The sequence below is a fragment of the Subdoligranulum variabile genome (assembly GCF_025152575.1).
GTDB classification, from domain to species: Bacteria; Bacillota; Clostridia; order Oscillospirales; family Ruminococcaceae; genus Gemmiger; species Gemmiger variabilis.
In genome coordinates this window covers 901757-1132442 of the sequence record NZ_CP102293.1, presented here as the reverse complement: position 1 = coordinate 1132442, position 230686 = coordinate 901757, and the positions used below count along the sequence as shown (strand labels likewise).

Genomic DNA, 230686 nt, shown 5'->3' with positions numbered 1-230686 from the left:
TTATCTGAAGCAATTCTCGATTGCACTCGTATGTCACGAGAAAATATACGATCTTGTCTTGGACGGTATCATCTACAATGTCTACCCAATTCAAATCCAGGGGAAAAATCTATGCGGGGGAACACTTTCATGGGTGTTCCCCCGCCTCCATTCGAACCTTAGATTATTCCAGAGGAATGTCTAGCACCATCGTTGCGGAAACGATGCAACGGCGCATTGATATCTACTTTCTCAGATCAAGGCATATTTCTCGTTGATTGTATGTAGCCAGGAAATTTTGAAGCGGCTGTTAGTATTGTGCCAAATGAGAAAATTATTACTTGTATTAATCTTTTTCAATAGCTTTCCAGAAAAATCCGCCAGCAGTTTCTTGACGACCACAAATAACATCTCTAATACCTTTTCGATTCATACAGACAACACGTGCGGCTTCCGCAATTGTTTCAAACTCAGCCGGAAAACGCAAAAGTCGAAGCAAACCCAACACATTAGCCGCACCGGAAGATCCCATCCCGGCTACCCTGCCGCAGGGAATCTTAACGACGGCGCCGGAGCCGCCCGCAGCGGATTTTTCCGGCATCGGGAGGAACCGGTCTTACCGCCTGGTTTGCCGGATCACGGTAAAAATAAAGTGCCTGCTGCCTGTCATGTGCAGGCAGCAAGCACCTTTCGTTGCTTGAATCGCTTTTGGAAATTCAGGGATTCATTCGTCCGTAAAGTTCCATCTGGTGGCGGACTTTGGCGGCCAGAGCGTCGTCAAAGACGCCGGGCAGCGCCCGCCAGCACCAGTTGCCGCCCAAAGTGGAGGGCGTGTTCATCCGGGCTTCGTGCCCCAGCCCCAGCAGGTCCTGAGCCTGTACAATAGCCAGATCGGCCACGCTGGCCCAGGCCGCACGCATCATGCCCCAGTGGTAACCTTCTTCCCGGGTCAGTTGCAGATAGTCCAGGGCATGGGCAATGTCCGCCGCAGGGGCGGTCTCAAACCAGCCGTTCACCGGCTCGTTGTCGTGGGTGCCGGTGTAGACCACACAGTGCCGGGGATAAGTGTGGGGCAGGTAATCCCCGCCGTCCCGGCTGTCAAAAGCAAATTCCAGCACCTTCATGCCGGGATAGCCGCTTTCCCGCAGAAGCTGACGCACATCGTCGGTGAGAAAGCCCAGGTCCTCAGCCAGGATGTCCCGCTTGCCCAGGGCCTTTTCCACAGCCTTGAACAGTTCGATGCCCGGTCCCGGACGCCAGTGTCCGCCGCAGGCGTCGGTCTGTCCGTAGGGGATGGCATAGTACCCCGCAAAGCCCCGGAAATGGTCGATACGCAGCACATCGTAGGTGCTGCACAGCACCCGGAACCGCCGCACCCACCAGGCATAGCCGTCGCGGGCCATTGCGTCCCAGTCGTACAGCGGGTTGCCCCACAGCTGCCCCGTGGCGGAAAATCCGTCCGGCGGGCAGCCAGCCACCTCGGTGGGCAGCAGGTTCTCGTCCAGCTGGAAGGCTTCCGGGGTGCTCCACACATCCACGCTGTCGGCGGACACATAGATGGGCAGGTCCCCGATGATGCGGATGCCCCGGTCGTTGGCGTAGCGCTTCAGCGCCCGCCACTGGGCAAAGAACAGGTACTGCACCGCCTGCCAGAAGCGGATGGCTCCGGCACAGCGGATGCGGGCGGCGGCCAGGGCGGCAGGCTCCCGGTGGCGCAGCGCCGGTTCCCATTCGCTCCAGGCACGGCCGCCGTGTTCGTCCTTCAGCGCCATGAACAGCGCGTAGTCCGGCAGCCAGAAAGCATTGTCCCGGCAAAAATCGGTGTAGGCTGCGGGCGAGTCTTGCAGCAGCCGGTCACAGGCCTTGCGCAGCACCGCCCACCGCTTTTGGTAGAGCGCACCGTAATTCACACGGTCGGGGGTGCTCTCCCAGTCGATAGACCGGTATTCCTCGGACCGCAGCAGGCCGTCGGCGGCCAGTGCGTCCAGATCGATGAGATAGGGATTGCCCGCAAAAGTCGAAAAGGACTGATAGGGGCTGTCCCCGTAGCTGGTGGGGCAGATGGGCAGCAGCTGCCAGTAGCGCTGCCCCGCTGCCGCCAGAAAATCCACAAATGCCCTTGCCGCCGCGCCCATCGTGCCGATGCCATAGGGCGATGGCAGACTGGACAGATGCATCAATACACCGCTTGCGCGCATGGGCAAACCTCCTTTCGGTCAATGGATTTTGTTGGGATCGGGCAGACGCTGTATGCTCTCGCCCTCGAGCAGTTCGTAGGGCACCAGTTCGTGCACGGCGTCGCAGCCCTCCTCGATGCAGCGGATCAGGATGGACACGCCGCACCCGGCCATCCGTTCGGCGGGCTGGCGGATCGTCGTGAGCCGCGGGGAAAGATAATCCGCCAGCTCGATGCCGTCGAAGCCGCACACCGACACATCCTCGGGGACCCGCAGTCCGCGGTCCCGCAGCGCGCGGATGGCGCCGATGGCCATGATGTCACTGAAGGCAAACACGGCGGTCAGCCCCGGCAGATTGTCCAGCAATTGTTCCATGGCGTGGTAGCCGCCGACCAGCGTGTAGCGGGCCTCGATATACTGCCCGGCGGGGTCAAAGGAAAGTCCCCGGCGGGAAAACTCGCTCAGACAGCCGCTCAGGCGGGCGGAACTGGGCTGGGAGGAAGTCAGGTCGCCGCCGATAAAGGCGATGCGCCGATGGCCGTTGTCCAGCAGATGCCCCACCATCCGAACCGCAGCCGCCACGTCGTCCACGCTGACGCTGGACAGGTTGGGGATGGCCGCGGTGGCGGCAGTGTTGGTCATCAGCAGGCAGGGCACGCCTAGGTCGGCCAGATCGGGGCCGAAATGGTTGCGGTCAGAACCCAGGAAAATCACACCGTAGGGCTTGCGCTCCCGGCAGACGCAACGCGCCTGTTCCACTTCGTTGTCATTTTCGTCGATATAGAAGACCATGCTGCTGTATCCAGCGGCACTGCATTCAGCCTGCATTTTTTCCAGCACCGAGGCAAACAGCATGTTGTGCGTGCCTTTTACGATCATGGCAATGCCCTGATTCGCCTGCTGCTTGAGATGTTTGGCGTTGGCGTTGGGCTGGAAGTGGTATTTCTCGATCACTTCCAGAATGCGCGCTCTCGCAGCGTCGCTGACGTTCGGGTTGTGGTTGATGACGCGGGAGACAGTTCCCACCGCATACCCGGACTCACGGGCAATGTCTTTGATCGTCATAGTATGCCTCTTTTTCTGATGCGGAATCTAGTCTTTGCTCAGCCCTTGACGGCGCCGGCTACGACGCCTTCGATGATATACTTCTGGCAGATCAGGTAGAGGATGACAACCGGCAAGACGGTCAGCATAATGCAGGCCATCATGGGGCCCATCTCTACTTTGCCGTAGCTGCCGCGGAAATACTGGATCGCCATGGGGATGGTCCGGTAACTCTTGATGTCCAGCACCAGCGTGGGCAGCAGATAGTCGTTCCATACCCACATGGTTTCCAGAATGGCGGTGGAGATCATGGTGGGCTTCAGGATGGGGCAGACCACCCGGAAGAAGATCTGCAGCGGGTTGCAGCCGTCGATCATGGCGGCCTCCTCGATCTCAACGGGCATCGACTTCATGAAGCCGGTGAACATGAACACCGCCAGCCCGGCGCCGAAGCCCAGATAGATGATGCAGATGTTGTAGGGGTTGTTGAGCTTGAGGGTATCGGCGGTCTTGGCCAGGGTGAACATGACCATCTGGAAGGGCACCACCATGCTGAAGACGCACAGGTAGTACATGCCGGTGGACAGTTTGCCGTGCACCCGGGTGATATACCACGCGCACATGGAGCAGCATAGCAGGATCAGCACGACCGAGGACACCGAAATAAATAAACTATACCAGAAAGACTTGAGAAAGTCCATTGAGGTAATGCCGTAAATGTAGTTGTGCAGCCCCACAAAGCTCTCGGCGGTGGGCAGTTCAAAGACGCGGGTGGTGGTGATGGCCCGTTCCTGTTTGAGGGAGTTGAGCAGGATCAGCACGATGGGGTAGATGTAGGCCAGGCAGAGCAGCGCCAGCACCACCGAGATGACATTGTTGACCCGGCGGGTGTTCTTGGAATTCTGCATTACTGCTGCACCTCCTTGGAGCGTGTCAGCCGCAGCTGGATTAGGGCGATGACCACCACCGCCAGGAAGAAGACCACGGCCTTGGCCTGGCCGATGCCCTTCCACTGGGGTCCGCTGCGGGCGTAGAAGGTATCATAGATGTTGTAGGCCAGCATCTGGGTGGCCTTGGCGGGTTCGCCGCCGGTCAGCGAGAGGTTCTGGTCGAAGAGTTTGAAGGAGTTGGTCAGCGTCAGGAAGGTGCAGATGGTGATGCTGGGCATGACCATGGGGATCTTGACGCGGGTGAGCACCTGGCGGCTGTTGGCGCCGTCGATGCGGGCGGCCTCGATGAGGTCGGGCGGCACGTTCTGGAGTCCTGCGATGTAGATGATCATCATGTAGCCGATCTGCTGCCAGCACATCAGGATGATCAGGCCCCAGAAGCCGTAGGTGGCGTTCAGCGAGAGCAGGGGCTTTTCCAGCAGGGTGAGCACGCCGTTGAGGAGCACCTGCCAGATGTAGCCCAGCACCACGCCGCCGATCAGGTTGGGCATGAAGTAGACGGTGCGGAAGAGGTTGGTGCCCCGCACATGGCGGGTCAGCAGCAGTGCCAGCAGGAAGGCGAAGACGTTGATCAGCGTGGTGGACACGACGGTGAAGGCCGCCGTGAACCAGAACGCATGGGTGAAGGTGTTGTCGATCCAGATCTTGAAGTAGTTGTCCAGCCCCACGAACTGCACATTATTGACGGTGGTGAACTTGCAGAAGGACAACCCGATGCCCCAGATAAAGGGCCAGATAAAGCCGATGATAAAGGCCGCCAGGGTGGGCAGCACAAAGACCGGCCAGAATTTTTTGATGGCTTTTTCCATAATGATGTCCCCAATATTCCCCAAAGAAAAGGGGAGAGGCGGGCGAATCAAGCGCCCGCCCCTCCCTACGGTTTACCAGTCAGCGATCAGGTCGGCAGACCATTCAGGCCGTGGCATTCAGTGCAGCTTCGGTTGCCCAGCCGTCCACGAAGGCGGACACAACGCCGTCCCAGTCGCCGGTACCGGCAGCGTAGGCGGTCAGCGCGGAACCAACGCCGTTCTTCCAGTTTTCAGAAGGCATGGTGGTGAAGCACCATGCAACCGGAGTTTTGCCGGCCTCGGTCATTTCACGGTCTTCCTTGACGAAGAGGTTGGTGGATTCCTGAGCGCCCTTGAAGGGAATGACAAAGCCCATATCGTCGGCCATGGCCTTGGTGCCTTCCTCGGAGGTCACGCACCAGTTCATGAAGTCTAGCGTGGCCTGGATGTCTTCCTCAGGGGCTTCCTTGTTGACGCACCAGTAGTTCTCGGTGCCGGTGCACAGACCCTGATTGGCCTCGTCGCCCACGCCGAAGTAAATGGGGATCATAGCCAGATCGTCATCGGTGAAGGTGCCGTCCTTGGTCAGGTTGACGTACTCCCAGGAACCGTTCTGGTAGAAGACCGCTTCGCCGGCCAGGAACTCGTTGCGGCTGTCATCGGCGGTCTTGCCGGCCAGCTCGGTGGGGTCGCAGGTGGAGTTGTTGATGTACAGGTCAAAGATGTTCTTGTAGTTGTCCAGATAGGTGCCCTTGATGGCATCGGTGGAGGTGATGCCGTCCTCCTGGTACTCAAAGTAGATGGGCAGGTTGGCCAGATGGGTCTTGTAGCGCCAGTCGGAGGAAGAATCCATGCCGGCGGAGCTGAAGGCCGCAAAGCCCAGCTCGTCCTTGCGGGCGGTGATGTCCTCGGCCACCTTCTTCAGGTCGGCAAAGCTCTGGATGTCGTCGATGGTGTAACCGGCCTTCTCCAGCAGGGTCTTGTTGGTGATGATGCCGTAGGACTCGATGACGTAGCCGACGCCCAGCGTGGCGTCGCCGTCTTTCAGGGCGTAGGTGTCGCTGGTCAGCTGGCTCAGGATATCGCTGCCGGTCAGGTCATAGCAGTAATCTTTCCAGTTGGCCAGACCCACGGGGCCGTTGACCTGGAACAGGGTGGGCGCGTCGCTCTTGGCCATCTCACTCATCAGGGTGGTCTCGTACTCGCCGGAAGCGGCGGTGACGACTTCCACCGGCACGCCGGTCTGCTCGGTGTAGACCTTGGCCAGATCCTTCCACTGCTGATCCTGCTCAGGCTTGAAGTTCAGGTAGTAAACCTTGCCCGCGGCGGTGGGAGCGGCTTCGCTGGTGGCGGCGGAATCCCCGGCGGCGTCAGTGGATGCGGCAGTGCTGTTGCCCGAAGAGCTGCAGCCGGCCAGCAGGGCAGCCGTCATCGTACCGGCGAGACCCAGCGCGAGCATTTTTTTGAATTTCATGGTATTTTCCTCCTTGAATAAAATAAAAATGTGTCATGGTTCGGAAAAACGGATGAGCGGTTCTGGATTGGTAACGTTTCCAACCCTTCGATGCTTTTATAATACACCGGTTGTGCTAAAAATTCAATACTTTTTCGTTTTTTTTTCAATATTTGTTCATAATAGACAAAAAAAGCGCCGTCCGATTTGTGCAGGAGTTTTTTTGAGAGGATCGCCTTTTCCTTGCTTTTCTTACCCCATTACGCTTTTGCAAGGTGCCAGATATCACGATTGTATTCGGCGATGGTGCGGTCGCTGGAGAACAGGCCCGCCTTTGCAATATTGACCACACATTTTTTGGCCCAAGCTTCGGGATTGCACCCATAGTCCGCCAGTGCCTGCCCTTTTCGTACCACGTAGCTGTTAAAGTCCGGCAATGTCTGGAACCAATCCTTCTGGATCAGTTCGTCACGCAAACGGGTCAGGTTTTCCTCCCGGCCGGCTTTCAGCATAAGCGGATCGGTCAGGAAGTCGATAGCTCGCTTGATGTTGGCATCCGCATGATACCACTCGGCGGCACAATAATCCTGCTGCGCATAGTGGCGGATGACCTGCTCCGCCGTCTGGCCGAAGACATAGATGTTCTCCGATCCGACCTGGCGGAAAATCTCCACATTGGCGCCATCCATCGTGCCCAGCGTCACGGCGCCATTGAGCATGAACTTCATGTTCCCCGTTCCGGACGCTTCCTTGGACGCCAGGCTGATCTGTTCAGAAAGATCGCAGGCAGGGATGAGTTTTTCGGCCGCTGTCACATTGTAGTTTTCAATAAACACGACCTGAAGCCAGCGGGAGACTTCCGGGTCCGCCGCAATGACCTTGGAAAGGGTCAGCAGCGCATGGATGATATCCTTGGCGATGATATAGGCCGGCGCGGCTTTCGCCCCGAAGATGCTCACCAGCGGCACCGGAGGCAGATGGCCGGCCTTGATCTCGTGGTACTGGTGAATCAGATACAGCAGATTCAGCTGCTGGCGCTTGTATTCATGGAGCCGCTTGGATTGAATATCGAACATCGCGGCAGGGTTCACTTCCACCCCCTGCACACGCTTCAGCCATTCGGCAAGAGTCACCTTGTTCTGTGCTTTAACATCGGCAAATTCTTTCCGTGCCGCCGGGTCATCGGCAAGGGGCAGCAAGGCTTCCAGCTCATCGGCATTTTTATAAAATCCCGTACCGATGTGGCTTTTGATTCTCTCCGTCAGGGCCGGATTGCATTCCAGCAGCCAGCGGCGGAACGTGATGCCGTTGGTCTTGTTATTGAATTTTTCGGGATAGAGGGTATAAAAACCGTGCAGTTCTGTCGTTTTCAGAATCTCGGTGTGCAGCTCCGCCACGCCGTTGGTGGAATGGGTAAAGTGAATATCCATATGCGCCATATGGACACGATCTTCGGCATCAATGATAGCAAGGCTCTCGTCCTGGGTGCGGGTACGGGCCAGGGCATCCAGCTTTTCAATGATGGGCATGATCTGCGGCACGACCGCCTCCAGATAACTGCGCGGCCACTTTTCCAGCGCTTCCGCCAGAATGGTGTGGTTGGTATAGGCGCAGGTTTTGGTCACGATCTCCACGGCCTCGTCAAATGCTACACCCTTTTCGCCCAGCAGACGGATCAGTTCCGGGATCACCATGCTGGGGTGGGTATCGTTGATCTGGATGGCCGCATAGTCCGCCAGGTCATGATAGTTGCATCCGCGAGCCGCGCATTCCTGCAGAATCAACTGTGCTCCGGCAGAAACCATCAGATACTGCTGATAGACCCGCAGGCGGCGGCCCGCCTCGTCGGAATCGTCCGGATATAGGAACAGCGTCAGGTTTTTGTCGATATCCGTTTTGTCAAAGGCGATCCCGTCGTGGACAATCCCCTCCTCCACCGTATCCAGGTCGAAGAGATTGAGCGTATTGGTGCGGCCCTCAAAACCGGTTACAGCCAGCCGGTACAGACGCGCCTGAAAGGTTTTGCCCGCCAGCATGACCGGATACGTGGTTTCGGTGCGCTGCGCCCAGCTTTGCTCCGTCAGCCAGGGGTCCGGCATCTCCGTCTGCACGCCCTCTTTCAGCGACTGGCGGAACAGACCAAAATGATACCGCAGGCCGATGCCATCCCCCGGAAGGCGCAGCGTTGCCAGCGAATCCAGGAAACAGGCCGCCAGACGTCCCAGGCCGCCGTTGCCAAGGGAAGGCTCCGGTTCGACCTCCTCGATTTCGCTCAGGCTTTTGCCCGCAGCCGCCAGCGTGTCCCGTACGGCATCATACAGCCCCAGGTTGATCAGATTGTTCGACAGCAATTTGCCGATCAAAAATTCAGCGCTGATGTAATACAGCTTCCGGCCCGTCACAGGCGTAACGCGCTGGGCACTTTCGCGCTGTACCAGCGTCATCAGCGCCAGATACACCTCCTGATTGGAACAGGCACTCAGCTCTTTGCCTGTCAGTTCGGCCAGCGTTTGCTTCATATCCATTCTGTTTTCCTCCGTTCACAATTTTTATAACGTGCAGGAGCGCCGCTCCCTTTCCTTAAGCCAACTATATCACACAAAACTAGCAAAATCTTGTGCGAAGCAAGCATATTATGGTACAATACTATCAAACGAAGGGGATGTGCTTGCATGGTCACGGATATTGCATTAAAAGAAACAAAAAAGCACGGGGCGTTACGTTTTCCGTTCAACATTTACCCGTGCACGATTCCGAAGGATTTTCCCGAAGTGGCGCTGCACTGGCAAAGCAGTATGGAACTGGTGTTCATCAAAAAAGGCAGCGGCATTGTGCAGGTCGGGGGGCGTGCCTTGCCTGCACAGGCGGGAGAAGTCTTTGTTTTTACGCCGGGGACCCTTCATGCCTTGTTCCAGTCCCCCGGCATTGTGATGGAATACGAAAATATTATTTTTGATCTTGCGCTGTTGGGCGGGGCGGACGACCTGTGCGACGAGCGCTACCTTTTGCCATTGCAAAGCGGACGCCTGGCCCTGCCGGTTCATCTGACCCCGGAACTTTCCTATTACACCGAGGCGCTGGTGTGCCTGCACGATGCAGAGGAAGCCAACCGCACACGACTGTTCGGCTACGAGTTGGTGATCAAGGGTGCTTTGCTGCGTTTGCTGGGCCTGCTGACGCAAAAAGACGGGAAGCTGTTGTCGTCCGAGAACGCCGACACCCAGCGAATGAAGACGGTACTGCAGCTGATTGCCGATCATTATACGGAAGAGTTGTCCGTAAGTTCCGCGGCCGAAGTCTGCGGGTACAGCACCAGCCACTTCATGCGCTGGTTCAAGCGGATGACCGGGCAGCATTTTACCGCGTTTTTGAACTGTTACCGGCTGAATATTGCCTGCATCGCCTTGCGTTCCGGCAACGACACCATCCTGGCGGTGGCGGAACAGGCAGGCTTCAGAAACCTGTCCTATTTCAACCGCCTCTTCAAAAGCCATTACGGCATTACCCCACAGATGTATCGCAAAAGGGAATAAAGTCCCCTTGCACGGTCACGCCGATGCATAGGCGGCTTGTGCCGCTCCGTAAGAGTTTGTAAAATCCATTGCAGCTAAGCGGCCTGGCCGTTGGAAAGAGACATATTGACATCTCCACGTCGTGTGGCCTAAACTATCTACGTCTTTGTTATTCCTCATTTCAAAGACAACCTCCCTGTTTTTTGAATGTGGTTGGCAAACCCACATCCTATTCTACAGGGAGGTTCTCTTTTGTCTATGGCTAAAGCCGTTTTATTCCACCAGCGGAGCTGGTGGCTTTTTGCGCTTAAGCACTCAAAAAAGGGCGAGCCTATCGAATAGATAGTCTCGCCTTCTTTAGTACAAACATCGGAATCACTGTTCACGTTTGTGGTGCGCAAAAAATAAACCTCCCGGGAGAGTCCCCGGGGAATGCGGAAGTGAGCAGAATATGGCGGGGGTTGGGCGTGGAGGAAAGAGCGGCGGGGTCAAGACCCCGCCCTACGGGCTGCGGAAATCCGGGATGCAGCGGCAGTGTGTGCACCATCGGGGACGAAAACCGCTGCGGAGGCGACTGCCGGCGTAACAGCGCCATGCCTCCACAGACTGGCAGAACCCACAAGGATTGTTACAACTGGCTGTGTATTCTGCCCATTGTGACCTGCCCCGGAAGACGCTACACTGGAAGTATCCTGCAGGGGAAAATCCCCTGGCGGGACGACCCGGAAGGAGGCGTCTATGAAAGGCAAAGTCGGGTGGATCATGGCAGCCGTTCTGCTGGCGGCATGCTGCGGAATCTTTGTGCTGTGCAGCCGGCCGGTGGAATCCGGCCTGGGGCGGGATCGGGACAAAGCGTTCCTGAATGGTTCCGGGATCACCCTGGAAGAGCTGGACCCGGCCGAGGAGGAAAACCTCTATAAACTGGCGAAAGTCTGGGGCTTTGTGAAATATTACCATCCGGACATCATCGCGGGGGAGATCAACTGGGATGCGGAACTGTTCCGGGTGATGCCCCGGGTGGTGGCGGCTGAAAATTCCCAGGCTGCCAACCAGGTGCTGTATGACTGGCTGAGCGCTTTCCCCTACGAGGAGTCGTCCGCCGCGGCCACCGGGGAAACCGCCGCTTTCTGGCGGGAGATGGAACGGCAATACAGTTCTGTTGCGGCGGACCTTTCCTGGATCTCTGACCGGGCGGTCTGGGGAAGGGACCTCTGTGCCTATCTGGAAGGGCTTTCCCGGCTGGAGGTCACCGACCGGCGCAACGGCTACGCGGCCTTTGCGGGGGAATCACCTTTGGAAAGGGTCAGCCTTGCCGCCGAGAAAGGCATGTCCTTCAAGATCGACGACGACGGCGTCAAGCTGCTGGCGGTGTTCCGGCTGTGGAATGCCTTCACCTATTATTCGCCCTACCTCTCTCTGGTGGAGGGGGACTGGGACGATGCCCTGCGGCAGGGCATCCACACCATGTTGGGGGCGGAGGACCAGCGTGCCTATGAGCTGGCCCTGGGCGAGATGATGGCCGGAACCGGCGATGTGCATGTCTTATTCACCGGCAGAAATGTGGCGATGAACTACTATTTCGGGGAATACTATCTGCCCTGCCACTGCATGGTTCTGGACGGCCGTCCGGTGGTGGACGCGGTGCCCCCGGAGGAGGAAATCCTGCAGCCCGGGGATGTGATCACCGCCGTGGACGGGGTGACGATGACCGACCGCATTGCGGCCCTGGAAAAGGTCCAGCCGGTGCCCACGCCGGGCAAATACGGGTTGTGGTTCTGCTACTCTCTGGTCAGTGCGGCGGGGCCCACCGCCCAGGTGACGGTGGAACGGGACGGCGTCCCCCTGACGCTGACGGTGCCCACCCGGGAGGAACGGTATGGACCGGAAAATCCCTGGGAAAGCGGGCTGCTGGAGGATGGACGAATCGGGTACATCGACCCCGGCACGCTGCAGGAGGGGGATGTGGAGCGGCTCATGGAGGAGTTTGCGGACACGGAAGGCATCATCGTGGATTTGCGGCAGTATCCTTCCGTAGATGCGCTCTATCTTCTGGGAGAGTATTGTATCCCGGAACCCCGGCCCCTTGCGGCCTTTGATTATCCCGACCCTTTGCGGCCCGGCAGCTTCTGCCGTCCGCCGATTTACAAAACTGCCGGCGCCGGCATCAGCAAGATGGCGGGGCTCTCTGACCGGGAGGACTACCCTCTCTACGAGGGAAAGGTCGTGCTGCTGATCAACGAATTCACCCAGAGCAGGGGCGAAACCACCGCCATGGGTCTGCGCCAGGCGCCCCGGGCGGTGGTGGTGGGCAGCCCCTCCATCGGGGCGGACGGCGACGTCGTGGAAATGAACCTGCCCGGCAGGCTCCTGGTCTATTTCTCCGGCCTGGGGGTATATACGCCGGAGGGGGAGACCATCCAGCGGGTGGGGGTACAGCCGGACATCTTCTGCCGCCCCACGGCGGAAGCCCTGCGGCAGGGACGGGACGTGCTTCTGGAAGAGGCCGTCCGGCAGATCCTTGACCCGCAGCCCTGACAAACCAAAACAGCCTTGCACCAAACGGTGCAAGGCTGTTTTTTTATGGCTGGGCCCAGTGTTCCAGCAGGGCGCGGCTCTCGTCGGGGGAGAGAAACTCCTGGGTGGTGAGCACCGACCGCTGCCGGCGGGCGCCCGCCTCCTGCTTGAATTCCCGGCGGTACGCCCGGGGGGAACAGCCGAACTGCTCGGCAAAGCCGCGGTTCAGATATTTGACGTCGGAAAAGCCGCAGGCGATGCTGATGTTCAGCAGCGACAGGTCGGTGAGCAGCAACAGCTGTCGGGCCTTTTCGCAGCGCATCTTCATCAGGTAGGACTGGAAGGACATGCCGAACGCCTCCTTGAAGAAGGCGGACAGATAGCTCATGGAGAGATCCAGCTCCCGGGCCAGATCGGTGAGGAGCAGCTTTTCGGTGTAGTGCTCCTCGATGTAGCGGGTGATGCGGCGCACCCGGCGGGCCCGGCGGGCGGAACTCTGGCGTTCCTGTTCGGGGACCCGGCGGCAGGGCAGATGGCGGAGCAGCTGCTCCACAAAGAGGTGGATGAGCCCGGCACAGTGGAGCGCCGCCAGGGGCTCCCGGGAGAAATAGCTGCGGGCGATCTCCAGGAAAGCAGCCGCCAGATCCCCGGCGGCGGGATCCTCGGGCGGAGGCAACAGAAATTCCATGCTTTCCAGAGGCGGGTAGGAGGCCGCAAAGAAGGAGAGAGGGATCTGCATGGACAAAATCAGCACCGGCCGTTCGGCGATGAGCTCGTGGCTTTCAAAGGGGTTGATGACCCAGAGATCCCCGGCGCCGTAGGTGGTGGCCCGGCCCCGGTTCAGCAGCTGCACCTGGCCGTCCAGCAGCAGGCAGACCTCCAGTTCCTTGTGCACGTGGGGCGTGCGGTACTGCAGACGGATGAGAAACAGTTTGTATGCCGCGGTCCCGTGGGAGACCACTTCATACTCCTCCTTCATGCCCGTTCACCTCCCGAACTATAAAAAGTATACAAAAATCCGGCGGGAAATGCAAATGAAAAAAGTGAATTTGTCCTGTTTTCACCATGAACTTATCCGGGAATCCCCGGCGGGCATCCCCTATAATAGAAGCAAGAAAAGCCCCCGCGGGGGCGCGACACGGAAATGATACAACACAAAAGGAGGGTATTCCATGAGTAAAAAACTGACCTACGGCATGGTGGGCGGCGGCCCGGGCGCTTTCATCGGTGATGCCCACCGCAAGGCCATCGCGGTGGACGGTTCGGCCCGGCTGGTGGCCGGCTGTTTCTCCCGCACGCCGGAAAAGAGCAAAGCCCAGGGCGAGGCGCTGGGCCTGGACCCCGACCGGTGCTACACCAACTACCGGGAGATGGCGGAAGCCGAGAGCAAGCGGCCGGACGGCATCGACTTTGTGGTGGTGGTCACCCCCAACGTGACCCACTACGAGATCTGCAGGGCCTTTCTGGAAGCAGGCATCCATGTCTCCTGCGACAAGCCCCTGGCCACCGACAGTGCCCGGTGCGCCGAACTGAAACAGCTGGCCGAGGAAAAGGGCCTGCTCTTCATGGTGACCTACACCTACACCGGCCACGTGACGGCCAAGTACATCCGGGACCTGGTCCGGAGCGGCGAGATCGGCACGGTGCGCACGGTGATGGCGGAGTATCCCCAGGGCTGGCTCTACAACGAGAAGGACTGCGGCGGCAAGCAGGGGGCCTGGCGGTGCGATCCGGCCCAGTCGGGGCGGGTGAACTGCCTGGGAGATATCGGCAGCCATGTGGAGAACGCCGTGGCCACCCTCACCGGGCTGAAGATCAAGCGGCTGCTGGCCAAGATGGACGTGGTGGTGCCCGGCCGGAAGCTGGACGACAACGACCAGATCCTGGTGGAGTACGAGGGCGGAGCCACCGGCATCTACTGGTCCTGCCAGTTTGCCATCGGCTGCGACAACAGCCTGCGGGTGCGCATCTACGGTTCCAAGGGGACCATCCTCTGGGATCAGGAGCACTGCGAGGAGGTCACCCTCATCGGGGAGGACGGCGTGCCGCGGATCATCCGCCGGGGCTACGGCGCCGTGACGCCCGCCGCCGCCCGGTACGGCCGCCTGCCCGCGGGCCATACCGAGGGCTGGATCGAGGCCATGGGCAACCTCTACGACAGCTTTACCGACTGTGTGGCCGCCAAGAAGGACGGCACCTTCACCGAGAGTATGATTGACTATCCCACCGCCGACGCCGGTCTGGAAGGGCTCCGCTTTGTGGAAGCCTGCCTGGAAAGCAACGACAAGGGCAACGTGTGGGTGAACCTGTGAGAAAGGAGTAAGGACGTATGGCAAGACCCGTTACGATTTTTACCGGCCAGTGGGCGGACCTGCCCCTGGAGGAAATGTGCAAGACCGCAAAACAGATGGGCTATGAGGGCCTGGAGATCGCCTCCTGGGGGCAGATCGACGTGGAGCGCGCCGCCGAGGACGCCGCCTACGTGCAGGAACTGAAGGACACCCTGGCCCGCTACGACCTGGGCTGCTGGGCCATCGGCATGCACCTGCCCGGGCAGTGCGTGGGAGACGCCGACCCCGACGCCTACGACAGCCGTCTGGACAACTTCGCGCCCTCCTCCCTGGCGGGCAAGCCGGAGGAGATCCGCGCCTGGGGCATTCATCAGATGGAATGCGCGGCCAAGGCGGCCCACAACCTGGGGGTGAAGGTGGTGACCTTCTTCATGGGTTCGCCCATCTGGAAGATGTGGTATTCCTTCCCCCAGACCTCCCAGGAGCAGATCGATGCGGGCTATGCCCGGATCAAGGAACTGTGGTCCCCCATCATGGATGTCTACGACCAGTACGGCGTCCGGCTGGCGCTGGAAGTCCACCCCACCGAGATCGCCTACGACTACTGGAGCACCAAAAAGCTGCTGGAGGTCTTTGACTACCGTCCCACCCTGGGCATCAACTTTGACCCCAGCCACCTGATCTGGCAGGGGCTGGATCCGGCCATGTTCCTCTATGACTTCGCCGATCGCATCTACCACGTCCACATCAAGGACACCAAGCTGAACCTCAACGGCCGCAACGGCATCCTGGGTTCCCACATCACCTTCGGCGACCAGCGCCGGGGCTGGAACTTCGTCTCCCCGGGCCACGGCGACGTGGACTTCGACAACATCATCCGGGTGCTCAATCAGATCGGCTACAACGGCCCCCTCTCCATCGAGTGGGAGGACAGCGGCATGGAGCGCATCTTCGGCGGCACCGAGGCCTGCGCCTTCACCAAGAAGATCAACTTCATGCCCTCCGACGTGGCCTTTGACGACGCCCTCAAGACCGATTGACCTGCTATACAGAAAAGGAGTTTCATCATGACCAAATTCAAGTTTTCCGTCGGCCCCTGGAATGTCCACGAGGGCGCCGATTCCTACGGCCCCGCCACCCGCAAGACCATCCCCATCGAGGAAAAATTCAAGAAGTTTGCTGAGCTGGGCTTCTCCGCCGTGCAGTTCCATGACGACGACGCCGTGCCCAACATCAACGACTACACCGAGGAAGAGATCAAGGAAAAAGCCCGGGAGATGAAGCAGAAGCTGGACAAATACGGCCTCAAGGCGGAGTTCGTGGCGCCCCGCCTCTGGATGGACCCCCATACCCAGGACGGCGGCTTCATGAGCATCTCCCAGGAGGACCGGGACTACGCCATGTGGCGGGCCTACCGCTCCATCGACATCGCCCACGAGCTGGGCACTGACCTGATCGTGCTGTGGCTGGCCCGGGAAGGCACCCTCTGTGCCGAGAGCAAATCTCCCGTCTGGGCCACCAAGATGCTCATCGAGGCCATCAACAAGATGCTGGAATACGACCCCAAGATCCGCGTCTGCATCGAGCCCAAGCCCAATGAGCCCATCGACCGCAGCATCTGCGGCACCATCGGCCATGTGATGGCCATCTCGGCGGCCACCATCGACCCATCCCGGGTAGGCGGCAACCTGGAGAGCGCCCATGCCATCCTGGCGGGGCTGGACCCCGCCCACGAGATCGGCTTTGCCCTGGCCATGGGCAAGCTGATGACGGTGCACCTCAACGACCAGAACGGCATCCGCTACGACCAGGACAAGAGCTTCGGCGTGGAGAATCTGCGGGCGGCATTCAACCAGGTGAAGGTGCTGAAGGAGAACAACTACGGCAGCCACGGAGAGTACGTGGGCCTGGACGTGAAGGCCATGCGCACCACCCGGGACGAGGACAGCTACAAGCACCTGGAGAACAGCCTGAACATCTTCAAGGCGCTGGAGGAGAAGGTGGAGCGGTTCGACTATGACTTCCAGAAGAAGTGCGTGGAGAACCGGGACTTTGAATCGCTGGAAATGTATGTGATGAATCTGCTCATGGGTTTGGCGTGAGCGGATCGGAGGGATACCAATGCTTGTTACCCTGCGGGAAGTGCTGAAAGACGCCCAGAAAAACCATTACGGTGTGGGGCTGTTCAACACGGTGAATCTGGAGATGGCCAAGGGCGTGCTGGCGGCCGCCGAGGCGCTGAGAAGCCCGGTGATCATCGGCACGGCGGAGGTGCTTCTGCCCTACGCCAGCCTGGAGGAACTGGCCTATTTCCTGCTGCCCATGGCCAAAAAGGCCACGGTGCCGGTGGTGCTGCACTTTGACCACGGCCTCACCGAGCCGAAGATCCTGGAAGCCCTGCGGCTGGGCTTTTCCTCCATCATGTACGACTGCTCCACCGATTCCTACGAGCACAACATCGGCCGGGTGGCCCAGATGGTGCGCATTGCCCGGTTGTTCGGCGCCTCGGTGGAGGGGGAACTGGGCCATGTGGGGGACAATGTGGCCGACGATGACGGCAGCATCTACACCCAGCCCGCCCAGGCCCTGGACTTTGTGAACCGCACCGAGGTGGACGCCCTGGCGGTGGCCATCGGCACAGCTCACGGCGCCTACAAATCCAAACCCAGGCTGGATATCGGCCGCCTGGCCGAGATCGCCCATACCGTGTCCACCCCGCTGGTGCTCCACGGCGGCAGCGGCCTGTCCGACGAGAATTTCCGGAACTGTGTGGCCAACGGCATCGCCAAGATCAACATTTTTACCGACATCAACTGTGCGGCGGCCCGGGCCGCCCACGACCTCTACCGGGAGGGCTGCGGCCTCACCGACCTGCAGAACGGCATCGCCGACGCGGTGCAGCAGGAGACCATGAAGAAGATGCGCATCTTCGGCAGCGCGGGCAGGGGGTGAGCGCGCCGTGGCAGGCAAAAAGATCATCGTGGCGGGGCATATCTGCCTGGACATCACGCCGGTCTTTCCCGCGGGCAGTCCCCAGCCGCTGAACCGGCTGCTGGCCCCCGGCAAGCTGGTGCAGATGGCGGGGGTGGACCTGCACACCGGCGGCGCCGTGGCCAACACCGGTCTGGCGCTGAAGATCCTCGGCGCCGAGGTGGAACTGATGGGCAAGGTGGGGGATGACGACTTCGGCCGGCTCATCCTGGAACGGCTGCGGCAGTATGACGCGGCGGAAGGGATGATCGTCTCGCCGGACAGCAGCACCTCCTACTCCATCGTCATCGCGCCGCCGGGCACCGACCGCATCTTCCTGCACAATCCCGGCGCCAACGATACCTTCCGGGCTGACGACATTGACTCCGACAAACTGACCGGAGCGGCCTGGTTCCACTTCGGGTATCCGCCCCTCATGCGCCATATGTACGCCGAGGACGGCGCCGAACTGGCCGAGATCTTCCGCCGTGCCAAGGCGGCGGGGCTGCACACCTCGCTGGATATGGCGGCGGTGGACCCCGGCACCGACGCCGGCCGGGCGGACTGGACGCTGATTTTGCGGCGGGTGCTGCGCTATGTGGACTGCTTTGTGCCCAGTGTGGAGGAACTCTGCTTCATGGCGGACCGGCCGCGGTATGAGCGCTGGCTGCGCCGGGCGGAGGGCGGCGACGTCACCGCCGTGCTGGATCTGGACACCGACATCCGCCCCCTGGCCCGGCAGGTGCTGGCGCTGGGGGCCCACGAGCTGCTCATCAAGTGCGGCACGCCGGGGCTCTACTACACCGACGGCACCACCGAGCGGTTCGAGCGCAGCTACAAACCGGCGCGGGTGCTGTCCGGCACCGGGGCGGGGGACACCAGCATTGCGGCCTTCCTCAAGGCCCGGCTGGACGGCTGTCCCCTGGAGACCTGCCTGCACTATGCGGCGGGCACCGGTGCCAGCTGCGTGGAAGCCTACGATGCCCTCAGCGGGCTGCGCACCTTCGCCGAGCTGGACGAAAAAATCGCCTCCGGCTGGGAAAAACTGTAACGGGTTGGCAAGTACACCCGGAGCCACCGGCATGAGCCGGTGGCTTTTTTGTTCCACTCCACCGGAAAATACAAAAATATTGCACAATTTCAACCGTTTTTTTGGCTGCAGCGTTTGCATTCTGCACAGTTCCATGGTATAATGAAACCAGTTTTACAAAAGTTGGTGCAAGGGGGCTGTTATGAGTGCTCACAGACCGTTATCCACAGTAGAGCTGCGTAAACAGAACCGCAACCGGGTCTACCGCTATCTCATTGCGCGGTGGGAGCCCGTTACCAAACAGGAGCTGGCTTTCCAGCTGTCCATGAGTCTGCCCACGCTGACCCAGAACCTGAACGAACTCACCGAGATGGGCCTCATCGACCGCTCGGTCACCACCGATTCCACCGGCGGCCGGCGTCCGCAGCTCATCGTGCCGCTGCCCGACGCCCGCTTCGCCCTGGGCATCGAGCTGACCAGCCGGGATCTGCGCATCGTGGCCATCAATCTGCGCAAGGAGACGCTGGCCAGCCAGCGGGCCGCGCTGCCCTTTGCCAACACCGAGACCTACGGCGGGGAACTGGCCGGCCTCATCGAACATTTCCTGGACAGCAACCATCTGGACCGGAACCGGCTGCTGGGGGTGGCGCTGACGCTGCCCGGCATCATCGGCCCCGAGATGACCATCGAATATGCCCCCACCATCGGGGTGCACACCTCCACGCCCGCCCGCTTCCTGAGCCGGATCCCCTACAAGGTCCTGCTGGACAACGACGCCACCTGCGGCGGTTTCGGCGAGTGGTGGAAACGCACCGACCAGCCCAGCATGGCCTATCTGTCCCTGAACCGCGGCGTGGGCGGCGCCATCCTCATCGACGGCAAGCTCTACGATGGCGTGGAACACCGGGCCGCCGAGTTCGGCCATATCTGCCTGCATCCCGGCGGACGGCCCTGCAAATGCGGCCGGCGGGGCTGCCTGGAAGCCTACTGCTCCACGGCCCTGCTCTCGGACGATCTGGACATCAGTCTGGATGTCTTCTTCCAGCGGGTGGAGGAGGGGGATGCCGCCTGCCGGGCACTGTGGGATACCTATCTGGAGGATCTGGCCCATGCGGTCACCATCATCCATACCATCCTGGACTGCCCGCTGATGATCGGCGGCCAGCTCTCCCAGTATCTGCCGCCCTACCAGCACCGTCTCCAGTCGCTGATCCGGGCGCTGAGCTCCCCGGGCGACCGGGTGGATTTCCTGACCTTCTGCCCCAGTTCGGGCCATTCGGTCTGTATCGGCGCCGCCACCCGGCTGCTCTATGAGTTCGTCAAACAGCTTTGAACATATCCAGTCGCTGCCTCCAAGGCGGCGACTTTTTTTATTGTCCAAATTGCATAAAATCAAAATCGGCTTTTGTACAAGCCGCCAAATGTATGACAGAGTTATGAAAATGCACAAAATTGTATTGACATCTTGAATGGTTTTGGTGTATTCTATGAATGCAAACAGAAAGGATATTTACAAAAGTTCTTTCTCAAACTGCGGAGGTAGTCGAACACATTCGACACAATTATATTAAAAAAGGGAGCGATTCACAATGAAAAAGCGTATTTTGGCTGCTGCACTGTCTGCAACGATGATCGTTTCGCTGGCTGGCTGCTCCAGCGGTGGCACCAGTTCCACCGCCGAGTCCAGCTCGGAGGCGGCCACCACCGAGTCCACCGCGGAAACCGGTTCTGAGGGCGGTTCCACCGGCGGCCAGAAGGTCGGCCTGTCCATGCCCACCCAGTCTCTGGAACGCTGGAACCGCGACGGTTCCTACCTGGACCAGCAGTTCAAGGACGCCGGTTATGAGACCGTTATCACCTATTCCGATAACGATACCAACCGCCAGGTCAGCGACATCCAGAACATGATCGCCGACGGCGTCGACCTGCTGGTCGTGGCCGCCATCGACGGTGAAGCGCTGAACACCGTTATGAACGAAGCCGGTGAGGCCGGCATCCCCGTTATCGCTTATGACCGTCTGATCATGAACGACAACGCCTCCTACTACGTATCCTTCGATAACTACACCGTCGGTACGCTGCAGGGCCAGTACATCGTGGACACCCTGGATCTGGACAACGCGGCCGGTCCCTTCAACATGGAGATCACCGCCGGTGACCCCGCCGACAACAACGCTACTTACTTCTATCAGGGCGCCATGGACGTCCTGCAGCCCTACATCGACTCCGGCAAGCTGGTCGTCGTCTCCGGTCAGACCGACTTCGACACCGTAGCCACCGCCCAGTGGGATTCCCAGACCGCTATGGAGCGTGCCCAGAACGTGCTGGCTTCCTACTACGCCGACGGCACCCAGGTTGATGTCTGGCTGTGCTCCAACGACTCCACCGCGCTGGGCGTTTCCCAGGCCATCCAGTCTGACTACGCCGGCTCCAACCAGCCCATCATCACCGGTCAGGACGGCGACGAAGCCAACCTGAAGAACATCGTCGACGGTCTGCAGTCCATGACCGTGTACAAGGCCGTTTCCAACGAAGCCGTTGTCACCCTGGACCTGGGCAAGGCCATCCTGAACGGCGACACCATCGATGAGAGCCTGATCACCAACTCCGGCTGGGACTTCGACTGCAGCTACGACACCGAGTCCTACTTCACCTCTGACGGCAACAACTGCCCGTCCTTCCTGCTGGTTCCCGACGTTGTCACCAAGGACAACATGACCGAGAAGCTGGTCGACACCGGTTACTACACCCAGGACGCTGACGGCTACCTGCATCCGGCCGCCTGATCCGCAGTACGTAACAATCTGAATCAATTGCCGAACCGTTAATGCAATGGGCGGGGCCAGCTGCCCTGCCCATTGTGTTTTGGCAGGCAAGACGAAAAGGAGGCAATCCCCTTTGTCGAAGTATATTTTGGAGATGAAAAACATCACCAAGGAGTTTCCCGGCGTCAAGGCACTGGACAACGTGAATCTGCAGGTGGAACCCGGCGAGATCCACGCCCTGATCGGTGAGAACGGCGCGGGCAAATCCACGCTGATGAATGTGCTTTCCGGCACCTATCCCGCGGGCAGCTACACCGGCGAGATCTACTACGACGGAAAGCTCTGCCAGTTCAAGTCCCAGAAGGACAGCGAAGCGGTGGGTATCGTCATCATCCACCAGGAACTGGCGCTGATCCCGCTGCTCTCCATCGGCGAGAACATGTTCCTGGGCAACGAGATCCGCAACAAGATGGGCACCATCGACTGGAACAAGACCTACTATGAAGCCGAGCGCCACATGAAGCAGGTGGGCCTGCACGAATCGGCCCAGACCCTGGTCAAGGACATCGGCACCGGCAAACAGCAGCTGGTGGAAATCGCCAAGGCCTTCTCCAAGAAGGTCAAGCTGCTGATCCTGGATGAGCCCACCTCCTCCCTGAACGACGAGGACGCCAAGATGCTGCTGGACCTCTTGATCGACTTCAAGAAGAAGGGCCTGACGTCCATCATCATCACCCACAAGCTCAACGAGATCATCTACTGCGCCGACAAGGCCACCATCATCCGCGACGGTTCCACCATCGAGACGCTGGTCAAGGGCGTGGACGAATTCAGCGAGGACCGCATCATCAAGGGCATGGTCGGCCGTCCCATGGAGGACCGCTATCCCAAGCGGGAGAGCCACATCCAGCCCGAGATCAGCCTGGAGGTCAAGAACTGGACCGTCCATCATCCGCTGTATCCCGAGCGCATTGTGGACGACAACATCTCCTTCAAGGTCCACAAGGGCGAAGTGGTAGGCTTCTCCGGCCTGCAGGGCGCCGGCCGTACCGAGCTGGCCATGTCCATCTTCGGCCACAGCTACGGCAGCAAGATCACCGGCGAGCTCTATCTCAACGGCAAGAAGGTCCACCTCAAGAACACCGAGGAGGCCATCCACCACGGCCTGGCCTACGTCACCGAGGACCGCAAGACCAACGGCCTGATCCTGGGCGAGACCATCCGCTTCAACACCACCCTGGCCCGTCTGGACAAGGTCTGCCACAGCGGCATCATCGACCGGGACAAGGAAGTCAAGGAAGCCGACGACATGAAGACCGAGATGGGTACCAAGACGCCCACCATCGAACAGCACATCGGTAACCTGTCGGGCGGCAACCAGCAGAAAGCCCTGCTGGGCAAATGGATGTTCACCGAGCCGGATGTGCTGATCCTGGACGAGCCCACCCGCGGCATCGACGTCAGTGCCAAGTACGATATCTACTGCCTGATCAATGACATGGTCAGCCGCGGCAAGTCGGTGGTCATGATCTCGTCGGAGCTGCCCGAACTGCTGGGCATGTGTGACCGCATCTACGTCATGAATGAAGGCCGCCTGCTGGCGGAGGTCAATGCCGCCGACGCCACCCAGGAGAGCATCATGGGCTACATCATCCGCGACACCGTACGCGACACGGCCAAAGCTTAATCACGTTGAATAGGGAGTGTGACACTCATGAATGGAACCAAAATGAAAGTTTCCAGTTTCCTGACCAAGTACGCCATGGTCATCGCACTGGTAGTCGTCTTTATCCTGTTCGCCTACCTCACCGGCGGACGCCTGCTCTACGCACAGAACATGTCCAACCTGCTGCTCCAGAACGGCTACGTCCTGGTCATGGCCTGCGGCATGCTGCTCTGCATCCTCACCGGCGGTAACATCGACCTGGCCGTCGGTTCGGTGATCTGCCTGGTCGGCGGTCTGGCTGCCGTCATGATCACCAACATGTCCATCAACCCCGTCCTGACCATCCTGGTCTGCCTGGCGGCCGGCCTGCTGGTGGGTATCTGGCAGGGTTACTGGATCGGTTATGTCCGCATCCCGCCCTTCATCACCACCCTGGGCGGCATGTTCGTCTTCCGCGGCATCGGCCGCCTGATCCTCGACAACAAGACCGTGGCGATCCAGGATTCCACCTTCCTGAACATCTTCACCATGTACATCAAGATTCCCGGTCTGGACGACGGTGACACCGTCTACTCCGCCCTTATCGTCGGTGTGGTGGCCGCCGTGCTGGTCATCCTCAACACCGTGCGCAGCCGCCGCGACCGCGCCAAGAACGGCTACCGCCAGAACAGCGCTGCCAGCGACTATGTCAAGACCGGCCTCATCGCCGCGCTCATCCTCTACTACTGCTACCTGCTCAGCCAGTACAACGGCATCTCGGTCATGCTGATCTGGGTGCTGGCCGTCTGCCTGATCTACAACTTCATCACTGCCGAGACCGCGTTCGGCCGTTACTTCTATGCCGTGGGCGGCAACGAAAAAGCCACCAAGCTCTCCGGCATCAACACTGATAAGATCTACTTCATCGCCTACGCCAACATGGGCCTGCTGGCCGGTCTGTGCGGCCTGCTCAACGCGGCCCGCGTCGGTTCCGTCAACGGTTCCACCGGTACCTCCTTCGAGATGGACGCCATCGGTGCCTGCTTCATCGGCGGTGCCTCCGCTTACGGCGGCAGCGGCACGGTGGGCGGCGTCGTCATCGGCGCTCTGCTGCTGGGTGTCATCAACATGGGCATGTCCATCATGGGCATCGGCGACTCCTGGCAGTACGTGGTCAAGGGCGGCGTGCTCCTGGTCGCGGTCATCTTCGACGTGGTCACCAGCCGCAAGTCCGGCAAGTAATGTTCACCCGGCGGTGACTTTTGGGAGGAAACTATGCTGTACATAGGAATTGACCTGGGCACCTCGGCCGTCAAGCTGCTGCTCATGGACGAGGAAGGCCACATCAAAAATACCATTTCCAAAGAGTATCCTCTGGAATTCCCCCAGCCCGGCTGGAGTCAGCAGAACCCCGAGGACTGGAAAAAGGCCGTGCTGGGCGGCATTCCCGAACTGCTGGCCTCCTTCGACAAATCCCAGGTGGCCGGCATCGGCGCCGGCGGCCAGATGCATGGTCTGGTGGTGCTGGACGAAAACGATCAGGTGATCCGTCCGGCCATCCTGTGGAACGACGGCCGCACGGCCAAAGAGGTGGAGTACCTCAATGAGGAGATCGGCCGGGAGAAGCTCTCTGCCCTCACCGCCAACATCGCCTTTGCGGGCTTCACCGCCCCCAAGATCCTGTGGATGAAGAAGAACGAGCCGGAGAATTTCGCCCGGATCCGCAAGATCATGCTTCCCAAGGATTACATCAACTACATCCTCACGGGGGTGCACTGCACCGACTACTCCGACGCCAGCGGCATGCTGTTGCTGGACGTGGAGCACAAGTGCTGGAGCAAGGAGATGCTGGATCTCTGCGGCATCACCGAGGCCCAGATGCCCAAGCTGTTTGAAAGCTACGAGGCTGTGGGCACCCTGCGTCCCGACATCGCGGCCCAGCTGGGCCTGCCCGAAACCGTCACGGTCTGCGCCGGCGCGGGGGATAACGCCGCGGCCGCCGTGGGCACCGGCACGGTGGGGGAGGGCGCCTGCAACATCAGCCTGGGCACCTCGGGTACGCTGTTCATCTCCAGCGACCACTTCGGTGTGGATCCCCACAACGCCCTGCATGCCTTCGCCCATGCCGACGGGCACTACCACCTGATGGGCTGCATGCTCTCCGCCGCCTCCTGCAACAAGTGGTGGATGGATGACATCCTGGGCACCCAGGACTACAGCGGCGCCCAGGCGGCCATCACCGACGATATGCTGGGCCGCAACCATGTGTATTTCCTGCCCTACCTGATGGGCGAGCGTTCTCCCATCAACGATACCAACGCCCGCAGCGTCTTCCTGGGCATGACGATGGACACCACCCGCACCGACCTGACCCAGGCCGTGCTGGAAGGCGTGGCCTTCGCCATCCGGGACAGCTTTGAGGTGGCCCGTTCCCTGGGACTAGACATCCGCCACAGCATGATCTGCGGCGGCGGCGCCAAGAGCCCGCTGTGGAAGAAGATCATCGCCAACGTACTCAACGTGGAGCTGGACACCCCCGCTTCGGAGCAGGGGCCCGGTATGGGCGGCGCCATGCTGGCCATGGTGGCCTGCGGTGCCTATCCCAGCGTCCAGGCGGTGTGTGACAAGCTGGTCCGGGTGGCGGACACCGTCCATCCCGATCCGGCCATCGCCGCCCGCTACGAGGAACGCTACCGGCAGTTCTCTCAGATCTATCCCGCGCTCAAAGCGCTCTATCCCAAGATGCTGTAACCGGAAGGAGCGGCCTGTATGAAGGAACAAACCCAAATGATCCTGCGCCTGGCAGTGGGCGCCTACCTGGTGTATCTGGCCTACCAGATCATCAGCGGGCAGCTGTCCGGCGGCACCGGCATGAATGATCTGCTGGCCTACGGCGCCGGCGGCGTGCTGGGGCTGTGCGGCCTGGCCTTCTGCGGCTACGCCCTGTGGCGCTACCGCAAGGAGCGCGCCGCCCGGTCGGAGGCACTGACCAAGGAGGAACCGTGAAAGGCAAGACCATACGGGAACTCGTCGTGCGGGTGGTGCTGCTGCTCCTGGGGCTGTGGATCGCCCATCTGGGTGTGGCGCTGTTCCTTCAGACCAATCTGGGTTCGGACCCCTTCAACGTCTTTGTGCAGGGTCTGTTCCGCTCCTTCCCGCAGATTGCGGGATTTCCCATGACCCACGGTCGGGTCCATCTGCTGGTGTCCCTGCTCATCATGCTGGTCCTCCTGGTGGTGGACCGCAGCTATGTGGGCATCGGCACGGTGCTCTGCATGGCACTGGGCGGCCCGATCATCGATGTCTACACGGCGTGGCTGTCGCCCTTCCTCAATGAAGGGCTGCCGCTGGCGGTCCGGCTGGGCCTGCTGGCGGTAGGCTGCGTCATCCTGGCCTTCGGGATGACCATCGTCATCCGCTCCCAGGCGGGCACCGGCCCCAACGACCTGGTGGCCGTGGTCCTCAGCGACAAGAGCGGCAAACCCTTCGGCCCCGTGCGCATCGGGGTGGACCTGGCCTTCGTGCTCATCGGCTTTCTGCTGGGGGGCGTGGTAGGCGTGGGGACCATCATCTGTGCCTTTCTGGTGGGACCGGCCGCGCAGCTGTTCTTTCCCCTCAGCCAGAAGATCTGTACCTTTGCATTGGAACGATTTGCGGGAATGCCTTCCCGCTCTTGAGGTGATATGTTATGAAAATTCAATCGGTATTCGACGCCGCCTTTGCCCCCTACGGCAAGGTCCTGGCGGGATATGATACAGCCGCCCTGGTGCAGACCCTGCAGTCTGTGACCCCGGTCCCGGCGGGGGTGGAGTACGTGCCTTCCCAGCCGGAGCTGGAGCAGCTGCCCATCGCGGCGCAGTTCTCCGCCAACGGCTACGGCGGCATGCCCGTTCAGCTGGGCTGGTGCAACGGACACAACACCAAGCTCAACTGCCTGGAATACCACCGGGACAGCGAGCTGAACATCGGCGCCCAGGATTTCATCCTGCTGCTGGCCAAGGAGGACGACGTGGTGGACGGCAAGCTGGACACCGCCAAAGTCCAGGCTTTCCGGGTACCCGCCGGTGTGGTGGTGGAAGTCTACGCCACCACGCTGCACTACGCCCCCTGCTCCGCCTCCACCGGCGCCGGATTCCAGGTGGTGGTCGTATTGCCCCGGGGCACCAACGGTCCCAAGCCCGACATTACCCCGCTGAACGACGAGGACAAGACCCTGTGGGCCTGCAACAAATGGCTGCTGGCCCATCCCGAGTCCGACGAAGCCGGTCAGGGCGCCGTACAGGCCCTCACCGGGGAAAACATTGATATTGCATCCCTGCTGTAAAAATAAAGGAGGTACTTCCCCATGAAATCCACGAATATTCCTGACGTGCATCTCGGCATCATCGCCGTCAGCCGTGACTGTTTCCCCATTGCCCTGTCCACCCAGCGCCGTGAGAACATCACCGCCGCCTGCAAGGAAAAGGGCGTAGATCTCTACCAGTGCCCCGTGACTGTGGAAAACGAGGCCGACATGCTCAAGGCGGTGGCCGATGTGCAGGCTGCGGGCTGCAACGCCCTCACGGTTTTCCTGGGCAACTTCGGCCCCGAGACCCCCGAGACCCTCATCGCCAAATACTTCGACGGCCCCGTCATGTACGTGGCGGCTGCCGAGGGTGACGGCGATATGATCAACGGCCGCGGCGACGCCTACTGCGGCATGCTGAACTGCTCCTACAACCTGGGCATGCGCCACCTGGGCGCCTACATCCCCGAGTACCCCGTGGGCACTGCCGAGGAACTGGCGGACAAGATCGCCGAGTTCGTGCCCATCGCCCGGACCATCCTGGGCGTGAAGGACCTGAAGATCATCTCCTTCGGCCCGCGTCCCCAGGACTTCTTCGCCTGCAACGCCCCCATCAAGGGTCTGTATGAGCTGGGCGTGGAGATCGAGGAGAACTCCGAGCTGGACCTGCTGGTCTCCTACAAGGCCCATGCCAACGATCCCCGCATCGCCGACGTCTGTGCCGACATGGCCGCCGAGATGGGCGAGGGCAAGTATTACCCCGACCTGCTGGCCCGCATGGCGCAGTTCGAGCTGACCCTGCTGGACTGGGCCGACGCGCACAAGGGCAGCAAGAAGTATGTGGCCTTCGCCGACAAGTGCTGGCCGGCCTTCCCGTCCCAGTTCGGCTTTGAGCCCTGCTATGTGAACAGCCGCCTGGTCAGCCGCGGCATCCCCGTCTCCTGCGAGGTGGACATCTACGGCGCCCTGAGCGAATATATCGGTATGTGCGTTTCCGGTGACACCGTCACCCTGCTGGACATCAACAACAGCGTACCCAAGTACATCTACGACGAGGAGATCGCCGGCAAGTTCGATTACAAGCTGACCGATACCTTCATGGGCTTCCACTGCGGCAACACGCCGTCCTGCAAGATGTGCGCCGACCGTGCCGTGAAGTACCAGCTGATCCAGCACCGTCTGCTGGAGCCGGCGGGCAGCGATCCCGACTTCACCCGCGGCACCCTGGAGGGCGACATCGCGGCGTCGGACATCACCTTCTACCGTCTGCAGTGTGACAGCGAGGGCAACCTCCGCGCCTACATTGCCCAGGGCGAGGTGCTGCCGGTGGCCACCCGTTCCTTCGGCGGCATCGGCATCTTCGCCATCCCCGAGATGGGCCGCTTCTACCGCCATGTGCTGATCCAGAAGCGCTACCCGCACCATGGCGCCGTGGCCTTCAGCCACTGCGGCAAGGCGCTGTTCGAGGTCTTCAAGTATCTGGGCATCGGCGACATCGCCTACAACCAGCCCAAGACCCTGCCCTATCCCACCGAAAATCCCTGGGCGTAATCGTCAGAAAGGAAGTTTTCTGCTGTGAAATTCTTCATTGATACGGCCAATGTGGAGGAGATCCGCAAGGCCAACGACATGGGCGTCATTGCAGGCGTCACCACCAATCCCAGCCTCATCGCCAAAGAAGGCCGCGACTACGCCGAGACCCTGGCGGAGATCGCCACCATCGTGGACGGCCCCATCAGCGGTGAGGTGAAAGCCACCACCACCGATGCCGAGACGATGGTCAAGGAGGGCGAGGCCATCTACGCCCTGGACCCCAAGCACATGGTCGTAAAAATCCCCATGACCGCCGAGGGCCTCAAGGCCATCAAAGCCTTGTCCGCCAAGGGCATCCCCACCAACTGCACCCTGATCTTCAGCGCCAACCAGGCGCTGCTGGCCGCCCGCGCCGGTGCCACCTACGTCAGCCCCTTCCTGGGGCGCCTGGACGATATCTCCCAGCGGGGCATCGAGCTCATCGAGACCATCCACGACATGTTCCTCAACTACCCCGACATCGAGACCCAGATCATCGCCGCCAGCGTGCGCAACCCCATCCATGTGACGGACTGCGCCCTGGCCGGGGCGGACATCGCCACGGTGCCCTACAAGGTCATCGAGCAGATGCTCCATCACCCCCTGACCGATTCCGGCATCGAGAAGTTCAAGGCCGACTACTGCAAGGTCTTTGGTGAATGATATGACGAACGAAGAACGTCTGGCGCTGCAGATCGCAGCCTGCAAGGTGCGGATGGGCATCATCGAATCCACCCACGGCGCCAAGGCCGGGCATCCCGGCGGCAGCCTGTCGGCGGCGGAACTGTTTGCCTACCTGTACAACAAAGAGATGCGCATCGACCCCGCCAACCCCAAATGGGAGGACCGGGACCAGTTCGTCCTCTCCAAGGGGCACACCGCGCCGGGGCTGTACAGCGCGCTGGCCTACCGGGGATTCTTCCCGGTGGAGGACCTGCCCACCCTGCGCCACATCGACAGCTACCTCCAGGGCCACCCCAACATGAACACGGTGCCCGGCGTGGATATGTCCACCGGCAGCCTGGGCCAGGGTGTTTCCTGCGCCGCAGGCATGGCCAAGGCCGCCAAGTACCTGCACAAGGATGACGTGCGGGTCTACGCCCTGCTGGGAGACGGCGAGATCGAGGAGGGTGAAGTATGGGAGGCCTTCCTCTTTGCCGCCAAGTACAAGCTGGACAACCTCTGTGTCATCATCGACCTGAACGGGCTGCAGATCGACGGCCCCACCAGCGAGGTCATGCCCACCGATCCGGTGGATGCCAAGATGCGGGACTTCGGGTTCCGCACGGTGTCCATCGACGGCCACGACTTCGTCCAGATGGAGGACGCCTTCCAGTATTTCCACCGGCAGACCGGGGCGCCCACGGCCATCCTGATGCACACCACCAAGGGCAAGGGCGTCAGCTACATGGAGAACCAGGTGGGCTGGCATGGCAAGGCTCCCAACGACGAGGAATACAAGATCGCCATGGACGAACTGAACGCCCAGCTGGCGGGACTGGAGGCGCAGGCATGAGTGAGGTCAAGAAAATCGCCACCCGCGACAGCTACGGCGCCGCGCTGGTGGAACTGGCACAGGACCATCCCGACGTGGTGGTGCTGGATGCCGACCTGGCCGCCGCCACCAAGACCGGCGTCTTCAAAAAAGCCTACCCCGACCGTCATTTTGACTGCGGCATCGCCGAGAGCAACATGATGGCCACCGCCGCCGGCATGGCGGCCATGGGGCTGGTGCCCTTTGCCTCCAGCTTTGCCATGTTTGCCGCGGGCCGCGCCTTCGAGCAGGTGCGCAACTCCATCGGCTACCCCCACCTGAACGTGAAGATCGGTGCCACCCACGGCGGCATCTCGGTGGGCGAGGACGGTGCCTCCCACCAGTGCTGCGAGGATTTCGCGCTCATGCGCTCCATCCCCGGCATGACGGTGCTCTGCCCCTCCGACGACGTGGAAGCCCGGGCCGCCGTGAAGGCAGCCTACGAGCACCAGGGCCCTGTCTACCTGCGGTTCGGCCGTCTGGCTGTGCCGGTCTTCCATGACGAAGCCAACTTCAAATTTGAGATCGGCAAGGGCGAGCAGCTCACCGAGGGCAACGACGTGGCGATTATTGCCACCGGCCTGGAGGTGGGCGAGGCTCTCACCGCTGCCGAACAGCTGAAAAACGAGGGCATCCACGCCCGGGTCATCAACCTCTGCACCATCAAGCCGCTGGACGAGGAGATCGTCGTCAAGGCGGCCAAGGAATGCGGTGCCGTCGTCACCTGCGAGGAGCACAGCATCCTGGGTGGTCTGGGCGAAGCCGTGGCCGCCGTGCTGGGCGAGCAGTGCCCCACGAAGATGCGCCGGGTGGGCGTGAAGGACGTCTTCGGTCACTCCGGCCCCGCCTGGGACCTGCTGGAACAGTTCGGCCTGCGCAGCGATGCCATCGTGGCTGCCGTGAAGGAGCTGGTCTGAGCACCCGGTGCCCGCAATCCTATGACCCTGCGCTGCGCAATCCCATGGTTGCGTGTCGCTCCCTATTCAAAAACGTGTCGGTCCTTCGGGGCCGGCACGCTTTTTTTTGTGCGCAAACTGCCTGCCTTGACTTTGGTCCGAAATCGTACTATACTCATGGTACGAAATCGTACCCAAGGAGGCATTCTGTATGCAAGGCAAGACCCGGGCGTCGCTGAACCGGTTCAACTATCTGCTGGGGGAGACCGAGGCCCTCTACCATGAGATGGCCCACGCCCTCGGCGTTTCGGACAGCGCCATGAAGATCCTGTATGCCGTCTGTGACGCGGGGGAACCCTGCCCGCTGCAGGAGGTCCGGCGGCGCAGCGGCCTGACCAAGCAGACGGTGAATTCGGCGCTGCGTAAACTGGAAGGGGAGGGCGTCCTCTTTCTGGAAACCTCGGGCAGCCGGGGCAAGCAGGTACGCCTGACCGAGGCCGGGCGGGCGCTGGCGGAGCGCACGGCGCTGCCGGTCATCGCCATGGAAAACGACGTCTTCGGGGCCTGGTCGGCGGAGGATGTGCAGCGCTACCTGGCCCTGACCGAGCGGTTTCTCAACGATATGCGGCAGCGCGCCGCCGCACCGGGAGGGCCGCTGGCATGAAGATCCGTCTCTCAGAACATTTCGGCTACGCCCGGCTGCTGCGTTTTACGCTGCCCTCCATCGTGATGCTGGTGTTTTCCTCCATCTACGGTGTGGTGGACGGGTTCTTTGTCTCCAACTTCGTGGGCAAGACGGCCTTCACGGCGGTGAACTTCATCCTGCCCTTTCTCATGATCCTGGGGTCGGTGGGCTTCATGTTCGGCACCGGCGGCGGGGCCCTCATCGCCAAGACTATGGGCGAGGGGGACGACCGCCGCGCCAACGAGCTGTTCTCCCTCATCGTCTACAGCTCGGTGGTCTGCGGCGTGATCCTGGCGGGGCTGGGCTTTCTGCTGCTGCGTCCTCTGGCGGCGGCTCTGGGGGCGGAAGGCGCCATGCTGCAGGACTGCATCACCTACGGCACCGTGCTGCTGCCGGCCATTCCCGCCTATGTGCTGCAGTATGAATTCCAGTGTCTTTGCGTCACGGCGGAAAAACCCAACCTGGGGTTGGGCGTCACGGTGGCGTCGGGGCTGACCAACATGGTGCTGGACGCGCTGTTCGTGGCGGTGCTGGGCTTCGGCCTGCCGGGAGCTGCGGCGGCCACTGCCCTGAGCCAGTGTGTGGGTGGTCTGCTGCCGCTTGCCTATTTTGCCCGCGGCCGGGGCGGACGCCTCCGCCTGGGCGCCACCCGGTGGGACGGCCGGGCACTGGGAAAGACCTGCACCAACGGTTCCTCGGAACTGATGAGCAACATCTCCATGTCGCTGGTGAGCATGCTCTACAACGCCCAGCTGCTGCGCTACGCCGGGGAGGACGGCATCGCCGCCTATGGGGTGCTCATGTACGTCAGCATGATCTTCCAGGCTATGTTTATCGGTTACTCGGTGGGCACAGCGCCGGTGGTCAGCTACCATTTCGGCGCCGGCAACCGCACCGAACTTCACAGCTTGCTGCGCAAAAGCGGCACCATCCTGGCGGCCTTTGCGGTGGCGATGTTCGCCGCCGCCCGACTGCTGGCTGCGCCGCTGTCCCACCTTTTTGTGGGCTACGACGCCGCCCTGCTGGCCCTGACCCAACATGCCTTTGCCATTTTCTCCTTCGGGTTCCTCTTCTCGGGATTCGCCATCTTCGGCTCCTCTTTCTTTACCGCCCTCAACGATGGTCTGGTCTCGGCGGCGATCTCCTTCCTGCGTACCCTGGTGTTTCAGGTGCTCTGCGTCCTGGTGTTCCCTCTGGTATGGCAGGTGGACGGGATCTGGGCATCCCTGGTGGCGGCGGAGGCCATGGCGGTCTGCGTCACGCTGGGCTTTCTGCGGGTCAAACAATCCACCTACCACTACTGACACACCGATCCCCCGGCGGTAAAGCTACGGCCGGGGGATCGATGCCCGGGCGGTGCCGCGCAGGGGGACCGTCCGGATCTATAAAATGGCACAAAGCCTTGTGGGTTGTCTGGCCTTGACCGGGCGGTTGCCCTCGCATGGTCCAAGGCACAGTGGAAAATGGTGCGGGCGCTGCCCGCGTTGGTTCTGTTGACGTTATACAGTATACCGGATGATTGTGTGCAACCCATCAAAGGTCTTTGAACAAACCCCGAACATCTTTTGAAAAAAGTATGACGCCCCGTACCGGTAAGGTACGGGGCGTCGTGCAGTTTTTACAGCGGGCCGGGGCGGGGACCGCGGCCCAGTGCCTTGTACAAAAGGTTCACCAGTTGGGTGCGCTCGTCGGGGGTCAGGTTGGCCAGTGCCTGCTCATCCCAGTCAAAAAAGACCTGATGGCTGGCGGCAAAGGCCTGCTGCCCTTTCTCGCTCAGGGTCAGCCGATAGGCCCGGCCGTCCTTCTCGCGGTGCAGAAACCCGCTCTCCACCAGCTTGAGCACCGTGCGCTGGCTGTGCCCCCAGTCCAGATGCAAAGCGGCGGTGAGCTCGCTCTGGGTGCAGCCGGGATGCTTACCCACATAGATCACGAAAAACAGCGTGCCGAAGCTCAGGCCCCACTGGTTCAGCCGCCCGGAGGTATAATGGCTGAACCGCCGGTAGAGCACCGTACAGGCATAGGAAAAGGTGCGGAACATAGACGGGACTCCTTTCTTGCTGAACCCCAGTATAGCATCTTGAACTTGTCTTGGTCAAGTAAAAAACTGCGGCAAAATCCGGCAGTTCTCATTTTGCTTTCATCTTTTTATGGTATCATAGTAAAAAAGACGAAAGGGGACAGGAGCCATGCGGATCCTTGTGGTGGAAGACCAGCCCGAGATGAACGCCCTGCTGGTCAAACAGCTGAAGGCGGCCCAGTACAGTGTGGACAGCTGCCTGACGGGCACCGACGCGCTGGATTATCTGGCGGGAGGCGAGTACGACGCGGTGATACTGGACATCATGCTGCCGGGGGTGGATGGACTGGAGGTGCTGCGCCGCCGCCGGGCAGCCGGGGACAAGACGCCGGTGCTGCTGCTCACGGCCCGGGACGGCATCGACGACCGGGTGCGGGGCCTGGACAGCGGCGCCGACGATTACCTGGTCAAACCCTTTGCCCTGCAGGAGCTGCTGGCGCGGCTGCGGGTGCTCATCCGCCGCCGGGCGGACCAGGTCAGCGACGTCATCACGGTGGCGGACCTGCAGGTGGACTGCATCGCCCGCACGGCCTCCCGGGGCGGGCAGGGGATCGCCCTGTCGGCCAAGGAGTTCGCCGTGCTGGAATATCTGGCCCGCAACGCGGGGGTGGTGCTCTCCCGGGAGCGGATCAGCCAGGGCGTCTGGAACTATGACTACGAGGGCGGTTCCAACGTGGTGGATGTCTACATCCGGTATCTGCGCAAAAAGATCGACGAGGGACGCCAGCCCAAACTCATCCACACGGTGCGGAGCGTGGGTTACGTCCTGCGGGAGGAAGTATGAAGCGTTTATCCATTACCCTGCGGGTCACGCTGCTCTATGCGGTGTTCATGGTGCTGCTGGCGGGGCTTTCCCTGGGGTTTCTGTTTCACGCGGGAGCGCAGTCGGCCCGGCAGGCCACATTGGACCGGATGCAGACCATGGCCGAGGACAGCCGCAAGGAACTGGAGGCCAAGGACGGGGAACTGGAGATCGACCGGGACCTGGAAGCCTTCGATGACGGGGTCTATCTCTCGCTGTACGACACGGCGGGGGTGCCCCTCTACGGCTTTGTGCCCCGGGCGTTCGACAACTCGGTGATTTTCGACGACGCCTCCCTGCGCACGGTGGAAAGCGGCGGCCGCACCTGGTATCTCTACGACGAGCAGATCACGGTGGAGGACTACGGCCCGGTGTGGGTGCGCAGCATCGCAGCGGCCGATGCGGTGGATTCCACCCTGGGTACCCTGTGGCGGGCGGCACTTCTGGTGCTGCCGGTGTTTGTGGTGCTGGCGGCGGTGTGCGGGTATCTGCTCACCCGGCGGGCCTTTGCGCCGGTGCGGCAGATCACCCAGACTGCCCGGGAGATCGGGGCGGGGAATGATCTGTCCCGCCGCATCGGTCTGACCGGCCGCAGGGATGAGATCTACACCCTGGCCGCCGAGTTTGACGCCATGTTTGCCCGGCTGGAGGAGGCCTTCGACCGGGAGAAGCAGTTCACCGACGATGCCTCCCATGAGCTGCGCACCCCCACGGCGGTGATTCTGTCCCAGAGTGAGTACGCCCTGGAGAACACCGACCCCCGGGGCGAGACCCGCGCGGCGCTGGAGAGCATCCACGCCCAGGCGGCGCGGATGGCGTCCCTGCTGTCCCAGCTGCTGATGCTGGCCCGGGCGGACAAGGGCCGCCAGGTGGTGCAGCAGGAAAACGTGGACCTGAGTGAGCTGGCCGGGATAGTGGCCGAGACCGAGGCGGAACAGGCGGCGGCCCGGAACATCACGGTGGAAACCGACCTGGAACCAGGTGTGACGGTGCAGGGGGATGAGACGCTGCTCATGCGGCTGCTCATCAACCTGACCGAGAACGCCATCCACTATGGCCGCCCCGGCGGCCACGTGAGGCTGACGCTCCGCCGGCAGGACGGCGAAGCGGTGGGCACGGTGGAGGATGACGGCATCGGCATTGCGGCAGAGGACCAGGACAAGATCTGGCAGCGGTTCTGGCAGGCGGACCCCGCCCGCAGCGGCGGCGGGGCCGGGCTGGGGCTGTCCATGGTGCGGTGGATCGCCGAAGCCCACGGCGGCCGGGTGACGGTACAGAGCCGGCCGGGCAAGGGCAGTGTTTTCACCTTTTGCATTCCCTGCGAAAAAAGTGAGAAAGTTTAATGTGGCTTTAATCTTTCCCGGGTATACTGAAAGCACAACAAAACAAACCACACCTGATGCAAAGGAGGAAATACAGATGAAAAAATCTACCCTGATCTTCGTGGCGACCGCCGCTCTCTCCGCTCTGCTGCTCACCGGCTGTGCCGAAGCCGCCGGTTTCAACGGTCTGCGCCAGCAGGCCACCCCCGCCGCCACCGACACCCCCCAGGACGCCGTGGATGTGGCGCCCCAGGCTACGGCCCAGGCGCCGGTGGCTGCCCCGGCCAGTGAGCCCACGGCGGGCATCGCGGGCAGCGCCGATCCCAACAGCGGCTACATCTCGGAGGACGCCGCCAAGGCCACGGCGCTGGAGCACGCGGGGCTGGCCGAAGCTGATCTGCAGGCCGTGCGTATCAAGCTGGACTACGACGACGGCCGGGCGGTCTACGATGTGGAGTTCCTGAAGGACACCGCCGAGTATGACTACGAGCTCGACGCCACCACCGGGGAGATCCTCTCCTACGACTACGACGCCGAGAACCTGACCGCCCAGACGACCACCGGCAGCCCGGTGACGGCGGACCAGGCCAAGCAGATCGCTCTGAACCACGCCGGTGTGGCGGAAAGCGACACCCGGGCCATGGAGCTGGAGACCGACCGGGATGACGGCCGCACGGTGTACGAATTCTCCTGGAAGGTGGGCTTCACCGAGTACGACTACGAGATCGACGCCGACACCGGCGCCATCCTCAGCTACTCCCAGGAACAGGACTGAACCACAGCCAAAAGGCGCCCTGCGGGGCGCCTTTTTGGATTGACAGGGCATTTCCGGGCGGGTAAGATAAAATCAGAAAAAAATTCGGGCGGCGATGAATGGATCGGCCCCGCCGGTTCGTATTCCAGGTGAAAGGCAAATTGACCCTGACTTCACAAGGAGGAACCGACTATGAAACGAACTGCCATCATGATTGCCGCCACAGCCCTTGCCTGCACGGTGGGCGCCACCGGGGTGTGGGCCGCCGGACCGGGCCGCAGCGCCATGCAGCGCGCCTGCACCACAGCCCAGTGCCTCTTTACCGATGAAAACGGCGATGGCGTTTGCGATTATCGCGCCGACGGTACCTGCCGCTATGACGCCGATGGCGACGGGGTCTGTGACCATGCCGGACAGGGCCGGTATTTTGTGGATGAGGACGGCGACGGCGTCTGCGACAACCGGGGCACCGGCTGCCACGGCAACGGCTGGGGCTGCCGGGCGTAAGGACGACAATGGGGGAGTACGATGCGCAGCGAACAAGAGGTCAACCGGGCGGTGGAGCGGTATGCCGACACCGTGCGGCGCATCTGCCTGGTGCACCTGAAAAACTACGCGGACACCGAGGACATCTTCCAGACGGTGTTCGTGAAATACCTGCTGCACACGGCGCCCTTTGCCTCCCCCGAACATGAGAAGGCCTGGATCATCCGGGTGACCATCAACGCGTGCAAGGACCTTTTGCGCAGCGTGTTCCGGCGGCGTACCGTGCCGCTGGACGAAGCCGCGGAACTGTCCGCCCCGCCGGAGGAACACCGGGCGGTGCTGCAGGCGGTGCAGGGGCTGCCCGCGGCCTACCGGGACGTGGTGTATCTGCACTACTACGAAGGCTACACCGCCCCCGAGATCGCACAGATCCTGGGCAAGAACGTGAATACCGTCTACACACGGCTGACCCGCGCCCGCGGGCTGCTGCGTCAGGCGCTGGGAGGTGACGACGATGCATGAGGAACTGCGCGCTGCATTTGACAGCGTCCACGCCGAACCGGAACTGAAGGCGGCGGCCCGTGCCGCGGTGGCCCGGCGGGTACGGCAGCGTCACAGCCCGGCCCGGCCGGTGGGTCTGGCCCTGGCCACGGCAGCCTGTGCGGCGGTGGTGGTGCTGGGCGGCCGGTGGCTCTACTTCACCCCCACGGCCCACATCAGCATCGACATCAATCCCTCCCTGGAGCTGGGGGTCAACCGGTTCGACCGGGTGATCTCGGTGCAGGGCTGGAACGACGACGGCACCGCCCTGGCCGAAACGGTGGAGGTGACCAACCTCTCCTACACCGACGCGGTGGAGACCATCCTCGCCACCGACACCATCGAAACACTGCTGGGGCAGGACGCCGTGGTGGAGATCGGGGTCATCGGGGACGACGACACCCACTGTGAACGGCTGCTGGCGGGGGTGCAGGCCTGCACCGACGGGCAGCAGAACGCCCACTGCTACCGGGCCGGTACTGAGGAGGTGGAACAGGCCCACGACTGCGGGCTTTCCTACGGCAAATACCGGGCCTATCAGGAGCTGGCGGCGCTGGACCCCTCCGTCACGCCGGAAGCGGTGCAGGGCATGACCATGCGGGAGATCCGCGACCGCATCGCAGCGCTTTCGGGCGATGGGACCACCCAGAGCACGGCCGAAACCCCGGCAAGCTGCGAAAATCCTGCCCCCCAACAGGGGAACGGCCACCACGGGGGCAGCCATCACGAGGAATAAATCAAAAAGCGCACACGGTGAAAACCATGTGCGCTTTTGCCGTTCAGTTGTCCCACACAAATTGAGGCTTGTCCGCCAGGGGGAACACCCGCAGACCGTCGCCGGTCAGGGCGTCCTCGGTCATCCGCACGGCGTGGAGGCAGCCGCTGTCGTAGGTGTGGTAGTAGTAGACGCCCTCCTGCCCGTCACAGCAGCAGGCGTAGGTGGTCTCATCACAGCGGCCCTCGGGGGTCACCACGCTGCCCCGCACCATGGAAACGGCATCCAGAATGTGGAAAAACTGGCTCACCTGCCCGGCCCGGTCCTCGGGGAACGCTGCATGGTGGCGCAGGAACGCCGCCTTCACAAACCGGGACATGGGGGAGGCGTCCCCCGGCAGTCCCAGGGCGCCCAGCCCCTGGCCGTAGACCGCCAGATCCAGGGCGGGGGCAAAGGTGTTCTCCGGCGTGCGGGGGGAAAGATGCCGGTAGTTGTTCAGATTCATGACCTGGTGGGGGTAAGGCGGATTGTTGGTCAGCACGCCCGCGGCGTCGTCGTAAAAGTGCAGCCCGTCCGCCAGGGGTTCCATCACAAAACCGCCGTCGGGGCCCGCCACCTGCCAGTGCAGCGCCGCCAGGGGGAACCCCGGCGCAAAGGGAATGGCTGCCAGCCGCACGGTGGCCAGCAGCGTTCGGGCCTCGGCCGCTGTGGCACAGCTGCCCAGCACCAGGGGGATCAGCTCGTAGGGCGCCAGGTTCAGCAGGGCAGGGTCGGGCTCCTCAAAATAGACGGCGTTGCCGGGAAAATACAGCCCCGCCATATACAGTCCCTTCTCATTCACCGCCTCGGCGTAGAGCGGGGTGTCCCGGGCTACGCTGGCCATGCCGATCATCCCGTAATGATGGGACAGCGGCTCCCGGTGATGAAAGGTGAATTCGTGGTCCCGGGGCGTGATGACCACCTGCTCCCCGAAATGGTACTCCAGATCCAGATTGCGGCCGTACAGCCCGCGATCCCAAAACGCAACGCTGGTACACATGATGATAGCCTCCTTGTTGGCTTTTCTTACAGTATACCCGCGCCGGGTCCGCCCCACAATCCCCCCACAAAAAAGTTACACTTTCCCCTTGACAAGGCGGACAGAGCGGCCTATACTATACATCAAGAAATTTTGATGTGAGGTGCAACCCATGGATTCCTACGAGCAGGACGCCAAAATCTTCAAGGCGCTGTGCGACCCCAGGCGGCTGGCCATCCTGGAGCAGCTGCGCAGCGGCGAGAAGTGCGCCTGCAAATTGCAGGAACCCCTGGCGCTGACCCAGTCGGGGCTTTCCTACCACATGAAGATCCTCTGCGAATCGGGGCTGGTGCTGGCCCGGCAGGAGGGCAAATGGACCCACTACCGCCTGAGCGCCGACGGCCAGGCCCGCGCCGTACAGCGTCTGCTGGCCCTGACCACCCCCAACGCCGAGGCGCCCGCCTGCGGCTGCTGCGGGCAGTGACCTTTTTGCCGCGCTGCGGCATTTTTTTGCGGCCGAAACATCAAAAAATCTTGATATGATAAAAGGGGGACTTCCCAATGAATCTCTGGCTGTTTTTCCAAAATCAGGTGCTGGGCATGCAGTGGCTCAACGCCCTGGTGGGCAAACTGCTCACCGCTGTGGGACTGGACACCGCCTCCCGGCTGGGCGGCAGCGTGCAGTTCTTTCTCTATGACACCATCAAGATCACCGTCCTGCTGCTGGTGCTGATCTTCGCCATCTCCTGGGTGCAGAGCTACTTCCCGCCGGAGCGCAGCCGCCGCATCATGGGGCGGTTCCACGGGATGGGGGCCAACACGGTGGCGGCCCTCCTGGGCACCGTCACGCCCTTCTGCTCCTGCTCCTCCATCCCCATCTTCATCGGCTTCACCGGGGCGGGGCTGCCCCTGGGCGTCACCTTCTCCTTCCTGATCTCCTCCCCCATGGTGGATCTGGGCAGCCTGGTGCTGCTCACCGGTGTTTTCGGCATCAAAGTGGCCGCCGCCTATGTGGTGCTGGGTCTGGTGGTAGCGGTGGCCGGCGGCACCCTCATCGAATCCCTGCATATGGAAAAATACCTGGAACCCCTGGCCCATGCGGGCGGCGGTGTGGACCTGGATGCCCCCACTCTGACCACGGCGGACCGGCTGCAGTATGCCAAGGGCCAGGCGCTGTCCACCTACCGCAAGGTGCTGCCCTATCTGCTGGTGGGCGTGGGTGTGGGAGCCGTCATCCACAACTGGATCCCCCAGGCCTGGGTGGAAACGGTGCTGGGCTCCGGCAATCCCTTCGGCGTGCTGGCGGCGGTCATCGTGGGCGTGCCCATGTACGCCGACATCTTCGGCACCATCCCGGTGGCCGAGGCGCTGTTGGCCAAGGGCGCCCAGCTGGGCACCGTCCTCTCCTTCATGATGGCGGTCACCACCCTGTCGCTGCCGTCGCTGATTCTGCTGCGTAAAGTTGTCAAACCCAAGCTGCTGGCGCTGTTTATCGCCATCTGCGTGGTGGGTATAGTCATCGTGGGGTATCTTTTCAACGCCCTGCAATTTGTTCTGATCTGATTTCAGGAGGTATACATCATGAAACTGTTTGGCAAAAAAGAATCCGTACAAACCGAAACCGGCAACGAGGACGTCAAGGTCCTGGGAGGCGGCTGCGCCAACTGCCGCGCGCTGGAAGCCTCGGCCAAGGCGGCGCTGGCAGAACTGGGCCTGCCCCAGGAAGTGGGTCATATCACCGATTTCAGCCAGATCGCGGCCTGCGGCGTGCTGCACACCCCGGCCCTGATGGTGGACGGCAAGGTGGTGGCCAGCGGCCGGGTGCTGTCCAAGGAGGAAGCCAAGGCCCTGATCGAGAAAGCGCGGAACCAGGCATGAGCGGCAAACCGAAAGTGGCCTTTGTCTGCGTGCACAATTCCTGCCGCAGCCAGATCGCCGAAGCCCTGGGCCGCCTGCTGGCATCCGACACCTTTGAGAGCTACTCTGCCGGCACCGAGACCAAGCCCGCCATCAACCCTGACGCCGTGCGGCTGGTGAAGGCCCGGTACGGCGTGGATATGGCGGCCACCCAGCGCAGCAAGCTGCTGGAGGAATTGCCGCCGGTGGACATTGTCATCACCATGGGCTGCAACGTGCAGTGTCCCGTGCTGTCCTGCACCCGGCGGGAGGATTGGGGCCTGCCCGATCCCACCGGCCAGGACGACGGGGCGTTTACCGCCGTCATCGACGAGATCGAACGCCGGGTACTCCGGCTGCGGGCGGAACTGCGCGCCGCCGATTGACGCCAACCTCGGGGCGTGTTATACTGGATTCATTCCAGAATAACACAAGGCAGGCAACTGCAATGCATCGTCCTATCTAAAAGATTTCCATACCGCACCCAAGGCGCCGGAGCCCGGCGCCTGTTTGCCGTGCGGAAAAGGAATCTTTGGGAAAGGACGATTTTTTCGTGAAACGCAATATCTATCTGCTCTATGCCATGACCTTTCTGCAGGGCATGGTGTTTTACGGCGCCATCTCCACCCTGTACCGGCAGGCCCAGGGAGTGTCTATTTTTGAAATCACCCTCATCGAGAGTATCTCCTTTGCGCTGAGCATCGCCCTGGAGGTGCCCTGGGGCGTGGTGGCGGACCGCATCGGCTACAAACGCACGATGATTTTCTGCTGCTGGGTGTATTTTCTGTCCAAGATCATCTTCTGGCAGGCGTCGGATTTCGGCGGTTTCCTGGCCGAGCGGGTGCTGCTCAGCGTGGTCATCGCCGGGTTCTCCGGGGTGGATACCAGCATCCTCTATCTCTGCGCCGGGCAGGAGCGCAGCCAGCATGTCTTCGGCGTTTACAACAGTCTGGGCATGGCGGGGCTGCTCACCGCCTCGGCGGTTTACACCCTCTTCATCGGGGAAAATTACCGCCTGTCCGCCCTGCTCACGGTGTTCAGCTACGGGACGGCGGCGCTGCTCTCCCTGGGCCTTGTGGAGGTCCACCCCGCCCCCGAAAAGAAGGAGGCCCGGGAACCCTTTGCCGCCACCCTGCGGGCGACCCTGACCACCCCGGGACTGCTGGCTTTCCTGCTGGCGGTGGGGCTGCTCACCGAAGTCCACCAGACCGTCACGGTCTTTCTCAACCAGCTGCAGTACGAGCGCTGCGGCATGGGCAGCACCGCCATCGGCGGGGTCTACATCGCCGCCACCCTGCTGGGGCTCTGCGGCACCTGGTCCTCCGCTGTGACCCGCCGTACCGGGGGCCGCCGGGCGGCGGTGCTCTTCACCCTGGCCCCGGCGCTGGCCTGCATCGTGCTGGCTCTTACCGACCGGGCGGTGCTCTCGGTGGGGAGCATCTGGCTGCTGCGGGTGTCTGACAGTCTGTTCCAGCCCTTCCAGGCCCAGCTGCAGAACCGCCAGGTGCACACCGCCAACCGTGCCACCGCGCTGAGCATCCATGCCATGATTCTGGATACGGTGGCCATCGGCAGCAACCTGACCTTCGGTGCGCTGGCCCAGTGGGACCTGCGGCTGGCCTTCGGCTACGGGACCGCGGCGGGGCTGGGCGCCCTGGGACTGTTTGCCTACTGGCGGCGGAAAACCAACCTGGTATAATCGATGCAACAGGGACAAGAACTTGCCCCTGTTTTTTTGTTGACAGAGTCGGTCTATTGTGATAGACTAAAAATGAAAAAAGACCATCCATCGAAAGGAGGAAGTACCATGTCTGTACAGGAACCGCTGCGTCTGGCGGAAGGGGAATACCGTTTTGCCTGCCTGGTGTGGGACCACGAGCCGCTGCCCAGCGGAGAACTGGTGAAGCTGGCGGCCGAGGCGCTGGGCTGGAAGAAGAGCACCACCTACACGGTGCTGAAAAAACTTTGCGAGCGGGGCGTGCTGCAGAATGCAGGGGGCACGGTGACCAGCCGGGTGGCCAAGCAGGCCGTCCAGTGTGCCGAGAGTGCCGCCGTGGTGGACAAGACCTTCGGGGGGAGTCTGCCGCGGTTTGTGGCGGCGTTTTTGAGCGCCAAGCCCATCAGCGATGCCGAAGCGGCCGAGATCCGTGCCCTGCTGGATGCCGCCCACGACAAGGAGGGGTGACCCATGGATGAACTGGTACTCCGCTTTTTGCTGCTCAGCCTGTGGGGCGGGGCGGCCACGCTGGGAGCACTGGCGGTCAGCACGGTGCTGCGCCGTCTGCACACCCCCAGCCGGCTGCTCTGCTGGCTGTGGCTGGCGGTGGGGCTGCGGTTTGCCCTGCCCTGGGGCATCCCGCTGACGCTGCCCCGGCCCCGGAACGAAAATCTGGCCCAGGCCGCCGACACGGTCCAGGCCCTGACCGAAGGCCCCGCCCCGGTGGTGCTGCCCGCGGTGCAGGCCCCGGCGGTGACGGCAGCGGCCGTGGCGCCCTGGTATACCCGGCTGACGGTCTGGCATCTGCTGGCCGCCGTCTGGGCGGTGGGGGTGCTGGTGCTGGCGGTGCGGGCGGTAGCCGGGTATGTCCGGCTGCGCCGCACGGTGGCCCTGGCTTGCAAAACGGAAGACGGCTGTTACAGCGGCAGCTGCGTGCCCGCGCCCTTTACGCTGGGCATCTTCCGGCCGCGCATCTACCTGCCCGCGGCCCTCACGGGGGCGGCCCGGCAGGCGGTGGTGCTCCACGAGCGCACCCATCTGCGCCGCCACGATCCCCAGACCAAGCCGCTCTACTATGCGGTGGTCTGTCTGCACTGGTTCAACCCCCTGGCCTGGCTGGCCTTCCGCCAGTTGGAGCGGGAGATGGAATCCGCCTGTGACGAGGCGGCCGTCCGCGGCTGCGATGCCGCCGCCCGCAACGCCTACTGCGAGAGCATCCTGCAGTACGCCCTGCAGGGCCGGATGGCGCCGGGATCCCTGGCCTTCGGGCAGGGCAGCGTCAAAAAACGTATCGTGCATCTTCTGCACTATCGCCGGATCGGTGCGGGAGCGCTGCTGGTCTGTGCGGCGGCGGTGGGGCTCAGCGTCACCGCCTGCATGATGCAGCCCCAGGTGGAGGAAGCCACCCCCGAGACGGCCGAACCGGTCCCGGTGGAAGCCACCGCCGAGACCCCGGACACCCCCGAAACGGCGGTGACCTTCACGGCCAACACGGCGGGGCTGCCCAACCTGAACGACCCCGAAAACAGCCCGCGGTTCCTCTGCCCGGTGGAGTATACGTATATCAGCCGGTTCATGGACAACATTCACCGGGGGGATGATCTGATCGCCGACAAGGGTACCCCGGTCTATGCGGCCCAGGACGGTGTGGTGACCTACGCCGATTACCAGTACAGTTATGGCAACTGCGTGGTCCTGGACCACGGCACCGGGCTGGACGGCAACCGCTGGACCACTTTGTACGGCCATATGGACGACTACACGGTGGAAGAGGGCCAGACGGTCAAAGCGGGGGAGCTCATCGGCCATGTGGGCAACACCGGCAACTCCACCGGCCCGCACCTGCATTTCGAACTGCTGTGCAACGGTATCCCGGCCCAGCCCCGGTATTTCACAGCCTACCAGGAGGTGGATACCCGGACACTTACGGCCAAAGTGGTACAGGAGCAGGAAGACCGGGAAAGCCAGGCATGGATTGAAATGCTACCGTCCATGCAGGAAGAGTTGCAGAAGAAACAGGACGAGCTACAGGCTTTGGTGGACGACCTGGCGGCCGGAACCACCGACCAGGAGCAGGACCTGGCGCAACAATACCGGGATCAGATCAGTGTGCTGGAACAACAGATTCAGTCCGTCGAGGCCGAAATTCAGTGGCGGCAGGAAAGAATCGAAATGTTGCAGCCCCAGCAGGAACAAGCCAAGGAGTCTGCCCAGTCCGCCCAGTCCCAGCTTCAGCAGCAGATCGAAGCCGCCCAGTCCGCCGGCAACACCACCGACCCGGCGCTGCAAGCCGGAGAGGAGGCTGCCCGCCGGAACCTGGAGCAGGCCCAGAGCCAGCTGGACAGCTATCTCGGCACGGGCTCCGCCCAAAACGGATGAGACGGTAGCAAGTTGCCCGAAACCTCAAAAAGTTGACATTTTTGCCGCCCGGGTATATCCTTGTATAGGATAGGAGTGGCAAACAATGCAACAGACAAAACAACATACAGTCGCCCGTTGGGGGTTCTATCTGCTGGGCATGGTGCTGCTGGCGCTGGGCCTGACGCTGAACACCAAGACGGGTCTTGGGGCATCGGCCATTGTGTCGGTGCCCTTTACGGTGAGCCAGGCGACGGGCTGGAACTTCGGCGACCTGACGCTGGTAGTCTACTGCCTTTTTGTGGTGGCGGAGTTTATCCTCAAAGGGAAAAATCGCCAGTGGATCGACGTGCTGCAGATTCCGCTGAGCATCGTCTTCACCCGGTTCATGAACCTCTTCGCGGGGGCGATTCCCTACAAGAACGGCAACCTGCCCGCCGACATCGCCCTGCTCATCGTGGCCATCCTCTTCACCGGGGTGGGCGCCGCCATGACGGTGGCCATGCAGCTCATCCCCAACCCCGGCGACGGCATCGTGGGCACCATCGCCCAGCTGACCGGCAAGGAACTGGGCTTCTGCAAGAACTGCTTCGACGTCGGCTGCGTGACCATCTCGCTGATCATCGGCCTCTGCTTCGGCAATCTGCTGCTGGGCGTGGGTCTGGGCACCCTCATCTCCATGGTGGGGGTGGGCCGCGCTATTGCCGGGTTCAACTACCTGTGCAAGCGCCCGTTGCTGCGCGTCACCGGCATGGACCGGCAGTGATCCCACACAAAACAAACCGGGAGACAACCCACAAAGGGGTTGTCTCCCGGTTTTTCTTATACGCCCCGGCGCCGCCAGATGCATTCCACCGCATAGCGCACGGCGTCGATGTGGTGGTTGTTCACGTCGGGATAGCCGGGCAGCACCTCGCCGGTGCGGTCGTCCCGCTCGTACTCGTACTCGCTGAACTCCGCCGCCGTGGCGGGGCACCGGGCCGGGTCAATGACGATGGACGCCAGCCCCTGCAGCCACTTCATGCTCTCCCGCACACTGCCGGGCCCTTTCACGGCGGCGCGGCAGGGCAGGCCCGCCGCCCGGTAATCGGCGCAGGATTTGGGCTCGGCGGCATCGGCGGTGAGCAGGCCGCCGTCGTCGCCGCCCACCCCCCGCTCCACCAGCAGCCGGGCGGTGTCCCGGTTGGGGGTGCGGGTGCGGGTCAGCTCGTCAAAGATCACCAGGGTGCGCCGCGCCGCATCGTAGGAGACCGCGTTGTACGCCCAGGGGTCGGGGTACCAGCCCCAGTCCACCCCGTGGTACAGCCGGTCAAAGGAGGCAATCTCCTCGTCGGGGACCTCCCGCAGCGTCAGGTTATCAAACACCGCTGCGCCGCTGCCCACCACCTCGCCGCCGTACTCGTGGCGGTAGGCGTCGGGGTTGGTCTTGCGCAGATGCTCTGCATCCGCCCAGAACCGCTCCCCCAGAAACTGCCGGGGCAGATCCCGGTAGGTGGAATGGTGCACCAGCTTGCCCGGCCGGGGTTCCAGCACATAGCGGTTGACCCAGCTGCGGGCCATGGCCGGCGGGTTGAAACTTTTCAGCGTCAGCGTCCAGTCGCCGCCCCGCAGGATGCTCTGCTCCACGCTGCGCACCTCCTCCGGCCCGTCGAACTGGTCAAGCTCCTCAAACCAACAAAGTCCTACCGCACCAAAGGGTACTTTCAAACTCTTGAGCTTGCCCGCGTCGTCCAGGCCGAAGAAGAGGATCTTCTGGCCGGTGGGCAGATAGGTGCACTCCATGGGGCTGACGGTACAGCGGAAATACCCCGAACAGCCCAGCGCGCCGATGGCCCAGACGATCTGGCTGTAAACGCTGTTGCGTAAGGTGCCTGCCACCTTGCGCAGCACCACGGCGTGACAGTTCGGGTGACGCAGCAGCTGGTAGACAAGCTCCAGGGAAAGATAGCTGGACTTGCCGGAACCCCGTCCGCCCTTGGCCACCACCTCCTGGACGGTGCCGCTGCGGATGGCCGTATGCACCGGCCAGAACACCGCCGGAATGATCTTTTTCAACTGTACGCGCACAGTGCGCCTCCTTTACGATTCGTCTACGATGACCACCCCCTCTGTGGTCTGGCCGTCGCCCAGGCCCAGATGCTTGTACAAAAGCTCCAGCGCCCGCAGCTTGTCGGCTACCTTGATGGCCTGCCCGCCGCGCTCGGCACCGGGTTCGGCAAAGGCGATGTCCGCCAGTTCCCCCAGCACATGCTCCGGCGTTACCTCATGCACGCATGGCATCCCTCCTTCCGGACAAAACAGGGGCCGCGGACGGGGTACCGGCCGTTCCCGCATGCCCTGTTTAATCTTTATTTTACTACCTAAGGTTGTGAAATACAATGAAGTTTTGGGAAAACCTGCCGCCGCAAAAATATTTTCGGCGGGGTGTTGCGCCGGGGCACGGCAGGCGGTACACTAAATATAAAAGGGTGCGTTCCGCAACGGCCCGGACCCCAAAACCGAAAGGAGTTTTCCCATGAAGACGACCAAACCGGAACTCAGCTGGCTGACCGACCCGCAGGTCTTTGCGGTCAACCGGCTGGCAGCTCATTCCGATCATATCTGCTACCGCACGGCGGCGGAAGCTGCCGCCCGCCGCACCAGCCTGCGCCAGAGCCTGGACGGCGAATGGCGGTTCTGCTGGAGCCCCAACCCTGCTGCCCGTCCGGCGGATTTCTGGCGCCCGGACGCCGATCTTTCGGCCTTTGGTACCATCCAGGTGCCGGGGCACATCGAACTGCAGGGCTACGGCGAACTGCAGTACACCAACACGCTGTATCCCTGGGATGGCCGGGCCGCTCTGCGCCCGCCCCAGATCGACTGGGACAACGCCCCGGTGGGCAGCTATGTGACGGAGTTCACTGTGGACGAGGGACTGCGGGGCCAGCGGGTCTGCGTGAGTTTCCAGGGCGTGGAGCAGGCGATGTATCTGTGGTGCAACGGCGTCTTTGTGGGCTATGCCGAGGACAGCTTCACCCCGTCGGAATTTGACCTCACCGACTGCCTGCAGGAGGGGACCAACCGCCTCTGCGTGGAGGTACACAAACGGTGCAGTGCCTCCTGGATCGAGGACCAGGACTTTTTCCGGTTCTCGGGCATCTTCCGGCCGGTCTACCTCTACGCCAAGCCCAAGGTGCACCTGGCAGACCTCTGGCTGCAGGCAGGGCTGGAGCAGGACAACCTCACCGGCACCCTGACCCCCCGGGTACAACTGGAGGGGGAGACCGAGGGCGCCCGGGTCACGCTGCGGCTCACCGACAGCGAGGGCTATGCCCTCTACGAAGGCCCGGTCACGGGGGACACCCTGGAACTTCAGGGCGTACAGCCCTGGAGCCACGCCACCCCCACCCTCTACCACGCCGAGCTCACGGTCACCGACCGGGAGGGCACCGTGCAGGAGGTGGTCCCCTACGACATCGGCTTCCGCCGGTTCGAGATGGTGGACGGCGTCATGTGCCTGAACGGGGAGCGGGTGGTCTTCAACGGAGTGAACCGCCACGAGTGGAACGCTGAGCGGGGCCGCGCCATCGGGCCGGAGGATATGGACGCGGCCATGGAAGTTTTCCGCCGCAACAACATCAACGCGGTGCGCACCTGCCACTATCCCAACCAGAGCCGGTGGTACGATCTGTGCGACCGCAACGGCATCTATATGATCGACGAGACCAACCTGGAAAGCCACGGCAGCTGGCAGAAGCTGGGGGCTGTGGAACCCAGCTGGAACGTGCCGGGCAGTTTGCCGGAGTGGAAAGACTGCGTGGTGGACCGGGCCCGCAGCATGTTTGAGCGGGACAAGAACCACACGGCGGTTCTGATCTGGTCCTGCGGCAACGAGAGCTATGCCGGGGAGGACATCCTGGCCATGACGGAATTCTTCCACCAGCAGGACCCCGGCCGGCTGGTGCACTACGAGGGCGTCTTCCACAACCGGGATTTCGACGCCATCAGCGACATGGAGAGCCGGATGTACGAAAAGCCCTGGAACATCCGGGACTATCTGGAATCCAAGCCTGCCAAGCCGTTCATCCTGTGCGAGTACATGCACGATATGGGCAACAGCCTGGGCGGCATGGAGAGCTACATCCGCCTGGCGGAGAAATATCCCCAGTACCAGGGCGGGTTCATCTGGGATTACATGGACCAGGCGCTGTGGCACACCGATGCCCTGGGCCGCCGGGTGCTGGGCTACGGCGGCGACTTCGGCGAGCGCACCACCGACTACAACTTCAGCGGCAACGGCATCGTCTACGCCGACGGCGCCGAAAAGCCCGCCATGCAGGAGGTCCGCTACTGGTACGCCGACGCGGCGGACCGTGCAGCCCAGGATGCCCGCAACGATGCGGCGGCCAAAGCGGCAGACACGGCGCTGGCTGCGTCCTGGGAGGCCCGTGCCCGGCAGCCCCTGACCGTCACCGAGGGGGACGGCAACCTGGGCGTCAAAGGTGATGGGTTTGAGATCCTCTTCTCCTACACGGAAGGCGGTCCCTCCTCCCTGCGGATCGGCGGCACCGAATGGCTGTGGCGGGCCCCCCGCCCGGCGGTCTGGCGGGCTGCCACCGACAATGACCGGGGCTGCGGCTTTGCCCAGCGCAGCGGCGCCTGGCTGGCGGCGGACGCTCTCTCCAAGGCCGGTCAACCGGAAGTGGTGGTGGAAGCGCCCGACCGGGTGACGGTGGAATACCGGTTCCCGCTGGTGAGCGTGCCGGGGGCCGAGGCCGTGCTCCGCTACACAGTGCTGGACCAGGGGGCGCTGGAAGTGGAGGCGGTCTACCACGGCGTGGAGGGCGCTCCGGAGCTGCCCTGCTTCGGCGTGCGCTTCCAGACGGCGGCGCCGGTGGCGGCCACCCGCTGGACCGGTCTTTCGGGGGAGACCTACCCCGACCGGTACAAGGGCGCCGACTTCGGCTGCTTCGAGGAAGTGCCCCACATCGAACCCCACCTGGTTCCTCAGGAATGCGGGCTGCACTGGCAGACCCGGCAGGCGGTACTGCAGCAGCGGGATGCCCGCGGCCGCACTACGGCTTCGCTGACGCTGCAAAGCTGCGGAGAACCCTTTGCCTTCAGCGCCCTGCCCAACACGGCGGAAGAACTGGAGGCGGCCCAGCATCCCTGCGAGCTGCCGGTCACCGGCCGCACCGCCGTGACGGTGCTGGGAGCCAGCCGGGGCGTGGGCGGCATCGACAGCTGGGGCACCGACGTGGAGGAAGCCTACCGGCTGGACGGCAGCCGGGAATACACCGTTCAGTTCCGTATTCTGCTGCGGTAAAAATGAATACAAAAGAAGAAGGAGCGCACCCTTGCGGGTGCGCTCCTTCTGTATGGGGGAAAAAACGGGAGTGTCAATCTTCGGTGTGCAGGAACCAGGCGAAGCCGTAGGGATACAGCTCCACATCGTTCAGGTCGTCCCGGTGGCCGCCGTACATCAGTTCGTCGTAGGGGCCCTTCTCCCAGGAGGACACATGCACAAATTCCGGGCTGAAGTTGAAGAAAGCGATGAGCTTGTGGCCCTGATACCACCGGCCCACGCCCAGCACATGGCTACTGCCGGTGTCGAAAGTCCAGACGTCCGCCTGGGCGTCAAAGGCTTTCTCTTCGGCGCGGATGGTCTCCAGCCGGCGCAGACCCTCGAACTGTTTGCCCTGGCGGGTGGTGGTGTCGTGGCGCAGTTCGGCCAGATCCCACTGGAAGTTGCCCCGGTGGATGTACCGGCTGTCGTCCCACTTTTCGGGATCGTCGTGGTAGGTGTAGTCGTTGAGCTGGCCGATCTCGTCGCCGCTGTAGAGCACCGGGATACCGCTCTGGACCAGCATCCAGGCGTGGAGCATCAGGTCACAGGAGATGGCCCGCTCCATCTTGAAGGGGTCTTTCTCGAAGTCGGCGGCCTCCACACCGCACAGCGAGGCGGTGGTGCCGCACAGCCGGGCGTCGCCCAGGGTGGGGTCATCATTGTAGAGCTCGCCGCGGCTGTCACTGCCGGGCCATTTGCCGGTGAACCAGTCGTTAAGGTACTTCTTGTGGGCTACCTCGTTGGTGCCGAACCGGGCGCCCAGCCAGGGGTAATCCAGGCCCCAGCCGATGTCGTCGTGGCAGCGCAGGTAGTTCAGGAACAGGAAGTCCCGGGGCAGGGCGCAGACGGTGTCCATCTGGTGGCGCAGCAGAGAAACGTCCGCCGTGGCCAGGGAGTTCCAGGTGGTGGCCATGGTGGTGACGTTGTAGAGCATGTGGCATTCCGGCTTTTCCGGCGTGCCGAAGTAGGGCACCACCTTGGCGGGTTCCATGACCACCTCGCCCAGCAGCAGGACGCTGGGGCAGACGATCTCGCAGACCATCCGCATCATCCGCACCAGGGTATGGACCTGGGGCAGGTTGCGGCAGGAAGTGCCCAGCTCTTTCCAAATGTAGGGCACGGCATCCAGACGGATGACGTCGATGCCGCGGTTGGTCAGGTAGAGCAGGTTCTCCGTCATGTCGTTGAAGACCACGGGGTTGGCGTAGTTCAGATCCCACTGGTAGGGGTAGAAGTTGGTCATGACCACCTGCTGGCAGTCGTCCAGCCAGGTGAAGCTGCCCGGTGCCGTGGTGGGAAAGACCTGGGGCACCGTCTTCTCAAACTCGTTGGGGATGTCCCAGTTGTCGTAGAAGAAGTAGCGGTCCCGGTAGCCCGGCTCATTGGCCCGGGCCTTGCGGGCCCATTCGTGGTCCTCGCTGGTGTGGTTCATGACGAAGTCCAGGCAGAGGCTCATTCCCTTTTCCCGGCAGGCATCGGCCAGGTGTTCCAGGTCGTCCATGGTGCCCAGTTCCGGCTGCACGGTGCGGAAATCCGCCACTGCGTAGCCGCCGTCGCTGCGGCCCTTGGGGCTCTGCAGCAGCGGCATCAGGTGCAGGTAGTTCACCCCGCATTCCTGGATGTAAGGCAGCTTCTCCTCCACCCCTTTCAGGGTGCCGGCGAAAGCATTGGTATACATCATCATGCCCAGCAGATCCCGGCGGCGGTACCAGTCGGGGTTTGCCTCCCGGGCGGCATCCTGGGCGCGCAGGGCGGGCTTGCGGTCTGCCCAGGCCCGGCGCAGCATATCCACACAGTAGTCAAAGGCCTGCATGTCGCCGTGGTACAGCTCGCAGTACAGCCATTTCAGTTCATCGTAATGGCGGGCCAGCCGGCGCTCAAAGGCGGCGTCATCCTCGGCGCTGCTCGTGGCCGGAGCGGCTTTCAGCGCCTCCTTCTTGGGGGCGGCTTTGAGTTTCTCCTGCTTCGGGGCCGCCTTGAGCTTCTCCTGCTTCGGGGCCGCCTTGAGCTTCTCCTGGGCGGGGGCTGCGTGGAGCTGCTCCTGTTTCGGAGCAGCTTTCAGCTTTTCCTGCGCCGGAGCGGCCTTCAGGGCAGGCTGGGCTTCCGCCTTGGGCGCTTCCGCGGCGGCCGGGGTGGCCTTGGGGGCTTCGGTCTTTTCCGGTTCGGCTTTCGGGGCCTCCGCTTTGGGGGTGGTTTCCTTTACGGGTTCCGCCGGTGCCGGGGCGGCCGGTTTCGCGGGGGCCTTGGCACGGGCGGCGGCCGCCTTCGCCGCAGCCGCTTTTCTCTTCTTTGCGGATTTCATACAGGATTCCTCCTTATCGTATCACACACGCACCAGATGCAGCTGCACGCTGGGGAAGTCGCCCACCAGCTGGGTCAGGGTGCATCCGGCGTACATCAGGGTGCTGCCGCTGTAGACGGCACCTACATAGCGGTCGGTGGCGGCGGCGCCGCTCTCCGGGGTGGAGGTGGTGCCGTACAGATGCAGGCTCTCCACCCGGTACAGGGCGTCCTCCTCCAGGCCCCGCAGGCAGATGTGCAGCGGGCGGGAGTTGGCCTCCGGATGGGTCAGCACCAGACTGACCAGAGATTCCTTGTCGGTGACAGTCTGCCAGGCGGTGTACCGGTGTTCCTCGATGGGGTTGCTCAGGCGGTAGTACCGGCCGTTCTGCAGCACATCGTACAGCTTCTTGAAGGTCTCGATCTGTTCCTTGACCTGTTCGCATTCCTCGTCGCTGAGTTTGCCCAGGTCCAGTTCGTAGCCGAAGGTGCCGCTCATGGCCACCACGGCGCGGGTCCACAGCGGGGTGGAACGGCCGGTCTGGTGGTTGGGGCAGGCCGAAACATGGGCGCCCATGGCCGACACCGGATACCCGAAGGAGGTGCCGTGCTGGATGGTCAGCCGCTCGATGGCGTCGGTGTCGTCGCTGCACCAGATCTGGGGGAAGTAGGCCAGCATGCCCGCGTCAAAGCGTCCGCCGCCGCCGGCACAGCCTTCAAACAGCACGTCGGGGAAGGCGGTGGTCAGCCGGTCCAGCAGCCGGTAGACGCCCAGCATGTAGCGGTGGGCCACTTCGCCCTGGCGTTCGGGGGGCAGGGCGCGGCTGTAGACGTCCGACATGTTGCGGTTCATGTCCCATTTGACGTATTCGATGTGATGGTTGCGCAGCAGATCGCTGAGCACCTCGGTGATGTAATCCACCACCTCGTCCCGGCCGAAGTCCAGCACCAGCTGGTCGCGGCCCATGGCGGGGTCCCGGCCGGGCAGCGTCAGTGCCCAGTCGTGGTGGGCACGGTAGAGGTCGGAATCCTCGCTGATCATCTCAGGCTCGATCCAGATGCCGAACTTCATGCCCAGGGCGTTGATCCGCTGGATCAGCGGATCCAGGCCGCCGGGCAGTTTTTTCTCGTTGACGAACCAGTCGCCCAGGCCGCTGTTGTCGTCATCCCGCTTGCCGAACCAGCCGTCGTCCAGCACCAGCATCTCCACGCCCAGGCTGGCGGCCTTCTCGGCGATCTTGCAGATGGTGTCGGTGGTGAACTGGAAGTAGGTGGCCTCCCAGTTGTTGATGAGCACCGGGCGGCGGGTATAGCGGAAGGGGCTGCGGCAGATGTTGCGCCGGATGAAGTGCTGGTAATGCTGGGACAGGGTGGTCAGACCGTCCGAAGCGCAGCCCAGCAGCACCTCGGGGGTGGTGAAGGCCTCGCCGGGTTCCAGCTTCCAGCTGAACCGCTCGTCATGGATGCCGGTGACCACACGGGTGGAACCGTTCTGGTCCACCTCGATGTCGGTGCGGTGGCTGCCGGAATAGACCAGCATGACGCCGTAGCACAGCCCGGCGGATTCGGTGGTGTCGCGGTCACAGAGGATCACGAAGGGATTGTGATGATGGCTGGAGGCACCGCGGGTGGAGGAGACCGTCTGAATGGCGTTGGCCAGCGGGGTGCGCTGCATCTGCCGTTCCATGGCGTGGCGGCCGTGGAAGTGGATCATATCCCACCGGCCGAAGGGCAGGTCCAGGCACATCGAAGCAGCCTTTTCCAGGCGCAGGGTGTGGGTACCGTTGTTGCGCATTTTGGCGGCGCGGGTGATGATGTCCTGATCGGCGAAGACGCCGTAGTACAGGTCCAGCTCCAGCCCGGTGACCAGGTCGCGCAGGGTGACGACCAGGGTCTCGGCGTCGCCGTCCTCCGCGTGGGCACAGGGCAGGCCCTCCAGGGCATATTTGCCGCTCTCGATGCGGTGCGAGACATAGACAAAGTCCGCACCGGCCGCACCGGTCTCATCCCGGACCACCACACAGGATAACCGGAAATCGCCCACATTGCAGCCGGTGTACTCCTGGGGGAGCACATCGGGGGAAACGCCGCGCTCGCGGCGGCAGGCATAGTAGTCCGGGGAGAAGCCGTGGTCGGCGGGGGGATACAGTGCGCTCAGGCTGCCCTGGCCGATGCTGCGCCCGTAGTACAGGTGCAGCAGATGGCCGCGCTCATCCACCTGCATGTGGTAGCTGGTGTGTGCGGTCTCCAGCGCGAAAACGCCCGTGGCGGTGTCGAATTGAATACCCATAAAAGGACCTCCTGAAAAAAGTATATATAGACAGTGCCGGCAGGCCCCAAACGCGGAGCGCCGGACACACTGTTTTCCAAAGAAACAGCAGCAGGCGGGCGGACCGGGAACTGCCGGTCGTCCGCCTGCCGCTGGTGTGCCTGACTTCAGGCTATTTCAGGCGATGGAGCGGATTATTTGCCGCCGGTCATCGCAATGCCCTGGATGAACTGTTTCTGGAACAGCAGATACAGGATGACCATGGGGATCATGGCCAGGAAGCTGCCGGCCATCAGGACCGGGAAGTTGGTGGTGTACTGGCCGTTCAGGGTGGAAAGGCCGGCGGAAAGGGTCATCATGTTCAGGTCGGTGTTGCAGATCAGGGGCCACATCAGGTCGGAGTAGGCGAACACGGCGGTGAAGATAGCCAGGGCCGCGCAGCTGGAACCGGTGAGGGGGAACATGACTTTGGTGAAGGTCTGCCACTTGTTGCAGCCGTCCAGATAGGCGGCCTCGGCGATCTCATTGGGGATGCCCAGGTAGGTCTGCCGCAGGAAGAAGGTGCCGAAGGCGGAGACCAGGCCGGGGAAGACCAGCGCGAAGATGGTGTTGGTCAGGCCCAGACGTGCCAGCATCAGGTACTGCGGGGTGATGAAGATCTGGCTGGGCAGCATCATCTGGACCAGCACGATGCCGAACAGCAGGTTCTTGCAGGGGAACTGCAGTTTGGCGAAGGCGTAGCCGGCCATCGAGCTGAACAGGACGGCGCAGACCACGCGGAACACGATCAGAAGACCGGTGTTGACATAGAGATTGAAGAAGGGAAGGCTCGCCAGCGCGGTGGTGAAGTTGTCCAGCGCCCAGTGGGAAGGAAGAATCTGCGGCGGAATGGCCATGGATTCAGCCTGGGTCTTGAAGCTGGTCAGGAGCATCCACACAAAGGGGAAGATCATCAGGATGCTGCCCAGGACCAGGACAACATAGGTCAGCGTGGTGGTAAGCCGCTTGCTGCTTTTCATACTGGTATTCATACTTTACACCTCGTAATTGACCCACTTTTTCTGGCCCCAGAACTGGAAGATGGTGACCACACCGATCAGCAGCACGGTCCAGACAACGATGGCGGACGCATAGCCCTTGTCGCCGGCGATGAAGCTCTGACGATAGAACAGGGACATCAGGCTCTGGGCGTCGTTCAGGGCGGGGTTGGCGTCATCCACCATCATGTAGATCAGGTCGAAGACCTTCAAGGAGGACATCAGACGCATGATCATGACCACGAAGAGGGTGGGCGAAACCATCGGCAGGGTGATGGAGAAGAACTGCTTGACCTTGGACGCACCGTCCAGGTCGGCAGCCTCATACAGGGTGGCCGAAACATTCTGCAGGCCGGCCAGCAGCAGCACGGCGTCGTAGCCGATGTTGGACCAGATCTGCACCACGGCGCAGGTGAAGAGTACGAAGCGGGAATCGGTGAGCCAACCGACGTTGACGCCGAATACCGAGTTAATAATACCATATTGGGTGTTAAAAATCCACTTCCAGACCATAGCCACGGCGGCGGGGGCCACGACCATGGGCAGGAAGAAGATGGCACGGAAGGTGGTGCGGCCGCGGATCTTGCTGTTCAGCAGCACAGCCACCAGCAGCGCCAGGAAGATGCCCACCGGCACCGTCAGGATGCAGAACAGGATGGTGTTCCAGGTGGCTTTCCAGAATTCGGCATTCTGGAACATTTCCACGTAGTTGTCGATGCCCTCGAACTCGAACATGCCGAAGGGCAGCGACTTGGAAAAGCTCATCCGGATGGCGTCAATGAAAGGATAGATGTTCAGTACCAGCAGACCGATGATGGTGGGCGCCACCATGAGCAGGCCCCACTTGGCACCATCGCGGGCAAGTTTCGATGTATTTTGCATTACGCATCCTCCTCCGGGTAATATTCGGCACTGGCCTCATCGACGATCTCCTGCATGGTCTGCAGGCCGGTGTCGATGTCCAGCTCGCCGGTGTAGATCTTCAGCAGCGTGTCGCTGACCGGAGTCTTCCACTCGGGACGGGCGGCGTTGTTGACGCTCTGGACGCAGTAGTCGAACATGTCAATGAAGGGCTGCACATTGATGGGATACTCATCAAAGACGCCCACCCAGGTTTCTTCCAGACCTTCGTAGGCGGGAATGGCGGCGCCGCTCTCACCCTGGATACGCTGGCCTTCTTCGCTGCCGAAGAACTTCAGCACGTCCTTGACGATGTCCAGATGCTTGTTGGTGGCGCTGGTGGCGTAGCTCAGACCGTTGGAGATGGAAGCACGGCCGTCACCGTTCATGGGGTTGGGGCACTTGGGCAGCACGGCCACGTCCCACTTGCCCACCATCTCGGGGTAGTTCTGCAGCTCACTCAGGATGTTCCAGTCGCCCTCAAAGAACATGGCGCCCTTCTCGGAGAAGAAAGCCGTGCCGGGAGCGGTCTCTGCAAAGTAGTTCTGGTCGGGGCACCAGTCGTTCTTCTGCAGGTTGATGTAGAATTCCATGCCCATCTTGGTGGCAGGATCGGTGAAGTTGGCGCGGGTCTTGTCCTCGGTCAGGATGCTGCCGCCCGCCTGGTACACGAAGTTCCAGTAACCCAGCTGGTCGTCGCCGTAGGCCATGTAGCCGTACTTGCCGGTGGCGTCGTAGATCTTCTGCGAGGCTTCGCACAGATCGTCCCAGGTCCAGGTCTCGTCGGGGTAGGCAACACCCGCGGCGTCAAACATTTCCTTGTTGTACACAAGGCCCACGGTGTCCTTGTCCTTCGGCACGGCGTAGAGGTTGCCGTCCGAACCGCTGGCGTTGGCCAGCGAAATGTCCGAGAAATGCTCGGTCTCCACAATGTCGGAGCAGTCGGCCAGTTTGCCGTAGTCGGCATACTTCAGGATCTCGTTGGTGTGCATCCAGAAGATGTCGGGCATCTGGTTGGAGATGGCCGCCGCTTCCAGCTTGGTCCAGTACTCGTCCCAGCTGGTGACCTGCACCTCGATGTGGACGTTGGGATGCTGCTCGGTGTAGGCGTCACACATCGCCTGCATGCCGTCGCGCTGCGCCACGTCCCAGATCTGGAACGTCAGGTTCACGGTGCCATCGGCGCTGTCCGATCCGCATGCGGTCAGGCCCGTGGCTAAACCAGCCGTCAGGCACGTCGCCATCAACCCGGCAACCAACTTCCGTTTGATGTTCATAAGATGTCTTCCTCCTGTTGATCTTTTGCAGTGGTTCTGCAGTGGTTCGCTGCCCGCCCGGCCGGTGCGGCAGTGGGAGAATGGGGTTTCGCCAATTTGATGAAATTTCGTGGGAAAATTTGTGCAATGTGCACTATGCACAAAATCTTTCCTGAATCAGCAGCTTTATTATACAATTTGTGCATGCCATCGTGAATATCTTGATTCTGCTTTTTATATCTCAATTTGTAGGATTTCTATCATTTTTATTGAAGTACAGACGCATTATGGTATATAATAGAAAAAACATGGCGGGGAGGTTTTGGCCATGCCTCATCAGAATGACATACATACCGAAAACAAGCTCAAATTCCACGTATTTCAGGACGAACGGTTCGTGGATCTGACCCTCTATCAGTACGGCTGGGAGCGCACCGAGCCGCTCCATTCCTACGGCCCCCACAAGCGGGACCATTACCTGTTCCATTTTGTGATCTCGGGGCGGGGCGCGCTGTACACCAACGACCAGGTCTACCATATCGGGGCGGGCCACGGCTTTCTGATCCTGCCGGACCAGACCACCACCTATGTGGCGGACGCCAAGGACCCCTGGGAATATACCTGGATCGAGTTTGACGGCCTGCGGGTGAGCGAGAGCATCAGCCTGGCGGGGCTGAGCCAGAGCCAGCCGGTCTACACCCCCCAGAACCGGGAGGCAGGCCGGGCGCTGAAAGACCAGATGCTCTACATCGTCAACCATCCCGACGACAGTCCGGTGCGCCAGATCGGGGAGGGCTTTCTCTTCCTGGACCAGCTGGTGCAGTCCTCGGCGGCGCGGCGGCTGCCCAGCCAGCGGCGGCTGCGGGATTTCTATATGAAGGAAGCCCTCTCCTTCATCGAGCAGAACTACCAGCGGGACATCTCCATCGAGGAGATCGCGGCCTTCTGCGGGCTGAACCGCAGCTACTTCGGCAAGGTGTTCCGGGACTCCATGGGGGAGAGCCCCCAGGCGTTTCTGCTGCACTACCGAATGGCCCGGGCGGCCCAGATGCTCAAGGAGACGGCCCTGCCCATCGGCACCATCAGCGCCATGGTCAGTTACGCCAACCAGCTGCATTTTTCCCGGGCGTTCAAGTCGGTGTACGGCATGGCGCCCCGCACCTACCGGCAGAACCACTTCATCCGCAAGGAGGACGCCCCCGCCGGGGTTTGACACCGGGGGCAATTTCGTTTATGCTGTTGGCAGGAGGAAACGCCGATGGAATTTTCTGAATATTTCCCCGTATGGGACAAACTCACCCCGGTCCAGCAGCAGATGCTGGCCGACAACGCCACCCTGCGCGCCGTGCCCAAAGGGACGGTGGTGCACAACGGTTCGGCGGACTGCATCGGTTTTCTGCTGGTGCGCACCGGCCAGCTGCGGGTCTACATTCTCTCGGACGAAGGGCGGGAGGTCACCCTCTACCGCCTGTTCCCCCGGGATCTCTGTGTGATGTCGGCCTCCTGCATCCTGCGGGGGCTGCAGTATGATGTGACCATCGAGGCGGAGAAGGACACCGAGTTCTGGCAGATCCCGGCCCAGCGCTACAAGGCGCTGATGGAGGAATCGGCGCCGGTGGCCAACTACACCAACGAGGTGATGACCACCCATTTTTCCGATGTGATGTGGCTTATCGAGCAGATCCTGTGGAAAAGTTTCGACAAGCGGCTGGCGGCCTTCCTGCTGGAGGAGAGCGCCCTGGAGGGCAGCCCCACGCTGAAGACCACCCACGAGACCATCGGCCACCACCTGGGCTCCCCCCGGGAGGTGGTGACCCGGATGCTGCGGTATTTCCAGGATGAAGGCCTGGTGAAACTGTCCCGGGGCAGCGTGACGCTGCTGGACCCCGACCGTCTGCAGGCCCTGGCCGAGGACTGACAAAGGCAAAAAGACCGCCGACGGAATCTTTCCGTCGGCGGTCTTTCTATAATAAAGGTTATCGTTCCACTGGGCCGTGGTAGCTTATGATGCCGCCGATGTTGGTCACCCGGGTGTAGCCGCTGCCCTGCAGCAGGCGGGCGGCCTGCCCCGACCGGGCGCCGCTGCGGCAGTAGAGGAAGAGCGGCGTGTCCTTGGCGGGAGCCACCGCGTCAATGCCCTCCAGCGACTGCAGCGGCAGGTTCCGGGCGCCGGGAATGTGGCCTTCGGCGTACTCGGCGGGGGTACGCACATCCAGCAGCAGGGCACCGGGGGTCTGGCGGCACTGCTCCACGCCGCCATTTATATCCGGCCCGTGCAGGAAATCGAAGAAGCCCATGGCTCAGCCCTCCTGGACCAGCGCCAGGATCTGGTTCTTGGGCCGCGCGCCCACGGTGCGCTGGGTGACCTGGCCGTTCTTCACCACCATCAGGGTGGGGATGCTCATGACCTGGAACTGACCGGCCAGCTCGGGCTGTTCATCCACATTGACCTTGCAGACCTTGATCTCGGGATGCTCGGCGGCGATCTCATCCACCAGCGGGCTCACCATACGGCAGGGACCGCACCAGCTGGCCCAGAAATCCACCAGCACCGGACGATCGGAATTGACCACTTCATTGACGAAATTTTCTTTGGTGATATGCAGCACAGACATTGTTTTGTCCTCCTTGTTGTTTCGTTGTGCCTATAGTATACCCCGATGGACGCTTCTTTTCTGTGATGAGGTCACCAAAGGTCTTTCCCCTTGACGCCGTCCGGTCCGGTGTACTATAATAAGGCAGTCAAGACCGCCCGGGTGTGGCGAAGCTTGGTATCGCGCCTGGTTTGGGACCAGGAGATTTCGCAGGTTCGAATCCTGTCACCCGGACTTGTACAAGCCGCATGGCCGCCTTTGTGCTGCTGTGCGGCTTTTCTTTTTTGGAAAAAGGCGAATTTTGGTACAACTCCGATACAAAGGGGTGTCATACTGGGAGCATGGAACCATTGGAAAAGGAGGAACTGTCCCATGAAACGAACCCTGTTTGCCCTGCTGGCCCTGGCGGTCAGCCTGACCGCCTGCACCCCGGCGGCCTCTGTCCCGGAGGGGGAGGTGCCCACAGCCGCCACCGCCGAGGCGGCCCCGGCGGCGGAGTCCGAAAAAGCTGAAACACCCGCGGCAGCGGGCGGCATCCGGGGGGACGGCGACCTGCAGCAGGACGGTGCGCTGCGCTACAGTATCGGCTACACCGACCCTTCGGAGGGGGAACAGAAGTTCCGGGTGCTGGTGCTGGACTGTGCCACCGGCAAGCAGACCAGTCTGTACACGCTGGAGGAACCGGCCCAGACGGTGAGCAACCCCTTTGTGGTGAACGGTACGGTCTACGTCTTTGCCGACCAGACGATGTATCAGATACCCACAGCGGGCGGCGAAGCCCGGAAGGTGGCCCTTTCGGCGCCGTTCTATCCCACCAGCATGGACGATACCGCCGGGTACAGCTTTTCCTATGACGATTCGGTGAAAAACTTTCTCTGCACCCGGCTGGACCTGCAGACGGGAGAATGCAGCCGGGTAAATCTGCCGGCCCAGACTCAGGAGATCCGGGCGGTGAACGAACCCCGGGTCTTTCTCTGCCACCTGGTCACCGAAGCCCCGCTGCCCGGCGTGGAGGAGGGAGAGATCTATGCCGCCGCCATACAGAACGCCGTCTGTGAATACGGCTGGTATGACCTGGCGACCGGGGACTTCCAGAAGGTGGCGGAAGAACCCTACTACGGTGTCGTGCAGTCCGACGGCACCAAACGCCGGCGGGAGTTCCAGGGCCTGGCCGACGGGCGGCTCTATTTTGTCTGGCGGATCGTGGACGGGGAAAGCGTGACCCGGAGCGCGGGCATTGAATCCTGTGCCCTTGACGGCACGGACTGGCAGGCCGCGACCGATCTGCCCGCGGGCAGCGATGCGGTGTGGACGCTGGAACAGAACGACGCCCTGCGTTGGATCATGAGCGAAAACGACGGACTCTGGGTGTATGATGTGGCGGACGGGCAGACCTATACCGACGGTGCGGTCAGCCTGCCGGACGGCTGGGCCTACGCGCTGACCGGCAACGACCGGGTGATGCTCAGCCTGGACCCCAATCTGTACGGCGATCAATGCCCCGGCGGCTATGCCATGGAGGAGATGGCGGATTTCCTGGCCGGCAGCACCGACTGGATCCCGCTGGAACTCTGCGGGGAACAGATCGGGATGGGGACAATCTGAGAAAGGAACGGAGTATGAAAAAGAAAATCGGATTTTTTGCCCTGCTGGCCCTGGCGGTCAGCCTGACCGCCTGCACCCCGGCGGCCTCCGCCCCGGAAAGCGAAGCCGCTGTCACGACTACCGCGGAAGCCGCCCCGGCGGCGGAGCCCGCAGAAAATGCGGTTGCTGGCACGCTGCGCAATCTCGGCGCCAAGGACCCGGCGGATGGCTATTATCAGCTGGACACGATCCAACAGCCGGACAAAACTTATCACGGTATCCTGCGCAAGGTGGATTTTGCCACGGCCCGGATGACGCAGCTCTGCGATGTGGGCAACATCGAACAGCTGGGAACCTACTTCGCCTGGGGCGAAAATCTCTGCTATGAGACCTGGCCTTCCCCGTCGGAGGCTGAGTTCCATATCTATACGCCGGCGGACGGCTCGGAGCGGATCATCTCGCTGGAAAGCGACCTTTCTCCCAGTTTTGCGGACGATCAGTATGTCTATCTCAACCGGTATGCCGATCCCTTTTTGAGCCTGGAACGGATGGACCTGAATACCGGTGACATCCAGCCCATCAAGACGCCGGACCTGATCAGTACGATCTATGACACCGACGGCCAACGGCTGCTCGTCGCCCGGCTGATCAGCGAAATACCGCTGGAGTCCCTGTGGGATGAGGAAGAACAGTATGAAGCGGCGATGCAGAACGCAACGGTCCAGTATGCCTGGTGGGACCTGGCCACCGGCGCACTGGAAACGGTTCTGGAAGAACCCTTCCATGGCGAAAAGGACGAAAACGGCAATGAAATCACCCGCATTTACCTGGGGCACAACGGGGATTCCCTCTTTTTCTACCGCGGTGTCATCACCGGGCAGAGCAGCACGCAGAACCGTGTGGAGCGGTGCGCCCTGGACGGCAGCGGCAATGAGGAGGTACCGTTTGACCTGCCGGCCGATTTCGGCGTTCCCGGCACGGTAAATTGCGGCGGCGAAATTCGTTGGCTTGTCATTACCGGGGAGGAGGGGATCCTCGTCTACGATGCGGCAACGGGTCAGTCGCAGGAAGTGTCCGGCGGCGCAGAGGCCCCCTGGCCCCTCTTGCTCACGGAGGACGGGCAGGTACTGGTCAGTCTGATGGAAAAGGAAGAAAAATCCGACGTGTGTTATCGCCTGATTCCCGAAGGGGACTACCTGGCGGGCAATTTCACCGGCACTGACGTGGTCCCGGCGGAGGAATGAGCGGGAAAGGAGTCATACGATGAAAAACGCCCTGTTTGCACTGCTGGCGCTGGCGTTCGGCCTGACTGCCTGCGCCCCGGCGGCTATCGCTCCGCAGAGTGAGGCACCTGTCGTGGCCACGGCGGAAGCGGCGGCCACGGAAGAGTCTGCCGACTCCCCCATGGTGCAGGGAACTTTGTGCAACATCGAGGACTGCGAAAACACCGGCAACGCCTTCTATCAGTGGCAGGCAAAAGCCCAGCCGGACGGTGCTCCGACGCTGGGAAATCTGGTGGAAGTGGACTACACCACCGCCCGGCAGTGTCAGGTGCTGGATACCGGGATTCCCTCCTACCGGCTGGGCAACTGCTTTGCCCGGGGAGACAGGATCTATTACACGACGTTTGAGGAAGACGGCCGCACCCTGCACATCATCGACCGGACGGACGGCACCGAAAAAACCATGCCGGTGGTGGACGGCTACGGCGTGGGATTCCTGGATGACCGGGCCCTCTATCTGTTTGTGCAGACGTCGGTGGGCTATACCGCCATGCAGCGGGTGGATCTGGAAACCTGCACGGCGGAAACCGTCCAACTTCCGGCCCAGACCATCCGGGTCTGCGACGGTGCGGACGGCCGGTTCCTCATCACCCGGCTGATCGGCGCGGTGTCGCTGTCCTCCCTGCAGGACGAGGAACAGCGGGCCGCGGCGCTGCAGACCGCCACCGAGGAATACGCCTGGTGGGATCCCGACGACGGCTCGGTGGAGCCGCTTTTCCAGGAACCCTACACCGGAGAACTGGCGGAGAGCGGCTGGCCCCAGGAGCGGGCCTACCTGGGCAAGGCGGACGGAAAGTTCTATTTTTATCGGGCGGAGTGGACCGAAACCTCCCAGGAGAACTGCCGGGTGGAGCGCTGTGCCCCGGACGGCAGCGGCGTCGAGACGGTGCTGACTATGGAGGACGGCCAGGGGCTGCCCGGCGTGTTGCGGTCAGAAGGGGAGATCCGCTGGCTGATCCAGGGCAGCGGCAACGGACTGGTGGTCTACCAGCCTGCCGACGGCAGCACCCGGCAGGTGGAAAATGCCTCGGGCGGCGATACGCCCTGGCCCCTGGCGCTGACCGACGACGGCCGGCTGCTGCTGTACAGCTTTTTCGCCGCCCACCCGGAGGATTCCATCTACTGCCTGGTCTCTCAGGAGGACTACCTGGCGGGCAATTTCACCGGCACCGATGTGGTCCCGGTGACGGACGAAACGGGGGAGGCGTAACGCGATGAAACGATTGGCTTTGTATCTGCTGGCGCTGGCCATCGGCCTTTCCGCCTGCGCCCCGGCGGCGTCCACCGTGCCGGAACCGGTCCCCGTGGAGGCAACCGGCGAATCCGCTACGGCGGAAGAGAGTGTAGTGTTTCCGGTGGGGCACTTGCGGCGAATCCAGGAATATGAGTCGACGGCGGATGCCATGTACAGCACCGTGAATTTTTGGACCGATGCAGGGGAACCGCAGTTCCAATTGCTGAAGGTTGATCTGACAGATGCACAGCGCGTCAGTTTGTATATGGGAGACAGTCCGGACCTGTACGGCGTACAAGTCCTGCCCTGGCAAGGACAGATTTGCCTGTTTGGCTGGGATACGCTGTACAAGGTGCCCGAGGAGGGCGGCGCCACGCAGGAGATCCCTTTGGGGAAAGAACTGAATCCCGAATTTGTGGATGAGTATGCTGTCTATGAGTTTGAGTATCGTATGGACAGGGGCAGCAACAGAGGCAAACGGATTGATTTGGAAACGGGGCAGATCACCGATCTGGAACTTCCCGGTCAGATCGAGTGGATTGACCCGACAGGCACCCCCCGCTTTATCATGACGCGGGCAATCACCCAGACACCGCTTCCTTCCTACAAAGAATGGGAAGCGTATAGCGCGCTTCTCCAAAGTGGAGAACGGGAATTTGACTGGTATGATCCGGCCACCGGTGCCATGGAAAAAGTCATGGCAGAACCCTTTTACGGCGAGGAGCAGCCGGATGGAAAGCGCCGCCGTCACGACTTCCTGGGAATGGCCGGAGATCGGTTGTATTTCAGTTGGTACAATGAGGATGGCTCGGCCAACGGTGTGGAGAGCTGTGCCCTGGATGGCAGTGATTGGCAACAGATGCCGGGACGGCTGGAAATGGAGCGCCCGGACTGGATTTTCAGCCAGAACGGCACCTTGCGCTGGATGATGAGCGGTGAGCCGGGCAACCTTTGGATCTATGACCTGCCGGCAGGACAGATGTATGAACTGCCCCATATTACTGTGGCAAACGGCTGGCCGGAAGCGCTGGTGGGGCAAAACCAGGTATTGGTGTCAAGGGGAAGAGACCCCGACATCGTCGAAGGTTATGCACTGATCTCCCTGCAGGACTACCTGGCCGGTTCCACCGATTGGACGCCCATCGAAGATGCCGAGGCGCCTGAAACCTGATGGGAAAGGAGCCTGACAATGAAAAAATCCATGCCAATTTTGTTGGCTCTGGCAATTTGCCTTTCCGCCTGCGCCCCGACGGAATCCCAACCGGCCGGCGAGACCCCGGCTACCGCCGAAACCTCTCCGGCACAAGCCACGGCGGAATCCGCCCTGTCAGCGGTGGGCAATCTGACGATGTACGGCGGGTCCCGGTCAGGGGAGGGCTGCTACTACTACGATGGCGTCTGGGATGATCCGGCCTCGGGGGAGGCAAAGTGGGCGCTTTTCCGGCTGGATTATGCCACCGGGCAGCGGCAGCTGCTGCAGACCTTCGGCCGGTACGACGGCGGCATGAGCCCTTCCGATCCCTTTGTGAGCGGTGGCAGGGTGTACTGTACCGCGGGCAGGGAAATCTACTGCCTGTCCCCCGACGGCAGCGAGAAACAGGTCGTTTCCGCACAGGAGACTCTGAACTGGATGTGCAGCGACGAAAATGCCTGCTACTTGGTGGAAAGCAATGTCTTCAACAATACGCCCCGGCCGCAGGTGAAGCGCATCGATCTGCAGACGGGAGCGGTGACCGGCTGGGAACTGCCCGCCATGAATCTGCTGTCGGTGCACGACAGCCGGGGCAGCCGGGTGCTGGTTTCCCGCTGCATCACCGATCAGCCCCTGCCGTCCATGGAGGATATGGAACTTTTCAACGCCGTACTGCAGAATGCCACCATGGAATATGGGTGGATGGATCTTGCCACCGGGGACTGGCAGGGGATTCTCAGCTTTCCCTACGACAGTCACCGGGGCGATGCCGCCGGTCATACGGAACAGTGGTCCTACGAAGGCATGCGCGGGGAAGACCTGTACTTCCGGCGGATGGTGATCGATGAGGCAGGCAACACCCTGTCCACCACGCTGGAGCACTGTGCCTTGGACGGCAGCGGCATGACCGAGCTGGCGAAGCTGCAGTCGGACCGCAGCATCTACCCGGTCTGCCGTGGGACCGACCTGGTCTGGCTGATGGATTACGCCTACACCGGCACAGCCACCATCTATGATGTGGAGAACGGCAAAACCTACGAAAACATTCCGGTGCAGCCCACCGATTCCGGTTGGCCCCTGGCGCTGACCGAGGACGGCCGGGTGCTGGTGAATGACCACTACAACCAGTGGGGCGAGAGCACCTACGCCATCCTGGACGCCGACGACTATCTGGGCGGTTCCCGGGACTGGACGGTTTTCACCGACGGGGAAAACTAAAAACAGCACCCCCGGCCATCCGGCCGGGGGTGCTGCTGTATTACGAATCCATCGTCATCGGCGGCGCAGCCGCTGAATCCGAACCTCCTCTTTGAGGAAAAATCAGCCCTTGTTCTTCTTGCTGGCAGCCTTCATGCGCAGATCATGGTCCAGGATGCGCTTGCGGATGCGCAGGTTCTCGGGGGTGACCTCCAGCAGTTCGTCGGGGGCCAGGAATTCCAGGCAGCCCTCCAGGCTGAACTTGCTCACCGGCACCAGACGCAGGGCGTCGTCGCTGCCGGAAGCACGGGTGTTGGTCAGATGCTTGGTCTTGCAGACGTTGACGGTGATGTCCTCGCCGGTGGGGGTGTAGCCCACCACCTGGCCGGCGTAGACCTTCTCACCGGCGGTGACCAGCAGGGTGCCGCGCTGCTGCGCGTTGAACAGACCGTAGGTCACGGCGTCGCCGGTCTCGAAGCTGATGAGAGAACCGGTGGACCGGGTCTGGATGTCGCCGCACCATTCCTCGTAGCCGTCGAAGATGGTGTTCATGATGCCTTCACCGTGGGTGTCGGTGAGGAACTGGCTGCGGTAGCCGAAGAGGCCGCGGCTGGGCATACGGAACTCCAGACGGGAACGGCTGTTCATCATCTGCATGTTCATCAGGATGCCCTTGCGCGCACCCAGGGCGGTCATGACGGCGCCCTGGTAGGTCTCGGGCACGTCGATGACCACACGCTCCATGGGTTCCATCGTCTTGCCGTTCTCCTCGTGGGTCAGAACGTGCGGGGGAGAAACCTGCAGCTCGTAGCCTTCCCGGCGCATGGTCTCGATGAGGATGGACAGATGCATCTCACCGCGGCCCATGACGCGGAAGGAATCGTTGGTGGCGGAATCCTCCACCTTCAGGGCAACGTCCTTCAGCAGTTCGCGCATCAGGCGGTCACGGATCTGGCGGGAGGTGACGTACTTGCCTTCCTTGCCGGCAAAGGGAGAATCGTTGACCGAGAAGGTCATCTCCACCGTGGGATCGTTGATCTTCACGAAGGGCAGGGGCTGGACCTTGCTGGGGTCGCACAGGGTGTTGCCGATGGAAATGTCGGGCAGACCCGCAAAGGCGACGATGTCACCGGCGGAAGCCTGCTCGATGGGCTCACGGCCGTTGGCCTTGAAGTCGAACAGCTTGGTGATGCGGCCGGTCATATGCACGTCGGGGTTGTGCCAGTCGCAGACCTGCACCGGAGAACCCACCTTGATGACGCCGTTCTGCACGCGGCCCACGCCCATGCGGCCCACGAACTCGTTGTAGTCCACGCTGGACACCAGCATCTGCAGGGGCTCGTCGGGCTCGCCCTCCGGCGGCTGGACGTACTTCAGGATGGTGTCGAAAAGCGGCTTGAGGTCGGTGCCGTTCTCGGGATGGGTCCAGTCGTAGCTGGCGGTGCCGTTGCGGCCGGAGCAGAACACCATGGGGCTGTCCAGCTGCTCGTCGGTGGCGCCCAGGTCCATGAGCAGTTCCAGGATCTCGTCGATGACTTCCTTGATGCGGGCGTCCGGACGGTCGATCTTGTTGACGGCGATCACCAGCGACAGGTTCTGCTGCAGGGCTTTCTGCAGAACGAAGCGGGTCTGGGGCATGCAGCCTTCGGCGGCATCCACCAGCAGCAGCACGCCGTTGACCATTTTCAGCACGCGTTCCACCTCGCCGCCGAAGTCGGCGTGGCCCGGGGTGTCCACGATGTTGATCTTGACGCCGTTGTACACGCAGGAGCAGTTCTTGGCAAGAATGGTGATGCCGCGCTCGCGCTCGATGTCGCCGGAGTCCATCACGCGCTCGGCCACCTGCTGGTTGGCGCGGAAGGCACCAGACTGCTTGAGCATCTGGTCCACCAGCGTCGTCTTGCCGTGGTCAACGTGGGCAATGATCGCGACGTTGCGTAAATTTTCCTGAATCATATCCGTTCCCTCTCTATTTGAACTTGCGTTGCAAGGGGGCAAGCCCCCAATATCCACATACAGCATCTATTTTACGCTGTTATGCAGTTATTGTCAAGAATCGCCAACGGTAAAAAAGTGTGGTATAATAGAAAATGTATAAGAGTGCAAGGAAAGAACTTTTGGTCATTTTGCGGGCACCGAGGGAATCGCCCGCGCCACTTCCCAGGGAAGAGAGGAATCCGTCATGTCAACTGAAAATGTGCGCCATATCAACATTATCGGCCACCAGAACCCCGATACCGACTCCATCTGCTCGGCGCTGTCCTACGCCTGGCTGAAAAACGGCGGCAGCCTGATGGGCAAGTATGAAGCCCGCCGTGCCGGTCATGTGAACCGGGAGACCCAGTTTGTGCTCAAGCATTTCGGCATCGAGCCGCCGCGGCTCTGCACCGACGTGAGCCCCCAGATCAAGGACATCGACATCCGCCATCAGCCGGGCATCGACGCCGAGATGAGCGTGCGCGCCGCCTGGAACATGATGCGCGACGTGGAGATCGACACCCTGTGCATCACCGACGCCGAGGACGAGCTCCAGGGCCTCATTACCATCAAGGATATTGCCGATGCCAACATGGACCTGTTCGACACCGGCGTGCTGGCGGCGGCCAACACCAGCTACCACAACCTGCTGGAAACGCTGGAGGCGGAACTCATCGTGGGCGACGCCGATGCCCGCATCACCGAGGGGCATATCTGCATCGGCACCAGTCCCGAGATCATGGAGGAGCTGGTAAAGCCCGGGGATCTGGTGCTGGTGTCCAACCGGTACGAGACCCAGATGTGCGCCATCGACTGCGGTGCGGCGGCCATTGTGGTCTGCTGCGGTTCGGCGGTGCCCCGCACCATCGTGGCCCGCGCCCAGGAGAAGGGCTGTGCGGTGCTGGCTACCCCCTACGACACCTACGCCGCCGGACGGCTGGTCACCACCGCCGCGCCGGTGCGCCATTTCATGCGCACCCATGACCTGATGAAGTTCAGCGTGAACACCCCCATCGAGGACGCCCGCAAGATCATGGCCAGCGTCCGCCACCGGTATTTCCCCATCCTGGACGAGAACGGCAAATACTGCGGTGTGGTCAGCCGCCGGAACCTGTTGAACCTGCATCGCAAGCGGGTGATCCTGGTGGACCACAACGAGCGCACCCAGGCGGTGGACGGTCTGGAGCAGGCCGAGATCCTGGAGATCATCGATCATCACCGCATCGGCACCCTGGAGACCAGCGGCCCGGTGTATTTCCGCAACGTGCCGGTGGGCTGCACGGCCACCATTTTGTATCAGATGTACCAGGAACAGGGCGTGACCCCCTCCCAACAGATCGCGGGGCTGCTGCTGTCGGCCATTCTCTCCGATACGCTGATGTTCCGTTCGCCCACCTCCACTCCCCAGGATGAAGCCACCGCCCGGGCGCTGGCCGAGATCGCAGGGGAGGACATCCCCAGCTACGCCGAGCAGATGTTCGAGGCGGGGGCCGACCTCACCGGCCGGGATGCGGAGGATGTCTTCCGCTCCGACTTCAAGGCCTTCAGCCGCGGCGACGCCAAGTTCGGCGTCGGGCAGTCCATCTATATGACCGACAAATCCCGTGCAGCCGCCGAAGCGCTGGTAGGACCCTTCCTGCCCGAGGCGGGGCGCCGGGAAGGTCTGCCCATGATCTTCTATATGTTCACCGACATGAAGACCCAGAGCACCGACCTGATGTACTGGGGCAGCCACACCGAGGAGATCGTCCGCGACGCCTTCGGGGTGGAGCCCAAGGACGGCGTGGCGGTGCTGCCCGGGGTAGTCAGCCGCAAGAAGCAGCTGCTGCCGCCGCTGCTGGCTGCTCTGCAGGCCCGGCAGGGCGAGTGAGGACCCGGCATCGCCAGGGGAAAACCTCTTTGCGAAAATTTTACGTTTTGGGATAAAACAAACGCCTGCACGCGGAAAAAACGCGGCGGGCGTTTTGTTTTGCGGGAAAATGAACTTTGTTCACAGAATGTTTGTTTGACACAAAATAACAGAACCGATATAATAGTTCGTATACGAACTGTACAAAAAAGTGTGAGAAACGGGAAAAAATTCAAACGTTCCGCCACAGGCGTCGGAAAGGGAGGGTCTTCATATGAGCGATTACGCAGCCATTGAAAAGGAAGCGCGCATCTTTACCGAGGAGTGCGTCACCAACAACCGGGTGGATCCCGCACTGTTTGCCAAGTACAACATCAAGCGCGGTCTGCGCGACCAGGACGGCAAGGGTGTGCTGGCAGGCATCACCAACATCTCCCGCATCGACGCCTTCGAGGAGCGGGACGGCAAGCAGGTCCCCTGCGACGGCAAGCTGTGGTACCGCGGCTACAACGTCTATGACCTGATCCGCGGCCTGCGGGGCAAGCGCTATGCCTTCGAGGAGGCGGCCTACCTGTTGCTGCTGGGGGATCTGCCCAACGAGCAGCAGCTGGAATCCTTCAAGGAATGTCTGGCCAAGTGCCGGGATCTGCCCACCAACTTTGTGCGGGATGTCATCATGAAAGCCCCCAGCAAGGATCTGATGAACTCGCTGACCCGCAGTGTGCTGACCCTGGCCAGCTATGACGACGACATCGGCAAGAGCGATCTGCAGACCCAGCTGGAACAGTGCATCAAGCTCATCAGCGTCTTCCCCATGCTGGCGGTCTACGGCTACCATGCCTACCATTACTATGAGTGCGACGGCAGCATGTACATCCACCGGCCGCGACCGGAGCTCTCCACCGCCGAGAACCTGCTCCAGATGCTGCGCCCCGACCGGCAGTACACCGACCTGGAAGCCCACGTGCTGGACATCGCCCTGCTGCTCCACATGGAGCATGGCGGCGGCAACAACTCCACCTTTACCACCCGCGTGGTCACCTCTTCCGGTTCCGATACCTACTCGGTCATTGCGGCAGCCCTTTCCAGCCTGAAGGGACCCAAGCACGGCGGTGCCAACATCAAGGTCATGCACATGATGGACGACGTCCGCGCCCATGTGGCCGATCCCACCGACGAGGACGCCATGCGGGACTACCTGCGCAAGATCGTGGACCGGCAGGCCTTCGACCAGAAGGGCCTGATCTACGGCATGGGCCACGCGGTCTACTCCCTCAGCGACCCCCGCGCCGTGGTCTTCAAGAACTTCGTCCACCAGCTGGCCGATGCCAAGGGCCGCGACCGTGATTTCGAGTATTACAACACCATCGAGCGCCTGGCGCCCCAGGTCATCGCCGAAAAGCGCCACATCTACAAGGGCGTTTCCGCCAATGTGGACTTCTACTCCGGTTTCGTCTACGACATGCTGGGCATTCCGGTGGAACTGTACACCCCCATCTTCGCCGTGGCCCGTATCGTGGGCTGGTCTGCTCACCGGATGGAGGAGCTGGTCAACATGGACAAGATCATCCGCCCGGCCTACCAGAGCATCATGGTCCCCCGGGAGTATGTGCCTCTTCAGGACCGCTGACCTACTTTCTTGAAAGAAAGTAGGCAAAGAACTTTCCATGGACCAAGCCGGAAAAGGGAAATAAAGGCAGTCCGTCCCGGAAAAAATCTGAAAAACAAAAATCCGCCCCGCTGCAGATCCTGCGGCGGGGCGGTTATCATTTCGGAAAGATTACTGGTCCATCATGACCTCATGGCTGGTGGGGGTGTGCTCAGTCTGGTACTGGAGCGCAGCCGCCACGAAGCCCTTGAAGAGGGGATGGGCGCGGTTGGGACGACTCTTGAACTCCGGATGGAACTGCACGCCCACATGGAAGGGACGTTCGGTGAGTTCCACGGCCTCCACCAGGCGGCCGTCCGGGCTGGTGCCGGCGATGGTCAGGCCCTTCTCCTCGAACTCGGCACGGTAGTCGTTGTTGAACTCGTAGCGATGACGGTGGCGCTCGTCAATCTCCTGCTTGCCGTAGCAGCGGGCCATGGTGGTGTCCGGCTTGATGGTGCAGGGATACTTGCCCAGACGCATGGTGCCGCCCTTGGGGATGTTGCCCTGCTGGTCGGGCATCAGCGCGATGACGTTGTGGGCGCCGTCGGGGGTGAACTCGCTGGAGTTGGCATCGGCGTAGCCCAGCACGTTGCGGGCGTACTCCATGACCATGATCTGCATGCCCAGGCAGATGCCGAAGTAGGGGATGTGCTGCTCACGGGCATACTGGGCGGCCTGGATCATACCCTCGATGCCGCGGTCACCGAAGCCGCCCGGCAGGATGATGCCGTCCACTTCGGCCAGTTCCTCGGCGCAGCGGTCCTGATCCAGCAGGGTTTCGCTGTCCACCCACTTGATGTTGACCTTGCTCTCGGTCTCAAAGCCGGCGTGGTAGAGACTCTCCATGACACTGAGGTAGGCGTCGTGGAGTTTGACGTACTTGCCCACCAGGGCGATGGTGCAGGTGCGGCTGCGGGTAGCAATGCGGCTGATCAGTTCCTTCCACTCGGTCAGGTCGGTGGGGGGCGTGGTCAGGTGCAGCTGACGCACCACCACGTTGGTCAGGCCGGCGGCGTCCAGCATCAGCGGGCACTCGTACAGGCTGGGCATGGTCAGGTTCTCAATGACGCAGTCGGGGCGCACATTGCAGAACATGCTGATCTTGCGCTTGATGTCGCTGCCCACCGGGCCGTCGGCGCGCAGCACGATGACGTTGGGGGCGATGCCCATGCCCTGCAGTTCCTTGCAGGAGTGCTGGGCGGGCTTGGACTTGTATTCGTCGGAGCCGGAGATGTAGGGCACCAGCACCACGTGGATGTAGCAGCAGTTCTCAGGGCCCTGCTCAATGCCCACCTGGCGGATGGCCTCCAGGAAAGGCTGGCTCTCGATGTCGCCGGTGGTGCCGCCGATCTCGGTAATGACCACATCGGCCTCGGTGCTCTTGGCCAGATTATAAATGTAGCTCTTGATCTCGTTGGTGATATGGGGGATGATCTGCACGGTCTGGCCCAGATACGCACCCTGACGCTCCTTGTTCAGCACGTTCCAGTACACCTTGCCGGTGGTCAGGTTGGAGTACTTGTTCAGGTTCTCGTCGATAAAGCGCTCGTAGTGGCCCAGATCCAGGTCGGTCTCGGTGCCGTCATCGGTCACGAAGACCTCGCCGTGCTGCAGCGGGCTCATCGTGCCGGGGTCCACGTTGATATAGGGGTCCAGCTTCTGGCTGGCCACCTTCAGGCCGCGGGTCTTGAGCAGACGCCCCAGACTGGCCGCGGTGATTCCTTTCCCCAGACCGGAGACCACGCCGCCGGTCACAAAGATATACTTCGTCGCCATATAATTCCCTCCACGTCTATGCAAAAAACAAAACATTTATATTATACACCGCTCCGGCCCCTTTTTGCAAGGGCACCGCACCCCGCCGTTCCACAAAAATTGCGGGAAAAGCCCCGCCCCGTCTTGACAAACGGCCCGGCAGGGTGTACAATGCCTTTATCCTACAAGAAAGGTATGAATAGACATGGTCACCCGTTCTCTGCCCGGCCGGCGATGTTGCCCCGGCCTGTGTTTCTGATTTTACCAACATTTTCTATATGAACAGGAGACGAATACCATGAGCAAGATCTATACTTCCGCCGAGCAGCTGATCGGACACACCCCGCTGCTGGAACTCACCCATATCGAAGCCGCCGAGGGTCTCAAGGCCCGGGTGCTGGCCAAGCTGGAATACTTCAACCCCGCCGGTTCCGTCAAGGACCGGGTGGCCAAGGCGATGATCGATGACGCCGAGGCAACCGGCAAGCTCAAGCCCGGTTCGGTGATCATCGAGCCCACCTCCGGCAACACCGGCATCGGTCTGGCGTCGGTGGCGGCGGCCCGGGGCTACCGGGTCATCATCGTCATGCCCGAGACCATGAGTGTGGAGCGCCGTCTGCTGATGAAGGCCTACGGTGCCGAGCTGGTGCTCACCGAGGGTGCCAAGGGCATGGCGGGGGCCATCGCCAAGGCGGACGAGCTGGCGGCCCAGACGCCGGGCAGTTTTGTGGCGGGGCAGTTTGTCAACCCGGCCAACCCGGCGGCCCACCGGGCCACCACCGGCCCCGAGATCTGGGAGGATACCGACGGCCAGGTGGACATCTTTGTGGCGGGCGCCGGCACCGGCGGTACCATCACCGGCGTGGGCGGTTATCTGAAGGAAAAGAAGCCCGGCGTCAGGATCGTGGCGGTGGAGCCTGCCGACTCGGCGGTGCTCAGCGGCGGCAAGGCGGGCCCGCACAAGCTGCAGGGCATCGGCGCCGGCTTTGTGCCTGAGGTGCTGGACACCTCGGTCTACGACGAGGTCATGACGATCACCACCGAGCAGGCCTATGACGCCGGTCGTATGATGGGCCGCAAGGAGGGTGTGCTGGTGGGCATCTCCTCCGGCGCAGCGCTTTATGCGGCGCTGGAGCAGGCCAAGCGCCCCGAGAACGAGGGCAAGACCATTGTGGTGCTGCTGCCCGACACCGGCGACCGGTATCTGTCCACCCCGATGTTTGCCGAATAAACCAAACTCCTTTGCCGCAGCGGTCTGCCGCTGCGGCTTTTTGTTTGCAATTTGGCCGGTTTTGGGGTATGCTGGAACCAAGAGGAAACAGAAAGAGGAACAACCTATGCCCAACATTGTGGAAATCACCGACCTGTCAGCCCCGGAACTGGACGTCTACGCCCGGCTCACCGAAGCCCAGCTGCGCAACAAGCTGGAACCGGAAAAAGGCGTATTCATCGCCGAAAGCCCCAAGGTTATCGGCACGGCGCTGGACGCCGGGTACAAACCCCTCTCCTTTCTCATGGAGCGCCGCCAGATCGAGGGCCCGGCGGCGGGGGTGCTGGCCCGCTGCCCCGACGCCACTGTCTACACGGCGGACCGGGCCGTGCTGGAAAGTCTTACCGGCTATGCCCTGACCCGGGGCGTGCTCTGCGCCATGCACCGCCCGGCGCCCCGTACCGCCGAGGAGGTCTGCCGGAACGCCCGGCGGGTGGCCGTGTTGGAGGGGATCGTGGATTCCACCAACATCGGGGCCATCTTCCGGTCGGCGGCGGCGCTGGGGATGGATGCTGTGCTGCTGTCGCCCTCCTGCTGCGATCCGCTGTGCCGCCGCGCCATCCGGGTGAGCATGGGCACGGTGTTCCAGGTGCCCTGGGCGCGGCTGGGGGAGGACAAGACCCAATGGCCCGAAGCAGGGCTGGCCCGGCTGCACGCCATGGGCTTCACCACTGCCGCCATGGCCTTGGATGACCGGGCGCTGCCGGTGGATGACCCCGCCCTGCAGGCGGCGGAGAAACTGGCCATCGTCCTGGGCACCGAGGGGGACGGCCTGGCCGCCGAAACCATCGCCCGGTGCGATGCCACCGTCATGATCCCCATGCAGCACGGGGTGGATTCCCTCAATGTGGGAGCGGCCGCGGCGGTGGCCTTCTGGCAGCTGCGGGCGCGGTGAACCGACAATCTGCCCCAAAAAGATGACATATTTTTTACGCCCCGTTGACAGAAAACGGGGCGTTTTTGGTTGTTTTTCCCCGTTCCGGATGGTACAATATTTTTATGTTTGACAGAACGGGAGGAACTTGTTCATGGGTTTCCTGAAAAAATTTACCAAGCAGGAACTGAGCTGGATGATGTACGACTGGGCCAACAGCGCCCACTCGGTCATCGTGGTGACGATCCTGCCCATCTTCTTTGACTCGGTGGCCGAATACACCGCCGACAGTGTTTCCAGCATGTCCACCTGGGGCTACGCCACCAGCATCGCCATGGCCATTGTGGCGCTGTCGGCGCCTTTCCTGGGGGTCTTCGGCGACATCCGCGGCATGCGCAAAAAGCTGTTCACCGCCTTTCTGGCGCTGGGCGTGCTGTCGGTGGCGGGGCTGGCCTTTACCCCCGGCATGGACTTCACCTCCTCCACCGACGCGGCGGGCCGGGTGGCGGCCATCGTCCTGGTGCTGTATATCCTCAGCACCATAGGCTTTGATGCTTCCTGCATCTACTACGACGCCTTCCTCACCGACATCACCACCGAGGACCGGATGGACGCGGTGTCCACCATGGGCTACGGCCTGGGCTACATCGGCGGTTCCACCATCCCGCTGCTGATCTTCCTCATCATGAACGCCGTGGGTATCCCCATGCTCACCTGCCTGGGCGTGATCTTCGCCATCACCGCCGTGTGGTGGCTGGTCTTCAGCCTCCCGCTGCTGAAAAACTGTCAGCAGACCTCCGGCAAACCCTACGAAAAAGGGGACATCGGCCGCAACATCAAGGGCGTTTTTGCCACCATCCGGGAGATCGGCGCCGACAAACCCATGCTGGTCTACATCATCTCCTATTTCTTCTATATCGACGGCGTCCATACCATTATCAGCATGGCCACCAGCTACGGCACCAACCTGGGCCTGGATTCCGCCGGCATGCTGCTGGCGCTTCTGCTGGTGCAGGTGCTGGGCCTGCCCTTCTGCCTGCTCTACATGAAGTTGGCCTCCCGGTTCGGTGCCCGCCGCATGGTGGGCGTGGGCATCTGCGTCTACATGTTCATCTGCATCTTCGCCTTCTTCATGAATAGCCTGTGGCAGTTCTGGATGCTGGCGGTGCTCTGCGCCACCAGTCAGGGCGGCATCCAGGCGCTGTCCCGCTCTATGTTCGGCAAACTCATCCCCGACAGGGACCGCAGCGGCGAGTTCTTCGGCTTCTTTGACATCTTCGGCAAGTTCTCCTCCATCCTGGGACCCACCCTGGTGGGCGCCGTCAGCGCGCTGGCCGCCTCCCGGATGCTCGCCGACCAGGGCCTCACCGCCGCCACCGCCACCGCCGAGCAGGTGGACGCCATCAACAAGGCCGCCGGCCCCTACGGCATTTTGTCGGTGATTATCATCATCATTGCAGGCGCGCTGCTGTACTTCTTTGTGCTGCCCCGCACCCTGCACGGCGACGAGCGGAAAATATAAGACCTATAGCAAAATTAAAATCTATCCCCATCGGCGGACATGTGCCGACGATGGGGATTCCTTGAGAGCCAAAATCTGCGTTTGAGTCGCCGTACGGCATGAAAACACAGATTTTGGCGATGGTGGGAATCCAAAGGGGAGGCGCAGGAGATGCGGCGCAGCCGCTGAATCCGAACCTCCTCTTTGAAGAGGCTATTTGACTTTTCGCCCCCGGCGGGGTACAATGAACAGGCTTTTTACAAGGTAAGGAAGTGAACCCCGCATGCCGGAAGGCTATACCCATGTGCGTACCGCCCGCGAGGCGGCGGCCGCCATTCATTATAAGATCCAGTGCCCCGAGGCTTTTGCCGCGGGGGCCAACGGTCCCGACAGTTTTTTCTGCTATGAGGTGTGGAAAAAGCGGGCCAACCGGCACTATGACCTGCCGGGGCTGGGGGACCACATGCACGAGGAAAAGACCGGTGCGTTTCTGTACAGTCTCTGCCGCCACGTGAAGACCCGGCCTCAGGTGGAGTACGCCCTGGGATTTCTCTGCCACTACGCCACCGACACGGTGGTGCATCCCTTTGTCTGTGCCATGTGCCAGCCGGGGCAGCCCTACGGCGGCAAGGGCGGGCACGGGTACCTGGAGATCGCCCTGGATTCCGAGCTGCACAAGGAGGACACCGGCGATGGCCGGGTGCTGCCTCAGGATGCCAGCCCGGTGCCCGCCGGCGAACAGCTGGCCGACATCACCTCTCTGCTGCACACCTGCCTGCTGGAAGTCTACGGGGAGGATGTCCCGGTGGAATACCTGGCCGACGCTTTCTACTACACCTACAAGGTGCGTAGCCTGTTCCCCAGCCGCCACGGCCTGCGCAAGATATTTTTCGGCGTGGCGGAGCGGTTTTTCGGCGGCAAGGGCTTCATCACGGGGCATATTTCGCCGCGGAAGCTGTCGGGGGATCTGCCCGATGTCTGGACCGATCCCTTCACCGGCCAGAGCCATGAGGGCGGGCTGTTTGCGTTGCTGCCCAAGGCCCGCCGCCGCAGCGAGGAATTCATGGGGGCGGCGCTGCTTTTCTGGCTGAAAAAATACTCCGACGAGGAGTTCTGCCGCGCCATCGGCAGCATGAGTTACACCCAGGGCCTGCCCACCGAACAGAGTGCGGAGGCGGCCCCTCTGGTACAGGAAAACGATACAAAAGGAGAATGATTTATGATCCGCATCACTATGCAGAACGGCAAGACCATCGACATCGAGCTCAACCCGGAGACCGCGCCCATCACCTGCGAAAACTTTGAAAAGCTGGTCAAGCAGGGCTTCTACAACGGCCTGACCTTCCACCGGGTCATCCCCGGCTTCATGATCCAGGGCGGCTGCCCCAAGGGCAACGGCACCGGCGGCCCGGGCTGGAACATCAAGGGCGAGTTTGCCCACAACGGTGTGGCCAACAATCTCAAGCATACCCGCGGCGTCATCAGCATGGCCCGCGCCATGGATCCCAACTCCGCCGGCAGCCAGTTCTTCATCATGCACCAGGATGCCCCGCACCTGGACGGTGAGTATGCGGCTTTCGGCAAGGTAGTCAGCGGCATGGACGTGGTGGACGAGATCGCCGGTGTTGCCACCGACTGGAACGACAAGCCCCTCACCCCTGTCGTGATGGAAAAAGTGGAAATCGTCTGATTCGGTTTCGGCAAGCGGACGCAGGCTTCTGGCCTGCGTCCGCTTTTGTTGTGGGAAGGTTGAAATCTTTTGCAAAATCGGTTATACTGTTTTGTAACCATAGTGTAATTTTGGGCGTATGCCCGTTTTGAAAAAAGGAGCAAACCATGGCACATACCGTAATGGTCACCGGGGCGGATGGCTTCATTGGCAGCCATCTGACCGAAGAACTGGTCAAGCGCGGCGAGAAGGTGCGCGCCTTCTGCCTGTACAATTCCTTCGGCTCGCTGGGCTGGATCGACACCCTGCCCCCCGAGATCAAGAACGAGATCGACATTTTCATGGGGGACGTGCGCGACCCTAACGGCGTGCGCACCGCCATGCACGGCCAGGAGCGGGTGTTCCATCTGGCGGCTCTCATCGCCATCCCGTTCTCCTACCACAGCCCCGACAGCTATGTGGACACCAACATCAAGGGCACTCTGAACGTGCTCAACGCCGCCCGGGAACTGGGCACCCAGCGGGTGCTGGTGACCTCCACCAGCGAGGTCTACGGCACGGCCCAGTATGTGCCCATCGACGAGAAGCATCCCTTCCAGGGCCAGAGCCCCTATTCGGCCACCAAGATCGGCGCCGACCGTCTGGCCGAGAGCTTCTACCGCAGCTTTGATCTGCCGGTCACCATCGTGCGGCCCTTCAACACCTACGGCCCGCGGCAGAGCGGCCGGGCCATCATTCCCACCATCATCACCCAGCTGCTGGCCGGGCAGACCGAGATCAAGCTGGGCAGCCTGACCCCCACCCGGGACTTCAACTACGTCAAGGACACCGCCAACGGCTTCATGACCATCGCTGACTGCGATGCCGCCATCGGCCAGGAACTGAACATCGCCACCGGCGTGGAGCACTCCATCGGCGATCTGGCCCACGAGCTCATCGCCCAGATCAACCCCAACGCCACCATCGTCTGCGAGGCCGAGCGCCTGCGCCCCGAAAAGAGCGAGGTCAACCGTCTGCTGGGCGACGCCACCAAGCTGCGCAACCTCACCGGCTGGGCACCGCAGTACACCTTCGAGCAGGGCCTGGCCGAGACCATCGAGTTCCTGCGCGGCAACCTCGACCAGTACAAGGTCGGGCAGTATATCCTGTAATATGGGCGCTCGCACAACAAACCACGGGCACCGTTTTGCACCCACCGTCTGGCCCCGCGCCGCGCGGTGGGCTTTCGTGTTGGCCGCCGGGGCGCTGCTGGGCGTGGTCTTCAGCTACTACTGGCGGGTCTTTTACGGCCTGGACGCCCGGGGTATCCCGCCGCTGTGGCCCACCGTCTTCTGTGTGGTGCTGGGGGCCGGGGCGGCCGCCGCAGCGCTGGCGCTGCGCCATATCAAGGACTTCGCGGTGCGGGGCACGGTGTGCATCCTGCTCTGCGGCATCCTGTTTGCTTTTGCCAATCCGCCGCTGCAGACCCCCGATGAAACGGAACATTATCTGCGCACCTACGCCATTTCTATGGGACGCCTGGACTTCGACGCCGACCGCGGCTACCCCGAGGATGTCTCCCGCCTGATGGCTGCCTTTCCCGGGGCGTGGGTCAACGCCCATACCTCGGCGGGCATCGGCGTGGACCCCGATACCCAGGAGGAACAGCCCTACAACACGGCAGGGTATGCCCTCAAGCAGTACGGCAAGGACGGCACGGTGCAGAGCATCGCCGACAGCTTTGCCCAGTATCTGGACGGGGAAGGGAAGGCCAATCCCGTCACCGAACCCATCAGCTTTCTGATCCTGCCCTTTTTGCCCGGCGCACTGGGCATGGCGGTGGCGCGGCTGTTGGGCTTTGGTGCCCTGGGCTGCCTGTACGCCGGACGGCTGGGCAACCTGCTGGCCTACACGCTGCTCTGCGGCCTGGGGCTGCGCTGCGCCCGGAAGGCCCGCCCGGCCTTCCTCTGCGTCATGCTGCTGCCCATGTCCCTGTACATGGGGGCTTCTTTGAGCTACGACGCCACGTTGCTGGCCTGTTATTATCTGATGCTGGCGCTGCTGACCCGCCCCCGGTGGACCACCCGGACGGCGGCGCTCTATGCGGCGGCCTGCATCTTTGCCAACGGGACCAAACCCTACCTGAACCTGCTGTGGGTGGTGCTGCCCCTGCTGCTGACCCAAAAGGAGTGGAAAGCCCGGGGCAAGCGCCTGGTGTGGGTGGCTCTCTGTGCGGCCGGTTCGCTGGCCCTCACCCTGCTGGTGGAAAACTACGGCGTGCTCATGCGCCACAACTACGGTACCATCGCCCGGCAGGGCGGCGAGGCCGTCAACGGCGGGGCACAGCTGGCCTTTGTTTTGTCCAATCCGTTGCGTTATCTGGCTGTGCTGCTGGGTACACTCTATGAGAACGACGGTTTCCTGGGCCAGCTGGGACTCTTCGGCTGGAAGGACATGCCCGTTGCGTTCCTGAGCCTGACCGGACCGCTGGTGCTGCTGGCTGCGGCGCTGCTCTGCACCCCCCGCACCGAAACCCTGGGCCGCCGCCGTCTGGCAGGGCTGGGCCTTTTTGCCGCCCTCTACGGCATCGGTGCCATGACCGCCATGTATATCACCTACACCCCGGTGGGCATGGTGCGCATCGTGGGCTTGCAGACGCGGTATTTCCTGCCCCTCTGGCTGCTGCTGGTACTGGCCGTGGCCGCTCTGGCCCGCCAGGCCCTGACCCCGCGGCTCACCGCCGAGAAAGCCCAGCGTCTGGCCCTGCCGCTCTGCGGCGGCTACGCCTTCCTGGGTGCGGTGCTGCTCTTCCAGCACTACTTTGTGGGACCTGTGTACACTGTGTATTTGAAATAACAAAATCAACGAATCGTATAAAGGAGGCGACGCCCGATGCTGCAGCTTGTCTGGGGCCTGTTTGTGCTGCTTCTTTTGACCGGTGCCTGCGCGGTGCTCGCTTCGGGCGGCAAGGTGCATGCGGCCCTGCTGCCGCTGCCTCTGCTGTCGGGCGCGGCGCTGGTGCTCTACGGCTTCGGCATCGTGGGGGCACTGCGCGTGGGCGCCGGGCTTGTCTTTCTGCTGCTGGCCGCCCTCTGGGTGGTGGGGCTTGTGAAACTGCGCCCGGCGGGGTTTGCCAAGGCCTGCCGGGAAACCCTCTCCACCCCCGGCATCGCCCTCTTTCTGGGTGGGGCGGCCTTTTTCTGGCTGCTCTTCTTCGTCCTGCGGCCCATGTTCACCCAGTGGGATGAATTCACCGCCTGGGGTCTGGCCCCCAAGATGGTGGTGGAGCGGGGCGCTTTCTATGTGGCGGACCCCGTCAACCTGAAAGCCAGCTTCACCTACCCGGCCACCAGCCTGGTGACCTTCCTGTTCCAGCCTTTTGGCGTATGGAGCGAGTGGGCCTGTCTGGCGGCGCTGGACACCCTGGCCCTGGCCTGCGCGGCGGCCGCCACGGCCCTGCCCCGGCAGCGCTGGTACAGCGCCGTGCTGGTCTTTGCCGCGGGTGTTCTGCTGCCGTATTTCTTCCGGGACCCCACGCCGGGGGCCTACGCCACCCAGTATGTCAACGCCATGGCCGACCTGCCCATGGCCATGCTTTTCGGCGGTACGATCTGCCTCTATCTCGGCACCGGGGGCCGCCGGGGCATCTTCTGGCTGACGGCCCTGCCGCTGGCTTTGCTGACCCTCACCAAGGATATCTGCTTTGCCTACGGCCTCATCGCCGCCTTCCTCATCGGTCTGGACGGACTGGTGGGAGGCGAGGGATCCTTCCGTAAACGGCTGGCGCCGGCCCTGCTCCATGGGGGCGGGCTGGCTCTGGTGGTGGTGGCGGCCTTCCTCAGCTGGAGCCGCTACACCGCCGCCGTCACCCCCACGGTGGACACGGCGGCCAGTGTGGGCAGCGCGGGACTCAGCTATGGCGCGGTGCTCACCGGCGGTATCAAACAGCTGCTGGGCATCGGCCGGGATGAGAAATTCGCCCAGATCATGGCGGCCATGGGGGATGCCTTTTTCACCCGGCGGGTCTGCCTGCTGGGGGGCGGCGCCCTGGCGGTGCTGGCCATCACACTGGTGGCGGCGGCAGCCTGGCTCTTCGCCGACAAAGGCACCGCCCGGCGGCGGATTCTCGTCCTGCACCTGGCTCTGGCTTTCTGCTTTGCGGCCCTCTATGCCTTCCATCTGATTCTCTATTACTACAATTTCTCCGACGTGGAGGGTCTGGCCCTCAAGGACTACGACCGCTACCTCACGCCCTACTACCAGGCCTGGATGCTCACCATGCTCTGCTGCCTGGGGCGGACCGCCCGCAGCAAGGCGGGACGCGCCGTGCTGGGCGCCGCGGTGGCGGTGGTGGTGGCGGTCTTCTGCTGGCGGGGTGTGCCGTCGGCGGGGTTCTGGACCGCAGCCGACAGCCTGTACACCCTGCGTCAGGATGTGCAGCGCCGGGCGGAGACCATGAATGAAGAACTGAACTGGGGCGACCGGGTGCTGGTACTCAGCCAGGGGGACGACGCCACCCGGTGGTACTACTACCGGTACGAGCTGACGGCCCAGGTGGTCAACGGCTTCGGCGGGTTCTACGGGCGGCTGGGCGAGACCCAGGACCGGTGGGACAGCGATTTCATGAACCTGGTGGAGAGCGAAAACTGGACGCTCTACGACTATAAGGCAGTCTGTGTGCCGGAGACGCTGGTGGCCTATATGGCGGAAAAGGACTGCGATTATCTGATTATCGACCGGGCGGACGACTACCTGGAGCGGAACTTCAGCCCGCTGTTTGAGGGTGGCCTGACCGCCGACATGCCCGCGACCCTCTACCATTTTGAGGGTGAGGACGCCGCGGTGCCCTTCACGGTGGCGGCGGTGGCGGAAAGCGAGGTGCAGTGATGGCACGGCGCGAAAATCTGTGGAAAACCCGCCCGCTGTTCCGGCCCCGGCAGCTGCTGGTGCTGGCCTATCTGCTGGCGTTGGTGCTGTGGCTGGCCCGGGGCTTTGTGGGCAGCGCGGTGATGATCAACTACAAGCTCCGGGGCGAGATGCCCCAGCAGACGGTGCTCCCGGCGGATCTCACCACCGAGAGTTTTGCCCCCTACAGTTCCAATGAGTGGTGGACGCCGCCCGACGACGATCCCAACTGGTATCTCTCCACCGACAACGACCCCCACATCTACTGGCAGGGGCAGGGGTATATGGAGACGGTACGTCTCTACGCCGGGCACCGGCTGCCCCCGGGCGGGGTGGCGCTCTACTATCTGCTGCCCGGCCAGACCGACTACACCGAGACCCAGAAAGTCTACGCCACGGTGACCGGAACGGGGGAGTACACCTTCGATCTCGGCGGCCGGTGGGTGACGGGGCTGCGCATCGACCCCGACAGCGTGGGCGGTGTGCCCACCCTTTTCGGCGGCATCGAACTGAACCCGCCTGCGCCCTGGTATGACCGCTTCCTGCCCAGTGGCGGGCAGTGGCTGCTGCTGCTCTTTGTCCCGGCGCTGGCGGCGGCCGCCGCAGCACTGGTACTTTCCTTCTTTGACAAGGAGGAACCCAAGGACTGACAAAACAAGAAGGAGAAATCTATGGAGTTGCTCTGCGTACTGGCGGCGGTGCTGGCCCTGTTCCTGGCCTGCGCCGCGCTGACGCTCAAGGCCCGGGTGCCGGCCGGCATGGCCCCGCTGACGGCCCTTTCCGCCATTGTGGCGGTATTTACGCTGGCCGGCATGGCCGGGGTGCTCTTGCCCGCAGCCTGGGCGGTGTATGCTCTCTGTGCGGCGGGGGGCGTCTGGGCACTGTGGCCACGCAAGGGGAGTCGTCCTGACTGGCAGGCCCTCTTTACCCCCGGCAGTGTGCTCTTCTGGGGCATGGCGCTGGTGTTTGCGGTATACTTTTTTATCCGCCAGCCCCTGGCCACCGGGTTTGACGAACTCAATCTCTGGGCTACCGCGGTCAAGGTCACCAAGGTGGACAACAGCCTCTACTCCACCGCCACCCTGGGCACCCCCTGGGCCGTGACCCAGAACCCTGGTCTGCCGCTGCTCAGCTACTTCTTCCAGTTCTTCGGCTCCTACGCCGACTGGAAAATCTATCTCGCCTACGACGTGCTGTATTTTGCCTGCTATGCGGCGGTGCTCAGCGCGCTGCCCTGGGGCAAATGGCGGGTGGCGGTGCCGCTGGCCGCCGTGCTGTGGTGCACCCCTTTCTTCTTTACCATCTACAACCACACCATCTACCTGGCCGATACCTACCTGACCTCCTACGGCGACGTGCCGGCGGGGCTGGTCTTCGGCGGGGCGGTGGCCCTGTGGCTGGCCCTGCGCCAGACCGACGGTCCCCGCTGGGCGGTGCTGCCGGTGTTGGCCCTGGCGGCCAACCTCAAGGCCAACGACTTTGTGCTGAGCCTGGCGGCGGCGGGCCTCATCGCCGTGGACGTCTGGTTCTTCTGCGACAGCCCCTTTAAGAAGGGACTTGTCCGCCGTACCGGCTTTGCGGCGGCCTGCTTCGCTGCGCCCATGGCGGTCTACTACCTGTGGAACGTGCGGTATGTGGGCTGGCTGGTGGCCCGCAACAGCGATTCCGGCGGCGTGGGCGAGACCTCCGCCGCCCTCTCCGATGTGGTGGTCAACGGCGTCAAAATTTTGCTGGGCCAGCCGGTGGAGGGTTTCTTTGCCGAGCGGCAGCCCCAGTTCCTCCAGGCTATGGCCGATATGGGCCACCAGTTCTGGACCAGTGACGGCAAACTCAGCATGATCGGCCAGGGCCGCAACGTGGTGGCGCTGATCCTGCTGCTCTTTGCCGTGGCCTTTGTGGTGGCGGCAGGCTGGAAACTCCGGGCGCGGATCGCTGCCTTGGCGATGCTGTCCACTGGCTGCTTTGTGGGCTACAACCTGATGCTGGCTCTGAGCTACGGCTTTATCTTCAAGCCCTTCCAGGCCGAAGGACTCTACGACTACAACCGTTACATCTATAGCTATTACATCGGCTGGTTCCTCATCGCGGTGGCGTGCCTTGCCACGGCGCTGCTGCCCCAGCTGGAAAAGTCCCTCTCCATCCAAAAAGAAAAGGACGGCCCCACGGCGGTCTTCCGCTCGGAACTGCGCAATCCTCGCTGGGGATTGGCGGGGCAGGGGGCGGTGCTGCTGCTGGCGGCGGCCATGCTGCTGCGCCAGGGCCAGGTCGTTCTGCCCCAGCTCAGCGTGCTGGGCTTTGCGGACAGCGAATTTTCCGACCGGCGGGCCATCCGGGCCGAGGCGGAGCTGGTGTGCAGTTATCTGAACGAGGACGACCGGGTCTTTTTCGTCAGCCAGGGGGACAACGGCGAGCGTTGGTTCTCGGCGGTGTTTGACTTTTACCCCGTGCTGGTGGATTATTCCGGCGTGGTGTCCACCATGGTGGGCGGCGGCGGCGAGCTGGGCCTGCCGGAACTGAAACCGGAAGAAGAAGGCCCCAAAAACTTCTATTACCACGGCTTCACCGCCGAGGAGCTGGACTCCATCGTGCGGGGCAATGGCTGCACCGTGCTGTATCTACAAAAAATTGACGATATTTTTGTGCAAAGCTACCAGGATCTCTTTACTGACGGTCTGGAAGAGGCGCTCTCAGGGCAGACGCTGCTCTACCGGGTGACCGAGGACGGCTTTGCCCCCATGGAGATGGAGGTGACCGCCTCGTGAAAACACTGCAACGCTGGTTCTCCCGCCGGGGCGCCCTGCCGCTGACCTGTTATCTGGCAGCGGCGGCTCTCTGGCTGGTTCTGGGGGCGGTGCACTGGGGTAGCGACGCCCTGGCCCGCAGCGCCGGCACCATGTATGCGGCGGAAATTCCCGTCACCGACTGGCAGCTGGCCGGGCTCACCGACGCCGGCAGCACAGCGGAAAGCGCCGCCCTCACCACCACCGACGGCGACCCCCAGATGATCCTGGAGGATGTGTCCGGCATGGTGGTGCGCACCGTGAGCTACGCGGTGGAATTCGACGGGGACGCCCGGGAGATGTGCCTGTACTACACCACCCAGGTGGGGCAGGACTACAGCCAGGACCGCCGGGTCTTCCCGGAATCCCTGGGGGACGGGCGGTATCTCTACACGCTGCCCCGCACTACCATCGTGGCGCTGCGGCTGGACCCCTGCAGTCCCGATGCCAACAAGACGGTGGGGCTGACCTTCACCCCGGGGACCATCTCCCTCAACGCCCCCAAAACCCTGCCCGCCGCCTGGCAGTATTTTGTGCCCAGCTGGTATCAGGCCTTCTGCCTGGTGCTCTACCCGGCTCTGGCTGCCGCGGCCCTCAGCTGGCTGCGGGCGGTCTGGCGGGCACTGCGCCGCAAATCCGCATAAACGCAAAAAAAATCCACCCCGCCGGGGTGGATTTTTTCTATTCAGGTGATTTTCAGGGCCCGCTGTACACGGTAGACAATGTATTGGAACAAGCCCACGATCAAACTGCATTCCACCCAGATATAATTGGGCAGGTTGCGCCAGTAAAATTTTGGTTTGTTCACTTTGGGCAGGGCTACCTTGGCTTCGGCAAAGCCCTTGGCGTAGTCGCCGCCGAAGCCCCGCAGCCGGAACATGACCACTTTGAGCAGATACCCCAGCAGCATGGGGATAAAGTTCAGGATCAGCATGACCAGCGGCTGGTTCTTGTAGGGCAGCAGGATGCTGTTGCGGCCGCTCTGGATGCTCTTGAAGGGGTTGTACCGCACGGCGCCGGTGGTGGCGCCGCAGATGTGGCGGCAGCGGGCGGTGGGGCAGTAGACGTTTTTGTAGCCGAAGTTGTTGGCCCGCCAGGACAGGTCCACGTCCTCGTAGTAGGCGAAGAACAGTTCGTCAAAGACGCCGATCTTGTCCAGGATGGATTTGCGGTAGAGGGCCGCGCCGCCGCAGGCACTGAACACCCGGCAGGGTTTCGTGTAGCGGCTGGCCTTCAGGCCGTCGCCCCGCTTGCAGGCAAAGCCCAGGATCGTCACATAATCTCCGGCATCGTCGGCCAGTTCCGGCTCGTAGTACCGCAGCATCAGGCTGCTCACCGCAAAAATTTTCGGGTCGGCGTCGGCGGTTTTCAGCAGTTCCGCCAGCCAGTCCGGCTCGGCGAAGGCGTCGTTGTTGAAAAGGGCCACGTACTCGCCCTTGGCAATGGCGATGCCCTGATTCACCGCGTGGGAAAACCCGGTGTTGGTGGCATTCTCGATGAGGGTGTAGCGGTCGTGGCCGCGGTAGCTGCGGGCGATCTCGAGACTTTCGTCGGTGGAACCGTTGTCGATGACGATGAGCTCAAAGTCCTGCTCGGTCTGGGCCCAGACCGATTCGATGGAATCCCGCAGCCAGCCCGCGCCGTTCAGGTTGGGGATGATGACCGATGCTTTCATGGTGTCTCCTTGTCCGGGTCAGTAGGCGTAGTAGTAGGGGGTGACCGTCAGCCGGGCCACCGAGGTCAGCGCCAGCACGATGCAGACCAGCGCCACGACCACGCCCACCACCAGGGTGCGGATGAGCCATGCCTGGGCCAGGCGTTTGCGGGCAGGGTGGGTGTTAAAGCCGAAGCTCCACGCCAGGGAGAGAATGAACCCCGCCACCGGAATGGCAAACAGAAGCAGAGTGCCCAGGGTGGCCCACTCCGACAGGGCGGGCACCACTTCCTCCTGGGGCTGTTCGGCGGGGGCTTCGCCGGTATAGCGGGCCGACGACGGGGCGGAAGGGGCCTCGGGCGGCAGCGGCGCACCGCACTGGGGGCAGCGGTCGGCGTCAAAAGGCGCCAGCAGACCGCAGTTCTTACAGTAACGCATGGGGAAAACCTCCGTTCAGTCCAGCGCCAGGTTGCGGTCGAGCTGGGTGTTGAGAATGATCTGGGTGTTGGTGGAACCCAGCTTCTGCATCTTGGTCAGAAGATGCTCCAGAGCGTCGATGTCGGTGCAGCTGACCTTTACAATAAAGTTGTAGCTGCCCGTCACCCGGAAGCACTGCAGCACCTGGGGCTCCTGCTCGATCATGGCCAGGAAGCTCGCACGGGTGGCGGCGTCCACCAGCACCGAAATCAGTGCCTCCACCCGAGCGGGCGCGCCGGGATGGCGGAGCACCACGGTGTAGCCGCCGATGATGCCCTCCTGTTCCAGGCGGTGGATACGGCTGGAGACCGCCGGACTGGTCAGGCTGACCCGCTGGGCAATGTCTTTGACGGGCATACGTGCATTTTCTGCGAGAAGCTGCAAAATTTTATGATCCAGATCATCCATGAATCGGAAACCTCGTTTTCATATTTGTATAATGCGCACAAAAAAATAAAATGAAGAAAAGTGCCGTTGTGCGGTTTGACAAAAAGGAAAAAGTACGCTTTTTTCGGCACAAACTAAATTTAATTAAGCATTTCTGCAAACATTATAATATTTTGAAAAAGAAAATACAAGTGCGGCGTTTGACAAATTAAGAATAAAAGCTATAATAATAATTGTTATCAATCACGACATTCTCTGACCTTTATATACTTTCCCACCCCTCTATGCACGAAAGCCCGCAGGCAACTGCGGGCTTTTGTGTTTGTGGGAGCCGATTTGTGAATTTTTCGAGAACTTTGCACCGGCCCTCTTGCCAAGAACGGCAGGAGGGTCTATTATTATCGCTTGTTAATAGTTATCTTGTGTTAAGTAAATGAGGGAGGGGAACACTGTGGCAGAAACACCCGGTTTTGAACTGCAGGGGCTGATCCACTACATCGGCCGTCTGCGGGAAGCCTCGGCCCGGGGCGTGCGCGCGGCGCTGGCCGATACCCCCAAGTGCCGGTTCGGCATGCTGGAGCGGCTGCACTACGCCATCTGCACCTACGGCATCGACGGCGTCATAGGGGTCAGTGAGCTGGCCCGGGCGGCGGGCAAGCCGCTGCCGGCGGTATCGCGGGCGCTGCGGCTGCTGGAACAGGACGGCATGGCCGAGCGCCGTACCGACCCGGAGGACCGCCGCAAGACGCTGGTGCGGATCACCCCGGCGGGGCAGCAGGCCCTGCGGGACTGCGAGGCCGCGCTCAACGCCTATTTTACCCGCGTGATGGCGCGGCTGGAACCGGCCCAACTGGAGCGCATGATGGAGATGCGCAATGTGCTGGTGGACGCGCTGGAAGCGGAGACTGCGGCGACGCTGCGCGCCGCAAAGACCAAGGAGGACCCTGACGATGGGAAAGATCTTTAAACAGCTGGGCCGTCACTGGGCGGCCTGTTTATTGGTGTTTGCCCTGCTGGCGGTGCAGGCCTACTGTGACCTGTCCCTGCCCGACTACACCAGCAAGATCGTGGACGTAGGCATTCAGCAGGGCGGCATCGAGAGCACGGTGCCCCACACGGTGCGGGACACCACGCTCCAGGCGCTGGAACTGCTCATGAGTGAGCAGGATGCCGGGCTGGCCGAGCAGTGGTACTCGGAACCCGACGAAAACGGCGTGCGTACCCTGGCTCATGACGCCACGGCGGCTCTGCCGGAACTGGAGAACGCCTTCACCACGCCGGATATCGTGCTGTATATGGCGGCTGCCCAGCACGCGGCCACAGTCCAGGGGACGGAGGGCACCGCCACGCCGGCCTGGACCGATCTGGATGCCGTGGCCACTGAGTTTGCCATGATGGCCCAGGCACCGGGCTTCAGCCGGGAGGCGGTCCAGCAGCAGCTGGCCGGGGCAATGGCTTCGGTGGACGATTCGGTGGCGGAAAGCCTGTCCAGCCAGGCCATGCTGCTGGTAAGCCTGGAATATGAGGCCCAGGGCATCGCCCACGATGTACAGATGGCCTACCTCTGGCGGGTGGGCGGTCAGATGCTGGCCCTGACCCTGCTTATGGTGGTGGTCGCCATCGCGGTGGGCTTTGTGGCCTCCCGGGTGTCGGCGGCCATCGGCCGTGACCTGCGGCGGGACACCTTCTCCGCCGTCATCCATTTCTCCCATGCGGAGATCGAGCAGTTCTCCACGGCGTCGCTGATCACCCGCACCACCAACGATATCCAGCAGGTGCAGTTCGTCTGCGTCATCCTGCTGCGGATGGTGGCCTACGCGCCCATTCTGGGCATCGGCGGCATCGTCCATGTGGCCCGCAGCGATACGGGGCTTACCTGGATCACCTTCCTGGCGGTGGCGGCGCTGCTGATCCTCATCGGCGTGCTGATGAAGATCGCCATGCCCAAGTTCAAACTCATGCAGACCCTGGTGGACCGGCTGAACCTGGTCAGCCGGGAGATCCTCACCGGCATCATGCCGGTGCGCGCTTTCAGCCGGGAAAAGTTTGAGGAGCAGCGGTTCGACAAGGCCAACAGGAACCTCATGCAGACCCAGCTCTTCACCAACCGTACCATGGCCGGCATGATGCCCTTCATGACGCTGATCATGAACGGCACCAGCCTGCTCATTGTCTGGTTTGGCGGCAAGGCTATGGATCTGGGTACCATGCAGGTGGGCGAGATGATCGCCTTCATCACCTATACCATGCAGATCGTCATGTCCTTCCTGATGCTGGCCATGGTGGCGGTGCTGCTGCCCCGTGCCGGAGTGGCGGCCGACCGCATCGACGAGGTGCTGCGCACCCCGGCCACCATCCATGACCCCACGCCGGAAGTGGCCGAAAAGGCGGCATCCCGCACCCATTGGGACGGCGTGGTGCAGTTTGAGGATGTGAGTTTCCGCTATCCCGGCGCCGATGATGACGCCCTGGAGCACATCAGTTTCACCGCCCGCCCCGGCGAGACCACCGCCATCATCGGTTCGACGGGCTGCGGCAAATCCACCCTGCTGAACCTGATCCCCCGGTTCTACGATGTAACGGGGGGCCGGGTGACCATCGACGGGGTGGACGTGCGGGATCTGCCCCAGCAGACCCTTCATGACCTGCTGGGCTATGTGCCCCAGAAGGGCGTGCTGTTCAGCGGCACCATCGAATCCAACCTGAAATTTGGCGGCCCCCGGATCACCGACGGCGACGTGCAGCAGGCTGCCGCCATCGCCCAGGCCACCGACTTCATCGAAGCCAAGCCCGAGGGCTTCCGGAGCCCCATCGCCCAGGGCGGCAGCAATGTGTCGGGCGGCCAGAAGCAGCGGCTTTCCATCGCCCGGGCCATCGCCAAGCACCCCCGCATCTATCTCTTTGACGACAGCTTCTCGGCCCTGGACTACAAGACCGACGTGGCTCTGCGCCGTGCCCTCAAGGCACAGACCGACAACGCCACCGTGCTCATTGTGGCCCAGCGTATCTCCACGGTGCTGCACGCCAACCAGATCCTCGTTCTGGACGAGGGCAAAGTGGTGGGCATCGGCACCCACGCCCAGCTGCTGGAAAGCTGCCCCGAATACCGGGAGATCGCCCGCAGCCAGCTGAGCCAGAAAGAACTGGGCTTACCGAAGGAGGATGATTGATATGCCAAGACCCGGACGGATGACCACCGAACGCGCCAAGGACTTCAAGGGCACGCTGCGTCAGCTGCTGCGCGCTCTGAACCGCTATAAAATTTCCATGGCCGTGGTCGTGGTGTTTGCCATCCTCTCTACCATCTTCAATATCGCGGGACCCAAGGTGCTGGCCAAAGCCACCACCGCCCTGGCCACCGGCTGGGTGGCCAAACTGCGGGGCACCGGCGGCATCGATTTCGGCTATATCGGCCGCATTCTGCTGATCCTGCTGGGTATGTACCTGCTCTCCTCGGCCTTCAGTTTTATCCAGAGCTGGCTCATGAGCGGCCTTTCCCAGAAAGTCTGCTACGATTTCCGCCGCCAGATCAGCGAAAAGATCAACCGCCTGCCCCTGGCCTACTTTGAAAAGCGCACGGTGGGCGAGGTGCTCTCCCGCATCACCAACGATGTGGATACCCTGGGTCAGAGCCTGAACCAGAGCATCACCCAGCTGATCACCAGCGTCACCACGATGATCGGCGTGCTGATCATGATGCTCTCCATCAGTGCCCGGATGACCCTCATCGCCCTGCTGATCCTGCCGGTGTCCCTGGTGCTGGTCATGGTTGTGGTCCATTTCAGCCAGCGCTTCTTCAAGGCCCAGCAGGCCACCCTGGGCGTCGTCAACGGCCAGGTGGAGGAGGTCTACTCCGGCCACAATGTCATCAAGGCGTTCAACCGGGAACAGGCCGTTCTGGACGACTTCAACGCCGCTAACGACCAGCTCTATGCCTCCGCCTGGAAGAGCCAGTTCCTCTCCGGCCTCATGATGCCCATCATGAACTTTGTGGGCAACCTGGGCTATGTGGCGGTGGCCATCGTGGGCAGCATCTTTGCCGCCGGCGGCATCATCACCATCGGCGACATCCAGGCCTTCATCCAGTATGTGAAAAACTTTACCCAGCCCATCCAGCAGCTGTCCCAGGTGTCCAACATGCTCCAGAGCATGGCGGCCGCCGCCGAGCGCGTCTTTGAGTTCCTGGCCGAAGAGGAGGAGGACCAGACCGCCGATCCGGCCCGCCGCGCCGATCCGGCCACCATCGACGGCCAGGTCACCTTCGACCATGTGAAATTCGGCTATACCCCCGACAAGACAGTCATCCGCGACTTCAGCTGTACGGTGCAGCCCGGCCAGAAGGTGGCCATCGTCGGCCCCACCGGCGCCGGCAAGACCACAATGGTCAAGCTGCTCATGCGGTTCTACGATGTGGACGGCGGTTCCATCACGCTGAACGGCCACAACGTCCGGGACTTTGACCGCAGTGCCCTGCGGGAAGGCTTCGGCATGGTGCTGCAGGATACCTGGCTGTTCCAGGGCACCATCATGGAGAACATCCGCTACGGGCGCCTCGACGCCACCGACGAGGAGGTCATCGCTGCGGCCAAGGCGGCGGGCGCCGACCACTTCATCCGCACGCTGCCCGGCGGCTACCAGATGGAACTGAACGAGGACGCCTCCAACGTGAGCCAGGGCCAGAAACAGCTGCTGACCATCGCCCGGGCGATTCTGGCGGACAACCGCATCCTGGTGCTGGACGAAGCCACCAGCAGCGTGGATACCCGCACCGAGCAGCGCATCCAGGCGGCTATGGACCACCTGATGCAGGGCCGTACCAGCTTCATCATCGCCCATCGGCTGTCCACCATCCGCAACGCCGATCTGATCCTCGTCATGCGGGACGGCGACATTGTGGAACAGGGCAACCACGACCAGCTGATGGAGGCGGGCGGCTTCTACGCCGACCTGTACAACAGCCAGTTTGAGGACGTGACAGCGTGAAAAGCACCCGGCCTTTTTGTAACAATTTCTTGACATTTATCTGAAATGAAGATAGAATGAAATACAGGAAATAAGGAAGTTCGGCCGCACCGATTTTGCGGGGAACTTCATAGGGTGTCGCCCGCCGGGAACACCGCTTTTCACCAATGTGCAACGCCTGTTTTTGGCTTTTTTTCGTTCGTTTCGCGCTCTCGCGGTCGAAGTGTGTGCATTTTTGCCCATTTTGATCGGGATGGGCTGCGCATTGCCATAGAAAAAACTGCATAAGGAAAAAGCGTCCCGCCGTGCTGCGCCCTCCTACGATTGATAAGGAGTGAAACCGACTATGCCACCCATTGTTGTTGTGGTGCTGGTCCTTGTCGTCGCAGCCATTGTCGGGGCGCTTTGTTTTTACCTTGGCGGGGAAAACCGCAAGCGCACCGCAGAGGCCAAACTCGGTTCCGCCGAGGAAGAGGCCAAGCGCATCGTGAACGATGCCATCAAAGCTGCCGAACAGAAGCGCAAGGAAACCATCATCGAAGCGAAGGATGAGGCCTTCAAGCTGAAGAGCGAGGCCGACAAGGAGATCAAGGACCGCCGTGCGGAAGTGTCCCGCCAGGAACGCCGCATGGACCAGAAGGAGGAGGCGCTGGACAAACGCACCTCCGCCCTGGAGCGCAAGGAAGAGGAACTCAAGCGCCGCAGCGAGACGGTGGAGGCCCGGCTGGATGAGCTGGAACAGCTCAAGCTGCGCCAGACCGAAAAGCTGGAGACCATCGCCGGGATGACCAAGGAGGATGCCCGCGCCGTGCTGCTCAAGCAGGTGGACGACGAGCTCACCCACGAGAAGGCCATGAAGATCAGCGCTTACCAGGCCAACATGAAGGACGAGTGCGACCAGATCGCCCGCGACCTGGTGGGCCAGGCCATTGCCCGTTGTGCGGCGGACGCCACCAGCGAAGCCACCGTCAGCGTGGTGCCGCTGCCCAGTGATGAGATGAAGGGCCGTATCATCGGCCGTGAGGGCCGCAATATCCGTGCGCTGGAGACGGCCACCGGCTGCGACCTCATCATCGACGACACGCCGGAAGCCATCACCCTGTCCAGCTTTGACCAGACCCGCCGCGAGGTGGCCCGCATGGCCCTGGAGCGGCTCATCGCTGACGGCCGTATCCATCCCGCCCGCATCGAGGAGACGGTGGACAAGTGCCGCCGCGAACTGGAGATCCAGATGAAGCGGGAAGGCGAGAAGGCGGTCATGGATCTGGGCATCCACAGCCTGCATCCCGACCTGGTCAAGCTCATCGGCCGGCTCAAGTACCGCACCAGCTTTGGTCAGAACGTGCTGAATCACTCCATCGAGGTGGCTTGGCTGGCTGGTCTGATGGCCGGCGAACTGGGCGTCAACGTCCAGATGGCCCGCCGCGCCGGTCTGCTCCATGACATCGGCAAGGCCCTGGACCACGAGATCGAGGGCAGCCATGTCCAGATCGGTGTGGACATCTGCAAGAAGTACCGCGAGAATCCTCAGATCGTCCATGCGGTGGAGGCTCACCACGGCGACGTGGAGCCCAAGACCACCCTGGCGTTCATCATCATGGCCGCCGACGCCATCTCGGCTGCCCGTCCCGGTGCCCGCCGCGAGAACATGGAGAGCTATATCAAGCGTCTGGAGACGCTGGAAGCCCTCTGCAACGGTTTCGAGGGTGTGGAGAGTTCCTACGCTGTCCAGGCCGGCCGCGAGGTGCGCATTCTGGTCCAGCCGGACAAGGTCAGCGACGATCAGGTGGTCCTGCTGGCCCGCAACGTGGCCAAGAAGATCGAGAGCGAGCTGGATTATCCCGGCCAGATCAAGGTCAGCGTCATCCGCGAGAGCCGCGCCACCGAGTACGCCAAATAAACAAAAACAAACAGGAAGGCCGCCCCTCTGGGGCGGCCTTTTTTTGTATGCTTTAGCGAAATAAAAACCCCCGGCCAGGCCGGGGGTCATGACTTGCAGATGAAATCAGGCGGTTCTGATAAAACGACGGCGGAACCCGGTGATCAGGGCGCTGATGCCCACAGCGGCACAGGGGATCATCAGCAGAAAGTAGGGGAAGACATACCGGGCCTTGGCTTCCCACAGCACCGAGAAGAGGAAGCCGCCGAACACGGCGATGAGGAGCAGATCCTGTTCCAGAGAAACGCGCCTTTTCAGGGCAAAAATCGTGAAGACCAGCACGCCGCCGTAGATCAGCGACTGGTAGAAATTCATGAAATCGGTCAGCCGCCGGTTGCCCTCACCCTGGTACAGATCCTGCACCAGGGCGGTCTGGGGGCCCTCCACCCGGCTGTTCATGAAGATGCACTGGTACATGGGGGCATTCCACTGGGAGGAAATCTTGCGGTTGTAAAAATCCACGGCATAAGCGGGATCTTCCCGGCATCGTGCCCAAAAACTCACAAGATACCCACGGGCCTCCGGATAAGCGGACTGGGGATCATAGTCGCAGTCCTGGTAAAGCAGATAACTGTAACTGTTGTACCACCCGGCATTGGGGACATCGTCATTGGTTCCCATTGCAATAAAAAGTATGGCGGGCATGGTCTTGCTCTCTTCGGGAATTTTGTCACCGTAGAGGGTCTGTGTCAACGCGGTGGGGGTGAGCATCGCCAGCAGAAGAGCCAGTCCGATCACCGCCTGGTGCCGTGTTGCCTTCCGCAAAAGCTGGATCACCACCACGATAGCAAAGGCAATGAATACGATGATCGTGTTGGTGCGCAGCAGCAGTGCCAGAGCTGTGGAAAAATATAAACCGATCAGGCAGGAAACCCGTGGCGTCTTACGGTATTCCAGGAACATCCAGGCCGCCAGCATGGAAAAGGCGGTGGAGCTGGACTCGCCGTAGACAAAGGAAGTGTACAGATACATGGGGGCACAGACCAGCGCGAGGAGCAGATAGAGCAGTCCGGCGGTGCGCTGGTCGTGGGTGAGCAGCGCCACGATGCGGAACCCGGCGTAGACCAGCACCCCGGTGGTCAGGGCGGAAAACAGTTGGAAGAGATACCAGCCCTGGGTGTGGAAAAAGGGGGCAATCCAATCCAGGATGCGCAGCACGGTGATGATGCCCAGCTGCTGTTGATAAATTGCCACGTAACCGCCGGGTTGCAGGCCGCTGAAATCCCCGGCATTGAACAGCTGTGCCTGTTCCCAGATGAATTCCTGATCTGCGCGCGGGTAGGTCCCCGAAGACTGTACCCAGTAGAGACTGATGCCGATTGCCAGTGCGGAGGCACCCAGCGCCAGTAAATTCATACGAGGGCGGCAAACCAGCTTTTGGAGCAGATGGGCCAGCAGCGTCAGCCCTGCCAGGGTCAGAATCAGCAAAAGCAGGTTGCCGAACAGGGAATCTTTTTGGTAGTAGACAAATTCGTCGTCCACTTCATGATTGAGCCAGGAGGAAGTCAGGCTGCTGCAGAACAAAAAGGCAAACAGCAGCAGGCACAGCCCGTTGAACAGGCGGCTGCAGAAGGGCTCCGCTTTCTGGCGCAGAATAGAAAGTTTCATTGGATGTGTATTCTCCCCGGGTGTGGATGTCCTGGATGAAAGGCGGACTTTTCCCCATTGTAGCAAAAAAAGGGGATGGCCGCAAGCAAGGCTTTCCGGCTGAAAACCGAAGGATGGCCGGCCAGACGGGAACATCACCGATTTTGGCTTGCATATTCCCGCCCGGCGGCTTATAATATACAATATCTTAGTGTATAAAGGAGGGGTGCGCCACGCCGCAAAAGGATCTGCCGCGCAAGCCTGTGCTGGGCATTCTGGGCGGGCTGGGGCCTGCCGCCAGCTGCTATCTGTACCAGATGCTTATTGACCATACCCCGGCCACCTGTGACCAGGACCATATCGATATCGTCATCTCGTCGCGCGCGTCCACGCCGGACCGCACGGCGTTCATTCTGGGCAAAAGCAAGGAAGACCCCTTCGCCGTCATGGAGCAGGATGGCTTCAGTCTGGTGAACTACGGTGCCACCGTGCTGGCCATTCCCTGCAACACCGCCCATTATTTTTATGACCGCCTGGCCGAAGCCCTGCCGGTGCCGGTGCTGAACATGCCCCGCCTCACGGTGGAGGACGCCAAGGCGTCCGGCTGCACCAAGCTGGGCATCCTGGCCACCGACGGCACCCTGGCCGCCGAAACCTACCAGCTGGCCTGCCAGCGGGCGGGCATCGGGTGGGCCCAGCCCTCGCCGGAACACCAGAAGGGCATCACCTCGGTGATCTACGACGACATCAAGCAGGGCCGCCGCGCCAATATGGTCAAGTTTGCCGCCGCGGTGGCGGACCTGAAATCCCAGGGCTGCGACAGGGCGGTGCTGGGCTGCACCGAACTGAGTCTCGTCAAGCGGGACGAACACCTGGACAACTTTTTCATCGACAGTACCGAGGTCCTCTGCCGCCATGCTTTGCTGGCCTGCGGCGTGACGCCCGTCGGATTCTGATACAGACTATGGAATGAGGAAGGAATCGCACATGGAACAGAAAAAATTCTACATCACCACGCCGATCTATTATCCCAGCGACAAGCTGCACATCGGCCACACCTACTGCACCGTCGCCACCGACGCCATGGCCCGCTACAAGCGGCTGCAGGGGTACAACGTCATGTTCCTGACCGGCACCGACGAACACGGCCAGAAGATCGAACTCAAGGCCAAGGAGGCCGGCGTCACCCCCCAGCAGTTTGTGGACAACATCGTGGAAGGCCCCAAGGGCGTCAAGGACCTGTGGAAGCTGATGAACATCAGCTACGACCGGTTCATCCGCACCACCGACGACTACCATGTGGGTGCCATCCAGAAGATTTTCAAGAAGATGTACGACAAGGGCGACATCTACAAGGGCACCTACAAGGGCAAGTACTGCACCCCCTGCGAGAGCTTCTGGACCGAGAGCCAGCTCGTCAACGGCTGCTGCCCCGATTGCGGCCGTCCGGTGGTGGACGCCGAGGAGGAAGCCTACTTCTTCCGTCTGTCCAAGTACGCCGACCGGGTGCGGGACCTGCTGGTCAACACCGACTTCCTGCTGCCCCGTTCCCGCGTCAATGAGATGGTGCACAACTTCATCGACCCGGGCCTGGACGACCTGTGCGTCTCCCGCACCAGCTTCAAGTGGGGCATCCCCGTGGACTTTGATCCCAAGCATGTGGTCTACGTCTGGATCGACGCGCTGTTCAACTACACCACGGCGCTGGGCTTCATGAACGACAAGTATCCCGACAGCGATTACGAGACTTTCTGGCCCGCCGACGTCCACTTCATCGGCAAGGAGATCGTCCGGTTCCACTCCATCATCTGGCCCGCTATGCTTATGAGCATGGAGATGCCTCTGCCCAAGCACGTCTACGGCCACGGCTGGCTGCTGCTGGATGGCGGCAAGATGTCCAAGTCCAAGGGCAACGTGGTGGACCCCTACCTGCTGGCCGAGCGCTACAGCGCCGACGCCCTGCGGTACTTCCTGCTGCGGGACTTCCCCTTCGGCTCGGACGGCAACTTCTCCAATGAGCTGCTGATCAACCGCATCAACATGGACCTGGCCAACGACCTGGGCAACCTGCTGTCCCGCACCACGGCCATGGCGGACAAGTACTTCGGCGGCACCCTGCCGGAGAACCAGGCCGCCGGCCCCGAGGACGACGCCCTGCTGGAAAAGGCCAAGGGTCTGCGCGCCCGCTATGAGGCCGATATGGAAGCCTATGCTTTCCAGAACGCCCTGGCCGATGTGTTCGACGTCATCGATGCGGCCAACAAGTATATCGACGCCACCGCCCCCTGGGTGCTGGCCAAGAACGAGGAGACCAAGCCCCGTCTGGCCCGGGTGCTCTACAACCTGGCCGAGACGCTGCGCATCTGCACGGTGCTGCTGCAGCCGTTTATGCCCGACACCTGCGTGAAGATCTTCGGCCAGCTGAACGTGGCCGACGAGGGCAAGACCTGGGACAGCGCCGCCGCCTTCGGCACGCTGCCCGTCACCGCCACCCTGCACAAGGGCGAGAACATCTTCCCCCGCATCGACACTGCCAAGGAGCTGGCCGAGCTGGAAGCCCTGGAGGCTGCCCAGAAGGCCGCTGCCCAGGCAGCCCAGGCCCCGGCGGAGCCCGAAAAGACCGAGACCCCGGCGGCCAGCGCCGAGCTCATCGGTGACCATGAGGAGGAGATCGACTTCGATACCTTCTGCAAGGTGGAGATGCGCGTCGCCGAGATCCGCGCCTGCGAGCGGATGAAGGAGAGCAAGAAGCTGCTGCACCTCACCGTCTTTGACGGCGAGCGGGAGCGCTGCATCCTCTCCGGCATCGCCAAGTGGTTTGCGCCGGAAGACCTCATCGGCAAGAAGGTGGGCATTGTGGCCAACCTGGCCCCCCGTCCCATGATGAAGGGCAAGTATGTCAGCGAGGGCATGATCGTCGCCGCCGATACCGACGTGGACGGCGGCTGCGCCATCGCCTTCTATCCCGACAACGTCCCCGCGGGCGCCCGCATCCACTGATCGGGCAAGGGGGACAACCTTGCAGACCAAACCCTCCCGGCTGGATGACTTTTTCGGCCACCCGGCGGCCGCGGTGGCCATGGCCATCCTTTGCAATGTGCTGTGGGGCGCGGCCTTTCCCTTCATCAAGATGGGCTACCGGCTCTTTGCCATCGATGCAGCCGATACCCCGTCCATCCTCTGTTTTGCGGGCGTCCGCTTCATGCTCAGCGCCTTGTTGGTCTGGGTGTGCGGCGCGGTGCTGAACCGTAAACCGCTGCCTATGCCCCGGGGCCGGGTGCTGGCGGAATGCTGCGCCCTGGGCCTCTGGCAGACGGCCGCCCAGTATTTCTTCTACTACTCGGCGGTGGCGCTGCTCACCGGCGCCCTGGGCGGCATCCTCAACAGCACCCAGAGTTTTCTCGGCGTGATTCTGGCCCATTTCCTCTACGGAAAAGCCGACCGCATGACCCCGGCCAAGGCACTGGGCTGTGTGCTGGGCTTCGGCGGCGTGCTGGTGGTCACCCTGGGCAACCACGGCGGCGGCAGCGGGTGGGGCATGGCCTACATGCTCATTGCGTCCTGCATCTTCACGGTGGCGGGGCCCTGGAACAAGGCTGTCACCCGCAAGGCCGACAGCTTTTCGGTCTGCTGCCTGAACCTCGGCGTGGGGGGCCTGGCGCTGACCGTCCTGGGAATTGCCCTGGGCGGCAGCCTGCACCCCCAGAGTGCCGCCGGTATTCCGGTGCTGCTCTTCCTGGCGTTCATTTCCGGCGCCGGGTATGTGCTGTGGGCACTGCTCATGAAAAACAACCCCGTCTCCCGCATCAGCGTCTTCGGCCTCATCATCCCGGTGATGAACGTGCTGCTGTCGGCGCTGCTCAACGGGGAACCCCTTTTCCAGTGGAATTATCTGGCGGCACTGGTGCTGGTGTGCGGCGGCATCTTCCTTGTCAACCGCGCCCCGCGGTCCCGAACGGAGTGAACCATGCAGAATATTTTCGATACCCATGCCCATTACTGTTCCCACCAGTTTGACGCCGACCGCGCCGAACTGCTGGCCGCGCTGCCTGCTGGCGGCGTGGCTGGGGTGCTGGAATGTGCCACCCATTCGGGGGATGCGCCCCGGGCGGTAGAACTGGCTCATCAGTTGCCCTATTTCCACGCGGCAGTGGGCATCCACCCCGAGAGTCTCATCGAGGAGGACGCCCCCACCGTTGCGGTCTATCACGGCGACTGGCGGGCGGAACTGGAAGCCCTGCGGCCCCTCTTTGAGGACAAGGCCGTGGTGGCGGTGGGGGAGATCGGCCTGGACCATCACTGGCCGGTGCCCCGCCAGGAACAGTACGAACTGTTTGAGGCCCAGCTGCAGCTGGCGGCGGAACTGGATCTGCCCGTGTCGGTGCACGACCGGGAAGCCCACGCCGAGATGTACGAGCTGCTGCGCCGGTACAAACCCCGCGGCGTGCTGCACTGCTACAGCGGAAGTGCCGAGGACGCAGCCTGGATCAGCGGGCAGGGGATGTACCTGGGGTTCGGCGGCGCGGTGACCTACAAGGGGGCCAAGCGGGCCGCCAAGGTGCTGGCGGCCATCGACCCCCAGTGGGCGGTGCTGGAGACCGACTGCCCCTACATGGCCCCCGAACCGGTGCGCGGCCGTCGCAACGACAGCCGCAACATCGCCCACGTGGCGGAATACATCGGCACCATCTGGCAGATGGATGCCCAGGCGGTGCTGGACCGCACGGCGGAAAATGCCCGCCGGTGTTTCAACATCGTATAAAATAACAAATAATATACGATTTGTATATTATTATAAAACAACCAGGAGTGAACCAACATGAAAGCACGGATTCCCAAACATCGCGAATTCATCATCGATTTCCCCAAGGATATGGACCAGGCCAAGGCAGACGAGGGCTGGGTGAAGCTCAACGAGATCGTGGAGGAGTACAAGAAGGCCCACAACGGCCAGAGCGTCTACGCCCCCACCTTCATTGAGGACTGCGAGCCTGCGGTGAAGAAGCTGCAGGAGGAGTACGGCTTCACCTACACGATCCAGGAGATCAAGTAAAAAGCAGGATATTTCCACGCAGTGCGGTCTGCCAACAGCGCCGCCAAAACCAGAAGACAGCGATGCGGCGCTGAAGGACCGGCCGTTCCCGCAGGGGGCGGCGGGGCCGGCGGCCGTGTGCTGTCTTTTTCCATTGCAAATTTTCCACAAAAGGGGGCTTGTGCCATGCCAAAAACTGTGATCCGTCCCGCCGTGGCGGCGGATCTGCCGTCCATCCTGGCTTTGTATCGTGTGCTGGATGAGGAGATGGTGGATCTGCAGCCGGACTTCTTCTGTGCCGCCCCGCGGGAGGAGGAGCCGATCCTGAAGTTCATCGAATCCACCGACGCGGATTTTCTGCTTGCAGAGCAGGAGGGGACCGTGGTAGGGCTGGCCCTGGTGGTGTACGCGGGCTGGACGCCGGAGTTTAGCTGTGTGCTGCCCCACCGGTATGCCAGCTTGTATGACCTGGTGGTGCTGCGGGACCATCGGTGCCAGGGCATCGGCAGTTCCCTGCTGGGGGCGGCCAAGCGCTGGGCCCGGGACCGCCGGTTGGAATACCTGGAGCTGGGGGTGCTGGCCCAGAACACCAACGCCATCGAGTTGTACGAGGCCCACGACTTTGTGGAAGCCCGCCGTACCATGCGCTGCATGCTGTGAGCAGAGAAAAGACATACAAAAACCGGGCGTCCGTCGGGAAAGACGGGTGCCCGGTTTTGGCTGTGAAAAGCCCGGCGGGTTTGCCGGGAAGGGGAAAGATCCAAAAAGCCGGGGCCGTACATTTCTGTACAGCCCCGGCGATCTTACTTCTTTGGAGTCATAGCCTCATAACCCTTGTTCGTTATTTTTCGGACTGTTTACTCATCGTCATGAGTACCTCATCCTATCTTTTAGCGAATTTTACTTGCCCTTTCAGGATCTTTGCTAACCGTAGTACATTGGACTTACCCTCTGGTTCGTTATTTGCTGAAGAGCATTTGTGGAACGGAGTAAGAAACTTGCGGTTACTTAGATCGTTCCTGGGGTAGGGGTCTGATGCTGAGGAAGAATCCTCTTAACTCTAGTACATTGGAGTGTCTCCTTATGGATCAGGTGAAATTCAGGTATATCCTGTTCGGCGGGGTGGTGGCTTTCATCATCTACCAGCCTTCTTTCATCCTAATCTATATTTTATGCTAGGGGTCTTTCTTTGACGGGACCCTGAGTCTGCTAACACATTTTGTTATGAACCAACCATCGTTTGGTATAATTCTTTTACAGGTTACGACCTGCGGCTTTTGATGTGGTTCTTTCGCGTCAGCAGGCCCAGGCCCGCCGGTGATGAATGGGATCTTTAAAGTTTGCCATTGGATCTGAGCCTCCTTCCTTGCGAATCCTGCCGGCGGCCTTTACATCATCTTTCCGGTTCCTCGGCTGCCCTCGTGCTGCTGGATCGGAGTCCTTAAAGTGTTTCCGTTTCATTCTCTTGTTTCAAGTTTTATAAGATTTTGTTTTCAAGATCAGATTCTTGCTTTTCAAAAACCTTTGTTTGAAAGGTCTTTCTTCTTACTTACTTTTAGAAAAGCCATCGCTCTTTGTAAAAGGATCTTTCAGAAGAGGATTTTCAAACCAGCTTTTGTAGAAGAAGTTTGATCTTTCCAACTGGATCTTATCTTAACCTGATTTTCAAGAACTTTAGAAAATCTGCTTTAAGATGTCGATCTGTTCACGATCGGTCTTTGATGAGGTTCCTTTGGAAAGTGGCTTCTCTTGGAGTTCTTAGCTCCTTATCTCCGGCTGTTTTCTTTCTGTGACTATACTATAGCACAGCCCAGGAATATCGTCCATTCGCAGAATCCACAACCTTACAAGGAATTATTTGTACATATTACGGATTGAAAAGTCTATCACGGCATGGTACAATGGATACGTTGGGGTCGTGTAAAGACAAGCCGCCGTTCCATTCGGAACGGCGGCTTTTTTGGTGGTTTTACATGGATTCGGGGGCGTTGACCTTGAACATGGTCAGGATGTTGTGGATCACGCCGCGCACCGCCAGGCTCAGGGCGATGCGGTTCTGCTGCACGGCGCCCTCGGCGTCCAGAATGCGGCAGGCATTGTAGAAGCGGTGGAAGGCCGTGGCCACATCGATGCAGTAGCGGGTGATGCGGGCGGGGTCATACTTGTCCGCCGCGGCGACAATCTCGGCCGGGAAGGCGGCCAGCAGACGGATTAGCGCCTGTTCGGAGGGATCGGTGAGGACGCTGGCATCGATGCTGTCCACACCCTGGAAGGCGACGCCCTGCTCCTCCAGCTTTTTCAGCAGCGAGCAGATGCGGGCGTGGGCGTACTGGACGTAGTAGACAGGGTTTTCGCTGTCGTTGCGCACGGCCAGATCCAGGTCAAAGTCCAGGGTGGAGGAACTCTCCCGCTGGTTGAAGAAGAACCGGGCGGAATCGATGGGCACCTCGTCCAGCAGATCGGTGAGGGTGATGGCCTTGCCGGTGCGCTTGCTCATCCGCACGGGTTTGCCGTCCCGCATCAGGTTGACCATCTGCATGAGCACCACATCCAGCTGCTCGCCGTGGAGGCCGATGGCATCCATGGCGCCCTTCATGCGGGCCACATGGCCGTGGTGGTCGGCGCCCCAGACGTCGATGGCCTTGTCGAAGCCGCGCACCGCCAGCTTATTATAATGGTAGGCAATGTCGGCGGCAAAGTAGGTGGGGATGCCGTTGGCGCGCACCAGCACCTCGTCCTTGGCCTCCTCCTCGCTGCCGTCCTCGGTCTTGCGCTTGTTGGCCACGCCGTACTTGGCGGCGTACTGGGCGCTGCGGTACATGATGGCACCGTCCTCGGCCTTGTAGCAGGCACCGGTCTCCAGCAGCTTGTCCACCACGGCCTGGACCGCACCGCTCTTGTGCAGGTCACTCTCGTGGAACCAGACGTCGTACTGGATGCGGTACTTGCCCAGGTCCCGCTGCAGCCCGGCAATGTTCTTGGGCAGGGCGTCGGCCACGATGGCCTTCTTCAGCTCCTCGAAGTCGGCGTTGACATAGGCGTCCCCGTGGACCTCGGCAAACTCCTTGGCGCGCTGGATGATGTCGGCGCCCTGGTAGCACTCGGCGGGCAGCGGGCAGGCTTCCTCGCCCTTGTAGAGCTGCAGGTAGCGGATGGCCAGGCTTTTGCCGAACTTCTCGATCTGGTTGCCCGCGTCGTTGATGTAGAACTCGCGGGTCACGTCATAACCCGCCCAGTCCAGGCAGGCGGCCAGACAGTCGCCCAGGGCGCCGCCCCGGGCGTTGCCCATGTGCATGGGACCGGTGGGGTTGGCCGAGACAAATTCCACGTTGTAGCGCTTGCCGGCGCCGGCGTCGGTGCGGCCGTATTCGGGGTTGGCACAGGCGGCGCGCAGCACGCTGGTGAACCAGTCCTGGCCCAGGAACAGGTTGATGAAACCGGGCCCGGCGATGTCCACCCCGGCAAACAGGGTGCCGTTCAGGTCCAGTTTGGCGGTGATGGCTTCGGCGATCTGGCGGGGGGCCTTGTGGAACACCCGGGCACCGGCCATGGCCAGGTTGGAGGCCACGTCGCCGTTTTTCACATCGGCGGGAATTTCCACGATAAAGTCCGGCAGGTCCGCCTGGGGCAGCGTGCCCTCGGCCATGGCCGCCTTGGCTGCGTCGGTCAGCAGGGTCCGCGCCTCGGTCAGGGCCGCCAGGCGGGGGTTGTAGTTCTGATAGTCCATGATATAAAACCTCCGGTTGGATTTGGTTATTCGGGTTGGTCAGGCTGGGGCGGCAGGACATCCACCGTGATGTCCACCAGATTGCGGCTGATGAAATTCTCCGCCCCGGAATCCAGGGTGTAGCTGAATTTCAGCTTGCCGCCCTCCTCGCTGAGTTCGTGCTCGATGATGTCGGCCGCCACGCCCAGGCTGATGGCGCCGTAGCCGGTCTCGTAATGGCAGAGATGGCGGGTGCCCTTCTCGATGATGAGCTGGCTGGGCACCTTGCCGAACCGCAGCATGGAAACCTTGCGGGCGTCCTCGGCCACCTTGACGGTGGTGGTGCAGCCCTCGTAGCCGGTGGCCTCGGTTTCCTTATAGATAATATAGTAGGCGCCGTCCTTGTGCACGAGGGATCCGCGGGTCATCAGCTCGACGGTATCGCTTTTGCCGTCCTGCTCCATCGTGCCTTTGATGGTGATGAGATACTTTTCTTCCATAAAATTTTCGATTCCTCAATAGGATTCAATGGCGATGCGCTGGACGGGACCGCCGGCGTACTCGCCCAGAAACAGCATTTCCTGCTCGGCAAAATTGTCGGGGGTGTCGCTGACATAGTACCGCGCGGTGCCGCCCTCGCTGCGGCCGTTGAGCAGGTCCAGGTCGGCCAGCGCGGCGGCGGCGGCCTGGGCGGTGACCTTGCCGGAATCGATCAGGGTGACCGATTCCCCCACATAATCCCCGATCATCTTTTTCAGCAGGGGATAGTGGGTGCAGCCCAGGATCAGGGTGTCAATACCGGCGGCCCGCACCGATTCCAGATAATCCGAGATGACCAGTTGGGTCACGGGGTTGCCGTCCTGCACATAGCCGTTTTCCACCAGGGGCACAAACAGCGGGCAGGCCTTGGCGGTGATCTGGACGTCGGGCATCATGTCCCGGATGACGGCGGCGTAGGAGCCGCTGCGGATGGTGGCGGCGGTGCCGATGATGCCGATCTTGCGGTTGCGGGTGGCGGCCACCGCGGCCCGGGAGGCGGCGCCCACCACGCCGGTGTAGGGCACCGGCAGCCGGGCGGCTTCCTCCGGCGGGAAGGTGGAGGACACCGTGCCGCAGGCGGCGATGATGAACTTCACATCCTGACTCAGCAGAAAACGGATGTCCTGCCGGGCGTACTGTACAATGGTGTCCCGGGCGCGGGAACCGTAGGGCACCCGGCCGGTGTCGCCGAAGTAGACGATGTCCTCGCCGGGCAGTACCCGGCGCAGCTGCCGCACGGCGGTCAGGCCGCCCAGGCCGCTGTCAAATACACCGATGGGTCTTTTGTCCATCAGTAAGCCCCCTTACGGCGGCGGACCGCCAGCTGCAGCAGCCGGTCCACCAGCTGCGGGAAGTTCACTCCTTCGTGCTCCATCAACTTCGGGTACATGCTGATCGCCGTGAAGCCGGGCAGGGTGTTCAGCTCGTTGCAGAGCACCCGGCCGGTGCCCCGCTCCACAAAGAAGTCGCAGCGGGACAGCCCGGCACAGCCCAGCGCCAGATAGGCCTTGCGGGCCTCAGCCTTTACTTCGTCCAGCTTTTCCTCACTCAGATGGGCGGGAATGACGGTCTGGGAAACGCCGTTTTTGTACTTGTCGTCGTAGGTGTAGAATTCCGCACCGGCCAGGATCTCGCCGGGACGGGTGGTGGTGATGTTTGCGGGATCGTCGGGGTTGCCGATGGCGGCACACTCCACTTCCTGGCCGTCGATGAATTCCTCCAGCACGACCTTGTCGTCCTCCCGCAGGGCCACATCCAGGGCGGCGTCCAGTGCGGCCCGGTCGGCGGCCTTGGAGATGCCCACGCTGGAACCGGCGTTGGCGGGCTTGACGAAGATGGGATAGCCCAGCGCAGCTTCAGCCCGGTCCAGCACGGCGGCCCGGTCCTGTTCCACCTCGGCGCGGATGGCGCTGGTCCAGCGGCAGTGGGGAACCCCGGCGGCGTCCATCACGGTGTTGGCCAGGGCTTTGTCCATGCAGACCGCACTGGCCAGCACGCCGCAGCCCACGTAAGGGATGCGGGCCATCTCGAACAGACCCTGGATGGTGCCGTCCTCGCCGTTCTTGCCGTGCATTACGGGAGCGCAGATGTCGATGGGCACCAGCTCGGCCTGGCCGTCACGCAGCAGCCAGACGCCGTGGTCGCCGCGGTCGGGACTCAGGATGCAGGGGACGCAGTCGGCGCCCTGCTCCCAGCTGCCGTCCGCCATGGCTTCCGGGGTGGGATGGCAGGCCAGCCAGCGGCCGGTTTTGGTGATGCCGACGGGAAAGACCTCATATCGTCCGGCACAGGGCGCCTCATTCAGGGCGCGCAGCCAGGCCGACGCCGAAACGCAGCTGACCTCGTGCTCGCTGGAGACCCCGCCGAAAAACAGCGCTACGCGCAGTTTTTTGTTTTCACTCATGCAAAAAGACTCCTCTTGCTGTATTTTTGTACACACTACAAGTCTTCAGCTTACTATCATACCATATTCGGACCCGGTTGGCTATATGAATTTGCGAATTTCTGTGGGATTCCCGCAAAACCCTTGACATCCCCCGGCGGCTGTGGTATAGTAATGCCTGTAAAAAAAGCAGCAACCGGCAGTATGCCGTCGGCTCACCTTGCGGATGTACAATCCCGGGTCATACCAGAGAAACGCACTTCAGGTGCGCGCTTTCGTATGTTCGGCGGCTGCTTTTTTGGTAGCCGCTTTTATCTTTTCTATCATACACTTGTGGGAGGTGTGTTCCAATCGCCAGCAACAGCAATTCCAAGGAACTGGAAATCAATGAGCAGATCCGCGACAAAGAAATCCGCCTGATCGGGGCGGACGGCGCGCAGATGGGGATTATGAGCCCCCGCGACGCCCTGCGCATGGCCATCGACAAAGACCTCGACCTGGTCAAGGTGGCACCGCAGGCCAAGCCGCCGGTGTGCAAGATCCTGGACTACGGCAAGTACCGGTTCGAGATGCAGAAGAAGGAAAAGGAAGCCAAGAAGAACCAGAAAGTGGTGGAAGTCAAGGAGATCCGTCTTTCTTTGAACATCGACGTCAACGACTTCAACACCAAGGTGAACCAGGCCGCCAAATTTTTGCAGCAGGGTCACAAGCTCAAGGTCAGCATTCGGTTCCGCGGCCGTGAAATGGCGCACACCAGCCTGGGTCTGGACGTCCACAAGCGGTTTGCCGAGGCGTTGGCGGGCAAGGCCGTCATCGACAAGCAGCCCAAACTGGAGGGCCGCAGCATGATGATGTTCATGTCCCCCGTACCCAACAAGTAAAAACGAACTCTTCAGGAGGAAACAACAATGGCTAAAATGAAGCTCAAGACCCTGTCCGGCGCCAAGAAGCGCTTCAAGATGACTGCTTCCGGCAAGATCAAGCGCAACGCGTCCAAGCGCCGCCATATCCTGACCAAGAAGACCACCAAGCTCACCCGCGGCCTGCGTATGCCCAAGTACGTCGACAAGACCAACGAGGCTACCGTCCGCAAGATGATGCCCTACGGCGGCTGATTTCCGCAAGGGGAAACACAAGGTCAGATAACTACCAGAGTATAAAGGAGATATAAACATGGCTCGTATTAAAGGCGCTACCATGACGCACAAGCGTCGTGCCAAGACTCTCAAACTGGCGAAGGGCTACTACGGCTCCAAGTCCAAGCACTTCCGCATGGCCAAGCAGGCCGTCATGAAATCCGGCAACTACGCCTTCGTCGGCCGCAAGCTGAAGAAGCGTCAGTTCCGCAACCTGTGGATCACCCGCATCAACAACGCGGTGCGTGCCCAGGGCATGAACTACTCCACCTTCATGAACGGCCTGAAGAAGGCCGGCATCGAGCTGAACCGCAAGATGCTGTCCGAGATGGCCATCCATGACGCCGCCAGCTTCAACGCGCTGGTCGAGACCGCCAAGAAGGCTCTGTAATAGCAACACACAAGAGACGCACGCGCGCAGGCGCATGCGTCTTTCTTGCATAAAGGAGAAAATCGCACCATGCCCACGGCCGCAAACAAACTCAGGCGCTTTCTGCCGCCGGTGCTGGCACTGGCGGCGCTGGGCGGCGTCTGCCTCTGGGAAGTGGACCGCATCGCGGCGCGTTCCCGGGGCTACGGCAACAGGATGGTGGTCATCAACGAGATCTGCGCCCACAATCTGTCGGGTCTGCAGGACGGCAACGGAAACTGCGGGGACTGGATCGAGCTGTACAATCCTTACGGCGGGACCATCGACCTGTCGGGCTGGACGCTGACCGATGACAAGGATGACCCCGACCGCTGGACCTTCCCGGACGGCACCGTGCTGGAGGACTATCTGGTCCTTTTCGCCGACGGTGCCGATACCGTTGATCCGGCGGGATACTGCCACACCGCCTTTGCCCTCAAGACCCGGGGAGAGACCCTCTATCTCTACGATGCCGACGGGGAACTGGTGGATCACCTGAAATATCCCGAGCAGGACTTCGACATTACCTATGGCCGGGCCTTCGGCAACGGCGAGGACAAGGGTACCTTTGCCACAGCCACGCCGGGAGCGGCCAATCCTGTGGATTTCCTGGACGAAAACCGGGAGGCGAACCTGGGGACTGCGGAATTCTCTCTGCCGGCCGGATTCTATGACGAGCCGGTGGAGGTGGCACTCTCCACCGATGACCCCGATGCCCTGATCTTCTATACCACCGACGGCAGCGATCCGGCTGAAAACGGCACGCTGTACACCGGTCCCATCACGGTGGAAAGCCGGGCGGGAGAACCCAACCGGTATGTGTCCCTGCCCAACCGGTTTGAACAGGGGGAGTCCCTGTTCCTCAAAAGCTATGCGTACCGGTACGCGCCGGATCCGGTGGATAAAGCCACCACCATCACGGCCCGGATATATAAGGATGGCTCCTGGTCGGAGGAGTGCAGGGCTGCGACCTACTGGGTGGGGGTGGAGGCCCACACGCTGCCGGTCATCAGCATCACAGCCGACGAGCAGGACCTGTTCGGCGCAGAGGGAATTTACACGCCGGGCGCGACCTACTACACCATGATGCAGCAGGGCAGTCAGGAGTACCAGGCCAATTTCCTGTCCGGAGAGGAGATCGACGCACAGATCCAGTTGATCGGGGAGGAAGATACCGGCAGTCTGGACAGCCGGATCTCCGTCGCCGGTCAGGCAACCCGGCTCTGGATGCAGATGAAGAACCTTTCGGTGCATCTGACCGGGTCATCGGAGGAAAAACTGGCGCAGGCCGGGATCGAGGACACCCCGGGGGGATTTTCCCTCAAGGGTCCGGGCAACGGCAGCTGGCAGTATTTTTATGTGGACGGGTTCTGGAACAACTATCTTTATGGTACCGGATTGGGCACCCAGTACAATGTGCCGGTGGTGCTTTACCTGGAGGATGAGTACTGGGGCATCTACTGCGCGCGGGAAAGCAAAAATGCGGAACTGATCGAGCGGCAGTACGGGGTGGATGCGGATTCGGTGGTCATCTGTACCCACGCCGAGCCGGACGAGGACAATTCCATTGCAGCGCTGGAAAGTACCCTGAAGGAACTGCCCTGCAGCGAAAGCAGCTGGAACTGGCTTTGCGAAACCTTTGACATCGACTCCTTTATCGACTACGCCATCCCGCAGCTGTATTCCAACAACTGGGACGGTCTGCGGATGCCCAGCAATATTTATATCTGGAAGGCTGATGAGGGATCCAGCCGATATGCCGACGGGCGGTGGCGATTCCTGCTCAACGACCTGGATCAGTCCCTGATCTACGGTTTTATGGACCCCATCGGGGATCTTCTGGATAACCCGGCGCAGGATACCAACATCCAGCAGCTTCTGTTCCAGAAACTGTGGGAATATGAGGAATTCCGCACCCGGTTCGCGGAAAAATTCCGCACGGCGATGGAAACCACCTATGCGCCGGAGCATATCCTGCCGGCCTTCGAGGCATGGTGCGCCCAGCTGGAACCCGAGATGGAGCGCAACATCACCCGCCAGAAGGTGGAGACCACGGTGCTGGCGCCGCTGGCCGACAAACTCACCGACAGCGAATCTTCCGCCGAAGAGATGACGATGGAACAATGGCAGGCCGATTACGCCACGCTGTGTGATTTCCTGACCAACCGCGCCGACGACCTGCTGGAATATCTGGATATGCACCTGGCCGAAGCCGAGAACGGCATCTGAACAACAAAGCAAAGGATGACGAACGATGAGCAAACGTCAAATTCTGGAATACCTGCTGGAAAGCAACACCAGCATCTCCCTCACTCAGGTCTGCCTGTCGCTGGCGATGGCCGTGGTGCTGGGCATGCTTCTCTACTTTGTCTACCGCAAGACCTACCGCGGCACCGTCTACTCCAAGGACTTCAACCTCACGCTGCTGCTGGTGGCCATCATCACCACGCTGGTCATGCAGGCCATCGGCTCCAACCTGGCCCTGAGCCTTGGTATGGTGGGCAGCTTGTCCATCATCCGTTTCCGCACAGCCGTCAAGGAACCGCGGGACATCGCCTTCCTGTTCTGGGCCATTGCCATCGGCCTGACCTGCGGCAGTGAGATGTATCTCATCGGTCTGCTGGGCAGCGTGGTGCTCACCGTGGTGGTCTGCCTGGCAAACCTGGACCTCTACGACACCACCACCTACCTGCTGGTGCTGCGCACCGGCACCGGCGCCGTGGAGGAAAAAGCCCTCACCGAGGTGCTGAAAAAGAACACCCGCGCCTGGAAGCTGCGGATGCGCAACCAGATGGCGGACACCGAGGAATTCACCTATGAGGTTTCCTTCACCCGCAAGCAGAGCGCCGCGGCACTGGGCGGGCAGGTGCGGGAGGCCGTGGGCGCCGACAAGGTGCGCAGCCTGAATCTGGTGAGCTACAGCGGGGAAACCCTGTAATGGCCGCCGAACTGCAGGTCCGCCGGTACGAGGAAAAATACCTGCTGGCTCCCGCCCAGGCCGCCGCGCTGGGGCAGCTGCTGGACGGCGTGCTGCCGCGGGACAAATACTCGGCGGAGGGCGCCTATTTCATCCGCAGCCTGTACTTTGACACGCCGGGGAATGGGGATTATCAGGACAAGCTGCTGGGGGTAAGCGAACGCAGGAAGCTGCGGCTGCGGCTGTACGACCTGCAGACGGCGCAGCTCAAGCTGGAGATCAAGGCCAAGCGGGCCAAGACCTCCCACAAGCAGAGCGTCCTGCTGGACCGGGATGCCGCGCAGGCGCTGATCGCCGGGGATGCCGCACCGCTGCTGGCCGGCGGCCCCGCGGCCCGGGCGGCCTACGCCCTCATGCAGGGGGAGAGCCGCATCCCGGCGGCCCTCATCGACTATGAACGCACGGCCTGGGTGTTTCCCGTGGGGCGGGCACGGATCACGCTGGACAGCCATGTCCGCGCGTCCAAAAGCCAATCGCTCTTTGCGGACGACGTTCCCATGGTGGAGGTGCTGGCTCCCAAAACCATCCTCGAGATCAAATATGACCAGCCGCTGCCGCCCTGGCTGGGCCGGATGCTCAGCAGTATTCCCGGCACGCCTTTGAGCGTGAGCAAGTATGCACTGGCCCGCGCCACGCTGTACTGATAAGGAAAAACGGTAAATTTTATGCGAACTGACTTGATTTCCAGCCGCGAAAACCCTAAAATCAAATACGCATGTTCTGTGCGCGATTCCGAGAAGCAGCGCGCCGCCGACGGCCTGTTCTTTGCGGAAGGCCCCAAGCTCTGCCTGGAACTGGCCAAGAGCTGCACGCCCCGCACGGCCTATGCCACCGAGGCGGCGCTGGCCAAAACGCCGGCGCTGGCATCCCTGAACCCCATGCCGGTGGCGCCCCATGTGGCGGAAAAACTGGCCGGGACCAAATCCAGCCAGGGCGTTTTTGTGCTGTTTGAAACCCCGCAGACCGACCCGGCCCTGCTGGACAGCGCCCGGCGGATCCTGGCCCTGGAGGGGGTGCAGGACCCCGGCAATGTGGGCACCCTGCTGCGCAGTGCCGCAGCCTTCGGCTTTGATGCCGTGGTGCTGGGCCCGGGCTGTGCGGCACCCTTTTCGCCCAAGACGCTGCGCTCTTCCATGGGCGCGGCCGGGCGGCTGCCGGTGGTCCACACCGAAAATCTGCCCGGCACCCTGCACAGACTGCGGGAACGGGGCGTGACCTGCCTGGCGGCGGCCCTCTACCATTCCCGTCCGCTGGACGAGGAGGGCCGGGATTTCCCCGCCGGTGTCTGCGTGGTCATCGGCAGCGAGGGCCAGGGTCTGACCGACGAGACGGTACAGGCCTGCGACGCGGCGGTGCGCATCCCCATGACCGACCGGGTGGAAAGCCTGAACGCCGGTGTGGCGGGCAGCGTACTGCTGTGGCATTTCCGCGGGGTGTAAAGGAATGGACAAGACACTTGCCTGGCTGTGGCTGGCCGACGCCGTCGGCTCTGCCTGCCAGTATGCCCGGGAGCTGCTGGACCTCTGGCCTGACCCGGAAGAACTCTATGAATCGCTGCGTTCCGGCATGGTAGCACCGCCTTTCTGTCTCAGCGACGGAGCGGCCCGCCAGCTGCTGGATACCACCCCCTTTGATTACGAAGAACGGCTGGATCACTGCCTGTTGTCGGGCATCGAGATCCTGACCCCCGACGACGCCTTTTATCCCGCCCGCCTGCGGGAGATCCCCGACCTGCCGCTGGTCCTCTACGTCACCGGCGACAAGGCCTGCCTCAACGGGCACCGCTATGCGGGCATGGTGGGCACCCGGCGACCCAGCGCCTACGGGCGGCAGGCCGCCTATGACCTGTCCCTGGGGGCGGCGAAAGAGGGAATCGTCATCGTCAGCGGTCTGGCCGACGGGCTGGACAGCGAGGGCCACCGCGCCGCCGTGGCGGCGGGCACGCCCACCATTGCCTTTCTCGGCACCGCCATCGACAAGACCTACCCGGCGGCCAACGGACCGCTGCGCCGTCAGATTGAGGAGGGCGGCGGCGCCGTCTGCAGTGAATATCCGCCCCACTACAAGGGCAAAACAACGGGGACCTTTCTGGCGCGCAACCGGCTCATCGCGGCCCAGGCCGAGGTGGTCTGCGTGGCGGAAGCCCGGCTGCGCAGCGGCACCCTGAACACGGTGCACCACGCCGAGGGTTACGGCCGTCCGGTGCTGGCGGTGCCGGGCAGCATCTACAGCGCCATGAGCCGCGGTACCAACGAACTGCTGCGCACCCACCGGGCGGAGCCGCTGTGCGAGGCGGCGGATATTGTACGGCAGCTGGGTCTTGCGGCCGGAGCGGAAGAAAAGGAACCGGCCGAGTTCTCGCCGGCGTCGGTGAGTGCCGATGCCCGGGCGGTCTACGCAAAACTCGGCCCCACTGCCCAGGGCATCGACGCCCTGTGTGCGGCCACCGGCCTGCCCGCCAACCGGGTGCTGGCGGCCTGTACCGAACTGGAGCTTTTCGGCGGCGCCCAGGCGCAGCCGGGCCGGCGGTACATCGCTTTATAAAGGAAATCAGGAGGAGACTATGGCAAAACTGGTCATTGTGGAATCGCCCGCCAAGGCAAAAACCATCGGCAAGTATCTGGGGCGAAACTATAAAGTCACCGCCAGCATGGGCCACGTGCGCGACCTGCCGGCGAGCCAGCTTGGCATCGACGTCGAGCACGGATACACCCCCAAATATATCACCATCAAGGGCAAGCAGAAGCTGGTCAAGGAGCTGAAAGCCGAGGCCAAAAAGGCGGACGGCGTGCTGCTGGCCACCGACCCGGACCGGGAAGGCGAAGCCATCAGCTGGCATCTGGCCAACATCCTGGGTCTGGACCCGTCGGCGCCCAACCGGGTGACCTTTGACGAGATCACCAAAAAGGGCGTCCAGGAGGGCATGGCCCATCCCCGGGCCATCAACATGGACCTCTTCAACGCCCAGCAGGCCCGGCGAGAGCTGGACCGTCTGGTGGGCTACAAGCTCAGCCCCTTCCTCTGGCGCAAGGTGCGCCGGGGGCTTTCCGCCGGCCGGGTACAGAGCGTGGCCGTGCGGCTCATCCGCGACCGGGAGATCGAGATCGAAAACTTCAAGCCCGACGAATACTGGAACATCGATGCCACCCTGCATCCCCAGGGCAGCCGCAGCCACTTTGTGGCGCGGCTCACCGCCGGAGCGGACGGCAAAAAGCTGACCGTCACCAACAAGGAACAGGCCGACGCCATCGTAGCCTCCCTGGACGGCAAGGACTACGTCATCTCCAAGCTGGAAAAGGGCAAGCGCCGCCGTCAGCCCGCGCCGCCCTTCATCACCTCCACCCTGCAGCAGGACGCCAGCCGCGCCTACGGTTTCTCGGCTACCCGCACCATGCGGGCTGCCCAGACCCTCTACGAAGGCGTGGACATCGCCGGGCACGGTACCGTGGGTCTGATCACCTACATGCGTACCGACAGCCTGCGCATCGCCGACGAGGCCGCCGCCGCTGCCAAGCAGTTCATCGCGGGCCGCTGGGGGGATAACTACGTCTGCAAGACCCAACGCAAGTGGAAATCCCGCTCCGCCACCGCGGCCCAGGACGCCCACGAAGCCATCCGTCCCTCCATGCCGGACCTGACCCCCGACGAGGTGGAGCAGAGCATCAGCGGCGACACCGCCAAGCTCTACCGGCTGATCTGGAGCCGTTTCATGGCCAGCCAGATGGCGGATTGCGTGCAGGATACCGTGTCGGTGACCATCACGGCGGGGGATTACCTCTTCCGCGCCTCGGGCTTCCGGGTGGCCTTCGACGGCTTCACGGCCCTCTATGAGGAGTCCACCGACGACAAGCAGAAAAAGGAGACCGCCCTGCCCGAACTGGAACAGGGCCAGACCCTCCAGCTGAAATCCCTGACGGCGGACCAGAAATTCACCCAGCCGCCGCCGCTCTACACCGAAGCCACCCTCATCCACGCCCTGGAGGAAAACGGCATCGGCCGTCCTTCCACCTACGCGCCCATCATCACGACGATTGTGGACCGCGGCTATGTGGAAAAGGACCAGAAAAAGCTCAAGACCACGCCGCTGGGCCAGGCGGTGAACCAGGTCATGATGGAGCAGTTCCCGGCCATTGTGGACGTGAAATTCAGTGCCGACATGGAGAAAAAGCTGGACGTGGTGGAAGCCGGCCAGGCGGACTGGGTCCAGACGGTGGACGAATTCTACCAGGGCTTTGCCAAGAGCCTGGAGACCGCCGAAAAGAACATGGAGGGCAAGCGGGTCAAGGTGGAGGATATCCCCACCGACGAGATCTGTGAAAAGTGCGGCCGTCCCATGGTCATCAAGTCGGGCCGGTACGGCAAGTTCGTGGCCTGTTCCGGCTTCCCGGAGTGCCGCAACGCCCACCCGCTGGTCAAGGACACCGGCGGGCTCTGCCCGCTGTGCGGCGGCCACATGCTGGTGCGCAAGAGCGCCAAGGGCCGCATCTACTACGGCTGCAGCAATTACCCTAAGTGCAACTTCATGACCTGGGACGAGCCGGTGGCGGAAAAATGCCCCCAGTGCGGCAGCACCCTGTTCAAGAAGAAGGGCCAGCTCTACTGCGCCAAGGAAGGCTGCGATTTCGTCAAGCCGATGGAAAAGAAATAACCCGCGGGGCCTGCCGCCCCGCCCGTTCCCGTGGAGGAAAGTATGCAATGTAAGATCATTGGGGCCGGTCTGGCCGGGTGCGAAGCCGCACTCTGGCTGGCCGACGCCGGGGTGCAGGTGGACCTGTACGAGCAGAAACCCGGCAAGTTTTCCCCCGCCCATAAAAGCGAAGGTTTTGCCGAGCTGATCTGCTCCAACTCGCTGAAAGCCGAGCGCCCCGATTCGGCGTCCGGTCTGCTGAAACTGGAGATGCGCGCCATGGGCAGCCACCTGCTACCCGCCGCCGAGACCGCCCGGGTGGCGGCCGGCGGCGCCCTGGCGGTGGACCGGGATGTCTTTTCGGCCGCCGTCACCAACCAGGTGGAGCGCCACCCCAACATCACGATCCACCGGGAGGAAGTCACCGCCCTGGACGAGAGTGTCCCGGTGCTGGTGGCCTCCGGCCCCCTCACCGAGGGGGCCCTGGCCGAGGCCATCGCGGCCCTCACCGGCAACCACCGGCTGAGCTTCTACGACGCCGTGGCGCCCATCGTCACGGCGGAAAGCCTTGATTACGACAAGGTGTTCGCCGCCTCCCGCTACGGCCGCGGCGAAGCCGACTACTTAAACTGCCCCTTCAACAAGGAGGAGTACGAGGCCTTCCACGCAGCGCTCATCGCCGCCGAGCGGGCCCCGCTCCATGATTTTGACGGCGACCTGACGGTGTACGAGGGCTGCATGCCCATCGAGGTCATGGCCGCCCGCGGCGCCGATACCATCCGCTTCGGCCCGCTGCGCCCGGTGGGCCTGCGGGACCCCCGCACCGGCCACCGTCCCTGGGCCAACGTCCAGCTCCGGGCCGAGAACACCGCCCGTACCCTCTACAATCTGGTGGGCTTCCAGACCAACCTCAAGTGGGGTGAACAGAAGCGGGTCTTCTCGATGATTCCGGGGCTGGAACACGCCGAGTTCGTGCGCTACGGCGTCATGCACCGCAACACCTTCCTGGAAAGCCCCAGAGTGCTGACAGCCCGGCAATACCTGAAAGAACATCCCAACGTATTTTTTGCTGGGCAGATCACCGGCTTTGAGGGCTATATGGAGAGTGCGGCCAGCGGTCTGTTGGCGGCGCGGCAGATTCTGGCGCGGCTCCAGGGCCGCGAACTGCCGCCGCCCCCGCCGGAAACGATGTGCGGCGCGCTGCTGCAGTATATCACCACCCCCAACAAGGACTTCCAGCCGATGGGCGCGAACATGGGCATTCTGCCCCGCACGCCGGAGATCGACGCCATCCGCGATAAGCGGGAACGCTATGCCGCCCTTTCCGAGACGGCGCAACGGGCCATGCAGGCCTGGGTAGAGGAGGACGTACAATGAAAATTCTGATTGACGCCATGGGCGGCGACAACGCCCCGCTGTGTGTGCTGCAGGGCGCGGCCCAGGCTGCGGCCGAATTCGGTGATGGCATGACGCTGGCGCTGCTGGGCGACGAGAAAGCCATCCGGGACTGCGCCGCCGAAAACAAGATCGACCTGACGCCCTTTGAGATCATTCCCTGCTCCGAAGTGGTGGACATGCACGACGATCCCGTCAAGGCGGCCCGCCACAAGACGGATTCCAGCATGATCAAGGGCCTGACCATGCTCAAGAACGGCGAGGGCGACGCCTTTGTCTCCGCCGGTTCCACCGGTGCGCTGCACGTGGGCACCAGCCTCATCGTGCGCACCCTCAAGGGCATCAAGCGCCCGGCCCTGGCCACCCCCATGCCCGGCGCCAAGCAGAATTTCCTGCTGCTGGACTGCGGTGCCAACGCCGAGTGCCGCCCCGACATGCTCAACGCCTTCGGCACCATGGGCAGCGTCTATGCCGAAAAGGTCATGGGCCGCAAGGACCCCCAGGTGGCGCTGGTGAACAACGGCGCCGAGGACACCAAGGGCACCCCCACCTACCGGGAGGCCCACCAGCTGCTCAAGGCGAATCCCTGCATCCATTTTGCGGGCAACATCGAGCCCCGCTACATCCTGGACGGGGAAGTGGACGTCGTCGTCTGCGACGGTTTCGTGGGCAACGTGGTCCTCAAACTCACCGAGGGCGTGGCCAAGACGCTGCTGGGCATGCTCAAGCAGGTTTTTTTGAAGAATCTCATCACCAAGCTCAGCTATCTGGGCATCAAAGGCGGGCTCTCCGAGATCAAGCGGATGATGGACTCCGAGGAGGTGGGCGGCGCGCCGCTGCTGGGCGCCGCCAAGCCGGTGATCAAGGCCCACGGTTCCAGCAAGGCCAAGGGCATCAAGAACGCCATCCGCCAGGCCAAGACCTGTGTGGCCAACGACCTGTGCGGCACCATGCAGACCGCCCTCAACGCGCTGGAAACCAAACCCCAGGCATAAAGAAAGGAAGGCCCTACCGTGGCTACGCATAAACCCGAAGAACTGCAGGAAGTTCTCCACTATCAGTTCAAGAATCCCGCGCTGCTGCGCATCGCCCTGACCCATACCAGCTACGCCAACGAGAGCAAGGTCCCCACCACCCACAATGAGCGGCTGGAGTTTCTGGGGGACAGTGTGCTGTCGGTGGTGGCGGCGGATTATCTGTTCCACCAGTCCGACCGGCCCGAGGGCGAGCTGACCCGGATGCGGGCCAGCCTGGTCAGCGAGGATGCCCTCTTCCAGTTCGCCCAGGAGATCCGCCTGGGTGACTACCTGCGCCTGGGCCATGGCGAGGACCTGGGGGGCGGCCGCAACCGCCCCAGCGTGGTGTCCGACGCCTTCGAGGCGGTCATCGCCGCGCTCTATCTGGACGGCGGGCTGGAAGTGGCCCGCAGCTTCATTCTGCCCTTCCTCAGCGAGGGCAAGACCGCCGAGGAAGACTACAAGACCCGCCTGCAGGAAGTGGTGCAGCAGAACCCCAGCGCCCGCCTGCGCTATGAGGTGGAGGGCGAGACCGGCCCCGACCATGCCAAGCAGTTCACCGTCGCCGTCTACTGCGACGACAAGCGGCTGGCCGAAGGGGTGGGCCGCAGCAAGAAGGCGGCCGAACAGCATGCCGCCAAGCAGGCGCTGGACCGCCTGCAGTCCAAACGCTAAGGAGACCCTATGCGCCTGAAAGAACTGGAAATCCAGGGCTTCAAGTCCTTTCCCGACCGTACCAAAATCACCATCGGCAACGGCATCACCGGCGTGGTGGGCCCCAACGGTTCGGGCAAATCCAATATCTCCGACTCCATCCGCTGGGTGCTGGGCGAGACCAGCTCCAAGCAGCTGCGCGGCTCCGGCAAGATGGAGGATGTCATCTTCGGCGGTACCCAGACCCGGGGGGCCATGGGCTATGCCTCGGTGGTGCTGACCATCGACAACAGCGACCACGGCCTGGACATGGACGCCGACGAAGTGACCATCGGCCGCCGGTACTACCGCAGCGGCGAAAGTGAATATTCCATCAACGGCCAGAACGTCCGCCTGAAGGACGTCTACGAACTGCTGCTGGACACCGGTCTTGGCCGGGACGGCTACGCCATCGTCGGTCAGGGCCGCATTGCCGAGATCGTGGGTGCCAAGTCCGGCGAACGGCGGGAGATCTTCGAGGAAGCCTCCGGCATCGCCAAGTACCGCTACCGCAAAAACGAGGCGGAGCGCCGTCTGGCCGCCGCCGAGGGCAACCTGGAACGCCTGCGGGACATCCTGGGCGAACTGGAAAAGCGGGTAGGCCCCCTGAAACGGGACAGCGAAAAAGCCCAGCAGTTCCTGGAACTGTCGGCCACCCGCAAGAGCCTGGAAGTGACGCTGTGGGTGGACGCCATCCGCCGCGCCAATGAGTCCCTGCGGGACCAGCAGCGCAAGTACGAGGCCGCCCAGGCCGACTACGAGCGGCTGAGCCGCCAGCTGGACGAGTTCGACGCCAAGAGCAATGCCCTGCGGGAACAGGCCCAGGGCTATGTGCTCCAGGTGGAGCAGGCCAACGCCGACATCCGCGCCATCACCGAAGCCAACGCCGGCAGCGAGAGCCAGGTGGCCGTTCTCAAGAACGAGAGCGAGCACAGCCGGTTCCGCATCGACGAGGCTACCTCGGAACTGGAGCGGGCCGGACAGGGCCGCCAGAGCATCGAGAAGGAGGCCGCCGAACACCGCGCCGCCATCGAGAAGCTGCAGACCGGCCTGGCCGAGCTGGATGCGGGCATCGCCGCCCTGCGGGAGAGCCTGCGCTCCCTCGAAGAGAAGGCCGCCGCCAGCGGCCAGCGCCGGGACGTCATCGACGCGGCCATGGCCCGGCTGCAGGACACCGCCACCTCCGCCAAGGTACGCATCGCCGCCGCCCAGACGGCTGCCGATGCCGCCGATGCCCGGCGCACCGAAGCGGAGCACCAGGTGCAAGAGGCCCGGACCAGCGCCGCCAACGCCGAGAAGGAGAAGGCCCAGGCCGCCCGCCGTCTGCAGGAGGCCGAGGAGGCCGTCACCCGCAACGACAACATCAAGGCGGGCCTCAAACTCAAGCTGGAGAGCCGCCGCCGTCAGCAGGCGGAGGCCGCCGACGCCCTGCAGAAAGCCGACAAGGAGCGCTCCAACGCCTCCCAGCGCATCCATATCCTGGAAGACCTGGAACGCAACATGGACGGCTACCAGCAGAGCGTCAAGAGCGTCATGCGGGCCGCCGGCGGACGCCGGCTGCGGGGCATCATCGGTCCCGTGGCGGGCATCCTCACGGTGCAGAAAGGCTACGAGGTGGCCATTGAGACCGCCCTGAGCTTTGCGCTGCAGAATATCGTGGTGGAGGACCAGGGCTGCGCCCGGGCCGCCATCGCTTTCCTGAAAGAGGAGCGGGCGGGCCGCGCCACCTTCCTGCCGCTGGATACCGTCCAGGGCAGCCGGTTCAACGGCCGCCTCACCGGCACCGCCGAGGTGGCCGCCGACCTGGTCACCACCGATCCGAAATATCAGCATATCATCGACAATCTTCTCGGCCGCATCATCGTGGTGGAGGACCTCGCCGAGGCCTCCGCCGTGGCGAAGAACCTGGGCTACCGCAACCGCATCGTCACGCTGGACGGCCAGGTCATCAACGCCGGCGGTTCTTTCACCGGCGGTTCCACCGCCCGCAGCGTGGGTGTCTTCAGCCGCAAGCAGGAGCTGGACGAGCTGCGCAAAAAGCTCACCAAACTCAACGAAAAGCATGCCGAGGCCGAAAAGGAACTGGCCGTCCGCAAGGCGGAGGTGGATAACCTTTCCGCCCAGCTGTCCGGCGCCGAGGCCGAGGGCATGACCGCGGCCTCCGAGCGTCTGCGCGCCAGCCTGGACCTGGACCGCCTCAACGGGGCGGTGGCCCAGTACGGCGAGACGCTGCGCACCCTCCAGCAGGAAGTGGAAGCCCAGCAGCAGGCCCGCGCCGCCAGCGAGGCGGAGTATGCCGCCGCCGAGGCAGACCGCCAGAAAGCGGAGGCGGAACTGGAACAGTACGCCGCCGAGCTGGCCCAGCTGGGGGAGAGCACCGGCTCTCTCTCCGCCGAGCGGGAATCCATCACCCAGCAGCTCTCCCAGAAGCAGATGCAGCGGCTGGCCGACGAAAAGGACATCAGCCTCCACGAAGCCTCTCTGGAAAGTCTCGAGAGCCGCACCGGCGAGACCGAAGCCCGGGTGCGGGAACTGCAGTCCGCCATCCAGGCGGCCAAGGCCCAGATCGAGGCCAATCGGCTGAAGATCGCCGAGATCGAGCGCACCCGCGGGGAAAACCAGCAGAAGATCGCCGCCGCCGAGGAGATCATCCGCACGGCCAATGCAGCCCGGATGGAGACCGAGTCGGCCTCCGCCAAGCTGGCGCAGGAGAACCGCACCCTCACCGACGAGCGGGAGAAGATGAGCGGCGAAATGGCCCGGCTGGCCGAGCGCCGCACCGCCGCCGAGAATGAACTCAACGATACCAACACGAAACTCTGGGAGGAATACCAGCTCACCGATACCGAGGCCAAGGCTCTCTGCGTGCCCTTTGAATCGCTGACCGAGCTGCGCCGCCAGGTGGCGGAGACCCGCAGTAAGATCCGCGCCCTGGGCAACGTGAACGTGGGCGCCATCGACGAGTACAAGGAGGTCAAGGAGCGGTATGACTTCCTGAAAGCCCAGGTCACCGACGTGGAGAAGGCCAAGGCCGAACTCACCCGGATGATCGCCGAACTGTGCAGCGAGATGGAGGAACTGTTCACCACCTCGTTTAAAGAGATCAACCGCCACTTCGGCCATATCTTCCGGGAGCTGTTCGGCGGCGGCCACGCCCGGCTCTATCTCTCCGACGAAAACAACGTCCTGGAATCCGGCATCGAGATCGAAGTCTCGCCGCCGGGCAAGGTCATCAAGAACCTCAGCGCCCTGTCGGGCGGCGAGCAGGCCCTGGTGGCCATCTCCATCTATTTCGCCATCCTCAACGTCAACCCGGCGCCCTTCTGCATCCTGGACGAGATCGAAGCGGCCCTGGACGACGTCAACGTCAACCGCTACGCCCAGTATCTGCGCCGGATGACCGAGCACACCCAGTTCATCGTCATCACCCACCGCCGCGGCACCATGGAGGCCGCCGACGTCCTGTACGGTGTCACCATGCAGGAGGACGGTGTCTCCAAGATCCTGCGTCTCGACCTCGAGAATGTCAGTGCCGACCTGATCTCTTGATCCCAAGGAGGGCCCCATGTTTTTCTTTAAAAAACGCAACATCTCGGAAAAAGAGTTTGAAGAACAGCAGAAGATGCAGCGCGGTCTGGAAAAGACCCGCACCGGCTTCTTCCAGAACATCCTCAACACCCTGACCAACTGCCAGATCGACGACGACCTGTACAACGATCTGGAGGAACAGCTGATCCTGGCCGACGTGGGCCCCGCCTGCGCCGTCCGGCTGGTGGACGAGCTGCGGGACGAGGTGGAAAAGAACCACCTCAAGACCGGAGAGGAAGCCCTGGACGCCCTGCGGGGCATCATCTGCCAGGAACTGACCCCCCGCTATCCCCTGGAACTGGACGGTCACCCGGCGGTGATCCTCGTCATCGGGGTGAACGGCGTGGGCAAGACCACCACCATCGCCAAGCTGGCCCATCTCTATAAGGAGGAGGGCCGCCGGGTCATGCTGGCTGCCGGCGATACCTTCCGGGCCGCCGCCAGCGAACAGCTGGAACTCTGGGCCGACCGGGCCGGTGTGCCGCTGGTCCAGGCCGGGCAGGGGGCCGACCCCGCCGCCGTCATCTTCGACGCGGTGAAGAGCGCCACTGCCAAAGGCTACGATATGGTCATTGCCGACACGGCGGGCCGTCTGCACAACAAAAAGGGCCTGATGGACGAGCTGGGCAAGATCTCCCGCAGCGTCAAGAAGGCCAGCCCCGAGGCAAGCCTCGAAGTGCTGCTGGTGCTGGATGCCATCACCGGCCAGAACGCCATCAGCCAGGCCGAGGAATTCTGCCGGGCTGCCGGCGCCACCGGCGTGGTGCTCACCAAGCTGGACGGCACCCCCAAGGGCGGCTGTGCCGTCAGCGTCTGGGAGAACCTGGGCCTGCCCATCCGGTTTGTGGGCGTGGGCGAGAAGATCGATGATCTCATGCCCTTTGACGCCCAGACCTTTGTGGAATCCCTGCTGCCCGAAGTGCCCGCCCATAAGGAGGACTGACCCATGCTGATCTGTGCTGCCAGCAACAATGCCGGCAAACTGAAGGAACTGCGGCGCATCCTGGAACGGATGGGCCACGAGGTGAAGAGCCTGCGGGAACTGGGCATTGCCCTGGATCCCGAGGAGACCGGTACCACCTTTGCGGAGAATGCCCGCATCAAGGCCGAAGCCTTCTGCAAGGCCAGCGGCCTGCCCACCGTGGCCGATGATTCCGGCCTCTGCGTCGACGCGCTGCACGGCGCTCCCGGCGTCTACAGTGCCCGCTATGCCGGGCACCACGGCGACGATGCCGCCAACAACGCCAAACTCCTGCGGGAGATGGCCGATGTCCCGGCAGAACAGCGCACCGCCCGGTTTGTGTCGGCGGTCTGCTTCCTGCTGCCCGACGGCCGGGAACTGCTGGTGGAAGGGGAATGTCCCGGCAGCGTGGCCTTCACCGAGACCGGTACCAACGGCTTCGGCTACGACCCGCTGTTCATCCCCGACCGGGTGGGCCTGCCCGACGGCACCACCATCGAAAACACCGCCCGCCGCAGCTACGCCGAACTGGCCGACGGCGAAAAAGATGCCATCAGCCACCGGGGCCGCGCCATGGAAAAACTGGACGCGCAGCTGCCGGCTTTTCTGGAGCAGGCGTGACCCGCCTCCCCCCCCGCCGCATACCATAACCATAAGGAGAAACGATATGCTCAACAGCAAACAGCGTGCCGCCCTGCGCGGCGCCGCCAATACCCTTGACCCCGTGTTCCAGATCGGCAAGGGAGAGATCGACGAGACCCTCATCCAGGGCGTGGGCGACTGCCTGGCCGCCCGGGAGCTCATCAAGGTGAAGGTGCTGGAAAACAGCGAGTATTCCGCCAGGGAAGCCGCGAACATCCTGGCCGAAGCCCTTTCCGCCGACTGCGTGCAGGTCATCGGCCGCAAGTTCGTGCTCTTCAAGCAGAAACCCAAGGAGAGCGCCTACACCGCCCTGCTGGCAAAATGAAGGTGCTGCTTTACGGCGGTACCTTTGACCCGCCCCACAACGGCCATATGAACAATCTGCGGGCCGCCCTGGAGCTGGTGCAGCCGGACCGGGCCATCGTCATGCCGGCGGGCATCCCGCCCCATAAGGCCGCCAGCGCTACGCCGGGCGCGGTGCGTCTGGCCATGTGCCGGTGCTTCACGGCGCTGTCCCCCGCGGTGGAGGTCAGCGACTGGGAGATCCGCCAGGGCGGCCGCAGTTATACGGTGCACACGCTGGAGATGCTGCGCGCGCGGTTCCCTGACGCCGCGCTGTACCTGAGCGTGGGCAGCGATATGCTGCTGACCTTTCAGCAGTGGTGCCGCTGGCAGGACATTCTGGATATGGCTACCCTGGTGGTGGAAAGCCGCCGCCCCGGCGACGACGGGGCGCTCACGGCGGCCGCCCGGACGCTGGAACAGTACGGGGGCCGGGTGCTGTTTGCCCGGGCGGAAAGTTATCCCTGTGCCTCCAGCGATCTGCGCACGGGGAAGATCCCCCGCGCCGACTGGGGACGTTATCTGCCCGCCGCGGTGCTGCAGGTGATCGAATCCAACGGGCTCTACCGGGAAGGCAGGCCCCGAAGCCAAGGGAGGAACTATACCATGACCTGTGAAGAAGCGAAGGAGCTGGTCAAGCCGCGGCTGAGCCACAAGCGCTGGACCCACACGAAAAATGTAAAAAAAATGGCAGTGCAGCTGGCCGAGCGATGGGGCGAAAACCCTGAAAAGGCTGCCTTGGCGGCTCTTTTGCACGACAGCGCCAAGGAGATGCCCCGGGAAGCCCTGTTGCAGATTTTTGCCGATAATGCTATAATAGCAGAAAATGCCCCGGCGCGTCCTGCGGCCATCTGGCACGGCATTGCCGCCGCCATTCTGGCCGAAACCAGGTGGGGGGTGACCGACCCGGAGATCCTGTCGGCCATCCGCTGCCACACCACCGGCAAGCCGGGCATGAGCCTGCTGGATAAGATCCTGTACCTGGCCGATATGACCAGCGACGAACGCGACTGGCCGGGCGTGGAAGAACTGCGCCGGCTGGAGATGGAGGATCTGGACAAAGCGCTGCTTGTGGCGCTGAAGCAGAGCATTGATTTTGTAAAAGAGAAGGGCGGCGCGCTGGATCCCGAAAGCGTGGCCGCATACGAGTATCAAAAGGCGCAGCTGGGGTGCTGAACCCCTGCGCCGCAGACTGTGAAATGCGTTGAACAGGGAGGAAACGTCCATGAGCGAACCGCGCAAGCTCCATACCGGCGGGGCATCGGGCAGCCAGTATGCTGCCTCGTCCCGTCCGGCCGGTTCCGGCATGCCGGACCAGGATCAGTACGAAGCCGCACGCCGCCGTGCCCAGCAGCTGGCCAACCAGAATGCCCGCCGCCGTGTGGTGCAGCAGCCCGTGCGCACCGCGCAGGGGCGCCATATCCACCAGCAGCCGGTCCAGCAGGAGCCGGTGCAGCAGCCGGTGGAAGCCCAGACCCCGCCGCCGGTGCAGGAGCCCGAGGCGCCGCGGCAACTGACCCATGCCCAGAAGCAGGCCATGGCCTACCGTGCCGCTGCCGAGCGCAAGTACGGCAATACGGTGAGCTTCCCGGCCCAGCGCCGCACGGTGCGTCAGCCCGCCCAGGGCGGCACCCAGACCGCCCGGCCCCGCACCCAGGTCCAACGCCTGGACGTGAACCAGACCCGCGGCAGCAAGCCTGCCTATGACTACGACAGCGACGCCGCCCCCGCTTCGGGCGGCATCCAGATGGAGGACGCTGCGCCCAAGCGCCGTGCCTCCGCTGAATCCGGTGCCGAGAAATCCACCTACCGTTCCGCCAAAAGCGGCGGCGGCAGCGGCGGCCGCAAACCGCCCCGGGACGGCGATGCCCCCCGCGGCAAGAAGGGCGGCAAAAAAGGCGATGACGGCGGCAAGGGCAAAGGCAAGAAGAAAAAGAAGAAGGGCCTGTGGTGGAAGATCCTGTTGGCCACCCTGTGCATCATTCTGCTGATCTTCGGCGGTGCGTACATGTTCATCATGGCGGCCATCGCCCCCGAGGGCGGCGCCATCAAGATCAGCCAGCTGATCAACACCCCCAAGGAATTCCAGGGCAAGGAACTGAACATCCTGGTCACCGGCGTGGACCGTTCCAGCACCGGCAACCTGGCTGCCGGCTCCACCAACGATACCGACGTCAACGACGGTATGACCGATATGATCCTCTACGTCCATTTCAACAACGAAACGGGCGAACTGAAGATGCTGCAGATCCCCCGCGACATGATCGTCACCACCGACCGCAGCGTTTCCGGCAACTACCGTATCAACAGCGTGGCCAAGACCCAGGGGTCTGACAACAACAACAATATGGCTGCCCTCTGCGAACTGGTGGCCGACCAGCTCAAGGTGCCCATCGACGGCTATATGACCATCCGTCTGGAGATGCTGGTGGAACTGGTGGATCTCTTCGGCGGCGTGGAGCTCTATGTCCCGCAGGAAATGGACTACGGCGGAAGCCACCTCGATGCCGGCTATCAGACGCTGCGCGGCGATGCCTGTGAATTCCTGCTGCGCACCCGTAAGATTTACCCCGACGGCGACATCGGCCGTCTGAACATGCAGCGCCAGTTCTACGCGGCGCTCTTCCGCAAGCTGAAGAGCATCGGCAACATCTGGGACGTGGCTAAGCTGACCCCGGCGGTCCTCAACTATATGGAGACCGACCTCAGCGCTTCCCAGCTGGTCAGCTTCGCGGTCAGTCTGCTCAATGTGGAGAGCAGCAAGATCATGATCTGTCAGCTGCCCGTCAAGATGGGCCAGCAGTACAACGGCGAGTCGGTGGTGTATCCCGCCCGCCAGGAGGATGCCGACCTGCTCAACCAGTATTTCCGCGAGAATACCGGCCCGGTGGACGCCAGCCAGCTCAACCTCTGCGACAGTGCGTCCCAGCTGGGCTTTGACATCAGCGGCCTGTCGGTCACGGATTCCAACATCCAGGTCATGGGCGAGCTGATGACCGAAGCCGACGACGCCCAGCACAACAACAACCTCGACGGCTCCAGCCAGGTCGTCGACGTGACCGAGAGCGAAAGCACCGATACCAGCAGTTCTTCGGACAGCAGTTCCGAGGACAGTTCCGGCGATTCCGCCGCCTGATTTACAAGAGGAGTTTAACCCGATATGGAAAGCAGAGAACTTGCCATCCGTCTGGCCCGCGCGCTGGACGCCAAGAAAGCCCTCAACGTCCACATTCTGGCCGTGGAGGATCTGACCACCGTGACCGAATACTTCGTCATCGCCACCGGTACCTCCACCACCCATGTGGGGGCCCTGGCCGATGAGGCGGAGTTCCAGCTGGGCCGCCAGGGCGTCAACGTCCTGCGTACCGAGGGTCACGACGGCAAACGCTGGGTGCTGCTGGATTACGGCAGCGTCATCGTGCATGTCTTTACGCAGGAGGCGCATGATTATTACGACCTGGAGCATCTCTGGGCCGATGCGACGCCTGTGCCTGCCAGTGAATGGCTGGAAGAAAAAACCGAGTCCGCCGAGTAAGCGGAACTTCGAGTGGGGAGAGAAGTTATTGTGAAGTACGATTTCAAGACCGTTGAGGCCAAGTGGCAGAAAGTCTGGCAGGACGAGGATACCTTCCATGCCGAGATCGACCACTCCAAGCCCAAGTTCTACGCGCTGGTGGAATTCCCGTATCCTTCGGCGGCCGGCCTGCACGTGGGTCATCCGCGCAGCTACACCGCGCTGGACATCGTGGCCCGCAAAAAGCGGCAGTGCGGCTACAACGTGCTGTATCCCATGGGCTGGGACGCCTTCGGCCTGCCCACCGAGAACTATGCCCTGAAGAACCACATCAACCCTGAGATCGTCACGGCGAAGAATGTGGCCCGGTTCAAGAGTCAGCTGCAGGCCCTGGGCCTGTCCTTTGACTGGGACCGCGAGATCAATACCACCGACCCCGAATACTACAAGTGGACCCAGTGGATCTTCCTGCAGCTCTACAAGAAGGGCCTTGCCTACAAGAAGGAGACCACGGTCAACTACTGCACCGGCTGCAAGGTCGTGCTGGCCAACGAGGAAGTCGTCAACGGTGTGTGCGAACGCTGCGGCAGCCCGGTGGTCCAGAAGGTCAAGAGCCAGTGGATGCTCAAGATCACGGCCTACGCCGACCGTCTGATCGATGACCTGGACGACGTGGACTACATCGAGCGCGTCAAGACCCAGCAGCGCAACTGGATCGGCCGCAGCCACGGCGCCGAGATCAACTTCGACACCACCGCCGGCGATACGCTGACGGTCTACACCACCCGTGCCGACACGCTGTTCGGCTGCACCTACATGGTGGTCAGCCCCGAGCATGCCTACATCAAGAAGTGGGTGGACGCCGGCCTCATCAAGAACACCGAGGCCGTGGCCGCCTACCAGGAGGAAGCTGCCCGCAAGTCCGACTTCGAGCGCACCGAGCTGAACAAGGAAAAGACCGGTGTGAAGATCGAGGGTGTGGAGGCCATCAACCCGGTGAACGGAAAGCAGGTGCCCATCTTCATTTCGGATTACGTGCTGGCCACCTACGGCACCGGCGCCATCATGGCGGTGCCCGCCCACGATACCCGCGACTGGGAGTTCGCCAAGAAGTTCGGCCTGCCCATCATCGAGGTGGTCAAAGGCCCCACCGAGAGCCACCTGGACCAGGAGGCCTTCACCGATGTGGCCACCGGTACGCTGGTGAACTCCGGCTTCCTGGACGGTCTGTCCGTGGAGGATGCCAAGGCCAAGATGTACGCATGGCTGGAGGAGAACGGCAAGGGCTGCAAGAAGGTCAACTTCAAGCTGCGCGACTGGGTCTTCAGCCGTCAGCGGTACTGGGGCGAGCCCATCCCCATGGTCTACTGCGAGAAGTGCGGCTGGCAGCCCCTGCCCGAGAGCGAGCTGCCCCTGCGCCTGCCCGAGATCAAGGACTTTGAGCCGGGCGAGAACGGCGAGAGCCCCCTGGCCCGCCACACCGAGTGGGTGAACACCACCTGCCCCCACTGCGGCGGCCCCGCCAAGCGGGAGACCGATACCATGCCCCAGTGGGCCGGTTCCAGCTGGTACTTCCTGCGCTACTGCGATCCCCACAACAAGGATGCCATCGCCAGCAAGGAGGCCCTGGAATACTGGAGCCCCGTGGACTGGTACAACGGCGGTATGGAGCACACCACGCTGCATCTGCTCTACAGCCGGTTCTGGCACAAATTCCTCTATGACATCGGCGTGGTGCCCACCAAGGAACCCTACCACAAGCGCACCAGCCACGGCATGATCCTGGGCCTCAACCCCCATGCCTTCGAGAACCAGACCGACGCCGAGCGCAAGCGTCTGGTGGCGGAGTACGGCAGCGAGAAAGCCGCCCGGGAAGCCCTGGTGGAGAAGTTCGGCGAGATGGCCGAGCATCCCATCGTCAAGATGTCCAAGAGCCTGGGCAACGTGGTCAACCCCGACGACGTGGTCAACGAATACGGCGCCGATACCCTGCGTCTGTACGAGATGTTCATCGGCGACTTCGAGAAGGCCGCGCCCTGGAACACCTCCTCCATCAAGGGCTGCAAGCGCTTCCTGGACAAGATCTGGGGCATGAGCGAGAAGCTGCTGGAGGGTGATACCATCCGTCCCGAGCTGGAGGCTGTGGCCAACCGCACCATCAAGAAGGTGGGCGAGGACATCGATGCCCTCAAGGCCAACACCGCCATCGCCCAGCTGATGATCTACGTCAACTCTCTCAGCGACCACGGCGGCGCCAACCGCGCCGAGTACGAGGTGCTGCTGCAGCTGCTCAATCCCTTCGCGCCCCACATGACCGAGGAACTGTGGCAGCAGATGGGCCACACCGAGCAGCTGGCCTACCATCCCTGGCCCACCTACGATGAGGCCAAGTGCGTGGAGCAGACCATCGAGATCGCCGTGCAGGTCAACGGCAAGGTCAAGGCCCGCATCCAGGTGCCCGCCGCCATCGAGAGTGCCGACGCCATCGCTCAGGCCAAGGCCGAGCCTGCCGTGGCGGAAGCCATCGCCGGCAAGACCATCGCCAAGGAGATCTACGTCAAGGGCAAGCTGGTCAACATTGCCGTCAAAGGCTGATTTATAACATTCCGGGTGCCGTCCCTGCGGGGACGGCACCCTTTTTCTGTCTATTTACAATATCCCCCAAAAAAGGTATAATAAAACCATATAACTTTGCCGTTACAGGGCAGGAAAGCAGGTCGAAACCATGCTGATCAGTCTGATCGTTCCGTGTTATAACGAAGAGGAATCCATGCCTCTTTTTTACAAGGAGGCCAGCCGTGTGGCGGCCGAAATGAAAACCAGCCATGGCGCGGAGTTTGAGTTTATCTTTATCGACGACGGTTCCCGGGACGGCACCCTGCGTGTCGCCCGGGAACTTCACGCGCAGGATCCCCGGGTGCGGTATGTCTCTTTCAGCCGCAATTTCGGCAAGGAGGCCGGCATCTACGCAGGCCTGCAGGCGGCCAAAGGGGATTATGTAGCCACCATGGATGCCGATCTGCAGGACCCGCCTGCCCTGCTGCCCGCCATGCTGGATACCCTGCTGGGCGGGGAGTATGACTGCGCCGCCACCCGCCGCACCACCCGCAAGGGGGAACCGCCGCTGCGCAGCTGGTTTGCCAAAAAATTCTACCAGATCATCAACAAGATGTCCGACACTGAGATCGTGGACGGCGCCCGGGATTTCCGGCTCATGAGCCGCAAGATGGTCAACGCCGTGCTCAGCATGGCGGAGTACAACCGGTTCAGCAAGGGTATCTTCAGCTGGGTGGGCTTCAAGACCAAGTGGTTCGACTACGAGAACATTGAGCGGGTGGCCGGCACCACCAAGTGGAACTTCTGGGGGCTGTTCAAATACTCCATCGAGGGCATCGTGGGCTTCTCCACCACCCCGCTGCTGGTGGCAGCGGGGGCCGGCGTGCTGTTCTGCATCCTGGCCTTTATCGGCATCCTCTTTGTGGTGATCCGCGCCCTGGCCTTTGGCGATCCCACCTCGGGCTGGCCCAGCCTCGTCTGCATCATGCTGCTGTGCAGCGGTGTGCAGCTGTTCTGCATCGGCATCGTGGGTGAATACCTGGCCAAAACCTATCTGGAAGTCAAGCACCGTCCCATCTACATCGTGGCGGAAACCGAGGAAGGACGCTGACCCATGCCGGAAGCGATCAAAAAATCCGTTTCCCGCGGGCCGCTGGCCTGGCTGTACGTCAACCGCTGGGTGCTGGCCGTGGTACTGCTGGCTTCGGCTGTTCTCTACTACCCGGTTTACACCGGAGGCCTGGAAAATCTCGATTCCCTCTGCACGCCGGAACCCTACCAGGCCGACCTCTGGGAGCGCATTCCCTACTGGGAGACCCAGCAGGGGCGCTGGGCGCTGCGCCTGTTTGACGCCCTGACCAACGGCATGCACCCGCCCTTTGCCACCGTACTGGCCAGCTGCCTGTTTCTGGCGCTGGCGGCGCTGCTCGTCTGCGATCTGCTGCGCCTTCGCCGTCCGCTGCTGCGCACGGTCACGGTCCTGCTGCTGGTCTGCAGCCAGTTTGTGCAGAATCTTCTGAGCTACCGCTTCTGCAGCGCTGCCTACGCGGCTTCGGTGCTGCTGGCGGTGCTGGCCGTCTGGTGTGTGGACCGCCTGTCTCCCCGCATTGGCGTGGCGGGCGGTGCCCTCTGCCTGACCTTCTCGGTGGCGCTCTACCAGACCGGCCTGGGCGTAGCGGCGGTGCTCTGCCTGTTTGTCCTGATCTTCCGGCTGCTGCTGGAACCCGAAGCCCTGCGGCCGACGCTGGCCGAACTGGTCCGGATGCTGCTTATGGGGGCGGCGGGGATGGTCGTCTACCTGGTGGTGCTCAAAGTGCTGCTGGCCGTCTACGGCGTCACGCTGGCCGACATCAACGGCATCAACCAGGTGGGGGTACAGACCCTGCTGCAGCTGCCCCGGGGCATTGTATGTGCCTACCGGGATTTTATGGAGTATTTTACCGGCCGTTCCATCACCCAGAATTACTACGCCACCCGTCCGGCCACGGCGCTGTTGCTGCTGCTGGCCGGTGCGGCGGGCTTGCGGTTGCTCTGGCGTGCCCGCACCCATCGGGCGGCCTGCGGGCTGGCCGTCCTCATGGTGCTGCTGGTGCCGGCGGCCGCCAATGTGACCGACATCATCAACCCCAACACCCAGATCCTGCTGCGGATGGCGGCGGCCATGGCGCTGGTGCCGCTTTTTGCGGCGGCTCTGGCGGCAACGCTGCCCGCCTGCAAGATCAAGGGCGCTGACCTGACGGCTGCCGTCGTGCTGGCGGCTGCGGTCTTCCTGGTGCGCGGGTATGCCCTGCAGAGCACCAATGACATGCGGGTGCTCCAGAGCGACAAGCAGCAGGCAGTCACGGTGGCCGGACAGATCGCCGGAGATCTGCTGGCCAACGAAGCCTGCCAGAGCGGCATGCCGGTGGCGGTGCTGGGTCGTCCCAGCGATGGTCTGTACCAGGACCCCTGCCCGACCTACCGGGAAAAAGCCAACCTCTATGTTCAGTGGGGCGTTTTCTGGCTGGGCACCCAGGACAATATGGACACCTGGGACCGGCTGTTCCGGGACGAACTGGGACTGTCGATGAACTGGTGCAGCTATGAGCAGGCCGAAGCCCTGCGGGAAACCGACGCCTATGCCGCCATGCCGATGTATCCCCAGCAAGGGTCCATCGCGGTGCTGGACGGCGTGCTGGTGGTCAAAGTATCGGCGTGAAGTTCTGCGCCGGAGGAGGAACAACCCAACGATGTTCGCAATGGAAACAACGCTGCGCCGCGCAGCCCATCGTATGTATGAGGTGTGCCGGGCCGATCGCTGGCCTTTTGTGGCCGCTATGCTGACGGCGGCCGCGGTGCACTATCCCGTGTATGCCTATATGCTGCGCAACATGGATTCGCTCCATGTGGGCAGCCTGTATGTGGCCGATGAATGGACCTTCAACCCCTACTGGGAGACCGAGCAGGGCCGGTGGGGCCTGCGGCTGATGGACTGGCTGCGGGGCGGTATCAATCTGCCGCCGCTGGCCGCCCTGCTGATGCTGCTGTTCTATGTGCTGGCCGGGCTGCTGCTGGTGCGGCTTTTTGCCCTGCGCAGCCGCGCGGCCCGGTTCCTGCTGCCCATGCTGGTGGCCTGCGCGCCCTATGTGGCGGAGGTGGAAACCTTCCACTACTGCAGCGCGGCCTATGGACTGTCCTTTTTCCTGGCGGTGGCGGCGGTCTATGCCGCCGTGTACGCCCCGCCCCGCTGGGGCTGGGCCGCCGGGGCGGTCTGCCTGATGTTCTCCCTGAGTATGTATCAGGCAAGTCTCGGCGTGGCCGCGGCCCTCTGCCTGATGATGCTGCTTCTGGGGGTGCTGCGTGCTCCCCGGGCCATGAAGGACCTGCTGCACAGCCTTGTGCGGATGGTAGTGATGGGACTGGCCGGCTGTGCCGCCTACTATGCCGTCCTCAAGGTCTTTCTGAAACTCTATGACACCAGCCTGTTCGGCTCCTTTGCCAACGGCCCCAAGGAAATCCTCAAGGGCGTGCCCCAGGGCCTGGTGAACGCCTACCGGGATTTCGCCGTCTATTTCGCCCAGAACTATACCATCGCCCAGAATTATTACGGCCAGCGGCTGGCCTATCTGGCGCTGGCTGCGGTGCTGCTGGTGGTGCTGGTGCGGTGGCTCGTCGTCATCCATGACCGCCGCGCCACGGTGCTCACGATTTTGCTGGTGGTCCTGCTGCCGGCGGCCGTCAACGTCACCGACATCCTCAACGCCAGCACCCACATCGAACTGCGGATGGCCGGCGCCCTGGTGCTGGTGGTGCCTTTTGTGATGGCATTGCTGGAACACGCACCCCACAGCACCGAGGGACACCTGCACTGGCCGCTGGTGCTGGGGACCCTCTGCGGGCTGGTGCTGCTGCGCGGTTATATCGTGCAGATCGGCAACGATTCCATGGTCATGCTGGCCCAGAAAAACAAGATCGTCAATCTGGCCAACCGCATCTGCCTGCAGCTGGAGCAGAACGCCGACTACCAGGCCGGCGCCCAGGTCTGCATCCTGGGCGAACCCCAGAAAGGCATGTATGACGACCTTTCCCCCCTCAACGACAAAGCCAGCGACCTGGCACAATTCGGGCTGCTGTCCTTTGACCCGACCTTCAACAGCCGGGGCTGGCACAGCCTCTACTGGGAGGAACTGGGCATCAACCTGAACTGGTGCTCCGATGAAGAGACCCGGGCCCTCTGCGCCAGCGATGCCTTCCAGTCCATGCCGGTCTACCCGGAGGAGGGCTGCATCCAGACCATCGACGGTGTGGTCGTCGTCAAGGTAGCGGAAATCCAGTAAATCCAATCCAAACAAAAATCCCGACGGGAATTTTCCCGTCGGGATTTTTCTTATGCAGCAAGGATCAGACCAGGCCGAAGAGCAGCCCCACGCAGTGGACCAGGAAGGCCACCACCCAGGCGATGACGCACTGGGCGACCACCACGCCCACCGCGGCCTTGGCACTGCCCATCTCCCGGCGGACGGCAGCGATGGCCGCCACACAGGGGGTGTACAGCAGGGTAAATACCAGGAAGACCAGGGCAATGTAGGTGCTGCCGAAGAGGTCGGGCAGGGCACCGGTATTGCCGCCCAGCAGGACGGTGAGGGTGGAAACCACGCTCTCCTTGGCGGTGAAGCCGGTGATGAGTGCTGTGGAGACCCGCCAGTCCGCGAAGCCCAGCGGCGCAAAGACCGGAGCGATCCAGGAGCCGATCAGGGCCAGCAGGCTGCTGTCGGCGGTTTCGGCCACGTTGAGGCGGGCGTCAAAGGTCTGGAGGAACCAGATGATGACGGTAGCCACAAAGATGATGGTAAAGGCGCGCTGGACAAAATCCCGGGCCTTTTCCCAGATCAGCTGGCCCACGCTGCGGGCGCTGGGCAGCCGGTAGTTGGGCAGCTCCATGACGAAGGGGACAGGCTCGCCGTGGAAAGCTGTGTGCTTGAGGATCAGGGCGTAGAGCACGCCGCAGAGGATGCCGAACAGATACAGGAAGATCATGACCGGGGCCCGCCACACGGGGGCAAAGAACGCCGCCGTGAAGAGGGCATAGATGGGTAGCTTGGCCGAGCAGCTCATGAAGGGGGTCAGCAGGATGGTCATGCGGCGGTCCCGGTCGCTGGAGAGGGTGCGAGTGGCCATGATGGCGGGCACCGAACAGCCGAAGCCGATGAGCATGGGCACGAAGCTGCGGCCCGAAAGACCGATGCGGCGCAGCAGCTTGTCCATGACGAAGGCCACACGGGCCATGTAACCGGTATCCTCCAGGATGGAGAGGAAGAAGAAGAGGGTCACGATGGTGGGCAGGAAGCTCAGCACGCTGCCCACACCGGCAAAGATGCCGTCGATGACCAGGGAATGTACCACCGGGTTGATGCCGTAGGCCGTCAGGGCGCCGTCCACTAGACCGGTGAGAGCGTCGATGCCCATCGTCATCCAGTCGGACAGCACGGCGCCGATGACGCCGAAGGTCAGCCAGAACACCAGCGCCATGATGCCCAGGAAACAAGGCAGGGCGGTGTATTTGCCGGTGAGCACCTCATCGATGGCCACGCTGCGCTTGTGCTCCCGGCTCTCCCCGGGTTTGACCACCGTCTCGGCACAGAGCTTCTCGATGAAGGTGAACCGCATGTCGGCCAGGGCGGCTTCCCGGTCCAGGCCGGTCTCGTTTTCCAGCTCGGTGATGGTGTGGTCCAGCAGCTCTTTCTCGTTCTGGTCCAGCTGCAGCGCCTCCAGGATGGGCCCATCCCCCTCCACCAGCTTGGTGGAGGCAAACCGCAGCGGCAGTCCGGCGGCGGCTGCGTGGTCCTCGATCAGATGGGCCACCGCATGGATGCAGCGGTGTACGGCGCCTTTGGGATCGTTGGCGTCCGCCCCGGCGGTGCAGAAATCAATGCGTCCCGGCAGCTCCCGGTGACGGGCTACATGGATGGCGTGTTCGATCAGTTCGTCGATACCCTCATTCTTGGCGGCCGAGATGGGCACCACCGGGATGCCCAGGTCGTTTTCCAGCTGGTTGACCAGAATGGTGCCGCCGTTGGCACGGACCTCGTCCATCATGTTGAGGGCCAGCACCATGGGGATCTGCAGCTCCATCAGCTGCATCGTCAGGTAGAGGTTGCGCTCGATGTTGGAGGCATCCACGATGTTGATGATGCCGTCGGGTTTCTGCTGCAGGATGAAATCCCGGGTGACGATCTCCTCGTTGGTATAGGGGGAGAGGGAATAGATGCCCGGCAGGTCGGTGACGGTGGCCTCGCCGTGACCGCGGATGACGCCGTCCTTGCGGTCTACCGTCACGCCGGGGAAGTTGCCCACGTGCTGGTTGGATCCGGTGAGCTGGTTGAATAGGGTGGTCTTGCCGCAGTTCTGGTTGCCGGCCAGGGCAAAGGTCAGGGGCGCGCCCTTGGGAATGGGAGCGCCCGCCTTGCGGTTGTGGTAGCTGGCCGCGCTGCCCAGTTCGCCCACGCCGGGGTGGGGGATCGGCGCATGCCGTTTCTCACTGCGGGCGGCGCGGTCGGTGTCGTGGACGTTCTCCACCGTGATTTTTGCGGCATCGTCCAGCCGCAGGGTCAGTTCATAGCCGCGCAGCTCCACCTCGATGGGGTCCCCCATGGGGGCAACCTTGCGCAGCGTTACTTCGGTACCGGGGGTGAGCCCCATATCCAGCAGGTGGTGGCGCAGTTCCCCTGTGCCGCCGATCGACTGAATCAGCGCATCCTGCCCGATTTTCAGTTCCGCCAATGTCATAGACTTTCCAACCTCCTGGCCTGTCTGACAGGCCGCAAAACACCTTATGGATACGAAAAAAGTTTAGCACGACTAACACACAATGTCAATGTCAGCGGCACAACCGTTTGCACAGCGGCAGAATCGTGCCTGCAACTTCAAAAAAATCTTGACTTTTTCGGGATGTTGTGTTACATTGAAACAACTGTGCGGCCGCGGCAGCTGGAAGATGACTGCGGTTTTGCTCGATTGAACGACGGTTTTTCGGCCGCCGTTCCGGAAAAGATGGGGAGGAAAGCATGATTTACAAGAAATGCCTTTCGCTTGTGGTAGCCTTTTCCATGGTGGCGGGAATGATGCCCGCCGCCGTGCCGGGCGCCGGGGCGGAGACACTGGATGTACCCCTTGCGGCTGAGACCGGGATAACGGTGTTCACGGGGGAGACCGCGGTGCAGGAACCTGCTGCGGAGGAGCCGGGCCTGCTCCCGGCGGAAACAGAGATCCCGGCGGTGCCGGAACTTCTGGCGGAACCCGATGCGGCGGCAACGGAAGCGGAGTCTGTGTCGGACGGTGTTCTTCACAGCTATGAAGAATTCCTGGCGGCGCTGCAGACGGCCGATGACGGCGACACCCTGGTGCTCGGCGCGGGCACCTTTACGGTGACCGGCAACGACCAGCTGCGGGTGCAGACGGCCAATCTGACCATCCGCGGGCAAGGGGCCGACGCGACGATCCTCGACACCGGGGCGTTCACGGTGTCGGCGCAGGCCGGTCTGCTGGTGCAGGCCGACGGCGTGACGCTGGCCGACCTGACGGTGCAGAGCAGCGGCGCGGCGGGGATCAGTGCGGTGAAAATCACCAACATGAGCGGGGAACTGCTCCGCGGCGGCCGTCTCAGCGGGGTGCGCATCGCAAGCACCCGGGGTCATGCACTGAATCTGCACGGCATCACCGGCGCGGAGGTGGAGAACCTCCAGGTGACCCAGGCGGGCAAGTGCGGCATCAGCCTTGCCAATGCCCCGGCGGTCACGGTGCGGGACTGCACCTTTGAGGGCACGGCCTGGGCGGACATCGGCATCATGTACGCTGACAACGCGCAGTATGCCAATCCCTCGGTCCTGACGCTGCAGGGAGACAACCGGTTCACCAATGCCCGGTGTGCCGTCTATTCCGAGCGTCCGGCCGCGGCGCCCGGTGGTGCCGACCGGATCGTGGTCCCGGCAGACAGCGGGCTGATCCTCTGTCCCCAGTCTTCCGGGCAGTGGGTGGCCCTGCCGGCCCAGGCGGCACAGAGCGTGGCGGTCAACGAAACCACCGGCTTCCGCTTCACCAGCCTGGCGGACGCCTTCCTGGCGGTACAGCCGGGGGAGACCATCCGCCTGACGGAGACGGTCCAGCTGGCCCAGACCCTGTCGCTGACCGGCATCCGCGGGGTGCTGGATCTGGACGGCCATGCCGTGGAGTACACCGGCCAGGGCACCTACGGGGTGGAACTGTCCGGCGGCACCGAACTGACGATCCGAGACAGCGCGGGCGGCGGCAAAATAGTCGCCCCCAACCGGGTGGTCAAGGTGGGAGACGCCACCATCAGCACCACCGGAACCCCTGCGTCGCTGGTGCTGGAAGGCGGTACCCTGGAATCCCGGGATACCAGTCTGAACTGTGCGGTGGCGATCTATGCCAACAATACCGCCGTCCGGGACGGTGCCAGCGCCGTGCCCTGTAAAGTCACTGTCCATGCGGCCACGCTGCACGGCGGCGTCTACCTCTTCGGCGAGGGCGCCGAACTCCAGGTCAATCCCGGTGCGGTGCTCTCGGTGAACGGTGCCTATGCCATCAGCGGCAACGGCACCAAGACGGCGTCCCAGAACTGCGGCGATACCGTCATCCGCATCACCGGCGGTACGATCACCCAGACAGGGGAAGAAGGCGGGGCCATCTATCATCCCCAGGATGGTGTGCTTCAGATTTCCGGCAATCCCACGATCACCGGGGACAGCGGCATCCAGCTCTGCTCCGGGGAAGGGGTGATCGCGGACATCACCGGCGGCACCGTGCGGGCCACCGGCACCGACCGGCGCGACGGCAAGACCGGTGACGGTTTTATCCCGGACGGCGCGGCCCTCTCGGTGGTGAACCGCGGGTATCCGGGCGGCCTGCCCCGCATGCACATCACGGGCGGCTCCTTTGAAGCCGCCAGCGGTTTTGGCGTGCTGGCTTACACCTGGAGCCAGAACGCCGCCCAGGACTGGCCGGAGGCCAACCAGTATCTGGTCATCTCGGGCGGGCAGTTTGCCAACGATCCCAGTGCCTATCTGGCGGAAGGCTTCCGCGTTACCGGCAGCGGCCCCTATGTGGTGAGCAGTGCGGCCGTGTCCAAGCCGGAACCCACACCGGAACCCTCTGACACGCCGGCGGCGACGCCCGCGCCCACCCCGGCGCCCACCGCCACCCCGGCGCCGACGGTGACCCCGGTTCCCACGGAACCGCCGGTCATCAGCACGCCGGTGCCCACAGCGGTGCCGGTTTCTGCGGCAAAGCCCCAGACTGCCGCGGGAAAACCGGAATCCACCGCCACGCCGCAGCCCACCGACGAACCGGCGCTGGTGATCCTGCCGGTGAGCACCGAGCTGAGCGACGGCAAGGCGGCAGTCATCGTCCCCGAGGAGAAGCTGCAGGAAGTGGTCCGGATGGCAGTGGAGAGCGCACAGCAGCGCCAGACCATCCCGGCGGTGGAGATCCAGCTGGAGGTCGACGAGACGGCCCAGGCCATGGAGCTGAGCCTGCCGATGGCGGCCATGAAGGAACTGATCGCCGGGGACGGCGCCACGCTGACGGTCCGCAGCAGTCTGGTCAGCGTGGATTTTGATGCGGCGGCCCTGAAAGCCATCACGGACCAGACCCCGGGCGATACGCTGGTGCTGGAGGTTTCCCAGCTGGAACCCACCCAGCTCAACGCGGCCCAGGCCGCAGCCGCCGGGGATTTCCCGGTGGTGGAGCTGACGCTGCGCAGCAACGACGTGCTGATCTCGGACTTCCAGTCCGGGCAGGCCCGGGTGACGGTGCCGCACACCCTGCAGGAAGGCCAGGAGGCCGCAGGGGTGGTGGTCTGGTATGTGGACGACGCAGGCGCCACCACCGCCTGTGAGACCAGCTATGACGAGACGGCGGCTGCGGTGACCTTTGTGACGCCCCATTTTTCCAAGTACATCATCGGCTATGATGCCGCGGCGGTGTCCGCGGAACCGGAAGTACAGGAACCGGCCGCAGAGCAGCCGGCGGTGGAGGAAGCCAAGTCTGGCGGCTCTTTGCCGGTCATCCCCATCGTGGTCGTGGTGATCGCGGTACTGCTGGCTGCAGCCTTTGTCCTGCGCAAGGTCTTCCGGGCGCGCTGATTGCTCCGCAGAAACTTTCCATATCCTTTCAGGGCCTCCCTGCCTTGCGGCGGGGAGGCCCTGCTGTTTTGCCGGAACCGTACATGCAAAACCGCCCCGCAAGAGCCTTGCGGGGCGGTTTTCCTATGAAGATTACTGCAGGAAGAACCGCAGCATCTTGTCTTTCTGGTTGTCGTAGGGCTGGTAGCGCACCGGCATGTCCAGCCAGGTCTTCTTGTCCACGATGCTGCGCAGGTGGCTGAAAGCCTCGAAACCGGCCTTGCCGTGATAACCGCCCATGCCGCTCTCACCCACGCCGCCGAAGGGCATGGCGCTGGTGGCCAGGTGGATGATGGTATCGTTCAGGCAGCCGCCGCCGAAGTGGCAGCGGTCCAGCACCTTGCGCTGGATGGCCTTGTCCTCACTGAAGAGGTAGAGGGCCAGGGGATGGGGCTGGGCCTCAATATCGGCCAGGGCGGCATCCAGATCGGTGTAGGTGAGCACCGGCAGGATGGGTCCGAAGATCTCCTCGCCCATGACGGCGTCCTCCCGGGTCACGTCCTTCATGACGGTGGGGGCGATGCGCTGGGCGGCTTCGTCGCCGGTGCCGCCGCAGACCACCTTGGTGGGGTCAATGAGCCCCATCAGGCGGTGGTAATGCTTCTCGTTGATGATCTTGCCGTAGTTCTCGTTGGCCATGGGATCGGCGCCGAACTGGGCGGTGATCTCCTTCCGGATGGCGTCGATGAGTTCGTCGCGGATGGAGGCGTCACAGAGGATGTAGTCCGGTGCCACGCAGGTCTGCCCGCAGTTGAGGTACTTGCCGAAGACGATCCGCTTGGCGGCCAGCCCGATCTTGGCGGACTTCTCCACGATGCAGGGACTCTTGCCGCCCAGTTCCAGCACGGCGGGGGTCAGGTGCTCGGCGGCGCAGCGGAGCACTTCCTTGCCTACGGCCTTGCTGCCGGTGAAGAAGATCATATCGAATTTCTGGTGCAGCAGGGCCTGGTTTTCGGCCCGGCCGCCGGTGACGACTGCCACATGCTCCGGCGGGAAGCACTCCGCCAGGATCTGCTGCAGCACCGCGGCGGTGGCCGGGGCGTAGGCGCTGGGTTTGACGATGGCGGTGTTGCCAGCGGCAATGGCGTCGATCAGCGGGTCCAGCGTCAGCAGCACAGGGTAGTTCCACGGGCTCATGATGAGCACATTGCCGTAGGGGGACGGGGAACGGAAGCTCCGTGCCGCAAACTGGGACAGCGGCGTGGGCACCCGGCGTTCCCGCATGAGGCGGCGGACGTGGCGGATCATCCAGGTGGCCTCAGAGAGGGTCAGGCCTGTCTCGCACATATAGCTCTCAGTAGCGGACTTGCCCAGGTCGGTTTTGAGGGCACGGGCCAGATCGGCCTCATGGCTCTGCAGCGAGGCCTTGAGCTTCTTCAGCGCCGCGATGCGGGCTTCGGCGGGCAGGGTGTGACCGGTAGCAAAATATTCACGCTGCCGTTTGAGAATGGTTTGAATTTCCATTTCCGTCATGGGTGGAAACCTCCTGAACTTGTTTGTACATGTTTTCCAGCTGGTCGGGCCCCCACAGGACCGGCACCGGGTAGAGCGGGTTGGCCTCGTGGTCGGCGTAGCGCGCCAGCTGGGGAATGTCCTCGGTGCGGATGCCGGGGAGCGTCTCGGGAATGTCCATGGCCGCGTTCATGGCGTCGATGTAGGCGATGAACTCCTTGGCGGCTGCCTCATCGCTGGCAGAATCACTGACGCCGGTGGCGCGGGCCAGCTGGGCCAGCTTCTTCCAGGCGGCGCTGCCGTAGGCTTTCAGCACAACGGGCAGCAGCACGCTGTTGGCCAGGCCGTGGGCAATGCCGTAGCGGCCGCCCAGGCTGTGAGCCACGGCGTGGACATAGCCCACGTAGCTCTTGGTGAAAGCGGTGCCGGCCAGATAGGCGGCGCGCAGCATGTTGGCGCGGGCCTCCCGGTTGTGGCCGTTGTAGTAGGCTTCGGGCAGGTTGGCAAAGATCAGCTGCACGGCCTCGATGGCAGCGGCACGGGTGCCCTTGGTGGTGGAACGGCCGATGTAGGCCTCCACCGCGTGGGTCAGCGCATCCATGCCGGTGGTGGCGGTGAGCTGTCGGGGCAGATTGAGGGTTACGTCGGGGTCCAGCACGGCGTAATGGGGGATCAGCGAGAAGTCGTTGATGGGATACTTGTGGTGGATCTTCTCATCGGTGATGACCGCGGCCAGCGTGGTCTCGCTGCCGGTACCGGCGGTGGTGGGCACGGCGATGAGCAGCGGCAGCCGGTGCATGACATGAAGCAGGCCTTCCATCTTGTCCAGCGACTTTCCGGGCCGCACGATGCGGGCGCCCACGGCCTTGGCGCAGTCCATGGAAGAACCGCCGCCGAAGGCGATCAAACCCTGGCAGCCTTTTTCCAGGTAGAGGCCGCGGGCCTCCTCCACGTTGGCGACGGTGGGGTTGGCCACCGTGCGGTCATAGACCACACAACGGATGCCGGCGGCCTTGAGTTCCTCCTCCAGATGGGCGGTCAGGCCCAGACCGTGCACCCCGGCGTCGGTGACCAGCATGACGCAGTCGATGTGGTGTTCCCGCAGCACGGCGGGGACACCGCTGACGCCCTCGATCAGTTTGGGCTCCCGGTAAGGCAAAAAGGGCAGGGCGATGCGCATGCCCAGTTGAAAAACACGGCAATAAATCTTCTTGGCAACGTTCATTTTTCTCATCCTTTCCCACTATGGACGCTATGATAAAGGATAAGACAAAAAGGCGGGTAATGTCAAGTAAAACTTTAGCTAAATAATTTTTGAAAATTGTCAAATATGACGAAGCACCGCACAACTGTGCAATGTTGAGGCCGGGGCTGCGGGACGCTTTTATATTCTACCATAAAACTGGGAATTTGAAAAGCCCACACAACAAAAAAGGGCTGCCCGAAAGGCTTCAGGCAGCCGCTTTTGGATATTTTGGAAAATTACAGGTGAAGCACGCGGTCCTTGATCTCGGCGGTGCGGCCCTGGTTCCAGAACTGGGTGCCGATGTAGCCGCAGGTACGGCGGGCTACATTGAGCTTGTTCTGGTCACGGTTGTGGCACTTGGGGCACTCCCAGACCAGCTTGCCGTCCTCCTCGACGATGCTGATCTCGCCGTCGTAACCGCAGACCTGGCAGTAGTCGCTCTTGGTGTTCAGCTCGGCATACATGATGTTGTCGTAGATGAACTGCATGACCTTGATGACGGCCTCCAGGTTATCCTGCATGTTGGGCACTTCCACGTAGCTGATGGCGCCGCCCGGGCTGAGCTTCTGGAAGTCGCTCTCGAACTTCAGCTTGGTGAAGGCGTCGATCTGTTCGGCCACATGGACGTGGTAGGAGTTGGTGATATAGTTGCGGTCGGTGATGCCAGGAATGATGCCGAACCGCTTCTGCAGGCACTTGGCAAACTTGTAGGTGGTGGACTCCAGCGGGGTGCCGTAGAGGCTGAAGTCGATGTCGTGCTGCTTCTTCCAGGTCTGGCAGGCGTCGTTCATGTGCTGCATGACGTGCAGGGCGAAGGGCTTGGCAGCCGGATCGGTGTGGCTCTTGCCGGTCATATACTTGCAGCACTCGTACAGGCCCGCGTAGCCCAGGCTGATGGTGGAGTAACCGCCGTAGAGCAGTTTGTCGATGGGCTCGCCCTTCTTCAGACGGGCCAGGGCGCCGTACTGCCACAGAATGGGGGCGGCGTCGCTGAGGGTGCCCTTCAGACGGTTGTGACGGCACATCAGAGCCTTGTGGCAGAGTTCCAGACGCTCATCGAAGATCTTCCAGAACTTGTCGAAGTCACCGCCGCTGGACAGGGCCACATCCACCAGGTTGATGGTGACCACGCCCTGGTTGAAACGGCCGTAGTACTTGGGCTTGCCATCGTAGTTCTGGGCGTTGGCGATGTTGTCCCAGCCGTTGCCGGAGCGGTCGGGGGTCAGGAAGCTGCGGCAGCCCATGCAGGTGTAGACGTCGCCGTTGCCCTCGGTCTCGCCCTTGGACAGCTTGTATTCCTTCATCTTCTTCTCGCTGATGTAGTCAGGCACCATCCGCTTGGCGGTGCACTTGGCAGCGAGCTTGGTCAGGTAGAAGTAGGGGGTACCCTCGCGGATGTTGTCCTCCTCCAGCACGTAGATCAGCTTGGGGAAGGCGGGGGTGATCCAGACACCGGCCTCGTTCTTGACGCCCTGGTAGCGCTGGCGCAGCATCTCCTCGATGACGATGGCCAGGTCGGACTTCAGGCGCTGGTTGTCGCCGGCCTCGTTCAGGTACATGAACACCGTGATGAAGGGCGCCTGACCGTTGGTGGTCATCAGGGTGACCACCTGATACTGGATGGTCTGCACGCCGCGCTTGATCTCCTCGCGCAGGCGGGCCTCCACGATCTCGGAGATCTTCTCCTCGCCGGGGTTGATGCCCAGCTCCTTCATCTCGGCTTCCACATCGCGGCGGATCTTCTTGCGGCTCACGTCCACGAAGGGGGCCAGGTGGGTCAGGCTGATGCTCTGGCCGCCGTACTGGCTGGAAGCCACCTGGGCGATGATCTGGGTGGCGATGTTGCAGGCGGTGGAGAAGGAATGGGGCTTTTCAATGAGGGTGCCGCTGATGACGGTGCCGTTCTGCAGCATGTCGTCCAGGTTCACCAGGTCGCAGTTGTGCATGTGCTGGGCGTAGTAGTCGGCATCGTGGAAGTGGATGATGCCCTCCTCGTGGGCCTTCACGACCTCGGGAGGCAGCAGCATGCGCATGGTCAGGTCCTTGCTGACCTCGCCGGCCATATAGTCACGCTGGACGCTGTTGACGGTGGGGTTCTTGTTGGAGTTCTCCTGCTTGACCTCCTCGTTGTTGCACTCGATCAGCGACAGAATCCGGTCGTCGGTGGTGTTGTGGGTGCGCTTGAGGCTCTGCACATAGCGGTAGGTGATATATTTGCGGGCGACTTCGTAGGCACCGGTGGCCATGATGGCGTCCTCGACGATGTCCTGGATCTCTTCCACGTTCATGGCATGGCCGCGGCTCAGGCAGGACGCCTGGACCTTGTCGGCCAGTTCGATGATCTGGTGATTCGTCAGGCGCTGGCTCTCGGGCACAACATTGTTGGCCTTGGTGACCGCCGCAATAATTTTGGTGATGTCGAAAACGGCTTCACTGCCGTTGCGCTTGATGATCTTCATGCTTGGTTCTCCTCAACTGAATGATAGCTGTAGAATATATAACGTTTTGTATAAGGAACGATCTGTATGCCGCAACGTATAAAGGTCCGATTGCGAGCAAGATTATCTTACCGCTCCGGCTCCAAAAAGTCAAGCACGAAAACCACAAGATATTGTGGTTTTAAGCAAGATAAAGACAAAATATACCGTTTTCATCGTCCCATCGTGCAAAAAAAGAAGTGACGAAATTCGACCGCTTTTTTTGGTAAATTTGAGCGGATGTACACAAAAACACGATAGAGCGAAGAAAATTCGAGCGTGTGGCAAGGGGTGGGGCTTGCGGGGGCGGGGTAAAGCTGGTATACTGTGGGTGCCCATAGGGTAGACATGACCAGACACCACAAGATATAGGGGTGCTGTGAGCGATAAAAGGAGTATGCCAGCATGAACTATGCAACCATCAAATACTGCGACATTGCCAACGGCGAAGGCGTGCGCACCAGCCTGTTTGTATCGGGCTGCCGGCGGCATTGCCCCAACTGCTTCAACGCGGTGGCGTGGGATTTCCACTATGGAGAACCCTTCACCAAGGAGGTGCGCAACAAGATCCTGGAGAGCCTGGAGCCGGAGTATATCAACGGTCTGTCCCTGCTGGGGGGCGAACCCTTTGAGCCGGAGAACCAGCGGGAGCTGCTTCCCTTCGTCAAAAATGTGAAGGTCCTGTTCCCCCATAAGACCATCTGGTGCTACACCGGCAACCATTATGAAAGGGAGATCCTGCAGCCCGGCCCCGGCCGGTGCGAGGTGACCGACGAGTTCCTGCAGTATCTGGACGTACTGGTGGACGGGGACTTCGTGCAGGACAAGTACGACATCAGCCTGCGGTTCCGGGGGTCCAGCAACCAGCGGATCATCGACCTGAACAAGACCCGCGCGGCGGGCAAGGTCGTGCTGTGGCAGGATGACCCCATCTTCTCCACCCATACGATGTAAACAACGGAAAAAGGCCGCCCACAAGGGCGGCCTTTTTCTGTTTCCTATGGCAAGCGTCCTGCGGCAGGGAACGCGGGACGGGGAAAGATCACAGGTTGAAGTAACGCTTGGCGTTGTAGTAGCTGATGCCCTCGACGATCTTCTTCAGAGCCTTCTCGTCGTTGGGGTACTGACCATTCTCCACCCATTCGCCGATGAGGTTGCACATCAGGCGGCGGAACAGCTCGTGGCGGGTGTAGCTCAGGAAGCTGCGGCTGTCGGTGAGCATGCCGATGAAGTTGCCCAGCAGGCCCAGGCGGGCCAGGGTGCGCATCTGCTGGTACATGCCGTCGTTGGTATCGCAGAACCACCAGGCGGAACCCAGCTGGATCTTGCCCGGGACCTCGTCACCCTGGAAGGAACCCATCAGGGTGCCCAGCATGTCGAAGTCGGAGGGGTTCAGGCTGTACAGGATGATGCGGGGGCACTCGTCGGTCTCGGTCAGGTTGGAGAGCAGCTTGCTCAGTGCCACGCTGCCGTCCGTCACGGCGATCATGTCGAAGCCGCTGTCGGGGCCCAGCTTCTGGAACATCTTGGCGTTGGGGTTGCGCAGGCAGCTGTAGTGGATCTGCATGACCACGCCGTACTTCTTGTACAGGCGACCCATGGCCAGTAGCACGTAAGCGGTGTAGGCGTCGCCCTCTTCCTTGGTCAGCGGCTCGCCGGCCATGGCTTTCTTGAAGGCAGCGGTGGCCTTGTCGGCGTCGGTCTCGGCGCAGGGCACGTAGTCCAGACCCTGGTCGGCGGCGCGGCAGCCCATCTCCACGAAGAACTTCAGCCGCTCCTCCAGGGCGCTGATCACGCAGCCCACACACTTGAACTCACGGCCGACCACCTTTTCCAGCTGGTGGATGTAGGAGGCAAAGCCGGGCTTGAGGATGTTGGTGGCCTTGTCGGGACGGAAGGAAGGCGCCACCACTACCTTGATGGTGGGATCTTCCTTGATCTTCTTGTGCCATTCCAGCGAGTCGATGGGGTCATCGGTGGTGCCCACCATGGCCACGTTGCTCTGCTCGATGAGGCCGCGGACCGTCATCTTGGGGTCATGCTGCAGCTTGTCGTTGCAGAGGTTCCAGACCTCCTCGGCGGTGTCGCCGTTGAGCACGCCGTCGTAGCCGAAGTATTTCTTCAGCTCCAGATGGCACCAGGTGTACATCGGGTTGCCGATGGCCATCTCCAGCGCCTCGGCAAATTTCTGGAAGCGCTCACGGTCGGGCTTGTCGCCGGTGATGTACTCCTCGGGCACGCCGTTGGAACGCATCACACGCCACTTGTAGTGGTCGCCGAAGTAGGCGTCGGAACCGTCGGGCAGCACCTGATGGCCGCCCAGCCAGACCTGGGCGATGTTCTCGAAGCGGCGATCCTCGTAGATCTCCTGCGGGGGAATGTGGCAGTGGTAGTCGATGATGGGCAGATCGGCGGAATAATCATGATAGAGATGCCGGGCGGTGGGGGTGTCCAGCAAAAAATCTTTGTCCATAAATGCTTTCATGTACAGGCGCTCCTTACACTGATAATAAAGGATGGATGAACCGGTGCTGCGTTTTGCCCCGCAAGGGGCGAAAAACACATACTCTGCTACTATTATACAAAACTGTGTCCCTTGCAACAAGTTGTAAAAATTGCTGGATGCCCGAAAAAACCACCAAAAAACGCCGGTTCAGCCTTGTACAAGTTGCGCAATCCCAAAAAGCACGCTGTACGGACTGGGCAGGGCGCCGCCGGGTGTGGTATACTGAAGCCAGGCAGAGGGCAAAACCGGTTTGCCCCGATCACAACGATGAGGTGCTAGTAATGTCTACCATGCAAAAAGGAACCTACGAAAAGTACGGCGTGCGCTACGACACGCTGACCCTGACCGACGGGGCCTATGCCCTGACCGTCACCCCCGAAAAGGGCGGTATGGCCACCTCCTTCACCAAGGATGGGGAGGAGTATCTCTGGCTGCGGGACAAGAACTTCGAGTCCACCGACCGTCCCCGCTGCGGCATTCCCATTCTGTTCCCCAGCTGCAGCAAGCCGGACAACGGCGTGCACATCTTTGACGGGGTGGCCTACCCCATGGAGATCCACGGCTTCGCCGACCTGCTGCCCTGGCAGGTCAAGACGGCCGCTGACGACGCCATCGAGCTGACGCTGGAGCCCAACGGTCTGACGAAGTTCGTCTACCCCTTTGATTTTCTGCTGACCATGCGGTACACTCTGACCGGTGCCACCGCCACCCTGGCGCTGACGGTGGCCAACACCGGCAGCAAGGATCTGCCGTTCAGCGTGGGCTTCCATCCCTATTTTGCGGCCAGCAACCTGGACAATGTCCGCTTCGACATCCAGGCCGCCACCTGCTCCGAGGATGCCAAGGGCGAGCAGCCCGCCGCGCCGGAGACCATCACCCTGACCCGCAAGCCCGGCAGCGCCGATTCCATCCGGCTGCTCACCGGCGTGAAGAGCCCCATGGTCTTCACCGATGGGGGCAACGGCCACAAGGTTACGGTGGCCTTTGACGAGGCAAACTTCGGCAAGGGCGTGCTCTGGCAGCAGGATGCCGAGCGCTTTGTCTGCATGGAGCCCTGGAACGGCTGGGCCAACTCGGTGAACGAGGAAGGCCGGCACGAGGTCCTGGGCCCCGGCGCCGAAAAGACCTTCACCTGGTCGGTGACCATCGGCTGATTCATTTCATACAGCAAAAAAGGGACGTTCCCCGCGGGGAACGTCCCTTTTTTCTGTGTCAGTGGCGCAGCGCCCACCACAGGAATTTGGTGTTGGTCACAAAATAGCGCCGGAACAGCCGTCTGGGATCCTGCAGCAGCCGGTAGAGCCACTCCAGATTGCAGCGCTGCATCCAGTCGGGGGCCCGGCGGATGTTGCCGGCCTCGTAGTCGAAGGCGGCCCCCACGCCCACCATCAGGGCATGGACCCGGCCCCGGTGAGCGGCCATCCAGCGCTCCTGCTTGGGCGCGCCCAGTCCCACCCAGACAAAATCCGGCTGCGCCTGGTTGATGCGGGCCACCGCCGCGGCATCCTCCTCGGGGGTCAGCGGCCGGAAAGGCGGGGATTCCATCCCTGCAATGACGGCGCCGGGATAGTGTTCCGCCAGTTTCCGGCGCAGGATCTCCAGCGTTTCGGGGGTGGAACCGTAGAAATAATGGCGGTAGTGTTTGTCAGCGCTTTCCCGCAGCAGCTGTTTCATCAGGTCAGGCCCCGTCACCCGGGCGGCATCTGCAAACCCCTTGCGGCGGCTGTACCGGGACAGCGGTCCGCCGTCGGGCAGCGCCAGCACGGCGCCGTTCTGCACGGCACGGTAGTCCGCATCCTCATAGGCGGTCACCGTGGTATGCACGTTGGATACGCAGATGTACTCCCCGCGCCAGTCCTCCCGATGCTCCTCGATGCAGCGCAGGGTCTTTTCCATGGTGGTGACGGCGATCTGCACCCCCATGATGTCGCAGACAGGCAGCGGCCGTTGTTGGTTTTGCATGCAGGGTCCTCCCGGTTCCAAAAACTCGTACCGCTCTATGATACCATTCCCGGCGTCAGGATTCAACACCGGGGCCGGAATCACCGGGCTGCCACCGCCTTGGTGGCAATCACATCCACCCCGGTACCGGCGGCGTCGGCCAGGATCACCTGTCCCATGGCCACGGGGGCCGGTACGGTCACGGCTTTCAGAGCCCGGACGCAGTCAAAGATTTTGCCTTTGGGGATCTCCCCGGCGGTCTTGACGCTGACGGCGGCCAGCACGCCGCCGCGCACCGGCACCGTGGTGGTGACGATGCGGCTGGGGGCGGTGACCTCCTTGCGGGCGTAGGCGTCGCCCCGGGGGCAGGTGTTGCCCGTTACCGATACCACGGCGCCCTTGTGCAGCGTTACCGTCAGGGGACAGCCCAGCGGGCAGCCGATGCAGGTCAGTTCACGTTTTTCCATAGGGTCATGCCTCCTCCAGCGTCACGGTCAGCCCGCCGCAGCCGGGCAGCTTGTCCAGCGCCGCGCCCTTCACAACGATGGTCTCCATCTCGCCGGGGGCCAGCACCGGCCGCTTGCGCCGCCAGATGCAGTCCTGCCCGGCGTAGACCGCCAGCACTTTGTTGCGGTAGACATTGCCCACCCGCAGCCGCAGGGTCAGGCTGCCGTCCAGCCGGGCAGGGTGGACGGTGACGGGCACGGTGTACCGCACCCCGTTGGCCGCGGTCACCGGCAGGGCTTCGTCCGCCGCCGGGGCAGATTTTCCCAGAATGTACGCCGCAGCATGGCGCCCCGCAGCGGCAGCCTCCTCCGACACGTAATCCACCAGATCGTGGACGTGCAGCACATTGCCCGCCGCAAAGATGCCGGGCAGGCTGGTCTGCAGGCTTTCGTCCACCAGGGGGCCGTTTGTCACGGCACTCAAGGCCACCCCGGCGCTGCGGCTCAGCTCGTTCTCCGGCAAAAGCCCGCAGGAGAGCAGCAGCGTATCGCAGTGGAAGTGCTCCTCGGTGCCGGGCACCGGCTGGCCGTTCTCCACCCGGGCAATGGTCACGCCGGTGACCCGTTCCTTGCCCTGGATGTCCACTACCGTGTGGCTGAGTTTGAGGGGGATGCCGAAGTCATCCAGGCACTGCACGATGTTGCGCTTGAGTCCGCCGGAGTAGGGCATGAGTTCCGCCACGCAGAGGACCTTGGCGCCCTCCAGCGTCATGCGCCGGGCCATGATGAGGCCGATGTCACCGGAGCCCAGGATGACCACCCGCCGCCCGGGCAGGTACCCTTCCATATTCACCAGCCGCTGGGCGGTGCCGGCGGTGTAGATGCCGGCGGGGCGGGTGCCGGGAATGTTCAGCGCGCCCCGTGGACGCTCCCGGCAGCCCATGGCCAGCACCACGGCCTTGGCCTTGAGCTGGAACAGCCCGTCGGTGCGGTTGACGGCGGTGACCACCCGGTCGGCCGAGAGGTCCAGCACCATGGTGTTGAGTTTGCAGGGAATGTCCAGGGCCAGCGCCTCGTCGGCGAAGCGGGCGGCGTACTCGGGGCCGGTGAGTTCCTCCTGGAAGGTATGCAGGCCGAAGCCGCTGTGGATGCACTGGTTCAGAATGCCGCCCAGCTCCCGGTCCCGCTCCAGGATCACCAAATCCTGCACACCGGCCTTCCGCGCGGCGATGGCGGCAGCCAGACCCGCCGGCCCGCCGCCCAGAATCACAAGATCTATCTCTTTCATATGGCCGCCCCCTTACAGACTGTCCTTGTTGGTGCCCGCGATGAGCCGGGAATCGCCGCCGCACTTGGTGATCGCCTCCTGGGGCACCCCCAGTTCCCGGGCCAGGATCTCCAGTACCCGGGGACTGCAGAAGCCCGCCTGGCAGCGGCCCATGCCCGCCCGGGTGCGGCGCTTGACCCCGTCCAGACTGCGGGCGCCGGGAACCCGGTGGATGGCGTCGAGAATTTCCCCCTCGGTCACCGTCTCGCACCGGCAGATGACCTGGCCGTAGGCGGGATGTTCCCGCACCAGGGCGGCCCGCTCCTCAAAGGGCAGCGTCTTGGGGTCCAGAATTCCCTTGCGGTGGGGATCAAACCCGGGGTTTTCCGCAAGATGCAGGATGTTCTGGACCAGCCGGGCCACTTCCAGCCCGATGGCCGGACTGGCGGAAAGCCCCGGCGACTCGATGCCCGCACAGTCCACAAAACCGGGGGCGGCTTCCTCTATGAAGAATTCGTGCCGGACCTCGTGGGCCCGCAGCCCCGCAAAGCTGGTGATGGTCTGCCGCAGGGGCAGGTCTTTTACAGCCAGCCCCGCCTTGGCGCGGACTTCTGCCAGTTCTGCGGCGGTGGTGGCGGTGTCCTCCTTGTCGTCGATGTCGGTGGCCGTGGGGCCGACGAGCAGGTTGCCGTGCACCGTGGGGGTCACCAGCACGCCCTTGCCGAACTTGCCCGGCAGCTGGAAGATCGTGTGGTGCACATGTGCCCCCGCCGCGTGGTCCAGCAGGAAATAGTCGCCTCGCCGGGGCACGATGGTCATGGTGTCGCCGCTGACCTGGTTGTGCAGCTCGTCGGCGTGGACCCCCGCCGCGTTGACCACACAGCGGGTCTCCAGCGGGCCGCGGTTGGTGAAGAGCCGCCAGCCGCCCTCCATGGGCTCGATGCGCTGCACCTCGGTGTGGAACTGGAACTGCACGCCGTTTCTGGCGGCGTTCTCCGCAAAGGCGTAGGTCAGCCCGAAGGGACAGACGATGCCCCCGGTGGGCGCCCACAGGGCCGCCACCGCCTCGTCGGCAATGTTCGGCTCCATGGCGCGCAGCTCGGCGCGCTCCACGATGCGCAGCCCCTCCACGCCGTTGGCGCGGCCGTTTTCCAGCAGCTTTTCCAGGGCCGGGCGATCCTCCTCACTGAGGCAGACCACCAGGCTGCCGCACTGTTGGTAGGCAAAATCCAGCTCTTTGGCAAGGTCCGGCATCCGACGGCTGCCCGCCACATTGAGGGCTGCCATCCGGCTGCCGGCGGGCGCGTCGAAGCCCGCGTGGACAATGGCGCTGTTGGCCTTGCTGGTGCCGCAGCAGACGTCCTCCTCCTTGTCGATGAGCAGGAACTCACCCTGGTACCGGCTCAGTTCCCGGGCTGCCGCGCAGCCCGATACCCCGCCGCCGATGATGATGACGTCCTTCATAGTTCTTCTTCCTCCTCCCGGGCCCAGCCGTAGGCACAGCGCACGGCTTTGTTCCAGCCGCGGATGCGCCGGGCGCGCTCTTCCTCGCTGATCTGGGCGGTGAAAACTCGGTCCACCGCCCGGTTCTGCAGCACCTCGGCGGGGCTGTTCCAGTAGCCCACCGCCAGTCCGGCCAGATAGGCGGCACCCAGGGCGGTGGTCTCCACGCAGCAGGGACGCTCCACCGGGGCGCCGCTGATGTCCGCCTGGGCCTGCAGCAGATAATTGTTCGCCGAAGCGCCGCCGTCCACCTTGAGCATGGCCAGCTGGATGCCTGCGTCGGCTTCCATGGCTTTCAGCACGTCGTTGACCTGGTAGCACAGGCTGTCCAGGGTGGCGCGGATGATATGGTTCTTGTTGCAGCCCCGGGTCAGTCCCACGATGGCGCCCCGGGCGTACTGGTCCCAGTGGGGGGCGCCCAGCCCCGTGAAGGCCGGCACCACATAGCAGCCGTTGGTGTCGGGCACCTTCAGGGCCATGTACTCGGAATCCCGGGATTCCTCCAGGATCTTCAGCTCGTCCCGCAGCCACTGGATGGCCGCCCCCGCCACGAAGATGGAACCTTCCAGGGCGTAGGTCACCTTGCCGCCGAGGCCCCAGGCGATGGTGGTCACCAGCCCGTTGCGGCTGAGTACCGGCCGTTCGCCGGTGTTCATCAGCAGAAAGCCGCCGGTGCCGTAGGTGTTCTTGGCGTCCCCCGCCGTGAAACAGGTCTGGCCGAAGAGGGCCGCCTGCTGGTCGCCCGCCGAACCGGCGATCTGGATCTCGCCGCCGAAATGCATGGGATCGGCGTACTCATAAAAACCGCTGTTGGGCACAGGCCTGGGCAGCATGCAGCGGGGAATGTTCAGGATTTTCAGGATCTCATCGTCCCAGTCCAGGGTGTGGATGTTGAAAAGCATCGTCCGGCTGGCGTTGGAGTAGTCCGTTACATGGATCTTGCCGCAGGTCAGCTTCCAGATCAGCCAGGTCTCCACCGTGCCGAAGAGCAGCTCCCCGGCCTCGGCTTTGGCCCGGGCTCCCTCCACGTTTTCCAGAATCCACAGCAGCTTGGTGGCGGAAAAGTAGGCGTCGATGACCAGACCGGTCTTCTGGCGGAACAGCTCGGTCAGTCCCCGGGCCTTGAGCTGGTCGCAGAGTTCGCTGGTGCGGCGGCACTGCCACACGATGGCCCGGTAGACCGGTTCGCCGGTGTTGCGGTCCCAGACGATGGTGGTTTCCCGCTGGTTGGTGATGCCGATGGCTGCAATGTCCGCCGCCGACGCGCCGATCCGGTTCATGGCGGAGAGCGCCACGCCCAGCTGGGTGGTCCAGATCTCGTTGGCGTCGTGTTCCACCCAGCCCGGTTTGGGGAAGTACTGGGTGAATTCTTTCTGGGCCACACTGCACATGCGGCCCTGTTTGTCAAACAGGATGCAGCGGTTGGAGGTGGTCCCGGCATCCAGTGCCATAATGTATTGTCCCATAGCGGTGCTCCTTTTCCCTCAGAATCTTTGCAAAGGCGCGCAATTTGTATAAAAATATTGTAGCATAGCCCCCGAAAACTGCAACAAAATGCCGGGGCTGCCGGCGGAAAATCTACAGAACCCACAAAGAAGCAGCGCTCCTTTTGGGCATTTTGCGGGCAGCAAAAACGCCGCGCCCGGGTCCGGGCGCGGCGGTAAGCCTTATTCAATTTTCATCATCCGGTAGCCCACGCCGATGTGGGTCTGGATGTATTGGGGGGAGCCGGGGGCGGATTCCAGCTTTTTCCGCAGGGTGGCCATGAATACCCGCAGGGAAGCCACGTCGTTCTCCCAGCTGGTGCCCCACACTTTCTGGGTGATGTAGGTGTGGGTGAGCACCTTGCCGCAGTTGCGGGCCATCAGACAGAGCAGCTTGTACTCGATGGGGGTCAGGTGGAGTTCCTGCCCGGCCAGATAGGCGCAGCCGGCGGCAAAGTCGATGGTCAGCTGACCGTTGGTGAACACCGGGCTGCCCCCGGCATTCATGGCGGCCAGACGGCGCTGGGTCACCCGCAGCCGGGCCAGCAGCTCCTCCACCGAGAAGGGCTTGGTCAGATAGTCGTCGGCACCGGAATCCAGCGCCTCGATCTTGTCGGCATCCTCGCTGCGGGCGCTGATGACGATGATGGGCATGTCCGACCAGCTGCGCACCCGGCGGATAACTTCCACACCGTCCAGGTCAGGCAGGCCCAGATCCAGCAGCATGATGTCGGGAGCGCTGGTGGCGGCCTGGCGCAAGGCGGCCTCGCCGCAGTCTGCCGTGAGATAGCGGTAGTCGTGGGTTTTCAGGGTGGTGGTCATGAGGTTGCGGATGGGCGGATCGTCCTCCACCACCAGGATCAGCGGTTTATTCATGCAGCGTTACCTCCCCACGCGGCACCGTAAAGGTGAAGTTGCACCCGTGCGGCGGATTGTCGGTCAGGGTGATGGTGCCCCCGTGGGCATCCACGATGGCCTTGCAGAGCGCCAGCCCCAGCCCCAGGCTGCGGCGGCTGTCGGCGACCTTGTGTTCGCCGGTGTAGAACATTTCAAAGACATGAGGGCGGATGTGGGGGGCGATGCCCGGCCCGTCGTCCAGCACCGAGAGAACGGCAAACCCGTCCTGTGCCCGGGCCGCCACCGTGATGGTGGACCCGGCGGGGGTGTATTTGATGGCATTGTCCACCAGGTTGATGAGCACCTGCACGATGAGCCGGGCGTCCATCCGGGCCAGCAGCAGTTCGTCGGGCAGGTCCACCCGGATGGTGTGTTCGCAGCTCTTACGGTGGGTGTGGCGCAGCGCCTCCTCGATGACTTCCCCCACCAGTTCGGTGGAAAGACGCAGGTTCATCCGGCCGTCCTCGATGCGGGTGATGGAGAGCAGATTCTCCACCAGGTTGATCAGCCAGATGGAATCGTCGTAAATGTCCAGAAAGATCTGCTGCCGGGCCTCGCCGTCCAGCTTTTCGTCGTTGGCCAGCAGGTTGGCGGCGTTGCCGGAGATGGAAGTCAGCGGGGTGCGCAGATCGTGGGAGATGGCCCGCAGCAGATCGGCGCGGAGCTGCTCGTTTTTCGCCAGCAGGGCGGCCCGCTCCTTCTCCTCGATGTTGCGGATGTTCTGGATGGCCAGCGTCACCGTGATGATGGAGACGATGAGCATGATGGCGATGGTGAAGGGATAACCCTTTTCATAGGCGTGGAGGGTCAGCCGCGGTTCGGTGAAGAAAAAGTTGAAGAGCAGCACACTGGCCACCGAGCTGAGCACCCCACAGAAATAGCTTTTGGTGAACAGGGAGGTCAGCAGCGCCCCCAGCACGTACACCGAGATGATGTTCGCCTTGGTGAAGGCAAACTGCCAGAAGATGTTGCCGATGACGGTGCCGGCCGTCAGGATCAGCAAGGTCACCAGCAGATCCTGCCACCGGGGCGCCATCTGGGCCCGCAGACCGTGGGCCTGTTTTTGCTCTGTCATACCGTCACCGCCTCCCGGTTGCTATCATACCACAGAAGTCTGCCCGGCGCCAGCGGGAGTTCAGTCATCCTGGCCCGGCAGATTGTCGTCCTGGTGTTTCCGGCGGGCCTTGCGGTACTTGTCCATAAATCCGTCCAGATGCCGGCAGATAAACCAGCCGAACGAGCCGGCCGTCAGCATCAGGAAACCCAATACCCAATCTTTCACGGATCCGACCTCCTTTTCTGCTTACAGGTGGAAACAGCGTTTGATGGACCGGTATTCCCCCAGCACCAGCAGATGGCCGTCGGCCGGCAGTACGGTGCCGGAGGCAATGTTTACCGAAACGGAACCGTTTTTCTTGATGCCCAGCAGGTTGATGCCGTATTTCTTGCGGATGTCCAGGTCGCCCACCGTCTGGCCCACCCAGTTTTCGGGGGTGGGCACCTCCATGATGGCGTTGTTGGCGTCCAGCTCCACGTAGTCCACCAGATGACTGGACCCGTAACGCACCGCCGCCCACTTGGCCAGCTGCTTTTCGGGGTAGAGCACCTCGTCGGCGCCGTTGCGCAGCAGGAACTTGGCCTGCACGTCCCGCTCGGCGCGGGAAACGACCAGCTGGGCGCCCAGTTCCTTGAGCAGGGAGGTGGTCTCCAGCGAACTCTGGAAATCCCCGCTGATGGCTACAATGCAGACGTCGAAGTTGCGCACACCCAGGGCTTTCAGGAATTCGGCGTTGGTGCTGTCGCCGATCTGAGCGTTGGTGACGATGTCCAGCACGTCATTGACCCGGTCCTCGTTGGAATCCACGGCCATGATCTGGTGGCCCTGGGCGTTGAGCTGCATGGCGATGTGCCGGCCGAAGCGGCCCAGGCCGATGAGCAAGAATGATTTCATAGTAGACTTCCTTTCCCGTCAGCCGACGGTGATGCGTTCCTGGGGCAGGCGGCTGCCGGCCTTGGAGAAACCGGAGAGCGCTGCGTAGATCAGGGTCAGGCCGCCCACGCGGCCGATGAACATGAGGGCGATGAGGATGCCCTGGGAGAGAAGCCCCAGGGTGGGGGTCAGGCCCAGGGAAAGGCCCACGGTACCCACCGCGGAGGCGGTCTCAAAAAGACAGGCGGACAGGGGCAGACCCTCCACCGCGCTGATGACGAACCCGCCGCTCAGGAAGAGGGTCAGGTACAGCATGCCGATGGTGGCGGCGCTGCTGACCACCTTGCCGTCGATGCGGCGGCCGAAGAAGTGGGGCTCGGACTGGCGGCGGAATACCGCAATGGCATTGGCGAAGAGGACGGCCAGGGTGGTGGTCTTCATACCGCCGGCGGTGGAACCCGGCGAGCCGCCGATGAGCATGAGCAGGATGGTCAGCCCCTGGCCCACGCCGGACAGGGCGGTCAGGTCAGCAGTGTTGAAGCCGGCGGTGCGGGGCGTCACCGACTGGAAGAGGGACGCCAGCAACCGCTCCCCGGCGGGCAGATCGGAAAATTCCCCGAAGAAGAACCAGAGGGCGGGCAGCACGATGAGCACCGCCGTGGTGGTCAGGATGACCTTGCTCTGCATGCGGTAGCGGTGGAGGCGCAGCTTGTTGGCGCGGATGTCGTCCCAGGTCAGGAAGCCGATGCCGCCCACCACGATGAGGGCCATGATGGTCAGGTTGATGACGGGGTTGGCCCGGTAGCCGGTCAGGGAGGCAAACTTGGCTTCCGGTGTGCCCAGCAGGTCAAAGCCGGCGTTGCAGAACGCCGATACCGAGTGAAAGACCGCCATCCAGATGCCGCGCAGGCCGTAGTCCCGGAAAAACACCGGCAGCATGCAGAGGGCGCCCAGCGCCTCGATGAAGAGGGAGGCCTTGATGATGAAGCCGGTCAGCCGGACGATGCCGCCCACCTTGGGGGCGGCGATGGCCTCCTGCATGGTGCCCCGCTGCATGAGGGAGATCCTGCGCCCCGACAGCAGCGAAAAAAAGGCGGCCACTGTGATGACACCCATGCCGCCGATCTGGATCAGGACCATGATGACGGCCTGGCCGAACCAGGACCAGTGGGTGGCGGTGTCCTGCACCACCAGACCGGTGACGCAGACGGCGGAGGTGGCGGTGAAGAGCGCCTGGTTGAAGGGGGTGACGGTGCCGCTGCGGGTCGAAAAAGGCAGCATCAGCAGCAGACTGCCGCCGAGAATGACGGCGGCAAAGAGAAGAATGATGGTTTGAAAGGTAGTCAGCCGCGGCGGGCGGAACCCTGCCATGTAAACGCCTCCCGGAAGAGATGGATTTTTATCCTACCATTATAGGGCGGCCCTGTTAAAAAGGGCATAAATATCCGGCCCGTGACATTAAGACGGCATTAAGATGGAGAGAAAGGTGCACAGAAAAAGGCAGGGCACCCCGGCGGGTGCCCTGCCTGTACAGCGGGAAGAATCAGCGTTTGACCACCGGAACGGGGTCGTCGCAGCGTTTGTCCAGATCGTTGATATAAAGACGGGTCTCCCGCGCCACCACACCGGAGAGTAGCAGCACGGCGATGAGGTTGGGAATGGCCATCAGGGCGTTGAGGGTGTCGGCCACGGTCCAGACCAGGTTCAGAGCCACCACAGGGGAGATGGCCGCCACCGCCACATAGACGATGCGGTAGAAGACCTGGCCTTTGCTGCCCACCAGGTATTCCAGGCAGCGCTCGCCGTAGTAGGACCAGCCCAGCACGGTGGAGAAGGCGAAGGAGATGATGCCCACCACCAGGATGACCGGGCCCAGCAGCGGGATCTGGTCGAAAGCCAGGGTGGTGAGGATGCCGCCGTCCGAGATGGCACCCATGTCGATGGCGGGATTTTTCATGATGCTGGACACCAGCACCAGGCCGGTCATCAGGCAGACTACCACGGTATCCCAGAAGGTGCCGCTGGAGGAGACCAGTGCCTGGCGCACAGGGTTGCGGGTCTGGGCGGCCGCCGCCACGATGGGGGCGGAGCCCATGCCGGATTCGTTGGAAAAGAGGCCCCGGGCGATGCCGTAGCGCATGGCCAGCATGATGCCGCCGCCGGTCAGGCCGCCGGCCGCGGCGCCGGGGGTGAAGGCCAGCCGCAGGATGGTGGTGACTGCAGCCCAGAGGTAATCGTGGTTGTAGACCAGGATGCCCAGGCAGCCCAGAATGTAGAAGGCCGCCATGAAGGGCACCAGCTTTTCACAGACGTTGGCGATGGTCTGGATGCCGCCGAAGATGACCAGCGCTGTCAGCAGGGCCACCACCAGTCCCACCACCCAGGGAGGGATGCCCAGGTTGGCCTCACAGACGGTGGCGATGGCGTTCACCTGGGTGGCGCAGCCGATGCCGAAGGAGGCCAGGGTGCCGAACAGGGCAAACAAGACGCCCAGCCATTTCAGGTGGAGCCCCCGCTCCAGGGCATACATGGCGCCACCCTGCATCCGGCCGTCCTCGGTCTTGACGCGGTACTTCACGGCGATGAGGGACTCGGCGTATTTGGTGGCGATGCCGAAGATGCCGGTGATCCAGCACCAGAAGACCGCCCCCGGCCCGCCCAGGGCGATGGAGGTGCCCACGCCGATGATGTTGCCGGTGCCGATGGTGGACGCCAGCGCGGTGGTCAGGGTGGCAAACTGGGAGACTTCACCCTCGGCGTCGGGGTCCCGGGTGACCGAAAGGCGGATGGCGGTGGCCAGTTTGCGCTGGATCCCGCGGGTGCGCACGGTCATGAACAGGTGGGTACCCAGCAACAGCAGCATGGTGGGCCAGGCCCAGACCCACTGGTTGGTCACATTGATGAAGTTGACGATGGCGTCCATCATGGTCGGTCTCTCTCCCTTGGCAGTGATAGTGCAGCAAAAAACAGAGCGTGTCCGCGCCGTACATCCCGCGCGAACACGCCGTCCTGCCTTTGCTATTACTATGTATGATACAACATTTGACGTTAGTCCGTCAAGGAAAACCCTTTTGCAGCCGGGGACGCTTTGTGGTACAATGGCGGCAGAACCTTTTCGGAAAGGAGGCCCGCCCATGCCGCGGTCCGCTGTCTTTGTCATCACCGGTGCGCCCTGCACCGGCAAATCCACCCTGGCTGCCTGGCTCTGCCGCCGTCTGCCCCAGCCGGTGGGAGGGCTGCGCACCCTCTGCACCGGGCGGTGCACGGCGGGGGCGCTCTTCTCGCTGCAGGACCTGGGCAGCGGCCGCCTTACCCCCTGCACCCGGCAGGAAGAGGACAGGGTCTTTCCTTTATATAGAGTATGGGAGGAGACCGGGGCCGCCCTGCTGCGTCAGGCCCTGCAAAGCGGTACGGGGACCATCCTGGTGGACGAAGCCCTGCCGCCCTGGCCCCAATGTCCGGCCTGGAACGCAGCCCTCAAAGCCGTGCTGCAGAGCGGCCGCCCGGTGGTGTTGACGGTGGGGAAGGAAGGCCTTGCTGCGGTACAGGCGCTGTGCGGCGAAAAAACGGTGCACTGGCTGGACCTGGATGCGCAATCCTCCGATGCCTTGCGCGCGGCCTGGGGAAAGATTCTGCCGGTGCCACTGCACGCCGGGGTCAGTGTGCGGCTCTTCCGGGAGGAAAAATGCTTCGGCACCGGGCCGATGGAACTGCTGGAACTGGTGGGGCGCACCGGGTCGCTGCACCGGGCGGCCGCCGCCATGGGAATGGCCTATTCCAAGGCCTGGCGGATGCTGGGGAAACTGGAACGGCAGTGGGGCTTTGCCATGCTGGAACGCCGCCCCGGCGGCACCGGCGGGGGCGGCTCACTGCTGACGCCCCGGGCGTGGGAGCTGCTGCGCCGCTATCGCGCCCTGCGGTGGGAGACCGAACAGGCCGCCCGGACGTCCTTTTCCCGCTGGTTCGGGGATTTCCCCGACGGGCAGGAGGAGAAATAGTACAGATCGTACTTTTTCAGGAAAAATGCCGTATCCGGCAAAATAAGTATGACTTTTCCTGCAAAATGCGCATCCCTGCGGCATAAAAGCTCCTTCAGGGGAGCCGGATTTTGTGGGTTTTGCCGTATTTTTCCGCGCCGGGCGGTCCCATATTGACAGTGAACATCCCCCTATTGCTATAATAAGGGGATGTTTTTTGTTTTGCGGCAAGATTCGGCCATTTTTTTGCCCGGAGCACAAAACCAGTATCGGAAGAAAGGCGGCAAGTATATGAAAGAGGAGATCCAAAATAAGGCGTCCCAGGGCTATGTGACGCCGTACGAATTCAAGGGCAAACTGCCCTGGCGTCAGGCGGTGCCTCTGGGCCTGCAGCACGTGCTGGCCATGTTCGTGGGCAACCTGACCCCCATCCTGATCATCACCAGCGCCTGCGCGGCCGGCGGCGGAGCGGAGGAATTCGCCCAGATCCAGGTGGCGCTGCTCCAGAACGCCATGCTGGTGGCTGGTATCGTCACGCTGGTCCAGCTGTTCTCGGTGGGCCCCATCGGCGGCCAGGTGCCCATCATCATGGGTACCAGCTCCGGCTTTATCGGTGTTTTCCAGAGCGTCAACACCATTATGGGCGGCGGCATCCTGAGCTACGGCGCCATCATGGGCGCCTCCATTGTGGGCGGCCTGTTTGAGACGGTGCTGGGCGCCTTCCTCAAACCCCTGCGCCGCTTCTTCCCGGCGGTGGTCACCGGCACGGTGGTTATGTCCATCGGTCTGTCCCTCATCAGCGTGGGCGTGGGCTCCTTCGGCGGCGGTACCTCCGCCAAGGACTACGGCTCCCTGGAAAACCTGCTCATCGCCCTGGTGGTCATGGTCATCATCCTGATCTTCAAGCACGGCACCAAGGGCCTGGCCAGTTCCTCCTGCATCCTCATCGGCATCGTCTGTGGCTACATCATCTGCGCCATCCTGCCGCTTTTCCTCTCCACCACCGGCGTCACCGCCGACGGCGTGGAGTACACCAAGGCCTGGGTCCTCAACTGGGACAAGGTGGCCCAGGCTTCCTGGTTCGCCGTGCCGCAGCTCATGCCTGTCAAGCCGGTGTTTGACCTGCGGGCCATCCTGCCGGTAGGCGTCATGTTCATCGTCACCGCCGTGGAGACGGTGGGCGACATCTCCGGCGTTACCGAGGGCGGCATGGGCCGCGAAGCCACCGACAAGGAACTGTCCGGCGGCATCATCTGCGACGGTCTGGGCTCCACCTTCGCCGCCTTCTTCGGCGTGCTGCCCAACACCAGCTTCAGCCAGAACGTGGGTCTGGTCACCATGACCAAGATCGTCAACCGTACCGCGCTGGCCTTCGGTGCCGTCTTCCTGGTGCTCTGCGGCCTGCTGCCCAAGCTGGCAGCCCTGGTCTCCATCATGCCCCAGAGCGTCCTGGGCGGTGCGGCGGTCATCATGTTCTCCTCCATCGTCATGAGCGGTATCCAGCTCATCACCAGCGAAAAGCTCACCCCCCGCAACATGACCATCGTCTCGGTGGCCCTGGGCCTGGGATACGGCATGGGCTCCAACACCGCCGTGCTGGCGGGTCTGCCCCAGCTGGTCCAGCTGGTCTTCGGCGGTTCCGGCATCGTGCCCGCCGCCTTTGTGGCCATCCTGCTCAACGTACTCATGCCCAAGGACGAACCCGTCCCCGCGGTGGAGAGCGCCGAAAAGTAAAAAACCACAGAATTTTGTCGCCCCGCCGCCCCGGCGGGGCTTTTTCTTTGTCGGTTTCCATGGTATACTGGAACCAAGAAAGCATACTTTTGTGAGGAGGTACTCATCTTGCTGACGATCAAGCGATATGTCCGCGCCCAAAGCCTGGACGAAGCCTATACCCTGTGCCAGAAGCGGGCCAACGTGGTGCTGGGCGGCATGCTCTGGCTCAAGACCCAGAACCGCACCGTGGACACCGCCATCGACCTGAGTGACCTGGGCCTGGATACCATCGAGGAAACCCCCGATGCCTACCGCATCGGGGCGATGGTGCCGCTGCGTGCCCTGGAACAGCACCCGGGGCTCAACGAACTGACCCGGGGCGCCATGGCCCGGAGCGTACAGCCCATCGTGGGTGTGCAGTTCCGCAACCTGGTCACGGTGGGGGGGAGCCTCTACGGCCGGTTCGGCTTCTCCGACCTGCTGACGCTGTTTCTGGTGCTGGATGCCGTGGTGGAATTGCACCACGGCGGGGCGGTGCCGCTGGCGGAGTACGCCGCCCGTCCCTATGAGCGGGACATCCTGACCCACATCGTGGTGCCCAAACAGGCGGGGGCGGTGGCCTATCAGGCCCAGCGCAACATCTCCACCGATTTTCCGGTGCTGACCTGCGCCGTGGCGGTGCGGGCGGACGGTGTGCGCTGTGCCATCGGCGCCCGTCCCATGAAGGCCCGGCTCTACACCGGCGACCCCGCCCTGCTGGCGGAGGGCATCACGCCGGAATCTGCCGCCGCCTTCGGAGAAAGCATCGCCGCCGAGGCAACCTTCGGCAGCAATCTGCGCGCCGGGGCAGACTACCGCCGTGCCGTCTGCGGCGTGCTGGTACGCCGGGCCCTGCTGGCCTGCAAGGAGGAAGCATGATGGAAATCCAACTGAAACTCAACGGCCGTCCGGTGCGGGACAGCATCGACGCCGACACCCTGCTGCTGGACTTTGTGCGCGCCCACGGCTGCGCCAGCGTCAAGCGCGGCTGCGAAACCTCCAACTGCGGCCTGTGCACCGTGCTGCTGGACGGCAAGCCGGTGCTGTCCTGCTCGGTGCTGGCCGCCCGGGCGGACGGCCGCGAGGTCCAGACCCTGGAGGGACTGCAGGCCGAGGCGGAGGAATTTGTCCGCTTCATTGCCGACCAGGGTGCCGAGCAGTGCGGCTTCTGCAATCCCGGCTATGTGATGAACACCATCGCTCTGCTGCGGGAAAATCCCGACCCCACCGACGACGAGATCCGCGCCTATCTCGCGGGCAATCTCTGCCGCTGTTCGGGGTACGAGGGACAGCTGCGGGGCATCCGGGCATTTTTGGATGCCCGCAACCAGGCAAAGGAGGGAAACTGACGTGGCTGAACTGAAAACCGTGGGCAAGCCCCTGCGCAAAAAGGATGCCATGAATCTTTTGCTGGGCAAGCCCGCCTTTGTGGAGGATGTGACTCCCCGGGACTGCCTGGTGGTCAAGGTGCTGCGCAGCCCCCATGCCCATGCGCGGATCCGTTCCATCAACACCGCCGTTGCCATGAAAGTGCCCGGCATGGTGGCCATCTACACCTGGCAGGATGTGCCCCGCAACCGCTACACCAACGCGGGGCAGACCTATCCCGAGCCGTCCCCCCACGACCGGCTGATCCTGGATCAGCGGGTGCGCTTTGTGGGGGACGCGGTGGCGATTCTCGCCGGCGAGACCGAGAAGGCCGTGGACAAGGCCATGAAGCTCATCAAGGTGGATTACGAGGTGCTGCCCGCGGTGCTGGATCCCCACACCGCCAAGGACAACCCGGTGCTGGTCCATCCCGAGGAGGACTGGGAGGCCCTCTGCCCGGTGGGGGCCGACAATCACCGCAACCTGGTGGCCAGTGAGACCTGCGGCCAGGGAGACGTGGAGGCCGTACTGGCCCACTGCGACGTGGTGGTGGACCATGTGTGGCACACCAAAGCCTGCCAGCAGGCCATGATGGAGACCTTCCGCACCTACACCGAGATCGACCCCTACGGGCGGCTGCATGTGGTCAGCTCCACCCAGATCGTCTTCCATGTGCGGCGGATCCTTTCCATTGCCCTGGGCATCCCCAAATCCAAGATCCATGTGGAGAAGCCCCGCATCGGCGGCGGCTTCGGCGCCAAGCAGACCTCGGTGTCGGAGGTCTACCCGGCCTTTGTGACCTGGAAGACCGGCCGCGCCGCCCGGATCATCTATACCCGGGAGGAATGCCAGATCGCCGGCAGTCCCCGGCACGAGATGGAAGTCCATGTCAAGCTGGGGGCCGATAAAAACGGTAAAATCCGTGCCATGGACGTTTACACCCTGTCCAACTCCGGCGCCTACAGCGAGCACGGTCCCACCACGGTGGGCCTGTCGGGTCACAAGTCCATCCCGCTGTACACCGGCAGCCTGGAGGCCTTCCGTTTTGCCTACGATGTGGTCTACACCAACGTCCAGGCCGCCGGTGCCTACCGGGGCTACGGCGCCACCCAGGGCATCTTTGCAGTGGAAAGCGCCGTCAACGAGCTGGCCGGCAAGCTGGGCATCGACCCGGTGCAGCTGCGGGAGCAGAACATGGTGCGGGAAGGCATGATCATGCCCGCCTACTACAACGAACCCGCCAACGCCTGCGCCCTGGACCGCTGCATGGCCCGCTGCAAGGAGATCTTCCACTGGGACGAGAAGTTCCCCGTGCGGGATATGGGCAACGGCAAGGTGCGCGCCGCGGGCGTGGCCATGGCCATGCAGGGCTCCGGCATCTCGGGCGTGGACGTGGGTTCCGCCACCGTCAAACTCAGCGACGACGGCTCCTACAACCTGATCATCGGTGCCGCCGACATGGGCACCGGCTGCGATACCATTCTGGCCCAGATGGTGGCGGAGTGCATGGACTGCGATCTGGACAATGTGGCGGTGTTCGGCGCTGATTCCGACGCCTCCCCCTACGATTCCGGCTCCTATGCCTCCTCCACCACTTATGTCACCGGTAAGGCGGTGGAAAAGGCCTGCGAGCAGCTGAAAGGCCAGCTCTGCACCCTGGCCGCCGAAAGCCTGCACTGCGACCCCGCCGCCCTGGAGTTCACCGGCAAGGCGGTGCGCCGCTGCGACGGTACCGGGGAAATCAGCCTGGCCGATCTGGCCATCAAATCCCAGTGCTCCAACAATACGGCGGTGCAGGCCACGGCCACCCATTCCTCCCCGGTATCGCCGCCCCCCTTCATGGTGGGCATGGCTGAGATCGAGCTGGACAAGGAGACCGGCAGCGTCACGGTGCTGGACTACAAGGCCGTGGTGGACTGCGGTACCCCCATCAACCCCAACCTGGCCCGGGTGCAGACCGAGGGCGGCATCGTCCAGGGTATCGGCATGGCGCTCTTCGAGAATGTGACCTACAGCGACAAGGGGCGTATCCTGGAAAACTCCCTCATGCAGTACAAGATCCCTACCCGGCTGGATATGGGCCATCTGCAGGTGGAGTTCGAGTCCAGCTATGAGCCCACCGGCCCCTTCGGCGCCAAGTCCATCGGCGAGATCGTCATCAACACGCCGTCGCCGGCCATCGCCCATGCCATCTACCGCGCCACCGGGCTGTGGTTCCGGGAACTGCCCATCACCCCTGAAAAGATCCTGATGGGCCTGCGGGCCAAAGCCCAATGATCCATCTGATCTATCTGGCGGCGGGGGCGTCCCGCCGCTTCGGGGCCGACAAGCTGCTGGCGGACTATCACGGCAAACCGCTGTTCCGCCATGGACTGGAGACGCTGGCGGCTGCCTGTGCCGGCCGGCAGGACGCCGACCTCACGGTGGTGACCAACACCCCGGCCATCGCCGAAGCGGCCCGGACGCTGGGCGGACGGGCGGTGGCCAGCCCTCGGAGTGTGCTCGGGCAGAGCTGCAGCATCCGGGCCGGGCTGGACGCGGTGGAACCGCTGGGGGCGGGGGACTTCCTGCTCTTTGCGGTGGCCGATCAGCCCCGGCTGCGCCGGGACACCGTGACCCGCTTTCTGGCGCTGGCAGTGCCCGGTACCTGGGCAGCCACGGCGGCCTGCGGCGACCGGGTGGGCAACCCCGGCCTGTTCTGTGCCGAACTGGTCCCCGCCCTGCGGGCTTTGCAGGGGGACAAGGGCGGCCGGGCAGTGCTGAACCGCTGGCCCCAACGACTGCTCCGGGTGGAATGCCTGCCCGAGGAACTGCAGGATATCGACACCCCCGCCGACCTTTGAGCAAATAAACAAACCGCCCCGCATCGTGCAGCCACGGTGCGGGGCGGTATTTGTATGGAAAAAACCTCAGCGGGGGCCGCCCAGGAAGAAGAGGGCTACCGTGCCGGGGCCGCTGTGCGCGCCGATAACGGGGCCGATGTCGCCGATGCAGACCCGCTTGACGCCGTAGGCCTTGATCTTGTCCACCACGTACTGGCAGTCCTCCAGGCAGTCGCCATGGCTCACAAAGACCGTCATCTCGCTGTAGTTCTTGTCGGCGGAGGCGGCAAAGTGTTTGACCAGGGCGTCCAGGCTGGCCCGGCGGCCGCGGACCTTCTCCATGGCGATCAGATGGCCTTCGGGGTCCACATGGAGCACCGGCTTGATGCCCAGCAGGGTGCCCGCCACGGCGGCGGCACCGCTCAGACGGCCGCCGCGCTTGAGGAACATCAGGTCACTGACGGTGAACCAGGCGCAGAACCGCTGGGTGTTCTCGGTGGCAAAGGCGATGACCTCCTCCATGGAGGCGCCGTTCTTGCGCATCATGGCCAGGGTGTAGGCGAACAGGCCTTCCCCCATGCTGGCCTGCAGACTGTCGATGCTCACGATCCTGCGGTCGGGGAACTTTTCCTGCAGTTCCTCGATGGCCACCTTGCTGGCCTGATAGGTACCCGAAAGGCCGCTGGAGAAGGCAAGATACAGGATGTCCTTGCCCTGTTCCAGGAAGGGGGTGAAGGCATCCTCATAGTCGGTGATGGCCACCTGGCTGGTGGTGGACATGCTGCCGTTGCGCAGCTTGTCGTAGAAAGTCTTGGGACTCATCTCCCGGTTGTCGGGATAGTTGCGGTAGCTCTGACCATCCAGCGTGAAGGTCATGGGCAGTATCTGAATATCCATTTCCTGCACGAGTTCAGGGGTCAGGTCACAGGTGGATTCGCTGAACAGAACGTAGTTTTCCATCACAAAACTCCTTCGTTTGGGCTGGCGGGACGGGACCCGCCGCATATACTACCATAATACCCGGTTTTCAGTAGGAAATCAATAGGCGCGCTGGGCTGGAGGTGAACCCGGAGGGGGGAGATTGTGAATCGGCACATAGGATAGGCGGGAATGGCAGAGGTGAGGACGTATTTTTTTGCACAGAAAACAACAACGAAATAAAGAATAAGTTTACCTTGTAAAAAATGAGACAAAAAAGAAAAAACTGTATAAAGGGTAAAGAAAAAATGGAAAAAGTGCGATAAATAATCAAATAAAACCGACGATCTTTTGCTGAGAAAGCGTTTGCCCTTTTTGTGCAAAACCCATAAAATATGTTGCAAGGAGGTTTTACAACTTGATTTTCGCTTGATTGCATGATACTATATAAAAGAATCTACTGGAATCGGATTGTGTTGCTTGCGGTATGATTTCAGACTTTCAAAAACAACGTAATATAAATAACGTTGTTCCCATAATGCGCGAGGCTGAAAAAATAACAGAAAGGAAATCCCCGGCAACGGAGAGGCTCCTTTTTGATGATATAGACTTTATACAGCAATGTATACCCAAAAAATAAAGGAGGAACATACCGAATGAAAATGCAACTGAAGCGCATTGTCAGTGCGGTTTGCGCGGTAGCGTTGTGTGCAAGCGTGGTTTCTACACCGGTGTTGGCAAACGACAATACTGATGCAGGAAATGCCGTGCCCAGCACTATTCAGATGGCTGAGACGACGCCTTCGACGACGGAGCCCACACCCGTGCCCACGGAGCAGGTGACGGATCCCACTCCTGCGCCCACGGAGCAGGTGACGGATCCCACTCCTGCGCCTACGGAGCAGGTGACGGATCCCACTCCTGCGCCTACGGAGCAGGTGACGGATCCCACTCCCGTGCCTACGGCCCAAACGAACGGCGATCCGACGGAAGAGCCGGCTGGACCTGCGGGGGACGCTAATACGCCTTCTGTGATGAAATCCTATTCGGAGAATAATTCCGAAGCAGTTAAGGTAAAAGAAAAAATCATCTTGGGAACGGCTGCTTATTATATCCACGACAGTTGGTCCGTCGATCAGGGAGATAAAGCGGAGACAACGTATATCTCTTTAACAGATAATCAGGATGGTACCGCCACTGTGAAAGGCGTGAAGGCTACCGGGAATAATCCTGGGACTGTTAAGGTTACGCATTCATATTGGTCTTTGTGGGGGTGGGAAAAAGACGTATTTTACGTTAAAGTTCTTCCTTCTGAGCCGTCCTTGATTTATTTCTTTGTGGCGCTGCCTTCCAACACATCCTTGTCGATGGATGGCGCACAGTATCGTTATTTGACTTGCGGGGCTCTGGCTTCTGAGAATGCTTCGGTAGACATGACGTCCGAAACGAATAACGCGGTTGTCAGCGCGACGGAAAGCGTGATTACGGGTATGGCCACTGAATGGCCGAACTCTTTTACGCTGAGCGAAGATAAGGACGCACAGGCCAAATTTGGAAGCCAATCTGTGAAATCCGGTACAATCAGTCTGGATTCTACAGACCATAGTGTTACCGAATTTACTTTGACATTTGATGATGGTACCGGAGTCGATAAGACATATACCGATGATGACTATCATCTGCGCTGGACAAAATTCAGCTATGCCAATACGTCGTCTGTAGGCTGGCAATATCATATGGACGCCGTGCTGTACAAGATTGTCCGGGTGAACGATGTTCTTCAGGCGCTTCAGCCGGAAAAGGCTGTCGACGGTCCTGCATTGAATGAAAAAGGTGAGAAGAAGGCAAGTGATTTTACCTTCACTCTTTCCGGCAATGGTATAACTGCAGACCTTAAGGCCTCAGTGGGGGCAGATGCTACGACAGCAAAAATCCAAGCTGCTACGGAGGATGACGGTAACGTAGAACTCATTCCTGGCACCTATACAATCAGCGAAAACGCAGAGGGGGTGGAAAAGGGCGTCTGGAAGGCACCTACCGATACTATAACGTTTACAGTGGCGACGGACGGAACCATCACAAAGACAAGCGATGATGTTCGGATCCAGAACGAGCTGCAAAAGTATTCTATCACCTATGCTGCTGGAGCTGATGATGTTACCAATATGCCCGTGGATACCGCGGCAAACTATCAGTACAACGAGAAAACGACGGTTTCCGAAACGATTCCTGCTCTGAACAATAAAGATTTCCTGGGCTGGAAAACCGATGATGGTCAATATTTCCAGCCTGGTGAATCGGTAGTCATGAAGGGAGATTTGAAACTCACCGCTGATTGGGCAGATCCGGATCCCGGAACAGCTGGTGTGGCTGGCGATGTACAGATCGATAAGACAGCTACCAATGTTGAAAATTTCAAATCTGATGTTACGCTGAGTATCGGTGCAGACCAGAAAACGGTAGCGGCAGATGTGGTCTTTGTGCTGGATAAATCAACGAGTACAGACGTTAAACAGGCTGCTCTCAATATGTTGGAAGAGCTGCAGAAGCATGTGAGTGAGAATGGCCTCCAGGTGAAGGTTGGTCTGGTTACTTTTAACCAAAGTGCGGACAATAGCAACTTTAACATGGAACTGTCTGAGCTCAATGATGCTACTGTTACCGAATTGAAACGGATTTTTAATAGTTCGTTGAGCAGCGGTACCAACATTGAAGCTGGTATTCGCAAAGGCATGAAAATGCTTGATGACGACACTAGCGTCCCGGCTTCTAACAAACATCTTGTTTTGGTGACTGACGGCGTTACCTATATGTGGGGCGAAGATTCCACCAAGACGATGTATGTTCAGTTTGCAGGCGCCGATAATGGCAATTATATCTGGAACAGCAACAGCATCGCAGCCGGTGTAACTGACAAAGGTCGCTTTAATATCACTGGCCAGGAATATGTTGATTCTTTCAATGATCCGGTAACCTGGATGAACACCAATGGTGCATCTATCGAGGCTATTGCGGCAGAGTACGAAACTGCTCCCGTTCCGGAAGGCACAACCCCCGCAAAGTACGTCTCAAATGAGAACTCCAACCGCTATATTGCCAATGATGTAGCCATTTATATGGCTGGTCGGGCTTGGAAAGAAGCCAAAGAGAAAGGGTATAATCTCTACGCGTATGCCTCTGATCGCTACAACAAACCAGGTAAGAACCTGAATACGGAAGGATATTATCCGTGGGCGTCTTACTTTATTGGTAATCTGAGCAAAATCGGTGGAAGTTCGAAGACTTTCTGCGAGAATTCCGTGGATGTAACAGGCATGTTTGATGATGTGCTCAATACAATTGAGTACACGATTGACCACGGTACCGTTACCGATGTGATTGGCAGTGATTTTGATCTGGATTCTTTGGGGAGCTTTAAGCTTACCGTTGGGGCTCAGAATTATACAGGCACAGTAAGTGGCAATACGGTTACGTTTGATAGCGGAAACTATGTTGTAACCTATTCTCCTGCTACCACGGAAACCAAAGAACAGTTCACGTGGGAAATCAAGAAGCCGGTTGAAAGTACCGCCAGCTTGGCGTTGACCTACACGGTGAAGCTGACGACTTTCCCGACCGAAGCAGATCGCTACACTTATCCGACAAATGAAAGTGCGACACTCCAATATACATCTTCCAATGGTGCTACTGGTGAAAAAGACTTCCCTGTGCCGGAGGTTGACTACGATGTTGTTGGTATCATTCCTGCGGACCTGACCATCTACATGGGTGGCTCCGATGGATATGATCGTTTTGTCGATGCAAACGGAGACCTCACTGATAGTACTTCTTTGCCCGAGCCTGGTTTCTACCTCGATATCCCGGACGATATGGATGCGGAAATCCGCCAGGCCTTGGCCCAAAAAGAGGGCAGTGCAGTAACCAGCACAGTGGTAGATCTCTCTGACTATGTTACCTTGACGGCAACCGTTGACGGCCAAGACTACAAATGGAAGTTGGAGCGGTACGGTACCGGTACGAAAGATAATGAATCTGTCGGATTCATTGAAGATGGAAACGGAAAATCAGAAGGTCGCTTCATTTACAAGATCGTACCTGACGGCGATAATGGTGCAAAGATTCGTATTAAGGTCACCAAAGACAATCAGCAAGCTACCGGATCTGATGAATTCGAGATTTCGGATTCCTTGTTTGATACCTATCAGATGGAAATTGCTGGTGAAGGTATTGACCCCGAAGATCTGAAGATGACCTTCAATATTACAGGAAAAGATGTAAATCAACAAAACAAGGAGTTTTACAATCATACGACTGGTGTGGCTGGTACCGAATCCGCAACCTTGACGGTTCGCTATGTTGTGGGTGAACAGGATCAAGTCGTGACTAAAGCTCTGACGGATATTACGGTTGAGCATGATTCTGACAAGGCTTATGTGGTTCTGAAAGATCTGAAGGGAAATGAGGCAAAGGATTTTGCCATCAATGAATCTGATAAGATTGGTGAAACAGCTTACGAAGTCAAGGCTGATCCGAATTCTGTATCGCTTCTCTTTGATGATATTGCAGGCACTGAAAACACTGACTTTGAGAAGATGTTGGTCGACAGTGCAGCCAAGGATGTTGGAAAAACCTTCAGCGACATGAAGAGTGAAGCCAAGTATCTGGATTTGGTGGACGCAAATAATGGCAACGCCTGGCTGACTACGAACCAGAATGTTACTGTTTACTGGCCGTATCCGGAGGGAACTGATGAGAACACCAAATTCTATCTTGTCCATTTCAAAGATCTGGATCGAGAAATTGCGCTGGACGAGGTAGAAAGTGGTATTGAATCGGCAGAGACCGAGCTGATGACGGTTGAGACTGATCAGTATGGAATTTCTTTCCAGACCGACAGCTTCTCTCCCTATGTTCTGCTGTGGGATGGTGCAAAGAATCAGCCGACGCCTTCCACGGATGATGGTGACGACAACGACACCACCACCACAAACAACAATACCACCACGACCACGGTCAACGTGACCAACAATGCGGCCCCTGCACAGCCTCAGGCTGCGGCGGTGATTCCGCAGACGGGTGACGAAATGCCGGTCGGTCTGCTGGGCGGTGTTGCGGCTGCTGCAGCGGCTGCCTTTGTGGCACTGTTTGTGATCCGCAAACGCAAGAAGGACTGATTCCATTCGGTAATCCCTGATTGCTAAAGAGCGCCGGAACTCTGCAAGGAGTTCCGGCGCTCTTTCTCTGTTGCGCTCAAGGTAAGAACTTACTGCACGCAACAGCGTTTCTCTGTCTCATGCACAATATAAAATGGCCATGCGGGCAATCACCGCATGGCCATTTTTGATGGTATGTAAATTCAGTTCAGACAGGCTTTTTCAAAGGCTTCCATGGGGTGGAGCAGCAGCTTGGTCAGCTGGCCCACCAGCACGGCGGCGGCAATGGTGCCTTCCCGCACGCCGTCCAGATGCCCCAGGAAGGTAAAGGACAGGAGGATGGAAAGGGCCACCAGGGTCAGGTCGAAGGTCATCTTCATGTTGCCGAACTTCACGGGGGCTACCTGGCAGATGGCCAGCACGATGCCCTCGCCGGCGGTGACGATCAGCCGGGCCACCACTTCCATGCTGACGCCCAGCGCCACCAGGAAGATGCCCAGCAGGCAGAGCAGCCACTGCTGCCAGTAGGCGCCCGGCACGATGCCGCGGATGAGCCAGGAGGCCACGTCGATGGTGGTGCCGAAGAGGATGGCCGCCGGCAGCTGGAGCAGCTGGAACCACTGGTAGCGGCGGCGCAGGATGGCGATCTGGATGAGCACGAACAGGGCGTTCATGATGATGGTGGTGGTGCCAACGCTCAGCCCCGAGATGGCCCCCGTTACATAGGGAACGCTGGAGATGGGGGAGGTCCCCAGGGCCGCGGTGATGGAAAAGGCCACGCCGAAGGCCATGGTGATCAGCCCCAGACAGAGCATGCCGATGCGCTTGCACAGCGAAGCGGCAGAATATTTACGGATTTCCGTCATGATGATTCCTTCTCCTTTTGGCTGTTGGATTGCAGGTTGGCGTACAGCCTGCTCAGGAGTTCCTGCAGAGTCTGCTGCTCGGCGGGGGAGAGTTCCCCGGCTGCTTCCTCTTCCACCGCGCGGAAGGCGGTCTCCACCCGCTGGGCGTCCTCCCGCCCTTTTTCGGTCAGCGAAACATACAGCGAGCGCCGGTTGCCGGCCTTCTGCCGCCGCAGGATCAGTCCGCCCTCCTCCATGCGGGACAGAATGCTGCCCACGGTGGCGGGTTCGATCTCACAGTAGGCGGCGATGGTCTTCTGGTCGGCCTCCCCGTACCGGATCAGGTATTCCAGTACCTTGGGCTGGCCGGGGGTCAGACCGATCTTGCCCATCTCGCTCATGACCCGCTTATGGAACAGGGCGTTGGTTTTCATCAGCAGGTAATGCAGGCTCTCCATGGTGAGTCTCCTTACTATAAGTAAACTTATTTTCGCCTCTATTGTACGCTGTACGGCGGGAATGTCAAGAGCAAACGGAAAAAATCTCTCCCAAACACAAAAAAAGACGCCGCCCGCAGGCAGCGTCTTTACGTTTAGTGGTTGTCCTGGGCGGCAGCGGAAGCGGCCAGCTGTTTGCGGAACAGGTTGCGGAAGATCAGGCGGGTCAGAGGGCCGGCAAACAGCAGCTGCCAGATCAGCGCCATGGGCATGTTCATGCCCCAGGTCTGGATCCAGGTGCCGAAGCTGGGGGTCTTGAACAGCAGGGTGGCGATCAGGCTCATGGTGGGGCACATCAGGCAGACGATCATGGTGGAGATGGCGTAGGTGATGATCTGGGGACGGTCGGTGGGACGCGCCACGGTGAAGGCCAGCTTGGTGGCCAGCTTTTCCACGATGAAGAACTCCAGGATGGCGGCGATGGGCATCATGATGGGCAGCTCATGCAGGGCCATGACGAAGGTGGCGTTGGTGACGCCGTTGGTGTTCAGGGCTACGTTGTAGCAGATCATACCGTAGACCATGATCAGGGCCATGATGATGGTGTAGACAACATTCTGAAATTTGGTTTGGGGCATACTTTCTCTTCTCCTTTATACTACTCGCATTACCGGAGCGCAAAAAAAGAAACGCAGCGGACAACCTTTTGTCCGCTGCGTTTCTTCAGACGACTACCAGTAATTACCAATAGTTTAGCACAAGGAAAATGAAAATGTCAAGAAAAATCTCTGCGATGGATCGGCGCAAGGGAGGAAAGGAAAATGCGAGGAGAGATACAGACCAAGGAAGCGATGACAAACATAATAATACAGAATATTCTTATAGTTGTTTATAAGAAACGCGTAAAAATGAGAAAACTTTTGAAAAATCGAGTCTATTCTCGCTTGATTTACTCTATAACGAGCGTTATAATAGAGACGTTTGGTGCAATTCGTTGTAAAACTGAGGAATGAATACAGCGAGACCAAAAGATCAGAGGAGGCTTGATGATCATGCACAGATTCAAACGAATGCTGGCTGGCATCATGGCCACACTGCTTGTATTGCAGTGTGCACCTTATGCTACGCTGGCAGAGGAGATGGCTGCGCCGACTGCGCAGTCTGAAAGCGGAGGAACGGCGCCTGACCAGGTCGATGACTTGGCAGCGGTGCCGGTGGAAGAACAGGAAACTGGAGACAGTTCGACCACACAGCAGCCGGAGTCTGCAGCAGATAACACAGAACAGACAGAGGATTTGACCACGGAGCAGCCAGAGTCGGCAGTGGATAACACAGAGCTGACGGAAGATTCTACCGTGCAGCAGCCTGCGGCGACAACGGACAACAACACAGAACTGACGGAAGATTCTACCGTGCAGCAGCCTGTGGCGGAGTCAGACGAAAGCAATTCTCTTGGGCAGCAGCCTGCTGCGGTTTCGGAACTGTCCGACAGAGCGGCTGATACCAAAGCCGCGACAGTAGAGCTGCAGGACGGTACGGCTGTTATTCCTCAGGGAAGTGATCTCGAAACCGTCAATCAGATCCTTTTTGAGGCACTTGTTGTCAATAAGGATCAAGTAAATCCGGAAGACCTGGAGTGGGAATACGAATGTAAAGCGACGGCAGGCCTGATCTTTTCTAATACGGCTTGGGGCTCGGTAGATGGATTTACCAGTACAAAAAATCATATCGAATATACACACCCCGCGCTGGCAAACAACAAGAACGAGGCGTATCCGGTTCGTCTGAAAGGGCAGGAGGACATCACTGTTACGCTGCACAAAGTGGATAAAAACACAGCGTCCATTGAGTTGAACGAGGGTGTTTCGGTTGCTTTGCCCTATAAGGATGATCTTTCGGTAGATTATGCAGCATTGAAACAGGAACTGTTCGACAAGCTGGTTGCATCTTCCACCCCCTCTTTGACGGTGGATGATGTTACGATCACATACTACGCGGAGGTTGCCACGGGCGCTTGGGGCAGTTGGGGCAAGGACTGGGCACCGCTGGAAGGCGGCAAAGTAGATGGATTAACTTATCCCGCGATTTCAGCTGGTGAATGTGATATTAAAATTACCTACGCCGGGACTACTGAATATTATGGCACGGAAGCACAAGGAAAAGTTACCATAAACGAGCGTGGGAAAGCTCCCTACGCGCTGAAAGAGACGCCGGATCCTGTGGTCCTGGCGGTGGATGAGAACATGGGTGTGGACTACGAAGCAGTCCGCAGCGCCATTTTCAATGCAGTGGTGGATTCCTCGGAAGTTCTGACGGCGGAGAATGTCACCATCACGTACTATACCAAGGCGCTTACCGATGCGGATGCCAAGTACGTGGCGCTGGAAGGCGAGAAGGGAAGCGTTCTGTCCTGGCCGGCGATCTCTGCCGGTACGCAGAGGGTACGGATTTCCTGGCCCGGCAACCAGCAGTATGCCCCCACGACCATTGATGCCACGGTCACGGTGACTGAGCGGGAAAAGGCTCCCTATGAACTGAAAGAGACGCCGGATGCTGTGGTCCTGGCGGTGGATGAGAACATGGGTGTGGACTACGAGGCAGTCCGCAGCGCCATTTTCAATGCAGTGGTGGATTCCTCGGAAGTCCTGACGGCGGAGAATGTCACCATCACGTACTATACCAAGGCGCTTACCGATGCGGATGCCAAGTACGTGGCGCTGGAAGGCGAGAAGGGAAGCGTTCTGTCCTGGCCGGCGATCTCTGCCGGTACGCAGAGGGTACGGATTTCCTGGCCCGGCAACCAGCAGTATGCCCCCACGACCATTGATGCCACGGTCACGGTGACTGAGCGGGAAAAGGCTCCCTATGAACTGAAAGAGACGCCGGATGCTGTGGTCCTGGCGGTGGATGAGAATCTGGATGTGGACTACGAGGCAGTCCGCAGCGCCATTTTCAATGCAGTGGTGGATTCCTCGGAAGTCCTGACGGCGGAGAATGTCACCATCACGTACTATACCAAGGCGCTTACCGATGCGGATGCCAAGTATGTGGCGCTGGAAGGCGAGAAGGGAAGCGTTCTGTCCTGGCCGGCGATCTCTGCCGGTACGCAGAAGGTACGGATTTCCTGGCCCGGCAACCAGCAGTATGCCCCCACGACCATTGATGCCACGGTCACGGTGACTGAGCGGGAAAAGGCTCCCTATGAACTGAAAGAGACGCCGGATGCTGTGGTCCTGGCGGTGGATGAGAATCTGGATGTGGACTACGAGGCAGTCCGCAGCGCCATTTTCAATGCGGTGGTGGATTCCTCGGAAGTCCTGACGGCGGAGAATGTCACCATCACGTACTATACCAAGGCGCTTACCGATGCGGATGCCAAGTACGTGGCACTGGAAGGCGAGAAGGGAAGCGTTCTGTCCTGGCCGGCGATCTCTGCCGGTACGCAGAAGGTACGCATTTCCTGGCCCGGCAACCAGCAGTATGCCCCCACCACGGTGGAAGTTTCCGTGAATGTGCTGGACCGCGAGCAGCTTCAGTTCGAGCTGAATGATGGTCCCTATGAAGTGGGTCTGGTCTTCAACGATGAACAGGACTATGACTACTCGGCTACTGCCGCGGCTATTTACAATGCGGTAGTATCCTCCACTTCTCCTCTTTCCTTGTCTGCGGAGGACGTCACGGTAGAGTACAGTGCCGACAAGACCGGCATCACGAATAATTTCCGCCCCCTGGATCAGGATGTTGTCTCCGGCTTGCTTCAGTTTGGGGTGGGAGAATGGAAGATCCGTATCTCCTGGCCCGGCAACCGGGAATACCGCGGCAATTCGGTGACGGTGACGGTGAACGTAACCGATAACCGTCTTGCCAGCAGCGTGGCTCTGAAGAGCGGTGTGTCCTTTACCTACAATATGGATCCGGCCGTGATGAAGCAGGAAATTTTCGATTATGTGATCGATTGGGACAATTCCACCCTGCCTGCCCGCGAAACGCTGGATCTGGACGACTTTACCATTGAATATCAGGCCAAGCTCACCGATATGGAGAGCGGTGTGGATCTGGGTCTGGGCGACCTTGGCGATCTGGGAGATCTGATCGGCGATAAGGTACTGACCCAGTGGGTGCCGATCGAAGGCAAAACCTATGAGGTGAACGGCACTGTGCTGGGACAATACCCGTCTATGGGTGCAGGCGAAGCGCAGGCCATCCGCGTAAGCTACAAGGGCAATGCAGAGTATCGGCCCAGTGAAGAGGCCGAAAGTACCGTAACGGTCAACAAGGCAAAGGTGAGCGTCACAGTACATTCCACCAACATCTATGCTGACCAGCAGGTACCGGCGGATTTCATCACGATGAATCCGGCGGACAAGTTCGACGTGTATACCATCTATGCGGGCACCACCAGCAATGTGACCACCGCCATTTATCTGGACCTGCCGGACCGTTATACCAATACGGCGTTCCTGAAGATTCTGGATCCTTTGATGGAGAAGATTTACGGGAAGAGCTTCACCCAGGTGATGAACGATGGAATGACCCTGGGCGAACTGCGCGATCTGTTCAATACGCAGGAGCTTCTGGATCTGCTGGATAAACTGAACATCGACACGGGAACGTTCGGCCAGATCATGACCGTGATCAACAAGCTGCCCTCTGTGACGGACAACCTGCGGGTTTCCTTCGGTACGCCTAACCGGGCGGGTCTGTATACCGTGGGTGCGGTGACGGACAGCAAGAATTATGAGACCGGTGTGGGCGTTGGATTCCTGTTGGTGAAAATGCGCCTGAGCGGCACGAAGCTGACCTGGCAGCAGGACATCACCGGCAAGATGACCGTTGAACAGGCGAAGAACTTCAATTTCAAAGCCATTCTGAGTTACAACGGGGATGTTTCCATTGACCAGAGCGGTGTGCACTATCTGTATTCCGGCTTTACCAGCAAATGGCGTATTTATTCCAGCACCACCACGCCTCCCACGGAGCCGGGCAGCTATGTGATGACGGTTTGCATCCTGGGCGGCAACCATTTCGCTTTGCCCATTACCCGCACCTTCACCATCACCAAGTAATACAGGCGGATGCTGTGGAACAGCAGCAATCACCGGTTGGCTGATTGCTTTGTGCAGTAGTTCCGTTCTGAAAATGGTTCTATAAAAAAGGTCCGCATCGGACCAGAGTGTTATGGACTCTGGCCGATGCGGACCTTTTTATCTTGTATGCAATGGAAGAAGCGGGCGTTTTTTGGCTTGGGAGCGGTTTTCCGGGGCTTTATGCAAACACGCGTCGGAACGAATCAGTGCAGCGCTTCGTGCAGGGTCTTGCGCACGGCGCCGGGGCCGGCCAGCTCGGCCACAAAGTACTGCTCGATCTTGTCGGCCAGAACGGTCCTGGTCAGATCGGTGCCGAAAATCACCTCGTTGCACAGGATGGCTTTCAGCTGACCCTGGTAGGTCTCGGGCTTGCCCGCTTCGATGCCGGCCAGCTTGGCCTGCAGATCATCTTTCAGCGGATCGGGCGAAACCTCCATCGGCGCCAGGTTGTCATCCACGGCCAGCAGATAGCGCAGCCAGCCCGCGATGGCCAGAGGAATGGACACCAGGGTGTTCAGGTCGCGGCCCCCGGCGATGTAGCTCTTGATGGTCTCGCCGAAACGGATGCCCACCTTCTGGGAGGTATCGGTGGCGATACGCTGGGGCGCGTCGGGCATGAAGGGGTTGGGCAGGCGCTGCTCCACCACCTCGTCGATGAAGGCCTTGGGCTCCAGGATGCCGGGATTGACCACCACGGGCAGACCTTCCACATAGCCCAGACGCTTGATGAGGGCGACAATGTCGGCGTCCTTCATCTCATCGCAGATGAGGGTGTAGCCCAGCATGCAGCCGTAAACGCTCATGGCGGTGTGCAGGGGGTTCAGGCAGGTAGTGACCTTCATCCGCTCGGTCTTGTTGACGGTCTCGCGGTCGGTCATGTAGACGCCGGCCTTCTCCAGAGCCGGACGGCCATTGGGGAACTTGTCCTCCACCACCAGGTACTGCGGGCGCTCGGCGTTGACGAAGGCCGCAGTGTAGGTATGTTTGGTGGTGACGAAGGGGGAGATATCCTCCAGCCCGTCGGCCAGCAGCCGCTTTTCCACCTCGGCGTTGGGGCGCGGGGTGATCTTGTCGATCATGGACCAGGGGAAGGAAATCTTCTCCTCCAGATAGGCCAGTTCTTCGGCGCTGATTTTGCCGTTGTCGTGCCAGGCACGGGCAATCTCCAGCACGGCGTTCTGCAGCTTTTCGCCGTTGTGGGAGCAGTTGTCCATGGAAACCAGTGCCAGCGGCGCGCCGCAGGCATGGCAGCGGGCCAGGCAGAAAGCCGCCAGACGAGCCATCAGGTGGCGGCAGCCTTCGGGACCATTTTGCATATCGGCGGCCACCACAGGGGTCAGTTGACCGTCGGGACTGCGCAGGGCGTACCCTTTTTCGGTGATGGTAAAGGAGACCATCTGCAGCGACGGGGCCTCAAAAATCTGCTGCACGCGGTCGGAATCCTCCAGCAGCGTCAGACTTTCCGAGATGGAACCGACCACCTCTTTTTCCGTGCTGCCGTCGGGACACAGCGTCACGGCGATGGACAGGTTGTCGTAAGGGCGGTAGCATCGGGTGATGATCTCGTCATCGTAGCTTTCACAGCAGATCACGCCGGTGTCGGTTTCGCCCGCTTCCAGGAGGCGCTGGCAGAGCACCGCCGGAAAGATGCGGAAGATGTTGCCGGCACCGAAATGGAGCCAGCGGGGATGCTGACGGGTGCTGCGTGCCACAGCCTCCGGATCAAAAGACGGCAGATGGTAGCCGGGCCAGTTTTCAGGCTGGTGCAGGGATGCATAGTTCAGTTTCATCGTGATGCCTTCTTTCCCTCGGTCTTGTCCAGCATATCCCAGGCGCCCAGGAGGTACATGATTCCCAGCGCCCGGTCGTAGAGCCCGTACCCGGGACGGCACTGCTCATTCCAGATGTGGCGGCCGTGGTCGGGACGGATGTAGCCGGTGTAGCCGCAGTCGTGGTAGGCCTTGACGATCTCCAGCACGCCCACATCGCCGTCGCAGTCCCGGTGGGACACTTCGCAGAAATCTCCGTTGGGGAAGTGCTTCACGTTGCGGATATGGGCAAAGGCGATGCGGTCGCAGTAGCTGCGCACGATGTCGGCTACATTGTTTTTGGGGTTGGAACCCAGAGAGCCGGAGCACAGACAGAGGCAGTTGTTGGGATGGTCCACCATCTTCAGGAAACGGCCGATGGATTCCTTGTCCACCAGCAGGCGGGGCAGGCCGAAGATATCCCACGGGGGATCGTCCTGATGGATGGCCATCTTGATGCCGGTCTCCTCGCAGACAGGCATGATGGCTTCCAGGAAATACTTCAGGTTGTCCCACAGCATCTCCTTGGTGACGGGGGCGTAGGCTGCAAAGAGTTCCTGCAGCTTGGCCATCCGCTCGGGTTCCCAGCCGGGCATCGTGTAGCCCTTGGAACCTTCCAGGATGTATTTCGCCATCTCCATGGGGTCGTCCTGGATCAGGTCCTTCTGGTAGTACATGGCGGTGGAACCGTCGGGCAGGGGATGGAACAGATCGGTGCGGGTCCAGTCAAAGACCGGCATGAAGTTGTAGGTGACGACCTTGACCCCCGCCTGGGCCAGATTGCGCAGGGTGGTGATGTAATTTTCGATGTACTGGTCCCGGGTGGGACGGCCGATCTTGATATCGTCGTGGACATTGACCGATTCCACCACATCAATGTTGAAACCGGCGGCCTCGATCTTGGCCTTCTCGGCGGCGATCTCCTCCGGTTCCCAGACCTCACCGGGCTGTTTGTGGTGCAGGGCCCAGACGATCCCCGTGACGCCGGGAATCTGGCGGATCTGTTCCAGGGTGATAGAGTCGTTGCCCTCGCCATACCAGCGGAATGTCATTTGCATGGGAAATGTCCTCCTTTTCGGATCAGTCGAAGGTCAGCACGATCTTGCGGATGGACGGATCGTGGGAATCGTTGAAGTCGAAGGCTTTCTGGGCATCCAGGAAGTGGAAGGTGTGGGAGATGCTGTGGCTCAGATCCACCTTGCCCGCGTTGACCAGGTCGATGACTTCCTGGAACTTGCGGTTCTGCAGGCGGCTGCCGCGCACATCCAGCTCCTTGGAGGTGATGACAAACTGGTTGATCTCGTCGGGGGCGATGCTGAAGCCCATGGTGATCACACGGCCCGCATTGCCGGTGGCCTGGCAGGCGGTGAGCAGGCTGCCCTTGAAGCAGGCGGCGTCGATGGTAACGGTGGGACCGTAGCCGCCGGTGAGCTCATGGGCGCGGGCCACCACGTCCTCGTTGCGGCTGTTGATCACATCGGTGGCGCCGTGCTGCAGGCTTTCGGCCAGTTTGGCGTCGTCGATGTCCACCACGATGAGCTTGTGGGGGTGATACAGGCGGGCAATCCGCAGGATGCTGTTGCCCAGTGCTCCGGCCCCGATGATCATCAGATCGTCCTCCTCGCAGAGTTCGGCGCGGCTGCAGGCCTGCACGGCGATGGTGGTGGGTTCGATCATGACGGCATCCTCGTCCTTCAGGAAGTCGGGCAGCAGATAGCAGTCCTTTTCAGGCACCACCATGTATTCCCGGTAGCCGCCGTCCAGATGGACGCCCCGTACCTGCAGGTTGCCGCATACGTTGGGGCGGCCCTTGCGGCAGGCGTAGCAGTGACCGCAGGCGGTGACCTGGTCGATGATCACCCGGTCGCCCACCTTGCGATTGGTCACGGCGCTGCCGACGGCTTCGATGACGCCCACCATCTCGTGGCCGATGACCCGGGGATAGGTGGCGGCGGCGTTGGTGCCGTGATAGATGCCCACGTCGGAACCGCAGATGCCGGCGGCTTTCATCTTTACCAGGACCTGGTCGGGCTGCTGGATTTCAGGCTTGTCCATATCGATGACTTTGAGTTCATTGGGTTTTACGATCTGAATGGCTTTCATTGTACTGCTCCTGTTCTATGTCAATAAAGGTTGGAAGGCTGGGAAAAAGGAGGTCAGCCGCCGGTGAAGAAGTTCATCGGTACGGTGACGATCTGCGGGAAGAGGACCATCAGGAAGAGGACCACGGCCTCCGCAATGAGGAAGGGCCAGATGGCTTTGACGATGCGCTGCATATTGATGCGGCCCGCACCGCACGCCACGTTCAGGACGGTGCCCACCGGCGGGGTCAGCAGGCCCATGACGGTGACGATGATGAAGACGACGCCGAAGTAGGCGGGGTCGATGCCGGCGGCCTTGATGGCGGGCAGCAGCACCGGGGTCAGGATCATGATGGTGGGGGTGACGTCCATCGAGGTACCCACCAGCAGCACCAGCAGGCAGATGACGAACATCAGCAGGATGGGGTTGCTCAGGAAGGGGGTGAGCAGGGCGGTGACGGTAGCCGGAATGTTGGCGACGGTCATCATCCAGGAGGAGACCATGGCGGCTGCGGCCAGGAACATGATGACCGCGGAGGATTTGGCCGCAGAGACCAGGCAGTCCATCAGCATGGAGACCTTGAATTCACGGTAAATGAAGATGCCCACGATCAGTGCGTAGGCCACGCAGATGACACCGGCCTCGGTGGCGGTGAACATGCCGCTGCGCAGACCCACCAGGATGATCACCGGCAGAAGCAGCGCCCAGATTCCGTCCAGCAGGGATTTGACGATTTCCCGCATGCTCTGGCGGGGGGCGGTGGGCAGGTTGTCCTTTTTGGCAATGAAGAACCAGACCACGCAGAGGGCGGCGGAGAGGTAGACCGCAGGGGCGATGCCGCCCATGAACAGTTTGGTGACCGAAACACCGGCCTGCACGCCGAAGATGATCATGGGGACCGAAGGCGGCATAATGGGCGAAAGGATGTTGCCGGCGGCCACCAGGGCGGTGCTGCGGTCACGGTTGTATCCTGCGCGGACCATCATGGGGATCAGGATCACACCCAGGGCAGCGGTGGAGGCCACAGCGGAGCCCATGATGCTGGCGAACAGCAGGATGGCCAGGATGGAGACATATCCCAGGCCGCCGCGCACATGGCCCACCAGGGCGTTGGCAAAGTTGACGATGCGTTTGGTGATGCCGCCGCGGTTCATCAGTTCTCCGGTGAGCACGAAGAAGGGCACTGCCATCATGGAGAAGGAATCCGCGCCGGAGAAGAGGTTCTGGGAAAGAATCTGGGTGTTGAATCCGTTGAGGAACAGCATCATGCAGACGCCGCTGAACATCAGCGAAAAGCAGATCGGCACACCGATCAGGATGCCGCCTACCAGCGCGGCCAGAAATACGACCAACGTCATTGTTCATTACCTCCCTTGTTTTCTTCCGGTCGGGCGGCGTGCTCCGCCTCTTCCACCGAGCCGGTTACAATGCTCGAGATCTCGTCGGGATGGGTGACGGCGTGGGCAATGTTGGCCAGCGCCAGAATGGCGATGGAAACGCCGGTGATGATGCCTACGCTGTACAGGAAGGCGTAGGAGATGCCCAGGGCCGCCGTGCGGGAGGCTATGTTCTGCAGGACCATCTTGGTGGAACCGTGGACCAGAATGGCCATCAGGATCGCAATGATCAGTTGGGAAATGACATACAGCACCATCTGGACACGGGGACCGACCTTGGCCACCAGGATGTCCACGGTCATATGTTCGCCGGCGCGCATGGCGCTGATAGCACCGATGTAGGTCACGAAGACGAACAGATAGCGGGACAGCTCTTCCGACCAGGTCAGGCCGGAGTTGAAGAAGATGCGCAGGATCACGTTCAGGAACACAAACAGGACCATGCCGCCCGTCAGGATACCGGTGAAGTAATCGATGATTTTGAAAAGTCTGTCAAGAAAGGATTTCATGGTGTCCTCCTCATTCGATGTTGGCGATCATCTCGCGGACGTCTTTGGCCCAGTCGTACTCGGAATCCAGATAATCGTACACAGGCTGGATTTTTTCAATCATCGCCGCACGGTCCTCCTCGCTCAGATCGGTGACGGTAAGACCCTGATCGATCATGAACTGCTTGTCGGATTCCATCTCATCGATGTACATGTCCCAGGCGGCATCCGAAGCGGCCCGGGCCGCTTCCTCGAATACCTTCTGGTCGGCCTCATCCATGCTGTTCCACAGCTCGTCCCCGGCGAACAGCTCCAGCGAGGTGATGATGTGGTCGGTGTTGTACACATAATCCTGTACTTCGTACCAACCTTCGCTCTTGACGGTGGACAGGGGATTGTCCTGGCCGTCCACAACGCCCTGCTCCAGGGAGGTGAAGACCTCGCCCATGTCCATAATGACCACGTTGGCGCCCAGACTCTCGGCCAGCCGCACATGGATGGGGTTGTTGGGCATGCGCAGCTTCTGGCCCTGGAAGTCGTCCAGGCTGTTCAGCTCCTTGTTGGAGGTGAATTCCCGCGCGCCGTTGGGGAACCAGCCCAGCAGCTGTACCGGCTGTTCCTTCTCCACTTCCTCCGTGATGTAGTCGCCCAGCTCGCCCTGATAGCAGCGCCGTGCATGCTCCACATCCCGGAACACGAAGGGAAAGTCGGGAATGGTCATGACCGGTGTCTCCGACCACATGGAGGTGCCAACCACACACATCTCCACAATGCCGCTGCGGGTGTAGTCGTAGGTGACCTTCTCGGCCCCCAGTACGCCGGAGTCATAGAGCTGAATGGAGTACCGCCCGTCGGTCTGTTCTTCCACCATGGGCTTGAACACTTCCTCCATTGCGATGGCCGCGGGTGTCTGGCTGGATACGCAGATGGCAACCTTGACGAGCTTGCCGCCATTGCTCTGAGAGGAACAACCGCTCAGCAGCCCCGCCGTCATCACGCACGCCGTGAAGCCAGTCAATCCCCGTTTGACGATGTTTGTATGCTTCATTTGATGATCCTCCGTTACAAATTCTGTCAGGCCTGTTGCTAATATACTAGCATGTCAGCATGTCATAGTCAATCAGTCAAAACATACGATAATTTCGAGAAAATATTGTGCACAATGTATCGAAAACTGTGGAATCGGGACGACAAAAGAAAAAGCAACACAAAAAAAGGCCCCGCCCTGCAAACCGGAGTTCACAGGACGGGGGCCGTGGGAACGCTTACAGAGATCCGATACGGATTCCCTGGGGTTCATTGTCATTCTTGAAATAATCGGGGTAGCGCTGCACCAGGTTGGCCTTTTCCACATTGATGCGTTTCACATGGCGGTTCATCTCCCGGCGGACCGCTTCGGTCTGCCCCTGTTCCATCAGATCCACCATCTGGCAGTGCTGGCGGATGGTGCTTACGATGGTATCCTCCACCTGGACGGTCAGCACGCGGATACGGTTGTAGTGGCCGTTGGAGTTCATGATCAGCTCCCAGGCCAGATGCTGCCCGGCCACATCAAAGAAGAGCTGGTGCATCCGGTTGTCGGCGCCCACAAAGTCGGCGTACCGTTTCTCGGTGTAGCAGCGCTTCTGCTCCTCGATGCTTTCCCGCAGCTGTGCAAAATGTTCCGGCCGGCAATTCTGCAGGAACAGGTCAATCACCGGAAGCTCCAGACTTTCCCGCACAAACCGCTCCTGCTCTACCCGCAGCAGGTTGATGCGGGAAACGACAGTCTCCCGCTGGGGGATGATGTCCACAAGTTCTTCGCTCTGCAGCCGGATAAAGGCCTCCCGCACCGGCGTACGGCTTACATGGAGCCGTTCTGCCATCTCCTTGGTGCTCATTACGGTGCCGGGGGCCAGCCGCAGGGTCATGATGCCCTCTTTCAGGGTGCGGTACACCGCGCCCTGCACGGAACGATCCTGGGCGTCCTGAACCATCATCCTGGTTGCCTCCTTCCTACTGGACAATTTTTTCTTTAGTAATATGCTAACACAACAGTGCAAAAAATGCAAGTTATGGGAATCTTGCGAAAAGAAAGCCGCCGCCGCGCCCCCTACAGGAAACGGAGCCACCTTCCCGGACGCCGTCCTCCGAGAGAGGGGGCAACGGGAAAATGGCTCCGTTATGAAAGGGGAGAAGAAAGCAAACAACAGAAATGCGCCGGCTTTGCCGGTGACCTGGTACTTCCGAAAAAGGGATCAGCCCTGATCGGGACGCAGGTCCATCAGTTGGGGCAGCGGCGCGCCCAGCAGGGGGCGGCACCAGTCCTTGAACGCTTCGGTGATGCCGTTGCCGCGGGCATTGATGAAGGCATCGGGCATTTTGCGCTCGGTCATCATGACCTGCTGAATGTCCACCAGGAAGGTTTCGCAGCGGTACTGGGGACCGGGCACCCGGCGCAGGGCCACCATCTTGCCGCTTTCCCCGGCGGTGGCGGCGTCCACGGCCGCCCGGCCGCAGAGTTCGGCTTCGGCGCGGTCGGTGTCGCTCTGCCAGGCGATGGACGCCCGGCCCAGGATGCCCGGCTTTTCCGCCCGGGCCTTATAGCCCAGTTTGCGGATGATCAGGTTGGCCAGGTGGGCGGACACGTCGCCGAAATAGGTGGCCCGGCCCACCGTGAAGACCGGCTCCACGATGGGGGTGCCGTCGGCATAGTGCAGGCCTTCGCTGGCCACCACCACGCCGTGGCCTTTCGTTTGGATGAGGTGCTCCACGTCGGCGAGGAACTCCTCCTCGCGGAAGGCGCGCTCCGGCAGGTAGATCAGGTCGGGGCCGTGGGTATAGCTGTCGGTGGCCAGAGCGGAAGCGGCGGTCACCCAGCCGGCGTTGCGGCCCAGGGCTTCCACCACCACCACGTGGATGGGCAGGCCCTCCACGTCGCAGCAGACCTCGGCCACGCTGCCCGCCATATACCGTGCCGCGCTGCCGAAGCCCGGGGAGTGGTCGGTGATGGCCAGGTCGTTGTCCATGGTTTTGGGGATGCCGATGACCCGGATGTCCCGCCCGGCGCACCGGGCGTACAGCTTGCCGCAGGTATCCATGGTGCCGTTGCCGCCGTTCATCAGAACGTAGCGGATGCCGTATTTCTCCAGAATGGGCACCATGGCCTCATACTCGGGCGCTTCCAGGGCATCCCGGCTGGTGCCGATGGCGGAGGCGGGGCTGGAAAGCAGGCCCCGCAGTGCCTCGTCGGGCAGGTCGGTGACGTCCCGCAGCTGTTCTTTCAGCAGGCCGCCGGTGCCGCCGATGGCAGCGTAGACCCGGTCCACCAGGGGACTGTCCTGGGCCTGACGGATGGCCCCGTACAGCGAGGCATTGATGACGGCGGTGGGGCCGCCGCCGTGAACGATGAGGAGATTACCGGCCATGGGCGGCCTCCTTTCTCAGCCGCAACCGCAGCCGCAGCCGTCGTGGCGATGGCCGTACTCGTCCATGCAGTCCTCGCTGGGGTTCTTCATGCACAGATGGACGCTGGTGGTCTTGAAGGTCAGCGGCAGGGCCAGAATGTTGGGGTTGGAGCCCACAAACTTCTTCTCGGCGTCGGCCAGGGCCTCCTCAAAGGTGGCGCGGGTCTTGAGGCCCATGCCGCGGGCGTAGCCGGGATCCTCGGCGCCTACGATGTAGATGGCGCTGGTGTTCATCTCGGCAATGTGGCCGCAGCTCATCATGGAGAAGCCGTGGAAGGGATGGAAGGCGTTGGCAAAGCGGTATTTGCGGATGTACTCCTCGTTGGTGGCGAAGTACTCGCCCAGACGGTTCATGTCGGGCAGCTGGTTCATCTGGTCATGCTGGAACCACTCGTAGCACTCCCGCAGGTAGGGCCAGCGGTTGTCGTTGAAGAAGCCGTTGCACAGGGAGGAGCAGATGATCACGCAATGATCGCTCATGACCCGCTTGAAGCGCAGCACCTGGGCGGACAGCGCCTGCATCATCATGATGGGGTTGGTGCCCATGCCGTCGCCGTAGTGGAACTTCTGGGGCATGCCGAAGACCAGCACGTCGTACTTTTTCTCGGCCCAGTGGACGTAGGTGCGCTTGTCGGCGACTTTCCAGCTCTCGGGCATCATCTCCTTGGCGTAGCCGGAGAAGATGGCGATCTGACGGCTCTTGGAGTCCAGCACGGCGTCGCAGCAGAAGAAGGGATGGCCCATCTTTTCCTCCATGAGCATGGAGATCTCGTTGAACTTGGTGCGCATCAGGCTGCCGTTGTTCACGGGGGTGAAGTCGTCCCGGTGCATGACGGAGGGCACATGATGGCTGGCGATGCAGCGCCAGTTGGTGATGCCGGTGGCGCTGTGCTTGTAGCCGCCGGAGTAGCCGCCGTAGGGGTTGCCGTTGACATGGCCGATGAGGATGGGCAGATCCGCCTCGTAGACCATACGGTTCATGGAAACGGGATCGCCGCGGCGGGTGCAGCCCAGATCCACCATGTTGTCGGGATCCTCCGAGTCATGGCTGATGATCTGGCCGGTGGGCCAGAATTCGTTGTACAGTTCCGGTCCGAAGATGGCCAGGGCATCCTTGTCGGTGGAGCGGGGATGCAGGCCGTTGGAGATGATGAAGAGGATGTCCTGCTTCTCCACGCCCACGCTGTACAGATCCTGCAGGATGTACTTGATGGACAGTTTGCGGTGGCTGGTGGGCTGCTCGCCACCCTTGACGCGGTCGGGCACCACGAAGACCACCTTGCTGCCCTTGTGGGCCAGCTCCTTCACGGTGGGCATGCCGATGGGATGATCCAGGCTTTCGCGGTAGGCGGCTTCCAGCTGATCCTCGGGGATATAGTCGGGGTCGGGTACGGTGACGCCGGGGATAAATACGTCGGTGGAGTCGGGCAGATCGGCACCCATGGTGCCGGCACCGTACTCAAACTCAAAATGTTTCATGGTAACGCTCCTTTTTTGTGGGAAGGTGTGGGGCAGGCAAATCACTTGCCCAGATAGAGGCGGATGATCTCCAGGTATTCTTCGGGGTAGAAGCCGATCTCACCGGAAAAGCGGGTGAGGGCGATCAGGCCGCCGTCGATCTCGGGGATGGAGGCCAGCATGGCGGCGTTGTCGGATTTCAGGCCGCCGCCGTAGACCACGTCCATGCCGCCGGTCTGCTCCTTGACGAAGCGGGCGATCTTGGTGATGTAGGGCTTGTCGGCGGGGGTCTTGCCGGGGCCGATGGACCATACCGGCTCGTAGGCGATGACCACCTTGGACTTGTCCACCCCCTCCAGGCCGAGGGAGAGCTGCTCGCCCAGCACCTGCTGCCAGGCGTCCTGCTCCTCGCTCTTCTCGCCGATGCAGTAGAGCACTGTCATGCCCCGGGCCACGGCGCAGCGGATCTCCTGGTTCAGCAGGCGGTTGACGGCCCGGGAAGCCTCGGTGCCGGTGACGCCGGCCTCGGCCAGAATGCCCATCTTGTCGTTGCGCTCCTCGCAGTGGCCGATGAGCACACTCTCACAGCCCAGGGCTTTGGCAGCCGAAGCGGGACGGTTGGTGGTGAAGGCGCCGAAGTTGCCGCCCACGGCGGTGTCGGCGCGGTAGACGCCCTGGCAGCCCAGCTGCAAAGGGCAGCCCGGTTTGCGGGCCGCCGCGGCGCTGAGCAGATGTGCCTCGGGCAGGTAGGCGGCAAATTCCACCTCGGAGGGATCATAGGCGGCCAGGCCGTCCTGGGTGCCCTCCACGATGGCCTGGCCCCAGTCCGCCACAGGGGCCAGCCGGTTGACGCCGCCCATCTCCACAGGCACGTCGAACCGCTTGAGGTTGAGGAAGATATGTTTCATGCTCAGATGCCCTCTTTCTTGTAGCGTTCCGCCATCTGCTCGCAGGTGACCGGCTCGATGAGGTGACTCTTGCGGTAGCTGCCGAACTGGACCAGCAGCGGTGCGATGGACTCGATGGCGCCGTCCTTCATGCAGGCCACCACCTTGGCCACATCGTCGTCGGCGATCTTGCCGTAGAGGATGGCGTCCATGATGGAAGCGGTGTAGTTGCGGGGGTCAAAGTTCTTGGGGTTGGCGGTCATGTCCCGGTAGACCTGGCCGATGGAAGGGCTCTCCTTCAGCTCGGGATGATCCCGGAAGAGCTCCATGATGTTGCGGGTGCAGGCCAGACGGATGTCGGTGTCCACGTTGATCTTGTTGATGCCGCAGCGGGCCACGTCCACCAGCTGGTTCACGTCGATGCCGAAAGCGTTCTCCAGCTGACCGCCCATGGCGTTGATCTGCTGGACGTACTCCTGGGGCACCGTGGAGGAACCGTGGCTGACCAGGAAGCCGTTGATGCCCTCGTGGAGCATGCACTCCTTGGTGGCGATGGCGATCTCCCGGCGGATCTTGGTGTCCTTGCCCTTGTTGGCGCCGTGGCAGGTGCCGTAGCTGATGGCCAGGGCATCGCAGCCGGTCTTCTTGAAGAAGTCCACCGCCTGCATGGGATTGGTGTAGGTGGAGGTGGCGCTGAAGACATGGTCCTCCACGCCGGCCAGCACGCCCAGTTCGCCCTCCACGGTGACGCCGTAGGGATGGGCGTACTTGACCACTTCGCGGGTCAGCTCCACGTTGTCCTCATAGGGCAGGCTGCTGCCGTCGATCATGACGGAAGTGTAGCCGCCCGCGATGCAGGCCTTGACGCTCTCCAGGGATTTGCCGTGGTCCAGGTGCAGGGCGATGGGAATGGGACTGTCGGCGCCGAACTTCTTGACGGTATCGCCGATGTTCTTGGCGCCCTTGGCCTTTCCCTCCGCCGTGCCGTGCATGAAGTCCAGCTCGCCGCTCATGTAGGCGTTGGATGCCTCGGCGCCCTGCAGGATGGCGCCGGAGCGCAGCAGCTCATGGATGCGGATGGCGGCTTCGATCTGGCCGACACTGTTCATATTGAAGGCGGCCTGACCGTAACGGTATTTGTCGGCTGCTTCCAGAATGGCTCTCATTGGTACCAGCATATGGGGGTTCCTCCTCTATCGTTGTATCGTTCCGGGGCCTGTGCGATCAGGCCTGATAGACCGTGGCGCCGCCCACGATGGTGCGGCGGACGGTCCAGTCGCTGTCGTATACCACCAGATCGGCGTCCTTGCCGGTCTCGATGCTGCCCTTGCGGCCGAAAAGGCCCACCGCTTTGGCGGGGTTTTCGCTGAGCAGGGGGATGACGTCCTCGGCGGGATGGCCGGTGAAGGCCATGATGTTGCGCAGGGCGGTATCCTGGGAGAGGGTGCTGCCGGCGCGCACACCGGTGCTGGCCAGCTTGGCGTCGCCGTCCACCACGACCACGTCGTTGACGCCCAGCTTGTAGTGACCGTCGGGCAGACCGGCGGCCTGGATGCTGTCGGTGATGGCCACCACCTTGTCCCAGCCCTTGCACTTGAGCAGCATCCGCACCGAGCCCGGATGCAGGTGACGGCCGTCGCAGATGGCCTCGCAGTAGATGTCGCTCTCCAGGGCGGCGCCCATCATGCCGGGACGGTGCTGATGGAACAGACCCATGGCGTTGAAGGTGTGGGTGCAGACCTTGGCCCCGTTGGCGATGGCTTTCATGGCGGTTTCGTAGTCGGCGCCGGAGTGGCCGATGGCGATGGTGACCTCCCCGGCCAGCTGAGCGATCATCTCGGGCATGCCCTCCACCTCGGGGGAGACGGTCATGTAATGGATGGCGCCTCCGGCGGCCTGCTGGTAGCGATGGAACAGGGCGGCGTCGCCCTTGCGCAGCAGGCTCTCCGGCATGGCGCCCTTGTACTCGGGGGCCAGGAAGGGGCCTTCCAGATGGATGCCCAGCAGTTTGGCGCCGCTGGCCGGAGCGGCCATGGCGGCCTTGGCCTGGTCGATGCACCACAGGGTCTGCTCCTCGGTATCGGTGAGGATGCTGCACTGCCAGCCGGTGGTGCCGTGGCGGGCAAAGAAAGCGCCGATCTTGTCCAGGTCCTGGGCGGTGGCGGCGTTGACGTCGATGCCGTCACCGCCGTGGGTGTGCAGGTCGATGAAGCCGGGTACCAGGGACAGCCCCGCCAGATCGACGACTTCACAGCCGGCGGGGGCGGTCAGATCGGGGCCGATGCCGTCGATCTTGCCGCCGCAGACCAGCACGTCCGCCGGCGCAAAGGCGTGGTCACGGTAGACCTGGGCGTTTTTGAAAAGAACATCCGACATGGTGAGCGCCTCCTCTCAGTAGGGCTGCTTGGAAGCAACGTCGTTGATGAGAATCATGGCATCGGGATGGGTCTGGGCCAGGGTGGCGGGGAAGTCGGCGGTGCGGTCGCCGTAGGCGGCGCGGCGCACCACGGCGCGGTGCCAGTCACGGAAGACGCCCAGGCGGATCTTCTTTGCGGAGAGGATCTGCTTCATACCGATGGTGATGCAGCGCTTGGGCATGCATTCCAGGGCACCGCCCAGGTCGCCCACCGAGTTGGTGGCGCGAGTCTCGGCGTGGATGTCCAGCATGCGGGTGGGCAGCGCGGCAAATTCCTCACAGCTCAGCTCGGGCTGAGGCTCGTTGAAGGCCAGGTGACCGGTGATGCCGATGCCGCCGAAGGCGATGTCCACACCGCCCAGCTCCTCGATCATACGGTCGCCGCGGGCGGGATCGGCGGGGTCGGGGAAGACCCGCTGCTCGGGGGGCATGACCAGCTCGGGATCGATCTGGGTGTAGACCACCCGGTCCATGAAGCCGCGGAAAGACAGCGGGCTGGCGGCGTCGATGTAGCTGCCGTCATCGTTGAGGTACTCGTCCATGTTGAAGAACCAGACATTCTTCAGGCTGATGCGCTCCTTGTTCACCCGCTCCACAAAGAAGGGGTACTGGCCCACAGGGCCTACGGGGCAGATGAAGACGGTGCGGCGGCCGGCAGCGTTGTTCTCCAGGATGCAGTCCGCCATCATGTCGGCCATCTTGCGGAAGACGGCCTCGGAACTCTCCATCTTGACCAGAGGAATCTTGGCGCCTTCGCCCAGCTGCGCTTCGGAAATATGATAATACGCCTTGTCCATAGTACGTTTCTCCTTTCATTGGTTGAGAATCAGATCTGTAAAAAGGTACGGTCTTACAAAAACAGATGTTCCAGACCCAGCTGACGGATAAAGGCCACGATCTCCTTGGTGCGGGAGCAGCCGAATTTTTCCCGGATGCTGTGGATCTGGGATTTGACGGTCTCGATGCCCACCACGCGGATTTCGCTGATCTGGCGGGCGTTGAGGCCCTGGAGCAGATAGCGGATGAGCGTGCGTTCGGTGGGGGTCAGGGAGGCCAGGGTGTTGACAAAGTACAGCAGGCTGAACTCGTTGCGCCGCAGGCGGGAATATTCCCGCAGCATGACCTCCTGGGTATGGGCACTCATGATGGGGGTGCCCGCGTAGGCCATGCGGATGTGGCGGCAGAGTTCTTCGGTGTCGCTGCCCTTCACAAAGTAGTCCACAGCGCCGGTGGCCATGGCGGTCAGGATCATGTCGTCGCTGTCGTGGGCGGTGAGGTAGATGATCTGCACATTGGGACGCTGGGGATGGATCTGGGCGGTGGCGTCGATGCCGGCGCGGATGCTCTCCATCTCGATGTCCATGAGGATCAGGTCGCAGTCCAGTGACAGGGCCTTTTCCACCGCCTCCGCGCCGGTGGCCGCACTGTCCACCACCGTGAAGTCGGGCTGTTTGGCCAGCTGCTGGCACAGGTCCTCCCGCAGAATGTCGTTGTCGTCCACTACAAGAATACGGATACTCATGATTTCACGTCCCCCTTTCTGGAGGTATGCTCGGGAAGCAGTTTGGGCAGCAGGATGTAGAAACTGGAGCCCTTGCCGTAGCAGCTTTCCACTTTGAGAGTACCCATATGTCGTTTGACGATCGTGCGGACATAATAGAGGCCCATGCCCCAGTTGGAGTTGGAATTTTTGCTGGAATAAAAGGGTTCGAAGATTTTTTTCAGGTCATACTTGCTGATGCCGGTACCCTGGTCCTGCACGCAGATGACAAGAAAGGTGTTTTTTTCCTGCACCGACAGATGCAGCGGATCGCTGCGGCCGGCTGCAACGGTGGATTCCCAGCCGTTGATGAGCAGATTGGTCAAGGCCGACTGCAGATGAGCGGGGTCGGCCAGAACCGACAGCCCGCAGGGAGGGGCTGCCTCCACCGCAGCGGCGGGATATTTTTTGCAGAGGCTTTTCACCGCGCCGTCAATGATCTCGTCCAGGCTGCACAGCCGCATGGACAGGGAATTGGATTTCAGGCTCTTGTACAGCTCCTGCACATGGGAGAGCATGCCGTCGGTGTTGTCGGCCAGCTGGCGGGCACACAGCCGGACCTGCTCCAGATCGGGGGCTTCGGCCTCCAGCGCCTCGTTCAGGCGGCGGCAGAGCACCCGGTTGGCCAGCAGCTGGTTCTTGATGCCGTGCATGAAGACCCCGCCGCCGGTGCGGGCGATGTCGTACCTGCGTTCCAGGCGGATGTCATCCTGGGTCTCGCTCCATTCCATCTTGGCCACCGTCATCATGGAGAAGATGCTCAGAAGCAGTGAGCCGGTGTTGATGAAGAGGATGACCAGATACATGGCCGGGGAGAGATAGGGGTTGAGGTACCACAGTCCCAGGGAGGTCATGTAGGTTTCCCGGTAGAAGAGGTAGACCTGGGCGGGATCCTGGGGCGCGTAGGCGGCGAAGAGGACCGCGATGCTGATGAGCAGCGTCCGGACGATGAGTTCCAGATTGCGGATGTAGCGGATGCGGGTGCTGCGCAGGCCGTGAAGGAGGATGGCGCAGCCCAGCACCAGATAGGCGAACACCCAGACCAGGGAGAAGGTCACGGCGATGCGCTGACGGCTGCCGTCCGAGGCGATGGCGAGGAAGATCGCGGGATGGTAGAGGATCAGCGACAGGACCGGCAGCACGGCGGTGGGCAGGAGGAACCTGCGCAGGCTCCGGGTCCGAACGGTGGCGGACTGGTCCAGCGCCGTGAGAAGGAACAGCCAGGGGAACAGGTAGCGCCCGATGGCCATGCCGTAGCCCAGCTGGGGCAGCGTCAGCTGCAGGAACTGCAGGGTTCTGCGGAACCCCGCCGTCACAAACAGCACAAAACTCATCTGTTCCCCGATGCCGCCTTTCTTGGCGATGTAGATCAGGGTGAACAGCAGATAGACGAACAGGCTGGCGGAAAGTCCCGCAAGCAGAAAATAGCCTCTTTGACGCTTGAGAATTGAAAAGGCCACCGATACAGCCAACAGGGCGGCAGCGACGATCAACGGCATGGTCGGACTCCATCTCTTTCCTGACTAAAATATAAGCGGATTGTTGATTTTATTATAGTGAAAAGTCAACAAAAATACAATCTGCTGTCGGAAAGGAAATACGGATGTCGAATGGGTTTGCCGCAAAGAAAAATTCTTTGAATGATGGCTTATCGATGAAAAAGACGGGACACGCCGTCGGTATGTGCCCCGTCTTTATTTTTTTGGGTTGGGACCGGATGCCCAGGGCAGAGCCTTACTCGGCCGCCTCAAGCATCAGATCGAACATGACGTAGTCGTCCACAGGAACTTCCGCCGCCACGTCGCCGCTGGCGATGAAGCCGTTCTGCTGGGACTGGTACAGCTTTTCGATGGTGCCGTCGTTGATCTCATCGATCATTTCCTGGCTGGTGAGCCACTCGGCGTCGCCGCGCTGTGCGTAGACCGTGTCGTAATCCAGGCCGCATTCGTCGGCGATCCACTGGCTGATCTGCTCAGCGTTGGCGGGATCGGCGCGGTAATCCTTGGCCTTGTACAGGGCACGGAGGAAGCGGAGCAGGTTGTCGCGATGCTCGGTGGCGTAGTCGGACATGCAGATCCAGGAGGAGATGGAAGCGGACTGATCGGCAAAGCTCAGGTTGTCAGCCAGAACCACGACGTTGTCGCCCAGTTCTTCCTGAACGGCCAGGGTGCTGGGGCTCCACAGAGCGCAGGCATCCAGAGAGCCGGAGGTCATGGCGCTGACGATGCCGGAAGCGTCCATCTCGTAGGCGTCGATGTCATCCATGGTCAGACCGGCCTGGGCCAGGGTCTGCTGCAGGATGGCTTCGCTGGAAGTACCGGAGGCGTAGCCCACCTTCTTGCCCTTCAGATCGGCGGCGGTGGTGATGCCGTGGTCGGACAGCGCCATGACGGCGTCGCCGTTGCCCACGTGGGCGAAGCAGAAGATCTTGGCCTGGCCGTTGATGCACAGCTTGTGGGCACCGGAGCCGATGTAGCCGATATCAATGGAGCCGTTCTCCATGGCGGCGATGATGGTGGGGCCGTCGGCGAAGGAGTTCAGGTTGACGGTGATGCCTTCCTCGGCAAAGTATCCCATCTGATCCGCGGTGACGACCTCCACCAGGCTGGCGTAGTTGGGCATGTACGCAATGTTCAGCGTGATGGGCTCCTGCGAGGTGGAAGTGGCTTCTTCGGCCGCCTCGGTGGTGGCGGTGGAAGAGCTGCTGTCCGCCGCGGCGGAAGAGCTGCTCGTCGCGGTGGAGCTGGTCGAGCTGCAGGCGGCCAGGCTCAGCGCCATGGCGGCAGCCGTCAGGGTTGCAAGCAGTTTTTTCATGTGGTTCTATCCTCCAATTCTATATCGATTTACAGAGTCTGTGCGAACTCTATTCGGACCGAATTTACTTGCGGACTTCCAGATATTCCTTGTAGACCTCGCCCCAGATCTCGTTCTTGAGCTCGTTGAAACGGGGGCTCATGCGGGTCTCCTGGGTGCGCGGATAGGGAATGTCGATGTTGATGATGTTCTTGATGCGGCCGGGACGGGCGCTCATGATGACGCAGCGCTGACCCAGGATGATAGCTTCCTCCACGTCGTGGGTGATAAAGAAGCAGGTCTTCTGTTTTTTCTCCCAGGTGTTGAGCAGATCGGTCTGCAGCTGGGTGCGGGTCTGGGCATCCAGGGCGCCGAAAGGCTCGTCCATCAAAAGGATCTCCGGCTCTGCGGCGTAGGCGCGGGCGATGGCGACGCGCTGCTTCATGCCGCCGGACAGCTCTTTGGGATAGTGGTCGGCGAACTTCTCCAGGTCCACCATCTGCAGGTAGCGCATGGCTTCTTTTTCGGCCTCGGCGCCCTTGATGCCCCGCATCTCCAGGGCAAAGCAGACGTTCTTTTTCACCGTCAGCCAGGGGAACAGGGCGTACTGCTGGAAGACGACGCCGCGCTCACGGCCAACGCCCTCAACCTTCTTGCCGTTGATCAGGACTTCGCCCGAGGAGGGCTGCAGAAGGCCGGCAATGATGTTCAGCAAAGTGGATTTGCCGCAGCCCGACGGGCCGACGACAGTGATGAATTCATTCTCGTGAATGTCCAGATTCACGCCGTTCAGGGCGGTCATCTGACCCTTGCGGGTATTAAAGATCATCTTGACGTTGTCAATCTTGACCTTTACGCTTCTCGTTTCTCCTGCCATCCTGTCAGTTTCCTTTCTGCAAAGTCAATCACTTTTTCAATAATCAAGCCGATGATGCCGATGATGATGATGTACAGCAGCATGGGGTCGGTATCGAAGTTGGCGTTCAGCGTGCGGATCCGCATGCCCAGGCCTGCCATGGCGCCGGTGGATTCGGCGGCGATCAGGGTGGTCAGCGCGGTGGAAGCGCCCAGACGGATGGCCGTCATGATGAAGGGGAGGCTGGCCGGTGCGATGACCCGGATGAAGATGTCACGGTCCTTGGCGCCCAGAACGCGGGCGGCGCGGATCAGGGTATCATCGATGTTCATGACGCCCTGATAGATGGTGATGCACATGATCAGGAACGTGGCGATGGTAATGGTGATGATCTGGGGGCGACGGCCGATGCCGGCGGACAGAACGATCAGGGGCACATAAGCCAGCGGGGGAATGTTGCGGATGAAGGAGATCCACGGCTGCAGAATGTTGCGTACCGGCACGTACCAGGCCATCAGGATGGCCACCGGCAGCGAGATGATAAAGCCGATGAGGTAACCGGCGAAGACCGAGATCAGGCTGCTGCCGATATCGGTGAGCAGCACGCCGCGGTCATACATGACCTTGATCTCTTGAATGGTTACGATAACGTTGGGAAAACTTCTGGATGTGACCGGAATCACAGAAAGGATGGTCCATACCACCAGTGCAGCTGCCAGAGAGATGAGCAGCCAGACTTTGGTGGGGATCCGATCTGCCAAACCGCCTGACTTTTTGTTCACGGAATCACCCTGCCTTTTCTTCTTTGCGGTGCCGGTATCGGGCCGGAACCGCGCTCCATAGTTGCTTTTTGTGTTGTCTCCAGTATAGAGGAAAAAACTCTTGACCGAAAGGGGGAACTTTTATCCCCCTGACTTTTATGGAGAGTGCACAAAAAGTCGAACCGCTGCCCATCAATATCACCGATTGCAGTGGCGAAAATGGGACAGCATGGCTCCCGGACAAACAAAAAAGCGGCAGAACCTCCCGGTTCCACCGCTTTGTGGTGATCGATCATGCGCTCATTATAGGCGCCGGTTATACAGATGTCAAGAGGTCGAAAAAGAAAGAAGACTGCTGGCCCGGGTGTTTCACGCTTCAAAGCGCTAAAATACGCGATGCAAGGAACAAAGGACTTGTGAAAAAAATCCGGCGCCCTAAAAGGAAAAAGCGACGGAGCGGGATGCTCCATCGCTTGCGGGCCGTCCCTGTGGGAGGGAACGGGCATGGATCGTGGAAAAAGCAGCCTTGCCCGGCAAAGAGGGCAGAAGAGCGTGTTTTTTGCCCTGGCCTTGCGGGGCGGGCTGCTTCCGTGAGCAGTTACAGGGCGTCCTCCGAGTAGCTGGCAAACCCTTCGCCGATGACCTCGTGGGCATCGCAGACGATGAGGAAGGCCTCGGGGTCCAGGGCCAGCACCGTCTGTTTCAGGGCGGTGATCTGGTTGGGACGGAAGGTGGTAAGCAGCACTTCCTTGCTGCGGCCGCGGTAGGCGCCCTCCCCGGCCATCCGGGTGACGCCGAAATGCTCCGCCAGCAGGGTTTTCACCAGGGCGTCGTTTTTGTCGCTGATGATGACGGCCATCCGGGCGCGGGTGGAGCCGTAGACCACCGTGTCCATGGCCAGGCTGGAGACATACATCGCCACAATGCCGGACAAAGCGCCGTCCACACTGCGGAACACCACCGCGTAGGCCGCGATGATGACCAGGTCGATCCCCAGGCAGAGCCGCCCGATGGAGATATGGGGAAAGCGGTATTTCAGCAGCCGGGCGGCCAGGTCGGACCCGCCGGTGGTGATGCCCGCCCGCAGCTGCAGCCCGATGGAAAAGCCGAAGAGCACCCCCGCAAAGACGCAGGCCAGGAACTGGTTCTGCATGGGCGGAAAGGAAACGGCAGCGGCCAGCAGATCGATCATGACGTTGCCGGTGACCATGGCGCAGAAGGAGCGCAGGCAGGAGCGGAATCCCTGGCGCCGTGCCAGCAGGACGAAGAGGGGAACGTTGAAGGCAATACCGATCACGCCCACCGGCAGCACCGGAATAAGCCGGTGGAGCACCTGGCCGATGCCGGTGACTCCGCCGGTGACGATCTGGTTGGGCTGGAACAGCCAGTCAAAGGCGAGGGCAAAGATGGCGCTGCCCACCACGATGGTGGCAACATCCCGCACCGCGCCGGGCACCTTGCGTTCCATGGCGGTGCACCTCCCTTACTGCAGCATGAGCCGGATGATCTCCCGGTCGGTCTCCCGCATGCCTTCCTTGCCGATGCGGCCCACACAGCTGATGGTCTCGTCGGCGTCCTCCCGCAGGATGCCGTTGTGGGCACCGTAGCTGCGGCCGGCCATGGCCAGGTGATGGGCCAGCATGGCGGCGTCCAGGCTGGCGGCGATCTTGGCGGCACAGCTGGCCTTGGCGCCGTCACAGATGATGCCGGGGATGTTGGCCAGGGTGTTGTCGATGGTGGCCTTGATCTGGTCGAGGGTGCCTCCATCCAGATAGGTGATGGCAGCCCCCGCCGCGCAGGAGGCGGACACCGCCCCGCAGAAAGCGCTGAGCTTGCCGATGTATTCCTTCTGGTGGACGGTCAGCAGGCCGGAGAAAGCCAGGGCACGGTAGAGCCGTTCGGCGGGGAGGAAGTTCTCCCGGGCATAGACGATGACCGGCACCGAGGAGGCAATGCCCTGGTTGCCGCTGCCCGAGTTGATGATGACCGGCATGTCGCAGCCGGCCATGCGGGCCTCCGACGCAGCGGCGGCGTAGGCGCGCATCCGGGAGAAAGTGCTGTCGGGGTAGGCGGCGCGCAGCATCCGGCCGATGCCCACGCCGTAGTTGCCGCTCATTCCCTCGTAGGCGATGTCCATGTTGCAGCGGATCTGCCGCTCAAAGATGGGGCGGATGGTCTCCAGGGGCACCGTGTCGGCGTATTCCTTGATGGCGTCGATGGTCAGTTTGCTGCGGTCGGTCTGGACAGCCTGGCCGGGCTGTCCCTCGCCCCCCGAAAAGACCGACTGGCCGTTTTTCAGGATGGAGACGATGTTGGTGTGGGCGTAGCGCACCTCCACTTCCACCGTGTCCTCCCCGCGGGAGAGCGCCACGATGAAGTGCAGCGGGATCTCCGAGTCCAGGAATTCCACCGTGCAGTGCCCGGCGGCGATGAAATCCGCCGCCTGCTGCCGGTCGGGGCCGGTCACCGATTCCAGCACTTCCATCCGGCGGTCGGCGTCGCCGCCGAACGCGCCCAGGCAGACGGCGGCCTCGATGCCGGTCATCCCGCCGGAATGGGGGATCTGGACGCAGCGCACGTTCTTGATCATGTTGCCGCTGCACCGGGCCAGAATGCGGTCCGGCTCGGCGCCCAGCACCTCCCGGGCGCGGGCGGCGGCATAGGCCAGGGCGATGGGTTCGGTGCAGCCCATGGCGGGTACCAGTTCTTCGGTCAGGATGGCGGTATACATCCCATAGAGTTCTTCCGTCATGACGGACTCCTTTCACAGCGAAATAATCGTATCCAGTTCCGCCCCGCAGGCCTCCAGCTGGCGGCGGGGCCCCAGCACGCAGACGGCGCTGCTCCCCGTCAGCTCCGCCATCCGGCGGGCATACCCGGCCACGTCGGCGGTGGTGGTATGCAGGATCTCCTGCCGGGTGCGGGCCAGCGCCGCATCGGAAAGTCCTTTCCAGTACCGGGCATCGGCGGTCTTGCCCTTGTCCCGGGGGCAGAGCAGCGGATCACTCTCCGCCACAGCGCCCAGGATGGCCCCCGTCACGTCGCCGGTGTACTGCCGCAGGAAGGCGGGAATGGCCCGGTAGCAGGCCAGGGAGTGGGCCGCGTCGGGGTCCCGGAAGGAGGAAAGGCTGGCCAGGCCGTTGTTGCGCAGCACCATGCCGGTGCCGTAGGCGCCGCCCCGCACCCGGATGTTGCTCCACAGATGGTCCAGATAGACCACCCGCTTCATCACCCGGGCGGTGCCCCGGTTGGCGTCGGGGAAGGGGCCGCTCATGGCGGCAAAGGCGATATCGGCAGGCAGCACGAAACCCTCTTTGGCAGGGGCGGGCCAGGTGGCGGCGCAGGCGGCGGGCAGGACCCGGGTCCCGGCGGGCAGGGCCTCGGCCAGCCGGACGGCAGCTTCCTCAGCGCAGGCGGGGGCATCGGAGGTCACGCTCACCGTCAGCCGGGTCCGGGTGAACAGCCGGTGCATCAGCGCTTCCAGCTGTTCTGCCAGGGCGGGCAGGGCGTCAGGACCTTCGGCCTCCCGGGCCTGGAGCCACTGCAGGCAGGCAATGCCGCCGGCGTACTCCTGCACGGCGCACTCGGTGCGGAAAGCCGCCCCCGCCCGGGTCATGGCAAAGGAATTGCCGTTCTGGGCGATCTGCCGCGCCAGGTCGGCCCGGCGTTGGCAGAGGATGGCCCACAGCTTGTCCCGGTCATCCAGCCGGGTCTCCCGCAGCAGTTCCTCCAGCAGTGCCAGGCCCCGGTCGGCCTTGCCGTTGAGCATGCTGGCCGACACGCAGAAGAACACCCGGCAGCGGGAAAAGTCCTCCGCTCCGCCGTAAGCCTCCACCCGGCTCTGCAGCGAACCGAAGGTGGCCCGCAGCCGCTGGGGCAGCCGGGCGGCGGGGGTGGTGTCGGTGCCCAGGGCCCCCAGCAATTCACAGAGGAAGGAGGCCCGGCACAGATCCTCCCCGTCCAGGTCCTCCGCGGCGAAGTAGAGGTTCAGGTAGGTGATGCCGTGGGTGGGCAGAGGGTGGCGCAGCACCGGCAGGCCCGCCGGTGTTTCCACCACAGTGGGCAGCACCGCGGGACGGGGGTCCACCTCCTCTGGCCGCAGCCGGGGCATGGACGCCAGGGCCTCGGGGGTGTCGGGGGTGGATTGCCAGTGCCGGGTGCGGTCCTGCAGGGCGCGGGCCGCAGCCCGGTCGGCCTCCGTCCAGCGGTCGGTCACCGCCCGGATACGGGCCGCTTCGGCGGCATCCCGCTGGGCTCCCAGGGTGTGGGAGGGTCGTAGGATCACCCGGCAACGATGGGGATTGTCCAGCAGGACCCGCTCCAGGAGCTGTTCGAACCAGCCCTCGTCGCAGCGCCGGTGGAGCGTCCCGAAGAGCGGCTCCACACAGAGGTTGGCCGCCGGATCGCCCCCGTACAGCCAGCTGGCGTAGACCTGGGTGGCCAGCAGCAGCCCCTGGGGCATCCAGCCGCCCTGGCGCTCCCGCAGACTGAATTCCAGGTTGTCCAGGGTGGCGTGCACCCGCGCCCGGTCCAGGCCCTTTTGCACCAGCCCGGTCAGGGTATCCCGCAGGAGGTCTTCCACCCGGGAAAGGCTCTCCCCGGCGCAGTGCTTCGCCGTCAGCAGCAGGGTGGGCTGCAGTACCCCGTCGTTGAGCTGCATCGTCACGTCCCGGGCCAGCCCCGCCTCCAGCAGACAGCGGCGCAGCGGGGCTTCGTTGTCTCCGCAGAGCACGTCGCACAGCGCCTGCAGGGCGGTCAGCTCCTCCCGGTCCCGGAAAGTCCCGGCACCGAAGCCCAGCCCCAGCCAGTGGTGGCCCTCCAGAGGTTCCCGGTCGCTCAGGGCGTAGTCCACCACGGCGGTGCCGCCGTCCACCGGGGCCTGCAGCGGCAGGGGCGGCAGCGGCGCGCCGGCGCTTCCGGCGGGCAGGGCCTCGTCCAGGATGGCCAGCGCGGCGTCCAGGTCCAGGGCACCGTCCAGGAAGATCAGCGCATTGCCAGCATTATACCACTGTCGGTGGGCGGCTGCAAAGCCCTCCCAGGAAAGTTCCGGGATGTGGGCGGGGTCACCCCCTGACACCCAGCGGTAGCAGGTATCGGGGAAAAGGCGGCGGTCCGCCTCGTATTCCAGCAGGGCATCGGGGGCGGAGAACACCCCCTTCATCTCGTTGAAGACCACGCCCTTGCAGGTGACCCGGTCGCCGTCCAGCTCGTAGTGCCAGCCCTCCTGGGCGAAGATGGCGGGGTTTTCCAGCAGTAGGGGATGGAACACCGCGTCCAGATAGACCCGCATCAGGTTGTGCAGGTCCCGCTCATCCCGGCTGGAGACGGGGTAGATCGTCTTGTCCGGGTAGGTCATGGCGTTGAGGAAGGTGTTCAGGGAGCTTTTCATCAGTTCCACAAAGGGCTCCCGCACGGGGTAGTGGGTGGAACCGCAGAGCACCGAGTGCTCCAGGATGTGGAAGACGCCGGTGTCGTCCCAGGGCCGGGTGGGAAAACCGATGCAAAAGGTCTTGTTTTCCTCGGCGCGGTCCAGCCAGACCAGCCGGGCGCCGGTGGCGTCGTGGCGCAGTTCCCACAGTACAGCCTCCAGTTCCGGCAGGTCCCGGCGGGCTATCCGGGTGAAACTCATACAAAAAGCCTCCTTTACAGGGTCAGGTCGGAATATTTCTTTCTCAGGACGGCCATCAGTTCCTTGTATTTTTCCCGGCTGAGGATGATCTCGCCGTCAAAGCCGTCCAGCGTGACGGAGTAGAGCTTCTTGTCGTTGTTGATGTTGATGCGCTCCACCCGCTCCAGATTGATGATGAAGGACGAATAACACCGGTAGAAATGGCTGCTGCTCAGCAGGGCGTCCAGATCGTCCATGGAATAGTTGGATACCGTCACCTCGCATCCGTCGGCGCAGACGATGTACTTCTTGCGTTCCGCCGCTCGATGAAAAGGATGTCGGACAGCTGCAGCATCCGGTAGCCGTCCCGGGTCTTCACCAGAATGCTGCGGGCCCGGGCGTCCCGCTTGTACTGCAACAGGTCGTAGATGTAGAGTACCCGGTCCACCGACCGCTGGAAGAGCAGCGGGTCCAGGGGCAGGGTGAAGGCTGCAACGGCCCCCACCGTCAGCGACCAGAAAGCGGTGTTCTGGGAGGGACTGTACAGCACGGCCAGCAGATCGGGCTTGCGCTGGGTGACGTAGCTCAGAAGGAAGCTGCCGTCCGGTGTGTGGGCGGGGTCTCCCACGTCGCTGCGGATGAAGACGGCGTCCACCTCCTCTTCCAGCAGAAACCGGCTGGCCTCGTCGATGTTGTCAAAGGTTTTCAGAATGTCGAACTTGTGGTAAAAGCCCAGCAGATTTTCGATCTCCAGCAATTGGTCGGGGTCTTTCTCAATCAGTACCGTCCGGATCGCCATGGGCGTCGCCTCCTTCCGTGTCCTCGGCGCAGAACTGTGCAAAGGCCTGTTCCGCCTTGGCGGCGTCGCCGGTGTAGGCCGGGGTGATGTTCAGGGCAAAGGGACCGCGCACCGCCGTCACCGGCATGAGGATGCCGCTGCCCCACAGGTCGATGGACCCGTCATCCCGGGCACCCAGGTAGGCGTTGTACTCGTCGCTGCCCTCCTCCAGGGACGCCAGGTCCCACCAGTAGAGTTCCAGTCCGCTGTAGCCCCGGGCCGCCGTGGCAATGCCGTCCGACAGGGGCTGGTAGTCGGTGCTGCTCAGCACCCCCTGGTCCACCAGATACCCGGCCAGGTCATCCAGGGATTTGTCCCAGATGGGGTTGTCGGCGGCAAGACGCGGCTGTTCATGGAGCTGGTCCGGCTCGGTGAAGTCCGGCGAAAGCCCCACAAAGACCAGGGCCCCGGCGGTGGCCAGCACCAGGAGCAGGAGAAAGGAAAGGGTGATCTTTTTCATACCGGCACCTCCAGCCGCTGCTTGGCGGCGTAGTCGCGGTAGGCCGGGCTGAGGCGGGCCAGCTCGTCGGGGGTGCCGCTGGCCTCCACCTGACCATCCCGCAGTACGATCACATGGTCGGCCCGGCGGACCTCCTCCATGTTGTGGGAAATGTAAAGCACCGTAGGTACCCGGCCGTCCAGCAGGCTGTCCAGTACCGCCCCGGCGGTGCGGTGATCCAGACTGGCGGTGGCCTCGTCCAGCAGCAGATATTCCGGCTGTACCAGCAGCGCCCGGGCGATGGCGATGCGCTGGCGCTGTCCGCCGGAAAGCCGTGCCCCGGCGGAGCCCACCTGGGTGTCGTAGCCGTAGGGCAGCCGGACGATGAAGTCGTGGGCTCCCGCGGCTTTGGCGGCCGCGATGACGGCGGCCTCGTCGGGGGCGGTCCTGGCGCCGTAGATCAGATTCTCCCGGATAGTGCCGGCCAGCAGCGGGGTATTCTGCAGCACATAGGCGAACCGGCCCCGCAGATCGTCCAGCCGCACTTCCGCCAGGTCCTGACCGTTCAGGGTGATGGTGCCGCTGTCGGGGCGGTAGAAGCCCTGGAGCAGCTTCATCACGGTGGACTTGCCACTGCCGTTGCCGCCGATGATGGCGGTGCGCTTTCCGTAGGGAATGGTGCAGGAAACGCCCCGCAGCACGGGGTATTCCCCGTCAAAGCTGAACCGCACGTCCTGCAGCCGGATGTCCCCGGAAGGACCCAGGGGCGCGCCCTGTTCCAGATGTTCGGAGGGGCGGGCCAGGATCTCGTTCACATGGCGCAGGCTGCCCTGGGTGCCTTTGACGGTCTGGTAGGGGGTGAGCAGTTCACTCTCGTACTGTTCCACCTTGCCGGAGTAGGTGGTGAAATCGTTGATGCCGGTGCTGGCCATGTGGCCGGTGCGGATGAGCTGGGAACCGCCCACCGCGATGAGCACCGTGTTCAGCCGGGTGTACAGGCTGAACAGACCGGTCTGCACCATGCCGAAGAACACATTGAGCAGATCCGCCCGGTAGCGGGCTTCGATGGCCTGCAGGCCTTCCTCGATCTCCCGCTCCTCCATGCCCTGGGCCTTGACGTGCTTGGCGCAGGCGATGTGTTCCGAGAAGAAGGCGGTCATGGTGTTGAGGGCCTCGTACTGGCGGCGGCTGGCGATAAACTGCAGCCGGCCGGTGAGGAAGAAGACCAGGGCCGCCAGGGGGATGGAGACCACCAGCACCAGGGAGAGCTGCCCGTTGAAGGCAATCATCTTCATGCAGGCGCGCACCAGGGCGTAGAGGGAGGACACCGACAGAAAGAGCATCTGTAAAGCGCTGGCGGCCTGGGTGGCGTCGTTGGTCACGCAGGAGATCAGGTTGCTGGGGCCTTCCGCCTCCACCTCCATCATGGGCAGGCCCAGGATGGCCCGCCATACCACGCCCCGCACCCGCAGGGTGGTTTTCTGGGTGCCGTAGGCGGAGAGCACGTTCTGGAAGCCCACCACCAGGGCGTAGAGGATGCTCACCAGCACATAGCCGATGATGACGGCGTTGTACAGTTCGCCCTTGTTCACCCGGATGGTCAGGTCGGCTACCTTCAGGGCCAGTTCGGTGGCCAGCATGCCCAGCAGGATGGCGGCCAGATAGTACACCCAGGGGATGGGAAACCGGGTGTACAGCCGCAGGAAGGGCCCCCAGAGCTTTTCCTTGCGGGCCTGTTTGGTTTGTGCCTGCTTCATCGTTTCAGACCTCCTTCCCCCACCAGCTGGCGCAGATAGGGGCTTGTCTCATAGACCCTGTCGATGGGCCCGAAATCCGCCACCCGGCCCCGGTCCATCACCACCACGTAGTCGGCTTTCAGCACGGTCTGGCGGTCGTGGGCCACATACAGGGTGGTCTTGCCCTGCATCAGCCGGGATACCGCCGCCCAGACGGCGTCCTTGGCCCGGGCATCCATGGCGGCGGTGCCCTCGTCCATCAGGAAGTAGGCGGAATTCTGGAGCATACCCCGGGCGGCGGCCAGCTTCTGTTTCTGCCCGCCGGAAAGCCGGGACCCGTCCTCGCCCACCTGGGTGTCGTACCCGGCGGGCAGGCTGCGGAGGTAGTCCAGCAGCCCCACTTCTCCGCAGACTTCGTCCAGCTCGGCATCTTCCACCTCCCGGCGGACGCCGAAGAGCAGGTTCTCCCGGATGGTGCCGGAGAGCATGGTGGATTCCTGGGTGATGTAGGTCAGCGCCGCCCGGTAGCTGCGCTTGGAAAACCGGCGGATGTCGTCCCCGCCGATGCGGATGGTGCCGGCTTCGGGGGGGGGTAGAGCCGTTCCACCAGGTTCAGCAGGGTGGTCTTGCCGCTGCCCGACGGTCCGATGACCGCCGTGGCCCGTCCCTGGGGGATGGTCAGGCAGAGGTCGTCGAAGAGGAGCGTTTCGCCATAACCGAAGCGCAGATGATCAAAGACGATGTCCCCCTGCAGGGTGCCCACCGGTTCACCGGCGTCCCGGTCCTCCTCGGGCTCGGCCATGACGGCGGCGACCCGGTTGGTGGCGCCCTGGGCGGACTTGAGGCTGGTCCAGTAGCCGGTGTAGGCGGTGAGGTTGTTGATGATCTGGTTGGCGAAGACAAAGTAGGCCACCCACTGGGCCAGGGTGATGGAACCGTCGGCGTAGAAGCCGCGGCCCACCATCACGATGACGATGAACTGCAGCGCTCCCACCAGCACATACACCGGGGAGACGAAGTTGGTCACCCAGGCGTTGAGCACCGAGGTCCGGTAGAAGGCTTTGGCCCGGCGGCCCACGGCCTCCTCCTCCCGCTTCTGGGCGGAGAAGGATTTGATGAGCATGGCCTGGCCGGTGCGTTCCGACACGGCCTCGGTGAGTTCGGCGGTGCGGCGGTTGACCTCATCGCTGAGGCCGAACTTCAGCTGACCGGCCAGCACACCGATGACCACCTGCAAAGGCAGGAGCACCAGGGTGGCCACCATAAGACGGCTGTTGTAGGAGCGGATCTGCACAAAGAGGCGCACGGTGGAATACAGGGAAGTCAGCGCCAGCAGGAAGACCTGCATGATGAGGGCACTGATGGTGCTGATGTCGGTGGTCACGCGGGAGATCAGTTCCTTGGGGGCGTTCTGCTGGTAGTACCCGAAGGGCAGCCGCACGATCTTCTGCCAGACGGCCCGGCGCAGGTTGCGGTCGATGCGGGCCATACAGATGCCGCTGATCATCCCCGAAACGCTGCCGATGACCAGACTCACCAGCGACACCACCAGAAAGGGGATCACCACGCCCCAGAAATCCACGTTGCCGGCGTAGAGCTGGGCGGTGTACTCGGTGGCGCTGATGCCCACGTTGGTCATCAGGACGCTGACCACCAGATAGCCCGCGATCCAGGCGTAGGGCAGCCGGGCCTTCCACAGCATGGAAAAGAACCGGCCCAGAGAGCCTTGGGACGGCTGTTTGTTTTGCATGTTCGCTCATCCTCTCTTATGGGATGGACCGCGCCCGGGGATACGGTGCGCGGTCCTGCCAACGCCTTCCGTGCGCGGGGCGCAGGGAACGTCAGTGGTCATTCCGGCGGGCGGCGTTTTCGGTTGATTCACACGGATTGATTCTCCTTCAGCCAGCGCAGGGCAGTGTGTACCGCCACGTTGCCTTCCCCCACCGCCTTGGCGTACTGGTAGGGGCGGCCGGTGCAGTCCCCGGCGGCAAAGCAGCCGGGCAGGTTGGTCTCCAGATCCCGGTTCACGGCAATGTGGGCTCCGTCCATGGCCAGGCCCGGCATCAGCACGGCGGGGGAGACGGAATCCTTCAAAAAGAAGATGCCGTCCACCGTCCGTTCGCCGTCGGCGTAGGCAATCTGCAGTTTGCCGTTCTCCCGGCGGATCCCCTTGGGGAAGTCCGCCATCCCTTCGGCGTTGGGAACGTCGGGGGCGGGATAGCTGCGGCTCACATAGGCCTTGCCGGCCAGCCTCAGCAGAAATTCCACTTCCTCCTCAAATTCCGGGTTGGTGGAAACGATGGCGATGGTCTTGCCCCGGTAGAGGGCCCCGTCGCAGGTGGCACAGTAGCTTACCCCCTGGCCTATATAGTCCAGCTCTCCTGGCACGGCGCCGGCGGTGCTGACCCCCACGGCCAGGATCACGGCCCGGGCGTCGTACATCGTCTCGTTGACGCAGGCCGTGAAATGGGATCCCATGGCGTAGAGGAAATCGATGCGCTCCTCCCGGAGGGAAAGGCCCATGGCGTCGATCTGGTCCTGCAGGATTTTCTGGAAGTCGCGGCCCTGCACCCGGCACAGCCCGGGATAGTTGGCGATCTCGGGTGCCTGGGCGATCTTGGGACTCAGGGCCCGGCTGCCGAACCAGAGAAAATCCAGCCCCCGGGCGGCGGCGGTGAGAGCGGCCGAGATCCCTGCGGGGCCGCTGCCTACGATCAGTAAATCTTTCATCAGAACAGATACCCCGCGATCATCTCCCGCAGCTTGTCGGCGGGGATCACACCCAGGTGGCTCTCCACAAACTTGCCGTCCTTATAGAAATGGACGGTGGGCACGGCGTGGATCTCAAACCGCTCCCCCAGGCTGGGCTCGGCGGTGGTGTTCACCTTGACGATGTTCACAAAGGGAAGCTCGGCGGCGGTGTCCTCCAGCACCTTGCTGAAGACCTTGCAGGGGCCGCAGTGGTCCGAGAAAAAGTCCACGATCACAAAGTCCTGGGCGACCAGGGAATCAAAGGTTTCGGCGGTTGCATACTGAATGGCCATGATTAGTCCTCCTGATAAAGATGGTTGCGGATGTAGTCCGATACGGCGTCGTAGTAGTGGACGCGGTACTGGATGGCTTCGTAGTATTCATAGGAGTAGGCGGGGCGATAGTCCTCGGCGGTGTAGTGCCAGGCCTCGGCGGATTCCTTCAGGAAGGCTTCGTAGCCCTCCCGCGTCACCGCGAAGCCGTCCGTCTCGGCCAGCCGGCGCCCCAGAAGCATCTGCCAGGTATTCTGCTAGGCATCGCGCTGGAGCATTGCCACCAGCTCATAGTAGCTCTTCACGGGGATGCGTCCCTCAAAGTCCTGGGCGGTCATGGTTTTCAGGTCCATCCCATCCAGCCGGGAAATTGCTGCCAGCCGGTTCAGGTCCCAGTCCACCGTCTGTTGCCAGTCCGCCTCGTCGATGAGCACCTCGCTGCGCCGGCGGACCTCCTGCAGCACCGCCTGGATGACCTCGTAGCTGTCGTGGGCGAACTGCTCGTCCACCGCCTGCTTCACCAGGTAGGCCAGGTACTGTTCCACCGTGTGCACACCCTCCAGGCCCAGGGCTTCCACCATCCGGTCCTCCAGGGGCGGCATCCGCCGCTTGCGGATGTTCAGCACCGTCACGGTCACTTCGCTGCCCCGGCAGGAAAGGGCCTGTACAGTGCCTGCCCGGGCCCCCACCAGCTTTTGCTCTTCCACCTTGTTCAGCAGACCTGCGCCCACTGTAATCTGAGCGTTCTCCCGCTGGAAACGAGGATCGTCGGATTCCATCCGGCAGCTTACCACGTCCCCGGCGGCAGCTTCCTCCCCGTCCTCCCAGGTGATGTAGGGATAAACCACCCGGTCCATCTCTTTCTGCAGTTTGGCCTCGTCCAGCGTCACGTGACGCCGGTAAGGGGTGATGTCCACCCGTTCAAAGGGGAACATCGAGAGTACTTTGGATCGCAAGATGTTTGCCTCCCGTCTATATTACCTTATATTTATTAACACAGTATACGAAATTTCCAGGGAGGCCACAATGAAATGGGCGGAATCTGCCGGGATTCCGGTCGAATCTGTCGTATTTTTTCGGATGCAGAGAAACCGCCTGATCACCGGTATGACTTTTCATGCAAAAGTCGGGAGCCGAATGGGAGAAAGGCCCCATTCAGCGGAAAAAATACCTTCGTGAAGAGGAGGCGGCACAGGTACAACATGGCCCCGTGGAGTCTTTGCATCCGACGGGGGAGGCGGAACCGGTATTCAACCTGCCGATTGGCGCCAGTAAGGGATGCGACCGAGCCGTTGCGCAGAGCAAGGATCTGCAAGAAAAAAGGAGCCTGCAATGCAAGCTCCCGGTTTCAATTCTGGTGATGAATAGGCCACTGTAGAAAATCGGCAGCACTTGCCTGACCGGCTGCCACCGCATAGATGATATTACTGAGTTCCTGCTGTGTGTAGGACAGTTCCATTCCGTTGAGGGCAAGAAAAACCAACATGATATGGGCGCCGATCCGTTTGTTGCCGTCCATGAAAGGATGGTTGCAGACAAGGCCAAACCCCAATCGTGCTGCTTTGGCCTGCAGGGAAGGGTACAGACTTTGCCCGCCAAACGTCTGAAAGGGGGGCGGACAGCGCGGAATCCAGCAAACCTTCGTCTCGGATGCCGGCGGTGCCGCCGAATTCTTGCAGCAGTTGCTCGTGAAGCAGAAGAACCTGCGGTTTCGTTATACGTTTCATTTGGCTAACACCTCATAGGCTTCTTTGTTTTTTGCCATGAGACGTCTGGAAACCGCCAGGACATCTTCGTCAGCGGTCTGCTGTTCGGGTTCAAACTGACTGAACACCATAAGAACGTACCGCGGTGTGTTGTCTTTCAGAATGAGGACAGTTCCATTCTCATCCACCATCCGTGCAACGCGGGAAAAATCCTGATCGGCTTCGGTGATGGACACGCGATTGTCCGTGTTGATCGCCACTTCGGACACCTCCTTTTTACCAGTATACATGCATGGGAGGAGAAAAACGACCTGAAAAGAGAGGCCCCCTGCCAAGGTGGATATTCCCCTTGGGGGCTCTGCCGTATTGACCGGGGCGAAAAATCAACGCTGTGCAAAAATACGTCGACAGGAGGATTCCTTGGACTCCGGGTATCAGAATCCGGTTGGAACAGTTTGTGCTCCGGCCGTTTGATTCCGGTACTCTTTGAGCGCCTGGGCCAGCTGATCCGGACAGGAGGTGCCCTTATCCAGACATCGGATGCCGTCCAGCCGGGCGATGGCGTCCTCCACCCGCATTCCCACCAGAACCCGGCTCAGTGCCTGGGTAAAGCCGGGGCATCCCAATACAAATTCCACCGAGCGGATGATGCCATTTTCAACATCCAGCCGGATCTCTTTGGAGCAGGTTCCGTTTGTTTGATATACCATGGTTCTGAGTTCCTTTCTTTTATGATCTTGCATGTGCGTCAAGGACTGGCAATCCTTCCGGGGTTGCTGTATACTAGGAACTATACACCTTCCCATTATGGGAAGGTCAAGGGGATGACCGGGAGGAATACAGATGCAGGAGTATCTTACCATCGGCGAATTTGCCAAGCTTCACAATGTCAACCAGAAGTCGCTGCGGTATTACGAGCGGATCGGGGCGCTGATGCCGGCCTGGACCGATCCGTCCACCGGGTACCGGTATTATGCGCTGGAACAGTTGATCGAGATGGATATGATCCTGATGTGTCTGGAACTGGACATCCCGCTGAAAGAGGCACAGCAGTACCGGAATGCCGATCAAACGCTGGATATCCGGCATTTGCTGCAGGACGGGCAGCAAAAGGCGTTGGAAAAGATGCATCGGCTGCAGGAAATCCTGGCCCAGATGGAGGATGCCCTTCGCCGGGTGGAAGAGGGGGAAAAAAGCCGGGGACAGGTTGGAACGTATCAACGGCAGCTGGACCGGCGCCTGATCCTGCGGGAGCCCTTTGACCCGTCGGGCGGAGAGCTGGGGTTCAAACAGGGATCTGCCCGGATTTTTTTCCATGGGCAGTCTCTGGGGCTGCTGCCGGCTTTCACCTTTCCCATCGGTTTGATTGCCGAGAAGAAAGGCGAAAAAATAGAAACCGATATTTTTCTGGAAGTCCTCCGGCAAAAGGAAGAGATCCCCCGGCTGGATATCCTGCCGGAAGGGACCTTCCTGTGCCGGCAGAAGCCGGCAGGCGAGTTGGCGGATACCGAGCAGCTGATCAGCAACTACTTCTCTCAGCGCCCGGATGCCCGCTGTCTGATCATCACCAATCTGACCACCGCGCATTTTGACCCAAAGGGGTTGCATCTGGAGCTGCAAGAACCGCTCTGAATCCGAAAAAGTCACCGCAGGAATCTTTCCTGCGGCGATTTTTTTGCGCTTTTTCAAATCTCCTCTTGACTTTCCCATAATGGGAAAGTTTATAGTTTGGTGTGGAAAAATCGCCTGCTATCATGAAACAGAAAAGGAGAACAAGATGGAAAAGACGGAGCGCCAATCGCTGGGCTCTGCTCCCATTGGACGGTTGCTGCGGACTTTCGCAATCCCCAGCATCATTTCCATGGTGGTCAGTACTCTGTATAATATCGTGGATCAAATTTTTATCGGTCGTGGGGTGGGGTATCTGGGCAATGGTGCCACCAACGTCATTTTGCCCATTACCGTCATAGCACTGGCACTGGGGTTGATGATCGGGGACGGTGCCACCGCCTATTTCAGCCTTTGCCTCGGGCAGAAGGAACTGAAAAATGCGGCGCAGGGAGTGGGAAATGCCCTCACTCTTACCATAATCGTGAGCGTGGCCCTCACGGTGGGTTCTTTCGTATGGCTGCAGCCGCTGTGTGTCCTCTTCGGCGCCACCGAGACCATTCTGCCCTATGCGCTGGAGTACGGGTCCGTCATCGTGCTGGGGTTCCCATTTTATATGTTCAGCATGGGATTCAATTCGGTGGTACGGGCGGACGGCAGCCCGGTCTATGCCATGATGGCCACCCTCAGCGGAGCCATTCTGAATACCATTCTGGACCCGATCTTTATCTTTGCCTTTCATATGGGGGTGACCGGCGCGGCCATCGCAACGGTGCTGGGCCAGATCGTATCCAGTATTCTGACGGTGGTCTATTTGCGCAGGTTCCGGTCTATCCGCCTTACCCGGAAATGCTTGATTCCACAAGGAAAGCTCTGCCTGAAACTGTGCAGTCTGGGCGTTTCCAGCTTCTTCCTGCAGCTGGCCGCCACCATTGTCATTGCAGTGATGAACAATGTGCTGGTCAAATACGGTGCTGATTCCCGGTACGGTTCGGAAATCCCCATGACCACCCTCGGCATTACCATGAAGATCAACCAGATCATCACCGGTATTGTCATCGGCATTGCCGTGGGTTCCCAACCCATCATCGGTTACAATTACGGGGCCGGGAAGATGGCCCGGGCCAGAAAAACCTATTTTCTGGCCGTGGGCTGCTCTACAGCGGTGATGGCGCTAGGCACGGCCATTTTCCAGCTGTTCCCGGAGACCATTATCAGCATCTTCGGGTCGGAATCAGAACTTTATCGGGAATTTGCCGTGAAAAGTCTGAAAATTTTCCTCCTGCTGATCGCTCTGAATGGATTCCAGCTGTGCACCGGTGTCTTTTTCCAGGCCATCGGCAAGCCGGTGCAAGCTACCCTGGTATCGCTGTCCCGTCAGGTGTTGTTTTTGCTGCCGGCACTGGTGATCTTGCCCCGTTTCCTGGGGGTGGAGGGCGCTCTGTGGGCTGGCCCTGTAGGAGATGCCTGTGCCTTTGTGCTGGCTTTGACCCTGGGGTTCCTGGAACTGAGAAAGCTGGATCCCCGGCCCGCTCATCCGTAACGCGACCATTCCCAAAGAAAGGATTTCTCTATGTCACGTCTGTTTGAACCCATTGCCATCCATGATCTGGTCTTGAAAAACCGCCTGGTGATGCCGCCCATGGCCACCGCCAAAGCCGACGAAACCGGGGGCGTCACGGATGCGGTCTGCGCCTATTACCAGGAACGGGCCCGGTACAGCAAAATTGGCCTCATCATCACCGAGCACAGCTATGTCAGCCAGCAGGGCAAAGCCCATCCCGGGCAGACTTCTCTGGCAGAGGAGGAAACCGTCCCGGGCTGGCGGCGTCTGACTGACTGCGTGCATCAGGAAGGCGTCAGAATCTTTGCCCAGCTGAGTCATGCCGGCACAGCTGCCTCCTCCCAGGTGACTGGACAGACCCCGGTTGGCCCCAGTGCCATCTGTCACCCCAAGCAGCAAAAAGAAATTCCAGCCGAAATGACGGTCCGGCAGATTCAGGAGACGGCGCAGGCCTTTGGCGAGGCTGCCCGGCGGGCCAGAGAGGCCGGATTCGACGGGGTAGAGATTCACGCTGCCCACGGCTATCTTCTGAATCAGTTCTATTCACCCCTGGCCAATCATCGTTCTGACGCCTATGGCCCGCAGTCGGTGGAAAACCGGACCCGCTTTCTTCGGGAGGTGTTGCAGGCGGTGCGCCGAGCGGCAGGAGAGGATTTCCCGGTGGCGGTCCGGCTGGGTGGATGCGATTACCAGGAGGGTGGCAGCACGCTGGAAGATTCCACGGCGGCCTGCCGGATTCTGGCGGAAAGCGGCACAGACCTGCTCCATCTCACCGGCGGCATGAATGGCTTTGTCCGTCCGGGCCATCAGGAGCCAGGGTATTTCCAGGATATGTCCCGGGCCGCCAGGCAGGCGGTGCAGATCCCGGTTCTTCTGACCGGTGGGGTCACCACCCTGGCCCAGGCTCAGGCACTTTTGGAGGAAGGCTGCGCCGACCTGATCGGGGTGGGCCGGGCCATCTTCCGGGATTCCCATTGGGCTGATTGACCACCAAAACAGAGGCGGCGAAGGAGGATTCCTTCGCCGCCTTTCTTTGTGATCCGCTTATTTAGGAAAAGCCCTGCCGGCCCAAAACAAAATAAAAAAGCGATAGAACGTGAAAGTTCTATCGCTTGGTGGCTGCCCCTCTCGGACTTGAACCGAGGACACCCTGATTAACAGTCAGGTGCTCTAAAATAGCGGATTTTGTCGAAAAGTAAAAAATATATCGTTATTATGATGATAAATTGCTTGAAAATGATTTTTCCTGCCAATGATGTGAAGACAAACGGAAAAACAAAAAATGACGTAAATGCGAGAAAAGCGCCTACGGCTTAACGTTGCAGACGCTCTTCTTGGTTTTCCCGGTGCAGGACAGGAAGAAAGAATAGTTTGATGTGAGGTTAAGGTTTATAGCGTAGCCTCGCTGGATCTCAACCCGCTGGTAGAGCTCCCGCAAGATTTCGCGCTGTTCCTCTTCTGCGGCAGTGGGTAATATACGTTTCCAGCTCAGGACAGTGGCGTACAGGAAAGACAGGTTTCGAGAAATGTATTGCAGATGTTGATTTTGGTCGTTCAACCGATCTACCCAGCCGGACAAGCGATTGCAAATTGTATTCTGTTCGTGAATCAGAGCGCTCAGTTCTTTGGCAGTATATTTGCTTCTGCCATCCAGAACGCGAACCACTTCGTTTTCTCTCTTGGAGAGTTCTGCCTTTGCCGATTCCAGGCGGTCCTTTTCTTCCTGTAAACGCTGCCTTACTACTTTGCGCTTCTTCTCCAAGGTTTTCCGTAAAGAATCTTCTGAATGTGCGGTAAACAGATCCAGCAGGGTAGAGGTCTGCCGCAGAACCATAGAATCTACGGTTTCGGCTGTATAGGTGGATTGTCCACGCTCAGTAAGCTGAGTTTTCCGACAGATAGGACAGACATACTGAGTTTTGTTTCGCCGGGAGTTTTCTGCCGGACGGCTGGTGGAAAGACGATGGTCACAGGTGCCGCAAAAGAGAATGCCGGAAAGGAGTGCCGACTTTCCCTTTCTTGGTATCGAGCGCCGTTGAACTGTAGCCACAGAACGCTTGGCAAGAATTTGGTCTGCCTTTTCAAAAGTGGCATCATCAATGATCTGCAAAATCGGAATATGTGGTGAGGCGACGTCCCGCTTTATTATGTATCCAAGGTAAGCGCGGTTCTGCAGGATGCTCTTAATTGTCCGACATTGGAATTTGGCACCTGCCCGTGTGCGCAGCCCTCGCTGGTTCAGATCGTTGGCAAGAGCGGTGGTACCGATTTGTTCAGAAACAGTCCGGGCAAAAATCTCTTTGACAATGGCGGCTTCTTCGTCGCAAACCAGAAGATCCTGAACAGGCTGTCCCTTTTTGTTTCGGCGTCCGGTGTAGGCCAGGCGATATCCATAAGCAACAGGTCCACCGGTATAATAGCCTTCCTGGTGCATCTGACGAAGCCGTGTCTGGATGCGCAGGGAGGTGTTTTTGGATTCGCCTTCACCTTGCCAGTAGCGAATGTAATTGAGCAGCCGGTCTGCATGACTGTCCAGAATTTGTTCGCCCTCTTTGACACTGATAACGCGGATGCCGTGCTTGATAAACCATTCGACAACGAAAGGCGTTTCATCACTCCGACGCCCGATCCTATCGAACATAAAGACGAGCAGGATATCGAAACGCTTCTCGAGTGCGTCCTCGCGCAGCTTCTGCAGGGCGTCTCGATCTTCGGCTGGGGTCTTGAACGCCGAAATGCCGCGCTCCTGGTATTCTTTGATGATCCACAACCCGTGCTCACGCGCATATTCCTGACACGCCTCTCGCTGCATGGGGATATCATTATGATCGGCTTGAGCCGTTGTAGAAACTCGGTATAGGCAGCAAACACGAAGTAGACTCATACAATTATAAAACTAATAATACCAATACTAATTAAGAGAAATATATTTACAATCTGTTTCGAGGTTTAATAGATCTACAAAAGTATCGACTTCCATATTTGAAGTTAATCCTATCTTATAAGTGCATGCATTTGAAAAATTAATGTCTAAATGATGTAGTGGATGTCGTTGCCCATCTTCATGCTCTGGGTCATAATCATATCTTAAGTAACCAATCTCAAAAGAGCATAAATATTGATATAAAACCCAGATTTCTTGCTGTCGTAATGAAGAAAGGTCAAACTCTTTAGTTGTCTCTAAAAATTCTTCAAATAAACCATCGAACGAAACCTGAAGATCTTCTGAGATAAACAAACGCGTTAACGCTTGAATAGCTTGACTATCGATTTCAATACCATGATAATGCAACTTTAGAAAAGAACCATTGTCTGATACGAAAAAAGGAAAGTGTATTGAGTGTAATTGACGGTTTTCATTTTCCCAGATCAATCTATTCATGCTGTCAGAAATATATAAAACAACATACGGAAGAGGATTGGTTGGGATATCAAAATAGAGGTCGGCTATTGAAAGGTTTGCAATATGAGAGCAAACGGAAAATATTAATTTTACAGCACTGGAATTGTTCCGAATGGAATTTAGTTCTTTCTCTCTCAGTGAAATCTTGTACGATTTCATGTGTACTTCTCCATAAGCATTTGGATTGCTTTATTTGTGCTTGTGATGATTTCTTCTTCTGTTTCATCATCAATTAAATTGGGTACGATTTTGTTGATTTTATCGCGTAACAATGGTGTGATATTTGGCGCAAAAGGACTGGACAGGCATGTCTCGTTAATTAAGTCTTCTAGCGATTTCTTTTTGCCCGTTGTTGCGATTCTAATGTTCTCTTCCAACATTGCTTTTTCTTCTGCGGTAGGCTCTGTAACAACAATTGAATCGGATTCAATGATGCCCTTTGCTGCGTTTTCATATGTGTGAAGAAAAGATTCGTTAAGCGAAGAATCTACGATGAAGTAAGACGTTAGGAAAGATCGCGTTAGAGCCATATATATTGAATTCCTAGAAGAAATGCTTGTTTTCACTCGGCCAACGTGCACACAAATTACAAAAGGAAATTCCAAACCTTTAACGTTGTTAATGTTGCTAATATATAATTTGCCTTTTTCTCTGTTTTTTGTTACATGGCCTTGTGTGACATCGATGGAAAAATGCCGCTCCAGTTCGATGGCAAGCGTGTCTGCCATTGAAAAGATTTGCTTATTATTAGAAGTGAAAATAACTGCAATGTCATCTGCTTCCACAGATGGATTTTGTTCATAAATGCGCTCAATGGTGGAAATAATTTGATCGACCATTGTTTCTCTGGTGCAGCCAATAACTTCTACACTATCAGCACTATCTTCTGCGGTATCCCCAAATCTGTGGACCGGACTACGGGAAAGAGAAACGGTGGGAGGAGTTCTCTGCAGTTGGTAACCACAGGCCTCCCATTCGTCGTCATCAAGCCACCTAATAACAGGCTTTTCATACAGGCCCATGCCAACGGCGTGGGCAAACATAAGGGTGTGTGGGTTGGTTCTGTAGCATTTGTTTAGCAGATAGTCACAATTTACACTGTTGCCAAAGTCGGAATCAAAAATGTTTTGAAATATATCTCCAGCTAAATATACTTGAAATTTTACGACATATTCACAAAGGTCAAAAAAGGCGCTTGAAAAATCTTGGCTTTCGTCTACTAGAATATAATCAAAACAAGGTTCAAAATTGGGAATTTGCTGTAGTCTTTCTAAGGCCTCTCGACAAACAGCATCAAAAGATGTGAACTCATTATAGCGATGAAAAGGAAGATTATAGTAACTACATATAAAGCTGTAAAGGCCAGAGTTACAATCGGAAGCAGACCCCCAACTTCTGCAAACCCAAAGGCGCTTATTCCACTCAATCTGTTTTTCAACTCGCATGAAATCAAAAAACTGGGGAATTCGGTTTCGCATATCGTTTGCAAGAACTTTATTATAGCAAGTAAACGCAATTTTGCTATTTGTTTTTTTGGTATATAGCTTTTGAAGTTTATGCAGCAAGAGTTCTGTTTTTCCTGTGCCAGCTAATCCCTGAATTGTCACACGTTTTTTTGATACTTTGCCATATATAAAACGACTTTGCATACCGTCAAATAAAACGATTTTTTTCTTGACTTTATCAAGAATTGTGTTTGGTGTTTCAACGCCAACCTTTTCGGGATCATTAATGCTACCGATGAGCAGAGAAATAAGAAGCTCGACGCGTCGTTCTGCGATAAAGGGTACTTGCTCCTGAGAAATAAGGTTTTCAAGATTGTTGCTAATGTCGTTTAAAGAGCATTTATGAATGTATCCTTTCCACTCTCGTGGACGCCCAAGCCATTGACGGTATCCGTATTTTTCAGATAAATATCCAAGATCTTCAATAAAATCTTCAAAGAAATCCTCAAAGTCGTTCGAATGACAATTTTGGGAGTCTGTATTTCTATCAATAACTAAGATGTAATGTTTGGGCAAGAGAAGAATTATTGCGTGAGAATAAGAATAAGCGGTGTCGCTGCCCAATGCTTTGCTAAGCAAATAGATAGGTGCTTTTAAAGTAATGGATAATGATTCGAGTTTCTCACAAAAAGAAGATAGTTGTATAATATTTGGAATTCTATCGTCGCAAAAGAAAGAACTATTATTCATATAGAAAACCCTCATTTAATCAGGCTGCTACTTAAGTTGGGAATCATATAACGGGTAACGGCAAATTTTTCATGTACAGTGCAAGGTGGCGATATATCATAGCTGAAAAATTAATCTATTTTGATTAAGGCGTAGCGGGGAAGTTTATCCGCACGCTTGCCAAAACATAACTTTAGATCTTTGGCGGGCATGAAAACGTAAAGGGGGTCTTTCTTTATGGTTCGACCTTCAATGGTTATCTTTATACTTGAATTATCTAACGCCTTAATTAATAAATCGCGTTCCGCAGTTTTGTTGCGCACCCTACCTGTACGGGCTATTTGAGAATACACCAAGTTGGTTCTTACGCCGACAACGTCATGCGGTTGATTTTCCATACTATTTTCTACAAAATATGAAATTTTAAATTTGGAATCTTGGTGAGGTACCTCCTTAATAAGTGACAATGACATTTGTTAAGCCTCCATTTTGTCTTGCTTTTTTAGCCAATTGAGAAAAGAATCAATATCTAATTTGAAAACTTCGCAGTAGCGTTGTATCCAAAGCGATAGATACTTGTCTATTCCACAAAAATCCATGCATTGTAGTAGCCATTGATGATCGAAACTATTTATTGTTACGCCAAAGGTGATGAATGGCATGCGCTTTTTGGTGTGTTGATTTACTTTTTTTACATAGACGTTTTTATCAAACTTGGGTACAACTGTGATGAAGTCCTTCCATTTTTTATTTAACTTCTTTTGACATTTTTCTTCATTACTTGTGTAAATTAAACAACCGGTACTTTCTGATTGAAATGCTTCGAGGATAAGATCTCCGTACTTTATATCACTTGGTTCATATGATAAATGATTATCGGAACAAGATTCATCGTCGGAGAAAGAAGAACATAGTGTTGAGTAGTTATAAGATTGTCTATCGGATAAATATCTAAAATGAAAACGTACGATTTGACCAGGCTTTATATGATCGACTAGGCACTCATGGAATTCTTGGCAAAGTTTTTGAAAAAAGGCTTGGAAATTATCAAATATTTTTTCTTCATTATTACTAAGTAGACTTGATATCTTCTTTTGCTTTTCTGCATCTAAAGTGGCATAAATATCCGGGTTATTTAGATAATCAATGAAGAATTTTCCTAAATTTAGTGTGTCCTCATCATAATCAACATCATTTCGTTCAGAGAGAAATGATTGAAATAAATCGCTTTTATACGAGTCCATGCTTTCAGCTATTCCAAATGAGATTTCATTTAACCTACACTGGAACTCTTTGTAATGATCAAACCAATTATTCGAAACATATATAGTTTTTGAGTCTAGCCCATTAGCGGTGCTCAAGAGAATTGCGCCTTGACCTTCTTCAAATCGTAGAGGGCGAACTAATTTATCTCCGGCCTCAGATCCTGAACGGATTTGGCCTGTGTAAATGCTAAGGTCTGGAATAAAACTGCTTCCATCGTTTGTTCTACGAACATAGATTTCAACAGAATTTGAGCTTAAATCAAATAAGTAAAGCGAGTAGTAGTGGTCATGCACCCTATCACTTGGCTTTTCGGGCCATCCAAAGCCAGTCATAAGCGTATGTATAGCATGCCTACTGTTGGACCAGTTTATAACGTTTCTGTCATGAGTGTGTCCACACATATATATATTTGCATTCATTTCGGTGTAAGATATCATATGAGCAAAAAGTTTGTCTTGCTCACTTCCGCTGAAGCACTCGATCGGATGATGCCCTAATACAAAAGTTATATCAATTTTTGTATCGTCTGTTAAGTTATGAAACTGTTTGATGATATTAGCTAACTGAAATTGTCCAAGGATCAATTGACGCGTATCATGATCGTCAGCACAACTCCAAGCAGTATTAAGCATCACAAAACAATACTTTTTATCTTCAACCTCTAAAATGTGAACGCCATAAGTGTTTTCAGCAATCTTACTAATAGAGTTCATATCATTAAAAAGGTCTGAATAAATGTAGCGGATTAGATCAACATATCCGGATTTTTTGTATGTATCATATAGAATTGGCCATACGGTTTTTTCAAAAGCTTGATCAAAATGCTCCTTTTTGTTAACACTTTCTTGGGAGAGCTGTTCATCGGATAATTTCCTGCAGGCGGCAATCAAGAACTCATTCTCTGTAGTTCTTGTCTTGTCATGGTTTCCGGGAACAATGTATAGTCCACAAATTCTATTTCCCAACGTATCTTTTAATTTTCTGAAAAATGTTTTAGCATTTTCTAAAGCACGATGGTCGCCAATATTGATAGTGTCGCCAGTGACAACAATGGCGAGTTTCTTGTCGGGAATGGACTGAACTTGAGTTTTAATATCAAGTAATAGAGAATTAAGCGGTTTCGATATTGATTTCCCTTCTCCACCGATATGCAAATCCGAAAGGTGAAGAATAGCTAAATCAAACATACACCGAGGCCTCTTTTCCTTTTGAAGTTTTTCATCCGTTGCTTTGTAACAGTTTTAATGTAAGTGGTGACAATGTAAATAGAGAATAAAAATCTTGCAGGGAAAAACGAAAAACACAAATCATAAATATAATATGATAAGGAGGCTAAAAAGAGAAACATAGGAAGCTATACAATGAGGCTTTATATACAATCCATATATAAATACGTATATATTATATCTAACTAATGTTGTTGATTTCAATAATAAAGGCGAAATATCGTTTGAAATTTTAGATGAAATTTTAGAAGGCATCCTTTGCGTGGTTACATTATTTAGAACATTAGGACTGGAGATCTTTGATTAACAATCAAGCGCCTGCCATTCGGCAGGCGCTTGATGCTATTTTTAAGACTATATCTTACGGATCTAGAATAAGACAAAATAAAAAAGCGATAGAACGTGAAAGTTCTATCGCTTGGTGGCTGCCCCTCTCGGACTTGAACCGAGGACACCCTGATTAACAGTCAGGTGCTCTGCCATGTGTTGTGGTGAGGGCTGCGGGATGAATTTGCACTTAACGACCATACGCGGAACAGTCGTTTTTGCTCCGCAAGACATGATGCAGGGGCTCTTTTCATGCAGCCATATCTCTGTTATACTGTTGTGCAAGAAAAAGGAAGGACTGAGAGCTGTGAAACTGGGTGCCAGCCGATATCCGCTGAAAAAAGTTTTTTACCGCACATTTTCCCTGCTGGTGGTCGTACCGCTGATCCTGGTATCGGTGGCGGCAGCCATCATTCTGTATCGGGTCATGCGCAGTTCCACCGTGGATACCGTCTCGGCCTTTCAGGAGACGGTGGCCACCACCCTGGACAACGACATCCGGTCGGCTTCGCTGCAGCTGTCCCACTTTGTCTATGTGAACGACGGCGAATTTCTCGACGTGGTGAACCAGGTTTACCAGAGCACCGGGAGTAGCCAGCAGTACCTGGCCAACAAGGCGCTGGAGCGCAGCTTCAACACGGCGATGGTGCCGTCGCAGAACATTCTGGCCGGGCGATTTTTCATGAAAGGCGGCGGGGCGGTATCGGTGAAAGACGCCATCACCCTGCCAGACGACGAGATGCGCGCCGAGGGCTGGTACCGCGCCGCGCTGGAGACCCCCAACCGGGTGACCATCGGCGGCTACGACACGAGCAAGACCGACCTGACCGCCAACACCCAGAAGGGCCGCCAGCTGGTCCTGGTGACCGCGATGGCCCCCGATTACAGCACCGACCGCAGCGGCAGCATCGACGTGGTGGCCTACTTTACCAACTCCCAGGTGAGCGAGGTGCTGCTGCGCGCCCGCACCAGTCCCGACATGGGCACCACCGTGCTGCTGAACGAGAGCGGCGGCGTGCTGTTCGGTGATATGGGCCGGGAGCCGGTGCTTGCCTGGTTCGGGGAAAACGGCGCCGGGCTGCCCGACGGCACCTTCAACCAGCGGGCCGTTCTGGAGGAGGACGGCTCCTCCCGCAACTACATCTTCATCGTGCGGGAAGTTCCCTACACCGGCTGGCGCATCGTCACTTTTGTGGACGAGGCCCGCATCCTCAACCGCATCACCGCCACCGGCGCTCTGCTGGCGGGGGTGGTGTTCGGGCTGCTGCTGCTTTTCTATCTGTTTTCCCGCTATTTCCTCGATGCCATCGTCATGCCGGTGCAGGCCCTGGCCGTCGCGATGGACCGGGTGGCCGACAACGACCTCGACGTACAGCTGCAGCCCGCCGGACACCAGGAGCTGCGGCGGCTGACAGATTCCTTTAACCAGATGGTACTGAGTCTGAAAAACATGCTGGCCATCAACGAGGAGGCCCAGAAACGCAAGCACCAGGCCGAGATCCAGGCCCTGCAAAGCCAGATCAACCCCCATTTTATCGTGAACACCCTGAATTCCATCCGGTTCATGGCCCAGATGTCGGGCTACGACGGCATCCGGCGGATGGCCCAGGCGCTGGCGAGTATCGTGTCCTGCTCCTTCCGCAGCAGCACGAGCTTCTACACCGTGCGGGAAGAGCTGGAGATGCTGGACAGTTACCTGTACATCATGCGCATCCGCTACGCCGACGGCTTTGAAGTCCGCTACGAGGTGGCCGACGAATGTCGGGCCTGCCGCCTGCCTCGGTTGACGCTGCAGCCCATCGTGGAGAATGCCCTCAACCACGGGTTTGCGGACCTGGGGGAGGAACTGGGGCAGCTCGTCATCCGCGCCGCGCGGGAGGCAGACGCGCTGGTGCTGGAAGTCACCGACAACGGCTGCGGCATGGACGCGGCCACTGTGAAGGCGATCCTGCACGACACCCTGCCGCGGGAACAGTCGGGCAGCAGCA

192 protein-coding genes and 1 tRNA gene (1 of these 193 only partly in view) are annotated in these 230686 nt (G+C 61.1%); 105 read left to right on the top strand and 88 right to left on the bottom strand.

Going from position 1 to position 230686, the window contains the following annotated elements:
- Window positions 1-325 precede the first annotated feature (325 nt).
- The 7 genes from NQ490_RS05530 to NQ490_RS05500 all read right to left on the bottom strand — a co-directional run bounded on the left by NQ490_RS05530 (window position 326) and on the right by NQ490_RS05500 (window position 8916).
- Entirely contained in the window at window positions 326-580 is a 255-nt protein-coding gene (locus NQ490_RS05530) for a hypothetical protein (RefSeq protein ID WP_007048710.1), read from the bottom strand.
- Between the two features lie 115 nt (window positions 581-695).
- Complete coding sequence (gene malQ, locus NQ490_RS05525; RefSeq protein WP_007048709.1) at window positions 696-2177, bottom strand: 4-alpha-glucanotransferase; 1482 nt, start codon at window positions 2175-2177, stop codon at window positions 696-698.
- Between the two features lie 18 nt (window positions 2178-2195).
- Window positions 2196-3221 carry a LacI family DNA-binding transcriptional regulator gene (locus NQ490_RS05520; protein ID WP_007048708.1) on the bottom strand — a complete coding sequence of 342 codons (1026 nt, stop codon included), beginning with the start codon at window positions 3219-3221 and terminating at the stop codon, window positions 2196-2198.
- Between the two features lie 38 nt (window positions 3222-3259).
- Window positions 3260-4108 (bottom strand): carbohydrate ABC transporter permease, encoded by an 849-nt coding sequence (locus tag NQ490_RS05515; protein ID WP_007048707.1) that lies wholly within the window; start codon window positions 4106-4108, stop codon window positions 3260-3262.
- Complete coding sequence (locus NQ490_RS05510; protein WP_040918945.1) at window positions 4108-4959, bottom strand: carbohydrate ABC transporter permease; 852 nt, start codon at window positions 4957-4959, stop codon at window positions 4108-4110. The genes NQ490_RS05515 and NQ490_RS05510 overlap by 1 nt, the downstream gene beginning before the upstream one ends.
- 103 nt (window positions 4960-5062) lie before the next feature.
- Window positions 5063-6412, bottom strand: a complete 1350-nt coding sequence (locus NQ490_RS05505; protein ID WP_007048705.1) for an ABC transporter substrate-binding protein — start codon at window positions 6410-6412, stop codon at window positions 5063-5065.
- A 239-nt stretch (window positions 6413-6651) separates the two neighbouring features.
- Window positions 6652-8916 carry a glycogen/starch/alpha-glucan phosphorylase gene (locus NQ490_RS05500; RefSeq protein WP_007048702.1) on the bottom strand — a complete coding sequence of 755 codons (2265 nt, stop codon included), beginning with the start codon at window positions 8914-8916 and terminating at the stop codon, window positions 6652-6654.
- A gap of 246 nt (window positions 8917-9162) precedes the next feature.
- Here NQ490_RS05500 and NQ490_RS05495 point away from each other — a divergent pair, with 246 nt between their 5' ends.
- Together NQ490_RS05495 and NQ490_RS05490 are read left to right on the top strand one after the other, a co-directional pair.
- Window positions 9163-9924 carry a helix-turn-helix domain-containing protein gene (locus NQ490_RS05495; RefSeq protein ID WP_242655026.1) on the top strand — a complete coding sequence of 254 codons (762 nt, stop codon included), beginning with the start codon at window positions 9163-9165 and terminating at the stop codon, window positions 9922-9924.
- Between the two features lie 717 nt (window positions 9925-10641).
- Entirely contained in the window at window positions 10642-12438 is a 1797-nt protein-coding gene (locus NQ490_RS05490) for a S41 family peptidase (RefSeq protein WP_007048698.1), read from the top strand.
- 43 nt (window positions 12439-12481) lie between these two features.
- Here NQ490_RS05490 and NQ490_RS05485 read toward each other — a convergent pair whose 3' ends face one another.
- Window positions 12482-13396 carry an AraC family transcriptional regulator gene (locus NQ490_RS05485; protein ID WP_007048697.1) on the bottom strand — a complete coding sequence of 305 codons (915 nt, stop codon included), beginning with the start codon at window positions 13394-13396 and terminating at the stop codon, window positions 12482-12484.
- A gap of 193 nt (window positions 13397-13589) precedes the next feature.
- Between NQ490_RS05485 and NQ490_RS05480 the strand changes: the two genes are divergently transcribed.
- From NQ490_RS05480 to NQ490_RS05390, 19 genes are all read left to right on the top strand, one after another.
- On the top strand, window positions 13590-14729 hold the full coding sequence (locus tag NQ490_RS05480) for a Gfo/Idh/MocA family protein (protein ID WP_007048696.1): 1140 nt from the start codon (window positions 13590-13592) through the stop codon (window positions 14727-14729).
- 17 nt (window positions 14730-14746) lie between these two features.
- A complete protein-coding gene (locus tag NQ490_RS05475; protein WP_007048695.1) occupies window positions 14747-15748 on the top strand; it encodes a sugar phosphate isomerase/epimerase family protein in 1002 nt (333 codons plus the stop codon).
- Window positions 15749-15775: 27 nt separating this feature from the next.
- Window positions 15776-16810: a TIM barrel protein gene (locus NQ490_RS05470; protein ID WP_007048694.1), complete on the top strand. Its 1035-nt coding sequence runs from the start codon at window positions 15776-15778 to the stop codon at window positions 16808-16810.
- 19 nt (window positions 16811-16829) lie between these two features.
- On the top strand, window positions 16830-17660 hold the full coding sequence (locus tag NQ490_RS05465; protein ID WP_007048693.1) for a class II fructose-bisphosphate aldolase: 831 nt from the start codon (window positions 16830-16832) through the stop codon (window positions 17658-17660).
- Window positions 17661-17667: 7 nt separating this feature from the next.
- Complete coding sequence (locus NQ490_RS05460) at window positions 17668-18729, top strand: carbohydrate kinase family protein (RefSeq protein WP_007048692.1); 1062 nt, start codon at window positions 17668-17670, stop codon at window positions 18727-18729.
- A 181-nt stretch (window positions 18730-18910) separates the two neighbouring features.
- Entirely contained in the window at window positions 18911-20041 is a 1131-nt protein-coding gene (locus NQ490_RS05455; RefSeq protein WP_007048691.1) for an ROK family transcriptional regulator, read from the top strand.
- 256 nt (window positions 20042-20297) lie between these two features.
- Window positions 20298-21494, top strand: coding sequence for a substrate-binding domain-containing protein (locus NQ490_RS05450; RefSeq protein ID WP_007048689.1), 1197 nt, complete (start codon window positions 20298-20300; stop codon window positions 21492-21494).
- A gap of 112 nt (window positions 21495-21606) precedes the next feature.
- Window positions 21607-23160 (top strand): sugar ABC transporter ATP-binding protein, encoded by a 1554-nt coding sequence (locus NQ490_RS05445; RefSeq protein ID WP_259951664.1) that lies wholly within the window; start codon window positions 21607-21609, stop codon window positions 23158-23160.
- Between the two features lie 27 nt (window positions 23161-23187).
- Window positions 23188-24360 (top strand): ABC transporter permease subunit, encoded by a 1173-nt coding sequence (locus tag NQ490_RS05440; RefSeq protein WP_007048685.1) that lies wholly within the window; start codon window positions 23188-23190, stop codon window positions 24358-24360.
- A gap of 33 nt (window positions 24361-24393) precedes the next feature.
- The gene (xylB, locus tag NQ490_RS05435; RefSeq protein ID WP_007048684.1) at window positions 24394-25869 is read left to right on the top strand and encodes a xylulokinase; all 1476 of its coding nucleotides are present in this window, start codon (window positions 24394-24396) and stop codon (window positions 25867-25869) included.
- 18 nt (window positions 25870-25887) lie between these two features.
- Window positions 25888-26124, top strand: a complete 237-nt coding sequence (locus NQ490_RS05430) for a hypothetical protein (RefSeq protein ID WP_007048683.1) — start codon at window positions 25888-25890, stop codon at window positions 26122-26124.
- A complete protein-coding gene (locus NQ490_RS05425) occupies window positions 26121-26795 on the top strand; it encodes a YczE/YyaS/YitT family protein (RefSeq protein ID WP_007048682.1) in 675 nt (224 codons plus the stop codon). The genes NQ490_RS05430 and NQ490_RS05425 overlap by 4 nt, the downstream gene beginning before the upstream one ends.
- An 11-nt stretch (window positions 26796-26806) precedes the next feature.
- Window positions 26807-27442, top strand: a complete 636-nt coding sequence (locus tag NQ490_RS05420; protein WP_007048681.1) for a DUF4867 family protein — start codon at window positions 26807-26809, stop codon at window positions 27440-27442.
- Window positions 27443-27463: 21 nt separating this feature from the next.
- A complete protein-coding gene (locus NQ490_RS05415) occupies window positions 27464-28954 on the top strand; it encodes an L-fucose/L-arabinose isomerase family protein (protein ID WP_259951661.1) in 1491 nt (496 codons plus the stop codon).
- A gap of 24 nt (window positions 28955-28978) precedes the next feature.
- Entirely contained in the window at window positions 28979-29638 is a 660-nt protein-coding gene (fsa, locus tag NQ490_RS05410; RefSeq protein ID WP_007048732.1) for a fructose-6-phosphate aldolase, read from the top strand.
- A gap of 1 nt (window position 29639) precedes the next feature.
- Window positions 29640-30491: a transketolase gene (locus NQ490_RS05405; RefSeq protein ID WP_007045466.1), complete on the top strand. Its 852-nt coding sequence runs from the start codon at window positions 29640-29642 to the stop codon at window positions 30489-30491.
- Complete coding sequence (locus NQ490_RS05400; RefSeq protein WP_007045465.1) at window positions 30488-31426, top strand: transketolase family protein; 939 nt, start codon at window positions 30488-30490, stop codon at window positions 31424-31426. The genes NQ490_RS05405 and NQ490_RS05400 overlap by 4 nt, the downstream gene beginning before the upstream one ends.
- Before the next feature lie 190 nt (window positions 31427-31616).
- Complete coding sequence (locus NQ490_RS05395) at window positions 31617-32069, top strand: MarR family winged helix-turn-helix transcriptional regulator (protein ID WP_007045464.1); 453 nt, start codon at window positions 31617-31619, stop codon at window positions 32067-32069.
- A complete protein-coding gene (locus NQ490_RS05390) occupies window positions 32066-33394 on the top strand; it encodes an MATE family efflux transporter (protein WP_007045463.1) in 1329 nt (442 codons plus the stop codon). Before NQ490_RS05395 ends, NQ490_RS05390 begins: the two co-directional genes overlap by 4 nt.
- Window positions 33395-33708: 314 nt before the next feature.
- Here the strand turns inward: NQ490_RS05390 and bilQ are convergent, their stop codons facing one another.
- Window positions 33709-34128, bottom strand: a complete 420-nt coding sequence (gene bilQ, locus NQ490_RS05385; RefSeq protein WP_007045462.1) for a bilirubin utilization transcriptional regulator BilQ — start codon at window positions 34126-34128, stop codon at window positions 33709-33711.
- A gap of 148 nt (window positions 34129-34276) precedes the next feature.
- On the opposite strand from bilQ, the gene NQ490_RS05380 reads away from it, so the two are divergent.
- The 6 genes from NQ490_RS05380 (at window position 34277) to NQ490_RS05355 (ending at window position 38807) form a co-directional block, all read left to right on the top strand.
- Window positions 34277-34951 (top strand): response regulator transcription factor, encoded by a 675-nt coding sequence (locus NQ490_RS05380; protein ID WP_007045461.1) that lies wholly within the window; start codon window positions 34277-34279, stop codon window positions 34949-34951.
- Window positions 34948-36312 carry a sensor histidine kinase gene (locus NQ490_RS05375; protein ID WP_007045460.1) on the top strand — a complete coding sequence of 455 codons (1365 nt, stop codon included), beginning with the start codon at window positions 34948-34950 and terminating at the stop codon, window positions 36310-36312. The genes NQ490_RS05380 and NQ490_RS05375 overlap by 4 nt, the downstream gene beginning before the upstream one ends.
- A gap of 76 nt (window positions 36313-36388) precedes the next feature.
- Window positions 36389-37066, top strand: a complete 678-nt coding sequence (locus NQ490_RS05370) for a PepSY domain-containing protein (protein WP_007045459.1) — start codon at window positions 36389-36391, stop codon at window positions 37064-37066.
- 171 nt (window positions 37067-37237) lie between these two features.
- Window positions 37238-37552 (top strand): hypothetical protein, encoded by a 315-nt coding sequence (locus NQ490_RS05365; RefSeq protein WP_007045458.1) that lies wholly within the window; start codon window positions 37238-37240, stop codon window positions 37550-37552.
- Window positions 37553-37573: 21 nt separating this feature from the next.
- Complete coding sequence (locus NQ490_RS05360; RefSeq protein WP_007045457.1) at window positions 37574-38053, top strand: RNA polymerase sigma factor; 480 nt, start codon at window positions 37574-37576, stop codon at window positions 38051-38053.
- A complete protein-coding gene (locus NQ490_RS05355) occupies window positions 38046-38807 on the top strand; it encodes an anti-sigma-I factor RsgI family protein (protein WP_259951658.1) in 762 nt (253 codons plus the stop codon). Before NQ490_RS05360 ends, NQ490_RS05355 begins: the two co-directional genes overlap by 8 nt.
- Window positions 38808-38850: 43 nt before the next feature.
- Here NQ490_RS05355 and bsh read toward each other — a convergent pair whose 3' ends face one another.
- A complete protein-coding gene (bsh, locus tag NQ490_RS05350; RefSeq protein ID WP_040917354.1) occupies window positions 38851-39825 on the bottom strand; it encodes a choloylglycine hydrolase in 975 nt (324 codons plus the stop codon).
- Window positions 39826-39976: 151 nt separating this feature from the next.
- Here bsh and NQ490_RS05345 point away from each other — a divergent pair, with 151 nt between their 5' ends.
- The 8 genes from NQ490_RS05345 (at window position 39977) to NQ490_RS05310 (ending at window position 46541) form a co-directional block, all read left to right on the top strand.
- Window positions 39977-40288, top strand: coding sequence for an ArsR/SmtB family transcription factor (locus tag NQ490_RS05345; RefSeq protein ID WP_007045454.1), 312 nt, complete (start codon window positions 39977-39979; stop codon window positions 40286-40288).
- A 77-nt stretch (window positions 40289-40365) separates the two neighbouring features.
- A complete protein-coding gene (locus NQ490_RS05340) occupies window positions 40366-41367 on the top strand; it encodes a permease (protein WP_007045453.1) in 1002 nt (333 codons plus the stop codon).
- Between the two features lie 18 nt (window positions 41368-41385).
- A complete protein-coding gene (locus tag NQ490_RS05335; protein WP_007045452.1) occupies window positions 41386-41682 on the top strand; it encodes a thioredoxin family protein in 297 nt (98 codons plus the stop codon).
- Window positions 41679-42086 (top strand): arsenate reductase ArsC, encoded by a 408-nt coding sequence (locus NQ490_RS05330; RefSeq protein WP_007045451.1) that lies wholly within the window; start codon window positions 41679-41681, stop codon window positions 42084-42086. The genes NQ490_RS05335 and NQ490_RS05330 overlap by 4 nt, the downstream gene beginning before the upstream one ends.
- Window positions 42087-42253: 167 nt before the next feature.
- Window positions 42254-43399, top strand: coding sequence for an MFS transporter (locus NQ490_RS05325; protein ID WP_147644623.1), 1146 nt, complete (start codon window positions 42254-42256; stop codon window positions 43397-43399).
- Window positions 43400-43507: 108 nt separating this feature from the next.
- Window positions 43508-43885, top strand: coding sequence for a BlaI/MecI/CopY family transcriptional regulator (locus NQ490_RS05320; protein WP_040917353.1), 378 nt, complete (start codon window positions 43508-43510; stop codon window positions 43883-43885).
- 3 nt (window positions 43886-43888) lie between these two features.
- Window positions 43889-45796: a M56 family metallopeptidase gene (locus NQ490_RS05315; protein WP_259951657.1), complete on the top strand. Its 1908-nt coding sequence runs from the start codon at window positions 43889-43891 to the stop codon at window positions 45794-45796.
- An 85-nt stretch (window positions 45797-45881) separates the two neighbouring features.
- Window positions 45882-46541, top strand: a complete 660-nt coding sequence (locus NQ490_RS05310) for a YczE/YyaS/YitT family protein (RefSeq protein WP_007047870.1) — start codon at window positions 45882-45884, stop codon at window positions 46539-46541.
- Window positions 46542-46597: 56 nt separating this feature from the next.
- Here the strand turns inward: NQ490_RS05310 and NQ490_RS05305 are convergent, their stop codons facing one another.
- Window positions 46598-47842 carry a PBSX family phage terminase large subunit gene (locus NQ490_RS05305; protein ID WP_007047869.1) on the bottom strand — a complete coding sequence of 415 codons (1245 nt, stop codon included), beginning with the start codon at window positions 47840-47842 and terminating at the stop codon, window positions 46598-46600.
- 12 nt (window positions 47843-47854) lie between these two features.
- On the bottom strand, window positions 47855-48046 hold the full coding sequence (locus NQ490_RS05300; protein ID WP_040917859.1) for a terminase small subunit: 192 nt from the start codon (window positions 48044-48046) through the stop codon (window positions 47855-47857).
- A 244-nt stretch (window positions 48047-48290) separates the two neighbouring features.
- Between NQ490_RS05300 and NQ490_RS05295 the strand changes: the two genes are divergently transcribed.
- Window positions 48291-51080 (top strand): glycoside hydrolase family 2 TIM barrel-domain containing protein, encoded by a 2790-nt coding sequence (locus NQ490_RS05295; protein ID WP_007047866.1) that lies wholly within the window; start codon window positions 48291-48293, stop codon window positions 51078-51080.
- Window positions 51081-51153: 73 nt separating this feature from the next.
- On the opposite strand, the gene NQ490_RS05290 is transcribed toward NQ490_RS05295, so the two are convergent.
- From NQ490_RS05290 to NQ490_RS05270, 5 genes are all read right to left on the bottom strand, one after another.
- A complete protein-coding gene (locus tag NQ490_RS05290; RefSeq protein ID WP_007047865.1) occupies window positions 51154-53403 on the bottom strand; it encodes an alpha-amylase family glycosyl hydrolase in 2250 nt (749 codons plus the stop codon).
- 21 nt (window positions 53404-53424) lie between these two features.
- Window positions 53425-55671, bottom strand: a complete 2247-nt coding sequence (locus NQ490_RS05285) for an alpha-galactosidase (RefSeq protein WP_007047864.1) — start codon at window positions 55669-55671, stop codon at window positions 53425-53427.
- A gap of 173 nt (window positions 55672-55844) precedes the next feature.
- Window positions 55845-56681 (bottom strand): carbohydrate ABC transporter permease, encoded by an 837-nt coding sequence (locus tag NQ490_RS05280; protein ID WP_007047863.1) that lies wholly within the window; start codon window positions 56679-56681, stop codon window positions 55845-55847.
- 3 nt (window positions 56682-56684) lie between these two features.
- Window positions 56685-57569 (bottom strand): carbohydrate ABC transporter permease, encoded by an 885-nt coding sequence (locus NQ490_RS05275; protein ID WP_007047862.1) that lies wholly within the window; start codon window positions 57567-57569, stop codon window positions 56685-56687.
- Complete coding sequence (locus NQ490_RS05270; RefSeq protein WP_007047861.1) at window positions 57569-58864, bottom strand: ABC transporter substrate-binding protein; 1296 nt, start codon at window positions 58862-58864, stop codon at window positions 57569-57571. The genes NQ490_RS05275 and NQ490_RS05270 overlap by 1 nt, the downstream gene beginning before the upstream one ends.
- A 307-nt stretch (window positions 58865-59171) precedes the next feature.
- Between NQ490_RS05270 and NQ490_RS05265 the strand changes: the two genes are divergently transcribed.
- Complete coding sequence (locus tag NQ490_RS05265; RefSeq protein ID WP_007047859.1) at window positions 59172-60056, top strand: AraC family transcriptional regulator; 885 nt, start codon at window positions 59172-59174, stop codon at window positions 60054-60056.
- 45 nt (window positions 60057-60101) lie between these two features.
- Window positions 60102-60761 (top strand): Crp/Fnr family transcriptional regulator, encoded by a 660-nt coding sequence (locus NQ490_RS05260; RefSeq protein ID WP_007047858.1) that lies wholly within the window; start codon window positions 60102-60104, stop codon window positions 60759-60761.
- A 58-nt stretch (window positions 60762-60819) separates the two neighbouring features.
- Here NQ490_RS05260 and NQ490_RS05255 read toward each other — a convergent pair whose 3' ends face one another.
- Together NQ490_RS05255 and trxA are read right to left on the bottom strand one after the other, a co-directional pair.
- Window positions 60820-61140, bottom strand: a complete 321-nt coding sequence (locus NQ490_RS05255) for a rhodanese-like domain-containing protein (RefSeq protein ID WP_007047857.1) — start codon at window positions 61138-61140, stop codon at window positions 60820-60822.
- A gap of 3 nt (window positions 61141-61143) precedes the next feature.
- On the bottom strand, window positions 61144-61458 hold the full coding sequence (gene trxA / locus NQ490_RS05250; protein WP_007047856.1) for a thioredoxin: 315 nt from the start codon (window positions 61456-61458) through the stop codon (window positions 61144-61146).
- A gap of 137 nt (window positions 61459-61595) precedes the next feature.
- On the opposite strand from trxA, the gene NQ490_RS05245 reads away from it, so the two are divergent.
- The 6 genes from NQ490_RS05245 (at window position 61596) to NQ490_RS05220 (ending at window position 67948) form a co-directional block, all read left to right on the top strand.
- Window positions 61596-61671: transfer RNA gene (locus tag NQ490_RS05245), tRNA-Pro, on the top strand.
- Window positions 61672-61809: 138 nt separating this feature from the next.
- A complete protein-coding gene (locus NQ490_RS05240; RefSeq protein ID WP_007047855.1) occupies window positions 61810-63042 on the top strand; it encodes a hypothetical protein in 1233 nt (410 codons plus the stop codon).
- A 14-nt stretch (window positions 63043-63056) separates the two neighbouring features.
- Window positions 63057-64265, top strand: a complete 1209-nt coding sequence (locus NQ490_RS05235; protein WP_007047854.1) for a hypothetical protein — start codon at window positions 63057-63059, stop codon at window positions 64263-64265.
- Between the two features lie 19 nt (window positions 64266-64284).
- Window positions 64285-65514 carry a hypothetical protein gene (locus tag NQ490_RS05230; RefSeq protein WP_007047853.1) on the top strand — a complete coding sequence of 410 codons (1230 nt, stop codon included), beginning with the start codon at window positions 64285-64287 and terminating at the stop codon, window positions 65512-65514.
- Window positions 65515-65518: 4 nt separating this feature from the next.
- Window positions 65519-66709: a hypothetical protein gene (locus NQ490_RS05225; protein WP_007047852.1), complete on the top strand. Its 1191-nt coding sequence runs from the start codon at window positions 65519-65521 to the stop codon at window positions 66707-66709.
- Between the two features lie 18 nt (window positions 66710-66727).
- On the top strand, window positions 66728-67948 hold the full coding sequence (locus NQ490_RS05220; protein WP_007047851.1) for a hypothetical protein: 1221 nt from the start codon (window positions 66728-66730) through the stop codon (window positions 67946-67948).
- Window positions 67949-68050: 102 nt separating this feature from the next.
- Here the strand turns inward: NQ490_RS05220 and typA are convergent, their stop codons facing one another.
- The gene (gene typA / locus NQ490_RS05215) at window positions 68051-69883 is read right to left on the bottom strand and encodes a translational GTPase TypA (RefSeq protein ID WP_007047850.1); all 1833 of its coding nucleotides are present in this window, start codon (window positions 69881-69883) and stop codon (window positions 68051-68053) included.
- Window positions 69884-70109: 226 nt separating this feature from the next.
- Between typA and NQ490_RS05210 the strand changes: the two genes are divergently transcribed.
- Together NQ490_RS05210 and NQ490_RS05205 are read left to right on the top strand one after the other, a co-directional pair.
- Entirely contained in the window at window positions 70110-71774 is a 1665-nt protein-coding gene (locus tag NQ490_RS05210; protein ID WP_007047849.1) for a putative manganese-dependent inorganic diphosphatase, read from the top strand.
- 253 nt (window positions 71775-72027) lie between these two features.
- A complete protein-coding gene (locus tag NQ490_RS05205; protein WP_007047847.1) occupies window positions 72028-73383 on the top strand; it encodes a citrate/2-methylcitrate synthase in 1356 nt (451 codons plus the stop codon).
- A 150-nt stretch (window positions 73384-73533) separates the two neighbouring features.
- On the opposite strand, the gene NQ490_RS05200 is transcribed toward NQ490_RS05205, so the two are convergent.
- Window positions 73534-75180, bottom strand: a complete 1647-nt coding sequence (locus NQ490_RS05200; protein ID WP_007047845.1) for a CTP synthase — start codon at window positions 75178-75180, stop codon at window positions 73534-73536.
- A gap of 277 nt (window positions 75181-75457) precedes the next feature.
- Here NQ490_RS05200 and cysK point away from each other — a divergent pair, with 277 nt between their 5' ends.
- From cysK to NQ490_RS05145, 11 genes are all read left to right on the top strand, one after another.
- Window positions 75458-76390, top strand: a complete 933-nt coding sequence (gene cysK, locus NQ490_RS05195) for a cysteine synthase A (RefSeq protein ID WP_007047843.1) — start codon at window positions 75458-75460, stop codon at window positions 76388-76390.
- Window positions 76391-76496: 106 nt separating this feature from the next.
- Window positions 76497-77324 carry a TrmH family RNA methyltransferase gene (locus NQ490_RS05190; RefSeq protein ID WP_040917858.1) on the top strand — a complete coding sequence of 276 codons (828 nt, stop codon included), beginning with the start codon at window positions 76497-76499 and terminating at the stop codon, window positions 77322-77324.
- 133 nt (window positions 77325-77457) lie between these two features.
- Window positions 77458-78825: an MFS transporter gene (locus tag NQ490_RS05185; RefSeq protein WP_007047841.1), complete on the top strand. Its 1368-nt coding sequence runs from the start codon at window positions 77458-77460 to the stop codon at window positions 78823-78825.
- 262 nt (window positions 78826-79087) lie between these two features.
- Window positions 79088-80020 carry a zinc dependent phospholipase C family protein gene (locus NQ490_RS05180; protein ID WP_007047840.1) on the top strand — a complete coding sequence of 311 codons (933 nt, stop codon included), beginning with the start codon at window positions 79088-79090 and terminating at the stop codon, window positions 80018-80020.
- A 3-nt stretch (window positions 80021-80023) separates the two neighbouring features.
- Window positions 80024-80494: a peptidylprolyl isomerase gene (locus NQ490_RS05175; RefSeq protein ID WP_007047839.1), complete on the top strand. Its 471-nt coding sequence runs from the start codon at window positions 80024-80026 to the stop codon at window positions 80492-80494.
- 146 nt (window positions 80495-80640) lie between these two features.
- Window positions 80641-81624 carry an NAD-dependent 4,6-dehydratase LegB gene (locus NQ490_RS05170; protein WP_040917857.1) on the top strand — a complete coding sequence of 328 codons (984 nt, stop codon included), beginning with the start codon at window positions 80641-80643 and terminating at the stop codon, window positions 81622-81624.
- A 1-nt stretch (window position 81625) separates the two neighbouring features.
- Window positions 81626-83308 (top strand): DUF2142 domain-containing protein, encoded by a 1683-nt coding sequence (locus NQ490_RS05165; protein ID WP_007047837.1) that lies wholly within the window; start codon window positions 81626-81628, stop codon window positions 83306-83308.
- 36 nt (window positions 83309-83344) lie between these two features.
- Window positions 83345-85339, top strand: a complete 1995-nt coding sequence (locus NQ490_RS05160; RefSeq protein WP_007047836.1) for a hypothetical protein — start codon at window positions 83345-83347, stop codon at window positions 85337-85339.
- Window positions 85339-86007, top strand: coding sequence for a hypothetical protein (locus tag NQ490_RS05155; protein ID WP_007047835.1), 669 nt, complete (start codon window positions 85339-85341; stop codon window positions 86005-86007). Before NQ490_RS05160 ends, NQ490_RS05155 begins: the two co-directional genes overlap by 1 nt.
- 21 nt (window positions 86008-86028) lie before the next feature.
- On the top strand, window positions 86029-88119 hold the full coding sequence (locus tag NQ490_RS05150) for a hypothetical protein (protein WP_007047834.1): 2091 nt from the start codon (window positions 86029-86031) through the stop codon (window positions 88117-88119).
- Window positions 88116-88781, top strand: a complete 666-nt coding sequence (locus tag NQ490_RS05145; protein WP_007047833.1) for a hypothetical protein — start codon at window positions 88116-88118, stop codon at window positions 88779-88781. The genes NQ490_RS05150 and NQ490_RS05145 overlap by 4 nt, the downstream gene beginning before the upstream one ends.
- A 41-nt stretch (window positions 88782-88822) precedes the next feature.
- Here the strand turns inward: NQ490_RS05145 and NQ490_RS05140 are convergent, their stop codons facing one another.
- Genes NQ490_RS05140 through NQ490_RS05130 form a run of 3 tightly spaced genes read right to left on the bottom strand, consistent with a single transcriptional unit; the run spans window position 88823 to window position 90676 of the window.
- Window positions 88823-89812 (bottom strand): glycosyltransferase family 2 protein, encoded by a 990-nt coding sequence (locus NQ490_RS05140; protein ID WP_007047832.1) that lies wholly within the window; start codon window positions 89810-89812, stop codon window positions 88823-88825.
- An 18-nt stretch (window positions 89813-89830) separates the two neighbouring features.
- The gene (locus NQ490_RS05135) at window positions 89831-90229 is read right to left on the bottom strand and encodes a zinc ribbon domain-containing protein (RefSeq protein ID WP_007047831.1); all 399 of its coding nucleotides are present in this window, start codon (window positions 90227-90229) and stop codon (window positions 89831-89833) included.
- Between the two features lie 15 nt (window positions 90230-90244).
- Window positions 90245-90676: an Lrp/AsnC family transcriptional regulator gene (locus NQ490_RS05130; RefSeq protein WP_007047830.1), complete on the bottom strand. Its 432-nt coding sequence runs from the start codon at window positions 90674-90676 to the stop codon at window positions 90245-90247.
- A 430-nt stretch (window positions 90677-91106) separates the two neighbouring features.
- Here NQ490_RS05130 and NQ490_RS05125 point away from each other — a divergent pair, with 430 nt between their 5' ends.
- The 4 genes from NQ490_RS05125 to rny all read left to right on the top strand — a co-directional run bounded on the left by NQ490_RS05125 (window position 91107) and on the right by rny (window position 97517).
- Complete coding sequence (locus tag NQ490_RS05125) at window positions 91107-91622, top strand: MarR family winged helix-turn-helix transcriptional regulator (RefSeq protein ID WP_242654995.1); 516 nt, start codon at window positions 91107-91109, stop codon at window positions 91620-91622.
- A complete protein-coding gene (locus NQ490_RS05120; RefSeq protein ID WP_007047827.1) occupies window positions 91606-93825 on the top strand; it encodes an ABC transporter ATP-binding protein in 2220 nt (739 codons plus the stop codon). The genes NQ490_RS05125 and NQ490_RS05120 overlap by 17 nt, the downstream gene beginning before the upstream one ends.
- Before the next feature lies 1 nt (window position 93826).
- Window positions 93827-95638, top strand: a complete 1812-nt coding sequence (locus NQ490_RS05115) for an ABC transporter ATP-binding protein (RefSeq protein WP_259951652.1) — start codon at window positions 93827-93829, stop codon at window positions 95636-95638.
- A gap of 325 nt (window positions 95639-95963) precedes the next feature.
- Window positions 95964-97517 carry a ribonuclease Y gene (gene rny, locus NQ490_RS05110; RefSeq protein WP_007047823.1) on the top strand — a complete coding sequence of 518 codons (1554 nt, stop codon included), beginning with the start codon at window positions 95964-95966 and terminating at the stop codon, window positions 97515-97517.
- Between the two features lie 105 nt (window positions 97518-97622).
- Here the strand turns inward: rny and NQ490_RS05105 are convergent, their stop codons facing one another.
- Window positions 97623-99164, bottom strand: a complete 1542-nt coding sequence (locus NQ490_RS05105) for a glycosyltransferase family protein (protein ID WP_007047822.1) — start codon at window positions 99162-99164, stop codon at window positions 97623-97625.
- Between the two features lie 242 nt (window positions 99165-99406).
- On the opposite strand from NQ490_RS05105, the gene cuyB reads away from it, so the two are divergent.
- From cuyB to NQ490_RS05075, 6 genes are all read left to right on the top strand, one after another.
- Window positions 99407-100099 (top strand): cysteate racemase, encoded by a 693-nt coding sequence (gene cuyB / locus NQ490_RS05100; protein WP_007047820.1) that lies wholly within the window; start codon window positions 99407-99409, stop codon window positions 100097-100099.
- Window positions 100100-100130: 31 nt separating this feature from the next.
- A complete protein-coding gene (metG, locus tag NQ490_RS05095; protein WP_040917855.1) occupies window positions 100131-102143 on the top strand; it encodes a methionine--tRNA ligase in 2013 nt (670 codons plus the stop codon).
- 19 nt (window positions 102144-102162) lie between these two features.
- Window positions 102163-103107: a DMT family transporter gene (locus tag NQ490_RS05090; RefSeq protein WP_007047818.1), complete on the top strand. Its 945-nt coding sequence runs from the start codon at window positions 102163-102165 to the stop codon at window positions 103105-103107.
- 3 nt (window positions 103108-103110) lie between these two features.
- Complete coding sequence (locus tag NQ490_RS05085; protein ID WP_007047817.1) at window positions 103111-103905, top strand: TatD family hydrolase; 795 nt, start codon at window positions 103111-103113, stop codon at window positions 103903-103905.
- A 57-nt stretch (window positions 103906-103962) separates the two neighbouring features.
- Entirely contained in the window at window positions 103963-104196 is a 234-nt protein-coding gene (locus tag NQ490_RS05080) for a hypothetical protein (protein ID WP_007047816.1), read from the top strand.
- Between the two features lie 165 nt (window positions 104197-104361).
- The gene (locus NQ490_RS05075; protein ID WP_007047814.1) at window positions 104362-104835 is read left to right on the top strand and encodes a GNAT family N-acetyltransferase; all 474 of its coding nucleotides are present in this window, start codon (window positions 104362-104364) and stop codon (window positions 104833-104835) included.
- 1309 nt (window positions 104836-106144) lie between these two features.
- Here NQ490_RS05075 and argS read toward each other — a convergent pair.
- From argS to NQ490_RS05055, 4 genes are read right to left on the bottom strand one after another with little or no spacing between them, the layout of a single operon-like run.
- A complete protein-coding gene (gene argS, locus NQ490_RS05070; RefSeq protein WP_007047809.1) occupies window positions 106145-107902 on the bottom strand; it encodes an arginine--tRNA ligase in 1758 nt (585 codons plus the stop codon).
- 26 nt (window positions 107903-107928) lie between these two features.
- Window positions 107929-108381, bottom strand: coding sequence for a DUF1934 domain-containing protein (locus tag NQ490_RS05065; protein ID WP_007047808.1), 453 nt, complete (start codon window positions 108379-108381; stop codon window positions 107929-107931).
- A 15-nt stretch (window positions 108382-108396) separates the two neighbouring features.
- Window positions 108397-109212 carry a glutamate racemase gene (gene murI / locus NQ490_RS05060; RefSeq protein WP_007047807.1) on the bottom strand — a complete coding sequence of 272 codons (816 nt, stop codon included), beginning with the start codon at window positions 109210-109212 and terminating at the stop codon, window positions 108397-108399.
- Window positions 109212-110324 (bottom strand): D-alanine--D-alanine ligase family protein, encoded by a 1113-nt coding sequence (locus NQ490_RS05055; protein WP_007047806.1) that lies wholly within the window; start codon window positions 110322-110324, stop codon window positions 109212-109214. The genes murI and NQ490_RS05055 overlap by 1 nt, the downstream gene beginning before the upstream one ends.
- 329 nt (window positions 110325-110653) lie before the next feature.
- Between NQ490_RS05055 and infC the strand changes: the two genes are divergently transcribed.
- The 23 genes from infC to NQ490_RS04940 all read left to right on the top strand — a co-directional run bounded on the left by infC (window position 110654) and on the right by NQ490_RS04940 (window position 138475).
- The gene (infC, locus tag NQ490_RS05050; RefSeq protein ID WP_084759147.1) at window positions 110654-111184 is read left to right on the top strand and encodes a translation initiation factor IF-3; all 531 of its coding nucleotides are present in this window, start codon (window positions 110654-110656) and stop codon (window positions 111182-111184) included.
- Between the two features lie 27 nt (window positions 111185-111211).
- Window positions 111212-111418, top strand: coding sequence for a 50S ribosomal protein L35 (gene rpmI, locus NQ490_RS05045; RefSeq protein WP_007047802.1), 207 nt, complete (start codon window positions 111212-111214; stop codon window positions 111416-111418).
- Between the two features lie 58 nt (window positions 111419-111476).
- Window positions 111477-111830, top strand: a complete 354-nt coding sequence (gene rplT / locus NQ490_RS05040) for a 50S ribosomal protein L20 (RefSeq protein ID WP_007047801.1) — start codon at window positions 111477-111479, stop codon at window positions 111828-111830.
- 69 nt (window positions 111831-111899) lie between these two features.
- Window positions 111900-114077, top strand: a complete 2178-nt coding sequence (locus tag NQ490_RS05035; protein WP_007047800.1) for a CotH kinase family protein — start codon at window positions 111900-111902, stop codon at window positions 114075-114077.
- Window positions 114078-114102: 25 nt separating this feature from the next.
- Window positions 114103-114786 (top strand): DUF4956 domain-containing protein, encoded by a 684-nt coding sequence (locus NQ490_RS05030; RefSeq protein ID WP_007047799.1) that lies wholly within the window; start codon window positions 114103-114105, stop codon window positions 114784-114786.
- Complete coding sequence (locus tag NQ490_RS05025; protein WP_007047798.1) at window positions 114786-115469, top strand: polyphosphate polymerase domain-containing protein; 684 nt, start codon at window positions 114786-114788, stop codon at window positions 115467-115469. The genes NQ490_RS05030 and NQ490_RS05025 overlap by 1 nt, the downstream gene beginning before the upstream one ends.
- 21 nt (window positions 115470-115490) lie before the next feature.
- The gene (locus NQ490_RS05020; RefSeq protein ID WP_007047797.1) at window positions 115491-116264 is read left to right on the top strand and encodes a TrmH family RNA methyltransferase; all 774 of its coding nucleotides are present in this window, start codon (window positions 115491-115493) and stop codon (window positions 116262-116264) included.
- A 4-nt stretch (window positions 116265-116268) separates the two neighbouring features.
- Window positions 116269-117369 carry a DNA-processing protein DprA gene (gene dprA / locus NQ490_RS05015; protein WP_007047796.1) on the top strand — a complete coding sequence of 367 codons (1101 nt, stop codon included), beginning with the start codon at window positions 116269-116271 and terminating at the stop codon, window positions 117367-117369.
- Window positions 117370-117388: 19 nt separating this feature from the next.
- On the top strand, window positions 117389-119473 hold the full coding sequence (topA, locus tag NQ490_RS05010; RefSeq protein WP_007047795.1) for a type I DNA topoisomerase: 2085 nt from the start codon (window positions 117389-117391) through the stop codon (window positions 119471-119473).
- Window positions 119474-119515: 42 nt separating this feature from the next.
- A complete protein-coding gene (gene trmFO / locus NQ490_RS05005; RefSeq protein WP_007047794.1) occupies window positions 119516-120829 on the top strand; it encodes a methylenetetrahydrofolate--tRNA-(uracil(54)-C(5))-methyltransferase (FADH(2)-oxidizing) TrmFO in 1314 nt (437 codons plus the stop codon).
- On the top strand, window positions 120826-121842 hold the full coding sequence (plsX, locus tag NQ490_RS05000; RefSeq protein WP_007047793.1) for a phosphate acyltransferase PlsX: 1017 nt from the start codon (window positions 120826-120828) through the stop codon (window positions 121840-121842). Before trmFO ends, plsX begins: the two co-directional genes overlap by 4 nt.
- Window positions 121843-121860: 18 nt before the next feature.
- Complete coding sequence (gene rnc, locus NQ490_RS04995; RefSeq protein ID WP_007047792.1) at window positions 121861-122538, top strand: ribonuclease III; 678 nt, start codon at window positions 121861-121863, stop codon at window positions 122536-122538.
- A 9-nt stretch (window positions 122539-122547) separates the two neighbouring features.
- Window positions 122548-126105, top strand: a complete 3558-nt coding sequence (gene smc, locus NQ490_RS04990; protein ID WP_007047791.1) for a chromosome segregation protein SMC — start codon at window positions 122548-122550, stop codon at window positions 126103-126105.
- Between the two features lie 16 nt (window positions 126106-126121).
- A complete protein-coding gene (ftsY, locus tag NQ490_RS04985) occupies window positions 126122-127087 on the top strand; it encodes a signal recognition particle-docking protein FtsY (protein WP_007047790.1) in 966 nt (321 codons plus the stop codon).
- Between the two features lie 3 nt (window positions 127088-127090).
- Window positions 127091-127726 carry an RdgB/HAM1 family non-canonical purine NTP pyrophosphatase gene (gene rdgB / locus NQ490_RS04980; RefSeq protein ID WP_007047789.1) on the top strand — a complete coding sequence of 212 codons (636 nt, stop codon included), beginning with the start codon at window positions 127091-127093 and terminating at the stop codon, window positions 127724-127726.
- 46 nt (window positions 127727-127772) lie between these two features.
- Complete coding sequence (locus NQ490_RS04975) at window positions 127773-128072, top strand: YhbY family RNA-binding protein (RefSeq protein WP_007047788.1); 300 nt, start codon at window positions 127773-127775, stop codon at window positions 128070-128072.
- Complete coding sequence (gene yqeK, locus NQ490_RS04970) at window positions 128069-129265, top strand: bis(5'-nucleosyl)-tetraphosphatase (symmetrical) YqeK (RefSeq protein WP_007047787.1); 1197 nt, start codon at window positions 128069-128071, stop codon at window positions 129263-129265. Before NQ490_RS04975 ends, yqeK begins: the two co-directional genes overlap by 4 nt.
- A 49-nt stretch (window positions 129266-129314) precedes the next feature.
- The gene (locus tag NQ490_RS04965; protein WP_007047786.1) at window positions 129315-131225 is read left to right on the top strand and encodes an LCP family protein; all 1911 of its coding nucleotides are present in this window, start codon (window positions 129315-129317) and stop codon (window positions 131223-131225) included.
- A 24-nt stretch (window positions 131226-131249) separates the two neighbouring features.
- The gene (gene rsfS / locus NQ490_RS04960; RefSeq protein ID WP_007047785.1) at window positions 131250-131624 is read left to right on the top strand and encodes a ribosome silencing factor; all 375 of its coding nucleotides are present in this window, start codon (window positions 131250-131252) and stop codon (window positions 131622-131624) included.
- 30 nt (window positions 131625-131654) lie between these two features.
- The gene (gene leuS / locus NQ490_RS04955; protein ID WP_040917853.1) at window positions 131655-134198 is read left to right on the top strand and encodes a leucine--tRNA ligase; all 2544 of its coding nucleotides are present in this window, start codon (window positions 131655-131657) and stop codon (window positions 134196-134198) included.
- A gap of 130 nt (window positions 134199-134328) precedes the next feature.
- Entirely contained in the window at window positions 134329-135270 is a 942-nt protein-coding gene (locus NQ490_RS04950) for a glycosyltransferase family 2 protein (protein ID WP_007047783.1), read from the top strand.
- Between the two features lie 3 nt (window positions 135271-135273).
- Window positions 135274-136857 carry a glucosyltransferase domain-containing protein gene (locus tag NQ490_RS04945; RefSeq protein WP_007047782.1) on the top strand — a complete coding sequence of 528 codons (1584 nt, stop codon included), beginning with the start codon at window positions 135274-135276 and terminating at the stop codon, window positions 136855-136857.
- A gap of 31 nt (window positions 136858-136888) precedes the next feature.
- Window positions 136889-138475 carry a glucosyltransferase domain-containing protein gene (locus tag NQ490_RS04940; RefSeq protein ID WP_007047781.1) on the top strand — a complete coding sequence of 529 codons (1587 nt, stop codon included), beginning with the start codon at window positions 136889-136891 and terminating at the stop codon, window positions 138473-138475.
- Window positions 138476-138539: 64 nt separating this feature from the next.
- On the opposite strand, the gene feoB is transcribed toward NQ490_RS04940, so the two are convergent.
- On the bottom strand, window positions 138540-140924 hold the full coding sequence (gene feoB / locus NQ490_RS04935; protein WP_007047780.1) for a ferrous iron transport protein B: 2385 nt from the start codon (window positions 140922-140924) through the stop codon (window positions 138540-138542).
- A gap of 278 nt (window positions 140925-141202) precedes the next feature.
- Here feoB and NQ490_RS04930 point away from each other — a divergent pair, with 278 nt between their 5' ends.
- Window positions 141203-144298 (top strand): hypothetical protein, encoded by a 3096-nt coding sequence (locus tag NQ490_RS04930; protein WP_007047778.1) that lies wholly within the window; start codon window positions 141203-141205, stop codon window positions 144296-144298.
- A 132-nt stretch (window positions 144299-144430) separates the two neighbouring features.
- On the opposite strand, the gene NQ490_RS04925 is transcribed toward NQ490_RS04930, so the two are convergent.
- The 3 genes from NQ490_RS04925 to nrdD form a co-directional block, all read right to left on the bottom strand.
- Complete coding sequence (locus tag NQ490_RS04925) at window positions 144431-145801, bottom strand: aldehyde dehydrogenase (protein WP_007047777.1); 1371 nt, start codon at window positions 145799-145801, stop codon at window positions 144431-144433.
- Entirely contained in the window at window positions 145767-147023 is a 1257-nt protein-coding gene (locus NQ490_RS04920) for an iron-containing alcohol dehydrogenase (protein ID WP_007047776.1), read from the bottom strand. Before NQ490_RS04920 ends, NQ490_RS04925 begins: the two co-directional genes overlap by 35 nt.
- A gap of 248 nt (window positions 147024-147271) precedes the next feature.
- On the bottom strand, window positions 147272-149494 hold the full coding sequence (gene nrdD / locus NQ490_RS04915) for an anaerobic ribonucleoside-triphosphate reductase (protein WP_007047774.1): 2223 nt from the start codon (window positions 149492-149494) through the stop codon (window positions 147272-147274).
- Window positions 149495-149917: 423 nt separating this feature from the next.
- Here nrdD and nrdG point away from each other — a divergent pair, with 423 nt between their 5' ends.
- Window positions 149918-150466 (top strand): anaerobic ribonucleoside-triphosphate reductase activating protein, encoded by a 549-nt coding sequence (gene nrdG, locus NQ490_RS04910; RefSeq protein ID WP_007047771.1) that lies wholly within the window; start codon window positions 149918-149920, stop codon window positions 150464-150466.
- 88 nt (window positions 150467-150554) lie between these two features.
- Here the strand turns inward: nrdG and uxaC are convergent, their stop codons facing one another.
- Window positions 150555-151997, bottom strand: coding sequence for a glucuronate isomerase (uxaC, locus tag NQ490_RS04905; protein WP_007047770.1), 1443 nt, complete (start codon window positions 151995-151997; stop codon window positions 150555-150557).
- A gap of 302 nt (window positions 151998-152299) precedes the next feature.
- Here uxaC and NQ490_RS04900 point away from each other — a divergent pair, with 302 nt between their 5' ends.
- On the top strand, window positions 152300-153172 hold the full coding sequence (locus NQ490_RS04900; RefSeq protein WP_040917850.1) for an aldose epimerase family protein: 873 nt from the start codon (window positions 152300-152302) through the stop codon (window positions 153170-153172).
- A 58-nt stretch (window positions 153173-153230) separates the two neighbouring features.
- Here the strand turns inward: NQ490_RS04900 and NQ490_RS04895 are convergent, their stop codons facing one another.
- The 11 genes from NQ490_RS04895 to NQ490_RS04845 all read right to left on the bottom strand — a co-directional run bounded on the left by NQ490_RS04895 (window position 153231) and on the right by NQ490_RS04845 (window position 164409).
- Window positions 153231-153980, bottom strand: a complete 750-nt coding sequence (locus tag NQ490_RS04895) for a WecB/TagA/CpsF family glycosyltransferase (protein ID WP_040917849.1) — start codon at window positions 153978-153980, stop codon at window positions 153231-153233.
- Between the two features lie 80 nt (window positions 153981-154060).
- A complete protein-coding gene (locus NQ490_RS04890; protein WP_007047766.1) occupies window positions 154061-154426 on the bottom strand; it encodes a DUF1667 domain-containing protein in 366 nt (121 codons plus the stop codon).
- 4 nt (window positions 154427-154430) lie between these two features.
- Window positions 154431-155693, bottom strand: a complete 1263-nt coding sequence (locus NQ490_RS04885; protein WP_007047765.1) for an NAD(P)/FAD-dependent oxidoreductase — start codon at window positions 155691-155693, stop codon at window positions 154431-154433.
- Window positions 155694-155705: 12 nt separating this feature from the next.
- Window positions 155706-157136: an NAD(P)/FAD-dependent oxidoreductase gene (locus NQ490_RS04880; RefSeq protein ID WP_007047764.1), complete on the bottom strand. Its 1431-nt coding sequence runs from the start codon at window positions 157134-157136 to the stop codon at window positions 155706-155708.
- Entirely contained in the window at window positions 157133-158641 is a 1509-nt protein-coding gene (gene glpK / locus NQ490_RS04875; protein WP_007047763.1) for a glycerol kinase GlpK, read from the bottom strand. The genes NQ490_RS04880 and glpK overlap by 4 nt, the downstream gene beginning before the upstream one ends.
- 201 nt (window positions 158642-158842) lie before the next feature.
- Window positions 158843-159535: a response regulator gene (locus tag NQ490_RS04870; protein ID WP_007047761.1), complete on the bottom strand. Its 693-nt coding sequence runs from the start codon at window positions 159533-159535 to the stop codon at window positions 158843-158845.
- Window positions 159528-160631: a sensor histidine kinase gene (locus NQ490_RS04865; RefSeq protein WP_007047760.1), complete on the bottom strand. Its 1104-nt coding sequence runs from the start codon at window positions 160629-160631 to the stop codon at window positions 159528-159530. The genes NQ490_RS04870 and NQ490_RS04865 overlap by 8 nt, the downstream gene beginning before the upstream one ends.
- A gap of 60 nt (window positions 160632-160691) precedes the next feature.
- Complete coding sequence (locus NQ490_RS04860) at window positions 160692-160838, bottom strand: hypothetical protein (protein WP_156793906.1); 147 nt, start codon at window positions 160836-160838, stop codon at window positions 160692-160694.
- Between the two features lie 21 nt (window positions 160839-160859).
- The gene (locus tag NQ490_RS04855; RefSeq protein ID WP_007047758.1) at window positions 160860-161507 is read right to left on the bottom strand and encodes a potassium channel family protein; all 648 of its coding nucleotides are present in this window, start codon (window positions 161505-161507) and stop codon (window positions 160860-160862) included.
- Window positions 161508-161525: 18 nt separating this feature from the next.
- Window positions 161526-162857: a TrkH family potassium uptake protein gene (locus NQ490_RS04850; RefSeq protein ID WP_007047757.1), complete on the bottom strand. Its 1332-nt coding sequence runs from the start codon at window positions 162855-162857 to the stop codon at window positions 161526-161528.
- 172 nt (window positions 162858-163029) lie between these two features.
- The gene (locus NQ490_RS04845) at window positions 163030-164409 is read right to left on the bottom strand and encodes an alanine/glycine:cation symporter family protein (protein WP_040918265.1); all 1380 of its coding nucleotides are present in this window, start codon (window positions 164407-164409) and stop codon (window positions 163030-163032) included.
- A 211-nt stretch (window positions 164410-164620) separates the two neighbouring features.
- Between NQ490_RS04845 and NQ490_RS04840 the strand changes: the two genes are divergently transcribed.
- From NQ490_RS04840 to NQ490_RS04815, 6 genes are all read left to right on the top strand, one after another.
- Complete coding sequence (locus tag NQ490_RS04840; protein ID WP_007047755.1) at window positions 164621-165484, top strand: LysR family transcriptional regulator; 864 nt, start codon at window positions 164621-164623, stop codon at window positions 165482-165484.
- 270 nt (window positions 165485-165754) lie between these two features.
- Window positions 165755-167197: a uracil-xanthine permease family protein gene (locus NQ490_RS04835; RefSeq protein ID WP_147644703.1), complete on the top strand. Its 1443-nt coding sequence runs from the start codon at window positions 165755-165757 to the stop codon at window positions 167195-167197.
- A gap of 108 nt (window positions 167198-167305) precedes the next feature.
- Complete coding sequence (locus NQ490_RS04830) at window positions 167306-168097, top strand: FAD binding domain-containing protein (protein WP_007047753.1); 792 nt, start codon at window positions 167306-167308, stop codon at window positions 168095-168097.
- Window positions 168097-168567 carry a (2Fe-2S)-binding protein gene (locus tag NQ490_RS04825; RefSeq protein WP_040917848.1) on the top strand — a complete coding sequence of 157 codons (471 nt, stop codon included), beginning with the start codon at window positions 168097-168099 and terminating at the stop codon, window positions 168565-168567. Before NQ490_RS04830 ends, NQ490_RS04825 begins: the two co-directional genes overlap by 1 nt.
- Window positions 168536-170863: a xanthine dehydrogenase family protein molybdopterin-binding subunit gene (locus tag NQ490_RS04820; RefSeq protein ID WP_007047751.1), complete on the top strand. Its 2328-nt coding sequence runs from the start codon at window positions 168536-168538 to the stop codon at window positions 170861-170863. Before NQ490_RS04825 ends, NQ490_RS04820 begins: the two co-directional genes overlap by 32 nt.
- Window positions 170860-171429, top strand: coding sequence for a nucleotidyltransferase family protein (locus NQ490_RS04815; protein ID WP_007047750.1), 570 nt, complete (start codon window positions 170860-170862; stop codon window positions 171427-171429). The genes NQ490_RS04820 and NQ490_RS04815 overlap by 4 nt, the downstream gene beginning before the upstream one ends.
- Before the next feature lie 66 nt (window positions 171430-171495).
- Here NQ490_RS04815 and NQ490_RS04810 read toward each other — a convergent pair whose 3' ends face one another.
- Window positions 171496-172368: a DegV family protein gene (locus tag NQ490_RS04810; protein WP_007047749.1), complete on the bottom strand. Its 873-nt coding sequence runs from the start codon at window positions 172366-172368 to the stop codon at window positions 171496-171498.
- A gap of 614 nt (window positions 172369-172982) precedes the next feature.
- Here NQ490_RS04810 and NQ490_RS04805 point away from each other — a divergent pair.
- Window positions 172983-177500: a vWA domain-containing protein gene (locus tag NQ490_RS04805; RefSeq protein ID WP_007047746.1), complete on the top strand. Its 4518-nt coding sequence runs from the start codon at window positions 172983-172985 to the stop codon at window positions 177498-177500.
- A 182-nt stretch (window positions 177501-177682) separates the two neighbouring features.
- On the opposite strand, the gene NQ490_RS04800 is transcribed toward NQ490_RS04805, so the two are convergent.
- The 3 genes from NQ490_RS04800 to NQ490_RS04790 form a co-directional block, all read right to left on the bottom strand.
- On the bottom strand, window positions 177683-178345 hold the full coding sequence (locus NQ490_RS04800) for a YczE/YyaS/YitT family protein (protein WP_007047745.1): 663 nt from the start codon (window positions 178343-178345) through the stop codon (window positions 177683-177685).
- Window positions 178342-178782, bottom strand: a complete 441-nt coding sequence (locus NQ490_RS04795) for a MarR family winged helix-turn-helix transcriptional regulator (protein ID WP_007047744.1) — start codon at window positions 178780-178782, stop codon at window positions 178342-178344. Before NQ490_RS04795 ends, NQ490_RS04800 begins: the two co-directional genes overlap by 4 nt.
- A gap of 134 nt (window positions 178783-178916) precedes the next feature.
- Window positions 178917-179399, bottom strand: coding sequence for a hypothetical protein (locus NQ490_RS04790; RefSeq protein ID WP_007047743.1), 483 nt, complete (start codon window positions 179397-179399; stop codon window positions 178917-178919).
- A gap of 414 nt (window positions 179400-179813) precedes the next feature.
- Here NQ490_RS04790 and NQ490_RS04785 point away from each other — a divergent pair, with 414 nt between their 5' ends.
- Window positions 179814-183827 carry a hypothetical protein gene (locus NQ490_RS04785; RefSeq protein ID WP_259951645.1) on the top strand — a complete coding sequence of 1338 codons (4014 nt, stop codon included), beginning with the start codon at window positions 179814-179816 and terminating at the stop codon, window positions 183825-183827.
- Window positions 183828-184051: 224 nt separating this feature from the next.
- Here NQ490_RS04785 and NQ490_RS04780 read toward each other — a convergent pair whose 3' ends face one another.
- From NQ490_RS04780 to NQ490_RS04615, 34 genes are all read right to left on the bottom strand, one after another.
- A complete protein-coding gene (locus NQ490_RS04780; protein ID WP_007047740.1) occupies window positions 184052-185638 on the bottom strand; it encodes a mannitol dehydrogenase family protein in 1587 nt (528 codons plus the stop codon).
- Window positions 185635-186714 carry a mannonate dehydratase gene (uxuA, locus tag NQ490_RS04775; RefSeq protein WP_007047739.1) on the bottom strand — a complete coding sequence of 360 codons (1080 nt, stop codon included), beginning with the start codon at window positions 186712-186714 and terminating at the stop codon, window positions 185635-185637. Before uxuA ends, NQ490_RS04780 begins: the two co-directional genes overlap by 4 nt.
- Window positions 186715-186736: 22 nt before the next feature.
- Window positions 186737-187759, bottom strand: coding sequence for a zinc-binding alcohol dehydrogenase family protein (locus NQ490_RS04770; protein WP_007047738.1), 1023 nt, complete (start codon window positions 187757-187759; stop codon window positions 186737-186739).
- Between the two features lie 53 nt (window positions 187760-187812).
- Window positions 187813-189096 (bottom strand): TRAP transporter large permease, encoded by a 1284-nt coding sequence (locus NQ490_RS04765; RefSeq protein WP_007047737.1) that lies wholly within the window; start codon window positions 189094-189096, stop codon window positions 187813-187815.
- Window positions 189093-189644, bottom strand: coding sequence for a TRAP transporter small permease (locus NQ490_RS04760; RefSeq protein ID WP_007047736.1), 552 nt, complete (start codon window positions 189642-189644; stop codon window positions 189093-189095). The genes NQ490_RS04765 and NQ490_RS04760 overlap by 4 nt, the downstream gene beginning before the upstream one ends.
- Window positions 189645-189654: 10 nt before the next feature.
- On the bottom strand, window positions 189655-190671 hold the full coding sequence (locus tag NQ490_RS04755; protein WP_007047735.1) for a TRAP transporter substrate-binding protein: 1017 nt from the start codon (window positions 190669-190671) through the stop codon (window positions 189655-189657).
- Window positions 190672-190888: 217 nt separating this feature from the next.
- The gene (locus NQ490_RS04750; RefSeq protein ID WP_007047733.1) at window positions 190889-191602 is read right to left on the bottom strand and encodes a GntR family transcriptional regulator; all 714 of its coding nucleotides are present in this window, start codon (window positions 191600-191602) and stop codon (window positions 190889-190891) included.
- A 258-nt stretch (window positions 191603-191860) separates the two neighbouring features.
- Window positions 191861-193030: a diphosphate--fructose-6-phosphate 1-phosphotransferase gene (locus NQ490_RS04745; protein WP_007047732.1), complete on the bottom strand. Its 1170-nt coding sequence runs from the start codon at window positions 193028-193030 to the stop codon at window positions 191861-191863.
- A gap of 15 nt (window positions 193031-193045) precedes the next feature.
- Window positions 193046-194548 (bottom strand): lactate racemase domain-containing protein, encoded by a 1503-nt coding sequence (locus tag NQ490_RS04740; RefSeq protein WP_007047731.1) that lies wholly within the window; start codon window positions 194546-194548, stop codon window positions 193046-193048.
- A gap of 41 nt (window positions 194549-194589) precedes the next feature.
- Complete coding sequence (locus NQ490_RS04735) at window positions 194590-195435, bottom strand: triose-phosphate isomerase (protein WP_007047730.1); 846 nt, start codon at window positions 195433-195435, stop codon at window positions 194590-194592.
- Between the two features lie 2 nt (window positions 195436-195437).
- Entirely contained in the window at window positions 195438-196592 is a 1155-nt protein-coding gene (locus NQ490_RS04730) for a class II fructose-bisphosphate aldolase (protein WP_007047729.1), read from the bottom strand.
- 46 nt (window positions 196593-196638) lie between these two features.
- On the bottom strand, window positions 196639-197790 hold the full coding sequence (nagA, locus tag NQ490_RS04725; RefSeq protein ID WP_007047728.1) for an N-acetylglucosamine-6-phosphate deacetylase: 1152 nt from the start codon (window positions 197788-197790) through the stop codon (window positions 196639-196641).
- 15 nt (window positions 197791-197805) lie between these two features.
- Window positions 197806-198627: a sugar phosphate isomerase family gene (locus NQ490_RS04720; protein WP_007047727.1), complete on the bottom strand. Its 822-nt coding sequence runs from the start codon at window positions 198625-198627 to the stop codon at window positions 197806-197808.
- A 53-nt stretch (window positions 198628-198680) separates the two neighbouring features.
- Window positions 198681-199352 carry a response regulator transcription factor gene (locus NQ490_RS04715; RefSeq protein ID WP_007047726.1) on the bottom strand — a complete coding sequence of 224 codons (672 nt, stop codon included), beginning with the start codon at window positions 199350-199352 and terminating at the stop codon, window positions 198681-198683.
- Window positions 199349-200869, bottom strand: coding sequence for a sensor histidine kinase (locus tag NQ490_RS04710; RefSeq protein ID WP_007047725.1), 1521 nt, complete (start codon window positions 200867-200869; stop codon window positions 199349-199351). Before NQ490_RS04710 ends, NQ490_RS04715 begins: the two co-directional genes overlap by 4 nt.
- 235 nt (window positions 200870-201104) lie before the next feature.
- A complete protein-coding gene (locus tag NQ490_RS04705; protein WP_007047724.1) occupies window positions 201105-202184 on the bottom strand; it encodes an ABC transporter substrate-binding protein in 1080 nt (359 codons plus the stop codon).
- Window positions 202185-202248: 64 nt separating this feature from the next.
- The gene (locus NQ490_RS04700; protein ID WP_007047723.1) at window positions 202249-203040 is read right to left on the bottom strand and encodes an ABC transporter ATP-binding protein; all 792 of its coding nucleotides are present in this window, start codon (window positions 203038-203040) and stop codon (window positions 202249-202251) included.
- A complete protein-coding gene (locus NQ490_RS04695) occupies window positions 203016-203801 on the bottom strand; it encodes an ABC transporter permease (protein ID WP_007047722.1) in 786 nt (261 codons plus the stop codon). Before NQ490_RS04695 ends, NQ490_RS04700 begins: the two co-directional genes overlap by 25 nt.
- 577 nt (window positions 203802-204378) lie before the next feature.
- A complete protein-coding gene (locus tag NQ490_RS04690) occupies window positions 204379-205248 on the bottom strand; it encodes a YitT family protein (protein ID WP_007047720.1) in 870 nt (289 codons plus the stop codon).
- Window positions 205249-205263: 15 nt separating this feature from the next.
- Window positions 205264-206532: an L-cysteine desulfidase family protein gene (locus tag NQ490_RS04685; protein WP_007047719.1), complete on the bottom strand. Its 1269-nt coding sequence runs from the start codon at window positions 206530-206532 to the stop codon at window positions 205264-205266.
- 12 nt (window positions 206533-206544) lie between these two features.
- Window positions 206545-209409, bottom strand: coding sequence for an insulinase family protein (locus NQ490_RS04680; RefSeq protein WP_259951641.1), 2865 nt, complete (start codon window positions 209407-209409; stop codon window positions 206545-206547).
- Window positions 209410-209423: 14 nt separating this feature from the next.
- The gene (locus NQ490_RS04675) at window positions 209424-209666 is read right to left on the bottom strand and encodes a LytTR family DNA-binding domain-containing protein (protein ID WP_040917841.1); all 243 of its coding nucleotides are present in this window, start codon (window positions 209664-209666) and stop codon (window positions 209424-209426) included.
- Entirely contained in the window at window positions 209663-210187 is a 525-nt protein-coding gene (locus NQ490_RS04670) for a hypothetical protein (protein WP_187118517.1), read from the bottom strand. The genes NQ490_RS04675 and NQ490_RS04670 overlap by 4 nt, the downstream gene beginning before the upstream one ends.
- A complete protein-coding gene (locus NQ490_RS04665; RefSeq protein WP_007047712.1) occupies window positions 210162-210686 on the bottom strand; it encodes a hypothetical protein in 525 nt (174 codons plus the stop codon). The genes NQ490_RS04670 and NQ490_RS04665 overlap by 26 nt, the downstream gene beginning before the upstream one ends.
- Window positions 210683-212422, bottom strand: a complete 1740-nt coding sequence (locus NQ490_RS04660) for an ABC transporter ATP-binding protein (RefSeq protein WP_007047711.1) — start codon at window positions 212420-212422, stop codon at window positions 210683-210685. The genes NQ490_RS04665 and NQ490_RS04660 overlap by 4 nt, the downstream gene beginning before the upstream one ends.
- On the bottom strand, window positions 212419-212952 hold the full coding sequence (locus NQ490_RS04655) for an ATP-binding cassette domain-containing protein (RefSeq protein ID WP_259951739.1): 534 nt from the start codon (window positions 212950-212952) through the stop codon (window positions 212419-212421). Before NQ490_RS04655 ends, NQ490_RS04660 begins: the two co-directional genes overlap by 4 nt.
- A complete protein-coding gene (locus NQ490_RS04650) occupies window positions 212913-214151 on the bottom strand; it encodes an ABC transporter transmembrane domain-containing protein (protein ID WP_007047709.1) in 1239 nt (412 codons plus the stop codon). The genes NQ490_RS04655 and NQ490_RS04650 overlap by 40 nt, the downstream gene beginning before the upstream one ends.
- A gap of 128 nt (window positions 214152-214279) precedes the next feature.
- Window positions 214280-215131, bottom strand: coding sequence for an NAD(P)/FAD-dependent oxidoreductase (locus NQ490_RS04645; RefSeq protein ID WP_007047707.1), 852 nt, complete (start codon window positions 215129-215131; stop codon window positions 214280-214282).
- A complete protein-coding gene (locus NQ490_RS04640) occupies window positions 215131-215445 on the bottom strand; it encodes a thioredoxin family protein (protein WP_007047706.1) in 315 nt (104 codons plus the stop codon). Before NQ490_RS04640 ends, NQ490_RS04645 begins: the two co-directional genes overlap by 1 nt.
- Window positions 215446-215447: 2 nt before the next feature.
- Window positions 215448-215666 (bottom strand): hypothetical protein, encoded by a 219-nt coding sequence (locus tag NQ490_RS04635; RefSeq protein WP_007047705.1) that lies wholly within the window; start codon window positions 215664-215666, stop codon window positions 215448-215450.
- A gap of 15 nt (window positions 215667-215681) precedes the next feature.
- Window positions 215682-216380, bottom strand: coding sequence for a hypothetical protein (locus tag NQ490_RS04630; RefSeq protein ID WP_147644701.1), 699 nt, complete (start codon window positions 216378-216380; stop codon window positions 215682-215684).
- Between the two features lie 392 nt (window positions 216381-216772).
- On the bottom strand, window positions 216773-216943 hold the full coding sequence (locus tag NQ490_RS15395; RefSeq protein ID WP_007047702.1) for a hypothetical protein: 171 nt from the start codon (window positions 216941-216943) through the stop codon (window positions 216773-216775).
- A gap of 204 nt (window positions 216944-217147) precedes the next feature.
- A complete protein-coding gene (locus NQ490_RS04620) occupies window positions 217148-217390 on the bottom strand; it encodes a prevent-host-death protein (RefSeq protein ID WP_040917839.1) in 243 nt (80 codons plus the stop codon).
- 174 nt (window positions 217391-217564) lie between these two features.
- Window positions 217565-217840, bottom strand: coding sequence for a TIGR03905 family TSCPD domain-containing protein (locus NQ490_RS04615; protein WP_040917838.1), 276 nt, complete (start codon window positions 217838-217840; stop codon window positions 217565-217567).
- A gap of 133 nt (window positions 217841-217973) precedes the next feature.
- On the opposite strand from NQ490_RS04615, the gene NQ490_RS04610 reads away from it, so the two are divergent.
- The 3 genes from NQ490_RS04610 (at window position 217974) to NQ490_RS04600 (ending at window position 221289) form a co-directional block, all read left to right on the top strand.
- Entirely contained in the window at window positions 217974-218762 is a 789-nt protein-coding gene (locus tag NQ490_RS04610; RefSeq protein ID WP_007047699.1) for a MerR family DNA-binding transcriptional regulator, read from the top strand.
- Window positions 218763-218907: 145 nt separating this feature from the next.
- Complete coding sequence (locus tag NQ490_RS04605; RefSeq protein WP_040917837.1) at window positions 218908-220281, top strand: MATE family efflux transporter; 1374 nt, start codon at window positions 218908-218910, stop codon at window positions 220279-220281.
- Between the two features lie 30 nt (window positions 220282-220311).
- Window positions 220312-221289, top strand: a complete 978-nt coding sequence (locus NQ490_RS04600) for an oxidoreductase (protein ID WP_007047697.1) — start codon at window positions 220312-220314, stop codon at window positions 221287-221289.
- A gap of 319 nt (window positions 221290-221608) precedes the next feature.
- Here NQ490_RS04600 and NQ490_RS04595 read toward each other — a convergent pair whose 3' ends face one another.
- The 5 genes from NQ490_RS04595 to NQ490_RS04575 form a co-directional block, all read right to left on the bottom strand.
- Window positions 221609-223114, bottom strand: a complete 1506-nt coding sequence (locus NQ490_RS04595; protein WP_007047695.1) for a recombinase family protein — start codon at window positions 223112-223114, stop codon at window positions 221609-221611.
- A 99-nt stretch (window positions 223115-223213) separates the two neighbouring features.
- Complete coding sequence (locus tag NQ490_RS04590) at window positions 223214-223864, bottom strand: hypothetical protein (protein ID WP_007047694.1); 651 nt, start codon at window positions 223862-223864, stop codon at window positions 223214-223216.
- Window positions 223861-225900 (bottom strand): DEAD/DEAH box helicase, encoded by a 2040-nt coding sequence (locus tag NQ490_RS04585; protein WP_040918245.1) that lies wholly within the window; start codon window positions 225898-225900, stop codon window positions 223861-223863. Before NQ490_RS04585 ends, NQ490_RS04590 begins: the two co-directional genes overlap by 4 nt.
- Before the next feature lie 110 nt (window positions 225901-226010).
- Window positions 226011-226352: a hypothetical protein gene (locus tag NQ490_RS04580; RefSeq protein ID WP_007047692.1), complete on the bottom strand. Its 342-nt coding sequence runs from the start codon at window positions 226350-226352 to the stop codon at window positions 226011-226013.
- A gap of 3 nt (window positions 226353-226355) precedes the next feature.
- Window positions 226356-228332 carry a metallophosphoesterase family protein gene (locus NQ490_RS04575; protein WP_007047691.1) on the bottom strand — a complete coding sequence of 659 codons (1977 nt, stop codon included), beginning with the start codon at window positions 228330-228332 and terminating at the stop codon, window positions 226356-226358.
- Window positions 228333-229005: 673 nt separating this feature from the next.
- Between NQ490_RS04575 and NQ490_RS04570 the strand changes: the two genes are divergently transcribed.
- Window positions 229006-230686 carry the 5' portion of a sensor histidine kinase gene (locus NQ490_RS04570; RefSeq protein WP_050764706.1) on the top strand. It continues 176 nt past the right edge of the window, so only the first 1681 of its 1857 coding nucleotides appear in the window; the start codon lies at window positions 229006-229008; its stop codon lies beyond the right edge, outside the window.

Coding starts and splice junctions, on each gene's coding strand:
- NQ490_RS04810 (WP_007047749.1), bottom strand. CDS start 172,368: ATGGAAAACTACGTTCTGTTCAGCGAATCCACCTGTGACCTGACCCCT.
- NQ490_RS04840 (WP_007047755.1), top strand. CDS start 164,621: ATGCCGCGGTCCGCTGTCTTTGTCATCACCGGTGCGCCCTGCACCGGC.
- topA (WP_007047795.1), top strand. CDS start 117,389: ATGGCAAAACTGGTCATTGTGGAATCGCCCGCCAAGGCAAAAACCATC.
- NQ490_RS04820 (WP_007047751.1), top strand. CDS start 168,536: ATGCCCGCAACCAGGCAAAGGAGGGAAACTGACGTGGCTGAACTGAAA.
- NQ490_RS04900 (WP_040917850.1), top strand. CDS start 152,300: ATGTCTACCATGCAAAAAGGAACCTACGAAAAGTACGGCGTGCGCTAC.
- NQ490_RS05310 (WP_007047870.1), top strand. CDS start 45,882: ATGCAACAGACAAAACAACATACAGTCGCCCGTTGGGGGTTCTATCTG.
- NQ490_RS04895 (WP_040917849.1), bottom strand. CDS start 153,980: ATGCAAAACCAACAACGGCCGCTGCCTGTCTGCGACATCATGGGGGTG.
- NQ490_RS05360 (WP_007045457.1), top strand. CDS start 37,574: ATGCGCAGCGAACAAGAGGTCAACCGGGCGGTGGAGCGGTATGCCGAC.
- NQ490_RS05320 (WP_040917353.1), top strand. CDS start 43,508: ATGTCTGTACAGGAACCGCTGCGTCTGGCGGAAGGGGAATACCGTTTT.
- uxuA (WP_007047739.1), bottom strand. CDS start 186,714: ATGCAAATGACATTCCGCTGGTATGGCGAGGGCAACGACTCTATCACC.
- NQ490_RS05530 (WP_007048710.1), bottom strand. CDS start 580: ATGCCGGAAAAATCCGCTGCGGGCGGCTCCGGCGCCGTCGTTAAGATT.
- NQ490_RS04670 (WP_187118517.1), bottom strand. CDS start 210,187: ATGGCGATCCGGACGGTACTGATTGAGAAAGACCCCGACCAATTGCTG.
- NQ490_RS04885 (WP_007047765.1), bottom strand. CDS start 155,693: ATGAAAGAGATAGATCTTGTGATTCTGGGCGGCGGGCCGGCGGGTCTG.
- NQ490_RS04650 (WP_007047709.1), bottom strand. CDS start 214,151: ATGCAAAACAAACAGCCGTCCCAAGGCTCTCTGGGCCGGTTCTTTTCC.
- NQ490_RS04595 (WP_007047695.1), bottom strand. CDS start 223,114: ATGCAGCGAGAGGCGTGTCAGGAATATGCGCGTGAGCACGGGTTGTGG.
- NQ490_RS04785 (WP_259951645.1), top strand. CDS start 179,814: ATGCACAGATTCAAACGAATGCTGGCTGGCATCATGGCCACACTGCTT.
- NQ490_RS05285 (WP_007047864.1), bottom strand. CDS start 55,671: ATGGGTATTCAATTCGACACCGCCACGGGCGTTTTCGCGCTGGAGACC.
- NQ490_RS04850 (WP_007047757.1), bottom strand. CDS start 162,857: ATGGCAGGGTTCCGCCCGCCGCGGCTGACTACCTTTCAAACCATCATT.
- NQ490_RS05135 (WP_007047831.1), bottom strand. CDS start 90,229: ATGCGTTACTGTAAGAACTGCGGTCTGCTGGCGCCTTTTGACGCCGAC.
- NQ490_RS04780 (WP_007047740.1), bottom strand. CDS start 185,638: ATGAAACTGAACTATGCATCCCTGCACCAGCCTGAAAACTGGCCCGGC.
- NQ490_RS04680 (WP_259951641.1), bottom strand. CDS start 209,409: ATGAGTTTCACCCGGATAGCCCGCCGGGACCTGCCGGAACTGGAGGCT.
- NQ490_RS05080 (WP_007047816.1), top strand. CDS start 103,963: ATGAAAGCACGGATTCCCAAACATCGCGAATTCATCATCGATTTCCCC.
- NQ490_RS04795 (WP_007047744.1), bottom strand. CDS start 178,782: ATGGAGAGCCTGCATTACCTGCTGATGAAAACCAACGCCCTGTTCCAT.
- NQ490_RS05280 (WP_007047863.1), bottom strand. CDS start 56,681: ATGAATACCAGTATGAAAAGCAGCAAGCGGCTTACCACCACGCTGACC.
- NQ490_RS05315 (WP_259951657.1), top strand. CDS start 43,889: ATGGATGAACTGGTACTCCGCTTTTTGCTGCTCAGCCTGTGGGGCGGG.
- NQ490_RS04755 (WP_007047735.1), bottom strand. CDS start 190,671: ATGAAGCATACAAACATCGTCAAACGGGGATTGACTGGCTTCACGGCG.
- NQ490_RS05115 (WP_259951652.1), top strand. CDS start 93,827: ATGCCAAGACCCGGACGGATGACCACCGAACGCGCCAAGGACTTCAAG.
- rpmI (WP_007047802.1), top strand. CDS start 111,212: ATGGCTAAAATGAAGCTCAAGACCCTGTCCGGCGCCAAGAAGCGCTTC.
- NQ490_RS05450 (WP_007048689.1), top strand. CDS start 20,298: ATGAAAAAGCGTATTTTGGCTGCTGCACTGTCTGCAACGATGATCGTT.
- NQ490_RS04880 (WP_007047764.1), bottom strand. CDS start 157,136: ATGAAGGACGTCATCATCATCGGCGGCGGGGTATCGGGCTGCGCGGCA.
- NQ490_RS05340 (WP_007045453.1), top strand. CDS start 40,366: ATGAATCTCTGGCTGTTTTTCCAAAATCAGGTGCTGGGCATGCAGTGG.
- NQ490_RS05290 (WP_007047865.1), bottom strand. CDS start 53,403: ATGAAATCCGCAAAGAAGAGAAAAGCGGCTGCGGCGAAGGCGGCCGCC.
- NQ490_RS05210 (WP_007047849.1), top strand. CDS start 70,110: ATGTCAACTGAAAATGTGCGCCATATCAACATTATCGGCCACCAGAAC.
- glpK (WP_007047763.1), bottom strand. CDS start 158,641: ATGGGACAATACATTATGGCACTGGATGCCGGGACCACCTCCAACCGC.
- NQ490_RS04705 (WP_007047724.1), bottom strand. CDS start 202,184: ATGAAAAAACTGCTTGCAACCCTGACGGCTGCCGCCATGGCGCTGAGC.
- NQ490_RS05205 (WP_007047847.1), top strand. CDS start 72,028: ATGAGCGATTACGCAGCCATTGAAAAGGAAGCGCGCATCTTTACCGAG.
- feoB (WP_007047780.1), bottom strand. CDS start 140,924: ATGACATTGGCGGAACTGAAAATCGGGCAGGATGCGCTGATTCAGTCG.
- NQ490_RS05265 (WP_007047859.1), top strand. CDS start 59,172: ATGCCTCATCAGAATGACATACATACCGAAAACAAGCTCAAATTCCAC.
- uxaC (WP_007047770.1), bottom strand. CDS start 151,997: ATGAAAGCATTTATGGACAAAGATTTTTTGCTGGACACCCCCACCGCC.
- NQ490_RS04590 (WP_007047694.1), bottom strand. CDS start 223,864: ATGAAATCGTACAAGATTTCACTGAGAGAGAAAGAACTAAATTCCATT.
- NQ490_RS05170 (WP_040917857.1), top strand. CDS start 80,641: ATGGCACATACCGTAATGGTCACCGGGGCGGATGGCTTCATTGGCAGC.
- trmFO (WP_007047794.1), top strand. CDS start 119,516: ATGCAATGTAAGATCATTGGGGCCGGTCTGGCCGGGTGCGAAGCCGCA.
- NQ490_RS05185 (WP_007047841.1), top strand. CDS start 77,458: ATGGGTTTCCTGAAAAAATTTACCAAGCAGGAACTGAGCTGGATGATG.
- NQ490_RS04845 (WP_040918265.1), bottom strand. CDS start 164,409: ATGGACGCCATCGTCAACTTCATCAATGTGACCAACCAGTGGGTCTGG.
- argS (WP_007047809.1), bottom strand. CDS start 107,902: ATGGACTATCAGAACTACAACCCCCGCCTGGCGGCCCTGACCGAGGCG.
- NQ490_RS05465 (WP_007048693.1), top strand. CDS start 16,830: ATGCTTGTTACCCTGCGGGAAGTGCTGAAAGACGCCCAGAAAAACCAT.
- NQ490_RS05345 (WP_007045454.1), top strand. CDS start 39,977: ATGGATTCCTACGAGCAGGACGCCAAAATCTTCAAGGCGCTGTGCGAC.
- NQ490_RS05365 (WP_007045458.1), top strand. CDS start 37,238: ATGAAACGAACTGCCATCATGATTGCCGCCACAGCCCTTGCCTGCACG.
- NQ490_RS05275 (WP_007047862.1), bottom strand. CDS start 57,569: ATGCAAAATACATCGAAACTTGCCCGCGATGGTGCCAAGTGGGGCCTG.
- NQ490_RS04945 (WP_007047782.1), top strand. CDS start 135,274: ATGCCGGAAGCGATCAAAAAATCCGTTTCCCGCGGGCCGCTGGCCTGG.
- NQ490_RS04925 (WP_007047777.1), bottom strand. CDS start 145,801: ATGGAAATTCAAACCATTCTCAAACGGCAGCGTGAATATTTTGCTACC.
- nagA (WP_007047728.1), bottom strand. CDS start 197,790: ATGTCGGATGTTCTTTTCAAAAACGCCCAGGTCTACCGTGACCACGCC.
- NQ490_RS05520 (WP_007048708.1), bottom strand. CDS start 3,221: ATGACGATCAAAGACATTGCCCGTGAGTCCGGGTATGCGGTGGGAACT.
- NQ490_RS04690 (WP_007047720.1), bottom strand. CDS start 205,248: ATGGAACGCAAGGTGCCCGGCGCGGTGCGGGATGTTGCCACCATCGTG.
- NQ490_RS04715 (WP_007047726.1), bottom strand. CDS start 199,352: ATGAGTATCCGTATTCTTGTAGTGGACGACAACGACATTCTGCGGGAG.
- NQ490_RS05510 (WP_040918945.1), bottom strand. CDS start 4,959: ATGGAAAAAGCCATCAAAAAATTCTGGCCGGTCTTTGTGCTGCCCACC.
- NQ490_RS04685 (WP_007047719.1), bottom strand. CDS start 206,532: ATGACGGAAGAACTCTATGGGATGTATACCGCCATCCTGACCGAAGAA.
- NQ490_RS05475 (WP_007048695.1), top strand. CDS start 14,747: ATGGCAAGACCCGTTACGATTTTTACCGGCCAGTGGGCGGACCTGCCC.
- NQ490_RS05390 (WP_007045463.1), top strand. CDS start 32,066: ATGAAGATCCGTCTCTCAGAACATTTCGGCTACGCCCGGCTGCTGCGT.
- NQ490_RS04940 (WP_007047781.1), top strand. CDS start 136,889: ATGTTCGCAATGGAAACAACGCTGCGCCGCGCAGCCCATCGTATGTAT.
- NQ490_RS04890 (WP_007047766.1), bottom strand. CDS start 154,426: ATGGAAAAACGTGAACTGACCTGCATCGGCTGCCCGCTGGGCTGTCCC.
- NQ490_RS05515 (WP_007048707.1), bottom strand. CDS start 4,108: ATGCAGAATTCCAAGAACACCCGCCGGGTCAACAATGTCATCTCGGTG.
- NQ490_RS05055 (WP_007047806.1), bottom strand. CDS start 110,324: ATGAGTGAAAACAAAAAACTGCGCGTAGCGCTGTTTTTCGGCGGGGTC.
- NQ490_RS05430 (WP_007048683.1), top strand. CDS start 25,888: ATGAAGGAACAAACCCAAATGATCCTGCGCCTGGCAGTGGGCGCCTAC.
- malQ (WP_007048709.1), bottom strand. CDS start 2,177: ATGCGCGCAAGCGGTGTATTGATGCATCTGTCCAGTCTGCCATCGCCC.
- NQ490_RS04975 (WP_007047788.1), top strand. CDS start 127,773: ATGCTCAACAGCAAACAGCGTGCCGCCCTGCGCGGCGCCGCCAATACC.
- NQ490_RS04640 (WP_007047706.1), bottom strand. CDS start 215,445: ATGGCCATTCAGTATGCAACCGCCGAAACCTTTGATTCCCTGGTCGCC.
- bsh (WP_040917354.1), bottom strand. CDS start 39,825: ATGTGTACCAGCGTTGCGTTTTGGGATCGCGGGCTGTACGGCCGCAAT.
- NQ490_RS05420 (WP_007048681.1), top strand. CDS start 26,807: ATGAAAATTCAATCGGTATTCGACGCCGCCTTTGCCCCCTACGGCAAG.
- NQ490_RS05255 (WP_007047857.1), bottom strand. CDS start 61,140: ATGGGCTTCTTCGATTTCCTGCACGGGCCGGATATAAATGGCGGCGTG.
- NQ490_RS05065 (WP_007047808.1), bottom strand. CDS start 108,381: ATGGAAGAAAAGTATCTCATCACCATCAAAGGCACGATGGAGCAGGAC.
- nrdD (WP_007047774.1), bottom strand. CDS start 149,494: ATGAAGATCATCAAGCGCAACGGCAGTGAAGCCGTTTTCGACATCACC.
- NQ490_RS05155 (WP_007047835.1), top strand. CDS start 85,339: ATGGCACGGCGCGAAAATCTGTGGAAAACCCGCCCGCTGTTCCGGCCC.
- NQ490_RS05415 (WP_259951661.1), top strand. CDS start 27,464: ATGAAATCCACGAATATTCCTGACGTGCATCTCGGCATCATCGCCGTC.
- NQ490_RS04720 (WP_007047727.1), bottom strand. CDS start 198,627: ATGGACAAGGCGTATTATCATATTTCCGAAGCGCAGCTGGGCGAAGGC.
- NQ490_RS15395 (WP_007047702.1), bottom strand. CDS start 216,943: ATGGACGGCAACAAACGGATCGGCGCCCATATCATGTTGGTTTTTCTT.
- NQ490_RS05335 (WP_007045452.1), top strand. CDS start 41,386: ATGAAACTGTTTGGCAAAAAAGAATCCGTACAAACCGAAACCGGCAAC.
- cysK (WP_007047843.1), top strand. CDS start 75,458: ATGAGCAAGATCTATACTTCCGCCGAGCAGCTGATCGGACACACCCCG.
- NQ490_RS05180 (WP_007047840.1), top strand. CDS start 79,088: ATGCCGGAAGGCTATACCCATGTGCGTACCGCCCGCGAGGCGGCGGCC.
- NQ490_RS04965 (WP_007047786.1), top strand. CDS start 129,315: ATGAGCGAACCGCGCAAGCTCCATACCGGCGGGGCATCGGGCAGCCAG.
- NQ490_RS05355 (WP_259951658.1), top strand. CDS start 38,046: ATGCATGAGGAACTGCGCGCTGCATTTGACAGCGTCCACGCCGAACCG.
- bilQ (WP_007045462.1), bottom strand. CDS start 34,128: ATGTTCCGCACCTTTTCCTATGCCTGTACGGTGCTCTACCGGCGGTTC.
- NQ490_RS05485 (WP_007048697.1), bottom strand. CDS start 13,396: ATGAAGGAGGAGTATGAAGTGGTCTCCCACGGGACCGCGGCATACAAA.
- NQ490_RS05225 (WP_007047852.1), top strand. CDS start 65,519: ATGAAACGATTGGCTTTGTATCTGCTGGCGCTGGCCATCGGCCTTTCC.
- NQ490_RS04735 (WP_007047730.1), bottom strand. CDS start 195,435: ATGAAACATATCTTCCTCAACCTCAAGCGGTTCGACGTGCCTGTGGAG.
- NQ490_RS04950 (WP_007047783.1), top strand. CDS start 134,329: ATGCTGATCAGTCTGATCGTTCCGTGTTATAACGAAGAGGAATCCATG.
- NQ490_RS05120 (WP_007047827.1), top strand. CDS start 91,606: ATGGGAAAGATCTTTAAACAGCTGGGCCGTCACTGGGCGGCCTGTTTA.
- NQ490_RS05020 (WP_007047797.1), top strand. CDS start 115,491: ATGCGAACTGACTTGATTTCCAGCCGCGAAAACCCTAAAATCAAATAC.
- NQ490_RS05295 (WP_007047866.1), top strand. CDS start 48,291: ATGAAGACGACCAAACCGGAACTCAGCTGGCTGACCGACCCGCAGGTC.
- NQ490_RS04760 (WP_007047736.1), bottom strand. CDS start 189,644: ATGAAATCCTTTCTTGACAGACTTTTCAAAATCATCGATTACTTCACC.
- rdgB (WP_007047789.1), top strand. CDS start 127,091: ATGCTGATCTGTGCTGCCAGCAACAATGCCGGCAAACTGAAGGAACTG.
- NQ490_RS04635 (WP_007047705.1), bottom strand. CDS start 215,666: ATGCTTCTGGGGCGCCGGCTGGCCGAGACGGACGGCTTCGCGGTGACG.
- NQ490_RS04930 (WP_007047778.1), top strand. CDS start 141,203: ATGATTTACAAGAAATGCCTTTCGCTTGTGGTAGCCTTTTCCATGGTG.
- NQ490_RS04800 (WP_007047745.1), bottom strand. CDS start 178,345: ATGACGGAAATCCGTAAATATTCTGCCGCTTCGCTGTGCAAGCGCATC.
- NQ490_RS04575 (WP_007047691.1), bottom strand. CDS start 228,332: ATGTTTGATTTAGCTATTCTTCACCTTTCGGATTTGCATATCGGTGGA.
- metG (WP_040917855.1), top strand. CDS start 100,131: ATGGAACAGAAAAAATTCTACATCACCACGCCGATCTATTATCCCAGC.
- typA (WP_007047850.1), bottom strand. CDS start 69,883: ATGATTCAGGAAAATTTACGCAACGTCGCGATCATTGCCCACGTTGAC.
- NQ490_RS04600 (WP_007047697.1), top strand. CDS start 220,312: ATGTCACGTCTGTTTGAACCCATTGCCATCCATGATCTGGTCTTGAAA.
- NQ490_RS05505 (WP_007048705.1), bottom strand. CDS start 6,412: ATGAAATTCAAAAAAATGCTCGCGCTGGGTCTCGCCGGTACGATGACG.
- NQ490_RS05230 (WP_007047853.1), top strand. CDS start 64,285: ATGAAAAACGCCCTGTTTGCACTGCTGGCGCTGGCGTTCGGCCTGACT.
- NQ490_RS05455 (WP_007048691.1), top strand. CDS start 18,911: ATGAGTGCTCACAGACCGTTATCCACAGTAGAGCTGCGTAAACAGAAC.
- NQ490_RS04805 (WP_007047746.1), top strand. CDS start 172,983: ATGAAAATGCAACTGAAGCGCATTGTCAGTGCGGTTTGCGCGGTAGCG.
- NQ490_RS04745 (WP_007047732.1), bottom strand. CDS start 193,030: ATGGCCGGTAATCTCCTCATCGTTCACGGCGGCGGCCCCACCGCCGTC.
- NQ490_RS05075 (WP_007047814.1), top strand. CDS start 104,362: ATGCCAAAAACTGTGATCCGTCCCGCCGTGGCGGCGGATCTGCCGTCC.
- NQ490_RS05375 (WP_007045460.1), top strand. CDS start 34,948: ATGAAGCGTTTATCCATTACCCTGCGGGTCACGCTGCTCTATGCGGTG.
- NQ490_RS04750 (WP_007047733.1), bottom strand. CDS start 191,602: ATGATGGTTCAGGACGCCCAGGATCGTTCCGTGCAGGGCGCGGTGTAC.
- rny (WP_007047823.1), top strand. CDS start 95,964: ATGCCACCCATTGTTGTTGTGGTGCTGGTCCTTGTCGTCGCAGCCATT.
- NQ490_RS05395 (WP_007045464.1), top strand. CDS start 31,617: ATGCAAGGCAAGACCCGGGCGTCGCTGAACCGGTTCAACTATCTGCTG.
- NQ490_RS05105 (WP_007047822.1), bottom strand. CDS start 99,164: ATGAAACTTTCTATTCTGCGCCAGAAAGCGGAGCCCTTCTGCAGCCGC.
- NQ490_RS05370 (WP_007045459.1), top strand. CDS start 36,389: ATGAAAAAATCTACCCTGATCTTCGTGGCGACCGCCGCTCTCTCCGCT.
- NQ490_RS04700 (WP_007047723.1), bottom strand. CDS start 203,040: ATGGCAGGAGAAACGAGAAGCGTAAAGGTCAAGATTGACAACGTCAAG.
- NQ490_RS04835 (WP_147644703.1), top strand. CDS start 165,755: ATGAAAGAGGAGATCCAAAATAAGGCGTCCCAGGGCTATGTGACGCCG.
- NQ490_RS05190 (WP_040917858.1), top strand. CDS start 76,497: ATGCCCAACATTGTGGAAATCACCGACCTGTCAGCCCCGGAACTGGAC.
- NQ490_RS05490 (WP_007048698.1), top strand. CDS start 10,642: ATGAAAGGCAAAGTCGGGTGGATCATGGCAGCCGTTCTGCTGGCGGCA.
- NQ490_RS04825 (WP_040917848.1), top strand. CDS start 168,097: ATGGAAATCCAACTGAAACTCAACGGCCGTCCGGTGCGGGACAGCATC.
- NQ490_RS04730 (WP_007047729.1), bottom strand. CDS start 196,592: ATGCTGGTACCAATGAGAGCCATTCTGGAAGCAGCCGACAAATACCGT.
- rplT (WP_007047801.1), top strand. CDS start 111,477: ATGGCTCGTATTAAAGGCGCTACCATGACGCACAAGCGTCGTGCCAAG.
- NQ490_RS04740 (WP_007047731.1), bottom strand. CDS start 194,548: ATGAAACATTTTGAGTTTGAGTACGGTGCCGGCACCATGGGTGCCGAT.
- NQ490_RS04660 (WP_007047711.1), bottom strand. CDS start 212,422: ATGAAGCAGGCACAAACCAAACAGGCCCGCAAGGAAAAGCTCTGGGGG.
- smc (WP_007047791.1), top strand. CDS start 122,548: ATGCGCCTGAAAGAACTGGAAATCCAGGGCTTCAAGTCCTTTCCCGAC.
- NQ490_RS05160 (WP_007047836.1), top strand. CDS start 83,345: ATGCTGCAGCTTGTCTGGGGCCTGTTTGTGCTGCTTCTTTTGACCGGT.
- trxA (WP_007047856.1), bottom strand. CDS start 61,458: ATGTCTGTGCTGCATATCACCAAAGAAAATTTCGTCAATGAAGTGGTC.
- xylB (WP_007048684.1), top strand. CDS start 24,394: ATGCTGTACATAGGAATTGACCTGGGCACCTCGGCCGTCAAGCTGCTG.
- NQ490_RS05330 (WP_007045451.1), top strand. CDS start 41,679: ATGAGCGGCAAACCGAAAGTGGCCTTTGTCTGCGTGCACAATTCCTGC.
- NQ490_RS05500 (WP_007048702.1), bottom strand. CDS start 8,916: ATGGATATGAAGCAAACGCTGGCCGAACTGACAGGCAAAGAGCTGAGT.
- NQ490_RS04870 (WP_007047761.1), bottom strand. CDS start 159,535: ATGAATAAACCGCTGATCCTGGTGGTGGAGGACGATCCGCCCATCCGC.
- NQ490_RS05175 (WP_007047839.1), top strand. CDS start 80,024: ATGATCCGCATCACTATGCAGAACGGCAAGACCATCGACATCGAGCTC.
- NQ490_RS04770 (WP_007047738.1), bottom strand. CDS start 187,759: ATGAAAGCCATTCAGATCGTAAAACCCAATGAACTCAAAGTCATCGAT.
- NQ490_RS05440 (WP_007048685.1), top strand. CDS start 23,188: ATGAATGGAACCAAAATGAAAGTTTCCAGTTTCCTGACCAAGTACGCC.
- NQ490_RS04615 (WP_040917838.1), bottom strand. CDS start 217,840: ATGGTATATCAAACAAACGGAACCTGCTCCAAAGAGATCCGGCTGGAT.
- NQ490_RS04920 (WP_007047776.1), bottom strand. CDS start 147,023: ATGAGAAAAATGAACGTTGCCAAGAAGATTTATTGCCGTGTTTTTCAA.
- nrdG (WP_007047771.1), top strand. CDS start 149,918: ATGAACTATGCAACCATCAAATACTGCGACATTGCCAACGGCGAAGGC.
- NQ490_RS04815 (WP_007047750.1), top strand. CDS start 170,860: ATGATCCATCTGATCTATCTGGCGGCGGGGGCGTCCCGCCGCTTCGGG.
- NQ490_RS04855 (WP_007047758.1), bottom strand. CDS start 161,507: ATGAAATCATTCTTGCTCATCGGCCTGGGCCGCTTCGGCCGGCACATC.
- NQ490_RS05235 (WP_007047854.1), top strand. CDS start 63,057: ATGAAAAAGAAAATCGGATTTTTTGCCCTGCTGGCCCTGGCGGTCAGC.
- NQ490_RS04645 (WP_007047707.1), bottom strand. CDS start 215,131: ATGAAAGATTTACTGATCGTAGGCAGCGGCCCCGCAGGGATCTCGGCC.
- NQ490_RS05405 (WP_007045466.1), top strand. CDS start 29,640: ATGACGAACGAAGAACGTCTGGCGCTGCAGATCGCAGCCTGCAAGGTG.
- NQ490_RS05140 (WP_007047832.1), bottom strand. CDS start 89,812: ATGAAAGCATCGGTCATCATCCCCAACCTGAACGGCGCGGGCTGGCTG.
- NQ490_RS04610 (WP_007047699.1), top strand. CDS start 217,974: ATGCAGGAGTATCTTACCATCGGCGAATTTGCCAAGCTTCACAATGTC.
- NQ490_RS05470 (WP_007048694.1), top strand. CDS start 15,776: ATGACCAAATTCAAGTTTTCCGTCGGCCCCTGGAATGTCCACGAGGGC.
- NQ490_RS05025 (WP_007047798.1), top strand. CDS start 114,786: ATGGCCGCCGAACTGCAGGTCCGCCGGTACGAGGAAAAATACCTGCTG.
- plsX (WP_007047793.1), top strand. CDS start 120,826: ATGAAAATTCTGATTGACGCCATGGGCGGCGACAACGCCCCGCTGTGT.
- dprA (WP_007047796.1), top strand. CDS start 116,269: ATGGACAAGACACTTGCCTGGCTGTGGCTGGCCGACGCCGTCGGCTCT.
- NQ490_RS04665 (WP_007047712.1), bottom strand. CDS start 210,686: ATGAAAAAGATCACCCTTTCCTTTCTCCTGCTCCTGGTGCTGGCCACC.
- NQ490_RS05220 (WP_007047851.1), top strand. CDS start 66,728: ATGAAAAAATCCATGCCAATTTTGTTGGCTCTGGCAATTTGCCTTTCC.
- NQ490_RS05165 (WP_007047837.1), top strand. CDS start 81,626: ATGGGCGCTCGCACAACAAACCACGGGCACCGTTTTGCACCCACCGTC.
- NQ490_RS05400 (WP_007045465.1), top strand. CDS start 30,488: ATGAGTGAGGTCAAGAAAATCGCCACCCGCGACAGCTACGGCGCCGCG.
- NQ490_RS05270 (WP_007047861.1), bottom strand. CDS start 58,864: ATGAACATCAAACGGAAGTTGGTTGCCGGGTTGATGGCGACGTGCCTG.
- NQ490_RS05130 (WP_007047830.1), bottom strand. CDS start 90,676: ATGGATGATCTGGATCATAAAATTTTGCAGCTTCTCGCAGAAAATGCA.
- NQ490_RS04605 (WP_040917837.1), top strand. CDS start 218,908: ATGGAAAAGACGGAGCGCCAATCGCTGGGCTCTGCTCCCATTGGACGG.
- NQ490_RS04580 (WP_007047692.1), bottom strand. CDS start 226,352: ATGTCATTGTCACTTATTAAGGAGGTACCTCACCAAGATTCCAAATTT.
- ftsY (WP_007047790.1), top strand. CDS start 126,122: ATGTTTTTCTTTAAAAAACGCAACATCTCGGAAAAAGAGTTTGAAGAA.
- NQ490_RS05030 (WP_007047799.1), top strand. CDS start 114,103: ATGAGCAAACGTCAAATTCTGGAATACCTGCTGGAAAGCAACACCAGC.
- NQ490_RS05150 (WP_007047834.1), top strand. CDS start 86,029: ATGGAGTTGCTCTGCGTACTGGCGGCGGTGCTGGCCCTGTTCCTGGCC.
- NQ490_RS05480 (WP_007048696.1), top strand. CDS start 13,590: ATGAGTAAAAAACTGACCTACGGCATGGTGGGCGGCGGCCCGGGCGCT.
- NQ490_RS04790 (WP_007047743.1), bottom strand. CDS start 179,399: ATGCCCCAAACCAAATTTCAGAATGTTGTCTACACCATCATCATGGCC.
- NQ490_RS05035 (WP_007047800.1), top strand. CDS start 111,900: ATGCCCACGGCCGCAAACAAACTCAGGCGCTTTCTGCCGCCGGTGCTG.
- NQ490_RS05240 (WP_007047855.1), top strand. CDS start 61,810: ATGAAACGAACCCTGTTTGCCCTGCTGGCCCTGGCGGTCAGCCTGACC.
- rsfS (WP_007047785.1), top strand. CDS start 131,250: ATGGAAAGCAGAGAACTTGCCATCCGTCTGGCCCGCGCGCTGGACGCC.
- NQ490_RS05260 (WP_007047858.1), top strand. CDS start 60,102: ATGGAATTTTCTGAATATTTCCCCGTATGGGACAAACTCACCCCGGTC.
- yqeK (WP_007047787.1), top strand. CDS start 128,069: ATGAAGGTGCTGCTTTACGGCGGTACCTTTGACCCGCCCCACAACGGC.
- NQ490_RS05200 (WP_007047845.1), bottom strand. CDS start 75,180: ATGGCGACGAAGTATATCTTTGTGACCGGCGGCGTGGTCTCCGGTCTG.
- NQ490_RS04585 (WP_040918245.1), bottom strand. CDS start 225,900: ATGAATAATAGTTCTTTCTTTTGCGACGATAGAATTCCAAATATTATA.
- NQ490_RS05380 (WP_007045461.1), top strand. CDS start 34,277: ATGCGGATCCTTGTGGTGGAAGACCAGCCCGAGATGAACGCCCTGCTG.
- NQ490_RS04710 (WP_007047725.1), bottom strand. CDS start 200,869: ATGCCGTTGATCGTCGCTGCCGCCCTGTTGGCTGTATCGGTGGCCTTT.
- murI (WP_007047807.1), bottom strand. CDS start 109,212: ATGGACAAAAGACCCATCGGTGTATTTGACAGCGGCCTGGGCGGCCTG.
- NQ490_RS04865 (WP_007047760.1), bottom strand. CDS start 160,631: ATGACAGAGCAAAAACAGGCCCACGGTCTGCGGGCCCAGATGGCGCCC.
- NQ490_RS05085 (WP_007047817.1), top strand. CDS start 103,111: ATGCAGAATATTTTCGATACCCATGCCCATTACTGTTCCCACCAGTTT.
- NQ490_RS04765 (WP_007047737.1), bottom strand. CDS start 189,096: ATGACGTTGGTCGTATTTCTGGCCGCGCTGGTAGGCGGCATCCTGATC.